214 protein-coding genes, 2 tRNA genes, 1 other RNA gene, 1 pseudogene and 1 riboswitch (1 of these 219 cut by a window edge) are annotated in these 226321 nt (G+C 69.7%); of the genes and pseudogenes, 138 read left to right on the top strand and 80 right to left on the bottom strand.

All coding sequences use genetic code 11. The features are described 5' to 3' along the window. The coding region (locus AB4078_RS03435; protein WP_441975968.1) for an HNH endonuclease signature motif containing protein at window positions 1–829 on the top strand (829 nt) is incomplete at its 5' end. A 117-nt stretch (window positions 830–946) separates the two neighbouring features. Here the strand turns inward: AB4078_RS03435 and AB4078_RS03440 are convergent. Next, window positions 947–1339 carry a VOC family protein gene (locus tag AB4078_RS03440; RefSeq protein WP_441975969.1) on the bottom strand — a complete coding sequence of 131 codons (393 nt, stop codon included), beginning with the start codon at window positions 1337–1339 and terminating at the stop codon, window positions 947–949. 157 nt (window positions 1340–1496) lie between these two features. Here AB4078_RS03440 and lysA point away from each other — a divergent pair, with 157 nt between their 5' ends. The 5 genes from lysA (at window position 1497) to prfA (ending at window position 8535) form a co-directional block, all read left to right on the top strand. Continuing rightward, complete coding sequence (gene lysA / locus AB4078_RS03445; RefSeq protein ID WP_441975970.1) at window positions 1497–2972, top strand: diaminopimelate decarboxylase; 1476 nt, start codon at window positions 1497–1499, stop codon at window positions 2970–2972. Beyond that, on the top strand, window positions 2969–4288 hold the full coding sequence (locus AB4078_RS03450) for a homoserine dehydrogenase (protein ID WP_441975971.1): 1320 nt from the start codon (window positions 2969–2971) through the stop codon (window positions 4286–4288). Before lysA ends, AB4078_RS03450 begins: the two co-directional genes overlap by 4 nt. A 23-nt stretch (window positions 4289–4311) precedes the next feature. Next, entirely contained in the window at window positions 4312–5247 is a 936-nt protein-coding gene (gene thrB / locus AB4078_RS03455; RefSeq protein WP_441976148.1) for a homoserine kinase, read from the top strand. Window positions 5248–5444: 197 nt separating this feature from the next. Beyond that, window positions 5445–7409 (top strand): transcription termination factor Rho, encoded by a 1965-nt coding sequence (gene rho, locus AB4078_RS03460; RefSeq protein WP_441975972.1) that lies wholly within the window; start codon window positions 5445–5447, stop codon window positions 7407–7409. A gap of 46 nt (window positions 7410–7455) precedes the next feature. Further along, complete coding sequence (gene prfA, locus AB4078_RS03465) at window positions 7456–8535, top strand: peptide chain release factor 1 (RefSeq protein WP_441975973.1); 1080 nt, start codon at window positions 7456–7458, stop codon at window positions 8533–8535. A 27-nt stretch (window positions 8536–8562) separates the two neighbouring features. On the opposite strand, the gene AB4078_RS03470 is transcribed toward prfA, so the two are convergent. Beyond that, on the bottom strand, window positions 8563–9627 hold the full coding sequence (locus AB4078_RS03470) for a DNA polymerase IV (RefSeq protein ID WP_441975974.1): 1065 nt from the start codon (window positions 9625–9627) through the stop codon (window positions 8563–8565). 58 nt (window positions 9628–9685) lie between these two features. Here AB4078_RS03470 and AB4078_RS03475 point away from each other — a divergent pair, with 58 nt between their 5' ends. Continuing rightward, window positions 9686–10108, top strand: coding sequence for a hypothetical protein (locus tag AB4078_RS03475; RefSeq protein WP_441975975.1), 423 nt, complete (start codon window positions 9686–9688; stop codon window positions 10106–10108). Between the two features lie 24 nt (window positions 10109–10132). Here AB4078_RS03475 and epsC read toward each other — a convergent pair whose 3' ends face one another. Together epsC and cysK are read right to left on the bottom strand one after the other, a co-directional pair. Next, window positions 10133–10717 (bottom strand): serine O-acetyltransferase EpsC, encoded by a 585-nt coding sequence (gene epsC / locus AB4078_RS03480; RefSeq protein WP_440732212.1) that lies wholly within the window; start codon window positions 10715–10717, stop codon window positions 10133–10135. Next, the gene (cysK, locus tag AB4078_RS03485) at window positions 10717–11655 is read right to left on the bottom strand and encodes a cysteine synthase A (protein WP_440732211.1); all 939 of its coding nucleotides are present in this window, start codon (window positions 11653–11655) and stop codon (window positions 10717–10719) included. Before cysK ends, epsC begins: the two co-directional genes overlap by 1 nt. Window positions 11656–11793: 138 nt before the next feature. On the opposite strand from cysK, the gene prmC reads away from it, so the two are divergent. The 17 genes from prmC (at window position 11794) to AB4078_RS03570 (ending at window position 28756) form a co-directional block, all read left to right on the top strand. Then, a complete protein-coding gene (gene prmC, locus AB4078_RS03490) occupies window positions 11794–12651 on the top strand; it encodes a peptide chain release factor N(5)-glutamine methyltransferase (protein ID WP_441975976.1) in 858 nt (285 codons plus the stop codon). A 76-nt stretch (window positions 12652–12727) separates the two neighbouring features. Continuing rightward, on the top strand, window positions 12728–13402 hold the full coding sequence (locus AB4078_RS03495; protein ID WP_441975977.1) for an L-threonylcarbamoyladenylate synthase: 675 nt from the start codon (window positions 12728–12730) through the stop codon (window positions 13400–13402). A gap of 24 nt (window positions 13403–13426) precedes the next feature. Further along, the gene (locus AB4078_RS03500; RefSeq protein ID WP_441975978.1) at window positions 13427–14572 is read left to right on the top strand and encodes an MraY family glycosyltransferase; all 1146 of its coding nucleotides are present in this window, start codon (window positions 13427–13429) and stop codon (window positions 14570–14572) included. Beyond that, window positions 14569–15120 (top strand): hypothetical protein, encoded by a 552-nt coding sequence (locus AB4078_RS03505; protein ID WP_440732207.1) that lies wholly within the window; start codon window positions 14569–14571, stop codon window positions 15118–15120. The genes AB4078_RS03500 and AB4078_RS03505 overlap by 4 nt, the downstream gene beginning before the upstream one ends. 121 nt (window positions 15121–15241) lie before the next feature. Next, window positions 15242–16027 carry a F0F1 ATP synthase subunit A gene (gene atpB / locus AB4078_RS03510; RefSeq protein ID WP_440732206.1) on the top strand — a complete coding sequence of 262 codons (786 nt, stop codon included), beginning with the start codon at window positions 15242–15244 and terminating at the stop codon, window positions 16025–16027. 49 nt (window positions 16028–16076) lie between these two features. Beyond that, window positions 16077–16313, top strand: coding sequence for a F0F1 ATP synthase subunit C (gene atpE / locus AB4078_RS03515; RefSeq protein WP_292716640.1), 237 nt, complete (start codon window positions 16077–16079; stop codon window positions 16311–16313). Window positions 16314–16341: 28 nt separating this feature from the next. Further along, window positions 16342–16893, top strand: coding sequence for a F0F1 ATP synthase subunit B (locus AB4078_RS03520; RefSeq protein ID WP_441975979.1), 552 nt, complete (start codon window positions 16342–16344; stop codon window positions 16891–16893). Next, window positions 16893–17681, top strand: coding sequence for a F0F1 ATP synthase subunit delta (locus AB4078_RS03525; protein WP_441975980.1), 789 nt, complete (start codon window positions 16893–16895; stop codon window positions 17679–17681). Before AB4078_RS03520 ends, AB4078_RS03525 begins: the two co-directional genes overlap by 1 nt. A gap of 49 nt (window positions 17682–17730) precedes the next feature. Next, window positions 17731–19371, top strand: coding sequence for a F0F1 ATP synthase subunit alpha (gene atpA, locus AB4078_RS03530; protein WP_441975981.1), 1641 nt, complete (start codon window positions 17731–17733; stop codon window positions 19369–19371). 18 nt (window positions 19372–19389) lie between these two features. Further along, window positions 19390–20289 (top strand): F0F1 ATP synthase subunit gamma, encoded by a 900-nt coding sequence (locus AB4078_RS03535; RefSeq protein WP_440732202.1) that lies wholly within the window; start codon window positions 19390–19392, stop codon window positions 20287–20289. Window positions 20290–20313: 24 nt separating this feature from the next. Further along, window positions 20314–21750, top strand: a complete 1437-nt coding sequence (gene atpD, locus AB4078_RS03540; RefSeq protein ID WP_292716625.1) for a F0F1 ATP synthase subunit beta — start codon at window positions 20314–20316, stop codon at window positions 21748–21750. A 2-nt stretch (window positions 21751–21752) separates the two neighbouring features. Further along, complete coding sequence (locus AB4078_RS03545; protein WP_440732200.1) at window positions 21753–22028, top strand: F0F1 ATP synthase subunit epsilon; 276 nt, start codon at window positions 21753–21755, stop codon at window positions 22026–22028. A 78-nt stretch (window positions 22029–22106) separates the two neighbouring features. Then, entirely contained in the window at window positions 22107–22871 is a 765-nt protein-coding gene (locus tag AB4078_RS03550) for a YaaA family protein (protein ID WP_441975982.1), read from the top strand. Between the two features lie 114 nt (window positions 22872–22985). Then, on the top strand, window positions 22986–23771 hold the full coding sequence (locus AB4078_RS03555) for a large exoprotein (RefSeq protein ID WP_441975983.1): 786 nt from the start codon (window positions 22986–22988) through the stop codon (window positions 23769–23771). 117 nt (window positions 23772–23888) lie between these two features. Then, window positions 23889–24860 carry an aldo/keto reductase gene (locus AB4078_RS03560; RefSeq protein WP_441975984.1) on the top strand — a complete coding sequence of 324 codons (972 nt, stop codon included), beginning with the start codon at window positions 23889–23891 and terminating at the stop codon, window positions 24858–24860. A gap of 83 nt (window positions 24861–24943) precedes the next feature. Then, the gene (locus AB4078_RS03565) at window positions 24944–25756 is read left to right on the top strand and encodes a PP2C family protein-serine/threonine phosphatase (protein ID WP_441975985.1); all 813 of its coding nucleotides are present in this window, start codon (window positions 24944–24946) and stop codon (window positions 25754–25756) included. A gap of 57 nt (window positions 25757–25813) precedes the next feature. Next, window positions 25814–28756, top strand: coding sequence for an FtsK/SpoIIIE domain-containing protein (locus tag AB4078_RS03570; RefSeq protein WP_441975986.1), 2943 nt, complete (start codon window positions 25814–25816; stop codon window positions 28754–28756). Here AB4078_RS03570 and ald read toward each other — a convergent pair. After that, window positions 28728–29843, bottom strand: coding sequence for an alanine dehydrogenase (gene ald, locus AB4078_RS03575; RefSeq protein ID WP_441975987.1), 1116 nt, complete (start codon window positions 29841–29843; stop codon window positions 28728–28730). The genes AB4078_RS03570 and ald overlap by 29 nt on opposite strands. A 66-nt stretch (window positions 29844–29909) precedes the next feature. After that, a complete protein-coding gene (locus AB4078_RS03580; RefSeq protein ID WP_441975988.1) occupies window positions 29910–30905 on the bottom strand; it encodes an asparaginase in 996 nt (331 codons plus the stop codon). Window positions 30906–30986: 81 nt separating this feature from the next. Here AB4078_RS03580 and AB4078_RS03585 point away from each other — a divergent pair, with 81 nt between their 5' ends. Next, complete coding sequence (locus AB4078_RS03585) at window positions 30987–31493, top strand: OsmC family protein (RefSeq protein WP_441975989.1); 507 nt, start codon at window positions 30987–30989, stop codon at window positions 31491–31493. A 9-nt stretch (window positions 31494–31502) separates the two neighbouring features. Here AB4078_RS03585 and AB4078_RS03590 read toward each other — a convergent pair whose 3' ends face one another. Continuing rightward, on the bottom strand, window positions 31503–32192 hold the full coding sequence (locus AB4078_RS03590; protein WP_440732444.1) for a lysophospholipid acyltransferase family protein: 690 nt from the start codon (window positions 32190–32192) through the stop codon (window positions 31503–31505). Between the two features lie 257 nt (window positions 32193–32449). Here AB4078_RS03590 and AB4078_RS03595 point away from each other — a divergent pair, with 257 nt between their 5' ends. From AB4078_RS03595 to AB4078_RS03605, 3 genes are all read left to right on the top strand, one after another. Continuing rightward, window positions 32450–33418, top strand: a complete 969-nt coding sequence (locus tag AB4078_RS03595; RefSeq protein ID WP_441975990.1) for an FKBP-type peptidyl-prolyl cis-trans isomerase — start codon at window positions 32450–32452, stop codon at window positions 33416–33418. Window positions 33419–33503: 85 nt separating this feature from the next. Next, window positions 33504–34589, top strand: a complete 1086-nt coding sequence (dxr, locus tag AB4078_RS03600) for a 1-deoxy-D-xylulose-5-phosphate reductoisomerase (RefSeq protein ID WP_441975991.1) — start codon at window positions 33504–33506, stop codon at window positions 34587–34589. A gap of 80 nt (window positions 34590–34669) precedes the next feature. Next, on the top strand, window positions 34670–36001 hold the full coding sequence (locus AB4078_RS03605) for a M50 family metallopeptidase (RefSeq protein ID WP_441975992.1): 1332 nt from the start codon (window positions 34670–34672) through the stop codon (window positions 35999–36001). Between the two features lie 109 nt (window positions 36002–36110). On the opposite strand, the gene AB4078_RS03610 is transcribed toward AB4078_RS03605, so the two are convergent. Further along, on the bottom strand, window positions 36111–38015 hold the full coding sequence (locus AB4078_RS03610) for an anthranilate synthase family protein (protein ID WP_441975993.1): 1905 nt from the start codon (window positions 38013–38015) through the stop codon (window positions 36111–36113). Window positions 38016–38251: 236 nt separating this feature from the next. Between AB4078_RS03610 and ispG the strand changes: the two genes are divergently transcribed. Both ispG and AB4078_RS03620 read left to right on the top strand, forming a co-directional pair. Next, window positions 38252–39403 (top strand): flavodoxin-dependent (E)-4-hydroxy-3-methylbut-2-enyl-diphosphate synthase, encoded by a 1152-nt coding sequence (gene ispG / locus AB4078_RS03615; protein WP_441975994.1) that lies wholly within the window; start codon window positions 38252–38254, stop codon window positions 39401–39403. Continuing rightward, a complete protein-coding gene (locus AB4078_RS03620) occupies window positions 39400–40266 on the top strand; it encodes a hypothetical protein (RefSeq protein ID WP_441975995.1) in 867 nt (288 codons plus the stop codon). The genes ispG and AB4078_RS03620 overlap by 4 nt, the downstream gene beginning before the upstream one ends. Here AB4078_RS03620 and AB4078_RS03625 read toward each other — a convergent pair. Then, a complete protein-coding gene (locus AB4078_RS03625; protein ID WP_441975996.1) occupies window positions 40263–41615 on the bottom strand; it encodes an erythromycin esterase family protein in 1353 nt (450 codons plus the stop codon). The two genes, AB4078_RS03620 and AB4078_RS03625, sit on opposite strands and share 4 nt — an antisense overlap. Next, window positions 41602–43020, bottom strand: a complete 1419-nt coding sequence (locus AB4078_RS03630; protein ID WP_441975997.1) for an RNB domain-containing ribonuclease — start codon at window positions 43018–43020, stop codon at window positions 41602–41604. The genes AB4078_RS03625 and AB4078_RS03630 overlap by 14 nt, the downstream gene beginning before the upstream one ends. 52 nt (window positions 43021–43072) lie before the next feature. Here AB4078_RS03630 and AB4078_RS03635 point away from each other — a divergent pair, with 52 nt between their 5' ends. The 5 genes from AB4078_RS03635 (at window position 43073) to AB4078_RS03655 (ending at window position 47972) form a co-directional block, all read left to right on the top strand. Next, entirely contained in the window at window positions 43073–43846 is a 774-nt protein-coding gene (locus AB4078_RS03635; RefSeq protein WP_441975998.1) for an isocitrate lyase/PEP mutase family protein, read from the top strand. 91 nt (window positions 43847–43937) lie between these two features. Beyond that, window positions 43938–45695: a proline--tRNA ligase gene (locus AB4078_RS03640; RefSeq protein WP_440732181.1), complete on the top strand. Its 1758-nt coding sequence runs from the start codon at window positions 43938–43940 to the stop codon at window positions 45693–45695. A gap of 130 nt (window positions 45696–45825) precedes the next feature. Next, window positions 45826–46422, top strand: a complete 597-nt coding sequence (locus AB4078_RS03645) for a pyridoxamine 5'-phosphate oxidase family protein (protein WP_441975999.1) — start codon at window positions 45826–45828, stop codon at window positions 46420–46422. Beyond that, entirely contained in the window at window positions 46419–46859 is a 441-nt protein-coding gene (locus tag AB4078_RS03650; protein WP_441976000.1) for a cupin domain-containing protein, read from the top strand. Before AB4078_RS03645 ends, AB4078_RS03650 begins: the two co-directional genes overlap by 4 nt. 72 nt (window positions 46860–46931) lie before the next feature. Beyond that, on the top strand, window positions 46932–47972 hold the full coding sequence (locus AB4078_RS03655) for a TIGR00730 family Rossman fold protein (protein ID WP_440732178.1): 1041 nt from the start codon (window positions 46932–46934) through the stop codon (window positions 47970–47972). A gap of 13 nt (window positions 47973–47985) precedes the next feature. On the opposite strand, the gene AB4078_RS03660 is transcribed toward AB4078_RS03655, so the two are convergent. Continuing rightward, entirely contained in the window at window positions 47986–49344 is a 1359-nt protein-coding gene (locus AB4078_RS03660) for a flavin monoamine oxidase family protein (RefSeq protein WP_441976001.1), read from the bottom strand. Window positions 49345–49487: 143 nt separating this feature from the next. On the opposite strand from AB4078_RS03660, the gene nusA reads away from it, so the two are divergent. The 5 genes from nusA to AB4078_RS03685 all read left to right on the top strand — a co-directional run bounded on the left by nusA (window position 49488) and on the right by AB4078_RS03685 (window position 56591). Continuing rightward, a complete protein-coding gene (nusA, locus tag AB4078_RS03665; protein WP_440732176.1) occupies window positions 49488–50477 on the top strand; it encodes a transcription termination factor NusA in 990 nt (329 codons plus the stop codon). Between the two features lie 35 nt (window positions 50478–50512). Continuing rightward, entirely contained in the window at window positions 50513–50803 is a 291-nt protein-coding gene (locus AB4078_RS03670; protein ID WP_441976002.1) for a YlxR family protein, read from the top strand. Window positions 50804–50862: 59 nt separating this feature from the next. Then, the gene (infB, locus tag AB4078_RS03675; RefSeq protein WP_441976003.1) at window positions 50863–53634 is read left to right on the top strand and encodes a translation initiation factor IF-2; all 2772 of its coding nucleotides are present in this window, start codon (window positions 50863–50865) and stop codon (window positions 53632–53634) included. A gap of 142 nt (window positions 53635–53776) precedes the next feature. Continuing rightward, window positions 53777–54208: a 30S ribosome-binding factor RbfA gene (rbfA, locus tag AB4078_RS03680; protein ID WP_441976004.1), complete on the top strand. Its 432-nt coding sequence runs from the start codon at window positions 53777–53779 to the stop codon at window positions 54206–54208. Between the two features lie 331 nt (window positions 54209–54539). Further along, window positions 54540–56591, top strand: a complete 2052-nt coding sequence (locus AB4078_RS03685; protein WP_441976005.1) for a LuxR C-terminal-related transcriptional regulator — start codon at window positions 54540–54542, stop codon at window positions 56589–56591. 32 nt (window positions 56592–56623) lie between these two features. Here AB4078_RS03685 and AB4078_RS03690 read toward each other — a convergent pair whose 3' ends face one another. Next, window positions 56624–57520, bottom strand: coding sequence for an A/G-specific adenine glycosylase (locus tag AB4078_RS03690; protein WP_441976006.1), 897 nt, complete (start codon window positions 57518–57520; stop codon window positions 56624–56626). A gap of 89 nt (window positions 57521–57609) precedes the next feature. Here AB4078_RS03690 and truB point away from each other — a divergent pair, with 89 nt between their 5' ends. The 6 genes from truB (at window position 57610) to AB4078_RS03720 (ending at window position 64025) form a co-directional block, all read left to right on the top strand. After that, window positions 57610–58506 carry a tRNA pseudouridine(55) synthase TruB gene (truB, locus tag AB4078_RS03695; protein ID WP_441976007.1) on the top strand — a complete coding sequence of 299 codons (897 nt, stop codon included), beginning with the start codon at window positions 57610–57612 and terminating at the stop codon, window positions 58504–58506. Next, window positions 58503–58874, top strand: coding sequence for a hypothetical protein (locus AB4078_RS03700; RefSeq protein WP_441976008.1), 372 nt, complete (start codon window positions 58503–58505; stop codon window positions 58872–58874). Before truB ends, AB4078_RS03700 begins: the two co-directional genes overlap by 4 nt. Before the next feature lie 139 nt (window positions 58875–59013). Then, window positions 59014–59445: a hypothetical protein gene (locus AB4078_RS03705; RefSeq protein WP_441976149.1), complete on the top strand. Its 432-nt coding sequence runs from the start codon at window positions 59014–59016 to the stop codon at window positions 59443–59445. Further along, complete coding sequence (locus AB4078_RS03710; RefSeq protein WP_441976009.1) at window positions 59442–60419, top strand: bifunctional riboflavin kinase/FAD synthetase; 978 nt, start codon at window positions 59442–59444, stop codon at window positions 60417–60419. Before AB4078_RS03705 ends, AB4078_RS03710 begins: the two co-directional genes overlap by 4 nt. Before the next feature lie 215 nt (window positions 60420–60634). Beyond that, entirely contained in the window at window positions 60635–62779 is a 2145-nt protein-coding gene (locus AB4078_RS03715) for a DEAD/DEAH box helicase (RefSeq protein WP_441976010.1), read from the top strand. Window positions 62780–62996: 217 nt separating this feature from the next. Next, window positions 62997–64025: a 6-phosphofructokinase gene (locus tag AB4078_RS03720; protein WP_440732166.1), complete on the top strand. Its 1029-nt coding sequence runs from the start codon at window positions 62997–62999 to the stop codon at window positions 64023–64025. A 214-nt stretch (window positions 64026–64239) separates the two neighbouring features. On the opposite strand, the gene AB4078_RS03725 is transcribed toward AB4078_RS03720, so the two are convergent. Further along, window positions 64240–65076, bottom strand: a complete 837-nt coding sequence (locus AB4078_RS03725) for a DUF559 domain-containing protein (protein WP_441976011.1) — start codon at window positions 65074–65076, stop codon at window positions 64240–64242. A gap of 228 nt (window positions 65077–65304) precedes the next feature. Next, entirely contained in the window at window positions 65305–67437 is a 2133-nt protein-coding gene (locus AB4078_RS03730; protein ID WP_441976012.1) for a S9 family peptidase, read from the bottom strand. A gap of 167 nt (window positions 67438–67604) precedes the next feature. Here AB4078_RS03730 and AB4078_RS03735 point away from each other — a divergent pair, with 167 nt between their 5' ends. From AB4078_RS03735 to AB4078_RS03750, 4 genes are all read left to right on the top strand, one after another. Next, complete coding sequence (locus AB4078_RS03735) at window positions 67605–68843, top strand: anion permease (RefSeq protein ID WP_440732163.1); 1239 nt, start codon at window positions 67605–67607, stop codon at window positions 68841–68843. Beyond that, window positions 68840–69172: a peptidase gene (locus tag AB4078_RS03740; protein ID WP_441976013.1), complete on the top strand. Its 333-nt coding sequence runs from the start codon at window positions 68840–68842 to the stop codon at window positions 69170–69172. The genes AB4078_RS03735 and AB4078_RS03740 overlap by 4 nt, the downstream gene beginning before the upstream one ends. A gap of 67 nt (window positions 69173–69239) precedes the next feature. After that, window positions 69240–70142 carry a metallophosphoesterase gene (locus tag AB4078_RS03745; RefSeq protein ID WP_441976014.1) on the top strand — a complete coding sequence of 301 codons (903 nt, stop codon included), beginning with the start codon at window positions 69240–69242 and terminating at the stop codon, window positions 70140–70142. Window positions 70143–70206: 64 nt separating this feature from the next. Then, the gene (locus tag AB4078_RS03750) at window positions 70207–71667 is read left to right on the top strand and encodes an aspartate ammonia-lyase (RefSeq protein ID WP_441976015.1); all 1461 of its coding nucleotides are present in this window, start codon (window positions 70207–70209) and stop codon (window positions 71665–71667) included. 90 nt (window positions 71668–71757) lie between these two features. On the opposite strand, the gene AB4078_RS03755 is transcribed toward AB4078_RS03750, so the two are convergent. After that, entirely contained in the window at window positions 71758–72627 is an 870-nt protein-coding gene (locus AB4078_RS03755) for a fumarylacetoacetate hydrolase family protein (protein WP_441976016.1), read from the bottom strand. 59 nt (window positions 72628–72686) lie between these two features. Here AB4078_RS03755 and AB4078_RS03760 point away from each other — a divergent pair, with 59 nt between their 5' ends. The 3 genes from AB4078_RS03760 to AB4078_RS03770 all read left to right on the top strand — a co-directional run bounded on the left by AB4078_RS03760 (window position 72687) and on the right by AB4078_RS03770 (window position 75396). After that, window positions 72687–74117 carry a PrsW family glutamic-type intramembrane protease gene (locus AB4078_RS03760; protein ID WP_441976017.1) on the top strand — a complete coding sequence of 477 codons (1431 nt, stop codon included), beginning with the start codon at window positions 72687–72689 and terminating at the stop codon, window positions 74115–74117. Between the two features lie 200 nt (window positions 74118–74317). Then, the gene (locus AB4078_RS03765) at window positions 74318–74686 is read left to right on the top strand and encodes an FKBP-type peptidyl-prolyl cis-trans isomerase (RefSeq protein WP_378805776.1); all 369 of its coding nucleotides are present in this window, start codon (window positions 74318–74320) and stop codon (window positions 74684–74686) included. Between the two features lie 161 nt (window positions 74687–74847). After that, window positions 74848–75396: a YceI family protein gene (locus AB4078_RS03770; RefSeq protein ID WP_440732157.1), complete on the top strand. Its 549-nt coding sequence runs from the start codon at window positions 74848–74850 to the stop codon at window positions 75394–75396. A gap of 78 nt (window positions 75397–75474) precedes the next feature. Here the strand turns inward: AB4078_RS03770 and AB4078_RS03775 are convergent, their stop codons facing one another. Together AB4078_RS03775 and AB4078_RS03780 are read right to left on the bottom strand one after the other, a co-directional pair. After that, window positions 75475–76368: a DNA-3-methyladenine glycosylase family protein gene (locus tag AB4078_RS03775; RefSeq protein WP_441976018.1), complete on the bottom strand. Its 894-nt coding sequence runs from the start codon at window positions 76366–76368 to the stop codon at window positions 75475–75477. Between the two features lie 62 nt (window positions 76369–76430). After that, window positions 76431–77300 carry a sigma-70 family RNA polymerase sigma factor gene (locus AB4078_RS03780; protein WP_441976019.1) on the bottom strand — a complete coding sequence of 290 codons (870 nt, stop codon included), beginning with the start codon at window positions 77298–77300 and terminating at the stop codon, window positions 76431–76433. Window positions 77301–77385: 85 nt separating this feature from the next. Here AB4078_RS03780 and AB4078_RS03785 point away from each other — a divergent pair, with 85 nt between their 5' ends. Continuing rightward, window positions 77386–77880: a carboxymuconolactone decarboxylase family protein gene (locus tag AB4078_RS03785; protein ID WP_440732154.1), complete on the top strand. Its 495-nt coding sequence runs from the start codon at window positions 77386–77388 to the stop codon at window positions 77878–77880. 37 nt (window positions 77881–77917) lie between these two features. Here the strand turns inward: AB4078_RS03785 and AB4078_RS03790 are convergent, their stop codons facing one another. Beyond that, window positions 77918–79204 carry an MFS transporter gene (locus tag AB4078_RS03790; protein ID WP_440732153.1) on the bottom strand — a complete coding sequence of 429 codons (1287 nt, stop codon included), beginning with the start codon at window positions 79202–79204 and terminating at the stop codon, window positions 77918–77920. Between the two features lie 162 nt (window positions 79205–79366). On the opposite strand from AB4078_RS03790, the gene rpsO reads away from it, so the two are divergent. Then, window positions 79367–79636, top strand: coding sequence for a 30S ribosomal protein S15 (gene rpsO, locus AB4078_RS03795; RefSeq protein WP_018187174.1), 270 nt, complete (start codon window positions 79367–79369; stop codon window positions 79634–79636). A gap of 139 nt (window positions 79637–79775) precedes the next feature. Here rpsO and AB4078_RS03800 read toward each other — a convergent pair whose 3' ends face one another. The 7 genes from AB4078_RS03800 to AB4078_RS03830 all read right to left on the bottom strand — a co-directional run bounded on the left by AB4078_RS03800 (window position 79776) and on the right by AB4078_RS03830 (window position 88121). Further along, entirely contained in the window at window positions 79776–81032 is a 1257-nt protein-coding gene (locus AB4078_RS03800; RefSeq protein ID WP_441976020.1) for an MFS transporter, read from the bottom strand. Next, window positions 81016–82227, bottom strand: coding sequence for an amidohydrolase family protein (locus tag AB4078_RS03805; RefSeq protein WP_441976021.1), 1212 nt, complete (start codon window positions 82225–82227; stop codon window positions 81016–81018). Before AB4078_RS03805 ends, AB4078_RS03800 begins: the two co-directional genes overlap by 17 nt. Then, on the bottom strand, window positions 82214–83239 hold the full coding sequence (locus tag AB4078_RS03810; protein WP_440732148.1) for an ABC transporter ATP-binding protein: 1026 nt from the start codon (window positions 83237–83239) through the stop codon (window positions 82214–82216). The genes AB4078_RS03805 and AB4078_RS03810 overlap by 14 nt, the downstream gene beginning before the upstream one ends. Beyond that, window positions 83236–84252: an ABC transporter ATP-binding protein gene (locus AB4078_RS03815; RefSeq protein WP_440732147.1), complete on the bottom strand. Its 1017-nt coding sequence runs from the start codon at window positions 84250–84252 to the stop codon at window positions 83236–83238. Before AB4078_RS03815 ends, AB4078_RS03810 begins: the two co-directional genes overlap by 4 nt. Continuing rightward, window positions 84252–85253 (bottom strand): ABC transporter permease, encoded by a 1002-nt coding sequence (locus AB4078_RS03820; protein WP_441976022.1) that lies wholly within the window; start codon window positions 85251–85253, stop codon window positions 84252–84254. The genes AB4078_RS03815 and AB4078_RS03820 overlap by 1 nt, the downstream gene beginning before the upstream one ends. Window positions 85254–85315: 62 nt before the next feature. Next, on the bottom strand, window positions 85316–87040 hold the full coding sequence (locus AB4078_RS03825) for an ABC transporter substrate-binding protein (RefSeq protein WP_441976023.1): 1725 nt from the start codon (window positions 87038–87040) through the stop codon (window positions 85316–85318). Window positions 87041–87113: 73 nt separating this feature from the next. Continuing rightward, window positions 87114–88121 (bottom strand): ABC transporter permease, encoded by a 1008-nt coding sequence (locus tag AB4078_RS03830; RefSeq protein WP_440732144.1) that lies wholly within the window; start codon window positions 88119–88121, stop codon window positions 87114–87116. Between the two features lie 172 nt (window positions 88122–88293). On the opposite strand from AB4078_RS03830, the gene AB4078_RS03835 reads away from it, so the two are divergent. After that, window positions 88294–89781 carry a chlorohydrolase family protein gene (locus tag AB4078_RS03835; RefSeq protein WP_441976024.1) on the top strand — a complete coding sequence of 496 codons (1488 nt, stop codon included), beginning with the start codon at window positions 88294–88296 and terminating at the stop codon, window positions 89779–89781. Then, window positions 89765–90430 (top strand): GntR family transcriptional regulator, encoded by a 666-nt coding sequence (locus tag AB4078_RS03840; RefSeq protein WP_441976025.1) that lies wholly within the window; start codon window positions 89765–89767, stop codon window positions 90428–90430. Before AB4078_RS03835 ends, AB4078_RS03840 begins: the two co-directional genes overlap by 17 nt. A 55-nt stretch (window positions 90431–90485) precedes the next feature. On the opposite strand, the gene AB4078_RS03845 is transcribed toward AB4078_RS03840, so the two are convergent. Beyond that, window positions 90486–91490, bottom strand: a complete 1005-nt coding sequence (locus AB4078_RS03845) for an isopenicillin N synthase family dioxygenase (RefSeq protein WP_441976026.1) — start codon at window positions 91488–91490, stop codon at window positions 90486–90488. Window positions 91491–91653: 163 nt separating this feature from the next. Here AB4078_RS03845 and efeU point away from each other — a divergent pair, with 163 nt between their 5' ends. From efeU to AB4078_RS03875, 6 genes are all read left to right on the top strand, one after another. Beyond that, window positions 91654–92646, top strand: a complete 993-nt coding sequence (gene efeU, locus AB4078_RS03850; protein WP_441976027.1) for an iron uptake transporter permease EfeU — start codon at window positions 91654–91656, stop codon at window positions 92644–92646. Further along, window positions 92643–93875, top strand: coding sequence for an iron uptake system protein EfeO (gene efeO, locus AB4078_RS03855; protein WP_441976028.1), 1233 nt, complete (start codon window positions 92643–92645; stop codon window positions 93873–93875). The genes efeU and efeO overlap by 4 nt, the downstream gene beginning before the upstream one ends. Window position 93876: 1 nt before the next feature. Next, a complete protein-coding gene (efeB, locus tag AB4078_RS03860) occupies window positions 93877–95190 on the top strand; it encodes an iron uptake transporter deferrochelatase/peroxidase subunit (protein WP_441976029.1) in 1314 nt (437 codons plus the stop codon). A 184-nt stretch (window positions 95191–95374) separates the two neighbouring features. Then, on the top strand, window positions 95375–96589 hold the full coding sequence (locus AB4078_RS03865; protein ID WP_441976150.1) for an LLM class flavin-dependent oxidoreductase: 1215 nt from the start codon (window positions 95375–95377) through the stop codon (window positions 96587–96589). A gap of 1 nt (window position 96590) precedes the next feature. Then, a complete protein-coding gene (locus AB4078_RS03870) occupies window positions 96591–97235 on the top strand; it encodes an FMN reductase (RefSeq protein ID WP_441976030.1) in 645 nt (214 codons plus the stop codon). Window positions 97236–97300: 65 nt separating this feature from the next. Next, window positions 97301–98653 (top strand): FAD-binding oxidoreductase, encoded by a 1353-nt coding sequence (locus tag AB4078_RS03875; protein ID WP_441976031.1) that lies wholly within the window; start codon window positions 97301–97303, stop codon window positions 98651–98653. Window positions 98654–98770: 117 nt separating this feature from the next. Here AB4078_RS03875 and AB4078_RS03880 read toward each other — a convergent pair. From AB4078_RS03880 to AB4078_RS03890, 3 genes and pseudogenes are all read right to left on the bottom strand, one after another. Continuing rightward, a pseudogene (locus tag AB4078_RS03880) lies at window positions 98771–99211 on the bottom strand (6,7-dimethyl-8-ribityllumazine synthase); the annotation flags it as partial. Window positions 99212–99218: 7 nt separating this feature from the next. Then, window positions 99219–99363, bottom strand: a riboswitch (FMN riboswitch). A 119-nt stretch (window positions 99364–99482) separates the two neighbouring features. Continuing rightward, a complete protein-coding gene (locus tag AB4078_RS03885; RefSeq protein WP_440732135.1) occupies window positions 99483–100175 on the bottom strand; it encodes a response regulator in 693 nt (230 codons plus the stop codon). Further along, window positions 100172–101467: a sensor histidine kinase gene (locus AB4078_RS03890; protein ID WP_441976032.1), complete on the bottom strand. Its 1296-nt coding sequence runs from the start codon at window positions 101465–101467 to the stop codon at window positions 100172–100174. The genes AB4078_RS03885 and AB4078_RS03890 overlap by 4 nt, the downstream gene beginning before the upstream one ends. Window positions 101468–101647: 180 nt before the next feature. On the opposite strand from AB4078_RS03890, the gene AB4078_RS03895 reads away from it, so the two are divergent. Together AB4078_RS03895 and AB4078_RS03900 are read left to right on the top strand one after the other, a co-directional pair. Continuing rightward, window positions 101648–103096: a cation:dicarboxylate symporter family transporter gene (locus AB4078_RS03895; RefSeq protein ID WP_440732133.1), complete on the top strand. Its 1449-nt coding sequence runs from the start codon at window positions 101648–101650 to the stop codon at window positions 103094–103096. A gap of 110 nt (window positions 103097–103206) precedes the next feature. Then, window positions 103207–103692, top strand: a complete 486-nt coding sequence (locus AB4078_RS03900) for an SRPBCC family protein (RefSeq protein ID WP_441976033.1) — start codon at window positions 103207–103209, stop codon at window positions 103690–103692. Between the two features lie 10 nt (window positions 103693–103702). On the opposite strand, the gene AB4078_RS03905 is transcribed toward AB4078_RS03900, so the two are convergent. Beyond that, the gene (locus tag AB4078_RS03905) at window positions 103703–104896 is read right to left on the bottom strand and encodes a hypothetical protein (RefSeq protein WP_441976034.1); all 1194 of its coding nucleotides are present in this window, start codon (window positions 104894–104896) and stop codon (window positions 103703–103705) included. Window positions 104897–105006: 110 nt separating this feature from the next. Then, a complete protein-coding gene (locus AB4078_RS03910) occupies window positions 105007–105177 on the bottom strand; it encodes a DUF5302 domain-containing protein (RefSeq protein ID WP_440732130.1) in 171 nt (56 codons plus the stop codon). A gap of 185 nt (window positions 105178–105362) precedes the next feature. Here AB4078_RS03910 and AB4078_RS03915 point away from each other — a divergent pair, with 185 nt between their 5' ends. From AB4078_RS03915 to AB4078_RS03930, 4 genes are all read left to right on the top strand, one after another. Continuing rightward, entirely contained in the window at window positions 105363–107288 is a 1926-nt protein-coding gene (locus AB4078_RS03915; protein ID WP_441976035.1) for a GDSL-type esterase/lipase family protein, read from the top strand. Between the two features lie 116 nt (window positions 107289–107404). After that, a complete protein-coding gene (locus AB4078_RS03920; protein WP_441976036.1) occupies window positions 107405–109681 on the top strand; it encodes a polyribonucleotide nucleotidyltransferase in 2277 nt (758 codons plus the stop codon). A 200-nt stretch (window positions 109682–109881) separates the two neighbouring features. Next, a complete protein-coding gene (locus AB4078_RS03925; RefSeq protein WP_441976037.1) occupies window positions 109882–110934 on the top strand; it encodes an aldo/keto reductase in 1053 nt (350 codons plus the stop codon). Between the two features lie 84 nt (window positions 110935–111018). Further along, on the top strand, window positions 111019–111621 hold the full coding sequence (locus AB4078_RS03930) for a histidine phosphatase family protein (protein ID WP_440732126.1): 603 nt from the start codon (window positions 111019–111021) through the stop codon (window positions 111619–111621). Window positions 111622–111676: 55 nt separating this feature from the next. Here AB4078_RS03930 and AB4078_RS03935 read toward each other — a convergent pair whose 3' ends face one another. Together AB4078_RS03935 and AB4078_RS03940 are read right to left on the bottom strand one after the other, a co-directional pair. Continuing rightward, window positions 111677–112111, bottom strand: a complete 435-nt coding sequence (locus tag AB4078_RS03935; RefSeq protein ID WP_440732125.1) for a pyrimidine dimer DNA glycosylase/endonuclease V — start codon at window positions 112109–112111, stop codon at window positions 111677–111679. Continuing rightward, complete coding sequence (locus AB4078_RS03940) at window positions 112108–112584, bottom strand: GNAT family N-acetyltransferase (RefSeq protein WP_441976038.1); 477 nt, start codon at window positions 112582–112584, stop codon at window positions 112108–112110. The genes AB4078_RS03935 and AB4078_RS03940 overlap by 4 nt, the downstream gene beginning before the upstream one ends. A 156-nt stretch (window positions 112585–112740) precedes the next feature. On the opposite strand from AB4078_RS03940, the gene dapB reads away from it, so the two are divergent. Next, window positions 112741–113487: a 4-hydroxy-tetrahydrodipicolinate reductase gene (dapB, locus tag AB4078_RS03945; protein ID WP_441976039.1), complete on the top strand. Its 747-nt coding sequence runs from the start codon at window positions 112741–112743 to the stop codon at window positions 113485–113487. After that, window positions 113484–116636: an ATP-binding protein gene (locus AB4078_RS03950; protein WP_441976040.1), complete on the top strand. Its 3153-nt coding sequence runs from the start codon at window positions 113484–113486 to the stop codon at window positions 116634–116636. The genes dapB and AB4078_RS03950 overlap by 4 nt, the downstream gene beginning before the upstream one ends. Window positions 116637–116690: 54 nt before the next feature. On the opposite strand, the gene AB4078_RS03955 is transcribed toward AB4078_RS03950, so the two are convergent. Together AB4078_RS03955 and AB4078_RS03960 are read right to left on the bottom strand one after the other, a co-directional pair. Beyond that, a complete protein-coding gene (locus tag AB4078_RS03955) occupies window positions 116691–117521 on the bottom strand; it encodes an ABC transporter permease (RefSeq protein ID WP_441976041.1) in 831 nt (276 codons plus the stop codon). Further along, complete coding sequence (locus AB4078_RS03960) at window positions 117518–118522, bottom strand: ATP-binding cassette domain-containing protein (protein ID WP_441976042.1); 1005 nt, start codon at window positions 118520–118522, stop codon at window positions 117518–117520. The genes AB4078_RS03955 and AB4078_RS03960 overlap by 4 nt, the downstream gene beginning before the upstream one ends. A 156-nt stretch (window positions 118523–118678) precedes the next feature. On the opposite strand from AB4078_RS03960, the gene AB4078_RS03965 reads away from it, so the two are divergent. Next, entirely contained in the window at window positions 118679–119113 is a 435-nt protein-coding gene (locus AB4078_RS03965) for a hypothetical protein (protein ID WP_440732119.1), read from the top strand. 77 nt (window positions 119114–119190) lie between these two features. Here AB4078_RS03965 and AB4078_RS03970 read toward each other — a convergent pair whose 3' ends face one another. The 3 genes from AB4078_RS03970 to AB4078_RS03980 all read right to left on the bottom strand — a co-directional run bounded on the left by AB4078_RS03970 (window position 119191) and on the right by AB4078_RS03980 (window position 120669). Beyond that, window positions 119191–119616, bottom strand: a complete 426-nt coding sequence (locus AB4078_RS03970; protein WP_440732118.1) for an OsmC family peroxiredoxin — start codon at window positions 119614–119616, stop codon at window positions 119191–119193. Between the two features lie 67 nt (window positions 119617–119683). Continuing rightward, on the bottom strand, window positions 119684–120235 hold the full coding sequence (locus tag AB4078_RS03975; protein ID WP_441976043.1) for a DUF4395 domain-containing protein: 552 nt from the start codon (window positions 120233–120235) through the stop codon (window positions 119684–119686). After that, complete coding sequence (locus AB4078_RS03980) at window positions 120232–120669, bottom strand: TlpA family protein disulfide reductase (protein ID WP_441976044.1); 438 nt, start codon at window positions 120667–120669, stop codon at window positions 120232–120234. The genes AB4078_RS03975 and AB4078_RS03980 overlap by 4 nt, the downstream gene beginning before the upstream one ends. 120 nt (window positions 120670–120789) lie before the next feature. Here AB4078_RS03980 and AB4078_RS03985 point away from each other — a divergent pair, with 120 nt between their 5' ends. From AB4078_RS03985 to AB4078_RS03995, 3 genes are read left to right on the top strand one after another with little or no spacing between them, the layout of a single operon-like run. Next, window positions 120790–121599, top strand: coding sequence for a thymidylate synthase (locus tag AB4078_RS03985; RefSeq protein WP_440732115.1), 810 nt, complete (start codon window positions 120790–120792; stop codon window positions 121597–121599). After that, window positions 121596–122072, top strand: a complete 477-nt coding sequence (locus AB4078_RS03990) for a dihydrofolate reductase (RefSeq protein ID WP_441976045.1) — start codon at window positions 121596–121598, stop codon at window positions 122070–122072. The genes AB4078_RS03985 and AB4078_RS03990 overlap by 4 nt, the downstream gene beginning before the upstream one ends. 32 nt (window positions 122073–122104) lie before the next feature. Further along, the gene (locus AB4078_RS03995) at window positions 122105–122866 is read left to right on the top strand and encodes an SDR family NAD(P)-dependent oxidoreductase (protein WP_441976046.1); all 762 of its coding nucleotides are present in this window, start codon (window positions 122105–122107) and stop codon (window positions 122864–122866) included. A 12-nt stretch (window positions 122867–122878) separates the two neighbouring features. Here the strand turns inward: AB4078_RS03995 and AB4078_RS04000 are convergent, their stop codons facing one another. After that, the gene (locus AB4078_RS04000; protein WP_441976047.1) at window positions 122879–123418 is read right to left on the bottom strand and encodes an NUDIX domain-containing protein; all 540 of its coding nucleotides are present in this window, start codon (window positions 123416–123418) and stop codon (window positions 122879–122881) included. A gap of 39 nt (window positions 123419–123457) precedes the next feature. On the opposite strand from AB4078_RS04000, the gene AB4078_RS04005 reads away from it, so the two are divergent. The 13 genes from AB4078_RS04005 (at window position 123458) to AB4078_RS04065 (ending at window position 136663) form a co-directional block, all read left to right on the top strand. Further along, the gene (locus AB4078_RS04005; protein WP_440732111.1) at window positions 123458–123880 is read left to right on the top strand and encodes an EF-Tu/IF-2/RF-3 family GTPase; all 423 of its coding nucleotides are present in this window, start codon (window positions 123458–123460) and stop codon (window positions 123878–123880) included. A 28-nt stretch (window positions 123881–123908) separates the two neighbouring features. Next, complete coding sequence (gene dapA, locus AB4078_RS04010; protein WP_440732110.1) at window positions 123909–124886, top strand: 4-hydroxy-tetrahydrodipicolinate synthase; 978 nt, start codon at window positions 123909–123911, stop codon at window positions 124884–124886. 129 nt (window positions 124887–125015) lie between these two features. Beyond that, entirely contained in the window at window positions 125016–126692 is a 1677-nt protein-coding gene (locus tag AB4078_RS04015; protein WP_441976048.1) for a ribonuclease J, read from the top strand. A gap of 93 nt (window positions 126693–126785) precedes the next feature. After that, window positions 126786–129587, top strand: a complete 2802-nt coding sequence (locus AB4078_RS04020) for a DNA translocase FtsK (RefSeq protein WP_441976049.1) — start codon at window positions 126786–126788, stop codon at window positions 129585–129587. Then, on the top strand, window positions 129587–130174 hold the full coding sequence (gene pgsA, locus AB4078_RS04025; protein WP_441976050.1) for a CDP-diacylglycerol--glycerol-3-phosphate 3-phosphatidyltransferase: 588 nt from the start codon (window positions 129587–129589) through the stop codon (window positions 130172–130174). The genes AB4078_RS04020 and pgsA overlap by 1 nt, the downstream gene beginning before the upstream one ends. Next, complete coding sequence (locus AB4078_RS04030; RefSeq protein WP_441976051.1) at window positions 130174–130713, top strand: CinA family protein; 540 nt, start codon at window positions 130174–130176, stop codon at window positions 130711–130713. Before pgsA ends, AB4078_RS04030 begins: the two co-directional genes overlap by 1 nt. A 141-nt stretch (window positions 130714–130854) precedes the next feature. Then, on the top strand, window positions 130855–131163 hold the full coding sequence (locus tag AB4078_RS04035; protein ID WP_233309681.1) for a helix-turn-helix domain-containing protein: 309 nt from the start codon (window positions 130855–130857) through the stop codon (window positions 131161–131163). 4 nt (window positions 131164–131167) lie between these two features. Further along, the gene (locus AB4078_RS04040) at window positions 131168–131392 is read left to right on the top strand and encodes a DUF3046 domain-containing protein (protein WP_441976052.1); all 225 of its coding nucleotides are present in this window, start codon (window positions 131168–131170) and stop codon (window positions 131390–131392) included. A 272-nt stretch (window positions 131393–131664) separates the two neighbouring features. Then, window positions 131665–132717, top strand: coding sequence for a recombinase RecA (recA, locus tag AB4078_RS04045; protein WP_440732104.1), 1053 nt, complete (start codon window positions 131665–131667; stop codon window positions 132715–132717). Between the two features lie 28 nt (window positions 132718–132745). Further along, window positions 132746–133576, top strand: a complete 831-nt coding sequence (locus AB4078_RS04050; RefSeq protein ID WP_441976053.1) for a regulatory protein RecX — start codon at window positions 132746–132748, stop codon at window positions 133574–133576. Window positions 133577–133674: 98 nt separating this feature from the next. Then, window positions 133675–135228 carry a tRNA (N6-isopentenyl adenosine(37)-C2)-methylthiotransferase MiaB gene (gene miaB, locus AB4078_RS04055; protein WP_441976054.1) on the top strand — a complete coding sequence of 518 codons (1554 nt, stop codon included), beginning with the start codon at window positions 133675–133677 and terminating at the stop codon, window positions 135226–135228. After that, window positions 135225–136199 carry a tRNA (adenosine(37)-N6)-dimethylallyltransferase MiaA gene (gene miaA / locus AB4078_RS04060; protein ID WP_441976055.1) on the top strand — a complete coding sequence of 325 codons (975 nt, stop codon included), beginning with the start codon at window positions 135225–135227 and terminating at the stop codon, window positions 136197–136199. Before miaB ends, miaA begins: the two co-directional genes overlap by 4 nt. Continuing rightward, window positions 136196–136663 carry a GNAT family acetyltransferase gene (locus AB4078_RS04065; protein ID WP_441976056.1) on the top strand — a complete coding sequence of 156 codons (468 nt, stop codon included), beginning with the start codon at window positions 136196–136198 and terminating at the stop codon, window positions 136661–136663. Before miaA ends, AB4078_RS04065 begins: the two co-directional genes overlap by 4 nt. Before the next feature lie 32 nt (window positions 136664–136695). Here AB4078_RS04065 and AB4078_RS04070 read toward each other — a convergent pair whose 3' ends face one another. Together AB4078_RS04070 and AB4078_RS04075 are read right to left on the bottom strand one after the other, a co-directional pair. After that, window positions 136696–139263: an ATP-binding protein gene (locus AB4078_RS04070; protein ID WP_441976057.1), complete on the bottom strand. Its 2568-nt coding sequence runs from the start codon at window positions 139261–139263 to the stop codon at window positions 136696–136698. A 16-nt stretch (window positions 139264–139279) separates the two neighbouring features. Then, a complete protein-coding gene (locus AB4078_RS04075) occupies window positions 139280–139531 on the bottom strand; it encodes a DUF4242 domain-containing protein (protein WP_440732097.1) in 252 nt (83 codons plus the stop codon). Window positions 139532–139700: 169 nt separating this feature from the next. Here AB4078_RS04075 and AB4078_RS04080 point away from each other — a divergent pair, with 169 nt between their 5' ends. After that, window positions 139701–140072, top strand: coding sequence for a helix-turn-helix domain-containing protein (locus AB4078_RS04080; protein ID WP_441976058.1), 372 nt, complete (start codon window positions 139701–139703; stop codon window positions 140070–140072). Here the strand turns inward: AB4078_RS04080 and AB4078_RS04085 are convergent. Together AB4078_RS04085 and AB4078_RS04090 are read right to left on the bottom strand one after the other, a co-directional pair. Continuing rightward, complete coding sequence (locus tag AB4078_RS04085) at window positions 140054–140692, bottom strand: ClpP family protease (RefSeq protein ID WP_440732095.1); 639 nt, start codon at window positions 140690–140692, stop codon at window positions 140054–140056. The two genes, AB4078_RS04080 and AB4078_RS04085, sit on opposite strands and share 19 nt — an antisense overlap. Before the next feature lies 1 nt (window position 140693). After that, a complete protein-coding gene (locus tag AB4078_RS04090; RefSeq protein ID WP_440732094.1) occupies window positions 140694–141314 on the bottom strand; it encodes a ClpP family protease in 621 nt (206 codons plus the stop codon). Window positions 141315–141479: 165 nt separating this feature from the next. Between AB4078_RS04090 and dapF the strand changes: the two genes are divergently transcribed. Beyond that, on the top strand, window positions 141480–142352 hold the full coding sequence (gene dapF / locus AB4078_RS04095; RefSeq protein WP_441976059.1) for a diaminopimelate epimerase: 873 nt from the start codon (window positions 141480–141482) through the stop codon (window positions 142350–142352). 106 nt (window positions 142353–142458) lie between these two features. On the opposite strand, the gene AB4078_RS04100 is transcribed toward dapF, so the two are convergent. After that, entirely contained in the window at window positions 142459–143100 is a 642-nt protein-coding gene (locus AB4078_RS04100; protein WP_441976060.1) for a class I SAM-dependent methyltransferase, read from the bottom strand. Window positions 143101–143174: 74 nt separating this feature from the next. On the opposite strand from AB4078_RS04100, the gene hflX reads away from it, so the two are divergent. Next, window positions 143175–144680 (top strand): GTPase HflX, encoded by a 1506-nt coding sequence (hflX, locus tag AB4078_RS04105; protein WP_441976061.1) that lies wholly within the window; start codon window positions 143175–143177, stop codon window positions 144678–144680. Between the two features lie 95 nt (window positions 144681–144775). Next, window positions 144776–146722 (top strand): MSCRAMM family protein, encoded by a 1947-nt coding sequence (locus tag AB4078_RS04110; RefSeq protein ID WP_441976062.1) that lies wholly within the window; start codon window positions 144776–144778, stop codon window positions 146720–146722. A gap of 36 nt (window positions 146723–146758) precedes the next feature. Here AB4078_RS04110 and AB4078_RS04115 read toward each other — a convergent pair whose 3' ends face one another. Then, window positions 146759–147415, bottom strand: coding sequence for an SIMPL domain-containing protein (locus AB4078_RS04115; protein WP_441976063.1), 657 nt, complete (start codon window positions 147413–147415; stop codon window positions 146759–146761). Between the two features lie 182 nt (window positions 147416–147597). Between AB4078_RS04115 and AB4078_RS04120 the strand changes: the two genes are divergently transcribed. Continuing rightward, window positions 147598–147936 carry a hypothetical protein gene (locus AB4078_RS04120; RefSeq protein WP_441976064.1) on the top strand — a complete coding sequence of 113 codons (339 nt, stop codon included), beginning with the start codon at window positions 147598–147600 and terminating at the stop codon, window positions 147934–147936. Window positions 147937–148118: 182 nt separating this feature from the next. After that, window positions 148119–148488, top strand: a transfer-messenger RNA (tmRNA) gene (gene ssrA, locus AB4078_RS04125). A 96-nt stretch (window positions 148489–148584) separates the two neighbouring features. Here the strand turns inward: ssrA and AB4078_RS04130 are convergent. Genes AB4078_RS04130 through AB4078_RS04145 form a run of 4 tightly spaced genes read right to left on the bottom strand, consistent with a single transcriptional unit; the run spans window position 148585 to window position 153822 of the window. Beyond that, window positions 148585–149124 carry a HutD/Ves family protein gene (locus AB4078_RS04130; RefSeq protein WP_441976065.1) on the bottom strand — a complete coding sequence of 180 codons (540 nt, stop codon included), beginning with the start codon at window positions 149122–149124 and terminating at the stop codon, window positions 148585–148587. A gap of 42 nt (window positions 149125–149166) precedes the next feature. Then, window positions 149167–152352: a tetratricopeptide repeat protein gene (locus AB4078_RS04135; protein ID WP_441976066.1), complete on the bottom strand. Its 3186-nt coding sequence runs from the start codon at window positions 152350–152352 to the stop codon at window positions 149167–149169. A gap of 46 nt (window positions 152353–152398) precedes the next feature. After that, window positions 152399–152977, bottom strand: coding sequence for a hypothetical protein (locus AB4078_RS04140; protein ID WP_441976067.1), 579 nt, complete (start codon window positions 152975–152977; stop codon window positions 152399–152401). Continuing rightward, window positions 152977–153822, bottom strand: a complete 846-nt coding sequence (locus AB4078_RS04145; RefSeq protein ID WP_441976068.1) for an inositol monophosphatase family protein — start codon at window positions 153820–153822, stop codon at window positions 152977–152979. Before AB4078_RS04145 ends, AB4078_RS04140 begins: the two co-directional genes overlap by 1 nt. 164 nt (window positions 153823–153986) lie before the next feature. On the opposite strand from AB4078_RS04145, the gene AB4078_RS04150 reads away from it, so the two are divergent. Next, window positions 153987–154059, top strand: a tRNA-Lys gene (locus AB4078_RS04150). Window positions 154060–154173: 114 nt separating this feature from the next. Here the strand turns inward: AB4078_RS04150 and AB4078_RS04155 are convergent. From AB4078_RS04155 to AB4078_RS04180, 6 genes are all read right to left on the bottom strand, one after another. After that, window positions 154174–154506 (bottom strand): DUF7882 family protein, encoded by a 333-nt coding sequence (locus AB4078_RS04155; protein WP_441976069.1) that lies wholly within the window; start codon window positions 154504–154506, stop codon window positions 154174–154176. Window positions 154507–154685: 179 nt separating this feature from the next. Beyond that, a complete protein-coding gene (locus AB4078_RS04160; protein ID WP_441976070.1) occupies window positions 154686–155540 on the bottom strand; it encodes a transposase in 855 nt (284 codons plus the stop codon). 15 nt (window positions 155541–155555) lie between these two features. Then, a complete protein-coding gene (locus AB4078_RS04165) occupies window positions 155556–155831 on the bottom strand; it encodes a hypothetical protein (RefSeq protein WP_440732081.1) in 276 nt (91 codons plus the stop codon). A gap of 100 nt (window positions 155832–155931) precedes the next feature. Continuing rightward, on the bottom strand, window positions 155932–157161 hold the full coding sequence (locus AB4078_RS04170; RefSeq protein WP_440732080.1) for an MFS transporter: 1230 nt from the start codon (window positions 157159–157161) through the stop codon (window positions 155932–155934). After that, entirely contained in the window at window positions 157158–157589 is a 432-nt protein-coding gene (locus AB4078_RS04175; RefSeq protein ID WP_440732079.1) for a MarR family winged helix-turn-helix transcriptional regulator, read from the bottom strand. The genes AB4078_RS04170 and AB4078_RS04175 overlap by 4 nt, the downstream gene beginning before the upstream one ends. Before the next feature lie 156 nt (window positions 157590–157745). After that, a complete protein-coding gene (locus tag AB4078_RS04180; protein WP_441976071.1) occupies window positions 157746–158543 on the bottom strand; it encodes an IclR family transcriptional regulator in 798 nt (265 codons plus the stop codon). Window positions 158544–158648: 105 nt separating this feature from the next. Here AB4078_RS04180 and AB4078_RS04185 point away from each other — a divergent pair, with 105 nt between their 5' ends. From AB4078_RS04185 to AB4078_RS04200, 4 genes are read left to right on the top strand one after another with little or no spacing between them, the layout of a single operon-like run. Continuing rightward, window positions 158649–159440 (top strand): CoA transferase subunit A, encoded by a 792-nt coding sequence (locus AB4078_RS04185; protein WP_441976072.1) that lies wholly within the window; start codon window positions 158649–158651, stop codon window positions 159438–159440. A 1-nt stretch (window position 159441) separates the two neighbouring features. Beyond that, on the top strand, window positions 159442–160086 hold the full coding sequence (locus AB4078_RS04190) for a 3-oxoacid CoA-transferase subunit B (RefSeq protein ID WP_441976073.1): 645 nt from the start codon (window positions 159442–159444) through the stop codon (window positions 160084–160086). 2 nt (window positions 160087–160088) lie between these two features. Next, complete coding sequence (locus AB4078_RS04195) at window positions 160089–161273, top strand: acetyl-CoA C-acetyltransferase (RefSeq protein ID WP_441976151.1); 1185 nt, start codon at window positions 160089–160091, stop codon at window positions 161271–161273. A gap of 56 nt (window positions 161274–161329) precedes the next feature. Then, window positions 161330–161776, top strand: a complete 447-nt coding sequence (locus AB4078_RS04200; RefSeq protein ID WP_440732075.1) for an N-acetyltransferase family protein — start codon at window positions 161330–161332, stop codon at window positions 161774–161776. Between the two features lie 39 nt (window positions 161777–161815). Here AB4078_RS04200 and AB4078_RS04205 read toward each other — a convergent pair whose 3' ends face one another. Beyond that, window positions 161816–162100, bottom strand: coding sequence for a hypothetical protein (locus AB4078_RS04205; protein ID WP_440732074.1), 285 nt, complete (start codon window positions 162098–162100; stop codon window positions 161816–161818). A gap of 201 nt (window positions 162101–162301) precedes the next feature. Between AB4078_RS04205 and AB4078_RS04210 the strand changes: the two genes are divergently transcribed. From AB4078_RS04210 to ilvC, 6 genes are all read left to right on the top strand, one after another. Further along, window positions 162302–163546 (top strand): MFS transporter, encoded by a 1245-nt coding sequence (locus AB4078_RS04210; RefSeq protein WP_441976074.1) that lies wholly within the window; start codon window positions 162302–162304, stop codon window positions 163544–163546. 74 nt (window positions 163547–163620) lie between these two features. Beyond that, the gene (locus AB4078_RS04215) at window positions 163621–165039 is read left to right on the top strand and encodes an alpha,alpha-trehalose-phosphate synthase (UDP-forming) (RefSeq protein ID WP_441976075.1); all 1419 of its coding nucleotides are present in this window, start codon (window positions 163621–163623) and stop codon (window positions 165037–165039) included. Then, window positions 165036–165824, top strand: coding sequence for a trehalose-phosphatase (gene otsB / locus AB4078_RS04220; RefSeq protein ID WP_441976076.1), 789 nt, complete (start codon window positions 165036–165038; stop codon window positions 165822–165824). Before AB4078_RS04215 ends, otsB begins: the two co-directional genes overlap by 4 nt. Window positions 165825–166249: 425 nt before the next feature. Beyond that, window positions 166250–168052: an acetolactate synthase large subunit gene (locus tag AB4078_RS04225; RefSeq protein ID WP_441976077.1), complete on the top strand. Its 1803-nt coding sequence runs from the start codon at window positions 166250–166252 to the stop codon at window positions 168050–168052. 2 nt (window positions 168053–168054) lie between these two features. Then, window positions 168055–168564, top strand: coding sequence for an acetolactate synthase small subunit (gene ilvN / locus AB4078_RS04230; RefSeq protein ID WP_440732069.1), 510 nt, complete (start codon window positions 168055–168057; stop codon window positions 168562–168564). A 90-nt stretch (window positions 168565–168654) separates the two neighbouring features. Beyond that, the gene (ilvC, locus tag AB4078_RS04235) at window positions 168655–169683 is read left to right on the top strand and encodes a ketol-acid reductoisomerase (protein WP_440732068.1); all 1029 of its coding nucleotides are present in this window, start codon (window positions 168655–168657) and stop codon (window positions 169681–169683) included. Window positions 169684–169756: 73 nt separating this feature from the next. On the opposite strand, the gene AB4078_RS04240 is transcribed toward ilvC, so the two are convergent. The 4 genes from AB4078_RS04240 to AB4078_RS04255 all read right to left on the bottom strand — a co-directional run bounded on the left by AB4078_RS04240 (window position 169757) and on the right by AB4078_RS04255 (window position 174590). Next, window positions 169757–170881 (bottom strand): ABC transporter ATP-binding protein, encoded by a 1125-nt coding sequence (locus AB4078_RS04240; RefSeq protein WP_441976078.1) that lies wholly within the window; start codon window positions 170879–170881, stop codon window positions 169757–169759. Then, window positions 170878–172410: an ABC transporter permease gene (locus tag AB4078_RS04245; protein ID WP_441976079.1), complete on the bottom strand. Its 1533-nt coding sequence runs from the start codon at window positions 172408–172410 to the stop codon at window positions 170878–170880. The genes AB4078_RS04240 and AB4078_RS04245 overlap by 4 nt, the downstream gene beginning before the upstream one ends. A 114-nt stretch (window positions 172411–172524) precedes the next feature. Continuing rightward, window positions 172525–173577 carry an iron ABC transporter substrate-binding protein gene (locus AB4078_RS04250; RefSeq protein ID WP_441976080.1) on the bottom strand — a complete coding sequence of 351 codons (1053 nt, stop codon included), beginning with the start codon at window positions 173575–173577 and terminating at the stop codon, window positions 172525–172527. A gap of 143 nt (window positions 173578–173720) precedes the next feature. Then, window positions 173721–174590, bottom strand: coding sequence for an amidohydrolase family protein (locus tag AB4078_RS04255; RefSeq protein ID WP_441976081.1), 870 nt, complete (start codon window positions 174588–174590; stop codon window positions 173721–173723). A 76-nt stretch (window positions 174591–174666) separates the two neighbouring features. Here AB4078_RS04255 and AB4078_RS04260 point away from each other — a divergent pair, with 76 nt between their 5' ends. Further along, complete coding sequence (locus tag AB4078_RS04260) at window positions 174667–175353, top strand: FadR/GntR family transcriptional regulator (protein ID WP_441976082.1); 687 nt, start codon at window positions 174667–174669, stop codon at window positions 175351–175353. Between the two features lie 23 nt (window positions 175354–175376). Here the strand turns inward: AB4078_RS04260 and AB4078_RS04265 are convergent, their stop codons facing one another. Then, complete coding sequence (locus AB4078_RS04265) at window positions 175377–176129, bottom strand: SDR family NAD(P)-dependent oxidoreductase (protein WP_440732062.1); 753 nt, start codon at window positions 176127–176129, stop codon at window positions 175377–175379. Further along, the gene (locus AB4078_RS04270; RefSeq protein ID WP_441976083.1) at window positions 176126–176986 is read right to left on the bottom strand and encodes a fumarylacetoacetate hydrolase family protein; all 861 of its coding nucleotides are present in this window, start codon (window positions 176984–176986) and stop codon (window positions 176126–176128) included. The genes AB4078_RS04265 and AB4078_RS04270 overlap by 4 nt, the downstream gene beginning before the upstream one ends. Window positions 176987–177155: 169 nt before the next feature. Here AB4078_RS04270 and AB4078_RS04275 point away from each other — a divergent pair, with 169 nt between their 5' ends. The 3 genes from AB4078_RS04275 to AB4078_RS04285 are packed head-to-tail and all read left to right on the top strand — an operon-like array spanning window position 177156 to window position 181196. Further along, window positions 177156–179435, top strand: coding sequence for an aldo/keto reductase (locus AB4078_RS04275; RefSeq protein ID WP_441976084.1), 2280 nt, complete (start codon window positions 177156–177158; stop codon window positions 179433–179435). A 38-nt stretch (window positions 179436–179473) separates the two neighbouring features. Further along, entirely contained in the window at window positions 179474–179893 is a 420-nt protein-coding gene (locus tag AB4078_RS04280; RefSeq protein ID WP_441976085.1) for an RbsD/FucU family protein, read from the top strand. A gap of 34 nt (window positions 179894–179927) precedes the next feature. Beyond that, window positions 179928–181196 carry an alpha-L-fucosidase gene (locus AB4078_RS04285; RefSeq protein WP_441976086.1) on the top strand — a complete coding sequence of 423 codons (1269 nt, stop codon included), beginning with the start codon at window positions 179928–179930 and terminating at the stop codon, window positions 181194–181196. A gap of 18 nt (window positions 181197–181214) precedes the next feature. Here the strand turns inward: AB4078_RS04285 and AB4078_RS04290 are convergent, their stop codons facing one another. Continuing rightward, entirely contained in the window at window positions 181215–182378 is a 1164-nt protein-coding gene (locus AB4078_RS04290) for an ROK family protein (protein ID WP_441976087.1), read from the bottom strand. A 211-nt stretch (window positions 182379–182589) separates the two neighbouring features. Here AB4078_RS04290 and AB4078_RS04295 point away from each other — a divergent pair, with 211 nt between their 5' ends. From AB4078_RS04295 to AB4078_RS04325, 7 genes are all read left to right on the top strand, one after another. Beyond that, a complete protein-coding gene (locus AB4078_RS04295) occupies window positions 182590–183849 on the top strand; it encodes an ABC transporter substrate-binding protein (RefSeq protein ID WP_440732055.1) in 1260 nt (419 codons plus the stop codon). Between the two features lie 64 nt (window positions 183850–183913). Next, the gene (locus AB4078_RS04300) at window positions 183914–184858 is read left to right on the top strand and encodes a carbohydrate ABC transporter permease (protein ID WP_440732054.1); all 945 of its coding nucleotides are present in this window, start codon (window positions 183914–183916) and stop codon (window positions 184856–184858) included. After that, window positions 184848–185774: a carbohydrate ABC transporter permease gene (locus AB4078_RS04305; RefSeq protein ID WP_441976088.1), complete on the top strand. Its 927-nt coding sequence runs from the start codon at window positions 184848–184850 to the stop codon at window positions 185772–185774. The genes AB4078_RS04300 and AB4078_RS04305 overlap by 11 nt, the downstream gene beginning before the upstream one ends. Then, window positions 185771–186745 carry an ROK family protein gene (locus AB4078_RS04310; RefSeq protein WP_441976089.1) on the top strand — a complete coding sequence of 325 codons (975 nt, stop codon included), beginning with the start codon at window positions 185771–185773 and terminating at the stop codon, window positions 186743–186745. Before AB4078_RS04305 ends, AB4078_RS04310 begins: the two co-directional genes overlap by 4 nt. Before the next feature lie 84 nt (window positions 186746–186829). Further along, entirely contained in the window at window positions 186830–188380 is a 1551-nt protein-coding gene (locus AB4078_RS04315) for a M81 family metallopeptidase (RefSeq protein ID WP_441976152.1), read from the top strand. Continuing rightward, window positions 188377–189726, top strand: coding sequence for an alpha-L-fucosidase (locus AB4078_RS04320; RefSeq protein WP_441976090.1), 1350 nt, complete (start codon window positions 188377–188379; stop codon window positions 189724–189726). Before AB4078_RS04315 ends, AB4078_RS04320 begins: the two co-directional genes overlap by 4 nt. After that, window positions 189723–190454, top strand: coding sequence for a copper homeostasis protein CutC (locus AB4078_RS04325; protein WP_441976091.1), 732 nt, complete (start codon window positions 189723–189725; stop codon window positions 190452–190454). The genes AB4078_RS04320 and AB4078_RS04325 overlap by 4 nt, the downstream gene beginning before the upstream one ends. A 116-nt stretch (window positions 190455–190570) precedes the next feature. Here the strand turns inward: AB4078_RS04325 and AB4078_RS04330 are convergent, their stop codons facing one another. Continuing rightward, window positions 190571–191569: a hypothetical protein gene (locus tag AB4078_RS04330; RefSeq protein ID WP_441976092.1), complete on the bottom strand. Its 999-nt coding sequence runs from the start codon at window positions 191567–191569 to the stop codon at window positions 190571–190573. 89 nt (window positions 191570–191658) lie between these two features. Here AB4078_RS04330 and AB4078_RS04335 point away from each other — a divergent pair, with 89 nt between their 5' ends. The 3 genes from AB4078_RS04335 to serA all read left to right on the top strand — a co-directional run bounded on the left by AB4078_RS04335 (window position 191659) and on the right by serA (window position 194282). Beyond that, window positions 191659–192189 (top strand): hypothetical protein, encoded by a 531-nt coding sequence (locus tag AB4078_RS04335; protein ID WP_441976093.1) that lies wholly within the window; start codon window positions 191659–191661, stop codon window positions 192187–192189. Continuing rightward, window positions 192186–192524: a hypothetical protein gene (locus tag AB4078_RS04340; protein WP_440732047.1), complete on the top strand. Its 339-nt coding sequence runs from the start codon at window positions 192186–192188 to the stop codon at window positions 192522–192524. Before AB4078_RS04335 ends, AB4078_RS04340 begins: the two co-directional genes overlap by 4 nt. A gap of 126 nt (window positions 192525–192650) precedes the next feature. Next, the gene (gene serA / locus AB4078_RS04345) at window positions 192651–194282 is read left to right on the top strand and encodes a phosphoglycerate dehydrogenase (RefSeq protein WP_441976094.1); all 1632 of its coding nucleotides are present in this window, start codon (window positions 192651–192653) and stop codon (window positions 194280–194282) included. A 65-nt stretch (window positions 194283–194347) separates the two neighbouring features. Here serA and AB4078_RS04350 read toward each other — a convergent pair whose 3' ends face one another. Beyond that, window positions 194348–194893 (bottom strand): TetR/AcrR family transcriptional regulator, encoded by a 546-nt coding sequence (locus AB4078_RS04350; RefSeq protein ID WP_441976095.1) that lies wholly within the window; start codon window positions 194891–194893, stop codon window positions 194348–194350. Between the two features lie 67 nt (window positions 194894–194960). Between AB4078_RS04350 and AB4078_RS04355 the strand changes: the two genes are divergently transcribed. The 10 genes from AB4078_RS04355 to AB4078_RS04400 all read left to right on the top strand — a co-directional run bounded on the left by AB4078_RS04355 (window position 194961) and on the right by AB4078_RS04400 (window position 204477). Then, window positions 194961–196499 carry an MFS transporter gene (locus AB4078_RS04355; protein WP_441976096.1) on the top strand — a complete coding sequence of 513 codons (1539 nt, stop codon included), beginning with the start codon at window positions 194961–194963 and terminating at the stop codon, window positions 196497–196499. 131 nt (window positions 196500–196630) lie between these two features. Continuing rightward, window positions 196631–197692: a 3-isopropylmalate dehydrogenase gene (locus AB4078_RS04360; RefSeq protein WP_440732043.1), complete on the top strand. Its 1062-nt coding sequence runs from the start codon at window positions 196631–196633 to the stop codon at window positions 197690–197692. A gap of 50 nt (window positions 197693–197742) precedes the next feature. Next, complete coding sequence (locus AB4078_RS04365; RefSeq protein ID WP_441976097.1) at window positions 197743–198855, top strand: branched-chain amino acid aminotransferase; 1113 nt, start codon at window positions 197743–197745, stop codon at window positions 198853–198855. A gap of 77 nt (window positions 198856–198932) precedes the next feature. Continuing rightward, window positions 198933–199991: a phosphogluconate dehydrogenase (NAD(+)-dependent, decarboxylating) gene (gnd, locus tag AB4078_RS04370; RefSeq protein WP_441976098.1), complete on the top strand. Its 1059-nt coding sequence runs from the start codon at window positions 198933–198935 to the stop codon at window positions 199989–199991. Between the two features lie 25 nt (window positions 199992–200016). Beyond that, a complete protein-coding gene (locus AB4078_RS04375) occupies window positions 200017–200796 on the top strand; it encodes a fumarylacetoacetate hydrolase family protein (RefSeq protein WP_441976099.1) in 780 nt (259 codons plus the stop codon). Continuing rightward, on the top strand, window positions 200793–202061 hold the full coding sequence (locus tag AB4078_RS04380) for an MFS transporter (RefSeq protein ID WP_441976100.1): 1269 nt from the start codon (window positions 200793–200795) through the stop codon (window positions 202059–202061). Before AB4078_RS04375 ends, AB4078_RS04380 begins: the two co-directional genes overlap by 4 nt. Further along, entirely contained in the window at window positions 202058–202240 is a 183-nt protein-coding gene (locus AB4078_RS04385; protein WP_441976101.1) for a hypothetical protein, read from the top strand. Before AB4078_RS04380 ends, AB4078_RS04385 begins: the two co-directional genes overlap by 4 nt. Before the next feature lie 106 nt (window positions 202241–202346). Next, window positions 202347–202769 (top strand): hypothetical protein, encoded by a 423-nt coding sequence (locus AB4078_RS04390; protein WP_441976102.1) that lies wholly within the window; start codon window positions 202347–202349, stop codon window positions 202767–202769. 12 nt (window positions 202770–202781) lie between these two features. Beyond that, the gene (gltX, locus tag AB4078_RS04395; protein ID WP_441976103.1) at window positions 202782–204287 is read left to right on the top strand and encodes a glutamate--tRNA ligase; all 1506 of its coding nucleotides are present in this window, start codon (window positions 202782–202784) and stop codon (window positions 204285–204287) included. 115 nt (window positions 204288–204402) lie between these two features. Beyond that, window positions 204403–204477 (top strand) — tRNA-Gln (locus AB4078_RS04400). 251 nt (window positions 204478–204728) lie between these two features. On the opposite strand, the gene AB4078_RS04405 is transcribed toward AB4078_RS04400, so the two are convergent. The 4 genes from AB4078_RS04405 to AB4078_RS04420 form a co-directional block, all read right to left on the bottom strand. Continuing rightward, window positions 204729–205166 carry a GNAT family N-acetyltransferase gene (locus tag AB4078_RS04405; RefSeq protein WP_441976104.1) on the bottom strand — a complete coding sequence of 146 codons (438 nt, stop codon included), beginning with the start codon at window positions 205164–205166 and terminating at the stop codon, window positions 204729–204731. An 807-nt stretch (window positions 205167–205973) separates the two neighbouring features. Further along, complete coding sequence (locus AB4078_RS04410; RefSeq protein WP_441976105.1) at window positions 205974–206165, bottom strand: hypothetical protein; 192 nt, start codon at window positions 206163–206165, stop codon at window positions 205974–205976. A gap of 5 nt (window positions 206166–206170) precedes the next feature. Then, window positions 206171–206665, bottom strand: coding sequence for a hypothetical protein (locus AB4078_RS04415; RefSeq protein ID WP_441976106.1), 495 nt, complete (start codon window positions 206663–206665; stop codon window positions 206171–206173). Between the two features lie 51 nt (window positions 206666–206716). Then, window positions 206717–207253, bottom strand: coding sequence for a hypothetical protein (locus AB4078_RS04420; RefSeq protein ID WP_441976107.1), 537 nt, complete (start codon window positions 207251–207253; stop codon window positions 206717–206719). A 112-nt stretch (window positions 207254–207365) separates the two neighbouring features. Here AB4078_RS04420 and AB4078_RS04425 point away from each other — a divergent pair, with 112 nt between their 5' ends. After that, window positions 207366–208253: an HIRAN domain-containing protein gene (locus AB4078_RS04425; protein WP_441976108.1), complete on the top strand. Its 888-nt coding sequence runs from the start codon at window positions 207366–207368 to the stop codon at window positions 208251–208253. 173 nt (window positions 208254–208426) lie between these two features. Here AB4078_RS04425 and AB4078_RS04430 read toward each other — a convergent pair whose 3' ends face one another. From AB4078_RS04430 to AB4078_RS04455, 6 genes are all read right to left on the bottom strand, one after another. Then, window positions 208427–209062, bottom strand: a complete 636-nt coding sequence (locus tag AB4078_RS04430; RefSeq protein ID WP_441976109.1) for a hypothetical protein — start codon at window positions 209060–209062, stop codon at window positions 208427–208429. Then, window positions 209052–209207 carry a hypothetical protein gene (locus AB4078_RS04435; RefSeq protein WP_441976110.1) on the bottom strand — a complete coding sequence of 52 codons (156 nt, stop codon included), beginning with the start codon at window positions 209205–209207 and terminating at the stop codon, window positions 209052–209054. Before AB4078_RS04435 ends, AB4078_RS04430 begins: the two co-directional genes overlap by 11 nt. 73 nt (window positions 209208–209280) lie before the next feature. Continuing rightward, window positions 209281–210297: an ImmA/IrrE family metallo-endopeptidase gene (locus tag AB4078_RS04440; protein WP_441976111.1), complete on the bottom strand. Its 1017-nt coding sequence runs from the start codon at window positions 210295–210297 to the stop codon at window positions 209281–209283. Then, window positions 210294–210962 carry a hypothetical protein gene (locus AB4078_RS04445; RefSeq protein WP_441976112.1) on the bottom strand — a complete coding sequence of 223 codons (669 nt, stop codon included), beginning with the start codon at window positions 210960–210962 and terminating at the stop codon, window positions 210294–210296. Before AB4078_RS04445 ends, AB4078_RS04440 begins: the two co-directional genes overlap by 4 nt. Window positions 210963–210966: 4 nt before the next feature. After that, window positions 210967–211500, bottom strand: coding sequence for a sigma-70 family RNA polymerase sigma factor (locus tag AB4078_RS04450; RefSeq protein ID WP_441976113.1), 534 nt, complete (start codon window positions 211498–211500; stop codon window positions 210967–210969). A gap of 450 nt (window positions 211501–211950) precedes the next feature. Further along, window positions 211951–212169, bottom strand: a complete 219-nt coding sequence (locus tag AB4078_RS04455) for a hypothetical protein (protein WP_441976114.1) — start codon at window positions 212167–212169, stop codon at window positions 211951–211953. Between the two features lie 431 nt (window positions 212170–212600). Between AB4078_RS04455 and AB4078_RS04460 the strand changes: the two genes are divergently transcribed. From AB4078_RS04460 to AB4078_RS04470, 3 genes are all read left to right on the top strand, one after another. Then, window positions 212601–213329 carry a hypothetical protein gene (locus tag AB4078_RS04460; protein WP_441976115.1) on the top strand — a complete coding sequence of 243 codons (729 nt, stop codon included), beginning with the start codon at window positions 212601–212603 and terminating at the stop codon, window positions 213327–213329. Between the two features lie 24 nt (window positions 213330–213353). After that, a complete protein-coding gene (locus tag AB4078_RS04465) occupies window positions 213354–213983 on the top strand; it encodes a DUF2510 domain-containing protein (protein ID WP_441976116.1) in 630 nt (209 codons plus the stop codon). 566 nt (window positions 213984–214549) lie between these two features. Then, window positions 214550–215164, top strand: a complete 615-nt coding sequence (locus AB4078_RS04470; RefSeq protein WP_441976117.1) for a TetR family transcriptional regulator — start codon at window positions 214550–214552, stop codon at window positions 215162–215164. A gap of 23 nt (window positions 215165–215187) precedes the next feature. On the opposite strand, the gene AB4078_RS04475 is transcribed toward AB4078_RS04470, so the two are convergent. From AB4078_RS04475 to AB4078_RS04485, 3 genes are all read right to left on the bottom strand, one after another. After that, window positions 215188–216288 carry a hypothetical protein gene (locus AB4078_RS04475; protein ID WP_441976118.1) on the bottom strand — a complete coding sequence of 367 codons (1101 nt, stop codon included), beginning with the start codon at window positions 216286–216288 and terminating at the stop codon, window positions 215188–215190. 46 nt (window positions 216289–216334) lie between these two features. Then, on the bottom strand, window positions 216335–219151 hold the full coding sequence (locus AB4078_RS04480) for a hypothetical protein (protein ID WP_441976119.1): 2817 nt from the start codon (window positions 219149–219151) through the stop codon (window positions 216335–216337). Window positions 219152–219269: 118 nt separating this feature from the next. Then, the gene (locus tag AB4078_RS04485) at window positions 219270–219647 is read right to left on the bottom strand and encodes an MmcQ/YjbR family DNA-binding protein (RefSeq protein WP_441976120.1); all 378 of its coding nucleotides are present in this window, start codon (window positions 219645–219647) and stop codon (window positions 219270–219272) included. 160 nt (window positions 219648–219807) lie between these two features. On the opposite strand from AB4078_RS04485, the gene AB4078_RS04490 reads away from it, so the two are divergent. From AB4078_RS04490 to AB4078_RS04500, 3 genes are all read left to right on the top strand, one after another. Further along, window positions 219808–220239: an SRPBCC domain-containing protein gene (locus AB4078_RS04490; RefSeq protein ID WP_441976121.1), complete on the top strand. Its 432-nt coding sequence runs from the start codon at window positions 219808–219810 to the stop codon at window positions 220237–220239. A gap of 142 nt (window positions 220240–220381) precedes the next feature. Beyond that, window positions 220382–222097, top strand: coding sequence for an amino acid permease (locus AB4078_RS04495; RefSeq protein ID WP_440732006.1), 1716 nt, complete (start codon window positions 220382–220384; stop codon window positions 222095–222097). 1 nt (window position 222098) lies between these two features. Continuing rightward, the gene (locus tag AB4078_RS04500; RefSeq protein WP_441976122.1) at window positions 222099–222926 is read left to right on the top strand and encodes a transporter substrate-binding domain-containing protein; all 828 of its coding nucleotides are present in this window, start codon (window positions 222099–222101) and stop codon (window positions 222924–222926) included. Window positions 222927–222949: 23 nt separating this feature from the next. Here the strand turns inward: AB4078_RS04500 and AB4078_RS04505 are convergent, their stop codons facing one another. Continuing rightward, complete coding sequence (locus tag AB4078_RS04505; protein ID WP_441976123.1) at window positions 222950–224836, bottom strand: bifunctional metallophosphatase/5'-nucleotidase; 1887 nt, start codon at window positions 224834–224836, stop codon at window positions 222950–222952. A 244-nt stretch (window positions 224837–225080) separates the two neighbouring features. Here AB4078_RS04505 and AB4078_RS04510 point away from each other — a divergent pair, with 244 nt between their 5' ends. Both AB4078_RS04510 and AB4078_RS04515 read left to right on the top strand, forming a co-directional pair. Beyond that, window positions 225081–225491, top strand: coding sequence for a DUF4383 domain-containing protein (locus AB4078_RS04510; protein WP_440732003.1), 411 nt, complete (start codon window positions 225081–225083; stop codon window positions 225489–225491). A 7-nt stretch (window positions 225492–225498) separates the two neighbouring features. Next, window positions 225499–226029: a hypothetical protein gene (locus AB4078_RS04515; protein WP_441976124.1), complete on the top strand. Its 531-nt coding sequence runs from the start codon at window positions 225499–225501 to the stop codon at window positions 226027–226029. 70 nt (window positions 226030–226099) lie between these two features. Here AB4078_RS04515 and AB4078_RS04520 read toward each other — a convergent pair whose 3' ends face one another. Beyond that, window positions 226100–226321, bottom strand: the end of a protein-coding gene (locus tag AB4078_RS04520; protein WP_441976125.1) for a peptidoglycan DD-metalloendopeptidase family protein. 828 nt of this gene lie beyond the right edge of the window; only the last 222 of its 1050 coding nucleotides appear in the window; its start codon lies beyond the right edge, outside the window; its stop codon occupies window positions 226100–226102.

Below are 226321 nucleotides of genomic sequence, written 5' to 3' on the forward strand. Positions count from 1 at the left end.
CGGGCAGAAGATGCTCGGACTGATCCATGCGGCCGCCGTGATCGATGGGATCTACGACCGGCTCACCCAGCAGGCCCGGATGGTGCAGGTCGCGAACACGGCAGCCGTGAAAGACGCCACTGCGGGACGGACACCGGATCCGGACGCTCTGGGCGATTCGGACGATGACCGCAGCATCGACCAGCTCCGCGCCGACCTCTGCGCCGACACCCTCCTCACCGGCGCCCCGTCAGGGCGCGACACGACCGCGGGCCTGCTCGCCGCGATCCAGGCGCGAGTGGAAGTCACAGTCCCCGTGTTCACCGCGATGGCCGCCGACACCGCGGTCCCAGGTCTCGGCTCCACGTTCGGGATCCGCACCGAGCAACCCGCCGAACTCGCCGGCGGACAACCCATCGACACCCACACCGCCCGCATCCTCGCCGGTGGAGCCATCGCCTGGGAACGCGTACTCACCCACCCCATCACCGGGGCGATCCTCGCCGTCGACCACTACCGGCCCAACACCGACCTGCGCCGACTCCTGCACGCCCGCGACTCCCGCTGCCGATTCCCCACCTGCGGACTCCCACCCGCCGCCCAAGACCTCGACCACACCATCGACGCCGCCTACGGCGGCGCCACAGAGGAAGGCAACCTCGGCGGGCTCTGCCGACGCCACCACGTCCTCAAACACCAGACCACGTGGGCCGTGAAACAGAAGGGCGCGGGCGTCCTCGAATGGACCAGCCCCACCGGCTCGACCTACATCGACAAACCACCCGCCCCCGTCACCTTCACCACCGACGAACCGGACCCGCCACCCGTCGATAAAGCCGCGCCATTCTGACCCGCCTCCGGAACGCGAGAGCCCGGGATTCCGACGCCGCCCCGAGCCGTTCCGACCCATCGCGATCGCTTTGCGGCGACGTCAGGAAAGTCAGGAAAGAGGGCTTCCGATGCGCTCTCAGACCTCCGTCGCGACGACCTCGGCCTTGAACCCCTCGCTGTTCTCAAGCCAACCCGCATAGTGGCCGGGGCCTCCTGCATGCGGGTACCTGTCGTCGTACAGAGCGCTCCAGCCGTGCGAAGCGGCGGCCGCCATCAGCGCGTCGACGTCGCTCCGCGTTCCGCCGTGGAACGCCAGATGGTTCAATCCGGCCAGCCTGCGGTCGTGGCCGGGGCCGTGCAGCGCCGGAGCCGAGCAGATCGTGAGGTAGGCGTCGCCGTTCCGCCACGAGCGGCCCTCTGCCCAGACATCCGCCGGCTCGAACCCGACCTGTCCGAGCAGCCAACCCCATTCGACGGCGGACTGCGCCACGTCGGCGACCCAGAGTTCGACGTGATGGAATCCGCGCATCCGCTCATCCAACCAGACTCGCCACCGTGCCGCGCGGCCCCGTCCCGGGACGTCACACCCGTCGGGGCGGACGGATGCGGTGCCTTAGAATTCTCAGAACTCGGCACGCTCTGGGCCGGGCTCGAACACCCGAGACACACACGACGATTGGTGCCCTGTGCTTCCCGCATCGCCCGACGCGCTCGCCCCGGACTGGCTGAAGGAACCGGCCGATCCGAACGATCTCGCCCCGGGGGTGTGGCCGGCTTCCGCACGGCGCGACGCCGACGGACAGCTGGAACTCGGTGGCGTCGGCGTCGCCGAGCTGCGTGCCCGTTTCGGCACCCCGCTCTACGTGCTGGACGAGGCGGAGGTACGCGCCCACGCAGCCAGGATCAAGGCGGCCTTCGACGTTGCCGCGGCCGCTCACGACACCAAGGCGCGCGTCTACTACGCCGGGAAGGCGTTCCTCAGCACGGAAGTGGCTCGCTGGGTCACGCAGGAGGGCCTGCGCGTCGACGTCTGCAGCCGTGGTGAACTCGAGATCGCACTGGCCGCCGGCATCAAGCCGTCGCGGATCGGCTTCCACGGCAACAACAAGACCGTCGCCGAACTGGAGCGCGCCGTCGAGGTCGGGGTGGGCACGATCATCGTCGACTCCGCCATCGAGATCGAGCGCCTCGGCGCGATCGCCGAGCGCCGCAGCGCCGAGCGCAACGGCACGGGGTCCGACGGATACGTCCAGCGTGTGCTGCTCCGAGTGAACAGCGGCGTGCATGCGGAGACCCATGACTTCCTCGCCACCGCCCACGAGGACCAGAAGTTCGGCACTCCGCTGGAGGCCGCGCCCGCCCTCGTCGAGCGGATCCGCGAGATCCCCAGCTTGAAGCTGCGCGGTCTGCACTGCCACATCGGATCCCAGATCTTCGGTTCCGCCGGCTTCGCCGAGTCCGCGTCGCGCGTCGTCGAGCTGCACGCCGAGCTACGTGAGGGCGAGGAACTGCCCTTGCTCAACCTCGGCGGCGGTTTCGGCATCGCCTACACCGCGGCCGACGATCCGACGCCGATCGAGGAGCTCGCCACCGCCATCGTGGAGGCGGTCGCGCGTGAGTGCGAGGTGCGCGGGATTCCGCTCCCGACCCTCGCGTTCGAGCCGGGGCGCGCCGTCGTCGGCCAGGCCGGTGTGACCCTCTACGAAGTCGGCACCACCAAGGAGGTCTCACTCGGCGACCGAGGTGAGCGCCTCTACGTGAGCGTGGACGGCGGCATGAGCGACAACGCCCGCCCTGCCCTGTACGGATCCGAGTACTCGGCGCGCATCGCCTCACGCGAGGGCACCGGCGCACCGGTGCTCGCCCGGGTCGTGGGCTCGCACTGCGAATCGGGGGACATCGTCGTCGATCACGAGTACCTCCCCTCCGACGTCACCCCGGGCGACCTGCTCGCGGTGCCGGCGACCGGCGCGTACTGTCACGCGCTGTCCAGCAACTACAACCACACCGCGCGTCCCGCGGTCGTCGCCGTGCGCGACGGTCACGCGCGGGTGATCGTCCGGGGGGAGACCCTCGACGACCTCCTCTCCCGGGATGCGGGCATCGCCGCTCCGCGGACGAAGGAGCGCACCGGTGCCCGCACCGGAGAAGGAGAAGCATGACGGAACTCGACGGCACCCGCCGCACCCTGCGCGTCGCCCTGCTCGGGGCTGGATCCGTGGGGTCGCAGGTCGCGCGCCTGCTCCTCGAGCATCAGGGCGACCTGGCCGAGCGCAGCGGCGCCCGGCTGGAACTCGCAGGGATCCTCGTCCGGGACGTCGATGCGCCTCGCGACGCGGAACTGCCGCGTGAACTGCTCACGACCGATGCCGAGGTGCTGATCCAGAGTGCGGATATCGTGATCGAGCTCATGGGCGGCATCGAGCCGGCGCGCGGCTATGTGCTCCAGGCGCTGCGCAGCGGCGCCGATGTCGTCACCGGTAACAAGGCCCTGCTGGCCACTCACGGGGCCGAGATCTTCGAGGCCGCGGATCAGGTCGGTGCATCGGTGTCGTACGAGGCGGCGGTCGCCGCGGCGATCCCGATCATCCGCCCCCTGCGTGACTCGCTCGCCGGCGACCGGATCAAGCGGATCTTCGGAATCGTCAACGGCAGCACGAACTACATCCTCGACTCCATGGACCGCCAGGGCCTGAGCGCCCAGGAGGCGCAGCAGATCGCCACCGACCTCGGGTACCTCGAGGCCGACCCCACGCTCGATCTCGAGGGCTACGACGCGGCCCAGAAGGCCGCGATCCTGGCCAGCCTCGCGTTCCACACGCAGGTCTCGATCGATGACGTGCACCGCCAGGGCATCGAGTCCGTCACCGCCGACATGATCGCCGACGCCCGCCGAGCGGGCTACGTGATCAAGCTGCTGGCCGTATGCGAGCGTCTGTCCGAGGACGGCGGCGACGCCGTCTCGGTGCGCGTGTACCCGGCGCTGATCGACCGGGAGCACCCCATGGCGAGCGTGCACGGCGGCAACAACGCCGTCTTCGTGGAGGCTGAGGCCGCCGGTCCGCTCATGTTCTACGGTGCCGGCGCGGGCGGCGTGCAGACCGCGTCGGCCGTGCTCGGCGATGTCGTCTCGGCCGCACGCCGGCACATCGCCGGCGGTGTGGGCGTGGGGGAGTCGGCTCGGCAGAGCCTGCCGATCGCGCCGTTCGGACACATCACCACGCGCTATCAGATCACGATCGAGGTCGCCGACGTCACCGGCGTGCTCGCCACCGTCGCCGGGATCCTCAGCGACCACGGCGTCTCCATCGCCACCGCGCTGCAGACGATCGAGCGAGGCGAGCAGCGCAGCACCGCCCGCCTCGTGATCGGCACCCACCGCGCCACCGAGCAGGCTCTCAGCGACACCGTCGCCCGCCTCGCCGACAGCGACGCCGTCACCCGCGTGGTGTCGGTGCTGCGGGTCGAGGGGGAGTGACGGTGAACGCTGCGACCGGCCCGATGCCCGGGCGCACCGTCGAGGTGCGCGTCCCCGCCACGAGTGCCAACCTCGGCCCCGGGTTCGACACCCTCGGTCTCGCGCTGAGCATGTACGACGAACTCGAGGTCACGGCACTCGAGCCGGGACGGATCGACGTCGAGGTCTCCGGATCCGGCGCCGACGAGATCGCCCGCGACGCCTCCAACCTCGTCATCCGCTCGATCGCGCACGTCTTCGCCGATGTGGGCGTCCCGATGCCGGGGATCCATCTCGTGGCAAACAACGGTGTGCCGCACGGGCGCGGGCTCGGCTCGTCCGGCGCCGCGGTCGCGGCCGGAGTGCTGGCCGCGAAGGGATTGCTGGAAGGGATCGTCGACCTCGACGACGATGCGCTGTTGCGTCTTGCGACGGAGCTCGAAGGGCACCCCGACAATGTGGCTCCTGCCCTGTTCGGCGGTCTGACCATCGCCTGGACGGCTGCGCGCGGCCCGCAGCACAAGAAGCTGCTCGTGCACCGCGGCGTCTCGCCGCTGGTGCTGGTGCCCGGCTACACGATGTCGACCAAGGCGGCGCGCAGTCTGCAGCCGGAGCAGGTGCCGAGCGAGGATGCGGTGTTCAACGTCTCCCGCTCCGCGCTGCTCATCGCAGCGCTCACGCAGAGCCCCGATGTGCTGCTGGACGCCACCGACGACCGCCTGCACCAGGACTACCGCGCGCCCGCGATGCCCGAGACGAACCGACTCGTACGCGCCCTGCGCGCCGAGGGTTTCGCGGCGGTCGTCTCCGGCGCCGGCCCCAGCGTGCTCGTGCTGTGCGACGGACCGGGCAGCCGCCTCGAAGCCGTGCGAATCGCCGAGGCTGCCACGGACACTCCGTGGATCCCGCAGATGGTCGCCGTCGATGTGCGGGGTGGTACAGTGAGGGAACGAGCGGAGGGTTCTTCGTCACAATCGTGATCCCGACCCGCGACGCACTTACCGCGTCAGCCGCACAGCACCCGAAACCGCACCACGAGCCGGTCACCGAGCTCTCTGCGAGCGTGTTCTCCGGGTGGCATGCAGGGGACAGCCTGTTCTCGGCATGATCGTGCGGTCGCGCCCCGGCATCTGCCGTGTGCGCATCGAATTTCCCACGACTTACAAGAGGAGTACTCGTGGAGACTATCTCCGAGACCCAGATCGAGACCTCGGCTCCGGCTGAGCACGCGCCCGCCGAGGACGCACCCAAGGCCCCGCGCAAGCGCGCTCCGCGCCGCGCGACCACGGCCACCGCTGCCGCGAAGGCCGCGGAGGCTGCGGAGTCCGCGCCCGCAGGCGGGGAGGCATCGCCCGCCGCCGAGACACCGGCCGAGGACGCTCCGAAGGCCAAGGCCCCGCGCCGCAGCCGTGCGAAGAAGACCGAGGAGGCTCCCGCCGAGACGGCCGCCGCCGACGCTGCCCCTGCCGCCGACGCTGGCCCTGCTGCCGACGCCGCCCTCGCGGCCGACGCGTCGGCCGAAGAGGCCCCGAAGGCGCGGGCCCCGCGCCGCAGCCGTGCGAAGAAGACCGACGACGCCCCGGCGGAGTCCGGCGAGGCGGCGCCGGCTGAGGCCGCAGCCGAGCCGGTCACGAAGGAGGCGCCCGCGGACGCGGCGCCTGCCGACGCGCAGCCTGCCGACAATTCCGCCGACGGCGGCGAGGAGACGAGCGGCCGCAGCCGCAGCCGGTCCCGCTCGCGCAGCCGCAACCGCAACGGAGGCCAGGACGGCCAGAGCAACGGTGGCCAGAACAACAACGGCCAGAGCAACAACAACGGCCAGAACAACAACCAGGGCGGCCGTGGCGGCGCTCAGGACATCGACGAGGACGGCGGCACTGGCCGCGGCCGCCAGCGCAACAAGCGCCGGGGCGGTCAGAACCAGAACGTCGACGAGTTCGAGACCGAGATCGGCGAGGACGACGTCCTCATCCCGATCGCGGGCATCCTCGACGTGCTCGACAACTACGCCTTCGTGCGCACCACCGGCTACCTCTCCGGCCCCAGCGACGTGTACGTCTCGCTCGGCCAGGTGAAGAAGTACAACCTGCGCAAGGGCGACGCCGTCGTCGGTGCGATCAAGCAGCCCCGCGAGGGCGAGCAGCAGGGCCGCCAGAAGTACAACGCGCTGGTGAAGGTCGACTCGGTCAACGGCCTGAGCACGGAGGACGCCGCGAACCGCGTCGAGTTCTCCGCCCTCACCCCGCTCTACCCGCAGGAGCGCCTGCGCCTGGAGACGGCGCCGGAGAAGCTCACGCAGCGCATCATCGATCTCGTCGCCCCGATCGGCAAGGGCCAGCGCGGCCTCATCGTCGCGCCCCCGAAGGCCGGCAAGACGATCGTGCTGCAGCAGATCGCCAACGCGATCGCGCAGAACAACCCCGAGGTGCACCTCATGGTCGTGCTCGTCGACGAGCGCCCCGAAGAGGTCACCGACATGCAGCGCACGGTGAAGGGCGAGGTCATCGCCTCGACCTTCGACCGTCCGGCAGAGGATCACACCACCGTCGCCGAGCTCGCGATCGAGCGTGCCAAGCGCCTGGTGGAGCTGGGGCGCGACGTCGTCGTGCTGCTCGACTCGATCACCCGCCTCGGCCGCGCGTACAACATCGCCGCTCCGGCCTCCGGCCGCGTGCTCACCGGCGGCGTGGACGCATCGGCGCTCTACCCGCCGAAGCGCTTCTTCGGCGCCGCGCGCAACATCGAGAACGGCGGATCCCTCACGATCCTCGCGACCGCACTGGTGGAGACCGGATCCAAGATGGACGAGGTCATCTTCGAGGAGTTCAAGGGCACCGGCAACAGCGAGCTGCGCCTGAGCCGCGCGCTGGCCGACAAGCGGATCTTCCCGGCCGTGGACGTCAACGCGTCCTCGACCCGCCGCGAGGAGATGCTGCTGAGCCCCGACGAGGTCAAGATCACCTGGAAGCTGCGTCGTGCCCTCGCCGGGCTCGACCCGCAGCAGGCGCTCGAGGTCGTCCTCGGCAAGCTCAAGGAGACCGACTCGAACGTCGAGTTCCTGCTGCAGATGCAGAACGCGCAGCTGGGGAAGCCCTCCGCGGGCACCGGCCACAGCCACGCGTCCGAGAACAGCATCCGCTGATCCGCGCAGCCTGAACGCTGCCTCATCCGGGAGGGATCCGGTCGTCATGTTCGAGCAGGTCGAGTCGCTGCGCGACGAGCACCGCAGGGTGGAGAGAGAGCTCTCGGACCCTGAGGTGCACGCCGACGCGGCGCGGGCGAAGCGGGTCAACCGCCGCTACGCCGAGCTCAGCCGCATCGTGAAGGCGCATGACGACTGGATCGCCGCCGGCGAGGATCTCGAGACCGCGCGCGAGTTCGCCCGCGAGGACGAGTCGATCGCGGCGGAGATCCCCGGCATGGAGGAGGGGCTGCAGGCCGCCCAGGAGAAGCTCCGGCGCCTGCTGATCCCTCGGGATCCGGATGACGCCCGTGACGTGATCATGGAGATCAAGGCGGGGGAGGGCGGAGCCGAATCCGCCCTCTTCGCCGCCGACCTGCTGCGCATGTACGTGCAGTACGCGGCGTCCAAGGGCTGGAAGACCGAGCTGCTCGATCGCACCGAATCGGATCTCGGCGGTTACAAGGACGTGCAGGTCGCGATCAAGGGATCCTCCACGGACCCCTCCCAGGGCGTCTGGGCCCACCTCAAGTACGAGGGCGGCGTGCACCGGGTGCAGCGCGTACCGGCGACCGAGTCACAGGGCCGGATCCACACGTCCACCACCGGGGTGCTGGTGTTCCCCGAGGTGGATGAGCCCGACGAGATCGCGATCAACCAGAACGACCTCAAGATCGACGTGTTCCGTTCCTCAGGGCCTGGCGGCCAGTCCGTGAACACGACGGACTCCGCGGTGCGCATCACGCACGTGCCGAGCGGGATCGTCGTGTCCATGCAGAATGAGAAGTCGCAGCTGCAGAACCGTGAGGCGGCCATGCGGGTGCTGCGCGCCCGTCTGCTGGCCAAGCAGCAGGAGGAGCTCGACGCCGCGGCCTCCGATGCGCGTCGCTCGCAGATCCGCGGCATGGACCGCTCCGAGCGGATCCGCACCTACAACTTCCCCGAGAACCGGATCGCGGATCACCGCACCGGGTTCAAGGCCTACAACCTCGATGCCGTGATGGACGGGGCGCTCGAGCCGCTCATCGAGTCCGCGATCCACGCGGACGAGGAGGCCAGGCTCGCCGCCCTCGGCACCGAGGACTGACCGCCCGACACCCCGGAGAGCGTTCCGTCACCACGCTCCGCGCGTGGGTGCGCGTCCTTCGCGCGCGTCGTCCGGTAGCGCCATTTCGGCACGCATCCCCAGCAGCCGCACCGGCCGGTCGGGGTCTATCCGGGCGATGAGCTCCCGTGCCTTCGCGATGACGAGATCGCGGTCGACGGTCTCCGGGATCCGCTTGGTGAACGTCTTCGTCGTGAACGGGGCGTAGCGCACCTTCAGCCCGAGGCCGATGACGGGCCGTCCGTCCTCGGCGACGTCGTCCAGAACCTGTTCGAGCAGCGTCAGTGCGGCCTGCTCGATCTCCGCGCGGTCGGCGAGATCGGTCTGGTAGGTCGTCTCACGGCTGTGCCCGCGCGCGACCCAGGGTGTGTCGTCGACGACGGCGGATCCGCCGCCCTGTCCGAGTTCGCGGTACCAGAGCCCCATCCGCGGGCCGAACTCGGCGACGAGCCCGTCCTCCGGCGCGGTCGAGAGTTCGGCGACCGTGCGGATCCCGAGGGCCACGAGGCGCTTCGACACCTTCGGGCCGACGCCCCAGAGCTCGATCACGGGGCGTTCGCCCATCACGTCGTCCCAGTTCTCGGCCGTGAGGCGGAACACGCCCCGGGGCTTGCCGAACCCGGTCGCGATCTTCGCCCGTACGAGCGTGTCCCCGATGCCCACGCTGCAGTGCAGTCCGGTGCGCTCCAGGACGGCATGCTGCAGGCGCCGTGCGTACGCCTCAGGATCGTCCGTGTCGACGCCGACGAACGCCTCGTCCCAGCCCAGCACCTGCACCACGGCGCCCGGCTGGGCCCGCACCGCCGCCATCACTTCGGCGGAGGCGGCCAGATACGCGGGCGCGTCCACCGGCAGGATCACCGCATCCGGAGCCTTGCGAGCCGCGATCCGCAGCGGCATCCCCGAGCCCACGCCGAACGCGCGCGCCTCGTAGGACGCCGTCGACACCACCGCGCGCTCGGTCGGATCGCCGCGACCGCCCACAATGAGCGCAAGCCCGGCCAGCTCGGGACGGCGCAGCACCTCGACGGCCGCGATGAACTGGTCGAGGTCCACATGGAGCACCCAGCGCATGCCCCGACAGTACGCGTCGCGAGCCGGGCGCGCACCCGTGCCCCGCTATGCTCCGGCCATGAGCCTCTTCCTCACGCGCACCCTGATCTTCGTGGCATCCTCCGCGATCGGCCTCATCGTGGCCGATCTGCTGCTGACGGGTTTCACCATCGAGTGGAGCAAGTGGTGGGGCTTCGTGCTGTGCGTGCTCATCTTCACGGTGCTGCAGAGCCTGCTCGCGCCCTGGATCACGTCCATGGCCAACCGCTACGCGCCGGCGCTGCTGGGCGGGATCGGCATCATCTCCACCTTCGTGGCGCTGCTCATCGTCGTGCTGCTGCCCATCGGCGGCCTGCGGATCACCGATGCGCTCGGCTGGGGGCTCGGACCGGTCGTGGTCTGGATCATCACGGCGGTTTGCACCGTCGTCCTGCCGCTGCTGCTGATCAAGCGGGAGGTGCGCGAAGCGGCGGCGCTCAAGGCCGCGGCCAAGAAGCGCTGACGAGGAGGCCCCGCGGGGGCGAGGTCAGATCGAGTAGTCGGGCACCGACAGGATCCTCGCCGTGTTCTCTCCCTCGACACGAGGTCTGGCCCTGGCGGGAACCCCGGTGAGCACGGAGTCGGCGGGCGCGTCCTTCGTGACGACGGCGTTGGCGCCGATGGCGGAGCGCGCACCGATGACGACGGGGCCGAGGATCTTCGCTCCTGCGCCGACCACGACGCCGTCCTGGAGCGTGGGGTGGCGCTTGCCCGCGTCGCGGGTGCGGCCGCCGAGGGTGACCCCGTGGTAGAGCATCACATCGTCGCCGACCTCGGCGGTCTCACCGATCACGACGCCCATGCCGTGGTCGATGAAGAAGCGACGGCCGATCGTGGCGCCGGGGTGGATCTCGACGCCGGTCAGCCAGCGGGCGACCTGCGAGCCCATCCGTGCCGGGAAGCGCAGCCCGCGCGTCCACAGCGCATGGTTCACGCGATGCGCCCAGATGGCGTGCAGACCCGGGTAGAGCAGGGCGATCTCGATCCCGCCACGTGCGGCGGGGTCACGGAGCCGGGCGGATGCGATGTCTTCGCGCATCCGCCCGGCCCACGACATGCCAGAGTGCGGCATCAGTCCTCGCGCAGGTCCTCGAACAGGGCGGTGGACAGGTAGCGCTCGCCGGTGTCCGGCGCGATCACGACGATGGTCTTGCCCGTGTTCTCGGGGCGTGCGGCGACCTTCAGCGCCTGTGCGACGGCGGCGCCGGCGGAGATGCCGACCAGCAGCCCCTCCTTCGCCGCCAGGTCCCGGGCGGTGCTGAGGGATTCCTCGAAGCCGGCGGTGATGATCTCATCGATGACGTCGCGGTCCAGGATCGCGGGGACGAAGTTCGGGCCGATGCCCTGGATCTTCGCCGGGCCGGGGTGCCCCTCGCTGAGCAGGGGGGAGTCGGTCGGCTCGACGGCGATGACCTTCACCTCGGGGTTGGCCGCCTTGAGGGCCTGACCGGTGCCGGTGATGGTGCCACCGGTGCCGATGCCCGCGACGAAGAAGTCGACGTCGCCGTCGGTGTCGCGCAGGATCTCCTGCGCCGTGGTCTCGCGGTGGATCTGCGGGTTCGCGGCGTTCTCGAACTGTCGGGCCCAGACGGCCCCCGGGGTCTCCGCGATGATCTCCTGCAGCTTCTCGATCGCGCCCTTCATGCCCAGGGTCGGGTCGGTCAGCACGAGCTCTGCGCCGAACGCCTTCAGCAGCACGCGGCGCTCCTTCGACATGGAGGAGGGCATCGTCAGGATCACGCGGTAGCCACGCGCGGCGCCCACCATGGCCAGGGCGATGCCGGTGTTGCCGCTCGTCGCCTCGACGATCGTGCCACCGGGCTTCAGCTCGCCGGAGGCCTCCGCGGCGTCGACGATCGCGATGCCGATGCGGTCCTTGACGCTCGAGGCCGGGTTGAACGACTCGAGCTTGACCAGCACCGTGGCGCCGAGGCCCTCGGTCACGTGGTTCAGCTTGACGAGCGGGGTGTTGCCGAACGTGCTGGTGATGTCGGAGTGGATGCCTGCCATGAGGGACCTTTCGATGGACGCACTTCTTCGGGGTTGCCACGATCCCATCCCGCTTCCGACGGGGACACGATCGAGCACAGCCTAGGACGATGGCGTGTGGGCCCGGTGAATGTGACGCCCGCATTACGCTGGACGTCTATGTCCGTGCCCCTTGCCGATGCCCTCCGCCGCGCCGCCACGACCCTCGGCGACGGCGGCGTCCCGGATCCCGTCGTCGACGCCGAGCTCCTGGCCGGGCACGTCCTCGGGCTCGGTCGCGGCGCCGTCCAGGCGGCGATGATCCGCGGAGACGTGCTGACCGATGCGGACGAGGCTGCCCTGGACGCGCTCGTCGCACGCCGTGCCGCGCGGGAGCCGCTTCAGCATCTCACCGGCATGGCGCCGTTCCGCCACCTCGAGCTGGCGGTGGGGCCCGGTGTGTTCGTGCCGCGCCCGGAGACCGAGATCGTCGCGCAGTTCGCGATCGACGCGCTGCTCGCGACCGCCTCGCCGGTTCCTGTCGGCGTGGATCTGTGCACCGGATCCGGAGCCATCGCCCTCGCTCTCGCGACGGAGGTGCCGCACGCACAGGTGCATGCCGTCGAGCTCTCGCCCGAGGCGCACGCCTGGGCGCTGCGGAACACGGCGGGGCAGGAGAACCTCTCCCTGGTGCTCGGTGACCTCCGCTCGGAGCTGGGGGAGTTGGACGGCACGGTCGACGTGGTCATCTCCAATCCTCCGTATGTGCCGGACGATGCCGTCCCGCGCGATCCGGAGGTGCGCCTTCACGACCCTGCGCTCGCGCTGTACGGCGGCCCCGACGGACTCGACGTGGTGCGCGCGATCAGCCGCCGCGCCTGGGCGCTGCTGCATCCCGGCGGGACGCTCGTGCTCGAGCACGCGGAGGTGCAGGGCGACGCGATCCGTGAGCTCCTCGCTGCGGACGGCTGGCGCGCGACGGCGACGCACCGCGACCTGACCCAGCGCGACCGCGCGACGACGGCGATCCGCCCGTAGCCGGATCCGCCGGCTTGGGGAGATCCGCACCCCCGCTCAGGGCGCACGGCGCCGCGCCCCGTAGACTGGGCCGGTCATGTCCTCAGTCTTCGATAGCCGCGACGCGGATCAGATCCTCACCGGTATGCGCCAGGCCCGTCTTGCCATCGGCCGCGGCGAGCTGGTCGTGCTGCCCACCGATACCGTCTACGGCGTGGGCGCCGATGCCTTCAGCCCCGCCGCCGTGCAGCGCCTGCTCGACGCGAAGGGGCGAGGGCGCCAGCAGCCACCGCCCGTCCTCGTCGGCAGCACTGCCACTCTCGCCGCCCTCGTGGAGACCGTGCCGGAGCCGGTGCAGCGTCTGGTCGACGAGTTCTGGCCCGGCGGGCTCACGATCGTGCTGCCCGCGCAGCAGTCTCTGGTCTGGGATCTGGGCGAGACCCACGGCACGGTCGCCGTGCGGATGCCCGACCACCGGGTCGCGCTCGCCCTGCTCGAGGAGACCGGCCCGCTCGCCGTCTCCAGCGCGAACCTGACCGGGGAGCCGGCCGCCGTCGAGGTCGATCAGGCCAAGGACATGCTCGGCGACAGCATCGAGGTCTACCTCGACGCAGGTCCCGCGACCCGTGGCGTCGCCTCCACGATCGTCGACGCCACGTCGCTCGTGCGCCCGGGGGGCGAGGACCCGAAGGTGCGCGTGCTCCGCGAGGGTGCGGTCTCCCGCGACGAGCTCGCCCGCGTGCTCGGGGACCTGCTCGACGAGCAGCCCTGATCCCGGCCGGAGGAGAGCGACCCCGTGAAGCAGTACCTGTTCACCGTGATCCTCACGGCAGCCGTGACCCTGGCCTGCTCGTGGGCGGTGTGGCAGCTCAGTCTGCGCTTCAAGTTGTACCCGGGCATCCGTGAGCGCGATGTGCACACGACGCCGACGCCGCGGCTCGGGGGAGTGGCGATGCTGCTCGGCATCCTGGCGGCGTTCACCGCGAGCGCGGCCAGTCCGTTCTTCCACATCATCTGGGCGCAGCCGCAGACGATGTGGTCGGTGGTCGGCGCGGTCTTGCTCATCGCGATCGTCGGCGTCATCGATGATCTGTGGGATCTGGACTGGATGATCAAGCTGGGAGCGCAGTTCCTGGCCGCGGGGCTGGTGACGATCGTCGGCGGGCTGCAGATCGCCTCGCTCCCGCTCGCCGAGCCCGTGATCGGATCCAACTGGCTGAGCATCGTGATCACGATGTTCGCGATCGTCATCGTCATGAACGCGGTGAACTTCATCGACGGGCTCGACGGCCTGGTCGCCGGCGTCTGCCTCATCGCCAACGGCGTCTTCTTCGCCTACTCCTACATCATCGCCCGCGACATCGGCCAGTCCAGCTACTTCAGCCTCGCCCCGTTCATCGCGGCCGTGCTGATCGGCGCATGCATCGGATTCCTGCCGATGAACTGGAGCCCCGCGAAGCTGTTCATGGGCGACTCCGGCGCCCTCGTGATCGGCCTGCTCATGGCGACCAGCGCCGTCGCCATCACCGGGCAGCTGAATCCCGCTGTGCTCACCAACGCGCAGATCGGGCGCTCCCAGCTGCTCGGCGCGTTCATCCCGATCCTGCTGCCGGTCGTCGTGGTGCTGCTGCCGCTGCTCGATTTCGGACTGGCCGTGCTGCGACGCATGGGCGCGGGCAAGTCGCCGTTCTCGCCCGATCGTAAGCACCTGCACCACCGCATGCTCGACCTCGGCCACCGCGGCCGCGATGCCGTGCTCATCTTCTACGCGTGGACGGCCATCATCTCGATCGCCGTGCTGCTGATGTACATCGGCTCGCGCGAGGGCTGGTACGGCGAATACGCCGCCGGCATCATCTTCGGCGTCGTCGGGGCCGCGGCCTGCCTCGTCGTCACCCTCATCCCGTCGCGTCCGCGCGCATCCCAGAAGGAATCGAAATGAGCTCCGCGAGCGACCGCCCCTCCGCCGGCCAGAGCCCCGTCACCAGCACCCCGGTCCTGCGCACGGCGCTGATCGCCTCCGGCATCGCCGCCGTCGTACTCGCGATCGTGGCCGGGATCATCGGGGGAGTGCTCAAGGGCGCCCCGGGCGTGTGGAGCGGCCTGATCGGCGCCCTCATCGCGGTGCTCTTCGGGGCGATCACAGCCGGCAGCATCCTCATCGCCAACCGCTGGTTCGGGCAGGAGCTGTACGTGCAGCTGTTCTTCGCGATCGTGATGGGCGGCTGGTTCCTCAAGCTGGGGCTGTTCTTCGTGCTCATCCTCGTTCTGCGCGGGCAGCCCTGGCTGGAGCCGCTCGTCTTCTTCTGGGCGCTGCTGGCAGGCGTGCTGGTCTCGCTCGCGATCGACGCGGTGGTGTTCCTGAAGATGCGGCTGCCCGTCGTCAGCGACGCATCCCTGCCGACCGTCGCCCCCGAAGACGTCGCTCCGGGCGCGGGAACCGGCTCACAGCAGGCTCCGGACGCGGATTCAGGCAACTCACTGGTCTGATAGGCTGGAACCCGAGCCCGCTCGTCACGCGAGCGTTGCGCTGTGAAGCATATCGACCGACGCCCCGGTAGCCCCCGGTGCCCCGACGCTGGAGCCCGCGCTGTTTAATCTTGCTGCGACCATGATCCCTCGACTGGCCGACAACGGCGGGTTCCACGGACCGTCCATCGACGACTTCTTCCCCGCGCCGTTGTTCTACATCGCCGGCATCGGCGTGACACGCATCAACCTGGTGCAGGCGTTCTCGGTGCTCGTTCTGGTGCTCTTCCTCGTGCTCGGCACCCGACGCATGAAGATCGTCCCCGGGCGGTTCCAGAGCGTCGTGGAGATGGGCCTGGACTTCGTCCGCGGCGGCATCGCGCACGACCTGCTCGGACGCAAGGACGGCGACCGCTTCCTGCCGCTTCTGACGACGATCTTCTTCATGACGCTGTTCTTCAACCTGACGGGCATCATCCCGTTCCTGAACATCGCCGGATCCAGCGTCGCGGCCGTTCCGCTCATGCTGGCGGTCATCAGCTACGTGACCTTCATCTACGCGGGTCTCAAGAAGAGCCCGAAGAACTTCGTGAAGAACGCGCTGTTCCCCTCGGGCGTGCCATGGCCGGTCTACTTCATCGTGACGCCGATCGAGATCATCTCGACCTTCGTGATCCGCCCGGTCACCCTCATGCTGCGACTGCTGATGAACATGGTTGTCGGGCACATGCTGCTCGTGCTGTGCTTCTCGGCCACCTGGTTCTTCTTCTTCACGGCGGGTGGCGGCTGGGCCGTCCTCGGCATCCCGACCCTCGCCTTCGGAGGCGCCTTCACGGCCCTCGAGATCCTGGTCGCTGTCCTCCAGGCCTACGTCTTCACCGTCCTCACCGCGGTCTACATCCAGCTCGCGGTCGCAGAAGAGCACTGACAACCCCTGCGGGCGGCGAACCTGCCGCCCACAACGAAAGGAAAAATCCGTGGACGCTACTACGGTTCTCGCAGCAGTCAACGGCAACCTCGCGGCAATCGGCTACGGCCTCGCCGCCATCGGCCCGGCCATCGGCGTGGGCATCGTCGTCGGCAAGACGATCGAGGGTGTCGCCCGCCAGCCCGAGCTGGCCGGTCGCCTGCAGGTCCTGATGTGGATCGGCATCGCCTTCACCGAGGCGCTCGCATTCATCGGCATCGCCGTCGGCTTCATCCCCTTCCCGTAACCCGCACTCGAATCCCGAAGGAGACAGGATGCTGAACGCTCTTGTCACGCACCTCGCGGCCGAGGGTGAGACGAAGAACCCGATTCTTCCCGAGACCTACGATCTCGTCTGGTCGGGTCTGTTCTTCCTGATCATCTTGTTCGTGGTGTGGAAGGTCGCTCTTCCCCGGTTCACGAAGATGCTCGACGAGCGCTCCGCGGCCATCGAGGGCAACATCGCCAAGGCCGATGAGGCGCAGAAGCAGGCCGAGGCCGCGCTGGAGGAGTACACCCGCCAGCTCGCCGAGGCCCGCACCGAGGCCGGCGCGATCCGCGAGACCGCCCGTGAGGACGGCAAGAAGATCGTCGCCGAGGCCAAGGAGACCGCTGCCGCAGAGGCCGCTCGCACGACCGCAGCCGCACACGCGCAGATCGAGGCCGAGCGCCAGACGGCGTTCGTCTCGCTGCGCAACGAGGTCGGCGGCCTCGCCCTCGACCTCGCCGGTGGCGTGGTCGGCGAGACCCTCTCCGACGACGCACGCGCGACGGCCGTCGTGGACCGCTTCCTGGCGGACCTCGAGGCCTCCGAGGCGGCGAAGTAATGGGCAGCGCGACCGCTCAGGCCCTTGAGGCGTCGAGCAGCGCTCTGACCGCCGCGCAGGGCATCACCCTCGACGTCGCCGGAGACCTGTTCTCCGCTACGCGCCTGATCGGTGAGTCCTCCGCGCTGAGCGGCGCGCTCGCCGATCCGTCTGCTCCGGTCGAGGCCCGCGCGGCACTCGTGTCGCGCGTCTTCGCCGGCGCGTCGGCGCCTGCGCAGCAGGTGCTGACCGTCGCGGTCTCGCAGCGCTGGTCCTCCGCCGCCGACCTGGTCGACGGTGTGGAGGAGCTGGCCGTGCGCGCTGCGGCGATCGCCGCGCCCGACGCCGACATCGAGGGCGAGCTGTTCTCGGTGTCGCGCCTGGTGGCCGGCAACGCCGATCTCGAACTCGCCCTGGGCAGCCGCCTGGGCGGCGGTGAGGGCAAGGCCGCGCTCGTGCAGAAGCTGGTCGGTGCGAGCCTGCACCCGGCCACGTCGCTGACCCTCACCTCGCTGGTGCGCCAGCAGCGTGGGCGCCGCGTGCGCCGGCTGCTGAGCAGGGCGATGCGCATCGTGTCCACGCAGCGCGACCGGATCGTCGCGACGGTGCACACCGCCGCTCCGCTGAGCGCGCCGCAGCGCGACCGTCTCCGCGCGGTTCTGGCCGGGCGCTACGGCCGCCAGATCGCGCTGAACGAGGTGCTCGACTCCTCCGTCGTCGGAGGCCTGCGCGTGCAGGTCGCGGACGATGTCATCGACGGCAGCATCTCCGCCCGCCTCGCCGATCTCCGGCACAAGCTCGCGGGCTGAAACACGACTTCGCGCGGGAAGCCGCGCACCCATACACAAAGGGAAGACAATGGCAGAACTTTCGATCAGCCCCGACGTCATCCGTGACGCGCTGAAGGACTTCGTCGCCGCGTACGAGCCCACGGGCGGCGTGGCGACCGAGGTCGGCACCGTCATCGACGCAGCGGATGGCATCGCGCACGTCGAGGGCCTGCCCGGCGTCATGGCGAACGAGCTCGTGACCTTCGCCGACGGCACCAAGGGACTCGCACTGAACCTGGATGAGCACGAGATCGGTGTCGTCGTCCTCGGCGAGTTCTCCGGTGTCGAGGCCGGCCAGGAGGTCACCCGCACCGGTGAGGTGCTCTCCGTCCCGGTCGGCGACGGCTACCTCGGCCGGGTGGTCGACCCGCTCGGCAACCCGATCGACGGCCTCGGTGAGATCGCGACGGAGGGCGTCCGTGCTCTCGAGCTGCAGGCGCCTGGCGTCATGCAGCGCAAGAGCGTGCACGAGCCGATGCAGACCGGCATCAAGGCCATCGACGCGATGATCCCGGTTGGCCGCGGCCAGCGCCAGCTCATCATCGGCGACCGCCAGACCGGCAAGACCGCGATCGCGATCGACACGATCATCAACCAGAAGGCCAACTGGGACTCCGGCGACGTCAACAAGCAGGTCCGCTGCATCTACGTCGCGATCGGCCAGAAGGGCTCGACCATCGCCTCCGTCAAGGGCGCGCTGGAAGAGGCCGGCGCCCTGGAGTACACGACCATCGTCGCCGCCCCGGCGTCCGACCCGGCCGGCTTCAAGTACCTCGCCCCCTACACCGGATCGGCCATCGGCCAGCACTGGATGTACGGCGGCAAGCACGTCCTGATCATCTTCGACGACCTGTCGAAGCAGGCCGAGGCCTACCGCGCCGTGTCGCTGCTGCTGCGCCGTCCGCCGGGCCGCGAGGCCTACCCGGGTGACGTCTTCTACCTGCACTCCCGTCTGCTGGAGCGCTGCGCGAAGCTGTCCGACGAACTCGGCGCCGGTTCGATGACGGGCCTGCCCATCATCGAGACCAAGGCGAACGACGTCTCGGCGTACATCCCGACCAACGTGATCTCGATCACCGACGGCCAGATCTTCCTGCAGTCCGACCTGTTCAACGCCAACCAGCGTCCGGCTGTCGACGTGGGCATCTCGGTGTCCCGCGTCGGTGGTGACGCCCAGGTCAAGTCGATCAAGAAGGTCTCCGGCACGCTGAAGCTCGAGCTGGCGCAGTACCGCTCGCTCGAGGCCTTCGCGATGTTCGCGTCCGACCTCGACCAGGCTTCCCGCCGTCAGCTGGCTCGCGGCGCGCGCCTCACCGAGCTGCTCAAGCAGCCGCAGTACTCGCCGTACCCCGTCGAGGAGCAGGTCGTCTCGATCTGGGCCGGTACCAAGGGCAAGCTCGACTCGATCGAGGTCGAGGACGTGCTGCGCTTCGAGCGCGAGCTGCTGGATCACCTGCGTCGCAACACCACCGTGCTCGACACCCTCCGTGAGACCAACGTCCTCGACGACGACACGGCCGCAGAGCTGGAGAAGGCCACCGACGCCTTCCTCCTCGAGTTCCAGGGCGGCAAGGGCCACGGCATCGGCGCTCCCGGACACGAGGAGCACAGCGCCGCGGACGTCGACGACGTGAACCAGGAGAAGATCGTCAAGGGCCGCCGCGCGTAATCGCGGGGATTCTCAGCTATGGGCGCACAACTCCGGGTCTACAAGCAGAAGATCTCTTCTGCTCAGACGACCAAGAAGATCACGAAGGCGATGGAACTCATCGCGGCTTCGCGCATCCAGAAGGCGATGGCGCGTGTCAACGCGTCCTCGCCCTTCGCGCGGGCCGTGACGAGGGCCGTGTCCGCCGTCGCGACGCATTCCAACGTCGACCACCCGCTCACCCGTGAGCCCGAGACGATCCGCCGCTCCGCGGTCGTGATCTTCTCGAGCGATCGGGGTCTGGCCGGCGCGTTCAACTCGCAGATCCTGCGCGAGGCCATGGAGCTCGCCGAGCTCCTGCGCTCGGAGGGTCGCGAGCCGGTGTTCTACCTGGTCGGTCGCAAGGCCGTCGGGTACTTCCAGTTCCGGCGCCTCGAGGCCGCCGCGGAGTGGACGGGTGACACCGACACGCCGTCCTTCCACACGGCAGAGGCCATCGCTGCCTCGCTGCTGGAGGCTTTCGAGCGCGGTGGCCAGCAGGGCGGCGTGGACGAGATCCACCTCGTGTACAACCGCTTCGTCAGCATGATGACCCAGTCGCCCGAGACGGTGCGCCTGCTTCCGCTGGAGATCGCGGAGGCCGACGCGGCCGACACCTCGAGTGCCGTGTACCCGTTGTACGAGTTCGAGCCGGATGCGGCGACGGTGCTCGACGCGATCCTGCCGGTGTACATCCAGAGCCGGGTCTTCAACGCCCTCCTGCAGTCGTCCGCCGCCAAGCAGGCTGCGACGCAGAAGGCGATGAAGTCGGCCAGCGACAACGCCGACAAGCTCATCACCGACTACACCCGCCTGCGCAACAACGCGCGTCAGGCGGAGATCACGCAGCAGATCGCCGAGATCGTCGGCGGCGCCGACGCATTGTCGTCGAGCAAGTAAGACCCCTCAGGAGAGAGACGAATTATGACTGCCACCGCTACGACGGTCGTCGGCCGCGTTGCTCGCGTCACCGGCCCGGTCGTCGACATCGAGTTCCCGCACGACTCGATCCCCGACATCTACAACGCGCTGAAGACGACGATCACCATCGGCGAGGAGTCGACGGAGATCACCCTCGAGGTCGCCCAGCACCTCGGCGATGACCTCGTCCGCGCCATCTCGCTCAAGCCCACCGACGGCATGGTCCGCGGCCAGGAGGTGCGCGACACCGGCGAGGCCATCTCGGTGCCCGTCGGCGACGTCACCAAGGGCAAGGTCTTCAACGTGATCGGCGAGGTCCTGAACGCCGAGCCCGGCGAGCAGATCGAGATCACCGAGCGCTGGCCGATCCACCGCAAGGCCCCGAACTTCGACCAGCTCGAGTCGAAGACCACGATGTTCGAGACCGGCATCAAGTCGATCGACCTGCTCACCCCGTACGTGCAGGGTGGAAAGATCGGCCTGTTCGGCGGTGCGGGCGTCGGCAAGACGGTCCTCATCCAGGAGATGATCCAGCGCGTCGCGCAGGACCACGGTGGTGTGTCGGTGTTCGCCGGTGTCGGCGAGCGCACCCGTGAGGGCAACGACCTCATCGCCGAGATGGAGGAGGCGGGCGTCTTCGACAAGACCGCCCTCGTCTTCGGTCAGATGGACGAGCCGCCGGGGACGCGCCTGCGCGTCGCCCTGTCGGCGCTGACCATGGCGGAGTACTTCCGTGATGTGCAGAAGCAGGACGTGCTGCTCTTCATCGACAACATCTTCCGCTTCACGCAGGCCGGATCCGAGGTCTCCACGCTGCTCGGCCGCATGCCGTCCGCGGTGGGCTACCAGCCGAACCTCGCCGACGAGATGGGCGTGCTCCAGGAGCGCATCACCTCGACGCGCGGCCACTCGATCACCTCGCTGCAGGCGATCTACGTGCCGGCCGATGACTACACCGACCCGGCTCCCGCTACGACGTTCGCGCACCTCGACGCGACCACCGAGCTCTCGCGTGAGATCGCCTCGAAGGGTCTGTACCCGGCGATCGACCCGCTGACGTCGACCTCGCGGATCATGGACCCCCGCTACCTGGGCGAGGACCACTACCGCGTGGCCACCACGGTCAAGCAGATCCTGCAGAAGAACAAGGAGCTGCAGGAGATCATCGCGATCCTCGGTGTCGACGAGCTCTCCGAAGAGGACAAGATCGTCGTGGCGCGCGCCCGTCGCATCCAGCAGTTCCTGTCCCAGAACACCTACATGGCGAAGAAGTTCACCGGTGTCGAGGGCTCCACGGTTCCGCTCAAGGACACGATCGAGTCGTTCGACGCGATCTGCCGCGGTGACTTCGACCACGTCGCGGAGCAGGCCTTCTTCAACGTCGGTGGCATCTCGGACGTCGAGGAGAACTGGGCTCGCATCCAGAAGGAGAACGCCTGATCATGGCGCCCGGTGCTGCATCACTGCACGTCAGCCTCGTCTCCGCCGACGCGGAGGTCTGGACCGGTGAGGCCAGCCTCGTGGTCGCGAAGACCGTCGAGGGCGAGCTGGGCTTCATGGCCGGGCACGAGCCCGTGCTGGCCATCCTCGCCGAAGGTCAGGTGCGCATCACGCAGCTGGACGGCACCAAAGTGCTCGCCAGCGCTCGGGACGGCTTCGTCTCGATGGAGGGCAACGCCCTGACGATCGTCGCGGGCAACGCGGCGCTCGTCGCCTGATCCACAGCATCCTGCACGTCCGCCCCGGTTCCCCGCCTCTTGCGGGAACCGGGGCGGACGTCTGTCCGGGGGAGTGACATGAAGATCCTGCTGCCGCCGTCGGAGACCAAGCGCCCGGGCGGGACGCCGGGGGCGCCCGAGCCTTCGGCATGGGCGTTGCCGGGGCTGCTGCCGCAGCGCAGACAAGTGATCGACGCGCTCATGGCGCTGGCCGTCGACGCGGAGGCGACTCGCCGGGTGCTCAAGCTCAGCGACAAGCAACTCGCCGAGGCTCTGCACGACAACGCCCGGCTGCGGACCGCCGAGGTCATGCCCGCCGTGGACCGCTATACGGGGGTGCTCTATGACGCCCTCGACGCCGCGACGCTCGACGGCTACGCGCGGCGCTGGCTGGGGGCTCACGTGCTCGTGCACAGCGCGCCCTTCGGTCCTGTCGGTGCGCTTGACGCGATCCCGTCGTATCGGCTCGGCGCCGGGGCATCGGTGCCGGCACTGCCGCCGCTTAGGCGACTGTGGGCGGACGCCGTGTCGGCCGAGCTCACAGCCGCGGCGCCGTCCTTCGTGCTGGACCTGCGCTCCGAGGCGTACGTGGATCTGGGACCCGTTCCCGAAGGGCTGCCGTCGGCGTATGTGCGTGTGGTGACCGAGCAGGGTAAGGCGCTGAACCACTTCAACAAGCACGCCAAGGGCGACTTCGTGCGACGCCTGGCGCAGGAGCGTCCGAAGATCGCATCGCGCCGTACCCTCCTGAACTGGGCGGAGCGTTCGGGCGTGCCGCTGAGGGAGACGAGTGAGCACGGCGTCCTCGAGCTGGTGACGGATCAGCCGACGACCCGCAAATAGTTCGTGAGTGCGACGCCAGGACGCGGTAGGGTGTTTCGCGTCGAGGCACCCAGCTGATTCTCAGCTGAGGCTGCTCGATGCGAATGCATCATGAACCGATTCCCGGAGGGAAACATGGACTCTTACGGAGACAGCGGCGCTTACGCGGCTGTGTACCTGATCGCCGCGTTGACGTGGTTTATCTTCGCCATCGTCTTCTACGTACTCGGCTCGCTCTTCCTGATGAAGATCTTCGACAAGGCAGGCGTTCAGGGCAAGTGGCGCGCCTGGGTTCCGGTCTACTCCTCGATGGTGTTCCTGAAGCTGGGTGACCTCAGCCCCTGGCTGGTCCTCTACGCGTTCGGCGGAGCGATCGTGCTGGGCTGGATCCCCGTCATCGGGCAGATCATCGGCCTCGCCGCCTTTGCGCTGACATGCCTCGCAGCCTGGCGCGTCGGTCTGAAGCTGCAGAAGGGCGCGGGCTGGGTGGTGCTCTACGTCTTCCTCAGCCTGATCTGGCTCGGCATCAACGCCTTCGACAAGTCGCGCTGGAACCCGAACATCGCGCCCGCATCCTGGGCCGGGAACGGCTTCTTCGGCGACCGCACGGTGTGGCAGGGCATCCCGGTGCAGCCTTCCGCGGCTCCTGCCGCAGGGTACGGCGCGCCGCAGGGCTACCAGGCGCCGGCTGCCCAGGGCTACGCCCCGCCGCAGCAGCCCGGCTACGGCCAGCCCGCCGCGCCCCAGGCTCCGCAGCAGGGCTTCCAGCCGCCGGCGCCCCAGGCCGCGCCTCCGACGTTCCAGCCGCCGGCTGCTCCGCCGGCTTCCGCCCCGGACGTCCCGGCTACCCCGCCGGCCCCGCCCGCGCCTCCGGCTCCGCCGGCAGCCGCTCCGGAGAACGGCGAGCAGCCCCCGGCGTGACGCTCCGATAGTGCCCCGGTCCTCGGGCCGCGGACGACGTGGGAAGCCTCGGTCTTTCGACCGGGGCTTCCCGCATGCCCGCCGACCGCATCCCGGGTCGGCCTGTAGTTTGGAGGCATGAGCACTGAACGTCGTGTCGGATCGTCCGGGCTCCTGGTCTCCGCGGTGGGACTCGGATGCAACAACTTCGGACGGGCGGGCACGGCGACCGAGACGCTGCAGGGCACCATCCAGGTGCTGGATGCGGCGATCGACCACGGCGTCACGTTCCTCGACACCGCGGACATGTACGGCAAGGATCCGGGCCTCAGCGAGAGTCTGATGGGCCAGGCGCTCGACGGCCGCCGTGATCGCGTGGTGCTCGCCACCAAGTTCGGCTACGCGTCCGCCGACATGGGTTACGACTTCCCCGCGGGTCTCGGATCCCGCCGTTACGTGCGCAAGGCCGTCGAGGAGTCGCTGCGTCGTCTGCGCACCGACTGGATCGACCTGTACCAGTTGCACTGGCCGGATCCGCTCACCCCGATCGATGAGACGCTGGACGCCCTGGACGAACTCGTCCGCGAAGGAAAGATCCGCTACTTCGGCCACTCCAACTTCAGCGGCTGGCAGATCGCCGAGGCGGAGCTGAGCGCGACGAGGAGCGCGCGCTTCATCTCCTCGCAGAACCAGTACTCGCTGCTGTCCCGGGCGGCCGAGCGGGAGGTGCTGCCAGCGGTCAACAGGTTCGGCCTCGGCTTCTTCCCGTTCTTCCCGCTGCACAACGGCCTGCTCACGGGCAAGTTCACCCGCGACGGCGGACCCTCCCAGAGCCGGATCATGCGCACCAGGGCCCATCTCTGGGAGAATGCGCCCTGGGACGCGCTGGACGCCTATCGCGCGTTCTGCGACGAGCGTGGCATCACCATGCTCGAGGCGACGTTCGGCTGGTTGCTGGCGCAACCCGGCGTGGCCTCCGTGATCGCCGGCGCGACCTCCGCCGAGCAGATCGAGGCGAACGCGCGCGCGGGCGCGGCGTGGAGCCCGACCTCGGAGGACGTCGCCGCGATCGACGCCCTGTTTCCGCTCCCGGCGGATCCGGCCGTCTGAGCCGTGTGTCGAGGCCAGGGATCCATTACGATGTGTGAGATTTCAGCGGTCGTTCTGATCGCACGAGGATGCGGAGGACCGCGATGAGCCAGGTTTCGCACGAGCGCGAGGTCGCGCTGGCGTCCGGCGACACGGTCGTCCTGACGTGGGCCGGCGCGACGGACACCGGCCGTCGCCGGGAGAACAACCAGGACTCCCTCCTCGCCGAGTTCCCGTTGTTCGTGGTGGCGGACGGCATGGGCGGCCACGCGGGCGGTGAGATCGCGAGTCAGCGCACCATCGCGCGCCTCGAGGAGGCGGTCGCCACGGGCGAGATCACGACGGAGACGATCGAGACCGCCCTGGTCAGCGCCGTGCAGGACATCACCGCGCACCCGGACACCACGGATGAGGGCACGGGGACGACGCTGACCGGCGTCTTCTTCACCCTCGTCGGCGACGACGCGCGCTGGGTCTCGCTGAACATCGGCGATTCCCGGGTATATCTGCTGCGCGACGGAGTCCTCAGCCAGGTCACGACGGACCACTCCGTCGTCCAGGAGCTGATCACGGCCGGGCGGCTCAGCCCTGAGGAGGCGGAGGGGCATCCGTACAGCAACGTGATCACCCGCGCGGTCGGAGTCAGCGAGGCGCTGCCGCCCGACTACCGCGAGTTCAGCGTGCAGGACGGCGATCGGTTCGTGATCTGCTCGGACGGGCTCACCAAGGAGCTCACTGACTACGGGATCCAGCACTTCCTCGGACTCAATCCGACAGCGGGCGCCGCGGTCGACGCGATGCTCGCCGCTGCGCTGGAGAACGGCGGGCGGGACAACGTGACCGTCATCGTGGTGGACGTGCACCGCACGTCGGCCGACGAGGGATCCTCCTCCACAGCGCCGATCGCCGTCGAGTAGTGCACCGGTTGCGCTGAGCGCGCCCCGCGCCGGGGCGGTTCACGGTGAGATGGCGGAATGGATCCCGCCGAGACGATCGTCCTCCCCGCTGTCGCCGCCGCCCCGCAGCGCGACTCTCTCCCACTGCTCGCCGCGGCAGTGCCCGTGGTCTCGGGGATCGTGCTCTTCGCCGTCACCGGCTCACCGCTGTCCCTGTGCTTCGCGGCCCTCGGGCCGGTCATGATCCTCGGCTCCTTCCTGGACAGCGTGCGCCAGCGTCGCCGCGCCGCACGTGTCGCACGGGCCGAGGAGACGCAGGCCTGGTCGCGAGTCGAACAGATCGTGAGCGACCGGGAGTCGGAGGAGAGAGCCCGCCGGTTGCGGGCCGTCCCCGATATCGCCGCCTGCCTCGTGGACCCGCCGACGCGTCCGATCGCTCTCGCGGACACGGTCGAGATCGCAGCCGGCCGCGGAGACGGGCCTTCGCCGCTGCGGTTCAGCGGCACCGGGGGACGAGCCGAAGCGTTCCGCGTCCAGCACAGCGCCGTGACGGGGGTGCCGGTCCTGGTGCGCCTGTCCGATGGCGTGTGCGTGCGAGGGCCCGCGCCGATCGCCGCTGCCGTGGCCAGGGCGATGGTGCTGCAGCTGTGTCTTCGGCACGCGAACGGCGCTGTCCGTCTCGAGGGAGACGCCGTGGCCGCGCTCGGGCTGGACGGTCTGCCCCAGGCCCGCCTTGCCCGGCAAGACGCCGGTGTCGTGCATCTCGGGGTGCAGCGGAGCGCGCCGTCCGGCCCCAGGCTCTGTCTGCTCCAGCCGGGAACGCCACCGCCGGTGGGCTACCACGCCGTGCTCGACGTCACGGAGCCCGCATCGGCCCGCCTGCGCACCCCGCAGGGGACGCAGGACTGTACGGCGGAGGGGATCTCCCGCGAGCAGGCGGAGGCGATCGTGCAGGTTCTGATCCGGGAGCAGGACGATGAGGCGGCGATTCCCGCGGCGGTGGCGCTGCAGGAGGTGCTGCCGCCTCTGCCGGGCCAGTGGGACACGGGGATCGTCGGGCCGGAGTCTGTGGCGTGCGAGGGCCTGCGGGCGGCGATCGGGCGGGATGCGGAAGGGGCGGTGGTGCCGGACCTCGTCGCGGACGGGCCGCACGCGCTCGTGACCGGTGTCACCGGCGCGGGCAAGAGCGAGCTCCTGGTGAGCTGGGTCGCCGCGCTGGCCGCCACGCACTCGGCAGAGCAGGTGAGCTTCGTGCTCGCCGACTTCAAGGGCGGCACGGCCTTCGAGCCGCTGCGCGCCCTGCCGCACGTCGCGGCCGTCATCACGGACCTCGACGCCGATGGTGCGGAGCGCGGGGTGCGGAGCCTCCGTGCCGAGCTGCGGCGCAGAGAGGGCGTCCTCGCCGAGACGGGCGCCCGCAGCGTCGCGGAGACCGGGGGAGTGCTGGGCCGCTTGGTGATCGTCGTCGACGAGTTCGCGGCGCTGCTGCAGGAGCATCCCGATCTGGCGGCGGTGTTCACCGACATCGCCGCCCGCGGTCGCGCCCTCGGCATGCACCTCATCCTGGGCACCCAGCGGGCCACCGGGGTCATCCGCGACGCGCTGGCCGCGAACTGCCCTCTGCGGATCGCCCTGCGCGTCACGGATCCCGCCGACAGCAGGATCATGATCGGCAGCGACGCGGCAGCGGCTCTGCCCGGAGACCTCGCAGGACGTGGTCTCGCCTACGTCCGCCGCCCTCAGGACGCGGCGCCCGCCGTGTTCCGCGTCGCGCGGACCAGCGCCGATGAGCTCGCCACGATCGCGGCCCACTGGCGCGGTGTCCCGCGGGCGCGGAGCCCGTGGCAGGCGGCACTGCCCGCGCAACTGCAGCGGGCCGATCTCCCCGCCGCTGCGCCCGGGGAGATCACGCTCGGCCTCGCGGACGAACCGGAGCAGCAGCGGCAGACGGTGCGCACGCTGCGCATCGGCGAGGACCGCGGCCTCGTGGTGTTCGGGGGCCCGGGGGCCGGCAAGAGCAGCGTGCTGAGGGCCGCGGTGGCGCAGGTGCCGGGAGGCGTGCTGCTGAGGCCGGATCCCGAGCAGGCGTGGTCTCTGATCGACGAGATCGCGGACGGCGGCCGCCCGGTGCCGCCGCTGCTGGCCGTCGACGATGTCGATCGGCACCTCGCCGCGTTCCCGCTCGAGTACGCTTCCGCGTGGGTGGAGCGGCTGCAGCGTGTCGTCCGCCTCGCCGCCGAGCACGGAGGGACCGTGCTGCTCAGCGCGTCACGATGCAGCGGGCAGATCTCCGCGGTTGCGGATCTGCTGCCGGAGCGCGCCCTGCTGCGCACCGTGAGCCGCACGGAGCACCTCACCGCCGGCGGTGAGCCCGGCACCTTTGACCCCGACCGGCCCCCGGGCCGGGCGCGGCTGGGCGGCGCCGAGGTGCAGTTCGTGCTGCCGGAGGCCGAGGCCGAGGCGGGAGCACCGGGCTCCTCGCCCCTGGAGCGGACGGCGGCGCACCCGGAGACGCCGCAGTGGGAGCCGCGGGCGATGCTCGTCGGCGTGGTGAGCACGGCACCGGCGCGGACGGCGGAGAGGCTCGGCGGGCGCTTCGGCCGCGCCGCGGTGCAAGTGCTCGTGGACGGCGCGCCCGTGATCCTTCCGGATGGAGCAGGGCGGTTCGATGAGTCCGCCGCACCGGCACGGATCCGCGCGGACGATGCGATCGCTCGTTCGGCGGAACGCGCGGCCTCCGCAGAGCGGGAGGCCGCGGGCCTCATCGTGCTGGTCGGCGACGGGGAGGCATGGCAACGGCAATACGCGCTGTGGCAGCGGATCGTCCGCGGTGGCGAGGTCGTCGTGCTCGCCGAGGCAACCAGGGAACTGCGCATGCTCACCGGCGTGCGCGAGCTGCCGCCGTACGCCGTGCCGCACGCGGGGCGGGCATGGACCATCGATCGGGACGGGCGTCCGTCCCGGGTGATCCTTCCCACCCCGCGGGGCGATGTCAGCCCAGCAGCTCGTCCAGCGGCGTGAGGGGCAGATCGTGCGCGGTCGCGACGCCGGCGTTGGCGATCTTCCCGCCGGTCACGTTGAGACCGCCGGCGAGAGCGGCATCGGCACGCAGCGCCGCCTGCCAGCCGCGGCCCGCGATCTGCCGCACATAGGGCAGCGTCGCGTTCGTCAGGGCCGAGGTCGAGGTGTTCGGCACCGCGCCCGGCATGTTCGCCACGCAGTAGAACACGGTGTCGTGCACGCGGAACGTGGGGTCGTCGTGCGTGGTCGGGTGGGTGTCCTCGAAGCAGCCGCCCTGGTCCACCGCGATGTCCACGAGCACGCTGCCGGGGCGCATCTCGGCGACCATGTCGTTCGTGACGAGCTTCGGTGCCTTTGCCCCGGGGATCAGCACCGATCCGATGACGAGGTCCGAGTTCACGACGGCGCGGCGCAGATCCAGCGGGTTCGACGCCGCGGTCTTCACCCGGCCGCCGAAGAAGTCGTCCAGATAGCGCAGCCGCGCGATGTTCGTGTCGAAGATCGTCACGTCCGCGCCCATGCCTGCGGCGATCACGGCCGCGTTCGCGCCGGCGACGCCGCCGCCGATCACCGTCACGGTGGCGGGGCGGGTTCCGGGAACGCCTGACATCAGCAGACCGAGGCCGCCGTTCGAGCGCATCAGCGTGTTCGCGCCGACCAGCGGGGCGAGACGACCCGCGACTTCGCTCATCGGCGCGAGCAGCGGCAGTGCACCCGAGGCCAGCTGCACCGTCTCGTAGGCGATCGCCGTCATGCCCGATTCTGCGAGCTTGTCGGTGAGCGGGCGATCGGCGGCGAGGTGCAGATACGTGAACAGGACCAGGTCGCTGCGGAAGCGGTGGTACTCGCTGGCGATCGGCTCCTTCACCTTCAGCACCAGCTCGGCGCGGGCCCACACCTCGTCGGCGTCATCGAGCAGCGTCGCTCCCGCCTCCAGATAGTCGGCATCCGACATCGAGGATCCGGCACCGGCGCCGGACTGCACGACGACCTCATGACCGGCCTGCACGAGGTCGTGCACGCCAGCGGGCGTGAGGGCGACGCGGAATTCGTTGTTCTTCACCTCGCTGGGGACAGAGATCCTCATCGTGGCTCCTCTCCTTTTCCCTGATGGGCTTTCCCGCCCGCGGGTTCTGGCCCTTTCTGGGGGCGTTCAGATTCCGGCGCCGGGGCGGATGGCCCCCACGCCGCTGCCGCCTCCGAGGACGGCAAGTGGAAGGGCCGAGGCAAGGCTGTCCACCTGCGCGTCGGTCAGCGCGCCCGCGCGGGCGAGCAGGGTGGCGGCCACGATCGTGGCCGCACGGCCGGATCCGTCCAGCATCTTCAGGGCGACGGTGGCGCCGTTCGGGGCGACCATCACCATCACGCCCTCCGCGCCGTGCTTGGCGAACACGCCCAGCTTCTCGATCGCGATGGTGTCGGGGCGTCCAGGGCCCTCGATCGTCCATGGGTTCTGCCGCACCGTGCGCACCAGGGCGCCGGCGACCCGGTGCAGCGCGAACGGCGACCGCTCCGAGGCGCTGCCGATGCGATGCACGGCTCGCGCGAGCCCGGTGAGGGTGATGGCGTGCACCGGGGCGCCGCAGCCGTCGATCGCCGTGGCGGCGACGCGCTCGCCGCTGAGCCGCTCGACGACGTCTTTGATGTGCACCTGCAGCGGGTGGTCCACGTCGAGGTACCCGGCGGTGGGCCAGCCGTTCGCGACACAGGCGCGCAGCATGGTCGCGTGCTTGCCGGAACAGTTCATCCGGATGCGCGCCTTGCCGGCGTGATCGCGCACGAGCTCGTCCCTCGTCGCCGAGTCGCCGGGCCAATCCGCGGGGCAGCCGAGGTCGTCCTCGGTGAGCCCGCCCGCCGTGAGGATCTCGCGCACCACGGCCACGTGCCGGTCGGTGCCGATGTGGCTCGCCGTGGCGAGGCCGAGCTGCTCGTCCTCCAGCGGAGCGCCGGCGGTGAGACAGCCGATCGCCTGCAACGGCTTCAGGCTGGAGCGGGGCAGCACCAGCGCGTCGGCGTTGCCGTGGCGGGCGAGGACCTCGCCTTCCGGGGAGAGCACGACCGCCGCTCCGATGTGGCGGGATTCGATGAATCCGTTCCGTTCGACGACGGCGAGTTCCACGGCATCCTGGACGGTCAGAGTCTGCACCACGAGAGCCAGCCTAGTGGGCGCGGACCCCGCCGACAGGCGTGATACGAACCGGCGCCGACAGGATCCTGGCACCATGGATGCATGAGCCTCGGCACGCACCGCTACGCCCTCACGACGACCTGGACCGGCAATCGAGGGACGGGCACATCGGGCTATCGCGACTACGACCGCGCCAGCACGCTGAGCGTCGCGGGCAAGCCCGACGTGCTGGCCTCGTCGGACAAGCCGTTCCGAGGGGATCCCACCCGCTGGAACCCGGAGGATCTGCTGCTCGCGGCGCTCAGCGAATGCCACCTGCTGAGCTATCTGCACGCCTGTGTGACGGCAGACGTCGTGGTCGTCGACTACCGTGACGAGGCCACCGGCACGATGCAGGAGGACGGGCGCGGCGGCGGGGCGTTCACCGAGGTGACACTGCACCCCGTGGTCACGATCGCCGAGGAGTCCATGCGCGAAGCCGCAGAGTCCGCGCATGCGCAGGCCAACGCGTGGTGCTTCATCGCGAACTCGGTGTCGTTCCCGGTGCATCACGAGGCCACGATCCTGGTCGCGGACGCGTCGACAGCCCCGTCCGTCGATCCGGCGTGACCCGCCCGGTCAGCGCCGCTCGTGGGGCAGCGCCTGCTTGATCTTCTCGATCGCGCCCTGCGCCGGCACCTCGTTGTAGACGCCGGCGAGCTCCTGCTCGCTGAGCGCGTGGATCGCGGCCATGATCTCGTCGGTCGCGCCGCGGCGGGCACGGCCTGAGTTCGCCGCGCCGTGGTGCGAGAGATCCAGTGGTTCGCCGAAGCGGATCGTGACCTTGGAGCCGATCTTGGGCATGCTCGCCCCGACCGGCATGGCCTTGTCGGTGCCGATCACTCCGACGGGCACCACTCTTGCCCCCGTCTGCAGCGCGAGGAAGGCGACGCCCGTGCGTCCCTTGTACAGGCGCCCGTCGGTCGAACGCGTGCCTTCCGGGTACAGCGCGACGGCGAGCCCCGCGTCCAGCAGCTTGCGCTGTTCGTCCAGGGCGTCCAGCGCGGCCTGGCCCGCGCCGCGGCGCACCGGGATGGCACCGACCGCGCGCATGAAGTTCGCCACGAAGCGACCCTTCAGACTCGTGCCCTCGAAGTAGCTCGACTTCGCCAGAAAGTGCACGCGCCGGGGAGCTGCGACCGGGATCGCGATCGAGTCGATGAAGGAGAGGTGGTTCGACGCGATGATGATCGGGCCGTCTTTCGGCACATTCGCTCGCCCCTCGATGCGAGGGCGGTAGATGAGCCGGGTGAGCGGGATGAGGATCATCCGGCCGAGCAGATAGGTGGCACCGGCGCGATGCACCTCGTCTTCGAGATGCTCCTGCTCTGCGACGGCCTCGTCGCGGTCCGCAGACGCTGCGGGTTCGTGTTGCGGGGTCACCAGACAAGGCTAGATCAGGATCCATTCCGCGATCGGAATGGGCGCGCGAGGCGGACCGGGAGCGGATTCACACCACCTCCCAGCGGCGGCAAAGCCCGATAGGGCAGGATGGGCGGGTTCGTCTCTACGTCTCGAGGTCTTCCGTGCGCATCCGCCTTGCCGCTGCTCTGTCCGCCGTCGCAGCGACGGCTCTCCTGCTGTCCGGCTGTGCCGGCGCCGCGAACCCCTCGGCCTCGCCGTCTCCGTCGGCGTCGTCGTCGTGCCTGCTCGACGCGAAGCCGGGCAAGGCCTCCGACGCCGTCAAGGTCGAGGGCGAGGGAAAGGATCTGAAGGTCACGGTGCCCTCCGGCACCGACGTCGACGCGGCCACCGCCGTCGAGCGCACGGTGGTGAAGAAGGGCGACGGGAAGAACGTGGTCGCCGGGGATCTGGTCTCCGTGCAGTACCGCATCGTGAACGCCACGGACGGCACCGTCCTCGACTCCAGCGCCCGCGGGGTGGACGACCAGCTGCCCGTGCTGCTCGACCCGAACCAGCAGTCGCTGTTCGTCGCCGCGCTCGAATGCAAGCCGCTCGGCTCGGCGGTCGTGGTGGCAGTCCCGGGCAAGATGTTCGGTGAGGGCGGCAAGCCCGTCGTCGTCTACGCGCAGTCCACGAAGGCCCTCCCGACCGTTGCGAAGGGCAAGGAAGTCGCTCCGGTCGAGGGCATGCCGACCGTCAAGCTCGACAAGGACGGCGCTCCCGAGATCACCATCCCGAAGGCCGAGCCGCCCGCGGCGACCACCATCGCGAACCTCAAGCAGGGCGATGGCCCGACGGTGCAGAGCGGCGACTACGTGATCGTGCAGTACCGCGGCGTGACCTGGGCGGATGGCAAGGAGTTCGACTCCAGCTGGAAGCGGAAGGCTCCGGCGCAGTTCCAGACCACGGGCGTGGTGACCGGCTTCAAGAAGGCGCTCGAAGGCCAGAAGGTCGGCTCGCAGGTGCTGGTCGTCATCCCGCCGGCCGAAGGGTATGGCGACAAGGCCAGCGGCTCGATCCCCGCGAACTCGACGCTGGTGTTCGTGATCGACATCCTCGGCACGGTCCCCACGGCGGCCCCCGCGCAGTGACCCGCCGCTGATCGAACGAGGGCCCGCGAGCATCGCCGATGCACGGGCCCTCATCCGTCGGCGGAGCACGGCCTAGGCTGAGGCCATGCGTCGCGTCCTCATCCTCGGCTCCACCGGCTCCATCGGCACTCAGGCCCTCGACGTCATCAAGGCGAATCCGGATCGGTTCGAGCTGGTCGGCCTCGCCGCGGGCACGCAGGCCGACCTGCTGCAGCAGCAGGCCGAGGAGTTCGGCGTGGACGACACGGCACTCGGCGCCGCCGAGGCGGAGCAGCTGGTCCGCGATGTCGAGGCCGATGTCGTGCTCAACGCGATCACCGGATCCATCGGCCTCGGCTCGACGCTCGCGGCCCTCAAGGCCGGCCGCACGCTGGCTCTGGCGAACAAGGAGTCGCTCATCGTCGGCGGCGCCCTCGTCACCGCGCTCGCGCAGCCGGGTCAGATCGTGCCCGTCGACTCCGAGCACTCCGCCATCGCGCAGGCGCTGCGCTCAGGCACCAAGCAGGAGGTGCGCCGCCTCGTCGTCACGGCCTCCGGCGGTCCCTTCCGTGGCCGGACCCGCGAGCAGATGGCCGCGGTCACACCGGTCGAGGCGCTGGCGCACCCGACCTGGGACATGGGACGCATGGTCACGACCAACTCGGCGACGCTCGTGAACAAGGGGCTCGAGGTCATCGAGGCGCATCTGCTCTTCGACGTGGACTACGAGCGGATCGAGGTGGTGGTGCACCCGCAGTCGATCGTGCACTCGATGGTGGAGTTCGTGGACGGATCCACGATCGCCCAGGCCTCTCCGCCCGACATGCGCCTGCCGATCTCGCTGGGGCTCGACTGGCCGAACCGCGTGGGCGGTGCGGGGCGGCCGATCGATTGGACGAAGGCGGCGAGCTGGACGTTCGAGCCGCTCGACAACGCGGCCTTCCCATCCGTGGTCCTGGCTAAGCAGGTCGGACGAGCGGGGCGCACCTACCCCGCCGTGTACAACGCCGCGAACGAGCAGGCCGTGAACGCCTTCCACGAGGGGCGGCTGGGCTTCCTCGCCATCGTCGACACCATCGAGCGGGTGGTCGACGCGCATGATCCGCCGGACGAGCTCACCGTCGAGAGCCTCGCGGCCGCGGAGCAGTGGGCGAGGGCGACGGCCGACCGGATGATCGCCGCTCAGGCGTGAGCTTTCGGATCCCGCGGATCCTGGCGACTGCACAGCCTCGGCACGGGCGTTTCCTAGCCCGGCACCGGTAGCGTGGCGGGGTGGAGATCCTGCTGTACGTCGCTGGCCTGCTGTTCGTGCTGGTCGGACTCGGGGTGTCGATCGCCCTGCACGAGCTGGGGCACCTCGTGCCCGCCAAGCTGTTCGGCGTGCACGTCGGCCAGTACATGATCGGCTTCGGTCCCCGGCTGTTCTCGAAGAAGATCGGCGAGACCGAGTACGGCGTCAAGGCGCTGCCGATCGGCGGCTTCATCTCGATGTCGGGCATGTACCCGCCCTCGCCCGGCGACGAGGGCGACGAGGGCGGGCGGAGCCGGTCGCGCGGCGCCTTCCGCACCCTCATCCAGGACGCCAGGGCCGCCAACGACGAGACCATCGACCCCGAGCGCGCGAGCCGCGTCTTCTACCTGCTCCCGGTCTGGAAGCGCGTCATCGTCATGTTCGGCGGACCGTTCATGAACCTCGTGCTGGCGGTCGTGATCTTCACCGTGCTGCTGAGCGGGATCGGTCTTCAGCAGGGTACGACCACCATCGCCTCGGTCTCGGAATGCGTGCTGCCGGCCGGATCCACGCAGACCTCGTGCTCCGCCTCGGATCCGGTGGCCCCTGCGGCGCAGGCCGGGGTCAAGCCGGGGGACAGGATCGTCTCGGTCGACGGGAAGGACGTCCGCACGTTCGCCGAGGCCAGCGCGATCATCCAGGCATCACCCGGAAAGGCAATCCCGCTCGTCGTCGAGCGCGCCGGATCACGGCTCACTCTGCAGCTGACCCCGGTCGCCGCGCAGCGCCAGGAGGCGGACGCCAACGGGCGCGCCGTCGTCGACGACAAGGGCAACGCCGTCATGCACACGGTCGGCTATGCCGGAGTCGGCGCCCAGCTCGCCTACGTGCAGCAGCCGCTGTCCGCGGGCTTCGAGCAGGCGATGGCGAACACCGGATCCGTCGTGCAGCTCATCGGCAACCTGCCGGTGCGGCTGTGGGATGTGGGCGTCTCCCTGGTCACCGGCACGCCGCGCGATCCGAACGGTCCGCTCAGCGTGATCGGGGTCGGCCGCATCGCCGGCGAGGTGGCGGCAGCGGATGCGCCGCTTCTGAACCGGTTCGCCGTGCTGCTGAGCCTCATGGGGTCGCTGAACATCGCGCTGTTCGTGTTCAATCTCATCCCGCTGCTGCCCCTGGACGGCGGGCACATCGTGGTCGCGCTGTGGGACGGGCTGAAGCGAGCGTGGGCGAAGCTCTTCCAGCGTCCGAAGCCCAAGCCCGTGGACGCCACGCGGCTCGTGCCGCTCACGATCGTCGTGGCGGCGCTGCTGGTCGGCATGGGCGGCCTGCTGCTCGTGGCCGACCTGTTCCACCCGATCACGATCGGCTGAATCACCGGTCGTTGAGCGAGCGGAGCGAGACGAAACGCGGTGCCCGGCGGAAACAGCGTTTCGTCTCGCTGTTCCTTCGTCGCTGCTCGCTCAACGACCCCGGAGGAGCTCAGGCCCCGTCGAGCGCGTGCCCGATCAGGCGCTGGAGGGTCGTCATCCCGTCGCGGGACAGGATCGATTCCAGGTGGCCCTGCACCGACGCGAACGCCGGGCCGCGCAGCGCGTAGACGTCGCCGGAGATCGGATCCGCGGATACCTCGGCGACACCGGCGTCGGTCGTGCCCGGCGCGACGCGCGCCGTGAAGGTGTTGTAGAAGCCGATCGATGCGTCTTCGCCGAACACCGGCACCGACTTCTGCAGGCCCTGGTGCGGGCTGGCGAGCGGGGCGAGGTCGAGCCCGAGGGAATCCGCGAGGATCTGATGGCTGAGGCACACGGCGAGCAGCGGGCGCCCGCTCTCGCGGCGGCGCGCCACGAGAGCACGCATCCGGGCGATGCGGGGCGACGTCCTGTCCCGGGGGTCGCCCGGACCAGGCCCGGCGACGAGCAGATCCGCGGCGTCGATGTCGGCGTCATCGGCCTCGGCCCACGGCTGGATCCGCACATCGAGTCCGAGATGGCGCAGCTGGTGCGCGAGCATGGTGGTGAACCGGTCCTCGGCGTCGACGACGATCGCCGTGCGCCCGGCGAACGGCGCCGTGGCGGCCGCCGTGGGCGCGGCGTCCTGCGGGTTGATCCAGAACTCGGCGAGGCGGCCGTTGCGGGAGGCGAGCAGCGCCTGGATCGCCGGATCCTCGGCGGGCGTCGGACCGGATCCGGGTGCGTCGGCGTCCTCACGGGCCTCAGCGGCGGTGTCGCGCGCCACGGCGCCGATCGCGCCGAGCACGCCCGCGGCCTTGCCGTGCGTCTCGCCGACCTCGCCGGCCGGATCCGAGTGCCGCACGAGGGTGGCGCCGACCGGGACGCTGACCACGCCGTCCTTCAGGTACACGGTGCGGATGAGGATCGGCGCGTCCAGGTCGTGGCCGCCGGCGTCGTTCGGCGTGAAGAGCGCCGCCACGCCGGAGTAGTAGCCGCGGGGCTTGCGCTCGTGCCGGCGGATCACCGTGCACGCGTTCTGCATCGGGGATCCGGTCACGGTCGGCGCGAACATCGTCTCGCGCAGGATGTCGCGCGGATCCAGCCGGCTGCTGCCGCGCAGCATGTACTCGGTGTGCGTGAGCCGCGACATCTGCTTGAGGTGCGGGCCCGTGATCCGCCCGCCGTCGGAGCAGACCGCGCTCATCATCTTGAGCTCCTCGTCGACCACCATGAACAGTTCCTCGGTCTCCTTCGCGGAGGTGAGGAACTCGCCCAGCGTCGCCGTGGTCGAGCCGCCGGCGGGATGGCGGAACGTGCCCGAGATCGGGTTCATCGTCACGACCCCGCCCTGAGCCACGACGTGCGCTTCGGGGCTGGCACCGACGGCGATGACGCCCGGGGTGACGACGGCGAAGGTCCAGTACGCGCCGCGCTCGTGTTCGAGCAGGGCCCGGAACCAGGTGAGCGCCGCCGTCCGCTCCGCCTGGGGCGACGCGGTGTCGATCGTCGCGGTGTAGTCGCGCCGGATCACGAAGTTCGCGCCCTCGCCCCGGCCGATCTCATCGGCGATCACGCGCTCGACGATCGTCGCGTACTCCTCGTCGCTGAGGTCGAATCCGCCGTCTCGCAGCGGGATCGGATCGGCAGGCAGCGCGGCGCGCACCTCGTCCGCGGGCAGGTGGAGGTGCTCGTCCACGAGCAGGCAGCGCAACGGCGCCCCGTCGTCCTGCGCCTCGAAGCCCCGTTCCCGGACCTGGCGATAGGGGACGAGTGAGAACACCTCCCGGCGTTCGTCACCGGAGCCGAGGGGGATGTCGGCGAGGTTCGTCACATCGACGATCTCGCCGGTGAGCAGCTCGACGCTGTCCGAGCCCTCGCGGGCGAGCAGGACGAACGACGAGTCGAGAGCGTGGATCCGGTCGGCGGTGGTCATGAAGGTGCTCCTGAAAGAGGGATCCGACGCGGCAGAAACGACAAGACCGCCCCGGAAGGCGGTCTGGATCGTGGGTCGCGAACTCTCCGCCTAAGAGGCGGGCCACCAAGAGCGGTTCGCGGACATGCGCCGAAACTACCACACCGGTGCAGCGGGGCAGCACGCCATGACGTTCGCGGCGCGCGCTCAGCTCGCGCGCGGATCCCGTCCAGCCGCGCACGGGTAACCTGGGAGACGTGCCAGCCGTGAACCTGGGGATGCCCAAGATCCCCGACGTCCTCGCCCCGCGACGCAAGAGCCGCCAGATCAAGGTGGGCAAGGTGCTCGTCGGTGGCGGTGCTCCTGTCAGCGTGCAGTCGATGACGACCACCAAGACCACCGATATCAACGGGACGCTGCAGCAGATCGCCGAGCTCACGGCCTCCGGCTGCGAGATCGTGCGCGTCGCCGTGCCGTCGCAGGACGACGCGGATGTGCTGCACATCATCGCGAAGAAGAGCCAGATCCCGGTCATCGCCGACATCCACTTCCAGCCGAAGTACGTGTTCCAGGCGATCGACGCCGGCTGCGCGGCCGTGCGTGTCAACCCGGGCAACATCCGCAAGTTCGACGATCAGGTCGGCGCCATCGCCGCAGCGGCGAAGGCCGCGGGCGTGTCGCTGCGCATCGGCGTGAACGCCGGCTCTCTCGACCCGCGCCTGCTCGAGAAGTACGGCAAGGCCACCCCGGAGGCGCTCGCCGAGAGCGCGCGCTGGGAGGCGTCGCTGTTCGAGGAGCACGACTTCCACGACTTCAAGATCTCCGTCAAGCACAACGACCCGGTCGTGATGGTGAAGGCCTACCGCCTTCTCGCCGCGATGGGCGACTGGCCGCTGCACCTCGGCGTTACCGAGGCGGGCCCCGCGTTCCAGGGCACCATCAAGTCGGCGACCGCGTTCGGGATCCTGCTCGGCGAGGGCATCGGCGACACGATCCGCGTGTCGCTGTCGGCGCCCCCCGCCGAAGAGGTCAAGGTCGGGCACCAGATCCTGCAGTCCCTGAACCTGCGCGAGCGCAAGCTCGAGATCGTGTCCTGCCCGTCCTGCGGGCGCGCCCAGGTCGACGTCTACACGCTCGCCGAGAACGTGACCGAGGGTCTCAAGGACATGACCGTGCCGCTGCGCGTGGCCGTCATGGGCTGCGTCGTGAACGGCCCGGGCGAGGCCCGCGAGGCCGACCTCGGCGTCGCCTCCGGCAACGGCAAGGGACAGATCTTCGTCAAGGGCGAGGTCATCAAGACCGTGCCCGAGGAGGACATCGTGGCCACGCTCATCGAGGAGGCGAACCGCATCGCCGACGAGATGGGCCCGGGCGCGCCGCTCGGCACCGCGCAGGTCGTCACGTCGTGACCAGCGCCACGATCGTCACCTTCCCTTCGGGGTCCCTCGTCGAGTCCGCGCGTGTCGTGGGTGTGCATCCGGCGGGCGACGGCGCCGTCGTCGTCCTGGACCGCACCCCGTTCCACCCGGTCGACCACACCTGGCCGGACCAGCCGGGGGACCGGGGTTCGCTACGCGTGGACGACGTCGAGGTCGCGGTGACCGAGGCGGTCATGGCGGCGGTGAGCGACGAGGGCGAGGTCGCGGTCGGAGCGGACATCCCGGTCAAGCGCGGCGCGGAGGGCTGGACCTGGCTCGTCGGGCACCGCATCGAGGCGGTTCCGTCGGCGCTCGCCGCCGGGGCTGCGGCCGAGGCCACCGTCGATGCGGCGTACCGCGCGGGGCTGAGCCGCGGGCACACCGCCTGTCACCTCGCTTCGCTGGCCCTGGACCTCGCGGTCGCCGACCTGTGGCGCAAGGACGCCGGATCCGACGCGCTGGGGAACCCCGACTTCGAGGGGCGCGCGAATCAGACCAGTTTCATCCATGAGGACGGCGCGGTCGATGAGTACCGCCTCGGCAAGAGTCTGCGCAAGGCCGGCTTCGACACCGAGGGCTTCGCGGCCTCGCTGGGGGAGCGCGAGGAGCGCATCAACGCGCAGCTCGCCGCGTGGGTCGCGTCCGGGGCACCGAGCCGGGTCGAGGTCGAGGGCGAGACCATCGTCGATCGCCGCCGCTGGGTGTGCGAGCTGCCCGAGGGCACCGCGTCGATCCTGTGCGGAGGCACGCATGCCTCGTCCCTCGCGGAGTTCGTGTCGATCACGGTGACGCTGGATCTTTCCGATCCGCAGCTGCTGGTGATGACGACGTCGGTGGTCCCCGTACAGGCCTAGCGCCGCTCCAATCCCCGATCGTCGATCCAGGTCTGCCACGGCGACACCGTCCGGACGAATGCCACGGCATCGAACGCGTCCCGCGCGTGACCGGGTTGGATCACGTCGCCGTTGTGCCAGCCTGTGGTCGCGTCAACGGCGGCGGCCGCATCCGGAGGGAGCGTGCGCAGGTCCACCACGGCGTCACCGATGCCCGAGCGTGCCAGCACCGCGTCCAGGCTGGACTCCTCGAGTGGTGCGAGCGGGGCGATGAACGGACGGGAGTGTCCGGGCGGATCCGCGGGGTCCGGCCGGTGCAGCCATTGCTCGCCGCCGCCGAACGCGGTGCCGATCACCACGAGGTCGTCGCCGAGCCGATCGGCGAGATGCCCGCCCATGGTCGTCATCTCCTCCGGTACGAACGGGGGAGTGGAGAACGGGGTGCGCTGCACGTGCCCGTTGGCCGCGGCGACGAGGATGCGGGGCTTGCGCTGCAGGATCCACTCGACGGTGTCGGCCATCCATTCGTCACGGATGTTCGCGGCAGGCCAGGTCCGGGTGGGGCCGGCGGTCATCGCCTGCAGGAATGCGTCGGCTGCGCGGGCGGCCTCCGCCGCACGGATCGCGAAGTCTACGCGCGCCTCGGCGTCCGCGCCGCCGCCGAGCACGGCGATCTCCTCGCGTCGGCGGGCGCGGATCCGTGCGGCGAGGTCGGCGATGCCGACCGTGATCGCGGCGCGATCCGGGTCGGGCAATGTCAGATACGCTTGGATCGACGGCGCCGCCTGTGCCAGGCCGGCGCGGTCGTCGGGAAGATACGCGAACCGGGGCAGCACTGTGGCGCGCACGTGTTCGGCGTAGTGCGGATCCGCTTCGTCGAGCACCTCGAGCGCGGCCACGATGCCCGGCAGTGCGCTCGCCGAGGAGTCGGGCAAATCCATCCCGTACCACCGCGGAGCCGATCGTCCGGTCGCGGTGCGCTCGCGCATCCAGGTGAGCTGATCGAGCATCTCCTGGCACGCGCCGAACCGGTACGAGACCCCGTCGCGCAGGGCGTTGCGCAGGCCGTCACTGCCGGTGCGGATCCATCCGTCGACGTGCCGACCTTCAGGCAGGCCGCTCTCCGCTACCAGCGCCGTGAACCCGGCGCGGCGATGGAGGAATCGGAACACGCGATGGCGCAGTGCGAAGAACTCGTGCACGCGGTGCATCGACTCGCCGATCGCGACGACACGGGCATCGCCCACGATGTCCAGAAGCGGCTCGAGGTCCGCGTCGTCCTCCTCGTCGGGGTTGAGCGTGCGCAGACGATGCGCGTGGGTGCGCAGCCACGCCGAGAGCGCCTCCGCAGAGTCGTCAGACGACGGCAAAGGAGACCTGCCCCTTCGCGACGTCGACCGAGTCCAGCCTCACCCGGATCGTCGCCCCTGCCACTGCCGAATCCGGCAGCCCCAGCGATGCGGTCACGGGCGGATCCGTGATCTGCACCGTTCCACGCGTACCGCCCCGGCGGATCACGACCGCATCGAAGGTCTCGCCGACGCGCGGTGCCAGCAGAGCCGCCTCCACGAGGTCGAGCGTGCGCGAGTTCAGCGTCGACGAGCGCTGAGCGGACGCGCGCATGAGATCCGGAACCTGCGCCAGGCTCTCGCGCACCCATGCCGGGATCTCCGCGCCGCGGCTCACGGCCAGCGAGATCGTGAGCGACCAGCGGTCGACGAGGCGCCGCAACGGAGCGGTGGCATGGGCGTACGGCGCGGCGATCGCCGCCTGCGTCGTCTCCGCCGGCACCTCGCCGTCGAACGCGACGTACCCCGCACCGCGGAACAGGGCCGACGCCGCCTCCAGGATCGGCAGGGTGCGCGGGTTGTCCTTGCCGAGCCCTCGCAGGTAGTCGCCGTACCGTCCGCCGGTCCACGGCACGCCGAGCGCCTCGGTCTGCCGCCGGAACGTCTCGAACGCGGCGTCGTCGGGCTGAGGCATGGTGCGCAGGATCCCCACTTTGGCCTGCAGCATCAGCTGCGCCGCCGCCATGCCCGTCATGAGCGACAGCTGCGCATTCCAGTCCTCGATCGGCAATGGCGAGCGACGCTCGATCGCGTACGAGCCGTCGTCGCGGCGCACCACTTCTTCGTCGGGCAGATTCAGGCTCGCGCCGCCGCGCTGCGCCTCCTGGTCCAGGCGCAGCCGGCCGACCTCGGGCAGGAGCGCGGCCGGTGTGTCCCGTCCGGCGTCGAGGTCGGCCTGGGTCGTGACGTAGTCCAGCTTCGCGCGGGACCGGATCAGCGCCCGCTCGAGACGGGTATCGGTGACGGATCCGGCAGCGTCGAGTGCGAAGGTCCAGACCAGAGCCGGACGGTCCTGATCCGGCAGCAGCGAGGCGTGGTTCTCGCTGAGCACCGGCGGATGCAGCGGGATCGTGCCATCCGCGGCATACAGCGTCTCGCCGCGGGCGCGAGCCGCCTCGTCGAGCGCGCCACCCGGTGTCACGAACGACGGGACGTCCGCGATCGCGTACCGCACGGTGTAGCCGGATCCGCTCCGCTCGATCTGGAAGGCCTGGTCGAGATCCATGGATCCGGCCGGGTCCAGCGTCGCGAACGCGATGTCGCGCAGGTCCAGGTCCGGCGTCGGAGCCGTGGCGGACGCCGCCTCGGCGAGCGCCTCGGGCGAGAACTCGGTGGGCGCGTCGATCTCGGTGCGCAGGGCCGCGAGCGCGGTGGCGAGCTCTGACTGCGCGGCGGACGGGGCGACGTGCGATCGGCGCTGAGGCATGGGTTCAGCCTAAGCCGGGCCCCCTATCGAGGGCGGGCATTAGCGTGGTGTCATGACCAGCACCGCCGACAAGGCCCGCACCCTCGCCGCGCTCTACGCGGCCCCCGAGATCCTCCGCGTCGTCAACGTGTGGGACGTCGTCTCCGCAAAGGCGATCGCCGCCCTTCCGGAGACCACGGCCATCGCCACGGCCGGCCATTCGATCGCCTCGTCCTTCGGCTACGCCGACGGCGCGATCCCGCGCGAGCTCATGCTCGACATGGTCGGGCGCATCGCCGCCGCCGTGGAGCTGCCCGTGACCGCTGATCTCGACGACGGCTACGACGACGCGGGGGAGACGGTTCGTCTCGCGATCGGCGCGGGCGTGGTCGGCGCCAACGTCGAGGACCGGCTGCGCCCCCTCGCCGAGGCGGCGGCGAATGTCGAGGCGATGATCCGCGCAGGTTCGGCCGAGGGCGTCCCGTTCGTGCTGAACGCGCGCACCGACGCCTTCGTCCGTGGTGGCGGACGCCCGGTCTCCGAGTCGCTCGCCGACGCGATCGAGCGCGGCCGCGCCTACCTGGACGCCGGAGCCACCTGCGTGTTCGTGCCGGGCATCCTCGACGCCGACACCACCCGCGCCCTCGTCGACGGGATCGGGCACGGCAAGGTCAGCGTGATCGGTCTGCCCGGCGCGCTCACCTCGACCGAGTACGAGGCGCTCGGCGCCGCCCGGATCTCCTTCGGTCCGCTGCCGCAGCGGGTCGCCCTTACCGCGCTGCAGGACAACGCCGCCGAGATCTACGCCGGGGGCATCATCCCGGCGAGCATCCGCGCGCTGAACTGACGAGCGTCGGCCCCTGAGCCGATCCGTCCGACCGATCGCCCCGCCTGCGCACCCGCACAGGCGGGGCGATCGCCGTCACTAGACTTGTGCCGTGGTGACTCGTCTCTCGAACTTCTTCCTCCGTACGCTCCGCGAAGACCCGGCCGGCGCCGAGGTTGCGAGCCACAAGCTGTTGATCCGCGCCGGATACATCCGACCGCAGGCTGCCGGCATCTTCGCCTGGCTCCCACTGGGTCTGCGTGTCAAGGCGCGGATCGAGAAGGTCGTCCGTGAGGAGATGGCTGCCGCGGGCGCTCAGGAGGTGCATTTCCCCGCCCTCATGCCGCGCGAGGCATACGAAGCGACAGGGCGCTGGGAGGAATACGGCGACCTGCTCTTCCGCCTGAACGATCGCAAGGGCGGCGACTACCTCCTCGCGCCCACACACGAAGAGGCGTTCACTCTGCTCGTGAAGGACCTGTACTCCTCGTACAAGGACCTGCCGCTGACGATCTACCAGATCCAGGACAAGTACCGGGACGAGGCCCGGCCCCGGGCCGGGCTCCTGCGCGGTCGTGAGTTCACGATGAAGGACGCGTACTCCTTCGACGCCAGTGACGCCGGCCTCGACGCCAGCTATCAGGCACAGCGTGACGCCTACGAGCGGATCTTCCAGCGCCTCGGGCTGGAATACGTCATCGTGCAGGCCGATGCCGGGGCGATGGGCGGCTCCCGCAGCGAGGAGTTCCTGCACCCGACCCCCGTCGGCGAGGACACCTTCGTGCGTTCCGGTGGCGGCTACGCGGCCAACGTCGAGGCGTACACGACGGCCGTCCCCGACGCGGTCCCGTTCGACGCCGACGGCGCTCCCGTGATCTTCGACTCGCCGAACACGCCCACGATCGAGACGCTCGTGGCGCACGCGAATGCGAACCTCGAGGGGGAGTTCACCGCGGCCGACACGCTCAAGAACGTCGTGCTCGCGCTCACTCACCTCGACGGCACCCGCGAACTGGTCGTCGTCGGGATCCCGGGCGACCGCGAGGTCGATGAGAAACGCGCCGAGGTCGCCTTCGCTCCCGCCGAAGTCGAAGCCGCGACGGCGGACGACTTCGAGAACAACCCGCTGCTCGTCAAGGGCTACATCGGCCCGTGGTCGCCCACGGGGGCGATCCTCGGCGAGGAGTCCGCGACCGGGATTCGCTACCTCCTCGATCCCCGCATCGTCGAGGGCACGAGCTGGATCACCGGCGCCAACATCGACCAGAAGCACGCGCACTCCGTGATCGCCGGCCGTGACTTCGCCGCAGACGGTGTCGTGGAGATCGCGAACGTGCGCGAGGGCGACCCCGCGCCCGACGGATCCGGCCCGGTGCATCTCGCGCGCGGCATGGAGATCGGCCACGTCTTCCAACTCGGCCGCAAGTACGCCGAGGCGCTCGGGCTGAAGGTGCTCGACGAGAACGGCAAGCTGGTGACCGTCACGATGGGCTCCTACGGCATCGGCGTGACCCGGATCCTCGCGATCATCGCCGAGCTCAACAACGACGAGAAGGGACTGATCTGGCCCGCCGCGGTCGCGCCGTTCGATGTGCACGTGGTGGCGGCCGGTCGCGATCAGCTCGCCTTCGATGTCGCGGCTGACGTGTCCGCGCAGCTCGAGGCAGCCGGGCTCGACGTGCTGTACGACGACCGCCCCAAGGTCTCGCCCGGTGTGAAGTTCGGCGACGCCGAGCTGGTCGGCGTGCCGCGTGTGCTCGTCGTCGGCCGCGGTGCCGCCGACGGCCAGGTCGAGCTGTGGGACCGCCGCACCGGCGAACGCGACACCGTCTCTATCGAGAAGGCAGTGCAGTCGCTCACTGCGCGCTGAGCGACGACACCTTGCGAAGCCCCGCGCATCCGACGAGGATGCGCGGGGCTTCGTCGTGAGATCCGTGCGGGGCAGCCCGGTTCGCGGCGCGCTGGGTCGGCCGCCGGCGCGCGTCCTGCAGGATGGAGACATGGAGACCACGCCTGCCGCCTGGCTGCGAGCACGCCCCGCGCTCACCGGATCCGCACCGGCGCTGCACCCCGGATCGGTGCCGAACGATCCGCTCGCCCTCTTTCTGAACTGGATCACCACCGCGGCCGAGGCGGGAGTCGCCGAACCGCATGCGGCGACCCTGGCGACGGTCGATGCCGATGGCGTTCCGGACGCGCGCACGCTCATCCTCAAGGATGTCGATGAGCGCGGCTGGGCGTTCGCCGGACCGCGCTCATCCGCCAAGGGGCAGCAGCTCGCGGCGAACCCCGCGGCCGCCCTGAACTTCTGGTGGCAGCCGGTGCTGCGCGCCGTGAGGGTGCGCGGCCCTGTGCGCGAAGCCGCGTCCGACGAGAGCGCGGCCGACCTCGCGGCGCGATCGGCCGCGGCGCGGGCCGGTGTGGCCGAGGGGGACTGGGTGCTCTGGCGGATCGTGCCGAGCCGGATCGAGTTCTGGCAGGGCTCGACCGATCGTCGGCATACCCGCATCGTGTACACGCGCGACGGTTCAGGATGGCTCCGGACACGGCGTGATGGTGAGGAAGCGCGCGAGAGCGCAGAGGAGGAGAGTGCATGAGCGACTACGAGGTGATGAGCATCGGCAGCCCGGACGAATGGCGGGACTTCCACGGCGGGTTCGACGAGTCTCGCTCCCGCGACGGACGACGCGTCGTCGATCATGAGCTGACCATGCAGTACATCGGCATGACCGCCAACGCCCTGATTCCCGGCGAGGAGGCGGGCTACTGGCACACCCACTCCCGGATCGAGGAGCTCTACGTCTTCCTCGCCGGGCACGGTCAGATGGGTGTCGGCGACGATGTCGTGGAAGTCGGGCCCGGCACGGTCGTGCGTGTCGGCCAGGGCGTGCCGCGCACCTGGCGCGCGCGACCGGACAGCACCGGCGAACTGCGCTGGCTATGCATCCGCGCCGGTGGCGAGGCGCTGCCGCACTTCCCCGACGACAGCGCGCGGCTGCCGGAGCGGCCGATGCCCTGGACTGCGCTGGGCTGAGAGAGCCCACGGGGCGACGACCGCTCCGCGCGGCGGCACCCGCCCTTCATCGCGGCGTGACACGCTGGAGGCATGACCGACGAGATCCTGCCTCCGACCCTCCGGGCCGAGATCAACACGGTGCTCGACGGCGCCGGAGTGCGCGCCGACCGGCGTCTCATCCTGCGTATGCTGCAGACCGCAGTGCTGCTCGGCGAGGACGGCGCGGACCGTCTCGACCTGAAGATCGCCTCCGCCGCGCTCAGCGAGATGCGTGATGCGTTCCGGCTGTTCGCGCCGTTCCACGGGGTTCCGAAGGTAACGGTTTTCGGATCCGCCCGCACCGCCCAGGACGACCCGCTGTACCGGCAGGCGCGCGACGTGGCGGCCGCGCTCGCCGCGGAGGGCTGGATGGTGGTCACGGGCGCGGGCCCGGGGATCATGCAGGCCGCTGCTGAGGGCGCGGGCCCCGAGCGCTCTCTCGGGGTGTCCATCCGACTCCCGTTCGAGGAGAAGGCGAACACGATCGTCGGCGAGCAGGAGCACGTCGTGGCGATGAAGTACTTCTTCACGCGCAAGCTCATGCTGATGAAGGAGTCCCGCGGCTTCATCTGCCTCCCCGGCGGCTTCGGCACCCTGGACGAGATGTTCGAGCTGCTCACCCTGCAGCAGACCGGCAAGGCCGAACCCATGCCGATCGTGCTGCTGGACGAGCCCGGCGGGACGTTCTGGCGCGGCCTGGAGCGCTTCGTGCAGGAGGACCTCGCACCGACCGGGGTGATCTCTCCCGGCGACTTCGACCGCGTCCAGATCACGGACTCGGTGTCGGAGGCGACGGCCGTCATCACCGGGTTCTGGCGCAACTACGACTCGCTGCGGTGGGTGGGCGATCTGCTGGTGCTGCGGCTGCGCGCCGCTGCGACCTCCGACGAGATCGCCCAGCTGAACGAGCAGTTCGGATCCCTGCTCTCATCCGGCCGCATCGAAGCATCCGGCCCGCACCCGGCCGAACTGGCCGACAAGGACCGGGTCGAGCTGCCGCGGCTGTCGATGCACCTGGATCAGCGCGCGGTCGGCGGCCTGTTCCGCATCATCGGTGCGATCAACCGATTCGGATCCGCGCCGCGCCGTTGACCCGGCCCGCGACTCAGGCTTCGGAGCGCAGGATCCCCGCGGCGAAGGCGTCGAGATCGACGGCGTGGCCGAGGACGCGCTCTGCGGCGCGCACCCCCGAGGCATAGGCGCCGCCGACCGTCGCCGGCTCTGCGCCCCAGGTGGCCTCTCCGGCGAAGTGCAGCATCCCGTCGACCGGGCCTGCGAGGGCGTCGTGGTCCTCGTGCGAGGATCCGTTCGCGAGGTGCGAGTAGGAGCCCTGCGAGAACGGATCCTGTCCCCAGCGCGTGATCCAGCGCGCGACCGGCGTGGGGATGTCCTCGCCGTAGAGCCGGCGCAGCGCCGCCATGGCATCGGCGGAGATCACGTCGTCGGTCAGCGTCTGCACACGCTTCCCGAACGGCCCGGCGGCGAAGGTCAGCAGCGTGGGCCGGCCGCTGATCGCGGACACGTCGTACCAGGAGTGCCAGTGCTCGCCGGGCTCGCCGAGAGCGCGGATCGCGTACACCTCCTCCTCCCAGAAGCGCTCGGGGAACTGCAGGAAGATCTTGTTGAACACGCCCATCCCGAGCCGCGCGATCGGATCCGCGATCTCTGCCGGCAGCGCGGGCTCGAACGCGATCGCGCCGGCCTTCAGCACGCCGAGGGGCACGGTGACGACCGCCCGTGCGGCCGTGAAGACGCCGCGATCGGTCTCGACCCGCACTCCCTCCGTGCTGCGCACGATGCGCCGCACCACGTGCTCGAGCCGGACATCGAGCCCGGCAGCGATGCGGGCGGGCAACTCGTCATAACCGCGCGGGAAGACGACCTCGTCGCCGTCGATCGCGTCCTCGTCGAGCCCGTGCGCGTCGAGGTCGCCGATCCAGGCGCCGCACTGCTCCTCGACGCGGTGCCGGAAGAACTCGCGGATCTCGTCGACGCGCTCCGGATCCATCGCATCCCGGTGCCGCTCCAGGGCGTCCAAGGCGCGCTCCGTCACCTCGAGGTAGGTGTCGCCGGGGGAGGACCGGGAGATCTCCTGCTCCACCGCGAGGTCGGCCGCGGCGACGTCGGTGACCCACTGCGCACTCTCTGCGGCGGACAGGCGCCGCGCCTCGCCGTCGAAGTCGGCGATGGGGCGGCCGCCGGCCTGGAAGCTGCCCACGGTGAACTCGATGGTCGGCACGTTCAGGGCCCGCACGAGCTCCCACAGCGGGGAATCCTCGATGCCATGGATCCAGGACGCGCCGAGATCCACGGAGAAGCCCGCGCCGCGGTCCGTGTGCATGCGCCCGCCGACCCGGTCCCGCGCCTCCAGCACGGCCACGCGCTGACCGGCCGCGGTGAGAAGCCGCGCTGCGGTCGTACCGGACATGCCGGCGCCGATCACGATCGTGTCGAACTCGGGCACGCGTTCTCCTCGGGGGTCTTCGTCGGGAGGATCTCGGACCCGGAGGCCACCAGCCTTCGCCGAGACGGGTCTCGCCAGGGTATCGTTGTACGGATGTCGTGCGTGCGGGTGCGCGCCGACGAGAGCTGAACAGGGAGGCCGTCATGGATATCGATCTCGGGTTGCTGCGCACGATCGAGCGGGAGAAGGAGATCCCCTTCGACGAGCTGATCGCGATCATCGAACAGGCCGTCCTGACCGCCTACGCCAAGCATGACTCTGCGGAGGGCGTGCTGACCGAAGGCGCCCGCGTCGAGCTCGACCGCAAGACCGGCCACGTCGCCGTGCTGATCCCCGTGCGCGATGAGGAGGGTGCGGTCATCGGCGAGGAGGACTCCACTCCCGATGACTTCGGCCGCATCGCCGCCTTCGCCGCGAAGCAGGTCATCGGCCAGCGCCTGCGCGACATCGCCGACGACGCCGTTCTCGGCGAGTTCCGCGGCAAGGAGGGCGACATCGTCGCCGGTGTCATCCAGCAGGGCCCGAACCCGCGCATGATCCACGTCGACCTCGGATCCGTCGAGGCGATCCTCCCGCCCGAGGAGCAGGTCCCGGGTGAGGAGTACACGCACGGAACCCGTATCCGGGTCTACGTGACGTCGGTCGCCAAGGGGATGAAGGGTCCCGCGATCACCGTGTCCCGCACGCACCCGGGTCTCGTGCGCAAGCTCTTCGCACTCGAAGTGCCGGAGATCGCCGCGGGCCTCGTCGAGATCGTCGCGCTGGCCCGTGAGGCCGGGCACCGCAGCAAGATCGCGGTGAAGGCGAACGACCCCGCCATCAACGCCAAGGGCGCGTGCATCGGCGAGATGGGCCGCCGTGTCCGCGCGGTCACCGAGGAGCTCGCGGGGGAGAAGATCGACATCGTCGACTATCACCAGGATCTCGCGACGTTCGTCGCGCATGCGCTGTCGCCCGCCAAGGTCACCAGCGCGTTCGTGCTCGACGCCGGCACGAAGGCCGTGCGGGCCCTGGTGCCCGACTACCAGCTGTCGCTCGCGATCGGCAAGGAGGGGCAGAACGCCCGCCTCGCCGCGAAGCTCACCGGCGCCAAGATCGACATCCAGCCGGACTCGATCCTCGACGGGGCCTGAGCGGCCGCGTTCGCCTGCCGCGCCCGAGGTGTAAGATGGATCATGTACGAACGTGTGTCGGTTGCCGCGCTCGTGCATCTCGCACCGCCCTGCTCAGGGTGGCAATCCGGAATGGTGAGCTCGTCTTCGACGAGCAGGCCGTGCTGCCGGGGCGGGGTGCGTGGGTGCATCCGACTCCGGAGTGCGTGGACACCGCCCTGCGGCGACGCGCCTTCGCCCGTGCACTCCGTGTGTCCACTGCGATGGAATTCCCGGAAGCAGAGAACATGCAGACCCTCGAGAAACGGCTGAACGGCTATGGAAACAAAGTGAACGGCTCGAAATGAGACCCGTCCGCGACTAGTGGTCTGCCCTGCCAGGGCGGACCGACCCTGACAGGAGAATTGTGGCTGGTAAACCACGCGTGCACGAGATCGCCGCCGAACTCGGCGTCGACAGCAAGTTTGCACTCGCGAAGCTCAAGGAGCTCGGCGAGTTCGTGAAGTCCCCCTCATCCACGATCGAGCCCCCGGTCGCGCGCAAGCTGCGTGCTGCCATCGAGGCCGACAAGCCGGCCGGCGCCGCTTCCGCGACCGCCCCGGCCGCCAAGCCTGCTGCGGCCACCCCCGCAGCAGCGTCTTCCGGCGCGCCCAAGCCCGGCCCGAAGGCGCCGACTCCCGGCCCGAAGCCGGGACCGGCCAAGCCCGCAGAGCCGACCCCGGCACCGGCGGCCGAGGCTCCCGCGGCTCCGGCTGCGCCCTCTCCGGCCCAGACCGCTGCGGAGAAGACGTCTGCGGACAAGCCCGGCGGATCCGGCGCTCCGCGCCCCGGCGCACCTCGCCCCGGCAACAACCCGTTCGCCTCGCAGCAGGGTATGGGCTCGCGTCCCGCGGGTCCGCGTCCGGGTAACAACCCGTTCGCCTCCGCGCAGGGCATGGGCCAGCGTCCGACGCCGGGCAACATCCCGCGTCCGCAGGCTCCGCGCCCCGGCTCGCCGCGCGTCGGCGGACCCCGTCCCGGCCCCGGCGGCCGTGCCGGTGGTCCCGGTCGTCCCGGCGGTGCCGGTCGTCCCGGCGCTCCGTTCCAGCAGCGCACCGGCGGCCCCGGCCGTCCCGGTGGTGCCGGTGCCGGTGGGTTCCAGCGCCCTGGTGGCGCTCCTGGTGCCCCGGCCGGCGGTTTCGCCGGTCGTCCCGGCGGTGGTGGCGGCCGCGGCCGCGGCCCCGGCGGCGGTACGGCCGGCGCGTTCGGCAAGGGCGGCGGCAAGAGCAAGCAGCGCAAGTCGCGGCGGGCGAAGCGGCAGGAATTCGAGATGCGGTCGGCGCCGGTCGTCGGCGGCGTCAACGTCTCGAAGGGCAACGGCGAGATCATCCGTCTGCGTCGCGGTGCTTCGATCGCCGACTTCGCGGACAAGCTCGAGGCATTGCGCGGCTACACCGTGCAGCCCGGCACGCTCGTGACGATCCTGTTCAACCTCGGCGAGATGGCCACGGCCACCGAGTCGCTGGACGAGGCGACGTTCGAGGTGCTCGGCGCCGAGCTCGGTTACACGATTCAGATGGTCTCGCCCGAGGACGAGGACAAGGAGCTCCTCGAGGGCTTCGGTCTCGACCTCGAGGCCGAGCTGGAGGCGGAGAGCGAGGAGGACCTCGAGATCCGTCCCCCGGTGGTCACCGTCATGGGTCACGTCGATCACGGTAAGACCCGACTGCTCGACGCGATCCGGCAGACCAACGTCATCGAGGGCGAGGCCGGTGGCATCACCCAGCACATCGGTGCCTACCAGGTGTGGACCGAGCACGAGGGCATCGAGCGCGCGATCACCTTCATCGACACTCCGGGTCACGAGGCGTTCACCGCCATGCGTGCCCGTGGTGCGCAGGTGACCGACATCGCGATCCTCGTGGTCGCGGCCGACGACGGCATCATGCCGCAGACGGTGGAGGCGCTCAACCACGCCCAGGCGGCCGGGGTGCCGATCGTGGTCGCGGTCAACAAGGTCGACAAGCCCGAGGCCAACCCGGCCAAGGTCCGTCAGCAGCTCACCGAGTACGGCCTGGTCGCAGAGGAGTACGGCGGCGACGTCATCTTCGTTGACGTCTCCGCACGTGCCAACACCGGAATCCAGGAGCTCCTGGACGCCGTTCTGCTCACCGCGGACGCCGGTCTGGACCTCACCGCGAATCCGAACAAGGCCGCGCGAGGCATCGCCATCGAGGCGAAGCTCGACAAGGGCCGCGGTTCGGTCGCCACGGTGCTGATCCAGTCCGGAACCCTCCGGATCGGTGACGCGATCGTCGCGGGCACCGCATACGGACGCGTCCGCGCCATGATCGACGAGAACGGTGACGCGGTCGAGGCCGCAGCTCCCTCCCGCCCGGTCCAGGTGCAGGGTCTGAACTCGGTCCCGCGTGCCGGTGACGTCTTCATCGTGACCGACGAGGACCGCATGGCCCGTCAGATCGCTGAGAAGCGTGAAGCCGTCGAGCGCAACGCGCAGCTGGCGAAGGCCCGCAAGCGCATCTCGCTCGAGGACTTCACCCGTGCTCTCGAAGAGGGCAAGGTCGAGACGCTCAACCTCATCATCAAGGGCGACGTGTCCGGTGCCGTCGAGGCTCTGGAGGAGTCGCTGCTCAAGATCGAGGTCGACGACTCGGTGCAGCTGCGCATCATCCACCGCGGTGTCGGCGCGGTCACCGAGTCGGACGTGAACCTGGCGACGATCGACAACGCGATCATCGTGGGCTTCAACGTCCGCCCTGACCCGAAGGCCCGTGAGGCGGCGTCCCGCGAGGGCGTCGACGTGCGGTTCTACTCGGTCATCTACAACGCGATCGACGAGATCGAGAACTCCCTCAAGGGCATGCTCAAGCCGGAGTTCGAAGAGGTCCAGTCGGGTGTCGCCGAGATCCGCGAGGTGTTCCGCTCCTCGAAGTTCGGCAACATCGCCGGTGTCATCGTGCGGTCGGGAACGATCACGCGCAACGCCAAGGCGCGCGTCATCCGCGACGGCATCGTCCTCGCCGATGGCCTGGCCATCGAGTCGCTGCGCCGCTTCAAGGACGACGTCACCGAGGTCCGCACGGACTTCGAGGCGGGTATCGGCCTGGGCAAGTACAACGACATCCAGGTCGGCGACGAGATCGAGACGACCGAGATGGTGGAGAAGCCGCGCGGCTAAGCACGTGGTTGCGCAGGATGGCATCCTGTGCCGACCTTACGGGGCCCCGGTCCGCTTCGCGGACGCCCCGACGGTCGTCACAGGGTGCCTTCCTGCTCCGCGCTTGCGTTCCACGCGGGCGAAAGAGTGAGAGGGTAAGGACATGGCCGGAGAACGACAGGCACGACTCGCGGATCGGATCCGCGTCATCCTCGCTGAGCGGCTGGAGAAGGGGCTGCGGGATCCGCGCCTCGGCTTCGTGACGATCACCGACGTGCGCGTCACCGGTGATCTGCAGCACGCGTCCGCGTTCTACACCGTGCTCGGCACGGAGGAGGAGCGCGTGGCCTCGGGTGCGGCGCTCACGTCAGCGACCGGGCTCCTGCGCAAGGAGGTCGGACGTCAGCTCGGCATCCGGCTCGTGCCCACGCTCGAGTTCATCCCCGACGCGCTGCCCGAGAACGCCGACCACATCAGTGATCTGCTCCGGCAGGCGCGCGAACGTGATGAGCAGGTCGCCGGCATCGCCGCGTCCGCCGCGTTCGCGGGCGAGGAAGATCCGTATGTGAAGCCCCGCGAGGGCGACGAGAACTGATCGATTCAGGGCGGTGCCATGGCACCGTGACATCGCTGCGAGAGGCCCCGGGACACTGTGTCCCAGGGCCTCTCGTCGTTGCTTGCGCGCATGTCTCCTGCGTTGGGCGATTATTCCACCGGGTCTAAGAAGTTGGGATCCGCGCTCGTCTCTTGTTAGCATCCAACCCACGTGCGCGAAGTGGCGCACGATGGTGGCGGGGGGCTGCGCAGCGATGAACGGCGCGACGACAAGCAGGACCGAAGAGCGGGCGAGGATCCGGGCGCCCGGTGCGCCGTCGGAGGATAAGTCCGACCGTCTGGCCTGCGGTACCCACGATGTCGCGCCGCACGTGCGCTCCGCGATCGATCGCATCTGCGGTGGTGACGCCGTCGCGGCCGCTGAGATGCTGGCCGCGCTGGATCCTGAACATCGCCGGGGATGGCGGGTGCTGCCCGACGCCCTTCCGGCAGCCCCCGCGCTGGAGGCGCATGCTCAGCGCGTGCTGCCGCGCGACGCGGATCGGGAGCGCGCATTCGCGCTCGCGCTGTGCGGCTCAGGATCGGTGCAGGCGCTGGGCGCGATCGTGGGGTGTGATCCGGACGGCGTTGCTCGGTCGCAGCTCGTCGGTCTCGCCGAGCTGCGCGGCGGGAGGTTCCATTTTGCCGATCCGACACTGCGTGCGCATCTGCTGGCGGCGGCGACATCGCAGGATCGGTTGCGTGCACACCAACGGCTGGCCGTGGTGCTCGCCGAGGCAGGGGATGAGCACGCGGCGTTGTGGCACCGCGCCCGTGGCGCCGTGGCGGCCGATCCCGGCCTGGTCGAACCGCTCATCGAGCTGGCGTACGCGGCGCTGCGCGAAGGAGCTGCCGAGCGTGCCTGGTCCTGCGCGGCAGAGGCCGTGGAGCATGCCGGACCGGGATCGTCCGCGCACGCGAGCGCGTTGCTGTGCAGCGGACGTGCGGCGCTGGCCGGAGGCTGGGTAGCGGACGCCGTGGAACGCATCGAGCAGGCGCTGCGCATCGATGGCGGACATCGCGGTGAGGCGACGGCGGCCTTCGTGCTCGCGCACACGCTGCGACAGGGCGCGGTGCCGGCGCCCGATCTGCTGGTCCCGCCTGATGCGTCCGGCCCGGGATACCGGCTCGCCGCGGTGCTGGGCGCGTCCCTCGGCGCTGAGCGCGGTGACCGCGAACGCAGCACAGCGTGGCTCGCCATCGCAGCACGACTCGGTGAGGACACGGAGGTGCGGGCGACGTTGCTGGCCTGGTGCGATGCGCTGGCGGGCCACGCGGATGCGGGGGCGATCGACGACGGCGATGCCGTCCAGCGCGTGGCGCACGCACTGTGCGCCGGCCTCGACGGCGACCCGGATGCCGGGGTGCGCGCACTGGCCGAGCCTGTCGCGATCCGCGGCGACGCTCGCGTGATCGGTCTGCAGGAGCATGGTCCGCTGCTGCGCGCCCGCCGTGCCGTCGCCGAAGTGCTGCTGCACGTCTGGGCGGGACGCATCGGCACCGCCCATGAGCTTCTCGCCGCGTCCGCGGCGGAGCTCCCCGTGGCGCTGCCGTTCGCCGGTCTCGCCGTGGCGTTGTCCCGGCGACTGGATCTCGCCGTGGACGGCCGCATCGGAGCGTTGTCCCGGGAGCTCGCTGCATCCGTTCCGTGGCCGCAGGAGCCCGATGGGTTCGTGGACCGCGCCATCGACGCCTATCTGCAGGGACGCAGCGATGAGGCCGCCGTGCACATGGGCCTGTGGACGGACCGCGGCAGACCCTCCGAGCCCCTCGGTCTGCCCGGGTTGGACGAGATCGGTCCGCTGGGTGCGGCGACGGCGCCGGAGCCTCCCGAGGCGACGGCGGCACGGACCTTGCGCGAGCGCGTCAGAGCCGCGCGCGAGTCATCCTGGCGTACCGACCTCGATGCGGTGGCCGAGGAGAGCCGGGGGATCCGTTCGCCTTTCGAGCGGGCAAGGGTCGAGGCGCTGCTGGGCTCCACATGCGCGGCACGGGGCGACCGCGGCCGAGGCGTGCGGCACCTGCGCGCCGCGCGGAGCCTGTTCGAGGAGTCCGGGGCGCGGGCATGGCGCGGCATGGTCGATCGACGACTGCGGATGATGGCCGAGCGTCGGCTGCGCGCGGCGGAAGCCGCCGGAGAGACGGGCGCCGTGCCGTCATCGCTGGAGGTCTGCCGCGCGGCCTGGGAGCCGGTCCTCACCGCCCGTGAGCTCGAGGTCGCTCTGCTCATGGCCGAGGGGCGCGCGAATCGCGAGATCGCGCTCGCGCTGCACGTCTCGGTGCGGACCGTCGAGGTGCACGGCGGCCGGATCTTCGCGAAGCTCGACGTGCGCACCCGTCACGAGCTGACGGTGCTCGCACACCGCACCGACCAGCACCTCTGAGGGGCGCGCGGACAGCGGCGGTCCGTGGCCGGTCAGCGCGGCAGCATCAGCTCGCCATCGGTGGCCTCGAGCAGCCCGTCCGCGACGAGCGAGTCGATCGCACGGTCGCGCTGCACCGGATCCGGCCAGTCGGCGAGGACGGCATCGGCGGGCAGACGGTGGCCCTCGGCGTGCCGCAACGCGCGGAGCACGCCGCCGCGCGCCTGCCGGTCCGAACCCTCGTACTTCGCCTGCCGTCGCCGCCGGTCCTCGCCGTCGGGGAAGCCCGCGGCGCGCCAGACGCAGAGCTCGGCGAGCGGGCACCGTGCGCAGTCCGCGCTGCGGGCGGTGCAGACGGTCGCACCGAGCTCCATGATCGCGGCGTTCATGACGGCGGCGTCCCCCGCCTCGTCGGGCAGCAGCGCGAGCATGTCGTCCAGATCGCGGCGTGAAGGAGGATCCGGCTGGGCCCGCCCGTGCACGGCGCGGGCGATGACCCGTCGCGTGTTGGTGTCCACGACGGGATGGCGGTCGCCGAACGCGAACACCGACACGGCGCGAGCCGTGTAGTCGCCGATGCCGGGGAGCGCCAGCAGTGCGGGGACGTCGCGCGGCGTCACCCCGCCATGCTCATCGCGGACGGCGATCGCGGCCCGGTGCAGCCACAGCGCGCGTCGGGGATATCCGAGGTTCGCCCACTGCTGCAGCACCTCGGCCGGAGTCGCCGCGGCGAGCGAGATCGGATCGGGCCAGCGTGCCAGCCACGCCTCCAGATGCGGGATCACGCGGTTGACCGGCGTCTGCTGCAGCATGAACTCGCTCACCAGCACGCCCCACGCTCCGTACGCGGCGAGGTACTCCGCCCGTCTCCAGGGCAGGTCCCGCGCGTGCTCGCGGTACCAGGCGATCAGCGCGGACGCGATCGGCGCGGAGGCGGGGGAGTCGGCCACGGGAGTCCACGCTACCGCTCCCGCGGAACCGCGTCGCATCGCCGGCGGACCGGTCGGATCCGAACTGTCGCGGCCTCTAGGCTGGGGGCATGGCAACCAGCGGCATCCTGCTCGTCGACAAGCCGGGCGGGATGACGAGTCACGACGTCGTCGCCCGCACCCGCCGGGTGTTCGGCACCCGCAAGGTCGGGCACGCCGGTACGCTCGATCCGATGGCCACCGGGCTTCTCGTCATCGGCGTCGAAGCGGCCACGCGTCTGCTCACCTTCGTGGTGGGTGCCGACAAGACCTACCACGCCACCATCCGCCTCGGTCAGAGCACGAGCACGGACGACGCGGACGGCGAGATCACCGCCTCGGCCGACCCCGAGCGTGTTTCCGCGATCGCTGCGGATGAGATCGCCGCCGGCATCGCCGCGCTCACCGGCGCCATCTCGCAGGTGCCGAGCGCCGTCTCCGCGATCAAGGTCGACGGACGCAGGGCGTACGATCGCGTGCGCGCGGGGGAGGACGTCGTCCTCGCTGCCCGCGATGTGGTGGTGTCGCGCTTCGACGTGCTCGGTGACAGCCCCGCCGACGACGGCATGCGCGACCTCGACGTCGTCGTGGACTGCTCGTCCGGAACCTACATTCGCGCCCTCGCTCGCGATCTCGGGGCGGCCCTGGGCGTCGGCGCCCACCTCACGGCGCTGCGCCGCACGCGTGTCGGGCCGTTCGACGTGGCCGATGCCTCGATGCTGGAAACTCTCGCAGAGGCGCGGCCGCTCACCGCTGCCGCTGCGGCGGCCCGGATCCTTCCCGTCCTCGCGGTCAGCGCGCAGGAAGCGGCCGATCTGCGTCACGGCAAGCGCCTGGTCGCCCAGCGTGCCAGGCTCGAGGGTCCGCGCGCCGCGGCGATCGATCCCGACGGTGTGCTGATCGGGATCGTGGAGCGTCGCGGTGATGACCTGAAGAGCGCCATGAACATGCCGGAGGGGGCGTCATGATCCTGTGGTTCACCGTCATCCAGATCGCGGTCGCGGTCGCGGCGGGCCTGTTCTGCCTGATCATGGGCTTCGCAGGCAAGCGTCCGAGTGACTGGACCGTGGGATCGCTGGCCCTGATCGAGCTGCTGCTGATCGTGCAGGTCGTCCTGGCCATCGTGCTGCCGTTCACGGGGAATCCCGCTCTCGGCGACCCGCTGGAGTACGGCGTGTATCTGGTCTCCGCCGTGCTGCTGCCGATCGGCGGAGCGGTCTGGGCGCTGCTCGAGCGCTCCCGTTGGAGCACGGTGATCATGGGCGTGGTCGCACTGTCGATCGCGGTCATGATCTGGCGGATGCAGGTGATCTGGACGACGCCGATCGGCGGCTGAGCAGCACCGGCTGTGCGGACCCGGTGTCATCGGGTTCCGTAGAATGGACCCTGCCATGAGCACCGCGCGATCCTCGACCCCGTCCGATTCCCCTGCGTCCCCATCGGGGACCTCCTCGGTCGTGCCGTCTCGCCCTCGGATGCGCGGCGTGGGCCGCGTGCTCGTGATCGTGTACGCCGTGATGGCGCTGGGAGCCACCGGCCGATCCTTCGTGCAGATCGTGCGCGCGTTCGACCAGGCTCCGCTGGCGTACTCGCTGTCGGCGGTCGCCGCGGTCGTCTACATCGTCGCGACGCTCGCTCTGATCGGATCCGGCCGCCCGGGCTGGTACCGCGTCGCCTGGGTCGCGATCGTGTTCGAGCTCGTCGGCGTGCTGGTCGTGGGCACGCTGAGTCTCACCCACCCCGCGCTCTTCCAGCACCAGACCGTGTGGTCGCAGTTCGGCCTCGGCTACGTGCTGATCCCGCTGTTCCTGCCGATGGTCGGGCTGTGGTGGCTCATCACGCATCGTCCGTCCCGCACCGTTGCCACCGTCTCCGGCGTCGGCTCGTCGGAGGGATCCGCCGCATGATCGTCTTCCGCGATCCGTCCGAGGTCCCCGCGGACTTCGGACGCACCGTCGCCGCGATCGGCAAGTTCGACGGCGTGCACGCCGGCCACCGCGCGGTGTTCCGCCGCGCGCAGCAGGACGCGGCGCGCATCGGGGCGAAGACGGTGGCCGTGACCTTCGACCGCAACCCGCTGAGCGTGCTGCGTCCGGATCGGTGCCCGGACGATCTGGTGTCCGTCGAGCGCAAGATCGAGCTGCTCTCGGCGTGCGGTCTGGATGCGGTTCTCGTGCTCACCTTCGACGAGCAGCTGGCCTCGCGCACGGCGGAGGACTTCGCCCAGGCGATCCTCGTCGACGCGCTGCATGTCGCCACCGTCCTCGTCGGCCGCGACTTCCGCTTCGGAAGCGGCGGCAGGGGAACCCCGGCGCTGCTGGCCGAGCTGGGCGCGCGGAGCGACTTCACGGTCGACGTGATCGAGGACGTCTTCCTCGAGGGCACCGACCGACGGGTCTCCTCGTCGTGGGTGCGCGAGCTGCTCTCCGCGGGTGACGTCGCGCTCGCGGGCGCCGTACTGGGACGCCCGGTGTCGGTGCGCGGGGAGGTCGTGCACGGTCTGAAGCGCGGCCGCGAACTCGGATTCCCGACCGCGAACCTTCCTGCGCTCCTCGACGAGATGGTGCCCGCCGACGGCGTCTACGCGGGCAGGCTGGTGGACCACACGACCGGCGTCGTGCACCCCGCGGCGATCTCCGTCGGAACCAACCCCACGTTCGACGACGTGCTGCAGCGCCAGGTCGAGGCGCATGCGATCGACAGTCCCGGGCTGGACCTCTACGGCCATGACGTGACCGTGGAGTTCACCCATCGGCTGCGGGGGATGACGGCCTTCGACAGCATGGAGGCGCTCGTCGCCGGCATCGCCTCCGACGTCGCGCAGGCGCGGCTCCTGCTGGGCGTGAGCGAACCGGATCGCGCGAACTCGCCCGCTGAGTGACCGGACGGGGGCTCGCGTGGCGTAAACTGACCGCGAACCCGTTGTGATCGACGTGCGCGATGCACGCCTGCGGGGTTCTCGTCCGCTCGGTCTGCGATGCCTCTCGGCAGCCGCCCGTCCGCGGATACGCATCGTCGGGACGCAGCATCATCCCGACGGTCATTGTTCGGATCAGTCGCCGTCCTCTGGAGACGGCATCCAGGCTCAGGAGGAGCATGCCGACCACGGCGACCGCCACTCGGCGGAAGAAGACGTCGCGTCGAGACGAAGACGCGCCGCTGATCCCGATTCTCGCGCGCAAGGTGCGCGAGATCGAGGCCAAGGCCCAGCACGGGAAGCTCGGCCCCACCAACCGCGTCAAGTTCCAGGTGATCGCGTTCCTGGTGCGCGAGGAGCGTGCCAGGGCCAAGGGCGACGCGGCGCTCGGCGACGCCGCCCGCGCGGAGCAGCTCAAGCGTCTGGACGGTGTGGCCACCATCCTCGCGAAGACCGCCGCGCGTGACACGTCGCTGATCCAACTGCTCGAGGCGGATCAGGCCACGAGCCCCGTAGCGAAGCGCATGCGCCGCGACTGGCTGCTGGAGTCCGGCGCCGAGCTCGCGCCGGAGGAGCTCGTCATCGCCGACGTCATCCGGGTGCAGCAGGCGCCGGTGGTGCCGGCAGCGCTCGCCGAACGCCAGGTGACCCCGCCGTCCGTGGAGTCGCGGATGCTGGCGAACCCGTTCCTGGCGCCGGATCTCACCCCGCGGCCCGCGTCCACCCCGCGACGCCGCCTGGACGGCTGGGACCTCATGGGGCCGCTGTACAAGGCGTTCGAGTCAGGGGCGGGCGGGGGGATGGCCTCGATGGAGCTGCCGCCGCTGCCCGAGTACGACCACCTCTCGCCGAAGGGCCTTGAGGTGATGGTGCATCAGTCGCGCTTCCTCGAGTCGGTGCGGGCCGGGCATCGTTCTTTCCTGCTCGCCGACGAGCCGGGTCTCGGCAAGACCGCGCAGTCGGTGCTCGCCGCTTCCATCGCCGACGCATATCCGCTTCTGGTCGTCGTCCCGAACGTGGTGAAGATGAACTGGGCGCGCGAAGTCGAGCGGTGGACCCCGCAGCGCCGCGCCGCCGTGATCCAGGGCGATGGCCAGGACGTGGACGCGTTCGCCGACATCTTCATCGTCAACTACGAGATCCTCGATCGGCATCTGTCCTGGCTGGGCGAGATCGGCCTGCGCGGCATGGTCGTCGACGAGGCGCACTTCATCAAGAACCTGTCCTCGCAGCGCTCGCAGAACGTGCTGGCGCTGGCCTCCCGCATTCGGGAGCAGGCCGCCGGTGCGCATCCCCTGTTCATGGCCCTCACGGGAACCCCGCTGATCAACGACGTCGAGGACTTCGACGCGATCTGGCGCTTCCTCGGCTGGACGAACGGCGAGCGTCCCTCCGCGGAGCTCGCGGACAAGCTCGACGCCACGGGGCTGACACCCGCGGACAAGTCGTTCTACGGCGAGGCCAGGGACGCGGTCATCTCGATGGGCATCGTGCGCCGCAAGAAGAAGGACGTGGCGGCCGACCTGCCCGACAAGCTCATCGCGGATCTGCCGGTGCAGCTGGACGACGAGTTCGGGCGCGGGATCCGGCAGGCCGAGGCCGAACTCGGCGCGCGGATGGCGGCGAAGTACCGCCGGATCATCGAGGCGCGCGGAGACCGGGGCCTCGCCCACGGCGAGATCGACGAGGACATCGTCCGGCTCGTCGCGCACGGCGAGCTGGAGGAGTCGAAGGCCGCCGGCACCGGCGGGGACAACGTCTTCACCATGGTGCGCAAGATCGGCCAGGCCAAGGCGCTGCTGGCTGCGGACTATGCCGCGCAGCTGCAGCGCTCCGTCGGCAAGGTGGTGTTCTTCGCCAAGCACGTCGACGTGATGGATCAGGCGGAGGCGCATTTCGCGGCTGCGGGGATCCGTTCGGTGTCGCTGCGGGGCGACCAGACTGCGATCGCGCGGCAGCAGGCGGTCGACGCGTTCAACAGCGACCCCGACGTCGGGATCGCGGTGTGCTCGCTCACTGCGGCCGGCGTCGGCGTGAACCTGCAGACCGCGTCGAACGTCGTGCTCGCCGAGCTCAGCTGGACCGCGGCGGAGCAGACCCAGGCGATCGACCGCGTGCACCGCATCGGCCAGGACGAGCCGGTCACTGCATGGCGCATCATCGCGGCGCACACCCTCGACACGAAGATCGCCGAGCTCATCGACCAGAAGCAGGGCCTCGCGGCTCGGGCGCTCGACGGCGAGGCCGTGGAGGAGGGTGCGAGCGAGCCTGTGCAGCTGGCGGCGCTCATGCACCTGCTTCGTCAGGCGCTCGGCGGCGACTGACCGCATCCCGACGGCGAACGTCAAGAACGGCGCTTCTTCTCCCGGTTTCTGGAGGCGGAGCGCCGTTCTTCTTCAAGAAGACGAGAAGTCCGTGATGGGGTGCGTAAGAACGCCGCTTTTCGGTGCTGTCGAATGGCGCCGGAGAGCCGATCGGCACTAGGGTCGAACGAGGCAACGGCGCCGCGCTTCCATCCCCTTCCCCTCCCGAGGACGACCCATGAAGATCGGCATCCTGACCAGCGGCGGCGACTGCCCCGGCCTGAACGCGGTCATCCGCGGCGTCGTGCTCAAGGGCACCGAGGCGTACGGCCTCGAATTCGTCGGCATCCGCGACGGCTGGCGCGGCGTCGTCGACGGCGACTTCTTCCCCCTGACGCGGCACGAGGTCAAGGGACTCTCGAAGGTCGGCGGCACCATTCTCGGCACCAGCCGCACCAACCCGTACGAGGGCCCGCGCGGCGGCGCGGAGAACATCGCCAAGACGCTGTACGGGCACAAGATCGACGGCATCATCGCGATCGGCGGCGAGGGCACGCTGGCGGCCGCGGATCGTCTGTTCAAGGAGGGGATCAACGTCCTCGGGGTGCCGAAGACCATCGACAACGATCTGCGCGCCACCGACTACTCGTTCGGCTTCGACACGGCCGTCAACATCGCCACCGAGGCGATGGATCGTCTTCGCACCACGGGTGACTCCCACCGGCGCTGCATGGTGGCCGAGGTCATGGGCCGTCACGTGGGCTGGATCGCCCTGCACGCGGGAATGGCAGCCGGAGCGCACGTGATCTGCATCCCGGAGGTGCCGATGTCGCTCGAGGAGATCGCCGCCCTCGTGTCCAGCGCGAACGATCGCGGGCGAGCACCGCTCGTCGTGGTCTCCGAGGGCTTCAAGCTCAAGGACATGGACGAGGCGTACAGCGACAAGGGCCTGGATGCGTTCAACCGCCCGCGGCTCGGCGGCATCGGCGATCTGCTCGCCCCGGAGATCGAACGGCTCACGGGCATCGAGACCCGTGCGACGATCCTCGGTCACATCCAGCGCGGAGGCGCCCCGTCCGCCTTCGACCGCGTCCTCGCGACGCGCCTCGGCATGCACGCCGCGGACGCGGTCGTCGATGGGGCATGGGGGCAGATGGTGGCCCTGCATGGCACCGAGATCGTCCGCGTGCCGTTCGAGGACGCCCTCGGCGAGCTCAACACGGTGCCGCGCAACCGCTACGACGCAGCGGCGACCCTGTTCGGCTGAGTGCCGCGAGGCGTTCCGCGCCGTGTCGCCGGCGGGATCCGGTCCACGTCCTGAGATCAGGAACATTCACCCAGATCAGGACGATTTGCCTCGGATCCGCCTGATCTCGGTCATTCGTCCTGATCTCGGGATGGGGCTCCGGGGACGTGGGTCCGGATACACATCAGGGACGTCGATCCAGGTCACGGTCCGGAGCCCGGGCGCCGGTGCCGGATCAGCGTGCACCGAGGTGGCGTGCCTGTGCCATCGCCGCGCGGACCATGTCCTGGACATAGCACGGCTCGAACATGAGCTGGGCGTAGTCGAAGCGCAGCACCACGAAGCCCCGTAGCGCCAGCCGGGCATCTGCCCGCAGATCGCGGCGGCGATCCTTGGCCGTGCTGTGGAACTGGAAGCCGTCGAGCTGCACGATCAGGCGGTCGCCGATAAGCGCATCGACGGGGTGCCCGTCGATGATGATCTGCTGTCGCACGACGACCCCGATCTCGCGCATGAGTGCGACGAAGTGCGTCTCGAGCCCGGAGTCGGACAGGATGTCGGCCGCTTTCATGAGCCGCCGCGCACTCTCGGAGCGCCACCGCACGCTGCGCAGCACATCGACGCTGACCTTCTTCTTCCGGATCGCGGATTCCCACACGGCCAGCGCGTCGGCTGCACTCAAACAGTGCGCGACATGGAAGAGCACGTTGATGAGCGGATCCACGACCTCGTGAGCGGACGCGGGCGCCGGGCCGGATCCCCAATGCAAACGGACCCCGTCGCTGTCGTGCCGGGAGGCGTTGGCGGCCACGGCGATGTGCGCGGCCGGATCCTGCGGCGCCCAGAGGCCCTGCGCCGCGGCCTGTGTCACGCACGTCACGCGTCCGCCCAGCTGCGCCGCGCGAACGCGCTCGGGCGAGGCGTCGGGCAGCACGATCCAGGACCTGCGCACCCGGCTGACCGCGCCGACCGAGGCTGCCGCGGCGAGCGAATGCTTGCTGAATCCCGCCTGGTACAGCGCGGAGGTGTGCGAGACGCCACCGTGTGCGGCGAGCCAGGGAAGCAGGTCCATCCATCCAGACTGGACGCAAGGGGGGCCGGATGACGGGTTGTCCACAAGGGAACCGAGGATTGCCGGTTGTGGAGGACGACCGCCTCGCGCCGCGATCAGGACGAACGACCGAGATCAGGACGATATCGCCCGGATCCTCCTGATTGGGGTCATTCGTCCTGATCTCGGGACGCGGATCCAGCGGAACGGATGCCGGCCGGCCGGCCGCTCCCTGGACCCTCGTCGGGCTCAGGCGGCGGCCGCTCCCAGGCGGTCCAGAATCCAGGCCAGTTCGAAGGCCCGCTCGCGCCAGGAGTTGTACCGGCCGCTGACGCCGCCGTGGCCGGCCACCATCTCGCACTTGAGCAGGACGTCCTCCGCCCCGGCGTCGCGCAGGCGGGACACCCACTTGGCGGGCTCCACGTACAGCACGCGCGTGTCGTTGAGCGAGGTGACAGCGAGGATCGACGGGTAAGCGACGCCGTCGCGCACGTTCTCGTACGGCGAGTACGACTTCATGTACGCGTACACCTCGGCGTCATGCAGCGGGTCGCCCCACTCGTCCCACTCGATCACGGTCAGGGGGAGGGACGGATCCAGGATCGTCGTCAGGGCGTCCACGAAGGGCACCGAGGCGAGGATCCCGTGGAACAGCTCCGGGGCGAGGTTCGCGACCGCGCCCATGAGCAGTCCGCCGGCGCTCCCGCCCTCGGCGACCATCCGGTCCGGGACGGTGATGCCGGCGTCGATGAGATGGCGCGCGCACGCGACGAAGTCGGTGAACGAGTTCGCCTTCTGGCCGAGCTTGCCGTCCTCGTACCACTGCCGGCCCATCTCGCCACCGCCGCGGACGTGCGCCACCGCGAAGACCACGCCGCGATCCAGCTCCGACAGGCGCATGACCGAGAAACCAGGGTCGATGGAGTGCTCGTAGGAGCCGTAGCCGTACAGGTGCACGGCGCGGGGCTCCGCTCCGGGCTCGCCGAACGAGCGCTTCCACACCAGTGAGACGGGAATGCGGGCGCCGTCCGCAGCGACCGCCCAATCGCGGCGCTGACCGTAGTCCGCCGGGTCGTAGCCGCCCAGCACCGGCTGGCGCTTGCGCAGGTGCAGCGTGCGGGTCGCCAGTTCCAGGTCATAGACGGTCGAGGGCGTGACGAACGAACCGTAGCCGAGGCGCAGGAACGGCGCGGCCCACTCGGGGTTGCCGCCGAAGCCCGCCGAGAACAGCGGCTCTTCGAACCCGAGCTCGTCCAGCGCCCCCGTCGCCGGATCCATCAGCGCGATGCGCTCGAGGCCCTCGAACCGGTAGGCGACGACGGTGACGTCGCGGAATGCGTCCACATCCAGCAACCGGCGGCCCGGGGTGTGCGGCAGAATCGCGCGGCGCTCACCCTGCGGGTCCGACGCGGAGACCGCGACCAGCTCGAAGTCCAGCGCGCCGTCGTTGTGCAGGATGAGCAGCTCATCGCGGCCGTCGACCACGGCGTGCTCGACCGAGTACTCCACGCCCTCGCGCCGCGGCCACACCACGCGCGGCGGAGCGGTGAGATCGTCGAGGTCGACGAGGTGCTCCTCGCTCGTGATGCTGGAGCCGACGCCGATCACGAGGTACTTCCGGCTGCGGGTGATCCCCGCGCCGAGCCAGAACCGCTCGTCCGGCTCGTGGAACAGCTGCACGTCGTCGGCCACGGGGGTGCCGATGCGGTGCAGCCACAGGGTGTCCGGACGCCAGGAGTCGTCGACGGTGGTGTAGACGACGGCGGTGCCGTCGGGCGTGAAGAACGCGCCGGACGTACCGGGGATCTCATCGGGCAGCGTCTCGCCCGAGAGCAGGTCGCGGACATGCACCGTGTAGCGTTCGTCGCCCTCGAAATCCGTCGACCACAGCAGGCGAGTGGCGTCGTCGGAGACATCGAACGCGCCCATCGCGAAGAACTCGTGGCCCTCCGCCTCGGCGTTGCCGTCGAGCAGGATCTGCTCGCCCGGTACGGGCACCGCGGCGTCCAGGACCGGCGGGGTCCAGTCGTCGGGGGAGGAGACCGCGGCGCGGCACTGCAGGCCGTACTGCTGCCCCTCGACCGTGCGGCCGTAGTACCACCAGTCGCCGCGACGGGTGGGCACGGACAGATCCGACTCCTGCACGCGCGCCTTGATCTCCTGGAACAGCGTCTCGCGGAGCGGCTCGAGATGTCCGAGGCGTGCATCGGTGTATGCGTTCTCGGCCTCGAGGTGCGCGATCACCTCGGGATCGTCCTTCGCGCGCAGCCAGTCGTAAGGGTCGTCGAACACGTCGCCGTGGTGGGTGCGGATCAGCGAACGGCGGGCCGCGCGCGGCGGAACGGGGGAAGGAGCAGGAGCGGTCTCGGAGACGGAGGTCACGCATCAACGCTAGCCGAGGCCGCCAGGGCGCGGGCGGAGCCTGCAGCGGGGTCGTCGAGTTGACCGGCTTGGGCCGGGGTGGGAGGATGCAACCGGCCCGTTAACGGATGCTGAACCCCCGGTGAACTCTTCGTTCGTCACGTCCCTCCACTTCACGAAAGCGAACGGTGGAAACCGCAGCCCTCATCGTCGTGCTGGTGATCCTGCTGGCACTCTTCTTCGACTTCACCAACGGGTTCCATGACACGGCGAACGCCATGGCCACCCCCATCGCGACCGGCGCGCTCAAACCGCGGACCGCGGTCATGCTCGCCGCCGGACTGAACCTCGTCGGAGCGTTCCTGTCCACCGAGGTCGCCGCGACGGTGTCCGGCGGCATCATCCAGGAGGATTCGAGCACCGCGCACCTCATGCCGTCGCTCATCTTCGCGGGCCTCATCGGCGCGATCACCTGGAACATGCTGACCTGGCTGCTCGGACTGCCGTCCAGCTCGTCGCATGCGCTCTTCGGCGGGCTCATCGGGGCCACGCTGGTCGGCGTCGGGCTCAGTGGCATCAACTTCGGCGTCGTGCTGTCCAAGGTCGTCCTCCCGGCGCTCATCGCACCTCTCACCGCCGGGCTGATCGCCTACCTCGCCACCAAGCTCGCGTATCTGATCACGCGCCGCTACGACGGCAAACCCGACGGCCGCAGCGGCTTCCGCTGGGGACAGATCTTCACGTCGTCGCTCGTCGCGCTCGCGCACGGCACGAACGACGCGCAGAAGACCATGGGCGTGATCACGCTGGCGCTGATCTCGGTCGGCTGGCAGGCGCAGGGCGACCACCAGCCGCACATCTATGTGATCGTCGCGTGTGCGTTCACGATCGCGCTGGGCACGTATCTGGGCGGCTGGCGCATCATCCGCACGCTCGGCAAGGGCCTCACCGACGTCAAGCCCGCGCAGGGCTTCGCGGCCGAGACATCCACCGCGGCGACCATCCTCGCCTCCAGCGCGCTCGGCTTCGCGCTGTCCACCACGCAGGTCGCCTCGGGATCCGTGATCGGATCCGGCCTCGGCCGGCGCGGATCGGCCGTGCGCTGGCGCACCGTCGGCCGTATCGCGGTCGGGTGGGTGCTCACGCTTCCCGCGGCCGGGCTGGTCGGGGCCCTCGCGGCGTTCATCGTGGTCGTCGGCGGCGGCTGGGGCGTTCTGATCGATGCGGTCCTCGCGCTCGCCGTGATCGTCGCCCTGTTCCTGCGTTCGCGTCGCAACGCCGTCACGGCGAACAACGCGTTCAGCGAAGTCGCCGACTCCGGACGCGCCATCGAGGTGCCGGAGGAGCCGCCGCTCACCCCGCGGCAGGCCAGGGCGCAGCGCGCCCGTGAACGTGCGAAGGCCAAGGAGAAGGGGACGGGACGATGACCGTGGTCATCCACTGGGAGGCGTTCTTCCAGGTGCTCGGCGCCGCACTCGTCGGCACTCTCGTCGTCGTGGGCTTCTACGCGCTCGGCCTGCGGATGCTCGTGCGGGCAGGCAGGGTTCCGGTGGTCACTCCCGCCGAGTTCACCGACGCGATCACCGTGATCAGCGAGAAGGAGGCCAAGCGCGCGGCGAAGGCCGCCGCGAAGGCCGCCCGCAAGAGCCCGCTCAGCGACGGGCAGAAGACGCTCGCCCAGATCGCGGCCTACGCGTGCTTCGCCGTCTGCGCAGCGGCGGTGCTCGGTGGCATCCTGCTCATCGTCGTGAAATAGGGGAAGGCCGGACCGGCGGCCCTGCGCCGCAGGGGAGAAGGCACTCGACGCCGCTAGCCTGGGAGCCATGACTGTGCAGTTCGGCCGTTACGCCCCGCCCACGCACACCCTGGTGCACGTGAGCGACCCGCACCTCTTGGCCGGAGGGGCGGCGCTGGGCGGACGCTTCGACGTGGACACCATGCTGGCGCGCACGCTCGCGGCGATCGAGAGCGCGACGGACGCGCCCGACGCGATCGTCGTGACCGGCGACTTGGCCGACCTCGGCGAACCCGACGCCTACCGTCGGCTGCGCGCCGTCGTCGAGCCCGTGTCCGAGCGCCTCGGCGCCCCCGTGATCTGGGTGGCCGGCAACCACGACGAGCGCCCCGCGATGCGAGAGCATCTGCTCGACGTCGCGCCCAGCGAGGATGCGGTCACGGGCGTGTGGGATCTGAACGGTCTGCGCGTGATCGCGCTGGACTCCACCATCCCCGGTTGGCACCATGGAGACATCGACGCGGAGCAGCGCGACTGGCTGGCCGATCAGCTGCGCACGCCCGCACCGCACGGCACTCTGCTCGCGATGCATCATCCGCCGGTGCCGAGCCACATCCCGTTCTTCGACATCCTCGAGCTGCGCCATCAGGACGAGCTCGCCGAGGTGCTGCGCGGATCCGATGTTCGCGGAATTCTCGCGGGGCACCTGCACTATTCGCTGCATGCGACGTTCGCGGGCATCCCCGTGAGCGTGGCATCCGCCACCTGCTACACCATGGACGTCGCCATCCCGGGGGACCGGGTCAACGGCATGGACGCCGCGCAGTCCTTCCAGCTCGTGCACGTGCGCCCGGAGACCATCACGCACACCGTGGTCCCGGTTGTCGAGGCGACGCCGGTCGACACGTTCAGCCCCGCGTGGGTCGAGCGGATGGCGCAGCTGGAGCCCGAGCAGAGGCTCGAGGCGTTCTCGCGCAAGCCGGGGCGGTGATCGGCGACGGGTAGGATGGATACATCCCCCTTCCCTGTTCGCCATCACTCACGAGGATGTGTCCATGGCCGCCGTTGCGCCTGCCACCCGTACCGAAACCGACTCCCTGGGAAGCAAGGAGATCCCTGCCGACGCGTATTGGGGGATCCATACGCTCCGCGCCGCCGAGAACTTCCCGATCACGAAGCGCCCCATCTCCGTCTACCCGGAGCTGATCGAAGCGCTCGCGATGGTCAAGCAGGCCAGCGCCCGCGCCAACAAGGAGATCGGCACGCTCGACGCGGAGAAGGCGGACCTCATCGACGCCGCCGCGCAGAAGGTGATCAACGGCGAGTTCCACGATCAGTTCATCGTCGGCGTCATCCAGGGCGGGGCCGGCACCTCGACGAACATGAACGCGAACGAGGTCATCACCAACATCGCGCTCGAGCTGGCCGGACGCGAGAAGGGCGACTACGCCTTCCTCTCGCCGATCGATCACACCAACCGCAGCCAGTCGACGAACGACGTCTACCCGACGGCGGTCAAGATCGGGCTGTCGCTGAACCTGCGCTCGCTGCTCGACGAGCTCGACCTGCTGCGCGTGTCGTTCCTGAACAAGGCGCGCGAGTTCCACGACGTGCTCAAGGTCGGTCGCACCCAGCTGCAGGATGCCGTCCCGATGACCCTCGGCCAGGAGTTCCACGGCTTCGCGTCGACGCTCGGCTACGACCACACGCGCCTCACCGAGAACGCCTGGCTCATGTACGAGATCAACATGGGCGCCACCGCGATCGGCACGGGAATCACCACGCACCCCGCCTACGCGGCCTCCGTGCTGAAGCACCTGCGTGAGATCTCGGGTCTGGATCTGGCCACCGCGAGCGACCTCGTCGAGGCGACCAGTGACACCGGATCCTTCATGTCCTTCTCCTCGTCGCTCAAGCGCAACGCGATGAAGCTCTCCAAGATCTGCAACGACCTGCGTCTGCTCTCCTCGGGTCCGCAGGCCGGTCTCGGCGAGATCAACCTGCCCGCGATGCAGGCCGGCTCCAGCATCATGCCGGGCAAGGTCAACCCGGTCATCCCGGAGGTCGTGAACCAGGTGGCGTTCGCCGTCGCCGGATCCGACGTCACGGTGACCATGGCGTCCGAGGCCGGTCAGCTGCAGCTGAACGCGTTCGAGCCCGTCATCGCGCACTCGATCTTCCAGTCCATCACCTGGATGCGTCAGGCGATGTGGACCCTGCGCGTGAACTGCGTCGACGGCATCACCGCGAACCGCGACCGTCTGGGCGCCATGGTCGGTTCCTCGGTCGGCGTGATCACGGCGCTCACCCCGTTCATCGGCTACGCCGCCTCGGCAGCGCTCGCCAAGACCGCCCTGCTGACCAACCGCAACGTCGCCGACCTCGTGGTCGAGGCCGGTCTGATGTCGCGTGAGGACGTTACCAAGCAGCTGTCGCCGGCCCGCCTGTCGGGTCTCGAGACCATCACCGCGGCGATCCCCGTCATCCCGTCGAAGGACGTCAACGCCGGAGTCTGAACTCCGCCGCACGTGGAAACGGCCCGCCACTCCTCGGAGTGGCGGGCCGTTCGTCGTCGTGCGTTCTTTGCCGACGACGACAGAGACGGATCAGTCCAGGATCCGGCAATGCGTCGTGAGCTCGCCGATCCCGTCGATGCCGACAGTCACGGTCGAACGGTCGCGGAGGAAGATCTGTGGGTCGCGCGAGTAGCCGGCGCCGCCAGGGCTGCCGGTCGAGATCAGGGTTCCGGGACGCAGCGTGAGCGAGCGGGAGAGGTGCGCGATGAGCGCCGAGACCGGGCGCACCATCTGTCCGGTCGACGCGTCCTGCACCCGGTGGCCGTCGACGACGGTCCAGATGTGCAGATCCTGAGGATCCGGGATCTCATCGGCCGTGACGACGACCGGCCCGGTGGGGGAGAAGCCGTCGAAGGACTTGCAGCGCGACCACTGCGCCTCGGCGAACTGGATGTCGCGCGCAGTGATGTCGTTGACCACCGTGTAGCCCCAGACGTGGTCGAGGGCATCCTCGGCGGACACGTCCTTCGCGGCGGCGCCGATCACCACGCCGAGTTCGGCCTCGTAGTCCACCGACTCCGACAGGGCGCGCGGCCACGACGTGGTCTGCTCGTGGCCGGTCAGGGAGTTCGGCCACAGCGTGAACACGGTCGGCGCCGTATCGGTCTTCAGCCCGAGCTCACTCGAGTGCGCGGCGTAGTTCAGCCCCACGGCCAGCACGACCGGCGGAGCGAGTACCGCGGCGCTGTATGCGAAGCCGTCGAGTGCGTGCACGGGAGCCTCGCCGCGCGCGTGCGCGTCGCGGACGGCGTTGAGGAGGACGTCGCCGCCTTCGATGAGCTGCTGGAGGGTGGCAGGGGCCGGATCCACGAGATCGGAGACGAGCGTCGCCCCGGCGCCGTCGATGACGGCGAGGGCGGGAAGGTCGGATTCGGGACGGCGCAGATGAGCGAACCGCATGCCTCCACGCTACCGGGCGTATCCGCTGCTCCGTGGCGGTGAGCCTCTAGGCTTTGGGCATGAGCTTTGGAGGACACGGCGATCCCGCCGCGCAGCGCCCTGCCCCGCGCCCGTCGCCCGCCGCGTCGTCGCCGTACCAGCCGCCTGCGGCCGCGCAGCCCTCGCCGCTGACGGGCCAGTCGCCGCAGTCGTATGCGACGCAGCTCGCTCAGCCCTCGCCAGCCCAGCCCTCACTCGCCCAGCCCCAGTACGCCCAGCAGCCGCAGTACGTGCAGCCGCAGAACTACCCGCAGACGGCATCGACGCCGATCTCGCCGGTGTACGGCTCGGTGCTCGCTCAGCGCCCGGAGCACCACGGCGCCGTCGCCTATGACGCGTACACACCGCCCGCTCCCGTCCAGGCGGTGCCGGCGCTGCCGGTGCCGTCCGCGAAAGGCCGGCACGCCTCGGTCTGGGCGTTCGGCGCGCTCGGATTCGTGCTCCTGGGCCTCATCGCCTACTTCGTGTGGGCGCTCGGCCCTGCCGCGTCGATGATCGGCATGGTGCTCGCGCTCGTGCCCCTGACGATCGTGTTCTTCGGTGTGTTCTTCATCGACCGGTGGGAGCCGGAGCCGAAGTCGCTGGTCGCGTTCGCGATCGCGTGGGGTGCGATCGCATCGGTGGGCCTCGCGCTCGTGGTCGATCTCCTGCTGACGCTGCTGCTCGGCCAGCGCAGCGACGACCTGACCGCGGTGCTCCAGGCACCGATGGTTGAGGAGACGGCGAAGGGCCTCGGCGTCTTCCTGATCTTCGTGATGGCTCGTCGCAGTTTCGATGGCCCGATCGATGGCATCGTGTACGGCGCGCTGGTCGGCGCGGGTTTCGCCTTCACCGAGAACATCCAGTACTTCGCGATCAGTCTCATCGAGGGCGGGGCGCCGGATCTGACCGTCACCTTCGTGCTGCGCGGACTCATGTCGCCTTTCGCTCACGCGATGTTCACCTCGGTGACCGGGTTCGCGATCGGGCTTGCCGCGCGTCGCGGCGCCTCCGCAGCGCGCGCGCTCGGCTTCGGCGCGGTAGGCGTGCTGGGGGCGATGGCGCTGCACGCGCTCTGGAACGGCTCCTCGATGATCGGCAACTTCTTCGTGCTGTACCTCGTGCTGCAGGTTCCGCTGTTCGTCGGCTTCATCGTCGTGATCATCCTGCTGCGCAAGGAGGAGGCGCGCCTCACCTACGCCCGGCTCAGCGACTATGCGACTGCAGGCTGGTTCACGCCGCAGGAGGTGTCGATGCTCGCGACGCCTGCGGGCCGGCGCGTCGGTCTGCGGTGGGCGTCGGGACTACGCGGCGACCGTCGCCCGATCATGCGCGGGTTCATAAAGGATGCGACCACGCTCGCCTCGGTGCGGCAGCGCATCATCACGGGGAGGGATCCGCTGGCGACCCAGGATGAGCAGGTTCTGCTGCAGCGCACCCACGCGGCACGGGAGGCCCTGCTCGCGGTCTGAGACAGACTCAGCGCCCGGTGCTGCGGCGATGCCTGCAAGTCCTCCGGGCGCTGAGTTGATCTGAAGACAGGTTGCACCCGTGGGGCGGGGATGTCAAGGATCGGGCGCCGCGACTCTCCGCGACACGTGCCGAGCGCTGTTCGCCGTCGGCGCAGTGCCTCGCGTTGACCTCGCTGTGCGCGCTCGGGTTGGATGGAAGCATGACTGAGCGCACCAAGCCCGAGTTCGACGCCCCCACCGGACCCGCTCCCACGGAGCTCGTGATCCGCGACATCATCGAGGGAACCGGCGACGAGGCGAAGCCCGGCGACACCGTGACCGTGCACTATGCGGGTGTCGAGCACGACACCGGCGAGGAGTTCGACTCCTCCTGGGGCCGTGGCGAGACCATCCAGTTCCCGCTCCGCGGCCTGATCCAGGGCTGGCAGGAAGGCATTCCCGGCATGAAGGTCGGTGGACGCCGCGAGTTGATCATCCCCCCGCAGCTTGCCTACGGACCTGCCGGATCCGGTCACTTCCTCGGCGGCAAGACCCTCATTTTCATCATCGATCTCATCGCCGTCGGCTGACGAGCACGATCGCGAAGGCCCCGTCTTGAACGGGGCCTTCGTCATGTCGGAGGTGATCTCGGAAAAAGTTCGGCGAATCGGGAATGCATTCAGTTGAATGTAAGTTGTACGGTGATGTCGCCGCAGGAGCGGTGGCCCAGAACTTCGCACGAGGAGCAGCAATGAGCATCGACATCCCCGGTTACCGCAGCGGCACCTGGACCCTGGACCCCGCCCACAGCGAGGTGACCTTCAGTGTCCGCCACATGATGATCTCGAAGGTGCGCGGCACGTTCGGCGTCAAGAGCGCCACGCTCGTCGCCCCGGAGAACCCGCTCGAGGCCCGCGTCGAGGCGAGCGTCGACGTCACCTCGCTGAGCACCGGTGACGCCGGCCGCGACGGTCACCTGATGTCGGGCGACTTCTTCGACGCGGAGAAGTACCCCACGATGGACTTCGTCTCCACCGGCGCGCGTGCCGAGGGCGGCGACCTGTTCGTCGACGGTGACCTGACCATCCACGGCGTGACCAAGCCGGTCACCTTCGAGCTCGACTTCGGTGGCTTCGGCTCCGACCCGTACGGCAACTACAAGGCCGGCGCGTCTGCCAAGGCCGTCATCAACCGCGAGGACTTTGGCCTCACCTGGAACGCGGCGCTGGAGACCGGCGGCGTGCTCGTCGGCAAGGACGTCACGATCACGCTCGACCTGCAGGGCGCCCTCGAGGCGTAATCCGGGTTCATCCCTTGGGCGGGTGCCGCATCGCGCGGCCCCGCCCTTTCGCGTCTCGAGAGGCTCTCCCGGTGCTGGTCAGGCCGCGGGCTGATCGATGAGCCGGGTCCCGACCGCTCGCAGCGACACGGCCGCCCAGGTGCGGAACGGACGCCAGGCCTCGGCGATCCGCTCCAGCTCGGCATCGCCCGGCCTGTGATGGAGGCCGTATAGCGCCTGGACCGCGGCTCGGGTGTGATCCTCCTGGGTGGACAGCACGTCGGCGAGTCCGCACGCGCGGATCACGATGAGCGCAGCGTAGAACGGGCCGATGCCGGGCAGGCGCTGCACGTCGAGCATCGCCTCGGCGGGCGTCATGCGAGCCAGCCGCTGCACGTCGAGCTGCCCGTCCAGTGCGGCGCGCGCGATGGCGTGCAGTCGGGGCATCCGGTCCGCGGGCAGCCCGGGAATCGCGTCGAGGCCGAGAAGCTGCCCAGGTAGCGGCAGCGCCGCCTCGGGGCGTCCGGCGAGCGCGAACACGGCGCCGTGCTGCTCGGACAGGCGTCGGCGCAGCGCGATGCCCTGCCGGCGTGCGCGGCGGGCCGAGAGGACCGCCCAGACCGCGGCTTCGTACGGGCTGTAGAAGTTCGAAGGACGGAACCCCGGCGCTTCGGCGTGCACGCGCGCGAGCACGGGATCCGCAGCGCACACCGCCGCCCACGCCAAACCGTCGTGATCGGCGGAGACGACACGGGCGACCTGCGCGGTGATCGCGGTCAGGTCGCCCTCCCCGTGCACGGTCAGGGCGAGCTCGCCGTCGTGCTGTCGCACCTCGACCCCGACCTGGGCGTCGAGCGCGTCGGTGCAGAAGGCCAGGCGCATGACTCCGTCGAAGGCCGCCTCGTCGCGGTGGCCGAATCCCATGAGTGCGACCTCGCGGAGGTCGTACGGCCCGGTTAGGGGCAGCGTGGTCGTGCGGCTCGTGGTGCTCATGCCGTCAGTGTGCACCCGGGCGGGGACATCGCCCGTCGTAGGGCCTGAGGATCCCGCTGGTGTCAACGCGGCAGCGACAGCTCGGCCACGCGCGCCGGACCCGCGAACGCATCGATCGCCGCGATCCGGTCTCCATCGACGTCGAACGCCATCATCGACACCGCCTGTCCGCGGACGGTGACCACGACGCCGGGGAGACCGTCCACGAGCACGGGACGGAGCACGGCGTCCGGAATCGCGAACATGAGCGCCCGGCCCGCGACGGCCGCGCCGCCGCGCACGAGCGCCGTGACGGAGAGGCCCTGCTCGATCCGCAGCTCGACATCGGGGGCGAGCAACGACACCAGGCGGTCGAAGTCGCCCGCGCGCGCGGCCGCGAAGAACGCATCGACCACGGGACGTCGCTCCCTGGCAGGGCGGATGCCAGCGACGTCGGCCGAGCGCACTCGGCGGCGCGCGCGGCTGGCCAGCTGTCGTACCGCGTCGGGGGAGCGTTCGAGCAGGTCGGCGATCTGCTCGAAGGGCACATCGAAGGAGTCGTGCAGGACGAAGGCGACACGCTCGGCGGGGGAGAGGCGTTCGTGCACGACCGTGAGTGCGGCGCCGACGGCCTCCGCCTGCTGCGCCTCCTGCATGGGATCCGGTGCCCGCTCTTCCATCTCGATGACCGGGCCCGTCCTTTCGTCGTCGAGCGGGATCTCGCCCCGCGAGGCGCGAGAACGCAGCACGTTCAGGCAGGCGCGGGAAGCGATCGTGGTCAACCAGCCGCCGAAGTTCTTCACGTCGTCCGCGCCGGCCGCGGAAGCCCGCAGCCACACTTCCTGCACGATGTCGTCGGCCTCCGCGGTGGATCCGAGCATGCGCTGCGCGAGCCGGCGCAGCCGGGGACGATGCTCCTCGAAGCGCTCCACAAGAGAATTCTCGTCCGTCATGTCACATCTCCTCCGGCCCGCGTGTCATCAGAGTGACCGTCCGAATCGGGACGGCGTCTCATGAGAAGAACGGGAAGAGTCTGACATGACCATCGACCAGACCATCGACACCACCACCGCCGTCGCCATCAAGGCGCGGATGCCGCACCCTGCATTCCTGCTCGAGGGCGGCTTCGACGCGCTCACCGGGCTCAGCAAGGTGGCGGGCTCGACCGATCTGCCGGAGGAGCTGCTGCATCTCGTGCATCTGCGGGCCAGCCAGATCAACGGATGCAGCTGGTGCACGATCGAGCACGCCAAGGAGATGCGCGCCGACGGCGCTGGCGAAGAGCGCGTATTCGGCGTCGCGGCGTGGCGCGAGGCTCCGCTGTTCACGGCAGGGGAGCGGGCGGCGCTCGCGCTCACCGAAGCTCTCACCAGGATCGCGGACAAGGCGGATCCGGTGCCCGACGAACTGTGGGCCGAGGTGTCGGCGCAGTTCGACAAGCGGCAGCTGTCCGCGCTGATCCTGGCGATCAGCGCGATCAACGTCTGGAACCGCATCAACGTCGCGATCCGCCAGCCCGCCGGACAGCACTGACGCGCATCAGGATCCGCAGTCTCCGCCCACGGGGCGTTCAGGGCTGCGGATCCTCGGCGTCGTAGGCGCGGAAGCGCGGACTCAGCCGCACGAACAGCGCCACGAGCCCGATCACGAGCATCCCGCCCAGGAGCGGCGGGAACCACAGCGCGGTGAGCGAGGCCAGCACTCCCGCATACAGGGCACCGAGACGCGGCCCGCCCGCGACGACGATGATGAACACGCCCTGCAGGCGGCCGCGCATCGCGTCGGGCACGGCGGCCTGCATCATCGTGTTGCGGTAGATCGAGCTGACGTTGTCTGCTGCGCCCGAGAACGCCAGAGCGACGCACCCGAGCGCGATCAGCAGAACGTTCGGCGAGCTCGCGGTCGCCGGTGCGCCCGGAAGCAGGGCACCCACGAGCAGGACCACACCGAACAGCGCGATCATCGCGCCGTACGCCTGCACCGCCCTGGCGATGCCGCGGCCGTGCCAGCGGTAGTGCACGATGCGCCCCGAGAACAGACTCGACAGGAAGGTGCCCACGGCGACCGCCGCGGTGAGCAGGCCGGTGGTGACCGCGCCGCCGCCCAGGATCACCGTGCCGAGCGCCGGGAACAGGGCCAGGGGCTGGCCGAACGTCATCGCGCACACGTCGAGGACGTACTGCATCCGGATGTTTCCCGCGCGGCGCAGGAAGCGCCAGCCGTCGACGAGCGAGGCGAGTCCTGGGCGCACGATCTCGCCCTCGGGCTTGAGGGCGGGCAGCGTCCACAGGCCGAGGAACATCGACAGCATGAGGATCACGTCGATCGTGTAGGTCCAGCCATAGCCGGTGAGTGCGACGAGGAGACCGGCCAGGGCGGGGCCTGCCATGACGGTCATGCCGAAGGCCACGCCGTTCAGTGCCGAGGCGGGCGCCAGCATGTCCCGGGAGAGCAGGCGCGGGATGATCGCGGTGCGCGTGGCCATGCCGACCGAGTTCGACGCGGCGATGATCATGCTCAGGGCGTAGAGCCACCAGATCGTCTCCGCGTGCGTCCAGGTGAGCGTCGCGAGCAGTGCGGTCGCGACGAAGGTGATGACAGCCGCGATGAGCGCGACGCGCCGCCGGTCGAACGCGTCGGCGAGCATGCCGCCGTAGAGGCCGGCGAGGATCATCGGCACCAGCCCGGCGACCGCGATCATGGACACGGCGAAGGTGCTGTGCGTGAGCGCGAACACGTGCAGCATGACCGTGACGACCGTGAGCTGACCGCCGATGCCGCTGAGAGTGGATCCGATCCACATCCGGGCGAAGGCCGGGCTCTGCCGGAAGGGGCTCAGGTCGATCAGGTGACTCACTCATCGAGCGTATCGGCGTGACGAGCGGCCGGGATCCGGCTCGGCGCACGGAGCCGCCCCGTGCTGATAGACTTGTGCGGTTGCCGTTCGATCGGCCGCGGATAAAGAGAGCCCACGCATCAGGCGTCGGGCACCGCGCAGCAAAGAGGAAGGGGATCACCTATGGCACTGGAAGCAGACGTCAAGAAGGCGATCATCGAAGAGTACGCGACGCACCCCGGTGACACCGGATCCCCCGAGGTGCAGGTTGCCATGCTGACGCAGCGCATCAAGGACCTCACCGAGCACCTCAAGGAGCACAAGCACGACCACCACTCGCGTCGTGGCCTGTTCCTGCTCGTCGGTCAGCGCCGTCGTCTGCTCGGCTACCTCCAGGACGTCGACATCAACCGTTACCGGTCGTTGATCGAGCGTCTCGGACTCCGCCGCTAAGCAGCAGCGCAGCCAGCGTACAATCGCGCTAAACATTCTTGCGAGGCCCGTCCCACGGTGTGGGGCGGGCCTCGACCTTTCGGTTCGCGTGTCCTGCGCGTCTGCAAGCGCTGCGTCTTGACGGCGCCGGGCCGTTCGCTCAGCGCCGGATCAGTGAAACCGGGCGACGACGGATGACGAGCACCACCGAGATGGCGAGCAGAAGCGCGCAGAGCGCCATGATCAGCAGGCTGGCAGTCCAGGTGCCGCTCGCGTCGTGCACGATGCCGAGCAGCAGGCTTCCCGCGCCGGCGAGCGCGTAGCCGACTCCCTGCGCGATCGCGGAGAGTATGCCGGCGGAGGCCTCGTCCGCGGACAGGCTCACGAGCAGTCCCATCGCCAGACCGAAGCCGGCGTTCTGAGCGATACCGAGCACGGTGACGACCACGGCGTCGTGGCCGCCATCGAAGGCGAACCAGGTGAACCCCGCGGCCATCACGATCCCCAGCCCGGGGCCGAACCAGGTCAGGATCCGCCGACGGCGTGCCATCACCGGTGCGACCAGTGTCGGAATCAAGCCGATCAGGCTGAACCAGCCCAGCAGACCGCCCGCTGAGGCGCGGGACTCGCCATGCGAAGCCAGGATCAGCGGAAGCCACGTGGTCACGGCGAAGTAGAGCAGCGCCTGCAGCGAGAACACGGTCGTCATGAGCGCCACCGTGGCGCGTGCGCCGACGGGAATCGCGATCGGCGCCCCCATCGGCGCAGCGGTCGCCGAGCCGCGGCCCACGGCGAGCATGGCCAGCGCAGCGATCACCGCGAGCGCAGCCCAGGCGGCGAGGGCGGGTGCGAGGCCGAATGTCTCGTCCAGCGGCACGGCGAGAGAGGCCCCCAGGGCGGCGCCGATGCCGAACGACATGCTGCTGAGGCCCACCCAGAGTCCGCTGGCGCCGAGCGCCTTCAGGTAGGGCGGCAGCAGGGTGGCCGCCACCATGATGGCGGCACCGGCGAGGAACGTGCCGGGCAGCAGCATCCAGCCGCTCAGTACTCGCAGCACGAGTCCCGCCGCCAGCACGGCCATCGCCACGAGGATCGCGCGGGTCGTGCCCAGGCGCCGCGCCAGCAGAGGGCCGAGAGGTGCGGTCAGGCCGAAGGCGATCACGGGCAGCGTCGCGAGGAGGCTGCGCTCCACGCCGCCGAGACCGAACTCGCTCGTCGCCTGGTCCAGCAGCGCCGAGACCGACGTGATCGCCGGACGCAGGTTCATGCCGACCAGGAGCGCGGCCCCGAGCGCAAGGGCTCGGGCGGCGCTCCCGGCCGGCACCGGCCGGGAGCGGTCCGGCGCGGGCCGGGCGTGCTCCGCCGCAGGTCCAGCCGGGAGAGCGTCGCCCTCCGCCCGATCAGCTCGCGAGGACACGGAGCCCATCGGCGACGACGCGCCCGTCATGGAGGACGGTGCGATCGGTGCCGCGGTCCATCACGGCGCTGGTCGGCGTCTGACCGTCGACGAGCACCAGGTCGGCGCGATCGCCGACGGCCGTGCCAGGGCGGTCCTGCACGCCGTTCAGGCGGGGCACATCGTGCGACATGATGCTGGCGCCACCCATGGTCGCGATCGCCAGGCACATCTCGATGTGCTCGTCGCGGCGGAAGTTGTTCGTGAACGCCAGCTGCCAGGTGCGATCGAGCAGGTCGCAGTTGCCGTACGGGCTCCAGTAGTCGCGCTGGCCGTCCTCGCCGAGCCCGAATCGCACGCCCGAGGAGACCAGGTCGACGAGCGACAGCTGGTTGCGGGCCGCGGGTGCGACACTCGCCATGGCGATGTCGAGTGCGGCGAACTCGTCGATCAGCCGGCGGCTGGTGGCCTCGTCCACTCCGCCCAGCTCGTAGGCGTGGGACATCGTGACCTTGCCCTGCATGCCGAGCGCGCGCACTCGCTCCAGCACGAGCTCAGCGCTGAACACGCCGAGGTGACCCGGTTCGTGCAGATGGATATCGATCTCGACCTGGTACTTCTCGGCCAGACCGAACACGATGTCCAGGTGCTTCACCGGATCGCGGTCGAGCTGCGAAGGGTCGATGCCGCCCATGACGTCGGCGCCCTGCTTGAGCGACTCCTCGAGGTAGTCGACCGTGCCCTCTTCCAGGAGGATCCCGGCCTGCGGGAAGGTCATCACCTGCACGTCGGCCTGATCGGCGAACTTCTCCTTCGCCGCCATCACCGAGTCGAACTTCTCCAGCTTGCAGTCCACGTCGACCTGCGCGTAGGTGCGCACCCGCGTGGTGCCGCGGGCGATCATGCGCTCCAGCGTGCCGGCGACGATCTCGGCGTGCGGCACGTCGGTGTTGCGCCAGTTGCGGCGGTCGTTCATCATCATGGCCCACACGCCGGGTGCACCGGTGTGCTCGCGGAACGGCAGGCCGATGCGGGAGGAGTCCAGATGCACGTGCACGTCGCTGAACGAAGGCAGCAGCAGACGTCCGCGGCCGTCCACATCCCCAGCCCCGAGCGGGGCCGTCTCGTCGTGCGGGCGCACGGCCGCGATGCGACCGTCCTCGATGACGACGTCGGATGCGGAACCGCCCCAGGGGCGGACGTCACGAATCAGCAAGGATCTTCCTCTCTTCAGGGGTGCTCGCCGCGAACGCGGCGGCCTCGGCCAGGTGGTGGCAGGCGACCGCACCGGACGGCACCTGCTCGACGCACATCTTCTTCTTCTCCTCGTCCAGCAGCGCGAAGACCGGACAGCGCGTGCGGAACACGCAGCCGCTGGGCGGGTTCGACGGATGCGGCAGATCGCCGGTGAGACGGATCCGCCCGCTGCGATCCGCGTGCGGATCGGGGGAGGGGACCGAAGACAGCAGCGACTGCGTGTAGGGATGCCGCGGGGCGTCGAAGACCTCGTCCCTAGTGCCGAGCTCCATGACCTTGCCCAGGTACATCACGGCCACGTCGTGGGCGAAGTGCTTGACGACCGAGAGGTCGTGCGCGATGAAGACGTAGGAGATGCCGGTGTCGGCCTGGATGTCCTGCAGCAGGTTGATCACCTGCGCCTGCACCGACACGTCGAGCGCGGACACGGGCTCGTCGCAGATCACCACGTCGGGTTCCAGTGCCAGCGCCCGGGCGATCCCGACGCGCTGCTTCTGGCCGCCGGAGAACTCGTGCGGGAAGCGGTTGTAGTGCTCCGGCCGCAGTCCCACCCGGTCCATGAGCGACTGCACGCGGGTCTTCATCCCCTCCTTGGGGCTGATGTGCTGGGCGCGCAGCGGTGCGGCGATCGCGGCCCCCACGGTCTGGCGCGGGTTCAGCGAGGACGCGGGGTTCTGGAACACCATCTGCACGCGGCGGCGGAAGTCCTGAAGCTCGGAGCCTTTCAGGCCCGCGACGTCGGCGCCGTCCAGGCGGATGCTCCCGGCGGTCGGCGTCAGCAGGCGCATGAGCAGCCGGCCGGTCGTCGACTTGCCGCAGCCGGACTCACCCACCAGGCCCAGGGTCTTGCCGCGCTCGAGCGTGAAGGACACGCCGTCGACGGCCTTGACGATGCTCCTCGGCTTGAACATGCCCTGCGAGACGGGGAAGTGCTTGGCGAGGCCCTCGACCTGCAGCAGCGGGGCGGTCATCGTGCGGCCTCCATCGTGATCGGCTGGGACGTGCCGAGCCCCTCGGACAGGTGGCAGCGCGATCGGTGCGATCCCGCGCCGTGCAGCGCAGGTCGCTCGGTGCGGCAGCGGTTGCCCGGCACCAGGTGCGCCACCGGGCAGCGGTCGGCGAACAGGCAGCCCTGCGGCAGGTCGAGCAGAGACGGAGGGAAGCCGGGAATGGGCGTGAGGCGTCCGGCCTCATCCGCCATCGACGGCATCGAGGCGAGCAGGCCCTTCGTGTACGGGTGCGCGGTGCGCAGGAAGGCGTCCTCCATGTCGGCCTGCTCGACGCACTGCCCGCCGTACATGACGATCACGCGCTGACAGACCTCGGCGACGACGCCGAGGTCGTGTGTCACGTAGACGACGGCGGATCCGGTCTCCTGCTGCAGCGATGAGATCAGGTCGAGGATCTGCGCCTGCACCGTGACGTCGAGCGCGGTGGTCGGCTCGTCGGCGATGAGCAGCTCCGGCTCGCAGATGAGGGCCATCGCGATCATCGCGCGCTGGCGCATGCCGCCGGAGAACTCATGCGGGTAGGAGTCGTAGCGGGACACCGGATCCGGGATGCCGACGCGCGCCAGCATGTCGATGGCCTGCGCCTTGGCGGCTTTCGCGCTCACCCTGTTGTGCACCCGGTACGCTTCGGCGATCTGCGTGCCGACCGTGTAGAACGGATGCATCGCGGAGAGCGGGTCCTGGAAGATCATCCCGATCTTGCGACCGCGGAACGGACGCATCTCGTTCTCGCTGAGCGGCACGAGATCGGTGCCCTCGAACAGGATCTGCCCGGTGACACGGGCGCTCGTCTCCTTGAGCAGCCCCATCAGCGTCTGGCTGGTGACGGTCTTGCCGGATCCGGACTCGCCGACGATGCCGATCGTGTCGCCGCGCTCGAGGGTGAGGTCCATGCCGTTGACCGCGTGCACGACGCCGTCGTCGGTGGGGAAGTCGACCCGCAGATCGCGGATGTCGAGGAACGGGGTGGCCATCAGCTGACCCTCACTCTCGGGTCGATGCCGGCGTAGGCGAGGTCGACGACGACGTTGGCGGTGATGATGAAGAACGCGGCCAGCATGGTGATGGCCATGGTGACGGGAAGGTCTCCGGCGACCGCCGCGTGCACGGCCGTGAAGCCGAGGCCCGGGACCGAGAAGATCTGCTCGGTGAGCACGGCGCCGCCGAGCAGGGCGCCGATGTCGAGGCCCAGCATGGTCACGATCGGTGTGATACCGGCGCGCACGCCGTGCCGGAAGACGATCTCGCGGCGACCCAGGCCCTTGGCCCGGGCGGTGCGCATGAAGTCCTCGCCGAATGTCTCGATCATGTTGTTGCGTGTGATGCGGATGTACTGCGCGCTGAACAGCACCGCGATGGCGACCCAGGGCAGCAGATAGTTGAGGAACCAGCCGGCGGGGCCGGCCGGTCCGAACGGGCTGCTGATCTGATTGCTCGTGAACGGCAGCCAGTGCAGGGTGCTCACGAAGACCAGCAGCAGCAGCAGGCCGGTCACCGGGATCGGCAGCGAGACGCCGACCGAGGCGGCGCCGACGATGAGCTTGTCGGTCGCCCTGCCCTTGCGGATCGCGGCGAGCAGGCCGAGGCCGACGCCGACGATCGTCCACAGCACGACCGCGCCGACGGCGATCGACAGCGTGTACGGGAGGGCGCGGGCGAGAACGTCGGTGACGCTCTCGTTGGTCTGGAAGGACTTGCCCAGGCACGGCCATGCGCAGAGCTGCTCCGCGCCCGGTGCGCCGATCATGCGCGGCCCGAAGAAGCCGGAGAGGTACGCGAAATACTGCACGAAGAAGGGCTTGTCCATGCCCAGCGCGACGCGCGCCTGCTCGATGCGCTCCGGCGTGCACTCCTGGCCGCACGCCGCGGCGGCGGGATCGGACGGGCCGATCTGGAAGAGCGCGAACGTGACGAAGCTCACGACGAGGAGGAGGAGGACGAGGCCCGCCACCCGGCGGACGAGGAATCCGATCATTGCTGTCCCGTGCGGGGCCGGCCGCGAAGGGCCGGCCCCGTCCTTTCAGGAGTGCGGAGGCGTCAGTTCTTGACGCCGACGGTGGACAGGTCGATGCTTCCGAAGAAGTAGCCGACCTGGGCGTTCTGGATCTTGGATCCGACGACGCTCGAGGTGTACGTGCGGAACAGCGGCACGATCGGGTACGTCTCCATGGCCTTGTTGTAGAGCTCGGTCCACTGGGTGTTGAGCTCCTCGGACGAGCCGTTGGTGTCGCGCAGCTTGTACATCTCGCCGGAGACCGTGGGGTCGAAGTAGCGCGAGATGTTGCTGAACCCGTACGTCGTGCCGTCGAGGCTCGGACCGAGGTTCGGATCCACCGTCGTGCGGGTCGAGCCGGAGGCGGCGCCGCCGCACCAGCCGGCGCGGGCGATGTCGGGCATCTGGTCGCCGGCGAGCGTGGTGTAGTAGTTCGGCGCGGGGATCGCGACCATCTGCAGGTCGATGCCGAGCTCCTTGAAGTTCTGCTGCAACACCGTGCCGAGGTTCTTGAACCGCTCGGTGGCGTTCGAGTAGCCGTAGGTGAGCGTCGTGGGAACGGTCTTGCCCTGCAGCAGCTTCTTGGCCTCGTCCAGCTTCGGCTTGCCGGCCGGGTCGAGGTCGATCGTCGGCTTGATCCAGCCCACCTGGGCGTCGTTCAGGTAGGAGTTGGTGAGCTTGCCGAAGCGCGGCCCGCCGTACTGCACCTGGATCGACGCGCGGTCGATCGCGAGCGCCAGGGCGTGGCGCACGTCGGGGTCCGTGATCGTGGTGGTGTTGAAGTTCAGCACGTCGGTGCAGCCGAGCAGGCCCCCCGCGGTGCGCGGCTTGATCGTCTGGTCGCTGAGGCGCGCGGCATCGGAGGCCTGCAGGGCGCCATTCGAGTCGAGCGTGATCGCGGTCGGGTCGGAGTCGCTCAGCAGCTGCTGGCTGATCGTCGCCTGGGCGGTCGACAGCGAGAAGGAGAACGAGTCGGGCAGCGCGGTGCGGTTCTCATCCGTCTTCGCGTCCCAGTTCGGGTTGCGCACGAGCTTGAGCTCGCGACCGCGGTCGTAGCTCGAGATCATGTACGGCCCCGAGGAGATCGGGTGGTTGGTGTAGTCGAGCTTGGTGTCCTTCGCCTGCGGCACCGGAGCGCTGTTGGAGCGCGAGGCGAGGGCAGGGAAGTCGGGGTACGGCTGCTTCAGGTGGAAGATGATCGTCTTCGCGTCCGGAGTCTCGATCGCGGCGAGGTCGCCACCGGAGTACGGGCCCTTGTAGGTGTCGGCGTCGAGCACGGCGTTGAGCTCCTGCGGAGCCTGCGTGTAGACGTCGCGGGCGAAGGTGCGCTCGATGCCGTACTTGATGTCGGCGGACGTGATCGGGGATCCGTCCTCGTACTTGACGCCGTCCTTGAGTGTGTAGGTCCACGTGAGGCCGTCGGAGGAGGCCTTGCCGAGGTCGGTGGCGAGGTCGGGCACGACCTTCGGCGGCTGGCCGGCGGTCTCCTTCGCCATGGTCAGGGTGCGGTAGTAGAGCTGACCGACGTTGGCGGTCTGCACGTAGTTGCTGTTGCCAGGGTCGAGGGTCTGGAAATCGCTGGACATCAGCACGTTGACGTTGCCGCCCTTGGTGCTGAAGCCCTCGTTCACGACATGCGGGGCGTAGGGGTTGTTCGCGGTCGCGCCGCCGGTGGCGGTGCCGCCGGAGGCGGATCCGGCCGAACAGCCCGTCACGGCGAGCGCGACGGCCACGACGGAGGCGGCGAACAGGGGACGGCTGTGTCTCATGGTTCTTCTCTTCTTGGGTGGATGGACAGGGAAGTGCGTGGGGTGCGGGCGATCCCGGCAGACACGGTCGCGCTCAGCTGCGCGATGCCTTGGGATCGAGGGCGTCGCGGACCGCGTCGCCGAGCAGGTTGAAGGCGAGGACGGTGATCACGAGCGCGGTGCCGGGAACGATCAGGAACCAGGGGTCGACGAGGTACCAGTTACCCGACTGGGCTGCGTTGAGCATCTGGCCCCAGGACGGTGTCGGATCCTTGACGCCGACGCCGAGGAAGGAGAGCGCGGCCTCGGCCGAGATGTTGGTCGGGATCATCATCGTCGCGTACACGAGCACGACGCCGGACACGTTCGGGATCACCTGTGTGAACAGGATGGTGCGCTTGGAGGCGCCGTAGGATCGCGCGGCCTCGATGTACTCCTGCTCGCGGATGCTGAGCACCTGTCCGCGCACGACGCGAGCGAGATACGCCCAGCCGAAGAAGCCGAGGATGATCACCAGCGAGGCGATCGGCACGAAGCTGCCCTGGCCGAGGGCGGTGCCGCGCAGCCGGGACTGCAGGATCGGGGTGAGCGAGAGCACCAGAAGCAGGTGCGGGAACGCGAGGAAGAGGTCGATCAGGCGGCTGATGACCATGTCCACCTTGCCGCCGAAGAAGCCGGCGGCGGCACCCATGATGGTGCCCAGGACGACGGAGACCAGCGTGGCCAGCAGCGCGATGGTGAGGGAGACCTGCGCGCCATACGCGAGGCGGGCGAAGAGGTCGCGGCCGAGACCCGGCTCCACGCCGAGCCAGTGCTCAGCCGAGGGGTACATGAACTGCGGCAGCGGCAGACCCGGGGTGTTGAAGTTGTCCAGCGTCTCCGGGCCGGTGTGCGTCGTGAACGGACTCTGTCCTTCGATCGCCGTGAGCAGCGGGGCCAGGAGCGCGAACAGCACGATCGCGATGACCACGCCGAATGACGCCAGCGCGATCCGGCTGCGGCGGATCCGCAACCAGGCGGTGCCCAGCAGGGAGCGGCCGGTCGCGATCTTCGGGGTGGTGAGGGCCTCGGTGGTCGGGACCGTCGTCAGCGTTTCCGTCACGATCTTCCTTGATGGTCGGGAAAGGGGGTCTTCGGAATTGTATACCAAGATGGACGAATTTGTATACCAACGATCGCGAGTGCTCCGCCAACGGGCGACATGAGTTGTCTCCAGGAGAGCGAGTCGATAGGTTTTGGATACCAATTGCCCCGTTTCGAGGAAAGCAGAACTCGTGCGCACCCTGATCACCGCCGATCATGTCCTGGCCTTCGACGGCACCTCGCACACGGCGCTCCGCGACGGCGCCGTGCTGGTGGACGACGACCGCATCGCCTTCGTGGGGTCGCGGGACGAGGCGCCGCGGGATGCCGAACGCACGCTGGAGCTCGGTGAGAGCCTGCTGATGCCGGGGCTGATCGACCTGGACGCGCTCACCGACATCGATCACCTCATCCTCGACTCCTGGTCGACGCCCGAGCACGCCCGTCGCCTGCAGTGGTCCGACGACTGGTTCGCACGTCGACAGCACGTGTTCAGCACCGCCCAGCGCCGGCGCATCAGGCAGATCGCGCTCGTGCAGCTCGCCCTGCACGGCATCACGAGCTACATGCCGATCGCCTCCGAGGTGCACTCCGCATGGGCGGAGAACGCAGATGACTTCCTGGCCATGGCGGATTTCTCTCGCACGCTCGGTTTGCGGGGCTTCCTCGGCCCCTCCTACCGCTCCGGGGTCAACGTGGTGCAGGACGGGCGGCGCGCGATCCTCTTCGACGAGACAGAGGGCGCGGCGGGGCTCGCCGACGCGATCCGATTCCATGACACGGTGCGATCCTGGGCGGATCCTCTTCTCACGCCGGTCTTCCTGCCCTGCCGCATCGAGACGCTGACGCCCGAGCTGCTGTCGGCGACCGCGGATGCGGCCAGGGAGCGCGGCGCCCTGGTGCGCCTGCATGCCCTCCAGGGCGATTTCGAGCGCGACTGGATCCTCGAGCAGCACGGATGCACGCCGCTCGAGCTGATCCGCCGCCAGGGACTGCTCGACGACCGCCTGATCATCCCGCACGGCGTCTTCCTCGACGTCAACCCCCGGGTGTGGGGCGAGGACCGCGGAGATCTCGCGACCCTCGTCGAGGCGGGGGTCTCGATCGTGCACTGCCCGCTCACCAATGCGCGCTATGGATCCGAGCTGGAGACGTTCGGCCGCTACAAGGAGGCCGGACTGAACATCTCGCTCGGCACGGACTCGTTCCCGCCCGATCTGATCCGCGGCATCGACACCGGCGTCTCCGTCGCGAAGGTGCAGAACCGCTCGCTTGCTGCCGGCGACCTGGCCGGTTATGTGGAGGCGGCGACGCTCGGCGGCGCGCGCGCGCTGCACCGGCCCGATCTCGGCCGCATCGCCGAAGGCGCCGCCGCCGACCTCACCGCGTTCCGGCTCGCCGACGTGCGCTTCGGTCCGATCGAGGACCCGCTGCGCAACCTCGTGCTGGCCGGGAGCGCTCGAGACGCGTGCCTTACGATGGTCGCGGGCAAGGTCGTGATGCGCGACGGCGCGATCGACGGGATCGATCTGGAAGCCGTCCGCGAGGACTCTCAGGTCCTGTTCGACATCATGCGCGCCGGCTACGACGAGCGCGACCACCTGGGTGGCGGCGGGCTGTTCCCGCCGGTGTTCCCGCTTGCGGGAGAGAAGAGGGCGGCTGATGGAGACCGGTCCTGAGTCGGAGGGCACCGCCCTCGCGCTCGCCGACCGCGTCTACCGCGATCTGCTCCGCGCGATCATCGACGGCGGGGTCGCGCCCGGTGCCTGGCTGAAGGAGCGCGAGCTCTCCGAGCGTTTCCAGGTGTCCCGTATCCCGGTGCGCCAGGCGCTGCAGCGGTTGGAAGCCGAGGGGTTCGTGATGACCTCGAGGCACCGCGGAGCCAACGTGACGCCGCTCACCCGCGCCGACATCCATGACCTGTTCGACACACGGCTCTGCTTCGAGCCGTTCGCCGCGCAGCGCGCCGCGGAGCGTGCGCACGCCGGGGTCGAGAGCATCGACCGGCTCCGAGCGCTGCACGAGGAGGCAACGGTCGGCGACGCGGCGGCGGCTCGCGCGGCGAGCCTCGAGTTCCATTCCGAGATCGTCCGGCTCAGCGGCAGTCGGCTGCTGCTGCGCAGCCTGGGTCCGCTCGTCGGCAGGATGGAGTGGGTGTTCCGGCTCACCCGCGAGGCGAGGGACAGCGAGCAGACGGACGAGCACGTCGAGCTCGTCGATTCGATCGCACACGGTCGCGGGCCCCTCGCGGCGGCGCAGATGTACGCGCACATCGAGATGAGCCGCGAGCCCGTCCTCGCGCAGCTGGACGGCGTGCTGGAGAACTGAGCGAGCGGCGTCGGGCCTGTGCGGTGCCGGCGCACCGCTGGGTCGTCGGCTGCGCTCAGGCGGGCGCTCCCACCAGATCCGCGTGGTGGATCGCCGCCACGTCCGGATGTGCACGCAGGCGCGACTTCAACGCGTTCTCGCCGTAGAGGGCGTGGATCGGGTTGGACGGATCCTTGGTGACGCCTCGCGCCTGCGTGGCCAGCTCCGCCGGCAGATCGATCAGCGGCAGGCGCGCATCGAGTGCCGGGTTGAAGAAGAACGGGATCGAGATCCGCTCGTCCGGAGCCTGCGGCGACACCACCCGATGGTTGGTCGCCTTGAGGTAGCCGTCGGTCGCGTACTCGAGCAGCTCGCCGATGTTGACCACGAACGCTCCGTCGACCGGGGGAGCGTCGACCCAGGAGCCGTCGCGCTCGACCTGCAGACCTCCCTTGCCCGGCTCGACCCAGAGCAGCGTCAGCACACCCGAGTCCTTGTGGGCGCCGACACCCTGCTGGGGCTCGGGCTCGTGGGTGCCCGGGTAGCGGACGATCTTGATCAGCGTCGACGGATCCCCGAAGTTCTGCTCGAAGTACGTCTCCTCCGCGCCGAGCGCGAGCGCCCACGCCCGCAGCAGCTTGCGGGCCACGCCGGAGAGATGCTCATGCCATTCCGCGACGACCTCGCGCAGCTCGGGCTGGGCCTCAGGCCACAGGTTCGGCCCGATCAGGCGGTTGTAGCCGGGGCCGCCGTCGACGGCCTCGCGCTCCGGCCCGATGTCGATCTGCTCGCGCCAGTCCACGGCGCCCTGCGTGCGCTCGCCGCCGATCCTCGTGTACCCGCGGAAGTGCGGGCTCTTCACGTTCTCGATCGCGAGTTTTTCATCCTCCGGCAACGCGAAGAAGTCCTTCGCGGCCTGGTGCAGGCGACGTTCGAGCTCGGGGGTGACGCCCGTACCGGTCAGGTAGAAGAAGCCCACGTCGTGGGTCGCCGCGCGCAGGTCGTCACGGAATGCTGCGGCGGCCTCGGGACCCGCGTCGAGTCGGGACAGGTCAAGGATCGGGAGGTTCAGATCGGCCATGAGGCGAGGCTAGGACGGGCGCGGCGGGCGCTGGGCGATTGTTGCCGAGGATTACCGGGACGGATTTGTCACGGTTCTCGTGTCTGGAGACCGGAGAAGCGGATGCTAGAGTTTTTGAGGTAAGGCATCCCTTACTTCATGACTCTCCAGGAAACCGCCCCTCGTGCTCGCCACCTTCCTCATCGGCCTTCGTGAAGGCCTTGAAGCCGCGCTCGTCGTCGGCATCCTCGTCGCCTATCTGAAGCGCCTCGATCGCAAGGACGTGCTGCCGAGGATGTGGGCCGGTGTCGGGGCCGCGATCCTGCTCGCCCTCGTCATCGGCGCCGTGCTGACCTTCGGCGCCTACGCGCTGACGTTCCAGGGCCAGGAGATCATCGGCGGCACGCTGTCGCTGGTCACGGTCGGAATGGTCACGTGGATGATCTTCTGGATGCGCAAGGCGGGTCGCACCATGAAGGCCACGCTGCAGGGCGGCGTGGACCGCGCGCTCGAGGCGGGCACCGTGTGGGCGCTGGTGCTGGTCGGCTTCGTCTCCGTGGCTCGCGAGGGCGTGGAGACCACGTTGCTGCTGTGGTCCATGGTGCAGTCCTTCGGCGACGCCCCGTCGGCGATCCTCGGCGCAGTTCTCGGGCTCGTGGTCGCGATGCTCGCCGGCTGGCTGCTCGCCCGCGGCGCCGTGCGGCTCGACCTCGCTCGCTTCTTCACCTGGACCGGCGGCCTCCTGGTCATCATCGCGGCCGGCGTGCTCGCCTACGCGCTCAGCGACCTGCAGGAGGCCGGCATCGTGCCCGGCCCGTTCACCGCGGCCGCGCCGCTCGACGCGGCCGGCGCGGTGCTCGTCGGCTGGGCGGGTGTGCCGTTCGGCTGGGCGTTCGACGTCACCGCCGCGATCCGCCCCGACAGCGCCCTCGCCGTGCTGCTGCAGGCCACGGTCGGCTTCATGCCGCGGATGAGCTGGCTCCAGGTCATCGCCTGGGTGCTGTACATCGCGATCGTCGGCACGCTGTTCGTGCGCGGGCTGCGCCGCACGGCGCCGGGCACGACCCGCTCCTCCTCCACGCCTGCCGTCGTCTCCGCCACGCCCGTCAAGACCGAGTCGGCGGCCACCCGTGCCGCAGCCACGACCGTCTCGCCCACTCCTGAAGGAGCCTCATGACCATCGCCCGCCGACCGATCGCCGTCCTCGGCGCCGTCGCCGCCCTCGGCCTCGCCCTCACCGGGTGCGTCGCCAAGTCCGACGTCGCCGCGAGCGGACGCCTGACCGTCGCGTCCACGGCGGACGCGTGCAGCGTCTCGGCCGGCACTGCGACCAGCGGAACGCTCGCCTTCGACGTGAGCAACAAGGGCGATGAGGTGACCGAGTTCTATCTGCTGGCCCATGACGGCGTGCGGATCGTCGGCGAGGTCGAGAACGTGGCGCCGGGCGCCTCGCGCACTCTCACCGTCGTCGCTCAGCCGGGCGAGTACTTCACGGTGTGTAAGCCGGGGATGATCGGTGCCGGTGTCGGCAAGACCGCGTTCTCCGTCAGCGGCGAGAAGGTCGCGGAGACCGGCGGCGACGCCGCGCAGAAGCAGAAGGCGCTCACGCAGTACGCCTCGTACGTGAAGGATCAGGTCGACCAGTTCCTGCCAGCAGCGAAGACCTTCGCCGACGCGTACCGCGGCGGTGACGACGCGGCAGCGAAGGCCCAGTTCTCGACCGTGCGCGCCTACTACGAGCGCATCGAGCCCATCGCGGAGCAGCTGGGCACGCTCGACCCGCGCCTGGACTTCCGCGAGCTCGACGCCAAGGCCGAGGGCATCGACTGGACCGGCTTCCACCGCATCGAGAAGGACCTGTGGGCTCCGGCCGCGGGCGCGATGAACTCTGACGGCACCACCCCGGCGAACCTTGACTGGGCGCCCTCGACGCCTGCCGAGCGCGCGACCTTCGCCGACAAGCTCCTCGCCGACCTGCAGGAGCTCTACGACCACGTCCACTCCGACGCCTTCGTGAAGGACCTCGAGTCCAAGGGCATCGCCGGCATCTCCAACGGCGCGATCTCGCTCCTTGACGAGGTCGCCAACGGCAAGATCACGGGCGAGGAGGACTGGTGGTCCGGCACGGACCTCTCCGACTTCGCCGCGAACGTCGAGGGATCCAAGATGGCCTTCTCCGTCGTGCGCGAGTTCGCCGAGAGCAAGGGCTCCGAGGGCAAGAAGCTCGTGGAGCAGATCGATCGCGGATTCTCCGCGCTGGAGGCCGAACTCGCGGTGCACGGCTCGCTGAAGGACGGCTTCGCGGCGTACTCGACGGTCACCGAGACCCAGAAGCGCGACCTCACCGACCTGCTGAACGCGCTCGCCGAGCCGCTCTCCAAGCTCACCAGCACGATCCTCGGCTGACATGACGGTCCCTGAGTCCTCGGAAGGATCCGCTCGCCCCGCCGACGCGGTGCCGGAAGGGTCGTCGACCACCGACGCGCGCACCGGCATCAGCCGCCGCGGGCTGATCGGCTGGGCGCTCGGCAGCGGCGTCGCCGGCATCGCCGTCGGTGCCGGCGGTGCGGCGGCTGTCGCCGCGACTGGGGTGCTCGGCGGATCCGCTCCCGTCGACGAGTACGCGTTCGAGGGGGCTCACCAGGCCGGGATCACCACGCGCGTGCAGGAGCATCTGCACTTCGCGAGCTTCGACATGATGCCGCGGGCGAGCCGCGACGATCTCATCTCACTGCTGCAGGACTGGAGCTACGCCGCGTCCCGGCTGGCGAAGGGCCTCGATGTCAGCGCCTCGGGTGCCGTCGGGGGTTCCCGGGAGGCGCCGCCGGACGACACCGGCGAGGCGCAGGGGCTCACGGCGGCGGGCCTCACGATCACCTTCGGACTCGGGCCGTCCCTCTTCCTCGCAGAGGGGGACAGGTTCGGCATCGCCGATCGGCGTCCGTCCGTGCTCGCCGATCTGCCGGCGTTCGTCGGCGACGCCCTCGACGCGGGCTACACAGGTGGCGATCTCTGCATCCAGGCGTGTGCCGACGATCCTCAGGTCGCGGTGCACGCCGTGCGCAACCTCAGCCGGATCGCGTTCGGCCGCGCCAGGCTGCGCTGGTCGCAGCTCGGGTTCGGGCGCACCTCGCGCACCGCAGCAGACCAGCAGACCCCGCGCAACCTCTTCGGGTACAAGGACGGCACCGCGAACATCCTCGCCGACGACGCCGAGGCGCTCGCCGAGCACGTCTGGGTGGGCGAGAAGGACGAGCCGGCCTGGATGGCCGGAGGCTCGTATCTCGTGGCGCGCAAGATCGCGATGCTCATCGAGACCTGGGACCGTCTGCGCTTGGCCGAGCAGGACCGCACCATCGGCCGGGCGAAGGGCAGCGGAGCGCCGCTGTCGGGTGGAGGCGAGTTCGCCGAGCCGTCGTTCCATGGCGGCCGCATCGACGAGCATTCCCATGTGCGACTCGCGCACCCCACGGTCAACGACGGCATCCGCATCCTGCGCCGCGGCTACAACTACGTCGACGGGAACAACGAGCTGGGCCGTCTCGATGCAGGCTTGTTCTTCCTCTCGTATCAGCGCTCGCCGGAGCAGTTCGTCACCCTCCAGAAGAGGCTGTCGACCGACCTCATGAGCGAGTACATCAAGCACATCGGATCCGGCATCTGGGCGATCCCGGCCGGGGCGCGCAAGGGCTCCTACGTCGGAGCCGAGTTGTTCGCCTGACCAGCGCGCCTCGATACAGAGCGCTCGTCCTGCACCGGGCGGGCGCTCCTGCGTTTCACGGCTGCCCTGGCCGATCTCGTGGATCCCAGGAATACTTCTCGCAGGCGGGTGTTTCACCAGATATATTCAAGTGAATAGAAATCTGAAGGAGAACGCAGTGAGCGAGTCGAGCACCTGGTCGGGCATGCAGTTCGGCCTCATGTCGGTCAGCGACATCACCCGGAACCCGGTGACGGGGGAGACGCCGAGCGAGCGTGAGCGGATCCAGAACACGCTCACGATTGCCAAGCACGCGGAAGAGGTCGGCCTCGACGTCTTCGCGATCGGCGAGCACCACAACCCGCCGTTCTGGTCGTCGAGCCCGACGACCTTCCTCGCGGCGCTCGCCGCGCAGACCGAGCGCCTCATCGTCTCGACCTCCACGACGCTCATCACGACGAACGACCCGCTGAAGATCGCCGAGGACTACGCGATGCTGCAGCACGTCTCCGGCGGTCGTATGGACCTCATGATGGGCCGCGGCAACACCGGCCCGGTCTACCCCTGGTTCGGCAAGGACATCCGCCAGGGTCTGCCGCTCGCGATCGAGAACTACGCCCTGCTGCACGAGCTGTGGACCAAGGACGTCGTGGACTGGGAGGGCAAGTTCCGCACTTCGCTGCAGGGCTTCACCTCCACCCCGCGCCCGCTCGACGGCGTCGCGCCGTTCGTCTGGCACGGCTCCATCCGCACGCCGGAGATCGCCGAGCAGGCCGCCTACTACGGCGACGGGTTCTTCGCGAACAACATCTTCTGGCCCAAGGAGCACTACCAGCGCCTCATCGAGCTGTACCGCCAGCGCTACGCGCACTACGGTCACGGCACGCCGGAGCAAGCGATCGTCGGCCTCGGCGGACAGGTGTTCATGCGGGCGAACTCGCAGGACGCGGTGGACGAGTTCCGTCCTTACTTCGACAACGCGCCGGTGTACGGCCACGGCCCGTCGATGGAGGACTTCACCGAGATGACGCCGCTCACGGTCGGCTCTCCGCAGCAGGTCATCGACCGCTATGCCGCGATGCGCGAGCACTACGGCGACTACCAGCGCCAGCTCTTCCTCATGGACCACGCGGGGCTCCCGCTCAAGGTCGTGCTCGAGCAGCTCGACATCCTGGGCGGCGAGGTCGTGCCGGTGCTCCGCAAGGAGCTCGCGCAGAACCGCCCCGCCACCGTGCCGGACGCTCCGACGCACGCCGCGCGCGTCAAGGCGGTGTACGGCGACGGGCCGTCGCGCGAGGCGCGCCCCGGCGCGAACCGCGGTGACAACCTGACCGCCGGCTCGCCCTACCAGGACGGCGGCGCGGTTCCGGCCGCCGCCGGCTCCTCCTTCGGCGCAGCGGCCACGAAGGGGGCGAACTGAGATGGGCGCGCGTCGCATCGCGGTGATCTCCGCGGGGCTCAGCAACCCGTCCTCCACGCGGATGCTCGCCGACCGCCTCGCGGCGGAGACCGCGCACCGGCTCACCGAGCTCGGCTCCGAGGTCAGCGTCGACGTGATCGAGCTGCGCGATCTCGCGCACGATATCACGAACAATCTGCTCACGGGGTTCGCGCCGCCGGCGCTGGACTCGGCGATCAACACGGTGATCTCGGCCGACGGCATCATCGCCGTGACGCCGATCTTCTCGACGAGTTACTCCGGTCTGTTCAAGTCGTTCATCGACGTGCTGGATCCGGATGCGCTCACCGGCAAGCCCGTCCTGATCGGCGCGAACGCGGGCACCGCACGGCACTCGCTCGCGATCGACTACGCGATCCGTCCGCTGTTCACCTACCTGCACGCCGAGCCGGTGCCCACCGGGGTGTTCGCGGCCTCGAGCGACTGGGGAGCGAAGGCCGACGAGGTCGCACCGCTCAGCACCCGTATCGAGCGCGGAGCACGGGAACTCGCCGAAGCGATGGCCCGCCGCGAGCCGGCGGCCGATAAGGATCCCTTCGACCCGGGCAACTACCTCGGCGAGGGCCGCTCGTTCGGTCATCTGCTCGGAGGTCTCGCGGGGGAGTAGCCGCTCCAGCGCATCGGGGCATGACGCCGCCGACGAATGTCCGTGGGACATCCTACGGTGGCGTCATGCCCCTTCTCACTGCGTTCGACGCCCTTCTCAGCGAGCTCGACGGCTCCCTCCTGCGCGCCGGAGACGATGGATTCGATGCGGCTCGTCGCCCATGGAACCTCGCGATCGACCAGCTTCCGGCCGCGGTGGCGACGCCTGCGGGTCTCGACGATCTGCGCAGGATCCTCGCCGCCGCGCGCGAGGCCGGAACGCCGATCGCCGTGCAACCCAGCGGACATGGCGCCTCCGGCGACCTTGCCGGCGCGGTGATCGTGCGGACGGCGGCGTTCGATCGGCTCGACATCGACCTCGCGGCCGGCGTCGTGGTGGTCGGCAGCGGCGTGCGCTGGGGTGCGGTGGTGGACGCCCTGGAAGGCAGCGGCTGGGCGGCCCCCGCGGGCACGAGTCCCGTCGTCTCGGTCGCCGGGTACACGCTCGGCGGCGGACACTCCTGGTTCAGCCGCACCGCCGGACTCGGCTCCGACAACCTGCGCGCGGCGTGGGTGCTGCGACCCGACGGTACGCACGAGCGCATCGACGACGACAGCGACCGCGAGGCCATGTGGGCGCTCCGCGGCGCCGGCGGCGTGGTCGGCATCGTGACCGCGCTCGAGATCGACCTCGTTCGTGCTCCGGAGCAGTGGGGCGCCTCTCTGACGTTCGATGCGGCGGACTCCGCTGCCGTGATCCGCGCCGTGCGGGACCTCGCCGCGTCCGCGCCGGCGACGCTCAACGTGTTCACGAACTCGATGCGGATGCCGGATGCGCCGATGCTGCCCGAGGAGATCCGCGGAAAGAGCTTCGTGACGGTGCAGGCCCGGTCCTCCCATGGTGCGGCAGACGCGTTCCTGGAGGGCGTGCGCCGGGCCGGCGCCGTCCAGCGCGAGACCTCAGGCCCCACCTCGCCCGCCGGGCTCGCGGCGGCATCGGGTGAGCCGACGGATCCGACCGCGGGCCGGGGCGCCTCCCTCGCCCTCGACCGGCTCGACGATGCCACGATCGACGCGCTGGTGCAGTTCCGCCAGGCGCCCGAGCAGTCGCCGATCGTCGGGATCGATCTGCGCATGCTGGGGGGCGCCCTCGACGCACCACGGCGGTCCGGCTTCGCCTCCCTGGCCTCGGCGTCATGGCTTCTGCATGCGCTCGTGCCGAACTTCCCGGGCGCGCCGGCCGAGCCCGGCGACGCGAGCATCGCGGGCCTCCTCGAACTGCTCGCCCCGGTCGCGGCCGACCGGACGGTGCCGACCTTCCTCACGCCCGGTCAGACGCTCGAGCGGTGCGCCACGGCGGCCGACCTCGATCGGCTCCGGGCGATCCGAGCGAGCGCGGATCCTGACGGCGTGCTGCACGAGGGACGCCTGCCGCGCTGAGGCCCACTGTGCAGCGCAGAGATCAGCTGTGCCGCGCCCCGGCGGCGTCGGCCACGGCCGGGGCCTCGGCGCGCACGCCGACCCGCGTAGGGCCCCGGTGCGGGCGTCGAGCGGTCGTCAGTCGATCGCGGCGAGGCTCTGCACCGTGGCCGAGACGGCCTCGGCGAGCTCACGACCCTTCACGGAGAAGTGGCGACGGAAGTAGTCCTGGTGCTCGTCGTGCTCGTGGAAATGGTGCGGCGTGAGCACAGCGGAGAACACCGGGACGTCCGTTTCCAGTTGCACGCGCATGAGGGCGTCGACGACGGATCCGGCCACGAAATCGTGCCGGTAGATCCCGCCGTCCACGACGAGAGCGCTCGCGGCGATGCCCTGGTAGCGCCCTGTGCGTGCGAGACGCTTCGCGTGCAGGGGGATCTCGAACGCGCCGGGGACACGGAACACGTCGACCTCATCGAAGCCCAGCTCCGCGAGACGTTCGACGAATGCGGAGACCGTCTGCTCGACGATCTCGGCGTGCCACTGCGCGGCGACGATGGCGATTCTGGGCATGGTGGACTGCTCCTTCTGTCCTCTCTCATCCGGACTGTGACCGTCGGCTCCGGAATCGCACCGGATCGGCGGTCCCCGCCATGGGGACCGTTCGCGGGCTCGCGCGGACATGCCGCGACACCGCCGGTGGGGACTTGCACCCCGCCCTGAGGACACGACGACGCTATCACCGCGGGACGCGCCACCAGGACACCCGCATCTCCGCGGCAGGACCTGGCGGCCGGGACCTGGCCGGCCGCGGTCGCGGCTCGAATGCCGAGCGGCGATCCACCGGGCCTCAGCGCGGCGCGGTGGCGTCCCCGGCCAGGCGGTACGCCGTCTCGGGCCGGCCCGGCGTGCCGTAGCGCGGGGCGCGGATCGCGACCTGCTGCGCGACGAGGTGCTCCAGGTATCGGCGCGCAGTGACCCTGGAGACGCCGACGAGAGGCGCGGCCTCGCCGGCCGAGAGGTCGCCGTGCGCGCGCAGCACTGCGGTGACGGCGTGCAGCGTCTCGGCGGCGAGCCCCTTCGGCAGGGCGATCGTGCCGGTCGCTGGACCTCCGATGAGGGCGTCGATCTCCTCCTGGCTGGCGGCACCGGCGAGACCGGCCGCGCGTTCGTGACGATCGCGGAACTGCTGCAGACGCTCGCGGAAGACCGCGAACGGGAAGGGCTTGAGCAGGTACTGCGCCACACCGAGCGCCGACATCCGCCGCACAGCCTCGACATCACGCACGCTGGTCACGGCGATCACCTCGATCGCACTGCCGGCACCGCGGATGCGGCGCAGCACGTCGATGCCTGATCCGTCCGGCATCGTGAGATCCAGCAGGACCAGGTCGATCCGCCCCGCGTCCGCGGAGAGGGCGTTGAGCGCCGCCCGCACGCCGGTGCACTCTCCGACGACCTCGAACCCATCGAGCCGGGCGATGTAGGCCGCGTGGAGCTCGAGTGTGAGCGGGTCGTCGTCGACGAGCAGCACTCCGATCATGCGGTTCTCCCTTCACGTCCGATGCCGGGCAGCGTCACACGGAATGCCGTGGGCTCGGTGGAGAGCTCGACGCTTCCGCCCGCGGCCGTCACGATGTCCCGGACGAGAGCGAGCCCCACTCCGCGCCCCGAGCGCTCGCTGGGCTTGGTGGAGAAGCCGTGCTCGAAGATCCGCTCCCGGAGCTCGACCGGGATGCCGGGACCTCCGTCCGAGACGGTGATCGCGACGGCTCCGCCGTCGGCGGCGGCCACGTCGACACGCACCCAGCGGTCGGCGCCGGACTCCGCCTGAGACGCGGCGTCGAGGGCGTTGTCGATGAGATTGCCGACGAGGGCGACCGCGTCGACGGGGGTCAGATCCGCGCGCGGCGCCGCCGGATCCACGTGCACGTGCCAGCGCACGCCGCGCTCCTTCGCCTGCGAGGCCTTGCCCAGCAGGAGTGCGCCGAGCGTCGGATCCCCATCCCGCAGCGTCATCTGATCGATCACGGACTGGCTCTGCGCGGAGGTTTCCGACAGCAGGGCGATCGCCTCCTCGCGTCGGTCGAGTTCCAGGAGCGACAACGCCGTGTGCAGGCGGTTGCCGTGCTCGTGCGTCTGTGCGCGCAGCGCCTCGCCGAGTGTGCGCACCGACTCGTAGCCGGCCACCGCCTCCCGCACGTCGCGGGCGTCGAGATCGCCGGTGATGCGCCGTGTCGCGAGCCGCGCGAACACGGCGCCCAGCGCGCCGAGCGCGACGACGGCCAGGGTGAGGAGCAGGATCACCGGCAGGCGTCGCAGCAGGGCGCCGCCCAGCGACTCCACGGTCACCCCTGCCGACACCCAGCCGACGACCGTCCCTGCGGCGTCGCGGACGGGAGCGATGGTGCGCACGGACGGGCCGAGGGTTCCCGTGTACTGCTCGGTGAGGGCGCGGTCGTCGCGGGGGATCGTGCCGAGGTAGTGCCCGCCGACCTGCGCCGGATCCGGGTGCGTGAGCCGCACGCCGTGTCCGTCCATGACGGTGATGAAGTCCAGCCCCGCGCCCGTGCGCACGGACTCGACGTAGCTGCGCAGGTCCGCCTCCGCGGCGGAACGGTCCGTCGCGGTCACGGCCGTTTCGATCTCCGGGGCGACGGAGAGCGCCCGCGCGATCGCGGCCGTGACGTGCTCGGCCTCCTGCCGTGCCGAGGTCTGCGCCTCCCAGGTGAGGAACGCGCCGATCGCCACGCCGATCAGCAGCACGGATCCGATCAGCAGCGCGAACACGCGCGAAGCCGCACTGCGCACGCCGCCGCGTCTTGTCGTCGCCATCGCCGATCCGGACCTCCTCAGACAGTATGCGCGAGTCGCGGCGCGCAGTGCGGCCTGCTCAGATTTCGCCCCGGTTTCAATACGAACAGAACTCGCCGCCGGGCGTCGTCGCTGCGCACCATGGTCGACACGGCCCGCCCGACGTGGTGCGGGCGTCCTGTTCACTCAGCGGAGGCTATGATGGCTCTCACCGAAGGTTTCAGACTCCCGCGGCACGACTGGCGCCGCGGCAAGAACTCCTGGGACAAGCACACCTGGCTCTACTTGTCCGTACTCGTGGCGGTCGGCCTCGGAATAGCGGTGGGACTCCTGTTCCCGCAGTTCGCACAGGGCCTCGAGCCCATCGGCAAGGGGTTCGTGAGCCTCATCAAGATGATGATCGCGCCGATCATCTTCTGCACGATCGTGATCGGCGTCGGATCGATCGCCAAGGCGGCGACGGTCGGCAAGATCGGCGGACTCGCGCTGATCTACTTCATGGTCATGTCGACCTTCGCCCTCGCGATCGGCCTGATCGTCGGCAACATCATCCACCCGGGTGAGGGTCTGCACATGGCCGGCGCGACCTACGAGGCGGCCACGACCGAGGCCAAGACGACGCAGGACTTCATCCTCGGCATCATCCCCGCCACGTTCTTCGGCGCCTTCACCGGCGAGAGCGTGCTGCAGGTGCTCTTCATCGCGCTCCTCGTCGGTTTCGCGCTGCAGGGGCTCGGGGATCGAGGCGCGCCCATCATGGGAGCGATCAAGCACCTGCAGACGCTCGTGTTCCGCGTGCTCGGAATGATCCTGTGGCTCGCCCCCCTCGGTGCGTTCGGCGCGATCGCGGCAGTGGTCGGCAAGACCGGCGTCGCGGCGATCTGGAGCCTCGGGATCCTCCTCGGCGCGTTCTACCTGACCTGCATCGTGTTCATCGTCGTGGTGCTCGGCGGGATCCTGAAGCTCGTCGCCGGGGTGAACATCTTCCAGCTGATGAAGTACCTCGGGCGTGAGTACCTGCTGATCGTCGGGACGTCCTCGTCGGAATCGGCACTGCCTCGGCTGATCGCGAAGATGGAGCATCTGGGTGTGGCCAAGCCCGTGGTGGGCATCACCGTGCCGACCGGCTACTCCTTCAACCTCGACGGCACCGCGATCTACCTGACCATGGCGTCACTGTTCATCGCGACCGGTCTGGGGCAGCCGATGTCCATCCCGGAGCAGATCGGCCTGCTCGTGTTCATGATCATCGCGAGCAAGGGCGCGGCCGGCGTCACCGGCGCCGGACTCGCGACCCTCGCCGGTGGCCTGCAGGCCTACCGTCCCGATCTCGTGAACGGGGTCGGAGTGATCGTGGGGATCGACCGTTTCATGTCTGAAGGGCGCGCGCTGACCAACTTCACGGGGAACGCCGTCGCCACGATCCTCATCGGCACCTGGACGAAGCAGATCGATGCGGAGCAGGTGCGTCAGGTGCTCTCCGGCGCACGGCCGTTCGACGAGTCGCTGCTGGACGGCGTGGGGCACGACGGGCAGCCGGCCGTGCAGGACGGAGCCGAGCCTGTCAGCACCGAGACGCTCGGGCACGCGGCGGTCGAGGAGATGGCCGCGAAGCAGCAGCGGGCGCGGGCCCGCGCCGAGCGCGGCTGACCCGAATCGCCGGGATCGAGCCGGGGCAGGGAGCGCAGAAGACGGCTCCCCGCCTCGGCTCGTCGGCTGTCGCAGCCTCTCGCCGCGACCAGGGGCGATAGCGTCGGAGCATGCCCGTCGTTCAGGCCGCCGTCGTCGTCCCCATCCCGCCCGTGCTCGCGTACGCGGTTTCGCAGACCACAGGAGAGGTGCGGCGCCGCTGGGATGGCTTCATCCGGGCGCAGCACTTTCTTGATGGCGCGACGACGCCGGCCAAGGGCGTGCGCACGTTCACCCGGCAGCGATTCGGGCTGTCGATGATCACCCACTACGTCTCGTACGCGCCGCCGACGAACGTCGGGATGGTGATGGAGAAGGGCCCGTGGTTCTTCCGCACGCTCGGTGCGGGGTGGCGCTTCGAACCCGTAGACGGAGGCACGCGCGCGGTCTGGAAATACAACTTCACCTGCCGCCCGACCTGGCTCGCACCGGTCGCGGAGCGGATCGGGACCGTCGTTCTCGGGTATGAGGTCCGCCGCAGGATCGCCGGCTTCGCGCGCGGCTGTGCGGATCCGGTCGTGCTCGAAGCCGCGGGTGCAACGCTCGCCGAGACCTGAACCAGGCCGGTCAGTACCAGTTGTTCGACACCTCGTGCGCCCAGGCTCCGCAGGGGGATCCGTAGCGGTCCTGGATGTAGCTGAGGCCCCAGTCGATCTGGGTGTTCCCGTTGGTGCGCCAGTCCGCCCCCGCCGCCGCGAGCTTGTCAGCCGGGAGAGCCTGCGGGATCCCGTAGGCCCCGCTGTCCGGGTTCAGGGCATCCGCCCGCCAGCTCGACTCCTGCATCCACAGCCGGTACAGGCACGGGAACTGATCCTGGCCCCAGCCGTAGTTGCCGAGCTGCCCGGCGGCATACGCCTGGGCTCCGGCCGGATCGACGTTCACGCCGTCACCGCCGAGCCCGTCCCAGCCTCCGCCGCTTCCGCCCCCGGACCCCGCGGCAGCGGCCGCTTCGGCGGCTGCGGCCTGCTCCCGTTCCTGCTCGGCGACCTGCTGGCCGATCCGATAGCGTCGCTCCACGTCGGCCGTGGTGTTCTTCAGGGCGGCCAGCTGCGAGTACAACGTGGTGACGTGGCCCTGCAGATCGGCGACGGCGGCGGCTTCCGCGTCGGCGGCGGCTTTCGCCTTCTGCGCCGCGTCCTCGGCAGAGGTCGCGAGGGCGTCCCTGGCAGCGCGGGCGACCTGCGCCTGATCCTGCAGCGACGTGGCGACGCCCTGCACGGCGATCGCGCGTTCGCCGAGCTTCGCCCAGGTCGCGTCGAGCTGCTGCAGTGCGCCGAGGCGCGTGAGCAGCTCGTCCGGATCCGCCGAGGTGAAGAGCCGCACGGTGAGGGGCGACGCGGTCTCGGCACGCGCGCGGGCGGCGATCAGCGAACCGACTTGCTCGTGCGTCTGCTGCACGGTCTGCTCGGCTGCCGCGGCCTGCACGCCCAGCTCGTCCGCCCGGTGCGCGGCAGCGTCCGCGTCGGCATGAGCCGCGTCCGCCGCCTGGGCCGCCTTCATCGCCGCCGTCGAGGCGTCGGCGGCCCTCTGCTGAGCGGTCGCGAGGGCGTCGTTGATGCGGGTGATCTGATCTTGCGTGGCCTGTTCGTTTCCCTGGGCGTTCTGCACGTCCTGCCACGAGGGGTAGTCGTCGGCATATGCCGGTGCGGCCACCGCGAGCGGCACCGTCAGCAGCACGCCGGTCACGAGCGCCAGGAGCGGGCGCGAGGCGCGTGCTCTGCGCCCGGGCGCAAGTGCGGCGGAGCCGGAGGGAAGGATCACCCTTCGACGCTAACCCCGCTCGCTGTGGATTCCCACCCCTGCCGGTGGATGCGCGGACGACGAAGGGCGCCGAYGATCCCTCGTCGGCGCCCTTCGCGGTGGATACAGGATCAGCCGCTCTTGCGGCGGAACTCGCGCCTGGTCTGCGCCCCGTGCGCGGCGTGCACGGCGGAGTCGCCGTTCAGGTGCGCCTCGCCCTGATGCTGCTGGGCGTTCTTCTTTTCGAGCGCCTCCTTGAATTTGCGCTTCATGTCCGCGGCGGCGGTGTCGTCGGTACTCATGGCGCCAGCCTAGCGCCGGGGGCATCCCGTAGTCCTGGAAGAACGAAGCGGGACGGGCAGGGGGCGCCCCGGCAGACACGCGGTGACCGATCGCGGTGCATCCGGTGAACACTCCGTGATCGCACCGGTTTCCGGCGCTGCGGGGCGGAAACGGGCGGGATCCTGATCGCGTGAGAGCAGCGATCGTGACCGAGTCCTTCCTCCCGCACATGAACGGCGTGACCGGATCCGTTCTGCAGATCCTCCGCCACCTCGAGCGCCACGGGCACGAGGCCCGGGTGTACGCCCCCGCTGCGGAGGGCATGCCGCGCATGATCGGGCACGCCAGGGTCGAGCCCATCCCGTCCGTGGCGCTGCCGGGTTACCGCACCGTGCGCGTCGGCACCTCCAGCGCGCATCGGCTGTCCGTGTCGCTGGCCCGCTTCGCGCCCGACGTGGTGCACCTCGCCTCGCCGTTCGCCCTCGGCTGGCGCGGGGCGCTCGCCGCGGAGCGGATCGGGGTGCCCGCGGTCGCGGCGTACCAGACCGATGTCGCCGCGTACGCCGCGCGTTACGGGGTCTCGCTCACGACGGCGCTCGCCGAGGCCCACATCGCGAGGTTGCACCGGCGCGCCACCCTCACCCTCGCCCCGTCGTCCGAATCGGAGGATCAGCTCGCCCGGCTCGGAGTCGATCGGGTGCGTCGCTGGGGCCGCGGTGTGGATGCGGAGTGCTTCCGCCCGGAGCGGCGAGACGGGGCATGGGAGCACCGTGCCGGCGTTGAGGCCGTGGTCGGCTACGTGGGCAGGCTGGCGCCGGAGAAACAGGTCGAGGACCTGCGGGTCCTCGCGGATCTGCCGGGAATCCGGCTCGTGATCGTCGGAGACGGACCCTCCCGAGCGCGGCTCGAGACGCTGCTCCCGCACGCGGTGTTCCTCGGCCACCTCAGCGGCCCGGAGCTCGCTCAGGCGATGGCGTCGTTCGACGTCTTCGTGCACCCGGGCGAGAGCGAGACGTTCGGGCAGACCCTTCAGGAGGCGCACGCGAGCGGGATCCCCGTGGTCGCGACCGGTCGGGGCGGCCCGCTGGACCTGGTGCGCCAGGGCATCGACGGCTGGCTGTACCGCCCGGGCGACCTGCAGGATCTGCGCGATCGGGTGCGGGATCTCGCCGGCGACGCGCGCAAGCGGCAGGCGTTCGGCCGGGCCGGCCGAGATGCGGTGGAGGGCCGCAGCTGGAGCGCGGTGTGCGATCAGCTCCTCGGCCACTTCGTCGAGGCGCAGGAGCTGCACCGTGCGGACGCGGGCCTGCGGGCGCCCCGGGCTGTGCGGCCGGAGCCCACGCCAGCGGGGGAGCGCAAGCACTGGCGCCGCTATGTCGCGCTCGGCGACTCGCTCACCGAGGGGCTGTGCGACCCCGGCCCCGACGGCGCGCTGCGCGGGTGGGCGGACCGCCTCGCCCTGCTGCTGGCCGCCCGTGAGCCGTTGGACTACGCGAACCTCGCCATCCGCTCCAAGCGGGTCGAGGACGTATGCGGAACCCAGCTGCATCGTGCCCTGCAGCTGCGCCCCGACCTCGTGTCGATCCTGGTGGGGGCGAACGACCTCGTGAAGCAGCGGGTCGCGATACCGCTCCTCGCCGCACGCCTCGAGGACACGGTGCGACAGCTGCGCGAGACCGGCGCCGATGTGCTCCTGGTCACGGCGTTCCTGCCCGGAAACCCGGCGGCACGCATCTATGCCCGCCGGTTCTCCGCCTGGGCCACGGCACTGGCCGGCATCGCCCGCCGTCAGGGCGCGATCCTGCTCGACACGGATCTGCACCCGCAGCTCGCCGAGCGGCCGAACTGGGGGGAGGACCTCGTGCACCTCTCCAGTCGCGGGCACCGTTTCCTCGCGTATCGCGCGGGCGTCGCGCTCGGCGTGGCGCTGGCCGACGAGCTCGGCGCGCTCGATGAGGCGCTGCACGCGACCGAGCGCACCGGTGCCGGAGTGTGGTGGCGCCGGCACGCGCTGCCGTGGGTCTGGCGCCGGCTGCACGGGCGCGCCGCGGGTGACGGACGCAGCGCCAAGCACCACGACTACGTCCGCCTCGGTCGGGAGCGCGGGGTGCGCGAGCCCAGCGAGGTCTGACGGCGCAGTCTCAGGCGCGCCGCGCTGATAGGATCGAACAGGATGCCTCTGTGCGCATCCGTCCATGCTCGCGCTCCACACGGGAGAGCGAGCCTAAACAAAGAAGGAGAGACCTCTTGGAAGGTCCTGAAATCACCGCTACTGAGGCCGTTCTCGACAACGGCCGCTTCGGCACCCGCACCGTCCGCTTCGAGACGGGCCGTCTCGCGCAGCAGGCGCAGGGCGCGGTCGCCGCTTACCTGGACGAGGAGACGATGCTCCTCTCCGCCACGAGCGCGGGCAAGTCGCCGCGTGAGGGCTTCGACTTCTTCCCGCTGACCGTCGACGTGGAGGAGCGCTCGTACGCTGCCGGCAAGATCCCGGGCTCGTTCTTCCGCCGCGAGGGCCGTCCCTCCACCGAGGCGATCCTCGTGTGCCGTCTGATCGACCGTCCGCTGCGTCCGTCGTTCGTCGACGGCCTGCGCAACGAGGTTCAGATCGTCATCACGGTGCTCTCGATCGCGCCCGGCGAATACTACGACGCGCTCGCGATCAACGCCGCGTCCGCGTCGACCCAGATCTCGGGTCTGCCGTTCTCCGGCCCGGTCGCCGGTGTGCGCCTCGCGTTCATCCCCGGCCACGGTGAGCACGCCGACCAGTGGGTCGCGTTCCCGAACGCCGAGCAGGTCGAGCAGGCCGTCTTCGATCTCGTCGTCGCCGGCCGCGTCGTCACCAAGGGTGACGGCACCGAAGACGTCGCGATCATGATGGTCGAGGCCGAGGCCACCGAGGGCAGCTGGAACCTGATCAAGGCCGGCGCCACCAAGCCCAGCGAGGACATCGTCGCGCAGGGCCTCGAAGCTGCCAAGCCGTTCCTGAAGCAGCTCGTCGAGGCGCAGGCCCAGCTTGCCGCCACGGCGTCGAAGGAGCCGGGTGTGTACCCGGTCTTCCTGCCGTACAGCGAGGGCACGTACGACTTCGTGGCCGAGCGCGCCTACGCCGAGCTCGTCGACGTCTACCAGATCGCCGACAAGCAGGAGCGCCAGAACGCCGACGACGCGATCAAGGACCGTGTCAAGGGCGAGCTCGTCGTCGCCGTCGAGGCGGGCGAGCAGCCCGAGGTCGCGCTCAGCGAGTTCTCCGCCGCCTACAAGTCGGTCACGAAGAAGATCGTGCGCGGCCGCATCCTCACCGAGGGCGTGCGCATCGACGGTCGCGGTCTGGCGGACATCCGTCCGCTCGACGCCGAGGTGCAGGTCATCCCGCGCGTGCACGGCTCCGCGATCTTCCAGCGCGGCGAGACCCAGATCCTGGGCGTCACCACGCTGAACATGCTCAAGATGGAGCAGCAGATCGACTCGCTGTCCCCGACGACGAGCAAGCGCTACATGCACCACTACAACTTCCCGCCCTACTCGACTGGTGAGACCGGCCGCGTGGGTTCGCCGAAGCGTCGCGAGATCGGGCATGGCTTCCTCGCCGAGCGCGCGCTCGTGCCGGTGCTGCCGACCCGCGAGGAGTTCCCGTACGCGATCCGTCAGGTGTCCGAGGCGCTCAGCTCCAACGGATCCACCTCGATGGGCTCCGTCTGCGCCTCCACCCTGTCGCTGCTGAACGCGGGTGTGCCGCTGCGCGCACCGGTCGCCGGCATCGCGATGGGCCTCGTGTCCGACCAGGTCGACGGTGAGACCCGCTACGCGGCGCTCACCGACATCCTCGGCGCCGAGGACGCGCTGGGCGACATGGACTTCAAGGTCGCCGGAACGAGCGAGTTCGTCACGGCGATCCAGCTGGACACGAAGCTCGACGGCATCCCCTCCGAGGTGCTCGCCGGCGCGCTGACCCAGGCCAAGGAGGCGCGCCTCACGATCCTCAACGTGCTGAACGCCGCGATCGACAGCCCCGACGAGATGGCGCCGACCGCGCCGCGCGTAATCAGCGTGCAGATCCCGGTCGACAAGATCGGCGAGCTGATCGGCCCGAAGGGCAAGACGATCAACGCGATCCAGGACGAGACCGGCGCGCAGATCTCCATCGAGGAGGACGGCACCGTCTACATCGGCGCGACCGACGGCCCCTCGGCCGAGGCGGCCCGCGCGCAGGTCAACGCGATCGCCAACCCCACCAACCCTGAGGTCGGAGAGCAGTTCCTGGGCACGGTCGTGAAGATCGCGACCTTCGGCGCGTTCGTCTCCCTGCTCCCGGGCAAGGACGGCCTGCTGCACGTCACCGAGGTGCGCAAGCTCGCCGGTGGCAAGCGCGTGGAGAACGTCGACGACGTGCTCTCCGTCGGCCAGAAAATCCTCGTGAAGATCACGAAGATCGACGACCGCGGCAAGCTCTCGCTCGAGCCCGTGATCGACGAGGCTCCGGCAGAGGCGGCCGAGCCCGCCGCTGAGGTCGCCGAGGTCTGATCCTCCGCCGGAAGGCCCGTCGTGTCCGCCGAAAGGAGGACACGACGGGCCTTCCGTGGTTTTCGTGACCGAACCGTTACGCATTGTTCTCCTCCTGGCCGTCTCAATGAACGGAAGCGTCCGAGGCCTCCCTTACTCTCTAAGGGACGCACCGGGGGGTGCGTCTCAGAAATCAACGCAGCAGACACGGGGGTGATCGCATGCGTCTCTTCAGCGTCGGATCCGGAAACGGGTCCGCACTCGGCGGCGCCGTACCTGCGGTCACCAGCGCGCCCGCGGTCGTCACGCCGCACCCGTCCGCGCCGATCCCGGTGGTCGGACCCGGCATCGGAACCTCCCTGCGCGTTCCCCTCGCGGAGACCGGCATCCGTTCCTTCCCGCTCATCCTCGGCGGCGCCGAGTTCGGCTGGAACACCGATGCCGACACCGCGCTGCACATCCTCGATCGCTACGCCGAGTTCGGCGGCAACGCCGTGCACACGGCCGACAGCTTCGCCGCAGGACGCAGCGAGCACATCATCGGCCGGTGGCTCGCCACGCGGGGAAACCGCGACGACATCGTCCTGAGCGTGCGCGTCGGCGGTCACCCCGACAACCCGGGCATCGGACCGGTGAACCTGGTGCGCGCTGTGGAAGCGTCGCTGAGCCGCCTCGGAGTCGAACGCATCGATGTGCTCTACCTCGACGGCACGATCGACGACGGCAGCGCCCTCGAAGACACGCTGGCCACGGCCGAATGGCTCGTCGAGGCCGGCAAGGTGCGGGCGCTCGGCGCCTTCGGCTTCACCGCAGAGCGTCTCGTCGAAGCACGGATCCTGTCCTCCGCGGGCTATCCGCGCATCGAAGTGCTGGACGTGCCGTACAACCTGATGCGCCGGGCCGGGTTCGAAGGCGATCTCCGCCTCGTCGCCGCGGCGCAAGGGCTGGCCGTCACACCGTCGCACGCCCTCGAGCACGGGTTCCTCTCCGGTCGGCACCGCACCAAGCAGTCGCTGCAGGGGGTGCGCGGCATGCAGCTGCGCGGCAACATCAACCGTCGCGGCATCAAGGTGCTGCGGGCGCTCGACATCGCCGCCTCGGAGCTGCAGGTTCCGGTCGCCGCCGTCGCGATCGCCTGGCTGCTCGCCCAGCGCACGATCACGGCGCCCATCGTGAATGCCTTCGCCACCGAGCAGGTCGACGAGCTGATGCAGGGCGCGGGCGTGGCCCTCGGCCGTGCGCAGCTGGCCGAGCTCACCCGCGCGGCGAGCTGACCCGGCCTGGTGGGTGGCCGTGTCCGATCTGTGACATAGGCTGGAAGCACCCCGGCCACGGAGCCGGCGACGAGGCGAGCGGTTGTGACGCATTACATCTATCTGGTCCGGCACGGCGAGCATCAGGACGCCGAGCACGGTCTGGCCGACGGACCCCTCTCACCGCGCGGACGTCGTCAGGCCGAGCACATCGCCGACCGCCTGTCCGGCCTCCCGCTGGACGCGATCTGGCATTCTCCGCTGCTGCGCGCCGCCGAGACGGCCCGTGCGATCTCGGAGCGGATCCCCTCGGTCGAAGCGGAGCCGTCGGCGCTGCTGTTCGACTGCGTGCCCACCGGCATGACGGAGGAGACTCCGGCCGTCTTCGAGCCTTTCTTCGGATCCATCACCGACGCGGAGATCGAAGCCGGTCGGGCGCAGATGGGCGACGCCGTGAACGAGTTCCTGGTGCGCAAGCCCGGAGACGTGCATGAGGTCCTCATCACGCACAACTTCGTCATCAGCTGGTTCGTGCGCGAAGTGCTGGAAGCCCCGGAGTGGCGCTGGATGACGCTGAACCAGGCCAACTGCGGCCTCACCGTCATCTCGCAGAAGCAGGGCCGCCCGTGGAGCCTGGTCGCGCACAACGACCTGAGCCACCTCCCGATGGAGCTGCGCACCGGTCTGCCGGATCCGCTCCTGGTCTGAAGGCTGCTCGGATCCGCCGTGCAGCGCCGGGACCGTGGTCGGAGCCGAAGGGCGTTCAGCCGACGCGCTCCCAGTCCGCGATCGGGCCCTCGACGACCGCGAACAGCGGATGCGGGTCCGGCAGCGAGGTCGTGCGCCACCGCTCCCAGAGCTCTGGGGTGCGCCCCTCGAGCTTGCGGAGCAGATGCCCCCATTCGTACTCGAGCTGACCACGGGCGACCGGGATGCGCTCGACCGGACCGGTCTTGAGGATCTTCTCGCGCGCGAACCGATATCCGCGGGCGTCGGCTTCGTCGACGATCGCCGCGAGGTAGTCGCCGATCGCGGCGAGGGAATCCCTCGTCTCCCGGAAACGCTGGAGCTGCGGGTGGTGCGCATAGCCGCGGCGGGTCGGATCCGCGATGACCGCCTGGGCGAGCAGGCCTTCGCGCCAGCACGCCGTCAGCGCCTGCCGATCGTAGTGGCGCGGGTGCACCGACCACAGCCTCATGCCTGCTCCAGATCCTTGCGGTACCACCGGGTCGCGTTCGGATTGTCGTTGTAGCGCGGGATCTCGGCGAAGCCGCTGTTGCGGTACAGGTGCCCCGCCGCCTCGAGCGTGTGGTGCGTGTCGAGCACGAGCGCGCGGGCGCCGAATCCGCGGGCGCGGTGCTCCAACTCGTCCAGCAGCAGCCGGCCCCAGCCGCGGCCCCGGGTCTCCGGGCGCAGGAACACGTGCTTGATCTCGAACACGTCGGTCTCGCCCTCGGGCATCGAGACGCGGCGGATTCCGCCGCAGCCGACGATCGCGTCTTCGTCTTCGAGCAGGAGGAAGACGCCGTCCGGGGCCTGGAACGCCGCCGCCGTCGGAAATGCGGGGGAGTAGGTGCCGCCGGGGAACTCCGCCGCGCGCAGGGTGAAGTAGTCGACGAGCACGGCGTGGGCGTCGTCGTCCTCGGGGGAGGCGATGCGGAACGTGGGCATGATCCGACGGTAATCGATGCCGCAGGTCGGGCGCCCCGGACGCGTCGAGGGGCTCGGAGACCTGCCGCCTCCGAAACCATGACGACCCCGAGGATCCGCGTCGGATGCGTGACGACCGGCGGGATCCGCGTCGGAAGCGCTGAATAGACTGTGGACATGACGACGCGCGTGGCCCTGGTGGGCGCCTCCGGCAAGCTCGGCACCATCATCGGCGATGTGATCTCGCACCTCGACGGGTTCGAACTCGGCGCGGTGCTCGGGTCGAACAGCGCCATGGACGAGCTCGACGGCGCGGACCTCGTGGTCGACGCGACCACCCCGGCCTCCAGCGTCGAGATCGTGCGCGCCGCGACGGATCGGGGCATCAACCTCCTCGTCGCGACGTCCGGATGGTCCGCAGATCGCATCGCCCAGTTCCGTCCGGCCATCGATGACGCCGGCACCGGGGCGCTGTTCGTGCCCAACTTCTCGATGGGATCCGTGCTCGGCACGGCCCTGGCCGCTCTTGCCGCGCCGTTCTTCGGATCCGTGGAGATCATCGAAGCGCACCAGCACACCAAGATCGACTCGCCCAGCGGCACGGCCGTGCGCACCGCCGAGCTCATCGCGGCCGCACGGGCCGAGCAGGGCCCTGTGGACGCGCCGCACGTCGACCAGCGCGCCCGCGGGCAGCAGGTGGCGAGCGTGCCCGTGCACTCGCTGCGACGCCCGGGTGTGATCGCGAAGCAGGAGGTCATCCTCTCCGGCCCCGGCGAGTCGCTGTCGATCGTGCACGACACCGTGCAGTCCGCCGCGGCGTACGCGCCGGGGATCCGCCTCGCCCTGCCCTATGCGCGCGACCTGCGCGGTGTGGTCGTCGGCCTGGAGAACGTGATCGATCTGGGGATCCGGCCGCGGGCATGACCGCGCGCATCGGCGTGCTCGGCCCGGTGCGGATCGCGGATCGCGACGCCGGCGGAACGCCCATGCGCGCGCTGCTGGCGGCGCTCGTGCTCGCCGGCACCACCCGCTCCGTGCCTGCGCTGGCGGCCGAGGTCTGGGGCGACGACCAGCCGCAGAATCCGAAGGCGGCGCTGCAGACCCTCGTCTCACGGGCCAGGGCGCTGGCCGGCTCCGACGCCATCGCGAGTGCGCCGGGAGGCTATGCGCTCGGCACCGACGACACCGACCTGCACACCGCACGCCGGTTGCGTGCCGAGGCGGAGACGCTCGGCGACGGCGATCCCGACCGCATCCGGCTGCTGGGAGAGGCGATCGGACTGTGGCGCGGCGACCTGGGCGACGCGCCGATCGCGGAAGATCTCGCGGCCGAGTCCGCCGAGCTGCGCGATGCGCTGCAGCGCGACCTGGCGGCGTCCCTCGTGAGCGCGGGGCGCTCCCATGAGGCGGTTGCGATCCTGTCGGAGCTCGCGGCCGCACGTCCGTTCGACGAGACGGCTCAGGCGGAGCTGATGTCGGCGCTCGCGGCCGACGATCGTGCGGCGGAGGCCCTTGCGGTGTTCGCCCGGCTGCGCGCCGCACTGGCCGAGCACCTGGGTGCATCGCCGGGACCCGCCGTCACCGAGCTCAACGCGCAGCTGCTGCGTGACCAGGACAGTGGGCCACGCGTGCGTATCGGCGTACAGGCCGCGCCCAACGAGCTCATCGGCCGCGAGGACGCGATGCGCCAGGCGGGCGCGCTGCTCGCCATCGCCCGCGCCGTGACGATCGTCGGCCCTGGCGGGCTCGGCAAGACGCGGCTCGCGCACGCACTCGCCGCCGGATCGCGCGTCGACGTGGTCGCTGTGGTCCCGCTCGCCGGCGTCCGCGACGACGCCGGCGTTCCGATCGCGATCGCCGCGGCCCTCGGCATCAGCGAGGCGGCGCCGGGTGCTCGACTGTCCGAGACCCACGTGCGTCCCGACCTGCGGGCCAGGATCGTGGCCGTCCTGAACGAGCGGCCCGCCCTTCTCGTGCTGGACAACTGCGAGCAGGTCATCGACGGCGTCGCGGCATGGACGGCGGACCTGCTGCAGGCGGTGCCTGCGCTGCGAGTGCTGACCACGAGCCGCACGCCGCTGGCGATCGGTGCGGAGCGGATCCTCGTCCTGGATCCGCTCGGGATCGCGGCGGATCCGGACGCTCCGGCGGTGCGGCTGTTCGCGGAACGGGCCGAGGCGGTCCGACCGGGCGTCATGCTCGATGCCGACGCCGTGGCGCGGCTGTGCGCGCATCTGGACGGATTGCCGCTCGCGATCGAGCTCGCAGCCGCACGAGTGCGCACCATGTCGCTCGCCGAGATCGAGGACCGCCTGGCGGACCGGTTCGCCCTGCTGACTTCGGGAGACCGCGCTGCTCCGGAGCGGCATCGCACCCTCGAGGCCGTGATCGGCTGGAGTTGGGATCTGCTCGATGCCGAGGCGCAGCGGGCGCTCGCGACGCTGTCGTTCCTGCCCGGCGGCTTCTCGGCGCACACCGCGACCGCGATCCTCGGCGCGCCTGCCGACGACGTGCTGGACCGCCTCGCCGCGCAGTCGCTGCTGGTCGTGACCGAGAGCGGTGCGCGGGTGCGCTTCCGGATGCTGGAGACCGTGCGCGAGTTCGGGCTCGCCAGGCTCGCCGATGCCGGCGAGGAGGACGCAGCGTGGACCGCGGTGACACGGTGGGCGGCGGCGTTCGTGGGTGAACGGCTCACCTCCGGTGCGATCTTCCCCAGCGGCGTCACGGCCGAGGCGCACGGCGACATCGGTCAGGAGCATGACAATCTCGTGTTCGTGCTGCACCGGCTGTTCGGCGAGGATCGGGAACAGGAGGCGCTGCGACTGTTCGCCCTCATCGGACCCAGCTGGTTCATGCGTGGGGCGTTCAGCGAGGTCTTCGCGTTCCGGGTCGTGGTGATCGAGGCCGCGCAACGGCTGTGGAGCGCAGGACGGAACGACGAGGAGCTCGATTGCGACATCGTCGTGATCGCACTCGTCATGGCCACGCTCGGCAGCCTGGCGATGGATGACCGGCGGGCCCTGCGCGCGCTCGCGCTGCTGCGCCTCTGGGAGCGCAGAGCGGGTGGTGCGATCAGCGCGGCGTGGCGAGCGCTCGTCGTCGTGATGACCGCGTCGCGGGATCAGCAGCACGTCGAGGAGCAGCTGAAGGCGATGCGGTCATCCGATGATCGCCGCTCCCGGCTGATGGCCGAGATGCTGTTGGCGCACTTCTCGGAGAACCAGGGCGATCCCGACGAGGCGCTGATCGCGGCGCAGGCGGCGTGGAGTCTCGCGAACGACAGCGGTGAGCGCTGGGCGGCGGCCACCGCCGCGGATGCAGCCGCGCAACTGGCGAGTCAGTCCGCACGCCCGGCGGAGGCGCTGATGTGGCTCGACCGCGCGGCGGCGATCTTCGCGGAGTTCGACGCGGTCGACGCGCTGCGGCAGCAGAAGTGGGTGCGCGGCGCGGCGTTGCTGGCACTCGGCCGGATCGAGGAGTCGGATGCGCTGTTCCGCAGTCTCGTGGCCAGCCGCGAGCTCAGCCAGGACGGGCTCGAGCTGGCGTCCATCGGCTGGTACGGGCTCGGTGCGGTCCACCTGCAGGCGGGCGAGCAGACCGAGGCCTTCGACGCCTTCGCACGGGGGCTCGCGCACTTCTCCTCGCCCTCGCAGCGGCGCTCGCCGTGGTTTCTCATGGCGATCGCGGGCTACGTCAGCGCGCGTTCCCGGGTGCCGGGCGCCGACCCCGCCGACCTCGCGCGATGGGTCCGCCGGATGCGCGGCCGGATGATCGCCGGCTGGCGGATGCGTCCGGAGCTCACCGACAGCCCCGTGCTCGGCACCGTGCTGGTCGGATGGGCGGCGTGGGCGCTGCAGGATCCGGCGTTGCGCGATCGCGCGGTCGAGGCCTTGGGCGTCGCCGAGGCGCTCGGCGCGCGGCAGGATCTGCCGACCCTGCGCCTGGACGGGCATTTCGCCGAGGCGACGCGAATCTGCGGGCGGGCCGCCGTTGAGGCCGCGCGCCATGCGGCGAGGGAGCTGTCGCTCTCCGGCCGCGTCGATCGGGCGTTCGCCCTGCTGCGCGGGCGCTGAGCACGACGACGGGGCGTCCTCTTCGGAGGACGCCCCGTCGTGCCGGATCCGGGATCAGGCCTTGCGCATATACGCCTTGACGGTGAGCGGGGCGAACACGGCCACGATCACGGCGGCGCCGAGCAGCGACATCCACAGATCGACGCCCACCGTGCCGCTGTCGGCGAGGTTGCGCACCGCGGTGACCAGGTGGGAGACCGGGTTGATGTTCACGAACCACTGCAGCCAGCCCGGCATGGTGTCCACCGGCACGAACGCGTTGGAGAGGAACGTGAGCGGGAACAGGATGATCATCGAGATCCCCTGGACGCTCGACGCGGTGCGGGCGATGACGCCGGCGAAGGCGAAGATCCAACTGATCGCCCAGGCGCACACGATCACGAGCACGGCCGCCGCGATCACGGCGCCGACCCCGCCGGCAGGACGGTAGCCCATCAGGAAGCCCATCACGAACGTCAGGACCGTGGCGATGCCGTAGCGGACCGTGTCCGCCAGCAGCGCTCCGGAGAGGGGCGCGATGCGCGCGATGGGCAGGGAGCGGAACCGGTCGAACACGCCCTTGTCCATGTCCTCGCGCAATTGGACTCCCGTCACGACCGACGTGGTGATCACGGTCTGCACGAGGATCCCGGGGATGATCACCGGGAGGTAGTTCGAGACGTTGCCGGAGATCGCGCCGCCGAAGATGTACGTGAACATCAGGGTGAACAGGATCGGCTGCACGGTCACGTCGAACAGCTGCTCCGGCGTCCGCCGGATCTTGATCAGACCGCGGGCGGCCATGGTGAGGGTGTTGCGCAGGGTCAGGGACAGGCTCGCGCGCGGGCTCAGCCGGCGCTCGGCCGCGGGGACGATACGGCCGGCGGTGGGGGCGAGGGCGGTCATGCGCGGACCTCCTGGAACGGTGCGGAGACGGGATCGGCGGCAGGCGCCTCGTCGGCCGTGTGGCCGGTGATCGTGAGGAACACCTCGTCGAGCGTGGGCTTCTGGACGCTCATCTCGGTGAGGCCGATGCCGGCCTCGCGGAACGTGATGAGCAGATCGGCGATGCGGTCGGGATCCGCCATCGGGGCGGTGATCCGGGACGCTTCAGGGGAGAGGACGCCGCGGACGCCGAGGGTCTGCTCGATCGCGCGCAGGGCGTCGTCGGTGTCGGCAGCATCCCGGACGCGCAGCTGCAGCGACGAGGTGCCGACCGAGGCCTTGAGATCGTCGGGGGTGCCCTCGGCGACGACCTTCCCGCGGTCGATCACGGCGATCCGGTCGGCGAGCTGATCGGCCTCGTCGAGGTACTGGGTGGTGAGCAGCACCGTGGATCCGGTGCTGACGAGCTCGCGGATCGTGTCCCACATCTGTCCGCGCGTGCGGGGATCGAGACCGGTGGTGGGCTCATCGAGGAAGATCAGCGGCGGCTGCGCGAGGAGGGATGCGGCGAGGTCGAGTCGGCGTCGCATGCCGCCCGAGAAGTTCTTCAGCGGTCGCTTCGCCGCCTCGGTCAGACCGAAGCGCTCGAGCAGATCGGCGGACTTGGCCCTCGCGGCGGTGCGGCTCAGCCCGAGCAGCCGGGCGAAGATCATGAGATTCTCGGTGGCGGACAGCGTCTCGTCGACCGAGGCGAACTGCCCGGTCACACCGATGAGCTGTCGCACGATGTGCGGCTCGCGTACGACGTCGTGCCCGAACACGCGGCCGGTGCCGCCGTCCGGACGCAGCAGCGTCGCGAGCATGTTGATGGTGGTCGTCTTGCCGGCGCCGTTGGGGCCGAGGACACCGTAGACGGCGCCGGTGCGCACCTGCAGGTCGACGCCGTCGACCGCGCGGTTCGCTCCGAACACCTTCACGAGTCCGTCGGCCTCGAGGGCCCAGTCGGTGGTGGGATTCGTCATGCTCCGAGCATCGGCGGCAGCGCTTTCGGAGCGCTGTCGCGGCGCTGTCGTCGGCTTTCCGGCACGGTCCTGCGGCGCGCGCCGATGCGGACCGCGCGCGGGAGGGCGAGGGCCGCAGCCGTCGGCCGGGACGGCCCGTCGACTTAGGATGGAGGGATGGGATCCCGGATCGGCGTCGTGGTCATGGCCGCGCTTCTCGTGCTGTACATCGCGCTCGTCGGCTGGCGTGCGGTGGTGCTGCTGGGGTCCGGCCAGGCTCTCGGAATCACCATGGGCGTCGCTCTGCTCGTCATGCCGTTGATCGGGGCCTGGGCCCTGGTGCGCGAGCTGCAGTTCGGCCTTGCCGCCGATCGGCTCGGCCGCACGCTGGACGGCGAGGGCGGGATGCCCGAGGCGCCGGAGCACCTGCGCTCGAACGGACGACTCCTTCCCGACGACGCCGACCGCCTGCTCGCAGAGTACGGCTCGGCGGCTGCCGAGGAGCCGGGGGACTGGCGCGCACAGTACCGGCTCGGCGTGGTGCACGATGCGGCGGGGCACCGCAAGGATGCCCGCGCCGCGATCCGCGCGGCGATCCGCCTGGCCAAGTAGCTCCGGCACGCCCGGGGCCCGATATGCGAACGGCCGCATCCCCCGGGGGACGCGGCCGCTCGGCGGGACGGCGAGCCTCAGGCCAGGGTCGCCTCGAGGGTGATCTCGATGCCGGAAAGCGCCGCGGAGACGGGGCAGCCGACCTTGGCCTCCTGCGCGAGGCGCTGGAAGGTCTCCGCGTCGAGGCCGGGCACCGAGGCGTTCACGTTGAGGTGGCTGCCGGTGATGCCGACGCCGGGCTTGAAGGTCACCGACGCGGTGGTGTTTACGCGCTCGGCGGGGGTGCCGTTGCCTGCCAGGGCGTGGGAGAGCGCCATGCTGAAGCAGGACGAGTGCGCGGCGGCGATGAGCTCCTCGGGAGTGGTCGTCGTGTCGGAGCCCTCCGAGCGCGCCTTCCAGTTGATGGGGAACGTGCCCAGGTGCGAGGAGGAGAAGGAGACGGATCCCTCACCCTCGATGAGACTTCCGGTCCACGTGGCTGCGGCTTCGCTGGTGACGGACATGGGGATCCTCCGATCGGGGTGGGTGAGGTGCCAGCCTATCGATCGGCCCGCAGCGGAACCTCGCTTTTCAGGGAAGTCTCGGCGTGCGGCCCAGGATCCCGGCGCGCTGCAGCAGCAGATAGAGCTGGCAGCCGAGGCACAGTCCGAACGCGGCGTTCAGGAAGGCGGCGACGAACGCCATCGCGGTGGCGATCGGCAGCGCCCACGGCACGCCGAGCAGGTGCAGGATCAGGCCGACCGTGACCACGAACAGGCCCACGCCCTGGGCGAATCGAGGCGGACGCGGATCCTCCAGCTCCGCCGGCGGTGCCAGACGGGGACGCACCACGCTGCGGAAGAGCGCGCTCCACGGCTGCGTGCGCGGTGAGAGCACACCCCAGAGGAACAAGGCGGCGATCACCAGGGTGAGCAGGAACGCGGGCTGGGTCGCGCGGTAGGCGAGCACGGATCCTGGCGTGAAGGTATTCGCGAGCGGCTGATAGGCGAACCAGCCGAACTGAGCGGTCGTCGGCTGTGAAGCCTCGACCAGCCCCAGCACGGTCGCGATGAGCAGCAGGGCGGACGTGATCCACGCGGCGAAGCGCGGACCGCGCGGGTCGATACCGGCGGGAGCGGTCATGCGGAGGCCTCCTGGAGGTCGTCGGCGCCGTCGAGCGCCGAGAGCACGGCGGCCCGAGTGGGCACGCCGGTGAAGCGGGATCGGATCCGGCCCTCCGGATCGACGATGAAGGTCGTCGGGGTGGACAGCACCTTGTAGCGCGTGGCGAGGTCGGAGCGGGAGGTGAGGTCCACCTCGGCGTGCACGACACCCTCGCGTTCGGCGGCGACGGATCCGAGCATGCGCCGCACCTGCGGGCAGCGCGCGCAGAACTCGGTGCTGAACTGCACCAGTGTCGCGTGCGCGCCCAGGGGGCGCATGAGATCGGCGGGATCCACGTGCCGGTCGCCGCGCACGGTCACCGCGCGGCCGTCCCGCCCGCGCAGCAGAACGCCGGCGAGCACGGTCGCCGCGAGCAGAGCGGCGACCACGACGAGCGCGATTGGCAGGGACATGGTCCGAGGCTACGTCCGGGAAAGGCGCTGGGGTCGGATATGACGGTTCAAGTCAGCGCCCCGGCTCCCGGAGCCCGTCGGACGGCCCGGCTGTCCGCCGCCGCCGGTACGCTGAAAACCATGAGCGCCGCGATCCCCACGCCGTACGAAGACCTGCTCCGCGACGTGCTGGCCAGCGGCACGCACAAAGACGATCGCACCGGCACGGGCACGACGAGCGTGTTCGGCCGGCAGATCCGCTTCGACCTGTCGCAGGGCTTCCCGCTCATCACCACCAAGCGCGTGCACTTCAAGTCGATCGCGTACGAGCTGCTGTGGTTCCTCCGCGGCGACTCGAACGTGCGCTGGCTGCAGGAGAACGGCGTCACCATCTGGGACGAGTGGGCCGACGCCGACGGCGATCTCGGTCCGGTCTACGGCGTGCAGTGGCGCTCCTGGCCGACGCCGGACGGCGGGCACATCGACCAGCTGCAGCAGGTGATCGACCAGATCCGGAACTCCCCGGACTCCCGCCGCATCATCGTGTCGGCGTGGAACCCGGCCGACATCCCCGACATGGCGCTCGCGCCCTGCCATGCGCTGTTCCAGTTCTACGTGGCGGACGGGAAACTGTCCTGCCAGCTCTACCAGCGCAGCGCCGACCTGTTCCTCGGGGTGCCCTTCAACATCGCCTCGTACGCGCTGCTCACGCTCATGGTCGCGCAGCAGACCGGCCTCGAGCCGGGCGACTTCGTGTGGACCGGTGGAGACTGCCACATCTACGACAACCACGTCGCGCAGGTGCAGGAGCAGCTCACCCGCGAGCCGTATCCGTACCCGACCCTGCGGATCACGCGGAAGCCGGAGTCGATCTTCGACTACGCATACGAGGACTTCGTGGTCGAGGACTATCAGCACCACCCCGCTATCCGCGCGGCGGTCGCGGTATGACTCGAATCGGACTGATCTGGGCCGAGGCGCATGGCGGAGTGATCGGGGCCGGCGGCGCGATGCCGTGGCACGTTCCTGAGGACCTCGCGCACTTCAAGGAGGTCACCCTGGGTGCGCCTGTCGTCATGGGGCGCCGCACCTGGGAGTCGTTGCCGGAGCGGTTCCGCCCGTTGCCCGGCCGCGAGAACATCGTGATCACCCGGCAGGCCGACTGGGCCGCCGACGGCGCCCGCCGCGCGGCGTCGATCGCCGACGCGCTCGCCGGACTCGAGGAGACCTGGGTGATCGGCGGTGGCGAGATCTTCCGCGAGGTGGTCGGCGAGGCCGATCGTCTGGAGGTGACCGAGCTCGATCTGGACGTGCCCGGAGACGCTTTCGCCCCTTCGCGCAAGGGCTTCCGCCTGGTCTCCGAGGGGGAGTGGCAGACCAGCAGGACCGGGATCCGCTTCCGCTTCCTCGGCTACCAGCGCTGACCGCATCGCCCGCTCCCGACAGGAGGATCCGCATGCCCACCGCCCTCATCACCGGCGCCAGCGCCGGAATCGGCGCGGAGTTCGCCCGCCAGCTCGCGGACCGCGGTGCGGACCTGGTGCTGGTCGCCCGTTCGGAGGACGCGCTGCAGGCGCTCGCCGCGGAGCTGGGTGCACGGCACGGCGTCACGGTCGAGGTGCTCGTCGCCGACCTTGCGGTGGAGCAGGACGTCGACCGCGTCGCGCGACGGATCGCGGATACCGGACGCCCCATCGACGTGCTCGTGAACAACGCCGGGTTCGGGCTGCCGCTGCACTTCGCCGACAACGACGTCGCCGACGAGGTGCGCCATCTCCGGGTGCTGGTCGAGGCTCCGATGCGGCTCATGCATGCCGCGCTCGGGGTGATGCGCGGTCGCGGTGGGCGGATCATCAACGTCGCCTCGTCCGCGGGCTTCATCTCGCGGTCGACCTACTCCGCGTGCAAGGCGTGGATCATCGGGTTCAGCCGCTGGGCGAACGACGAATACGCCAGCGACGGCGTCACCGTGACCGCGCTCTGCCCCGGATTCGTGCACACCACTTTCCATGCCCGGATGGGCCTCGCCGCCGGCGAGGAGGGCGTGCCGTCATTCATGTGGCTGGACGCGCCTTATGTCGCGCGCCAGGGCCTTCGTGCCGCGGCCCGTGGCAGGTCGGTGGTGATCCCTTCGTTGCGTTACAAGGCGATGATCGCGGGCTCGAGGCTGGTCCCGCGCTCGCTCACCACGCGCATCGCCCGTCGCGGCCGGATGTGAGCTGGGCCAGGTTCAGGCGAACCGACCCAGCCGGATGCCGGCATAGGCGAGCGCGGCGACGGTCTCGCCGTCGGTGATCCGCCCGTCGGTGATCATCGCCAGCGCCTCGGCGAACGGCACCCACGCGACGTCGTCGATGCCTTCCTCTGCCTGCGTGTGCGCACTGTCGACGGCCTGGCGCAGGTCCCGGGCGAGGAACACATGCTCGGGCGCCACGGTCACGCCGTTGAGTGCGTTCATCGTGCCGATCGGCGTCCACTCCTGCGCCTCGAGCCCGGTCTCCTCGCGCAGCTCGCGTCGTGCGGCGACGAGCGGATCCTCCCCGTCCGTGCCTCCCGCCGGCACCTCGACCGAACGCCCTGTCGTGTACCGGTCGATCGTGACCAGGCACACCCGCTCCTCCTCGTCGAGAGCCACGACGAACACCGCCGGGTTCTTCAGGGCCACCACGCCGTAGATCCCGTCACCGGCGGGGCCGGAGACCTGATCCTCGCGCACCGAGATCCAGCGGTTGTCGTAGACGATGCGCGATTCCCGCGTGTGCCAGGCCATGAGCGCGAGCCTAACGGCCGTCCCCGTAGGCTCGAAGTCATGGGCTGGTTCGGGAAGAAGAAGGATCCGCTGGACGCGAACGACATGCTCCGGCAGTACAACGCTCAGGAGGCGGAGCGTCTGGCCGCCGCCGGGATCGCGCCGGGCACGGGCATCGCCTCGGCCGCGCAACGCTCCACGAGCGGCGTGGGCGCCGCGGAGTTCGTCGTCGAGGACGTCTTCACGATCACCGGACGCGGCCAGGTCGCCACGGGCAAGACCACGACGGGCACGATGCGCGTCGGCGACCGGGTGGCGGTGCGCCGGGGCGCGGCCGAGGTCGGCGTCAGTACGATCACGGGCATCGAGATGTTCCGCAAGAAGGCGACCGAGGCGCCGGAGGGGACCATGGCCGGCCTGCTGCTCAAGCCCGGCGTCGATCTGGCCAGGGGCGACGTCATCCGCGTCTCCGCGACAGCGTGAGCCTCGCCCGAACCATTACGCTGGACGCATGACGCATACGGGCAATCCCTTCGGACAGGTGCTCGTCGCCCTCATCACCCCGATGACGGCCGACGGCGAGGTCGATTGGGCCTCGACCGAGAAGCACATCGACCGCGTCATCAGCGACGGTGCCGACGGCATCGTCGTCACCGGCACGACCGGAGAGACCTCGACGCTCACCGACGCCGAGAAGCTGCGTCTCGTCGAGGTCGGCAAGGACGTATCCGGAGGCCGGGCCAAGATCATCACGGGTGGCGGATCCAACGAGACCGCGCACGCGATCGAGCTGTACAAGGCCAGCGAGAAGCTCGGCGCCGACGGCATCATGATCGTCACGCCGTACTACAACAAGCCCACGCAGGCGGGTATCCTCACGCATTTCCGCCTGGTCGCCGACGCCACCGACCTCCCGGTGATCCTCTACGACATCCCCGGCCGCACCGGCGTGCCGATCAAGTACGAGACGATCCTGCGCCTCGCCAAGCACCCCAACATCCTCGCCGTGAAGGACGCCAAGGGCGACTTCTCCGAGGTCAGCCGCGTGCTCAACCAGACCGACCTCATGTACTTCTCCGGCGACGACTCGAACGTGCTCCCGCACCTCTCGATCGGTGCCACCGGCCTCATCGGCGTCACGGCGAACATCACCTCGGCGCCGTATCGGGCGATCGTCGACGCGGTGAACCGGGGCGACCTCGCCGCGGCTACTGCCGAGCACAAGCGCCTGGAGCCGCTCGTCCGGGCCGCCATGACGCACGTGCCCGGCACCGTGTCGGCGAAGTACATCCTGCACGGCCTCGGCCGCATCACGAGCCCCCGCGTCCGCCTGCCCCTGGTGGGGCCGGAGGAGTGGGAGGCCGCCCTCATCGAGGACGAGCTCGCTCTCGTCAAGGACATCCCGGGTGCGGACTTCTCCGACTTCCGCCCCGACCGCAATGCCGCCGCCGGCGGCGCCCTCCCCAAGGTGCACGGCACGACCCGATGAGGTCATGACCGATGGGCATCGGACCGGAGCGGGACGGATCCGCGCGAAAGGCGCGGGAGGATCCGCTCCGACCCGGCAGGGGAATCACGAACATCGGGCGCGCAGCGCGCCCCGCCTAGGAGGCATCACATGACCATTCCCCTCGCCGAGCCCGAAGCTCTCGCCCCCGGCACCCTCCGCGTCACGCCCCTGGGCGGGCTGGGGGAGATCGGCCGCAACATGACCGTCTTCGAGTACGACGGCAAGCTCCTCGTCGTCGACTGCGGCGTGCTGTTTCCCGAAGAGCACCAGCCCGGCGTCGACCTGATCCTGCCCGACTTCGAGCCCATCAAGGACCGCCTCGACGACATCGTCGGTGTGGTGCTCACGCACGGGCATGAGGACCACATCGGCGCCGTGCCGTATCTGCTGCGGCTCAAGGGCGACATCCCGCTGATCGGCTCCGGACTCACCCTGGCGCTCGTTGAGGCAAAGCTCAAGGAGCACCGGATCCGGCCCTTCACCCTCACGGTGAAGGAGGGCCAGCACGAGAAGGTCGGCCCGTTCGACCTCGAGTTCGTCGCGGTCAACCACTCCATCCCCGACGCCCTGGCGGTGGCGATCCGCACGCCCGCAGGCATGGTGCTCGCCACCGGCGACTTCAAGATGGACCAGTTGCCTCTGGACGGGCGCATCACCGACCTGCGTGCGTTCTCGCGCCTGGGCGAGGAGGGTGTGGACCTGTTCCTCGTCGACTCGACCAACGCCGACGTGCCCGGGTTCACGCCGACCGAGCGCTCCATCGGGCCGGTGCTCGACCAGGTGATCGGCAAGGCGCCGCGCCGCGTCATCGTCGCGAGCTTCTCCAGCCACGTGCACCGCGTGCAGCAGGTCATCGACGCCGCGCACGCGAACGGCCGCCGGGTCGCGTTCCTCGGGCGCTCGATGGTCCGCAACATGACCATCGCGGAGCAGTTGGGCTACCTCAAGGTGCCGGACGGCGTGCTCATCGACTACAAGAAGGCGCGCGACCTTCCCGACGATCAGATCGTCTACATGTCGACCGGATCCCAGGGCGAGCCGATGGCCGTGCTCAGCCGCATGGCGAACCTCGACCACGCGATCGAGCCGGGCCCCGGCGACACGGTGATCCTCGCCTCGAGCCTCATCCCCGGCAACGAGAACGCCGTCTATCGCGTGATCGACGGGCTGACCAAGCTCGGCGCGAACGTCGTGCACAAGGCCAATGCCCGCGTGCACGTCTCGGGCCACGCGGCGGCGGGCGAGCTGATCTACTGCTACAACATCCTCAAGCCGAAGAACGTGCTGCCCGTGCACGGCGAGTACCGGCACCTGATCGCGAACGCGAAGCTCGCGCAGGACACCGGCATCGACGCGGAGCGCACGATCGTCGGCTCCAACGGCACCGTGATCGACCTGAAGGACGGCGTCGCGCGCGTCGCGGGGCAGCTCGACATCGGTTTCGTGTACGTCGACGGCTCCACGGTGGGCGAGATCACCGACGCGGATCTGAAGGACCGGCGCATCCTCGGCGAGGAGGGCTTCGTGTCCGTCATCGTCGTGGTCGACTCCACCACCGGGCGCATCATCTCGGGGCCGGAGATCCACGCGCGCGGCGTGGCGGAGGACGACTCGGTGTTCGAGGATGTCGCGCCGAAGATCGTCGCCGCGCTCAAGGAGGCGGCCGGCAACGGCGTGCGCGACAGCCACGCGCTCTCGCAGATCGTGCGCCGCACGATCGGCCGCTGGGTCAACCAGAAGCTGCGTCGTCGCCCGATGATCGTGCCGCTCGTCATCGAGGCGTGACCGACCCGCATCCTGCGCCTGAATGAGGCCGCAATCCCGCGGAAAGCCGCGTCATTGCGGGCCGATGTCGGTCTGCGGCCGTAGCGTGGACGCATGCCCAGGAGTTCGAATGCGACCAAGAGCGCGGCGGAGAAGCCCTCGCCGCGCAGTCGCTCCACGTCCGGGGCGAAGCCGCGCAGTCAGCCCAAGGCCGCGCCCGCCCCGAGGAAGTATGTCGACGAGCCCGACAAGCCGCCCGTGATGGTGCGCGCCTGGACGGGCCTCGCGCACGGCGTCGGCGGGCTCTTCCGCGCCTTCGGCCTGGAGACGCTGGAGAAGGACCAGCGCCGCGACGGCTTCCCGTTCCTGCTCGTGCTGCTCGCGGTCGCGGGCGCCGTGAACGAGTGGTTCTTCATCGGCAACACGGTCGCGACCAATATCAGCGCCTACTCCGTGGGCGCCCTGATCGGCCGCGCCGCGTTCATCATGCCGGTGCTGCTGCTCCTCCTGGCCGGCTGGCTGTTCCGCCATCCCTCCTCCGTGCACGACAACGGACGGATCGGGATCGGCTTCGGGCTGTTCGTGATCACCCTGGCGGGGTTCTGCCATGTCGCCGGCGGCATGCCGCAGCCGCGACAAGGCATGGTCGCGCTCAGCGCCGCCGGAGGTCTGTTCGGCTGGCTGCTGGGCCAGCCGCTCAGCTACCTGACCTCGATCCCGGCATACATCGTGCTGTCGCTGCTGGCGGCGCTCAGCGTGCTGATCCTCACGAAGACGCCGCCGAACCGCATCGGGCAGCGCCTGGGCGACCTGTACGCGTGGATGTTCGACGCCGAGCGCCCCTCGAAGAACGCCCCCGCCGATGACGCTGCGGCGGTCGACGAGGCGGACAAGGTCGACGACCCGGACGTGCTGCCCTGGTGGCGGCGGAACAAGACGGGCCGCGAAGAGGACCCCGATGGCGGGCTCGGCTCGCAGGATCTCACCGAGCTGCTCACCGCGCAGGACGACACCCCCACCGTCGTGGCGACGCCTGCCTACGATCAGGCTGTCATCAAGGACGACGATCCCTACGACGCGGCCACCGAGGTGCTGACCGACGTGCGCGCCGTCGCGGACTCCCTGGCGGAGCAGCAGAGCACCGCATTGCTCGACGACGGCGACACCGGCGAGCTGGAACTGGCCGGATTCGATGGCTTCGGCACCGATGGTCCCGGCAAGGACGGCCCGCAGGCTCCGGTGGCCCCGTACATCCTGCCCTCGCCCGGCGCGCTCAAGGCGGGCCCGCCGCCGGTGCTGCGCTCCGAGGCCACGGATCGCGTCATCGAGCAGCTCACCAACGTGCTCAGCCAGTTCAACGTGGACGCGAAGGTCACCGGCTTCTCGCGCGGTCCGACAGTGACCCAGTACGAGATCGAGGTAGGACACGGCGTCAAGGTCGAGAAGATCCTGCAGCTGAGCAACAACTTCGCCTACGCGGTCGCGTCGAATGACGTGCGGATCCTCTCGCCCATCCCCGGCAAGAGTGCGATCGGCATCGAGATCCCGAACGCCGACAAGGAGATGGTGGCGCTCGGAGACGTGCTGCGGTCGCCGGCCGCGCAGAAGAGCACGCATCCGATGACGATCGGCGTCGGCAAGGACGTGGGCGGCAGCATCGTCGTCGCGAACCTCGCCAAGATGCCGCATCTGCTCGTGGCCGGATCCACCGGATCCGGAAAGTCGAGCTTCATCAACTCGATGATCACGAGCCTGCTCATGCGCGCCCGCCCGGCCGACGTGCGCATGGTCCTGATCGATCCGAAGCGCGTGGAGCTCACCAGTTACGCCGGCGTTCCGCACCTCATCACGCCCATCATCACGAACCCCAAGAAGGCCGCAGAGGCGCTGCAGTGGGTCGTGAAGGAGATGGACATGCGGTACGACGACCTCGCGTCGTTCGGCTTCCGCCACATCGATGACTTCAACCGTGCCGTGCGCGCGGGCGAGGTCGTGGTGCCCCCGGGCAGCGAGCGCGTGCTCAAGCCTTACCCGTACCTGCTGGTCGTGGTCGACGAGCTCGCGGATCTGATGATGGTCGCACCGCGTGATGTGGAGGACTCGATCGTCCGCATCACCCAGCTCGCCCGCGCGAGCGGCATCCACTTGGTGCTCGCGACCCAGCGTCCGAGCGTCGACGTCGTCACCGGCCTCATCAAGGCCAACGTGCCGTCGCGCCTCGCGTTCGCCGTGACCAGCGTCACCGACAGCCGCGTGATCCTGGACAGCCCCGGTGCCGACAAGCTGATCGGTCAGGGCGACGCGCTGTTCTCGCCGATGGGCTCCTCCAAGCCCTTCCGTCTGCAGGGCGCCTGGGTCGACGAGAGCGAGATCGACGCGGTCGTCAAGCACGTCACAAGCCAGGCCCGTCCGGAGTACCGGCCCGACGTGGCCGAGGCCGTCGAGGGCAAGAAGAAGGAGGTCGATGAGGACATCGGCGACGACCTCGAACTTCTCCTCGCCGCGGCCGAGCTCATCGTCTCCTCGCAGTTCGGCTCGACGTCGATGCTGCAGCGCAAGCTGCGCGTCGGCTTCGCCAAGGCGGGGCGGCTCATGGACCTGCTCGAATCCCGTGAGATCGTCGGCCCTTCCGAGGGGTCCAAAGCCCGTGACGTCCTGGTCACCACCGAGCAGCTGCCCGGGGTGCTGGCCAAGCTGCGCGGCGAGGATCCGCCCTCCGCGCACGCGGCTCCGACCGCCGCCGCGCCCATGCCTGCGGCTGGGGTGCCGCCGCGTCCCGCCGCTCCGGCGCCCGCGGTGTCCTACGGCTCCGATGACCGCTACGGCGAGGATCCGCTCGAGGCGCAGTACCGCGGGCTTCCTGAGGTCGAGGCGGAGACCGATGAGGACGCCTGGGGTCTGACGGGGCGCGACTGATGGCGATCCCGCGGCAGCTGCCGAACGCGATCACCGTCGCGCGCATCCCTCTCGCCGTCGTCTTCTTCGTGCTCCTGCTGCTCGGCGGGACGAATGGAATCACGCAGCCCGTGCTGCGGTGGGTCGCGGCGGGGCTGTTCATCCTGGCGATCTCGACCGACTGGGTGGACGGCTACCTCGCCCGCAGATACGACCTGGTCAGCGATTTCGGCAAGCTCTGGGATCCGATCGCCGACAAGCTGCTCACCGGAGCGGGCTTCATCGGTCTCGCGATCCTCGGCGAGGTGTGGTGGTGGCTGGTGCTCGTCATCCTGGTGCGGGAGTGGGGCATCACCGTGCACCGCTTCATGATCGTCAAGGAGCACGTCGTCGCCGCCGCATGGATGGGCAAGATCAAGACGACGGTGCAGGCCGTCGCGCTGTCCTGGGCGCTGCTGCCGCTGCATGTCTGGATCGGACTGCCGGCGTGGTCGATCACGACCACCGTGCTGATGGTGATCGCGCTCATCCTGACGATCCTGAGCGGCATCGACTACGTCGTGGCGCAGGTGCGCGGATCGCGCACGGACCGGGGCTCGGTGTCCTGATGTCCGATGCGACGGGTCGCGCCGCGGCCGCCGTGCTCGATGCGCTGCGTGAGCGCGGGATGACGCTGGCCGTCGCCGAGTCGCTCACCGGCGGGGCTCTGTCCGCGGCGCTCGTGGCGACCCCGGGAGCATCGGACGCGCTCAACGGCGCGGTCGTCGCCTACGCCACGCCGATCAAGTCCTCCGTGCTGGGAGTGGATCCGGTCCTGCTCGCCGCACACGGTCCCGTGGATCCGGAGGTGGCTCAGCAGATGGCGGCAGGCGTCCGCACCGCATTGGCCGTGGATGGGCGCGCAGCGGACGTGGGCGTCTCGACGACCGGTGTCGCCGGGCCCACGCCGCAGGGCGGCAAGCCGGTCGGTACGGTGCACGTCGGAGTGAGTGTCGGGGAGCGTGCGACCAGCCGGGCGTTCCGTTTCGGGGGAGATCGATCCGCGATCCGCGCGGCCGCGGTGCAGGCGGCTCTGGAACTGCTCCTCGACGTGGTGACCGGGACGGGAATCGATGCCGCCGCGCCCGGTCGGGATGACCGGGAATAGAGTGCTTCTCGACGAAGTTGAGTCGAGTGTGCTCACATTCAACGCACAGAACGAAACAGTAGTGTCGAACCTGACAGGTCGGGTTAGACTGACCATCCGGTCCGGCGCTTGGGGCCGGGCGATGGGGGAGAGGAGGTCCCGATGATTCTCGTACGACAGGAGATCGGTGACGTGCTGCGGGACTTCCGTCTGCAGAAGGGGCGCACGCTCCGCCAGGTCGCGGGCAAGGCGTCCGTCGCGCTCGGATACCTCAGCGAGGTCGAGCGCGGACAGAAGGAGGCCTCCAGCGAGATCCTCGCCTCGGTGGCCGAAGCGCTCGACGTGCCCATCTCCACCATCATGCGCGAGGTCGGCGACAGGATCGCCGAGCTCGAGGGCCTGCAGGTCATCCCCGACGTCGTCCCCGACGAACTGGTGGCCTCGGTCGAGTCCGAGCTGTCGCTGCGCTGACGGGATGCGACGCAGCGAGTTCCTCCGGGCGGTCGATGCCGAGTTCGGATCCCGTGGCGGCGCCCTCGTCGAGGACCTCGTGCTGAGGGCCGTCGGCGGTCGTACCGCCGCTCAGGCTCTGGAAGCCGGCGCCCCCCCGCGGGATGTGTGGCTGGCGCTGTGCGCGGAGATGGACGTGCCTGAATCGCGCCGATACGGCGCGGGTCGGCTCGAGCCCCGGCGGCGCTGACTCCGGTCGGATCCGGCCGCGTGGTGTTCGATCCATTCCTCGTTCTCCTCGGCGTGTCGTCGAAGACATGTTCGAGATGCGCGTATCGTCCTGCACAGATGATCTCGTGAGCAGGTTCTGCACGGTTCCCGCGGACTCCGACTGAATGTCGGTGGCTCCTCCTAGCGTGTTGGACATGACCACGAGGTCATACGCCTTGTCGGAGAGCTCGCCCCACCCGGGGCGGCCGCGACAGCCTACAGGCGGCAGTTCACGACACGAAGGAGCACCCCATGCCCTCTCCCGCAGACCGCGAGAAGTCCCTCGAGACCGCCCTCGCCCAGATCGACAAGCAGTTCGGAAAGGGCTCGGTCATGCGGCTGGGCAGCGATGAGCGCGCTCCCGTGGCGGTCATCCCCACCGGATCCATCGCGCTCGACGTCGCGCTCGGCGTCGGCGGACTGCCGAGGGGGCGCATCGTCGAGATCTACGGCCCGGAGTCCTCGGGTAAGACCACGCTGACCCTGCACGCGATCGCCAACGCCCAGCGTGCCGGCGGCATCGCCGCTTTCGTGGACGCGGAGCACGCCCTCGACCCCGAGTACGCCAAGAAGCTCGGCGTCGACATCGACGCGCTGCTCGTCTCCCAGCCCGACACCGGTGAGCAGGCGCTCGAGATCGCGGACATGCTGGTGCGCTCGGGGGCCATCGATCTCATCGTCATCGACTCCGTGGCCGCTCTCGTGCCGCGTGCGGAGATCGAGGGCGAGATGGGCGACTCGCACGTCGGCCTGCAGGCGCGACTGATGTCCCAGGCGCTGCGCAAGCTCACGGGTGGCCTGAACCAGACCAACACCACGATGATCTTCATCAACCAGCTGCGCGAGAAGATCGGCGTGTTCTTCGGCTCGCCGGAGACCACCGCGGGCGGCAAGGCGCTGAAGTTCTACGCATCGGTCCGTCTCGACATCCGCCGCATCGAGACGCTGAAGGACGGCACCGAGGCGGTCGGAAACCGCACCAGGGTCAAGGTCGTGAAGAACAAGATGGCCCCGCCGTTCAAGCAGGCCGAGTTCGACATCCTCTACGGCGTCGGCATCTCCCGCGAGGGCAGCCTGATCGACTTCGGCGTGGACCACGGCATCGTGAAGAAGTCCGGCGCCTGGTACACCTACGACGGCGACCAGCTCGGCCAGGGCAAGGAGAACGCTCGCAACTTCCTGCTCAAGAACCCCGACATCGCCGAGACGATCGAGACGCAGATCAAGCAGAAGCTGGGCATCGGTGGTGCAGCGGCCGCTGCTCCGACGGCGTCCGACGAGCTGGCGCAGCGGCGTCCGGCCTGACCGCGAAGCTCGGCGACCGGGGTGATCCGTGAGCGATGAGAGGGGCGGGGCATCGTCCGAGGACGAGCGCCTCGCCCCCGTGATCCCGTTGTTCGGTGGGCGCGGTGCGGGGGCCGACGGAGCACGCCCGCGCCCGGCGAGCTCGACACCCGCCACTCCGCCCACGGCGGCGGAGTGGCGGTCGACCTGGGCGGAGGAATCCGCGGCGGAGCGTCGGGGGCCGAGCTCCCGGCATCCGGCCGCCGCGGCTCTGGCTCCAGGAGAGGCGAGGGCGTCCGAGCGCGCGGCGTTCTCGCCCGACCGACGAGGATTGCGTGCCGTCGGTCGGCACAGCACGGGGGACGCTTCGACCCCGAACGATCCGATCCCCGACGCGAGTGAGCTGCTGGTGCGCAAGCTCCGCTCCAAGCAGCTCTCCAGCAGGGAAGCGCGAGACGTGCTACGAGAGAACGGCGTCCCGGCCGACGAGCGCGAGTTCCTGGTCGAGCAGTTCGAGCAGCGCGGGTATCTCGATGACGCGTCCCTGGCCGAGCTCCTCGTGACCTCGGGGTCTGAGCGCAAGGGACAGGGACGCGTGGCGATCGCCCGCACGCTCAGTCAGCGCGGCATTCCGAGGGAGATCGCCGACGAGGCGCTGTCCGTCCTGGACGACGATGACGCCGAGCGGGCGCTCGACTACGCGCGGTCAAAGGTGGCGGGGCTGCGTCGCTACGACGAGGAGACCGCCGTCCGCCGGCTCGTCGGGCAGCTGTCCCGTCGCGGGTACGGCGGGAGCGTGGCATTGACGGCGGCGCGCACGGCCTGGCGTGAGACGCAGCGCGGTTCGGGCGTCGGGCGGGTGCGGTTCGAAGAGAGCTGAGCCCGGCGGCCGAGCCCCGGGTACGGTGTCGACGCGGGAATCTCCGCGCCGAACGGCGGGGCTCGTTCCCGCCAGGCGAAAGTAGAATGGCAGGCACTATGACCATTCCCCTCTCAGAGCCCACGCTCATCGCGCCCTCCGCCGCGGCGCTCGATGAGGCCGGGCAGCGGCGCACCTATGAGGTGCGCACCTTCGGATGCCAGATGAACGTGCACGACTCCGAGCGTCTGTCGGGCTCGCTGGAGAGTGCCGGCTACGTCCGCGCCGCCGTCGACGACGAGGCGGACATCGTCATCATCAACACCTGCGCGGTGCGCGACAACGCCGCGGGCAAGCTCTATGGCACGCTGGGGCATCTGAAGAGCCGCAAGGACAAGCACGCCGGCATGCAGATCGCCGTCGGCGGCTGCCTGGCGCAGATGGACAAGCAGGCCGTGCTCGACAAGGCGCCCTGGGTCGACGTGGTCTTCGGCACCCACAACATGGGGTCCCTTCCGGGGCTGCTGGAGCGCGCTCGCCACAACGGCGAGGCCGAGCTCGAGATCCTCGAGGCGCTCGAGGTCTTCCCGTCCACGCTGCCGACCCGCCGTGATTCGGCACACAGCGGCTGGGTGTCGATCTCGGTGGGGTGCAACAACACCTGCACCTTCTGCATCGTGCCCAGTCTGCGTGGCAAGGAGAAGGACCGCCGCCCCGGCGACATCCTCAACGAGATCCGCCTGCTCGTCGAGGACGGCGCGATCGAGATCACCCTACTCGGGCAGAACGTGAACTCCTACGGCGTCGAGTTCGGCGACCGCGAGGCGTTCGGCAAACTGCTGCGCGCCGCCGGCGAGATCGAGGGCCTGGAGCGGATCCGCTTCACCAGTCCGCACCCGGCCGCCTTCACCGACGACGTGATCGACGCGATGGCGGAGACGCCGAGCGTCATGCCGCAGCTGCACATGCCGCTGCAGTCCGGCAGCGACCGCATTCTGCGCGCGATGCGCCGTTCCTACCGCAGCGAGAAGTTCCTCGGCATCCTCGACCGCGTCCGCGCCAAGATCCCGAACGCCGCGATCACGACCGACATCATCGTCGGCTTCCCCGGCGAGACCGAGGAGGACTTCGAGGACACGATGCGCGTGGTGGAGCAGGCCCGCTTCGCGAGCGCCTTCACCTTCCAGTACTCGATCCGCGAGGGCACGCCTGCCGCCACCATGGCGGATCAGATCCCCAAGGAGGTCGTGCAGGCGCGATACGACCGCCTCATCGCGCTGCAGGAGCGCATCTCGCTGGAGGAGAACCAGAAGCAGCTCGGCCGCGAGGTCGAGGTCGTGGTCTCCGTGGGCGAGGGCAAGAAGGATGCAGAGACGCACCGGCTCACCGGCCGTGCGCAGGACAACCGCCTGGTGCACTTCGAACTGCCGGAGGGCTCGGAGCGCCCGCGTCCGGGCGACGTCGTGACCGTGACGATCACGCACGCGGCACCCTTTCATCTGCTCGCGGATGCGGTCGACGGCGCGCCGTTGCGGATCCGCCGCACGCGCGGCGGCGATGCCTGGGACCGCACGCAGTCGGAGTCGTGCGCGGTGCCGGCCGCGCCCGCAGCCGCCGGCGGGGCGCCGCGTGCGGTATCGCTGGGGCTGCCGACGCTCCGCGCCGGAGTGTGAACGCACCGGGCGGAGTGTCGGTCCCTGAGCCGGGCGAAGAGTCCGCCGACAGCGCTCCACGTCTGTGGGCGATCGTGGGTGCGACCGGCACGGGTAAGAGCGACCTGTCGCTGGACCTCGCACACGCGCTGGCGGCGTGCGGACGGCGCGCGGAGATCGTCAACGCCGACGCGATGCAGCTCTACCGCGGTATGGACATCGGCACCGCAAAGCTCCCGGTCAGCGAGCGGCGGGGGATCCCGCATCACCTCTTCGACGTGCTCGAGGTCACCGAGGACGCGGCGGTGGCCTGGTATCAACCGCATGCGCGCAGCGCGATCGAACAGATCCATTCCGGCGGCGCGGATGCGATCCTCGTCGGCGGATCGGGTCTCTACGTCTCCAGCGTGCTGTACGACTTCCGCTTCCCGCCGCGGGATGACGCGCTGCGTGCGCGCCTCGAGGCGGAACTGGACCAGGACGGTCCTGGCCCGCTGCTCGCGCGGCTGCAGCAGCAGGATCCGGCGACCGCCGCACGGATCGATCCGAAGAACGGCCGCCGCATCGTGCGGGCGCTCGAGGTGCTCGCACAGGGCGAGCGCACCCACGGCGCCGCGCTGCCCGAGCAGCCGCTGCTGTGGCGTCCGCGCACGCGCGTGCTGGCGCTGGGCGTCGAGCGGGTATCGCTGGTCGAGCGCCTGGACCGCCGTGTGGAGCGGATGTGGGAGCAGGGCATGCTGGCCGAGGTGGAGCGCCTGCGAGGCGACGGGCTCGAGCAGGGCACGACGGCACGGCGTGCGATCGGCTACGCGCAGGCGCTGGCCCAGCTGGCCGGCGTGCTCACGCAGGACGAGGCGATCGCCGAGACCCAGGCGCTGACCCGTCGGTACGCGCGGCGCCAGGTGTCCTGGTTCCGGCGATACGCCGAGGCGGAGTGGGTCGACGCGCTCGCGCCGATCGACGTGCAGGCCATCGTGGAGGAACGAGCATGACCATCGGGTTCACGATCAGGACCTTCGACCGGCGCGACACCGATGCTGTCGTCGCCCTCTGGGAGGACGCGGGGCTGACCCGCCCGTGGAACGACCCCCGCGCCGACATCGAGCGCAAGCTCGCAGTGCAGCCCGAACTCTTCCTCGTCGCCGAGGAACCAGTCGCGGACGGTGCTGGAACGGGCCCGGATGACACCAGACGGATCGTCGGATCCGTGATGGCGGGCTACGACGGGCACCGCGGCTGGCTGTACTACCTCGCCAGCGTCTCGGACCGGCGCGGTGCCGGCATCGGGCGCGCGCTCGTCGCCGAGGCCGAGCGGCTCCTGCTCGCCATGGGGTGCCCCAAGGTGCAGCTGATGGTGCGGGCCGGCAACGAGCAGGTGCTCGGCTTCTACGACGCGCTCGGCTATGAGCGCTTCGAGGTCGGCAACACGGGTAAGCGCCTCATCCACGACATCTGATCGGGCCGCGGACCGAATCCGGCTCGCGGCCGTCACACCGGCAGCAGCCCTCGCCGGGACGCCGCGGCGACCGCGCGCCCACGGGTGGGCTCGCCGAGTTTGCGGAGCACCGCGGCGACGTGGTGCTCCACGGTGCGCCGGGACAGGATCAGGCGCTCGGCGATCTCCGGGGTCGACAGGCCCTCACCGAGAAGACCGAGCACTTCGAGTTCGCGCGCCGTCAGCTGGGCGGGGTTGCCGCGAGCCTGCGCGCGGGGACGGCGCGGGAGCGCGAGCCCGTGTGCATGCCGGGTGCGCAGGATCGCCTCGATCGCTGCAACGGCGCCGAGCTGATCGAGTGCGCGCACAGCGTGGTCGACGACGGCGACGTCCGGATCGAGCATCGCCGCGTACGCGGCCCAGATGGGGCAGCCCCGGTCCGTCCAGGCCTGCACCGCCCGCGGATCGCCGGTCAGCATGAGCGCGAACGGCTCCGCCACGCGACCGGCGGCGGCGAAGGGCGCCCCACCGAGCAGGCGCCACCACCCGAGCTCGCCCGTGGCCCATTCCTCGTCGTGGGCGAGAGCGAGCTCCCACGTCGATGCCGTCAGCGCGCCGATGGCCCCTGCGTCGCTCGTGAGCCAGGCGTGCTCGGCGGCGGCGCACACCGCGGGTGCGAGGCGCTGCAGCTCGCCCGCCTCCGCCGCCAGACGCTGGGCGAGCGCCAGCCTCGGCGTCGCGTCGGATCCGCGTCGAGCAAGGACCCGGGCGGCCGCTCCGGCTGCGGGCATGAGGGAGACCGGCGCCGTTCCGGCGTGGTCCAGCAGCGGATCGGCGGAGGCCAGCGCTTCGTCGAAGCGGCCTTCGTCGGCGAGCGCGAGGCTGAGGCATGCCGTCATGTATCCGGCCCACGAGTCGAGGTCACGGTCCTCGCAGAACGCGATCCCGGCACTCAGGAACACATGCGCATCGGCGAGGCGCTTCTGCAGCACCGCTGAGGAGCCGAGATTGGTGTACGCCCTCGCCACATGCTCGGGAAGGTCGGCGGCTCGGGCGATGTCGAGACTGCGGGTCAGATCCCGCTGACCCTGCTCCACCCGGCCGGACTGGAGTTCGGCGGTGCCGAGGTTGTTGAGCGCGTGACTCTCGATGTCAGGACTGCCCAGAGCGCGAGCGAGTTCGAGCGCCTTGCGCCCCCAGTGCTCGACCTCCTCGGGTTCCTCGGCGAGCATGCGCAGCTGGGCGTAGTTGCTGTACGCCCAGGCCAGCTCCACACCCGGTGCCAGTTGCTCCAGGGTGGTGACGGCTCGCAGGCCGTAGCGTTGCGCATCGTTCCCGTGCCCGGAGAACCAGGAGAGGCGTGAGAGCCACCGCTCGTCGTCGCCGAGCCGCAGGGCGTCGCCGATGACCTCGTGCAGTTCGAGCGCCTGCTGTCGTGCGGTGAGCGCCTCCGGCAGCTGGTCGGTCAGATAGCACTCGTAGGAAAGCGCGACGAACAGTTCCGCCCGTTCGGTGGCGCTGATGCAGTGCCGCACGGCGAGGCGGTAATGCTCCGCCGCCTCCCGGTGCGCGCTGCCGCGTGCAGCCTTCTCCGCGGCGGCGACGGCATGCGCCATCGCGGCGGCCTCGTCGCCGCAGCCCGCCGCGTGGTGTGCGAGGGTGCGGTGGTCCTCGGGGGTCCGTTCGGCCAGGGCACGCAGCGCTCGTCCGTGCAGCTGCCGACGGCGCACGGCCGACAGACTCTGCTCGACCGCCTCGCGTGCGAGTTCGTGACGGAACCCCAGGGATCCGCCGACCTCGATGAGTACGCCCGCATCCGTGCACTCGTCGACGGCGTCCAGCGCTTGCCCGCTGATGCGCGCGAGCAGCTCGGCATCGGCGCCCGCCCCCAGGATCGCCGCGGCCGCTGCCACGTCCTGGGCGGCAGGAGTCAGCCGGGAGACGCGGGCGAGGATCGCGTCGCTGACCGTGGCGGGAAGCGCAACGCCTCCGATCGCCAGGCTCTCGGTCACGAAGAACGCGTTCCCTCCGGTGCGCAGGTGGAGGGCGGTCGGATCCACCGCGTCGCCGGACTCCGAGATGAGTCGTGCCACGCCGTCGACGGTCAGCGGCGGTACGAGCAGCCGGCGCACCTCGGCGGTTGTGGCGAGATCGCCGAGCAGCGCGGTGAGCGGGTGACGGGCGGTGATCTCGTCGTGCCGATAGGTCGCCACCACGAGGACGGGAGACGTCTCGATGCGGCGAGCGAGATACCGGACCGCGTCCAAGGTCGCCTCATCCGCCCAATGCAGATCCTCGAGCACGAGCAGGGCGGGGGCCGCCGCGATCAGATCCCTGAGTTCGCGGAACAGTCGGATCCGGTCCCCGCCGGCGGTGACGGATGCGGCGATCTCCGGTATCGCGTCCTGGAAGGCACCGAGCGCGCCCGGTGTCGTGACGTTGTCCGCACCGCCGATCCGCACACGGCAGCGCGGGCGCGCCAACCGGGCGAGCGACCGCACCAATGCGGTCTTGCCGACTCCGGCCTCGCCGCCCAGGAAGATGACACGGCCGGTTCCCGCGAGCGCGTCGTCGAGATCGGTGACGAGCTCGGCCAGGAGGGCATCCCGTTCGACGAGCACGTCTCCATTCAACCGCTCAGACACCCTCGTTGACGAGATGGATCTCGTCGGCGACGAGACCGTGCGCCTCGCGGTGCACCGTGTTCGCGGCCTCCGCATCGGGGGCGTCGACGAGGCAGAAGATCTTGCCCGCGGACTCATCGACCCAGTACCGCAGGTAGTGCACGCCATGCTGATCCTGCGTGGCCAGATCCGCGGCATGCGCTGCGGCGACGTCGGCCATCGCCACCGGGCCGTCGAGCGTGTGAACATCCATGAAGAGCGCCATGAGCGTTTCCTTCCTTGAGGGCGCGGAGCTGTTCCGCTCTTCGATTCCATCGCTCGACGGCGCATCCGGAATCGGGGAACTCACCCATCTTCCGGCGGGCGATCGAGCGGGATTCTGCTCAGAGCGGATCCGGTCGCGTCCGCGCAGGAGCCGTGCCTAGCATGGCGCCATGACCGCGACCACTGACCCCTTCCGCACTGCTCGCACCACCGCGCACGGGCCGCGCACCAGCCCGGGCGGCGAACCCGAGCGGCTCTGGCGGAGCGTTGTGGGGGAGCTGCTGCGCGACGCCCGCACGGATCGCGGCGAGACGCTCGCCGAGACGGCGCAGCGTGCGGGCGTCTCGCCGCAGTACCTGTCGGAGATGGAGCGCGGACGCAAGGAGGCATCCAGCGAGATGCTCGCCGCGGTGTCCGGTGCTCTCGATCTCACCCTCCTCGATCTCACCCTCGGCGTCGCCGAGCGGATCACGATCGGCTCGGCGGCGCCGATCCGGCAGCCCGCTCAGCCCGCGCGCGCCGCCTACGCGCTGGCCGCCTGAGCGTCTCCCGCTCCGGCGGGGAGCGCGCTCGGGGGAGCCTGCGTCACGACCTGATCCACGAGTCCGTACTCCCGAGCGGCCTCCGCGGTGAGCACGAGGTCCCGATCCGTGTCGGTGCGCAGTCGCTCGGCGCTCTGCCCCGAGTGCGCGACGAGGATCTGCTCCAGGCTGTCGCGCACGCGCACGACCTCGTCGGCCTGCAGGATGAGGTCGGGGATCGTGCCGCGGCCCTGCGCGGCGGGCTGATGCAGGATCACCCTGGCGTGCGGGAGCGCGGCGCGCTTGCCCGCGGCACCGGCCGCCAGCAGGACCGCACCGACCGAGACGGCCTGCCCGATGCAGAACGTCGCCACATCTGAGCGGATGAAGCGCATGGTGTCGTAGACGGCGAGCATGGCGCTGGGATCGCCGCCCTCGCAGTTGATGTAGAGCTGGATGTCCCTGTCGCTGCCGGTGGCGTCGAGATGCAGCAGCTGTGCCACGAGAACGTTGGCGACGTCGGCATCCAGCGGCGTCCCGAGATAGATCACCCGCTCGGCGAGCAGATGCGAGTAGACGTCCAGGACGCGATCGCCGCGGGACGAGGTCGCGATGACGTTGGGGACGAGGAACGAGGCCATGTCAGGCTCCTTCTGCGGTCAGGCCGATGCTCCGGCGAGTGGGACGAGGAAGTACTGCGGCAAAGTCCGTGGTGATCTCGTCGATGAATCCGTAGGCGAGCGCCTCCTCGGCGCTGTACCAGCGGTCGTGCAGCGAGTCCTCGAAGACGCGCTCGATGCTCTGCCCGGTGTCGTCGGCGACGAGACCGAGCACGGTGTCGCGCGTGTGCCGCAGATCCGCCGCCTGCAGCGCGACATCGACGGCGGTTCCGCCGATGCCCGCAGATCCCTGATGCAGCAGGATCCGGCTGTGCGGCAGCGCACGGCGCTTGCCCTTCGTCCCGGCCGAGAGCAGGAACTGACCGGCGCTGCAGGCGAGCCCGAAGGCGATCGTGGCGACGTCGCACGGCACGGTGCGCATGAGGTCGCGGATCGCGAGCATCGCGGGCACGGAGCCGCCGGGGGAGTGGATCCAGAGCGTGATGTCGGCGTCCGGATCCTCGGCGGCCAGGGCGAGCAATTGGGTCATCAGCAGCACGCCGTTGTCGTCGTCGAGCGCGCCGTCGAGTACGAGCACCCGGCGCGCGAACAGCATCCGCCGCGTGTCGGCGTCGAAGAGGTTGCGGGGCATGTCATCGGTCATGACCTCAGCGTGCGGCGACGTGCGAGGGCGGCGCCAGCAGATCTGCCGGGAGCGGATCTGCTCCCGGCAGAGCGGGCGGAACCGCGCCTCCGAGCGGGCGGAACCGCCGCGGGGAGGGTGCCGTCCGCGCAGTGGCCGCAGAAGCGCCGCCCCTAGAATCGAGGCATGGTCGCATTCACCAAGGGGCATGGCACGGGCAACGATTTCGTCATCATCGCCGACCCCGACGGTGCGCTGGAGTTCGGGGCCGACCAGGTCGCCGCCCTGTGCGACCGCCACTTCGGCATCGGCGCGGACGGCCTGCTGCGCGTGGTGCGCTCCGCCGCGCTCCCCGAGGGGACCGCCGCGCTCGCAGAGGACCCGGCCGCGCAGTGGTTCATGGACTACCGCAACGCCGATGGGTCCATCGCCGAGATGTGCGGCAACGGAGTCAGGGTGTTCGCGCACTACCTTCTCCGCACCGGCCTCGCGGAGCTCGCCGAGGGCGAAGCGCTTTCCATCGGCACGCGCGCCGGTGTACGCGAGGTCACGCGCAGCGCGGAGGGCTACCGGGTCGACATCGGCGGGTGGCGGCTCTCCGGCCATGATCCGCTGGCGCGTGCGACGGGCTTGAGCGTTCCGCGTCCGGGCCTCGGCATCGACGTCGGCAACCCGCACGTGGTCGTGGCGATCGCCTCCGACGCGGAGCTGGACGGCCTCGAGCTCACGAACGGCCCGGAGCTCGCTCCGATGCCCGAGCACGGCGCGAACGTCGAATTCGTCGTGCCGGCGGAACCGCTGGTGCAGGACGGCATCGGCCGGGTGCGCATGCGCGTGTTCGAACGCGGCGTGGGGGAGACCCTCAGTTGCGGAACCGGCGTGGTGGCGACCGCTCTCGCGGTGCGGCACTGGGCCGGCGCGGGCGCTCCCGACGAGTGGCTCGTGGAAGCTCCGGGCGGAACGCTCCGGGTGACGATGGCACCGGGAGCGGGGGGCGAGCACGCGTTCCTGTCCGGACCCGCCCAGCTCGCCTTCTCCGGCGAGATCGAACTCGTCTGATCGAGCTAGTTCGCCGTCAGGGACCGCGTATCCGGTCCCTGAGCCCGTCGAAGGGCCCGGATCCATGGGTCGGACGCTTCGACAGGCGCAGCGGCCGGTGCCTGGGCTAGGGCAGCTCGATGGCTTCGGTGCGCGGCGTGCCGTGCCGGCGCACCTTCAGCACGCGGAAGCCGCGGCCGGTCGTCGCGCGGTAGACGCTGTATCCGTCGGCGAACGTGGTCGCCAGCCAGCGCTGCAGCGAATCCGCTCCGAGGTTGCGGCTCACCACGAACCAACCGTCGGCGCGCTCGTCCAGACGCGGAACCCACCGCTCCAGCAGATCGTGCAACTCGCTCTTGCCGACCCGGATGGGCGGGTTGGAGCGGATGGTGCGGAAGCTCACGTCGGCGGGAACATCGTCGGGTGTGACGGCGTTGACATTGTCGAGGCCGAGTTCCGCCGCGTTGCGACGGACCAGGTCGAGCGCCCGCTCGTTCACGTCCACGGCCCACACGGTCGCGTGCGGCGCGGCGAGAGCGAGCGACAACGAGATCGGACCCCAGCCGCACCCGAGATCGAGCAGATGCCCGCCGGGAGGCGGAGGCGGAGTGTTCGCGAGGAGCACGGAGGTGCCGACGTCCACGTGATCGGGGCTGAAGACTCCGGCCGCGGTGGTGAGTTCGATCTCCTTGCCCGCGAGGGTCACCCTGATCCTGCGGAGGTTCTCGGGGCTGGCGGGGGCCGCAGTGAAGTAGTGGTCCGAGCCCATGGAGCGAGCGTAGCGGACACTCACAGCTAAAGTTAAGGCGCCCGTCTGAATCGGCGGGCACGAGAAAGGTGCGGATGACGCAGTCCACGACACAAGACGAGCACGGCGACGCGGTCGAGCGCGTCCTGGCATCAGCGGAGCGACGGGCGGAATCGCACGTCTTCGGATCCGCACAGGCGCTGCAGGACACGGCCACCGCCGGCTACACCTCCGCCGACGGCGAGCAGTGGGAGGTGGAGGACCGGCACGCGCTGCGGCGCGTGGCAGGCCTGAGCACCGAACTCGAGGACGTCACCGAGGTCGAGTACCGCCAGCTCCGACTGGAGAACGTGGTGCTGGTCGGCGTGTATCCGCAGGGCGCGCAGGAGGACGCCGAGAACTCTCTGCGCGAGCTCGCCGCGCTCGCCGAGACTGCCGGTGCCGTCGTGCTGGACGGCCTGCTGCAGCGTCGGCCGCACCCGGATCCCGCCACCTACCTGGGTCGTGGCAAGGCCCAGGAGCTCAAGGACATCGTGGCCGCGGTCGGCGCCGACACGGTGATCGCCGACACGGAGCTCGCGTCCTCCCAGCGGCGTGCCCTCGAGGACGTCGTCAAGGTGAAGGTCATCGACCGCACCACGGTGATCCTCGATATCTTCAGCCAGCACGCCAAGAGCCGCGAAGGGCGCGCGCAGGTCGAACTCGCGCAGCTCGAGTACCTCCTGCCGCGGCTGCGCGGTTGGGGCGAGTCGATGAGCCGTCAGGCCGGTGGCCAGGTCGGCGCCGGCGGCGCGGGCATGGGCTCGCGCGGGCCTGGTGAGACGAAGATCGAACTCGACCGCCGCCGCATCCGCACCCGCATGGCGATGCTGCGCAAGCAGATCCGCGATTTCAAGCCTGCCCGCGAGGCCAAGCGCGCCGAGCGCAAGCGCCACACGATCCCCTCTGTGGCGATCGCGGGGTACACGAACGCCGGCAAGTCCAGCCTGCTCAACGCGCTCACCAGTGCGGGCGTGCTCGTCGAGAACGCCCTGTTCGCGACGCTGGACGCCACCGTGCGCCGCTCGGAGACGACGGACGGCCGCGTCTACACGCTCACCGACACCGTCGGCTTCGTGCGCAACCTGCCGCACCAGCTCGTGGAGGCGTTCCGCTCGACCCTCGAAGAGGTCGCCGACGCGGACGTCATCGTTCACGTCGTCGATGGATCCCACCCGGATCCGGCCGGGCAGATCAAGACGGTGCGCGACGTGATGGGCGACGTGGGAGCGCGCAGCATCCCCGAGATCATCGTGTTCAACAAGGCCGATCTGCTGAGCGACGATGAGCGGATGGTGCTGCGCGGGCTCGTTCCCGGGGCCCATTTCGTGTCATCGCGCAGCGGTGAGGGCATCCCCGAGCTGCGTGCCGCGATCGACGAAGTGCTGCCGAAGCCGGCCGTGGAGGTCCACGCCGTCGTACCGTACGACCGTGGCGATCTTGTCGCGGCCGTGCATGAGAGCGGACTGCTGATCGACGTCGCGCACGAGGAGGCGGGGACCCGCATCCATGCGCACGTCAACGAGAGGCTCGCGGCGGAACTCGCGCCGTTCGCGGTCTGAGGGCGGCGGCCGCGAGCGCTTCCGGGCGATCGAGGTCTTCTCGTCGGAGGGCGCCTTGGGCGGCGGCGGGCGCGGATCTCTGCCAACATATCGGTATGAGACGTACCGTCGCGTTCGCCGCCGCCGCTCTGACAGCGCTCACCGCCCTCGCCTTCGGCGTGCCCGCCTCCGCCGCGACCGGCACGCCCTGGGCCGACTGGGGTGATATGCAGGGGTCCAGCGGCGCGTACTCGGGGCACGTGCAGATCGCCTCGCCGCAGCTGCAGGCCGACTACACCAGCGATTCGCGCGGCGGATCCGTCGGTGTGATCTCCGGTGCCAGCGTCTGGCTGGCCGCATCGACCGACGTCGGGGCGAAGTACGGCAGCAGCCGCGACCAGCAGTATCTGAACCTGCGCCCGCGCGCCGACAACGCCACGTCTCCCTCCGAGACCACCTACACCTTCACTCGACCGACGCCGACCGTCAACTGGACGTTCGTGCTGGGCGACATCGACGCCGACAAGGTGCGGATCACGGCTCTCGGTCCTGACGGGCAGACGCTCACCGCCGCACAGCTCGGTTTCCGCGGCGGGTTCAACTACTGCGCCCCCGGCCTCGCCGGCAAGCCGTCCTGCACGGGCGATGCCGCGGACGTGCCGAGCTGGGACCCCGCCACGACGACGCTCACCGGCAACCCGACCGCCACGGACACGAGCGGGGCGTCCGCCTGGTTCGAACCGAACGCGCCGATCGCCTCCCTGACGTTCGCGTTCACCCGCCGCGCCGGGTTCCCGGTCTACCAGACGTGGTTCGCGGCCATCACGCGCACGATCTCGGGCACCGTGACAGACACGAGCGCCGGTGGGCCCTCGGACGGCACCGTCGTGCGTCTGATCGGATCCGACGGGTCCGTCCTGGGTGAGGCCACGACCTCGACCGATGGCACCTATTCGTTCCCCGATGTGCTGGCCACCGACGGCTATCGCGTGCAGATCGCGCCGCCGACGGGCAAGATCTCCGACGACCCCTCCCGTACGGTCGACGTCTCGAACGCTGACGGGACGGCCGACTTCTCGGTGCGTGACATCGTTCCGGTTCCGGTGTCGGGAACCGCGCGCGACCAGCACGGCAATCCGGTCGCCGGTGCGACAGTGACGCTCGACGGCGGACGCACGGTCGTCACAGCCGCCGACGGCACCTATCTGCTCGACGACGTCCCCGTGGGGATCCACGCGGTCACCATCACCGCACCCGACGGCTATTCGGTGATCTCCTCGCCGAGCCCGTTCACCGTGCCGGGCAACGACGAGACGCCGATCACCGGGAAGGACTTCGTCCTGCAGGAGCTGCCGACGCTGTCGGGCACCGTGACCGCGGCAGGTCACGGAGTCGGCGGAGTGGTCGTCACGGCGGACGGTCCGGGCGGCACGGCGCAGACCCTGACCGCCGCCGACGGCACCTACTCCTTCCCACGGCTTCCCTCCGGCGACTACACGGTCGCCGTTCAGGCGCCCCAGGGCTATGCCGTCTCCGGCGCCGCGTCCCGCGCAGAGGCGGTCGGGGCGCTGGACGTCACCGACGTCGACTTCGCACTCGCCCGTCTCGGATCCGTCGCGGGTGCGGTCACCGCGCAGGACGGCGGTGCGATCGCGAACGCCACCGTCACGGTGACCGGGCCCGACGGTGCCGTCACGGTCACGACGGACGGCGACGGCGGTTACGCCCTCGGTGACCTTCCGCCGGGGGAATACACGATCGCAGTCACCGTGCCCGACGGATACACCGGCGCCACGCCGGTCAGCCGCTCCGTCACGCTCACGGATGCCGGGGAGCTCATCGAGGGCCAGGACTTCGTCCTGACGCCGGTGGCGGTCACACCGACCCCCACGCCGTCCCCGAGCATCACGCCGACGCCCGCGCCGACGACGGTCCCGGGCGGCACAGGGGCGGGGGCGCTGCCGGCGACTGGAGCGGATCCGTTCCCCGCGCTCGGCGCGGCGCTCGTGCTGCTGCTGGCCGGGGCGATCACCGTGATCGTCGCACGTCGCAGGCGGGCCTGAGTCCGAGACCGCCCGCGAGGCGCGGTCCGTCGCCGCTCAGGCCGCGACGAACCGCGCCTCGACGGTCGCGGAGACGGTGAGGTCATCGCCCTGCAGCTCGAGCCCGGCGCCCGACGGGGGAGCGGCGAATGCGCGCATCGCCTTCGGGGCCATGTCCGCGGCGGTGTGGTCGGTGATCAGGCCGGCATCCGCGATCTCGATCGGCTCGACCCTCGTCAGGCCCAGCGCGGTCGCATAGGCGCCGGCCCGCGTGACCGCCGTTCGCACGGCCTCGGCGGCGACCTCCTGCTCGACGCGTGCTCGCGTCTCAGGAGTGAGGATCCAGGAGGTTCCGGACACGGAGACGCCGTCCCAGGCGGACACCTCGGCCACCCACGTGGAGAGCTCGGCGAAGTCGGTGAAGGTGGCCGCGAAGTCGACCGAGGCGTGGTGCACGAGCGCGAGCCGCGTGCCGTCATTGCTCCAGGGGCGCTCCGAGCGCACGGCGAGCCGGCGGCTCGACCACGACTCGACGGCGCCGGATCCCTCGCGCGCGACGATGCTCGCACGGACCGGGTCGGCCAGTGCCAGAGTCCGGGAGACGACCGCCTCGCGGTCGGGCCCGTCCAGTGCGACGGACAGGGTGACGATGGCGCGCTCGGGCGCGATCCGCACCTCATGCTCGCCGCGGACGGTGATGACGACCTCGCTCATGCCGCGACTCTACGGCACGGCCCCATCTCGCCGTCTTGGAGAGACCAACACGACGCCGCCCCCCCGTGGCGGGTGTGATGCCCGCCTGCCCTTCACGCCACCTCGGTGCGCGCGTAGACTTCGGCCACCGCGGCGCAGTTCCGCGCCACGGCAAAGAGAACTGCGTGAAGGAGGAAGACCAGATGAAACGACTGGCGATCGCCTGTGCGATCGCGCTGGGGCTCGTTGCAGCGGGATCCAGCGCGGCATATGCAGGCGAGACCAACGGGAACGGAGACCCGACATCCGGACCGTCCCACGCCGCGTCCGAATGCGCCTACTCAGGGCTCGACAGGATGGACTCGGTGGAGAACAACCCTCCGGGCTTCGACGACGACGCCATCGCGGTGCGGGGCAATCAGAGCCCTGGCGGCGTCGACAGGTATCACGGCGTGCAGTCCTACGGGTCGTTCGTGAAAGCCGGCCTGAAGGAGTTCGTGCCGTCACCGGGGGTGGCGTGCAACGGCAGCGGCGGGCACTGATCGCGCGACGCTGTCGTCGCTGATCAGTGGCGGTACCCCGGGAAGGGGCTCGGGGTGCCGCCTTGCGCGACGCTCGGAATGGCGCGAGCGTCTCAATCGTTGTAGCCTGTGATGCTCGGGTGCTTCACGTGCCCGATGGTAATTCCACAGAGTGACAGCGGCTCCTTCGCAAGAAGGACCACGGGGCTGATCGGTTTCGACAGCGCCTGTGAATCCACGAGAAGCGGGCCGAGGATGCAGGGTTATCTCGTCAACGCTCCCTGCAAAACAATAAGTGCCAACGCAAAGCGCACTGACTTCGCCCTCGCTGCGTAAGCGAGCCCGATAGTCCGTCAGGCCGTATGTGATTCCGATACGGATCCTGGCGTCATCTAGGAATCTTGCTGCGTGACGGCGTCTGGACGTCACGTGGGACTCTTCCCAGGCTGGGCTTGTCGACTTAGGTGTCTGTGACAAAGGTCGGAGCCGAGCAGAACGTCTGCACAGACTGCGCCCGGAGAAGGCGTGGAGACTCAGCGTTGGACGGGGGTTCGATTCCCCCCAGCTCCACCACGAGCTCCGCTCGTCAGAACCAAGCCGCTGTCACTGCGAGAAGCCCCTGGGACCCGTGTCTTCGCCACGGACCGCAGGGGCTTCTTCGCGCGCGCCTCAGTTCCGGCGCAGTCGCGCCGCCACGAAACGGCCGCGCAGCGCGCAGGTCGTGCCTGGCCCGAGCAGGGCGGCGTCGAGGCGCGCGAGCGGTCGGTCATCGAGCGTGCTGCTGTCGTCGAGGGCGATCAGCGCCGTCGGACCTCCGGGCCCGGCACTCAACGTCGGAGCGCCGGTGACCTGCACTGTCGAATCCCAGTTGTCCCGGAGCGTCATGACGTTCAGGTCGAGGAATCCGGCCTCGCGCGGTGTCGCGGTGACCTCGTCCTCGCCGTCGAACTCGATGACCTCATCGACCGCCAGCACCGTGTTCCGGCCGTTGATCACCAGGTCGACGGCACCGGGACCGAGTGCGACCTGCCCTCGGTGCACTCCGGGGTAGGCGCTGTACGGCTGCGTGCCGGTGATCTCGGCGATGCTGATCCGCCAGGTCCATGCGTCCGTGGCGTCGGCGTCGTCGAACAGGATCCGGGTGACACCGCGGCCGTTCTTCCACGGGCGCGGAGGGAGGGCGGCGTACTCGACGATCACAACGGTCATGCAGCCGATCGTAGAGGGCGCCGGCGCTCAGTAGCCTGTCACTCAGGTCATCCGCGACACGATGACGTAGACGAGGATCGCGGCCACGATCACGCCACCGACGATCGCCGAGCGGGTCTTCGAGGTCTGCTGGGCGGACGCCTTCTGCTTGCCGCGAGCGCGTCGCACAGCCGCGGAGTCGGCGCCGAGCACGCGCTCCATGGCGGGGATGTTGGTGCGGTAGATCCGCAGCGCCTCGCGGTGCCGTCCGAGCGAGATCAGCGTCTCGGCACGATCGTCGGTGGCGTCGAGCGTGATCGCGTGCTCCGCGCCGACCGTTCGGGCGCCGGTCTCGGCGGCATCGTCGTACGCCGCGAGCGCTTCCGGGAAGCGCTGGGCCTCGGCCAGGCGCCGGCCGAGCCAGATGCGCAGCTGCACGGCCCGCCCGGGGTCGGAGCCGGCGCCGTCGGCGACCTGGATCGCCCGCCGCTGCACGTCGGCCATCTCGTCGACACGTCCCAGATGCGACAGAGCGAGGCTGCGGTCGTTCAGTGCGTCTGCCAGGGCCCACCGGTCGCCGGGCAGCAGCCGCTCGAGCTGCGGCACGATGCGCGCGTAGGCGTCGGCGGCCTCACGGTACGCGCCGAGCCGCTTCGAGCACTCGGCGGCGCCGCGTTCGGCCCGCAGCCAGTCGATTCCGGCGTTCGCGCTCAGCGCGTCGCGGGCGCGGCTGTATTCGACGAGGGCATCGCCGTAGCGACTCTGCCGGGCGAGGTGGTCGGCAAAGCGCAGCGCCGCGAGCCCGGGCGAGGAGGAGGATCCGTCGTCGGACGCGCCCTCTCCCGATGCGAACCCGGCCCTGACCTGGTCGGCCAGCATGTCGCGATCCTGCTGGGCGTCGCCGAGACGGGCGAGGATCCCGTCCAGATCGCGGATGCGGTGCAGCGTCTGCGGATCCGTCTCGCCGAGGACCTCTCGCGTCTCTGCGACGACGCGCTCGGTCAGCTCCCTGGCGCGGGGCAGGTCACCGGCATCGGCGACCGTGCCGGCGAGGGCGGAGAGCGTGCTGAGAGTGTGCGGATCGCGGGCGCCGAGAGCGGCCGTGCGCCGTGCGAGGACCGATTCGAAGCGACGGACCGCCTCGCCGAAGCGGCCGAGGTGCCGTTCCTCCTGCGCACGGTTGTGCAGAGTGATGAGAGTGTCGCGGTGCTCCGTGCCGAGGATGCGCGACTGCAGCCCGTACAGCCGGTCGTAGGTCGCCGCGGCTTCGGCATCGCGGCCGAGCTGGCACGCGGCGAGGGCGAGATTGCCGATGACGCGGGAGGCCTGGGCGGTCTCGGCGGATCCCTCCGCCTCCAACTCGGCCAGGACGGGCCGAAGCAGCGCCTCCGCCTCGGCGGCGCGGTCGCTGCGCAGATACACCGCGGCGAGGTCGATCGCGTGGCCGACATCCCCCGAGGCCTCGTAGAGCGCACGCATCTCGGCGGCGGCCTCGTCGCTGCGTCCCAGATCCTGCAGGGCGAGCGCTCGGGTGTCCCGGAGCTCGGAGATGATCCGCGGGGCCGCGCCATCGTGCTGCGCGATCTCGATGGCGTCGGCGAGCAGCGCCTCGCCCTCCGCGTTGCGTCCGATACCGCGCAGCGTGGCGCCGAGCGCGTACCGGGACTGCGCGAGCCTGGTCGCGGCGGTCTGCCGGTCCTCGGCGGTCGACGCCTCCGCGGCGAGACTCAGCTCCAGTTCCAGCGACCGCTCGAACTCGGCGAGAGCGTCGGATCCACGGCCGGCATCGCGGAGGGCCGAGCCGAAGTCGTCCCGCACGTCGATCTCGCTCCGGCGCCCGGCAGCGCCGAACCCGCGGAGTCGGTCGGCGCCTGCCCGAAGCGCGTCCAGGGCTTCGGGGGAGTGCGGTTCGTGCCATCGGGACAGATCGGTCCATGCGTGTGCGATGTCATTCGCGAGCTGCTGCGGCGCGGCGAGGGACGGATCCGGATCCGCGTCGGCCGTCCGATCCGTGTCTGACCCCGGATCGGCTTCCGCCGCGACGCCGGCGCGCGGCAGCCCCTCGACAGCACGGTCGAGATGCACGCATCGGGCGACGGCTGTGGCGAGCGCGGTCTCGATGAGCGCAGGCGACGGCTCCTGCTCGCGGGCGTCGCGCAGCACGCGGGCGAGGAGGTCGCGCGAGCGCAGCGCGAGCGAGGAGCCCGGCGGGCGATCCGCCGTGTCGTCGACGATCTCACGGGCCTCCGCGATCAGCCCGGGCCACCCTCCTGGGCTGTCCGCGCGATCGAGTTGCACCTCGACCGCCATCATCCGGGAGGTGAGCACCTGGTCGGCGCCCGGGCCGAAGCGCGCGGTCTCCAGCACGGCGATCCGGCGCACCAGTGGCAGCGGATCCTCGGCGATCGCTCCGTCGTGGGCGAGCACTCGCAGTGTGGTGGTGCGGAACTTCATCGCGTCCAGGGTGAGCGCGTCGTCCTCACCGCGTTGCCGCTGCAGCGCCGGGATCAGCAGCGAGAGGTCGGCATCGGCTCCGGACGCGTCGCCCGACCAGTAGCGGGTCCTCGCGCGCCACCACCAGGCGTCGAGCGTGGCAGGCGCGTCCATTCCCAGCAACGCACGGCGCCCGTCCAGCACCTGTCCCCAGAGCAGGGCGGACTGCTCGTCCTCGTCCAGCCGGGAGAGCTCCGTGGCCTTCGCTGCGAGCGCCGTCAAGTGGTTCTCGCTCTGCTCGTCCGCGGCCGCGGCGCGGGCGATGAGCAGGTCGTAGGCATGCAGACCCTCCGCCGGGTTCATCCGGGTGAGCAGCTGGGCGCGCCGGTCCAGCAGCCACAGCACGCGGCCGTGCGCGCCGCCGAGCTCATGCTCGCCCTCGGCGATGAGGGCGTCCAGCGCCGCCACGACGGCGGCGGAGGCCGACGTCTGCCCGACCATCTGCTCGGCGGCGCGGGCGTAGAGGCGGTCGTCGAAGAGCTGCTGGCGGTGCTCCTTCAGAATCGCCTGATCCGCGAGAGCGGTCTCGCAGACCTCTGCGAGCGTGCGGTACAGCTCTCGGGCGTCGTCCTCGCGGCCGAGTTCGTCCAGGCCGTAGGCCAGTCCGCGCAGCGCGCTGCGGTGCGCATCGCCGCCTTCGCCTTCGGTCATCAGCGCTTGGGGGAGCAGTCCGCGGAAGGCGTCGAGGGCCTGGGCGATGCGCACCGGATCCTGGCTCGCGACGTCGGACCACGCGGACTGGAGCGCATCTGCCATCACGCTCTCGACAGTAGAAGGCCGCGGGGTGGCGGGCAACTCGCGATCATCCCCGGGGTTCGATCAGGACCAGGCCCTGCTTCGTATCGGAGACGGTCACCCAGCCCGGGCCGAAGAGATAGGTCATGCCGTAACCGTCTTCGTCCTTGCTGAGCGAGGCGCGCGGATCGGCCGTGATGTACACACCCCGGTCGCTGTCCTCACGGGTCCAGCCCGATGCGATGAGCTGCTCCTGGCGGGCTTTCGCCTCGGCGGAGGAGATCGGCGCCCACCCGTACAGCAGACCGCGGTCGGAGGCGGTGGCCGGATCCGACCACAGGCACTCGATGCCGCCGGGCAGCGCATCCGGCCCGAAGGCGAAGTCGCGCTTCATCGCGGCCCACTCCTGCTTGTGCAGGGCGGCGACGGTGTCCGACGGGATCAGGGTCTCGCAGCTCAGCGCGGCGGGAGGGGTCGCCGGCGCATCCGTCGACGGCTGCGCCGCCGGTTCGGGGACGGTGCTGGTCGCGTCCGGCGTGGGCTTGGCCGTGACGCCGGGGGAGGCGCCGCCGCCGCACGCGGTGGCTGCCGTGAGCACGCCGACAGCGAGCCCCAGCGGCAGCACCACGCGTGCGAGGAGGCGCATCAGGGAGCGGCCGGGCTCTGCAGTCCCGCCGGGTCGGGCTGCGCCACCGACGTGCACAACTGCTCCAGGAACGCCGGGTGCAAGACGCCGTTCGTGGCGAGCGCCGAGCGCCCGGAGAGCGTGGGCGCGCCGTCGAACGCCGTGGCCGTGCCGCCCGCCTCGGCGACGATCGCGAAAGCCGCCGCGATGTCGTACTCCTTGACGCCGAACTCCGCGACCATGTCGATGCGGCCCTCGGCGAGCATCATGTACGAGAACACGTCGCCGTAGGCGCGGTCGCGCCACACGCGCCGGCTCAGGGCGATGAGCGTGTCGAGATGCCCGGCCTCGTCCCACTGGGAGATGCTCTGGAAGCTCACACTCGCGTCATCCAGGTCCGCGACCTCCGACACCCGGATCCGGCGCGGCTCTACGTCGGTCGACGCCCAGGCGCCGAGCCCGGGGGCCGCCCACCAGCGCCGGCCGAGCGCCGGCATGCTGACCACGCCGACCCGGGCCACACCGTCGACGGCGAGGCTGATCATCGTTCCCCACAGGGGCACGCCGCGAAGGAAGTTCGCGGTGCCGTCGATCGGGTCGACGATCCACTGCCGGTGCGTGTCGCCCGAGGTGCCGTACTCCTCACCGAGGATCCCGTCCTCCGGGCGCTCGGCCTGCAGGATCTCCCGGATCGCGCGCTCCGTCGCCAGATCCGCATCCGTGACGTGGGAGCGATCGGCCTTGAGCGACACGTTCAGATCTGCGGCGTCGAAGCGCGGCAGCGACTGCGCGTCGGCGGCATCGGCAAGGCGGAGAGCGAGGTCGAGGTCGCTCTGGAAATCGGCTTCGGCGCGGGTCTCAGACACGTCTTCAGGATACCGGCGGCGAGCGGAGGAACCCTGGGCGAACGCGGCCCAGAGCGCACTCCGGGCGGACGACACGCCAGGGATGCACGCGGACCCGGCCCCGATTTCGCTTCCGTCGGATCCGCTGGTAATGTGATTCCTCGGCCGGGGAACCGGCCAGATACGCACCTCTAGCTCAATCGGCAGAGCAACTGACTCTTAATCAGTGGGTTCTCGGTTCAAGTCCGAGGGGGTGCACGGATAAGCCCCGATTAGATCTCGCCATCTACCGGGGCTTTTCTGCGCTCCAGGGAGCTCGGGGCCCGCACCGAGACGGAGCGGGCTGATCACTCCTGCGGGTTGCCGGCGAGCTCAGGCCGTGAGTACGACACCGCGGCTCGATCCGAGAATGTGTTCTTCCGGGACGAGGATGCCGCCGGACGTGTTCGCGGAGTTCGCGTATGCCTGGATCTTCGCCGGATCGAGCGGCGGGGGAGTCGGTTCTTCGAACGCGAACCGCAGCTCGATGGACGGATGCAGCCAGATCGTGGACCGGCCGAGGGGCTGGCCGCTGTCGTGCATCCACGACAGCGTGAAGCTCTCGTTCCGTCGGAGCTTGGTCGCGATCACGACCTTGAGGTGTGCGAGAGCGACGTCGTCGATCTCGATCGCGTGCTCGGCACTGCCGTAGAAAAGTACGCCCATGAGGGGTCACCCGTTTCGCCTGTTCGTCGCCACGGAAACCCGTGCCAAGAGGCGCGATCCGAGTGATCGCATGTGGGGAACTCCTCTAGAGTCCCACAGATCCGGCGGTGAAGGGGTGGGGTTGACGAGTCGCCCCTTGGGCCGCTAAGCGTCGGTGAGGCGCCTCAGGCCGGGCCGGCTCAGGCTTCGGCGTTCAGCGCATCGACGGCGCGCTGTGCGGCCTCGACAGCCTTCTCGGTCGCCGTCGCACGGTCGGCGGCCTGCGTCCGGCGGTCTGCAGCAGCGGTGGCCTCGGTGCGCGCGGCTACCGCGGCGGCGTGCGCGCGGACCAGGTCGGCCTCGAGGTCGGCGATCCGCGTGTCCAGCTGCGCCGCACGCCCCGAGGCGTCCCGCACATCGCGGTCGGCCGCGCCGAGCTCCCGCGTGGCGCGCACATGAGCCTGCTCGGCATCGTGCAATGCGGCCTGGGCCTTCCGCAGCTCCCGCCGGGCTTTGACCTCGTCCACGGGCTCGGGCGGGGTGGGGCGGCCGGACGGTGCGCCGCCGCGCAGGATCGTGTCGAAGTCGAGGGGGAACTCGGCCGAGGGCTCGAGCTCGTGCACGAGCCGGCCGGATGCGACGGCCGCGGCGGCGGCGGGATCGAAGAATGCGGCCGTGATCGTCTGGCGGACGGCGTCGCGGGTTGCCGTGGTGATGCGTTCGCCGCGCGCTGTCGCCAGGGCGTCGGCTTCGGCGGCGAGCTGTTCGGTCAGCGCACGGCGTTGGCGGGTGAGCTCGGCGAGCGTCACCGCGTCGATGTCAGCCTGCGCCTCCCGCAGCTCGTCGGCCAGCCGGAGGGCCTGGTCGAGCTGCTGCGCTCGTTCGCGGGCGAAGACGTTCACGACCCACGCGGCGACGCTCGGCTTCCGCAGGGCCCGGATCCGATCGGCGACGGCTGCGTCCTCCGCCTCCTTCGCACGGGCGTTCCGCGCGGACACGAAGTCGCCGGGCGGACCCGCGTACAGGTCGGCCGCGATCGCCTCGAGGTCGGTCACGATCGGCTCCGGCGCTCAGACGACCCGCACCGAGAGCAGTTGATAGCCGCTCGGCACCTTCGCCTCGAGCGCCGGCATGTCGTCTGCCTCGATCTCCTGCACGCCGTCACGGCGCACGATGGTCCCCTCCGCGGTCAGCACGGTGTCCTTCTTGGCCATCGCGACGGGGGCCGAGGCGAGCTGCCATCCCTTCGGGGTCTCGGCGGCGAGCAGATCCTGGATCTCGTCCAGCTCCTCGGCCTGCACGGTGTGGGTCTTGGATTCGACAGGGCGGATGACACCGATCAGCATGGTTCCAGCGTAGAGCCCGGCACCGACGACGAAGCCCGTCCCGCGCAGCGTTGTGCGGGACAGGCCGTTCGCGGCACCCGTTCGGGTCGGGTGCGGATCCTCAGGCGGCGTCGCCGATGAGGATCGCCTCCGCATCCTCTGCGGCATCGTGCGAGCCACGGTCGATGTGCGCGAGCGCACGGCGCCCGAAGAGCACCACCAGTGCGGCGATGAGCACGGAGACCCCCGCGAACAGGTAGGGCACGGTGTCACCCCAGAGGTGGGACAGGAGCGCGGCGAGGGGAGGAGCGACCGCGCCGCCGATGAATCGCACCGCGGAGTAGGCCGATGATGCGACCGAGCGCGGCAGATCCGTCGCCTCCATGACGGCCTCGGTGAGCACGGTGTTCATGATGCCGAGCAGCAGACCGCCGACGATGATGCAGATCACCAGCGCGATCGGGGTCGCCACCAGGACTCCGGCGACGATCAGGTCGATCGCCAACAGCGGCAGCACGAACAGGATGATCCGGGTGATCGGCATCCGGCGCAGCAGGATCGGCGCCACCCAGACGCTCGTGACCGCCAGTGCGATGCCCCAGCCGAAGAAGGTCAGGCCGATGCCGATAGCGCTGAACCCGAGGGGGAACGGCGAGAACGCCAGCAGCACGAAGAAGCCGATGTTGTAGAACAGGGCGGCGACGGCCAGCACGCTCAGGGCCGGACGGCCGAGAGCCTTGAACGGCGCGGAGAACGGCACCGGCTCGCGCTTCTCGAACGGTCCGCGCAGCAGTGTGAGCACCGCGATGAAGCCGATGGCCATGAGTGCCACGACGCCGAAGAACGGTCCCTGCCAGGCGACCTCGCCGAGGAGCCCGCCGAGCAGCGGTCCGATCGCGATGCCGAGACCGAGGGCGGCCTCATAGAGGATGATCGCGGCGCTGGATCCGCCGCTGGCGGCGCCGACGATCGTCGCGAGCGCCGTGGAGATGAACAGCGCGTTGCCGAGGCCCCAGCCGGCGCGGAAGCCGATGATCGCATCGACGCTGCCGCTCAGCGCGCAGAACAGCGCGAAGGCCACGATGAGCGCGAGGCCGATCAGCAGGGTGGCCTTGGCCCCGATGCGGCTGGAGATCCAGCTCGTGAACAGCATCGCCACACCGGTGACGAGCAGGTAGCTGGTGAACAGCAGCTCGGTCTGAACGGGCGTCGCCTCGAGGGACTTGGCGATGGCGGGGAGGATCGGGTCGACCAATCCGATGCCCATGAACGCCACGACGCAGGCGAAGGCGACCGCCCACACCTGTGCGGGCTGTCTCCAGATCGATACCGAGGAACCGGTGGTACTCAACGTGCTGTCCTTTCCAGAAGCGAATGCGTGCGCAGGATCTCCGCGGCGCGGGCCAGGTGCTGCCAGTCCGTGTCGTCGAGGTCGCTGAATCGCGGCGCGAGGATCTGCTGCAACTCTTCGCGCCATGCCTGAAGGGCGCGACGCCCGTCGGCCGTGATCGTCACGACCGTCGCCCGGGAGTCCTCGGGGTCGGGGGAGCGCAGTACAAGCCCCTCCTGCTCCAACTGGCCGAGCATCCGGGTCATCCCGGGCTGCGTGGTGCGGCTCGCCTTCGCGAGCTCTCCGACGCGTTGCCCGTCCTGCCCGTCGAGCAGGCTCAGTGCCCGCCACTGCGCGGCGGGAGCGTCGTTTCCGGCCTCCTGGGCGGCGATGCGGGTGAGCGTGTGCGTCGAGAACACGATCGACTGCAGGATCTCGCCGTGATTCATACCTGAAGTATATATCCAATGGTATGCATCTGGCAAGGGTCCGCACGCTCACTGGTCGCAGATTGCGGTTCTGGCGCAATCAGAACCGCATTACGCGACCAGTGAGCGGAGTAAATCGGCCGCGGCGCGGACCCGCCGCGGCCGATGGTCCCGGCGTCAGCGCGCGGCGCGGCCGGCGATCCGGGCGGAGAGTTGATGCGCGTGCGCGAGCAGCGTCCGTCCGAGCGCGGGCAGGCGATCGGGGCCGAAGCGGAACTCGACTCCGGTGAGACTCAGGGCCCACTCCGGACGACCGTCGCGGTCGAACACCGCGGCCCCCATGCCCCAGCTGCCCTCGACGATGAGCCCGGGGTTCACCGCGTACCCGCGCGCCTTGGTCTCGGCCAGGCGACGGCGCAGCGGTGTCTCGGTGTGCGTGCGTCCCCACAGCTCGCCGAGCTCGGGGTGCCGCCCGAGATAGGCATCCACATCGTGGTCCGGCAGGAAGGACAGGATCGCGAGCCCGGCGCTGGCGACGCCGAGCGGGAAGCGCACCCCCTCGCTGAGCACGAAGGAGCGGATGGGGAATGCGCCCTCCTCGCGCAGAAGGCACACGGTCTCATCCGCTCTCCGTACCGAGAGGAACGCGCTCTCCTCGGTCTTCACCGCCAGGGAGCGCACGATGTCGCGGGCGAGCTCGGTGATGTCGTAGCGCGCCGCGGCCACTGTTCCCATGAGATAGAGCTCCGGTCCGGGCATCCAGAGAGCGGTCTGCGGATCCTGGTCCACGAGGCCCTCCGCGCGCAGTGCCGACAGCAGCCGATGCACGGTCGAGCGGCTGAGTCCCGAGGTCGCGGCGAGCCGCTGCAGCGCGGCGCCATCGGGTGCGGCCGTGACGAGGCGGAGCAGCTCCGCGGCGCGCGCGATCGCCTGGGCGCCGGGGACGGAGCGCTTCGCGGCAGACGCTTGTTCCATGATGTGGACGCTACTGACGTGGGTGACCACATCGCAAGCGCGGGCTTGAACGCCCCGGCGCACCGGCGCAGAGTGGAAGTCGTATCCCACACGAAGGAGTGGCGAGTGATCGACAAGCAATGGGCCTCCGCGGCGGACGCGGTGGCCGACATCCCGGACGGGGCCTCGCTCGCCGTCGGCGGGTTCGGGCTCTCGGGCAACCCGAGCGCGCTCATCCAGGCTCTGCTGGTGCAGGGCACTTCGGGGCTCAGCGTGGTGAGCAACAACTGCGGCGTCGACGACTGGGGGCTGGGTCTGCTGCTCGGCGCGCAGCGGATCCGCAAGATGACCTCGTCATACGTGGGGGAGAACAAGGAGTTCGAGCGCCAGTTCCTGTCCGGCGAGCTGGAGCTCGAGCTGACGCCGCAGGGAACTCTGGCGGAGAAGCTCCGCGCCGGGGGCTCCGGCATCGCGGCGTTCTACACGCAGACAGGCGTCGGCACCCAGGTCGCGGAGGGCGGTCTGCCGCGCCGCTACGCCGCCGACGGGTCGATCGCGATCGCGTCGCCCGCCAAGGACGTGCGCACCTTCGAGATGCACGGGCAGCCGCGCGAGTTCGTGCTCGAAGAGGCGATCACCACCGACTTCGCGCTCGTGCACGCGGCGCTCGGAGATCGGCACGGCAACCTGATCTTCAACAAGGCGGCGCGCAACTTCAACCCGCTCGCCGCGATGGCGGGCCGCATCTGCATCGCGCAGGTCGAGAGGCTCGTCGAGCCGGGGGAGCTGGACCCCGATCGCGTCCACCTGCCCGGCGTGTTCGTGCACCGCGTCGTCGAGGTCGGATCCGACATCGAGAAGCGGATCGAGCGGCGCACCGTGCAGCCCTCGGCGTCCGCCGGAACAAGGGAGGCCTGACATGGCTCTGACCCGCGACGAGATGGCGGCGCGCGCCGCCCGCGAGCTGTCCGACGGCTCCTACGTGAACCTCGGCATCGGGCTGCCCACGCTCGTGCCCAACTACGTTCCCGAGGGCGTGACCCTCGTGCTGCAGTCCGAGAACGGCATCCTCGGCGTCGGCCCGTATCCCGCGGAGGACGCGGTCGACCCCGACCTCATCAACGCCGGCAAGGAGACCGTCACCACGCTGCCCGGAGCCGCGTTCTTCGACTCGGGGCTCAGCTTCGGGATGATCCGCGGCGGCAAGATCGACGCCGCGATCCTCGGCGCGATGCAGGTGAGCGCGACGGGGGATCTGGCGAACTGGATGATCCCCGGGAAGATGGTCAAGGGTCCCGGCGGCGCGATGGACCTGGTGCATGGCGCAGGGCGCGTGATCGTGCTGATGGAGCACGTCGCCCGCGACGGCTCCGCGAAGATCGTCGACGAATGCTCGCTGCCGCTCACCGGCCGCGCGGTGGTGCATCGGATCATCACGGATCTGGCCGTGATCGACGTCACGCCCGAGGGACTGCGGCTCGTCGAGCTCGCGCCCGGCGTGAGCGTGCAGGATGTGAAGGATGCGACCCAGCCGACGCTGCTGGTCGCGGAAGGACTGGAGTGACCATGAGTGCAGACGACATCGTCATCGTCGCGGCGGCGCGCACGCCGCAGGGGCGTCTGAAGGGTCAGCTGGCCCCGTTCACGGCGCCGCAGCTGGGGTCGTTCGCGATCCGCGGCGCGCTCGAGCAGGGCGGCGTGGATCCGGCCGAGATCGACGCAGTCATCGTCGGGCAGGTGCTCGCCGCCGGATCGGGGCAGAACGCCGCGCGGCAGGCCGCGATCGGGGCGGGCATCGGATGGGACGTGCCTGCGCACTCCGTGAACAAGGTATGCCTGTCGGGGCTCACGGCGATCATCGACGCGGCGCGGATGATCCGCACCGGTGACGCGCTCACGGTGGTCGCCGCCGGCATGGAGTCGATGACGCGGGCGCCCCACCTGCTGATGGGCTCCCGCGACGGCTGGACCTACGGATCCGTCGAGGTGCTCGACCACATGGCGTACGACGGCCTCACCGACGCCTACGACAAGGAGAGCATGGGGGCGTCGACCGAGCGGCACAACCCGCGCTTCGGGCTCACCCGCGAGGCGCAGGACGAGGTCGCGGCCCGGTCGCACCAGCGCGCTGCCGCCGCCAGGGACGGCGGCGTGTTCGAGGGCGAGATCGTGTCGGTCAGCGTGCCCCAGCGGCGCGGTGAGCCGGTGGTGCTGACGGCGGACGAGGGCATCCGGCCCGAGACGACCGTGGAGACGCTCGCGGGGCTGCGGCCGGCGTTCGCCGAGGGCGGGTCCATCACGGCGGGCAACTCCTCGCAGATCTCCGACGGTGCCTCCGCGGTCGTCGTCACCACGCGCGCCAACGCCGAGGCCCAGGGATGGCCTGTGCTCGTCACAGTCGGTGCCAGCGGACAGACCGCGGGTCCCGACAACTCCCTCCAGGAGCAGCCGGCGAACGCCATCCAGAAGGCGCTGCAGAAGCAGGGCATCACCGCCGCAGACCTGGATCTGGTCGAGATCAACGAGGCGTTCGGGGCCGTGGTCGCCCGCTCCGAGGCTGTGCTCGGCCTGGATCCGGCGATCGTCAACGTGCACGGCGGCGGCATCGCGATCGGACACCCGATCGGAGCGAGCGGCAACCGGCTGGCCGTGCACATGGCGCACGAGCTCGTGCGCCGCGGCTCCGGCACCGCGGTGGTGGCGCTGTGCGGCGGCGGCGGTCAGGGCGAGGCGCTCATCCTCACGCGCTGAGACGACGCGGCGGCGCCCGGTCCTGCGGCCGGAGCGCCGCCCCGTAGGACCGGCGCATGACCACGATCCAGGCTCTGACGGCGGCGGACCGCGACGACTGGCTGCCGCTCTGGCAGGCGTATCTGACGTTCTACGAGTCCGCGCTCGCCGATGACGTCACCGCATCGACCTTCGCCCGGATCACGGATCCGTCCGGCGAGATCCACGGGGCGATCGCGCGCGACGACGACGGCCGCGCGGTCGGGATCGTGCACTGGTTCGCGCACCCGGCCACCTGGTCGAAGACCGGCTACACGTACCTCGAGGACCTCTTCGTGGATCCCTCCGTCCGTGGCGGAGGAGTCGGCCGCGCCCTGATCGCTCACGTGACCGAGGCGGCGCGGGCCGCCGGAAGCGACAAGCTCTACTGGCTCACCGCGGAGAGCAACACCACGGCACGGCGCCTCTACGACCGCGTCGCCGAGCGCAGCGGCTTCATCCACTACCAGATCGATCTGGTCTGACGCAGCGGCTCGTCCGAGCCGGCGCGAGTATGCGCCGGGTCAGGCCTTGTCGGCCTTGCGCTGCGCCTTGAGCTCGGCCTTCAGCTCCTTCTTCGCGCGCTTGTACTGCACCGGCGCAACGGGGGAGTCGTAGGACACGGACTCACCGCGCTCGTCGCGGCGGAAGTCCACGATGGCTCCGACCGCGAGGGCGATCGTGATGCCCCAGCTCAGCCACGCCAGGACGGCGCGCCAGGTGATCGGCGCGTCCCGGGTGCCGCGCAGCAGCGCGATCCCGCCGGTGATCGCGCTGAACAGGCCGCTCGCGAAGAGGTAGTTGCGCATGCGACCGAGTCTAACCAGCGCATCCGCGGCGGGAGGAGAAGCGGCGCGCTCCGTGGAGATGCGCCCTGCCCCGAACGATGGCGCTCCCGATACACTGGATCGATCACCGTTGTGCATTACCGGCCGCCGGCCCTTCCGGCGGAAAGCGGCGGCACCTGACTGCGTCCCCCTCGTGCGGCGACGCCAGAGACCTGTTCCGCAATGACCCCTTCGCACACCTCGCCCGTCCGCGCTGTTCCCAGCCTGTTCCGCAGGGTCGGGCTGTCCTACTTCGTCATCGCCTTCATCGCCCGCCTGCCGTTCGCGATGATGGTCGTCGGCGTGCTGACCGTCGTGGTCGCAGCCCGCGGCTCGGTGGCTCTCGGCGGACTCACCTCGGCTGCGGTCGGCATCGGCAGCGCGTGCTTCGGTCCGCTGCTGGGCGCCGCCGCCGATCGCCGTGGTCAGCGGATCGTGCTCGCGGTCGTCGCTGTCGCCAACGCCGCGGCCCTCGTGGTGTTCACGCTGGTCGTCTACTCGTCCGCCGCCGAGCCGTTGGTGCTGCTCAGTGCGTTCGCGATCGGCGCCACCGCTCCGCAGGTCTCTCCGATGTCGCGGTCGCGGCTGGTCACGATCATCGCCGAGCGCGTCCCGGCCGAGCGGAGAGCGCGTACGACATCGTCGACGATGTCGTACGAGTCCGCGGCCGACGAGACGGTGTTCGTGTTCGGGCCGTTCCTGGTCGGTGTGCTGGCCACCGCGATCGCTCCGTGGATGCCGCTCGTGCTCGCCGCCGCACTCATCCTCGTGTTCGTGGGAGCGTTCGCCCTGCACCCCACCGCCGCTCATGTGTCGACGCAGCGCGGCGCCGACGGCCGCGCCACGTCGCGGGTGTCGGAGCTGTTCCGGCCCCGGCTGCTCATCGTCGTGGCCGGCATGCTCGGCGTCGGCGTGTTCTTCGGGGCGATGCTCACCTCGCTCACGGCGTTCATGACCGAGCACGGGCGCCCGGAGGAGGCGGGGCTGCTCTACGGAGCGCTCGGGGTGGGATCCGCGATCCTGGCGCTCAGCGTGGCATTGCTGCCCGCCCGGTTCTCCCTGTCTGCTCGCTGGCTGCTGTTCGCGGGCATCTTGTTCGGGGGGAGCCTGATGCTGCTCTGGGTGCGGGACCCTCTGACCATGCTCGTCGCGCTGGCCGTGATGGGCTGCGGGATCGGTCCCACTCTGGTGACCCAGTTCAGCCTGGGCGCCGCATTCGGACCCGTCGATCGGTCGGCCACCGTCATGACGATGCTCGGATCCGCGATGATCGTCGGGCAGGCCGCCGGCGCCGTGGTCACGGGCCAGGTCGCCGACGCCTCGGGGGCGCAGGCGTCCCTGCTGCTGCCGGTGATCGCGGCGGGCCTGGTGCTGCTCACGGGCCTCGTGAACGCGGTGCTGGCGCGGGGCGGACGCAGCGCTTCCTGACGCGGGACGACGTCGGGGCGCATCGGGTGACTAGCCTGGAGGAGGCATCCGCCGCTGCCGTGAGGAGCGTTCCCATGACTTCGTCCACACCCACCGCCTCGTTCGTGATCGTCGCGAACCGACTGCCGGTCGACCGTGTTCCGGGCCCCGACGGCGAGGTGATCTGGCGCCGCTCGCCGGGCGGTCTCGTCGCCGCACTCGAGCCCGTCATGCAGTCCGTCGACGGCGCCTGGGTGGGCTGGGCCGGACAGCCGGACCTCGACCTCAAGCCGTTCACCGAGGGCGGCATCCGGCTGCTGCCTGTGGCGCTCTCGACGCAGGACGTCGAGGAGTACTACGAGGGGTTCTCGAACGACACGATCTGGCCGCTCTACCACGATGTGATCTCCTCGCCGCAGTACCACCGCGAGTGGTGGGACGCGTACGTGCGGGTGAACCGGCGGTTCGCGGAGCGGGCCGCGAGCGCGGTCGCCGAGGGCGGCACGGTGTGGGTGCACGACTACCAGCTGCAGCTCGTTCCCGCGATGCTGCGCGAGCGCCGTCCCGACGTCACGATCGGCTACTTCCACCACATCCCGTTCCCCGCGCACGGGCTCTACGCTCAGCTGCCCTGGCGGGACCAGGTGCTGCAGGGTCTGCTGGGCGCCGACGTCGTCGGCTTCCAGCGCGCGCAGGACGCGACGAACTTCCTGGCCGCGGTGCGCCGCCGGCTGCGGCTGGACGTCAAGGGCTCCACGGTGTCCGTGCCCTACGGCGGCCCCCGCACCACCGTCGCCCGTGCCTTCCCGATCTCGATCGACACCACGCCCTACACCGAGCTCGCCGCGAGGCCCGATGTGCGCGCCCGTGCCGCGGAGATCCGCGAGGGCCTCGGCAGCCCGAAGAAGATCCTGCTCGGGGTCGATCGGCTCGACTACACCAAGGGGATCCGGCACCGGATCAAGGCGTTCGGGGAGCTGATGGACGCCGGGCGGATCTCCGTCGAGGACGTCACCCTCGTGCAGGTTGCCAGCCCCAGCCGCGAGCGGGTGGACGCGTACGTGCAGCTGCGCGACGAGATCGAGTTGGCCGTGGCGCGCATCAACGGCGACCACGACACCATGGACCACACGGCGATCCGCTACCTGCACCAGGGGTTCCCGCGGGAGGAGATGGTAGCGCTCTACCTCGCCGCGGACGCGATGCTCGTGACGGCGCTCCGAGACGGCATGAACCTCGTGGCGAAGGAGTACGTCGCCACCCGCGGGGATCACCGCGGCGTGCTGGTGCTCAGCGAGTTCACCGGTGCCGCCGATGAGCTGCGCCAGGCCGTGCTCGTGAACCCGCACGACATCGAGGGGCTCAAGGACGCGATCATGCAGGCGGTGGAGATGCCGCCGCGGGAGCAGTCCCGGCGCATGCGGGCCCTGCGCAAGCGGGTGCTCGAGAACGATGTGAACGCCTGGTCGCGGGAGTTCCTCGCGGCCCTCGAGAACGTACGGAGGGCACGATGACCCGCGACTGGACCGCTGCCGAGACCGATCCCGCGCTCGCCGCGATCGCCTGCACCCCGCGACTGCTGGTGGCGCTCGATTTCGACGGCACCGTCTCGCCGCATGTGGTCGATCCGATGGCGGCGAGAGCGTTGCCGGCGGCCGTGGCCGCGGTGAACCGGCTCGCCGCCCTTCCGGAGACATTCGTCGCGTACGCGTCGGGCCGCAGCCTGCACGATCTGCGGGAGATCACCGAGCACGAGGACGGATCCCGGATCCTGCTCGCCGCATCTCACGGTGCGCAGTTCTGGTTCCCCGACACAGGGGAGGAGACCGACCTCTCCACCGAACCGGGGGACCGGGACGAGGTGATCGCCGAACTGCGCGAACTGATCGGAGACCTCGACGGCGTCGTCTACGAGCCGAAGACGTTCGGGTTCGGCGTGCACACGCGTTCGGCCGCGCCCGGGCAGGAGGAGCTGGCCTTCGTGCGCGTCGAGAAATGGGCGCCCGAGCGGATCCCCTCCTGGCGGCGGCGCACCGGGCACCACCTGCGCGAATACTCCTGGCGCGACGAGGGCAAGGACGCTGCGCTCTCGCGGCTGCGCGAGCACGTCGGCGCCACCGCCGTGCTGTTCGCCGGTGACGACGTCACGGACGAGGACGGCATGCGCACGCTCGGCGGCGCGGACCTCGGCGTGCGGATCGGCGCCGGCGAGACGGCGGCGACGCTGCGGGTCGCGGATCCGGCGGCGTTCGCCGTGCTGCTCGACGCCCTGGCGGACGCCAGAGCGGCCACGCAATAGACTGCTCCCATGCGCGCGCAGCACGGATCCGATCGTCCGTCCGTTGCGCGCCGCGCCGGCAGGAGCACGGCCGATCATGCGTTAGGCTTGATGCACGTTCGAGACGTGATCGGCACAACCGGATCCCGGGTCGGACGCAGAGCTCCGGCGGTCTTGCTGGCCGTCGGGCGCGATGGTGATCTGATTCGGGTCGATATCGCGGCTCGCGCTCTCGGCTCACGCGCCGGGACGCCTGAGCCGGGCTCATACCGCGACGGTGTTCGTCGTGACGAAGAGCCGACTTCTCCGCGCTGCACCCGAGGCGTTCCAGCCCAGCATTCCCGACCCCTGTGGTCCGCCTCGAGCGGACCGGGTCGGAGAGTTCTCCGTGGCGGGGGTTCTGTCCCGCCGCTTCCGCCGATCGTTCACCATCGCAAGGAACCTTCATGACCGCTGACACCGCTCCAGCCGTCCCGCGTCCGCCCGCCCGTCCGGCGGCGGCGCCCGTCCTCACCGGCGCGCAAGCCGTCGTCCGCTCCCTCGAACTCCTCGGGGTCACCGACGTGTTCGGCATCCCCGGCGGTGCGATCATGGAGGTGTACGACCCGCTGATGAGCTCGACCGAGCTCCGGCACATCCTGGTCCGGCACGAGCAGGGCGGCGGGCATGCCGCGGAGGGCTACGCGACCGCGTCCGGCAAGGTCGGCGTCACGATCGCGACCTCCGGCCCCGGTGCCACCAACCTCGTGACGGCGATCGCCGACGCCTACATGGACTCGATCCCGATCGTCGCGATCACCGGTCAGGTGTTCTCGAACCTGATGGGCACGGACGCGTTCCAGGAGGCCGACATCGTCGGCATCACCATGCCGATCACGAAGCACTCGATCCTCGTCAAACGCCCGGAGGACATCCCCGGTGCGATCGCGGCAGCGTTCGAGATTGCCTCGACCGGTCGTCCGGGTCCCGTGCTCGTGGACATCACCAAGGACGCGCAGAAGGCGACGGCGCCGTTCGTCTGGCCGCCGAAGTACGACCTGCCCGGGTACCGCCCGGTGACGAAGGCGCACGGCAAGCAGATCCAGGCCGCGGCCACGCTGCTGGCCGAGGCCAAGAAGCCCGTGCTGTACGTCGGCGGCGGCATCATCCGCGGCCGCGCCTCGGAGGAGCTGCTCGCGCTCGCCGAGCTCACCGGCGCCCCCGTCGTCACCACGCTGATGGCGCGCGGCGCGTTCCCCGACTCGCACCCGCAGCACGTCGGCATGCCCGGCATGCACGGCACGGTGCCCGCGGTGCTGGCGCTGCAGGAGGCCGACCTGCTGGTCGCGCTCGGCACGCGATTCGATGACCGCGTGACCGGCAAGGCCGAGCTGTTCGCCCCGAACGCGAAGGTCGTGCACGTCGACATCGACCCCGCCGAGATCTCCAAGATCCGCACGGCCGACGTGCCGATCGTGGGCGGCGTGCGCGAGGTCATCACCGACCTGGAGGTGGCGTTCCGCAGCATCACCGGCGGCGCCAAGGGCGACATCGAGGAGTGGTGGGCGTACCTCGACGGTCTGCGCGCCGAGTTCCCGCTCGGCTTCACGCCGCCCGAGGACGGCCTGATGTCGCCGCAGCACGTGATCCAGCGGATCGGCGAGCTGACCGGCCCTGAGGCGGTCTACGCCGCGGGCGTGGGGCAGCACCAGATGTGGGCGGCGCAGTTCATCAAGTACGAGCGCCCCAACTCCTGGCTGAACTCCGGCGGCGCCGGCACCATGGGCTACGCCGTGCCGGCCGCCATGGGCGCCAAGGTCGCCCAGCCCGAGCGCGTGGTCTGGGCGATCGACGGCGACGGCTGCTTCCAGATGACCAACCAGGAGCTCGCGACCTGCGTCATCAACGACATCCCGATCAAGGTCGCGATCATCAACAACTCCTCCCTCGGCATGGTCCGCCAGTGGCAGACGCTGTTCTACGAGGGCCGGCATTCGAACACCGACCTGAACACCGGGCACGGGACGATCCGGATCCCCGACTTCGTCAAGCTCGCGGAGGCCTACGGCTGCCTCGCGATCCGCGTGGAGAAGGAGGAGGAGATCGACGCCGCCATCAAGCTCGCGCTCGAGACGAACGATCGCCCCGTCGTGATCGACTTCGTCGTCAGCGCGGATGCGATGGTGTGGCCGATGGTGCCGCAGGGCGTCAGCAACAGCTACATCCAGTACGCGCGCGACCACGCGCCCGCCTTCGACGAGGAGGACTGATCATGTCCACGCATGTGCTGAGCCTCCTGGTGGAGGACACCCCTGGTCTGCTGACCCGTGTCGCCGGCCTGTTCGCGCGCCGCGGCTTCAACATCGAGTCTCTCGCCGTGGGCGTGACCGAGGTTCCCGGGGTCTCCCGGATCACGGTCGTCGTCGACGTCGAGGACTTCCCGCTCGAGCAGGTGACCAAGCAGCTGAACAAGCTGATCAACGTCATCAAGATCGTCGAGCTGGAGCAGAACGCGTCCGTGCAGCGCGAGCACATGCTCGTCAAGGTGCGCACCGACAACAACACCCGCTCGAACGTGCTGGAGGTCGTGAACCTCTTCCGCGCGTCCGTCGTGGACTACGCCCCCGAAGCGCTGGTGGTCGAGGTCACCGGCGACAAGGGCAAGGTCGACGCACTGCTGCGGGCGCTCGAGCCGTTCGGCATCAAGGAGCTCGCCCAGTCGGGCCTGCTCGCGATCGGCCGCGGCGGCAAGAGCATCACCGAGCGCGTGCTGCGCGGCTGACACAGAACCACGGCCGATCCCTCGACTGCTGAGCGTGTCGAAGCAGGCGGGCGGCCCGGCATCCAGAACCCCAACAAGGAGAAAACAACAGTGAGCACCGAGATCTTCTACGACGCAGACGCGGACCTGTCGATCATCCAGAACAAGAAGGTCGCGATCGTCGGCTACGGCTCGCAGGGCCACGCGCACGCGATGAACCTGCGCGACAGCGGCGTCGAGGTCGCGATCGCCCTCAAGGAGGGCTCGAACTCGATCGCCAAGGCGACCGAGGCCGGCTTCCCGGTCAAGACCGTCGCCGAGGCGACGCAGTGGGCCGACCTCATCATGATCCTCGCGCCGGACCAGCACCAGCGCGGCATCTACAGCGAGTCGATCGCGCCGAACCTGACCGCGGGCAAGACCCTCGCCTTCGCGCACGGCTTCAACATCCGCTTCGGCTACATCGACGCGCCCGAGGGCGTCGATGTGATCCTGATCGCTCCGAAGGCCCCCGGCCACACCGTGCGCCGCGAGTTCGTGGCCGGCCGCGGCATCCCGGACATCATCGCCGTCGAGCGCGATGCGTCCGGCACCGCCTGGGCGACTGCGCTGTCCTACGCGAAGGCGATCGGCGGCACCCGCGCCGGCGTCATCAAGACGACCTTCACCGAGGAGACCGAGACCGACCTGTTCGGCGAGCAGGCCGTGCTCTGCGGTGGCATGAGCCACCTCGTGCAGGCCGGCTTCGAGGTGCTCACCGAGGCGGGCTACCAGCCGCAGATCGCCTACTTCGAGGTGCTGCACGAGCTCAAGCTGATCGTCGACCTGATGTGGGAGGGCGGCATCGCCAAGCAGCGCTGGTCGATCTCCGACACCGCCGAGTTCGGTGACTACGTCTCCGGCCCCCGTGTCATCGACGCCGGCGTCAAGCAGCGCATGCAGGAGGTCCTCGCGGACATCCAGTCCGGCGCCTTCGCGACCCGCTTCATCGAGGACCAGGACAACGGCGCCGTCGAGTTCCTCGCCCTCCGCGAGAAGGAGCAGGGTCACCCGATCGAGGCTACGGGCAAGGAGCTGCGCGCTCTGTTCGCCTGGAAGTCGCAGGACGAGGACTACGTCGAGGGCAGCGCCGCGCGCTGACCTCGCCAGCCATACGGAGCGGGCGTCCCTTTCGGGGGGCGCCCGCTCTTCGTCCATGAGCGACGGCGCGGCGCTACACCGGGAAGGCCACGCCCTCGCCGACCACACGCAGGGCGACGCGCTGGCCGGGCCGGGTCAGAGCAGCGTTCCAGTGCCGGATCGTGATCGTGGGCGGTTCCGCGGACAACCGAGGATCGGTGTCGGTGCGCGGCTCCAGGTGGATCCGCACCGACGATTCCGCGCCGAAGTACACGCCCTTCTCCACGGTCGCGCGGATGGGCGAGTCGGCGACGAGCTGCACCTGCTCCGGCCGGAGCATCAGCTGCACGTGGCCTCGCGCCGGCGGGTTGCGCACCGGCACATAGCCGAGCGCGCAGGAGGCGAGGGACCCGTCCAGCCACGCATCCAGCACGATCGCATCGCCGAGGAACTCCGCCACGCCGCGGTCCACGGGGCGCGTGTACACCACGAACGGATGCCCGGTCTGCACCAGACGGCCGTCGCGCATGACGGCGACCTGGTCGGCGAAGCTCAGCGCCTCGGACTGGTCGTGCGTGACGAGGATGGTCGTCGTCCCGGCATCCGTCAGTATTCGCGCCACCGCCTCGCGCGTCGCGGCGCGCAGGCCGGTGTCGAGCGCGGAGAACGGCTCGTCCAACAGCATCAGCTCGGGCTCGCGCGCAAGCGCCCGGGCGATCGCGACGCGCTGCTGCTGTCCTCCGGAGAGCTGATCAGGGCGCCGGTCCGTGACGTCGCTCGGGAGCGAGACGAGGTCCAGCAGCTCGGCCACCCGGCGGTTCCGTTCGGCTCGGCTGAGATCGTCCAGCCCGAAGGAGATGTTGCGCGCGACCGTCAGGTGCGGGAAGAGCCCGCCGTCCTGCGTGACGTAGCCGATGTCGCGGCGGTGCACGGGCACCCAGGTTCCGGGCCCGACGACCGTGGCGGAGCCGAGCACGACCTCGCCCTCGTCGGGGCGCTCGAAGCCGGCGATGATCCGCAGCAGGGTGGTCTTGCCCGAGCCCGAAGCGCCGACGATGGCCGTGATGCCGCCGGTCTGCACGGCGAGATCGACGCCGTGCAGCACGCGATGGCCTCCGTAGGAGGCGGTGACGCCGGCGACCTGCAGGTGCGCGGTCGGCAGTGGGCCCGTGCCGGGGGAGGGCACGGCGCCGACGGATCCGAGATTGTGTGCGGTCATGCGGTCTCCGCGGTCGTGGGGGCGGATGTCGTGGAGCGGCCGGCCGACGCGTCCGCGGTGGAGAGCACCGTGGACTGGCGGAACAGCAGGTAGGTCATGGGGGCGGAGAGCACGATCAGCAGCGTCGCATAGGGCGCCGCGCCGGCGAAGTCGATCTCGCTCGACAGGCTCCAGAACCGCGTGGCCAGCGTCTGCACCCCGATCGGGGAGAGCAGCAGCGTGGCGGTGAGCTCCCCGGCCACGGCGAGGAACACCATCGCCAGGGCAGCGGCCGTGGCGGGGGCCACCAGGCGCAGGGTGACTCCGATGAACGCGCGCAGCGGGCGGCGCCCGAGAGCCTGCGCGGCCTCCTCCAGACTCTGCGGCGCCTGTGCGATGCCCGCCTGCAGCGGCACCAGTGCGCGGGGCAGGAACAGCAGCGCGTACGCGAGGAGCAGCAGCGCGGTGGTCTGGTACAGCGCCGGCACGAAGAAGAGCGAGACGGTGACGAGCGCGAGCGCGAGCACGATGCCCGGCATCGAGCTCGTGACGTAGTTCGTGCGCTCCAGCAGCCGGCTGAACGCGCCGGGTCGGCGCACCGCGAGCCAGGACAGGGGGAACGCGGCGAGGACCGTGACCACGCCGCCGCCGAGAGCGAGACCGAGGGTCTGCAGCAGCGTCGGCACGAGATCGGGCGCCGTCCAGACCGCCGCACCGCCGTAGGCCAGCCATCCGCCGATCACGACGGCGGGCACTCCGAGGGCGGCGATCCCGAGTGCGAGCAGGGCGACCTGCGCCGGGAGCTGCCATCCGCGCAGCCGGATCCGGCGGGGCGGTGCCGCGGAGCCGGATCCGATCCGTGCATAGCGGGCGCGTCCTCGGGCCCGGCTCTCCAGCAGGAGCAGGGCGAAGCACAGCAGCATCAGCACGCCGGAGAGCATGCTGCCTGCGGAGCCGTTGAACGTGGACCGGTACTGATCCATGATCGCGGTCGTGAAGGTGTCGAACCGGATCAGCGCGAACGCGCCGTACTCGCTCAGCAGATGGAGCCCGACGAGCAGCGCACCACCGAGCAGCGCCAGCCGCAGCTGTGGCAGCACGGTGCCGAAGAACACGCGCACCGGTCCGCGGCCGAGGCTCGCGGCGGCCTGCTCGAGAGCGGGATCGAGTCGGGCCAGCGCCGCGCGCACCGGCAGATACACGAGGGGGAAGTACGACAGGGTCGCCAGCAGCACACCGGATCCGAGTCCGGCGAGCGAGGGGATCGCGGAGACCCAGGCATAGGAGTTGACGAACGCGGGGATCGCCAGCGGCATCGCGAGCATCGCGCCCCACGCGCCGGCGCCCGCGAGCGATGTGCGCTCCACGAGCCAGGCGCCGCCGACCCCGATCACGGCGCACAGCGGCACGGTGATCGCGACGAGGAGCACGGTGTTCGTGAGCAGCTCGCCGACGTGGGGTCGGAAGATGAGCGCGGCCGATTCGGCCCAGCCGATCTGCGCCGCGGTCGCCACCACGAACAACAGCGGCAGAAGCGAGAGCGCCGCCACGACGACGCCCGCCGCGATGACGACCCAGGCCCCCCGGGAGACGCCGCGGGGCGGCCGGAGCTGTCGCGCTCCGGCCGCCCGTCGGGAGGTGGTCGTCGTGGTGATGTCTGCGCCTTAGAGCAGGCCCGCCTGGGTCATCAGATCGGTGACCTGCTTGGAGTTCAGCGTAGCCGGGTCGATGGTCGGCGCCTGCAGGTCCTTGAGGGGGACGAGCTTCGGGTTGGCGGCCACCCCGGATCCGACCGGGTACTCGAACGAGGTGCCGGTCTGCAGGATCTTCTGACCCTCCGAACCGGTGACGAACGCGAGGAACTTCTGCGCGGCGGCCTGGTGCTTGCTCGACTTCAGCACGCCACCGCCGGACACGGAGACGAACGCGCCCGGATCCTGGTTCTTGAAGTAGTGCAGCTGCACGTTCTTGGAGTTCTCACCGGTCTCGGCCCGGTCGCCGAACCAGTAGTAGTGGTAGATGACGGCGCCGTCGATCTCGCCGGCGTTCACGGCCTTCATCGCGGTGGAGTTGCCCTTGTAGGCGACGGAGTTCGTCTTCATGGCCTTCAGCCACTCCTCGGCGGCGTCGGCGCCCTTGAGCTGCACGAGCGCCGAGACGATGGCCTGGAAGTCGGCGCCGGACGGGGACGCGGCCCAGCGGCCCTTCCACGACGGGTCGGCGAGATCCATGAGCGACTTCGGGAGCTGAGCCTCGGTGAGCTTCGACGTGTTGTACGCGAACACGGTCGAGCGGGCGGCGATGCCCACCCACTTGCCGGAGGACGGGCGGTACTCGGTCGGGACGTTCTTGAGCGCCTCATCGCCCGGCGAGGTGAACAGGCCGGCCTTCTCGACGGCCGACATCGACGGCGAGTTCTCGGTGAGGAACACGTCGGCGGGGGAGCGATCGCCCTCCTGGATGAGCTGCTGCGACATCTCGGTGTCGTCGCCGTTGCGCACCTGGACCTTGATGCCGGTCGCCTTCGTGAACGCGTCGGTCCACGACTTCGTGAGCTCCTCGTGCTGCGCGTTGTAGATCGTGATGGTCTGACCGGCGAGGTCGTCGCCGCCACCCGTGCTGGAGGTCGGCGCCGGGGAGCCGCTGCAGGCGGTGAGCGCGAGGGCGACGGCGGAGGCCGCCGCGGCGGCGGAGAGCAGTCGGAGGGAACGGTTCACGGAGTGTCCTTCGTGGAGGGAGAAGTGCGGGAGTCGCGAATCACATAATAGGTAAGGCAAGCCTCACCCAACAACCTGATGACCTTCCTGTGAACGGCACGGAATCGGCGCGGAACCCCCGGCGGGCAACCGCGAGGAGCGGGTCAGGCCACGCCGTAGAACCGCGCAGCGTTGTCCCAGAAGATCGCGTCGACGTCGAGGCCGCGCTCGACGGCCCAGTCCGCCACCGTTCGCGCCCAGAGGTCGCGGCTCTCGGGTCGGTACTCGTGCGCCGTGCCGGTGACGGCGGAGACCGGCCAGTCGCTGCCCCAGAGCAGCCGGTCCGATCCGAACGCCTCGGCGGCCGCGTCGAGGAAGGGGATCACCTGCGCCGGGCTCCAGGAGCCGCCGGCCTCGGCAGGTAGGCCTGACAGCTTGACGGACACCTGCGGATGCACCGCCAGGTCTGTCATGTCGCTGAGCCAGACGCCGGAAGGGCGGAGCGGATCCGAGGCGGTGCCGATCGCGGGCTTGCCGAGATGGTCGAGCACGATCGGCAGCGCGGGCACCGCCGCCGCGAGGTCGGAGACGTCGGGCAGCTGATGGGCGCGCACGCACGCGTCGAATCGGAGCCCGTGCGCGGCGAGGGCGGCCGCACCGTCGCGGAAGGCGTCGCTGCGCGCGGTGCCATCGGGCTCGTCCTGCAGGTTGTGCCGCACTCCGACCACCCCGTCGAGTGCGGTCAGGGCCGAGAGATGCACAGCCGTCTGCTCGCCGCGGTCGAGCCGGGCACCTGCCACGATGCCGACGACGCCGGTGGCCGCGGCAGTCTCCGCTACCCAGCGCACCTCATCGAGGAACTGCCTCTCGACGCACTCCGCCTGCACGAAGATCGCCGCGGCGCGTTCGACGCCGTCGACGGCTGCCTGCGCAAGCTCTTCGGTCGCGTAGCGACGGGCCAGCGGCCCGGCGAGCCACTCGTAGTCGAGGCGGGACGGATCCCACAGATGCAGATGGGAGTCGAGTACGCGCATGGGCACATCCTTCCGCAGATCGACGCCGTTGTGGCGCAGACATCCGATGTTCGTGAAAAGCCCCTAGGATGACGCCATGGCAGTCACCGACGAGGCGATCGAGAAGATCAAGGCGATGATCGTGTCGGGCGAACTCGGCCCGGGCGACCGGCTGCCCCCGGAGAAGGAGCTTGCCGAGCGGCTCGGTCTGAGCCGTAACTCGATGCGGGAGGCCGTCAAGGCGCTCGAGGTGATCCGCGTCCTCGATGTGCGTCGCGGCGACGGCACATACGTGACGAGTCTCGAACCGCATCTGCTGCTCGAGGCGATCAGCTTCGTCATCGACATGCACGACGACGACTCCCTGCTCGAGCTGTTCGCCGTGCGCCGCATGCTCGAATCCCAGGCGACGGGCCTTGCCGCGACGCACGGCGACGACGAGGCGATCGCCGCCCTGCAGGCCGAGATCGCTGGCGTCGATGCGGGCGTCTCGATCGACGACCTCGTCGCGCACGACGTCCGCTTCCACCAGGACATCGTGCGGATGACCGGCAACGGATATCTCGCGAGCCTCATCGACAGCCTGTCGAGTCAGACCATCCGGGCCAGGGTGTGGCGCGGTCTCACCGAGCAGGGTGCCGTCGAGCGCACGCTCTCCGAGCACCGTGCCATCGCCGACGCGATCGCGCAGCACGACCCGTCTCTCGCGACCTCTCTCGCCACCGCGCACATCGCGGGTGTGGAGCGCTGGCTGCGCCAGGCCACCCAGGCCACCCAGGCCTGAGCCCGGGCGGCCGAGCGTGGGGCCTATTCCGCCCGCAGGCGCAGCTGGGCCATCCCGCCGTCCACCTCGATGAAGGTGCCGGTGGTGGATCCGGAAGCGGGGCTGACGAGGTAGACCACGGCACCGGCGACCTCGTCCGGCGACACCAGCCGGCCGTGCGGCTGGCGGGCGCTGAGCGCGGCGCGCTCTGCAGCGGGGTCGGCGGCGGAGTCGAGCAGGCGCCCGACCCACGGGGTGTCCGCGGTGCCGGGGTTGACCGCGTTCACCCGGATGCCCTCGCGGAGGTGGTCCGCGGCCATGGCCCTGGTGAGGGCCGACACCGCGCCCTTCGATGCGGAGTAGAGCGCACGCTGGGGCAGGCCGGTGGTCGAGGCGATCGACGCGGTGTTGCAGATCGCCGCGGCGGGGGAGCGTCGCAGCCAGGGCAGCGCCGCGGCGGACACCCGGGCGATGCCGGTCACGTTGATCGAGAGCACGCGCGCCCATTCGTCGTCATCGTTCGCCGCGACGTCGCCCTGGGCGCCGATCCCGGCGTTGTTCACGACGATGTCGATGCGACCGAAACGCTCGCCGATCGCGGTGATCGCGGCGTCGACGCTCGCACGGTCCGACACATCCGCGGTGAACGCGGCGAATCGCGCATCGGCACCGGTCACGTCCCGGTCGAGCACGGCGACCTGCGCGCCCTGATCGTGCAGCTGCGCGGCGATCGCCGCACCGATCCCTGACGCGCCGCCCGTGACGATCGCGACGAGTCCCTCGACCTGACCGGTCATGCCTGTGCCTCCCATGCCGTGAATTCCTGACGCTGGCCGCCCAGCCCCTCGATGTCGATCTCCACGACGTCCCCGGCGCGCAGGTACGGGAACTTCCCGCCGAACGCGACGCCCTGCGGCGTGCCCGTGAGGATCAGGTCCCCGGGTTCGAGCGTCATGTACTGCGAGATGTGGTGCACGATCTCGGCGACCGAGAAGATCATGTCGTTCGTGTTCGAGTCCTGCCGCGGTTCGCCGTTCACGAAGCTGCGCAGCCGCAGGTTCTGCACGTCGACCTCGTCGGGCGTGACCAGCCACGGGCCGGTCGGATTGAACCCGAAAGCCGCCTTGCCCTTCGACCACTGCCCGCCGGAGACCTCCATCTGGAACGCCCGCTCGGAGACGTCGTTGCAGACGACGAACCCGGCGATGTGCGCGGCGGAATCCGCGGGGGAGTCGAGGTACGCGGTGCGGGATCCGATCACGATGCCGAGCTCGACCTCCCAGTCCGTCTTCTCGCTGCCGCGTGGGATGGTCACCGCATCGTCGGGGCCGACCACGGTGTTCGGGGTCTTCAGGAACAGGATCGGAACCGTGGGCGGCTCCGCCCCCGACTCGCGGGCGTGCGCGGCGTAGTTCTGCCCCACGCAGATCACCGCGCTCGGGCGTGCGATCGGCGAACCGATGCGAAGCGCGTCCGCCTCGGCGAGCTCCGGCAGGGTGCCGGCATCGAGGGCGGCACGTGTGCGCCCGACCGGATCGGTGGCGAGGAAGTCGCCGTCCACATCGGAGGTCACGGACCGCAGATCGTGCGTACGGTCCTCGGCGATGACGACGGGGATCTCGGATCCGGAGTCGCCCAGACGCGCGAACTTCATGATTCTCCTGCCTTGTCTCGGGGATGGATGGATCCTCCGCCAGAACGGCGAGGGCGAACGCATCCCGCGTTGACAGTATAGACATCCGATGTTTACACTCCAACTGTCGAGAAGCGATCCGGTCGTCCGCGCCCCCGGTTCTCGACATCAGGCCCAGAACAGGAGAACCGTGAGCCGCATCGTCGCGCTGGAGACCAGCGACATCCGATTCCCCACCTCGCTCAGCCTCGACGGCTCCGACGCGATGAACCCCGACCCCGACTACTCCGCGGCATACGTCATCGTGCGCACCGACGCGGCGGACGGCATCGACGGGCACGCCTTCGTCTTCACGATCGGCCGTGGCAACGATGTGCAGGTCGCGGGGATCGACGCGCTCGCCGGGCACCTGGTCGGCCGTGAGCTGGAGCCGCTGCTCGACGACATGGGCGGGACGTTCCGAGAGCTCATCGGCGACTCGCAGCTGCGCTGGCTCGGGCCGGAGAAGGGCGTCATGCACATGGCCATCGGCGCCGTGATCAACGCCCTGTGGGACATCAAGGCCAAGCGCGCCGGGCTCCCGCTCTGGCAGCTGCTCGCCCGGATGACCCCGGAGGAGCTCGTCGAGCTCGTCGACTTCCGCTACCTCACCAACGCCCTCACCCGTGAGGACGCGCTGGCGATCCTCCGTGACGCCGAGTCCGGCCGTGCCGAGCGCGAGCAGCAGCTGCTCGCCACCGGCTACCCGGGCTACACCACGAGCCCCGGCTGGCTGGGCTACTCGGACGAGAAGCTCGAGCGCCTCGCCCGGGAGGCGATGGCCGACGGGTTCACACAGATCAAGCTCAAGGTCGGCGCCGACCTCGACGACGACATCCGCCGGTTCCGCAAGGCCCGCGAGGTGTGCGGCCCCGACTTCCCCATCGCGATCGACGCGAACCAGCGCTGGGAGGTGTCCGAGGCCATCGTCTGGGTGAACGCTCTCGCCGAGTTCCACCCCGCCTGGATCGAGGAGCCGACCAGCCCCGACGACGTGCTCGGCCACGCCGAGATCGCGCGAGGCGTCGCGCCGATCCGCGTCGCCACGGGCGAGCACGCGCAGAACCGAATGATCTTCAAGCAGCTGCTGCAGGCGGAGGCGATCCAGGTCATGCAGATCGACGCGGTGCGCGTCGCGGGCGTGAACGAGAACATCGCGAACCTGCTGCTCGCCGCGAAGTTCGGCGTCCCGGTGTGCCCGCATGCCGGTGGCGTCGGCCTGTGCGAGGCCGTGCAGCACTTGTCCATGTTCGACTTCGTCGCCGTCTCCGCCAGCCGCGAGGGGCGCATGATCGAGTATGTGGATCACCTGCACGAGCACTTCGTGGTGCCGACCGACATCCGTGGTGGCTCGTACACCGCGCCCACCGAACCCGGCAACGGCATGGAGATGAAGGCGGCAAGCCGCGCCGAGTTCACCTGGACCGGCGAGCACCGTGAGGCGGCGCGCATGTCTGAGCCCGTCGACACCGCCGCCCGGCCCGCGATCCCGGCTCTCGGGTACGGCGCCGCGAACGTGGGCAACCTGTTCCGCGCGCTGACCGACGACGAGGCCTGGGCGGTGCTGGATGCCGCGTGGGAGAGCGGGATCCGGCTCTACGACACGGCGCCGCACTACGGGCTCGGCCTCTCCGAGCGTCGGCTCGGCGCGTTCCTGAGGACGAAGCCGCGCGACGAGTACGTGCTCTCCACCAAGGCGGGCCGGCTGCTGCGTCCTAATCCCGAGCACGCCGCGGGCGGACTCGACACCGCCAACGACTTCTTCGTCCCGGACGACCTGCAGCGGGTGTGGGACTTCTCGGAGACGGGGATCCGCGCCAGCCTCGACGAGTCTCGCGAGCGCCTCGGCATCGAACGCATCGACATCCTCTACCTGCACGACCCCGAACGGCACGACCTGGATCTCGCGCTCGCCGAGGCGTTCCCCGCGCTCGAGTCGCTCCGTGCGGAAGGGCAGGTCGGGCGGATCGGCATCGGATCCATGACCGCCGACGCGCTCACCGCTGCGGTGCGCTCCGCCGACCTCGACACGATCATGGTGGCCGGGCGATACACGCTGCTCGAGCAGCCGGCGGCGGTCGACGTGCTTCCGGCCTGCGCCGAGCACGGCACGGACATCGTCGCCGCCTCGGTGTTCAACTCCGGGCTGCTCGCGCAGAGCGAGCCGCGCCGTGACGGACGCTACGAGTACGGGGCGCTGCCGGAGGAGCTCTGGCAGCGGCTCGCCCGGATCGCCGAGATCTGCCGCGCGCACGACGTGCCGATGCCGGCTGCCGCGATACAGTACCCGCTGCAGTCCCCGGTCGTGACCTCGGTCGTGGTCGGCGGAAGCCGTCCGGAGCAGCTCCGCCAGAACGCGCAGCTCGCCGCGATCGACATCCCCGCGGAGCTCTGGGGAGAGCTCGCGGCCGAGGCGCTCATCCCGGCTTGAGCGGCGACCGGCGCAACGGCCACGACGAAGGGAACGACATGCTCGAAGGAATCGACCCGCTGCTCACCGGTGAGCTGCTGCTGCACCTCGATCGGATGGGCCACTCGGACGCGGTCGTCATCGCCGACGCGCATTTCCCGGCGTGGGCGCTCGGCGCGCGCGTCATCGATCTGCCTGGCACGACGACGCCCGCTGTGGTCGCGGCGATCCGCTCGGTGCTGCCGCTCGACGATGCCCCCGGCATGGACCTCATGGAGTCCGCCGACGGGTCCGTGCTCGACGTGCAGCGCGAGCTCATGACCGCGGCCGGCACCGAGGAGCGGACCACGCGCTTCGTGGAGCGCTTCGCGTACTACGACCTCGCGAAGGGTGCGTACCTCATGGTGCGCACGGGGGAGACCCGCAAATACGGCAACGCGCTGCTGCGCAAGGGCGTCGTCGGGCACCTTTCCGCCTGAGCCGCACCACCCCAGGAACGAGAAAGAGGCAGGTATGCGACAGCAGTGGTTCGACGAGGCCCGGTTCGGGATGTTCGTGCACTTCGGCCTGTACAGCGGCGCCGCGCGGCACGAGTGGGTGCAGAACTACGAGCGCCTGACCACCGAGGAGTACCGGGTCTACTTCGACCATTTCGACCCCGATCTCTTCGACGCCGCCGCGCTCGCCCGCCGCGCGAAGGCGACGGGGATGGGATACGTGGTGCTCACCACGAAGCACCACGACGGCTTCTGCCTGTGGGATTCGGCGCTCACCGACTACACCTCGGTCACCGCGTGCGGGCGGGATCTCGTCCGCGAGTACGTCGACGCGCTGCGGGCCGAGGACCTGCGTGTGGGCCTGTACCACTCCCTGATCGACTGGCACCACCCCGACTTCACCGTCGACGCCAACCACCCGCGCCGCGACGACGCGATCGAGCACGATCGCAACCGCGAGCGCGACATGGACCGCTACCGGGCGTATCTGCACGGACAGGTGCGCGAGCTGCTCACGCAGTACGGCGACATCGACTACCTGTTCTTCGACTTCACCTACCCCGAGGCGAAGGACGGCTGGGAAGGCAAGGGGCCGCGCGACTGGGACGCGGAGCCGCTCCTCGCTCTCTGCCGCGAACTGCAGCCGCAGATGCTCGTGAACGACCGCCTCGGGATCCCCGGCGACTTCGTGACCCCGGAGCAGTATCAGCCGACCGCGCCGATCGTGGTCGACGGCCAGCCGCAGGTCTGGGAGGCGTGCCAGACGATCAACGGCTCCTGGGGCTACCACCGCGACAACCACGACCAGAAGTCGGCTGTGCTGCTCGCGCAGATGCTCGCCGACTCCGTGTCGATGGACGGCAACATGCTGCTCAACGTCGGGCCGGACGGCCGGGGGAGCATCGCCCCCCGCGATGAGCGGGTGCTCGCCGAGCTCGGCGAGTGGATGCGGCTGCACCGCCACGCGATCGTCGGTGCCGGGCACGCTGCCTTCGCCGCTCCCCGCGAGGGCGTCTACACCCGGCGCGGCGACCGCCTCTACCTGCACCTGTTCTCGTGGCCGCTCGGATACGTGCACCTCGAGGGCCTCGCCGACCGGGTGACCTACGCGCGGCTGCTGAACGATGGATCCTGGCTGAAGACGTCGGTCACCGATCCTGACCAGGAGGCGACTCTCATGACGCTGGCGGGGGAGGCTGAGGGCACTCTGACGGTACATCTGCCCGTGCAGCGCCCCGACGTGCTGATCCCCGTCATCGAGCTGACGCTCGCACCGGGCGCCTGACCGGCGCGGCCTCGAGGCTCACGCCACGGGGTCGACGAGCTCCATCGCCAGCCGGGCCGCGCCGTACAGCGCCGCATCCGGCCCCGTCTGGGCGGACTCGATCCGCAGGGTCTGGGTGGCGAGGGGATGGCAGGCCTCGTACACGCGGCTGCGCACGGCGGCGAGGAAGGGCTCGCTTGCGCTCATGCTGCCGGTGAGGAACACGGCGTGCGGGTTGAAGAAGTTCACGACTCCGGACAGCACCTGACCGAGGTGCGTGCCGGCCGTGCGCACGAGTGTGGTCGCGATCGGGTCGCCGTTGCGTGCGAGTTCCAGCACCTCCGCGGCGCCGGAGACGGCAACGCCGCGCTCGCGCATCTGGCGGACGAGACCTGCACCGCTCGCGATGGTCTCGAGGCAGCCGTGGTTGCCGCAGGAGCACGGGATGTCCGCGGCCTCGGCGACGCGGGTGTGCGTGATGTCGCCGGCCGCCGCGGTGGCGCCACGGTGCACGGAACCGGCGACGATGATGCCGGATCCGATCGCCGTACCGGCTTTGACCGTGATGCTGTGCTGATCCCGGTGGAGACTGCGATGGTGCTCGCCCAGCGCCATGAGATTCGCGTCGTTGTCGACGGCGGCGGGGACGCCGAAGCGTTCGGTCAGAGCCTCGCCGACGCGGAACCCGGGCCACCCGGGCATCCGTGAGGGCTGGTCCACGCTGCCGGTCTCGAAGTTGACGGGCCCGGGGAGCGCGATGCCCACAGCTCGGATGTCTGTCCCCTCGGCGAGGTCGCGCAGACCGGCCTCGACGAGGGCGAGCGTCGCCTCAGGCCCGTCTGCGATCGTGATCGGGATCGTGGCCGTCCGGTGCAGATGACCGCCGAGGTCGAGGACGCCCAATCGGGCGTGCTCGCCCCCGAGTTCCGCGGCGAGCACGCGGTGCGGCGTGCCGCCCAGGGAGAGGCGGCGGGCGCGCCGCCCGCCGGAGGACTGCGCCTGACCGTTCTCTCGCAGGATTCCAGCGTCGACGAGCTCCTGCACGCGCAGGGAGGCGGTCGACGGTGCGATGCCGAGCAGGCGCGCGAGATCCGAGCGGGACGATGCCTCCCCGCGCGTCACCAGCTCGACGATCTGTCGTGCGTGGTCACCCGACGTGGGTGTCTCACGACGGTCAGGGGACCGGTCAGCCGAACGTGCCATGACACTTCCTTCGAGATCGAATGAAGATCACTCTAATGCGGAAGTCGCCGGACGTCGGGATTCATCACGGAATTCTCACGATCCGACGCAGACATCCGATGTTCGGCTGGAGTTTCCCGGGCGCCTCTGACAAGATGAGGGCATAACCCCGAACTACTTCGTTCGACATCGAATGAAGCAAGGATCTGTTCGTGCCTGAGGAGGCATTTCAATGAAGAAGACTCACCTCGTCCCCGTGGCGGCGTTCACGGTGGGCGCCGCGCTCGCGCTGACCGGCTGCGGCAGCTCGAGCAGCAGCGCCGGCGCCGACGACAAGACCGTCGTGGTGGACATGTGGGCGGGATCCGCCGACGACACCAAGGCGCTCCAGGCGCAGATCGACGTCGCCAAGAAGCAGAACCCCGACCTGAAGATCGAGCTGCGCACCGCGCCGTGGAACGACTTCTTCACGAAGCTGACCACGAACATGGCCTCCGGCAACATGGCGTGCGTCACCGGCATGAACAGCGGCATGCTGTCCGGCTACACCTCGGGCTTCCAGAAGCTCACCGCGGACGACCTGAAGACCGCGGGCCTCAAGGAGGACGATTTCGCCTCGGGCACGACCGAGATCCTGAAGAACAAGGGCGACCTGTACGGCCTCCCCTTCGACACCGCCACGATGCTCGTCTACTACAACGCCGATCAGCTCAAGGCCGCCGGCGCCGCAGACCCGAAGCCGGGCTGGACCTTCGATGATTTCGAGAAGACCGCCAAGGCCGCCACCCGCGACGGCAAGCAGGGCTTCGCCGTCGGCATGGGCGATTTCCAGTGGCAGGCGCTGCCGATCGCGAAGGCGGGCGTGCAGCCGGCGTCGCAGGACGGCAAGCTGCAGCTCACCGACAAGAAGTTCTCCGACGCCGCGACCTGGTACGCGGGGCTCGTCACGGACCAGAAGGTCGCTCTGCCGGTCGCCAGCGCCTCGGACGGCGGCTGGGGCGAGGACCAGTACTCCAACGGCAACGCCGCGATGGCGGTCGACGGCACCTGGAACGCCGTCAGCTACCTGAAGAACGAGGCGGGCTTCACCGCAGGCATGGCGCCGCTGCCGGGTGAGGGCAAGGACTCGCTGAGCCTCATCCTCGGCTCCGGCTACGGCATCTCCAAGACCTGCAAGAACAAGGACGCCGCGCTCAAGGTGCTCGGCTCGCTGCTCAGCAAGGACTCGCAGGACTACATCGCTTCCTCGGGCCGCAGCTACCCGGCGCGTGCGGAGAGCCAGCCGCTGTACTTCCAGTCCATCGATGAGAAGTTCCGTCCGCAGGTCGAAGAGGTCTTCAAGGCCGCCTTCGCGAACGTGCAGGGTCAGTACGTCACCGACAACTGGTCGAAGGTCGGCAGCTATATCCAGCCGCAGCTGGTGAGCGTCTACAACGGCCAGACCCCCATGGCCGAGGTGCTCAAGAGCGCTCAGCAGCAGTTCGGCAAGTGATCGACTCCCGGTCCGGCGGATCCGTCCGCCGGACCGGGACACCAATCTGGAAGAAGGAGGAACGGTGACCATCGCTGCATCCCGCCGCCGCGCGTCGCAGAGCCGACGCGGTGCTCCGCCCCGTCGCGGATCCCTTACGCGCGCGGAGGGCCGTCAGGCGCTCGGCTTCGCGAGTCCCGCCCTGATCGGCCTGGCCGTGTTCACCGTCGTGCCGGTCGTGCTCTCCATCGTGATGAGCTTCTACAACTGGCCCACGTTCGGCGACAAGACGTTCAACGGCGTCGGGAACTACATCAAGCTCTTCACGTCGAGCCCGGACTTCTGGCCGGCGATGCGCAACACCGCGGTCTTCACGATCGTCTACGTGCCTCTCAGCATCGTCTGCTCGCTGATCCTCGCCATGGCGCTCGGCCCGCGGATCCGCGGGCGTGGCGCGCTGCGCGTGCTGTTCTTCATCCCGGTCGTCACGCCGATGGTGGCGAGCGTCCTGGTCTGGAAGATGATGCTGCAGCCCCAGGGCCTGTTCAACGGGATCGCGCAGGGCTGGTTCGGCATGAAGCTGCCGAACTTCCTCGCCGACCCGTTCTGGGCCATGGCGATGGTCATCATCATGAGCGTGTGGCAGGGGCTCGGTTACAACATGCTGATCTTCTCCGCCGCGCTCGAGCAGCTGCCGGAGTCGGTCATCGAGGCGGCGCGCATCGACGGGGCCTCCGGCTTCCGGATGCAGTGGAGCGTCGTCGTCCCGATGATCTCGCCGTCGATCTTCTTCGCGACGATCATGACCATGATCACGTCGTTGCAGGTGTTCGCGCAGCCGCAGCTGCTCACCGGAGGCGGCCCGGGCAACGCGACGCAGCCTCTGGTCCAGTTCATCTACAACCAGGGCTTCAAGTTCCAGGATCTCGGCATCGCCGCCGCCGGCGCGTGGATCCTGTTCGCGCTCATCATCATCATCACCGCGCTGCAGTTCGGGGCGCAGAAGAAGTGGGTGCACTATGAGCACTGATCTGCAGCAGGCGGCCATCCGGGAGTCCTCCGAGTCGGTGGAGGTCGCGGTCGAGGACCGCGGAAAGCGCTCGAAGGCGCCGCTGTCCGGCGGCGAGCGGACGCGACTCATCATCGCGCACGTCTTCGTCTACCTCGCGGCGCTCATCTTCGTCTCTCCGCTGATCTATTCGTTCTTCTCGGCGCTGAAGCCCAACAACGAGATGTTCTCGATGCCGCCGAAGCTCGTCGGATCCGAGGTGCGCTGGTCGAACTTCGCCGACGTGTTCGCGTACGGTCCGTTCCTCACCTATATCGGAAACTCGTTCTTCGTGGCCATCGCGGGAACCCTCGTCGTCCTCATCGTCTCGACGACCGCGGGGTACGCCTTCGGCCGACTGCGCTGGCGTGGACGCGACGCGGTGTTCGTGCTGTTCCTTGCGACCCTCATGGTCCCGGCTGAGGTGCTGGTCATCCCGATGTTCCAGGTGATGCAGTGGCTGAACTGGGTCGACACCTACCAGGCACTGATCTTCCCGTTCGCGTTCACCGCTTTCGGCACGTTCCTCATGCGGCAGTTCTTCCGCGGCATCCCCTACGAGCTCGAAGAGGCGGCCCGTGTCGACGGCGCGGGACCCCTGCGCTCCTTCCTCCAGATCATCCTGCCGCTGGCGAAGTCCGCGGTCGCGGTGCTCTCCGTCTTCACCTTCCTCTCGTTCTGGAACAGCTACCTGTGGCCGCTGATCGTGACGGTCGACTACAACGCGCATGGCACGCTCCCGGTGGGCCTGGCAACCTTCTCCGGCCTGACCGGCACGCGCTGGGATCTGCAGATGGCGGCGGCGATCATCTCGATGGTGCCGACGACGGTCCTCGTGATCGTGCTGCAGAAGCACCTGGTCAAGGGCATCGCGATGGCGGGGCTCGGCGGACGATGACTCACGATGCAGGATCCGGTGCCGCGCAGCACCGGGAGACGAGTGCGCCCGTGATCTCGGGCGTCGACATCGGCGGGACGAAGATCTCCGCCGTGCTGACCGACGAGACCGGCGCGGTCCTGGCGAAGGGCGTCGTGCCGGCGCCCGCCGCGGAGGGAGGCGCCGCGATGGCGGACGCCGCCGCCGGTCTCGTCCTCCGGCTGTGCGACGCGCTCGGCGCTTCCCTGGCCGGGGCGGGCGTCGGTGCGGCAGGCGTGATCGACCAGGAGCGCGGCGTCGTCGTCGCCGCCTCCGCCACGTTCACCGACTGGAGCGGCTTCCCGCTCGCCGACGAGCTCGCGCTGCGCCTCGGCGTGCCCGTGTGGGTCGAGAACGACGTGAACGCCTTCCTGCTCGGCGAACTGCGCTGGGGCGCGGCCCGCGGGGAGAGCGACGTGCTCGGCATCATGCTCGGCACGGGGGTCGGCGGCGCGATCGCCCTCGATGGCGCGGTGCACCACGGCGTGCACGGCGCGGCGGGGGAGATCGGGCACACGCCCGGCTTCAGCGACCTGGTGTGCACCTGCGGGCAGACCGGACACCTGGAGACGCTCGCCTCCGGCACCTCGATCGCCCGCCGCTACCGCGCGGCGACCGGATCCGATGCCACCGCCCCGGAGATCGCGGATCGGGCGAGGGCCGGGGAGACCGCGGCGCTCGACGTCTTCACGGAGGCGGCCCGTGCGACGGCTCTCGCCGCCTCCGTCGCGTCCTCCCTGCTCGATCTCGGCATGGTCGTGATCGGCGGAGGGGTGCGCGAGGCCTGGGATCTGCTCGAGCCCGGCATCCTCGATGCGCTGCGCACCGACGCCCCGGTCTCCGGGTTCCCGCTGCGCATCGTGCCCGCTGAGATCTCCGCCGACGCCGTCGCGCGAGGAGCCGCGGCGCTCGCCTCCGCGCGACTCGCCGATTCCGTCCCCGCCCCCGTCTGAACCACCCGCATCGCCTGAGAAGGAACGAACGTCGTCATGACAGCGCCCACCCCGCACATCCGCCCCGAGGCCGACACGGTCTGGATGGGGCCGCTCCCGGTCGCCCAGGACGGAGGGCTCGATCGCCCCCGGATCGGCATCGCCGGGATCTCGATCGAGTCCAGCACGTTCTCGCCGCACATCTCCGGCGACGAGGCGTTCACGATCCGCCAGGGCGTCGACCTCCTGCGGTACTACCCGTTCCTCGACGAGGGCCGTGAACTGCGCGAGGCGGCCGAGTGGGTCCCGATCCACCACGGGCGCTCGCTGCCGGGCGGAGCCGTGGCGCCGGCCACCTACCAGCGGATGAAGGAGGCGATCGTGCGCGGCATCCGCGCCGAGATCGCCGCGGGCGGTCCGTTCGACGGATTCTTCTTCGACATCCACGGCGCCATGAGCGTCGTCGGCATGCAGGACGCGGAGGGCGACCTGGCGGCGGCCGTGCGCGCCGCGCTCGGCGACGACGCGCTCGTGTCGACCTCGATGGACCTGCATGGCAACGTGTCGGAGGTGCTGCGCGACGCGCTGGATCTGCTCACCAGCTACCGGATGGCGCCGCACGAGGACTGGATGAACACCAAGGAGCGCGCGGTGTGGAACCTGCTCGCGCGCCTGCGCGGTCCGTACGGATCCGACCCGATGCAGCGCCGTCCCTACAAGGCATGGGTGCCGGTGCCCGTGCTGCTGCCGGGGGAGAAGACGAGCACACGGCTGGAGCCGGCGCGCGGCATCTACGCGCAGGTGCCTGCGGTGGAGGAGCTCGACGGCGTCGTGGACGCGGCGATCTGGGTCGGCTACGCCTGGGCTGATGAGCCGCGCAACATGGCGATCGTGATGGTGACCGGTGACGACCGCGCCGTCATCGCGCGGGAGGCCGAGCGCCTTGCCCGGCAGTACTGGGACGCGCGCGCCGACTTCGTCTTCGTGGGGCCGACCGCCGGCCTCGAGGAGGCGCTCGACCGGGCCCTCGCCCCGGGAGCCGCGCGCCCGTATGTGATCTCCGATTCGGGCGACAATCCCACCGCGGGCGGGGCGGGCGACGTCTCCTGGACTCTCGGCGAGCTGCTCGCGCGCCCCGAGCTCGCGGAGCAGGGACGGGTGGTCGTGCACGCCTCTGTGTTCGACCCCGCGGCGGTGGCGCAGGCCGTGACCGCCGGCGTCGGTGCGACCGTGACCCTCCAGGTCGGCGGGCGAGTGGACCCCGGGCCCCGCGGTCCCGTGCCGATCACGGGCGAGGTGTTCTCGATCACCGAAGGCGACCCCGAGGCGGGCACGCAGGTCGTGCTCCGCGCCGGCAGCGTGCACGCGATCGTGACCGAGCGGCGCAAGCCCTTCCACCACCTCGACGATTTCCGGATGCTGGGGCTGGATCCCGAGAGCGCCGACATCGTGATCGTCAAGATCGGGTACCTCGAGCCCGAGCTGTACGACCTCGCCGCCGATTGGACCCTCGCCCTCACACCCGGAGGAGTGGACCAGGATCTGCTCCGCCTGGGGCACCACCGGCTCGCGCCGGGCGTCTTCCCGTTCGACGCCGACGGCACGCCGGCCCTGACCGCGCACGTGAGCCGTCGCGGAGAGGAGCTGTCCGCATGATGAACTTCGAGACGCGCACCGGACCCGACTTCGGATCCGAAGCTCCGGCGTATCCCGCCACCCGGGTGCCGGACTGGTACCGCGACGCCAAGCTCGGCTTCTTCGTGCACTGGGGGCTGTACTCGGTGCCGGCCTGGGCCGTGCAGCACGGCGAGGGCGTGAACATCCCGACCGAGGACGCGTACGCCTGGCATCAGTACGCGGAGTGGTACGGCAACACCGTACGGATCGCCGGGAGCCCGACCTGGCAGCGGCACCAGGAGCTCCACGGACCCGGCACGTCGTACGAGGACCTCGCAGACCTCTGGGACACGTCGTCCTTCGACGCCGACGCCTTCATCGGCGAGCTCGTGGACGCAGGTGCCCGCTACGTCATCCCGACGACCAAGCACCACGAGGGCTTCTGCCTCTGGGACACCGGCACGACCGGCTTCAACGCGGTGGCCCGCGGGCCCCGGCGCGACCTCATCGCGGAGCTCCACGACGCCACGCGACGTGCCGGCGCACGCTTCGGGGTGTACTTCTCCGGCGCGCTGGACTGGCACGCGAGCGACTTCCCGGCGATCGAGTCGGACACCGACCTGTTCCGCTACCGCCGCAACGACGAGCATTTCTCGCGCTACGCGGCCGCGCAGCTCGACGAGCTCGTCGAGCGGTTCTCGCCGGACGTGCTGTGGAACGACATCGAATGGCCCGACGGCGGCAAGGGCCACGACGACTTCGCGGTCGCCGCGCTGCTGCGCCGCTACTTCGAGCGAGTGCCGGACGGCGTCGTGAACGACCGCTGGGGCGTGCCGTACCACGGCTTCCTCACGCGCGAGTACACGCACATCCCCGGCATCCTCGAGGCGCCGTGGGAGTCGACGCGCGGCCTCGGCTACTCGTTCGGATACAACCAGGCCGAGGACGAGCGGCAGACGCTGTCCGGGCCGGACCTGATCCGGATGCTCGTCGACGTGGTCTCCAAGAACGGGAACCTGCTCATCAACGTCGGTCCAGACGCGGCCGGGCGGATCCCGGAGCTGCAGCGCCGCACGATGCAGGATCTCGGCGCATGGATGCGTGTGAACGGCGATGCGATCCACGGGACGCGTCCCTGGGTGCGCTTCGGCGAGGAGATCGGCGAGCCGCGCCGCTACACGCGGTCCGCGGAGGGGGTGCACGTGCACGCCCTCGACCCGAGCACGGGGGAGGTCCGCCTTCCCGCCGAACTGGCCGACGGTGCGGCGCGCTGGGCGGACGGTTCCGCCGCGGAATCGGAGGCATCCGGCGACGGCACGCGGATCGTGCGCATCCCCGCGGGGCTGCGGGCCGAGCCCGTCGCCACCCTCACGGTCGCGCCGTGACGCGCATCGCGCTCGAGATCGCCGTCGATGGGCCGACCGGAGCGCGGACGGCGTTCGCGGGCGGTGCGGATCGCGTCGAGCTCTGCCAGGCGCTCGCCGCGACCGGCGGCCTGACGCCTTCGGGGGCGACGGTCGACGCGGTCCTCGCCGTGGCCGGCGCTCCGGAGCGCATCGCCGTGCTCGTCCGGCCGCGCGTCGGCGGATTCGTCTACAGCGCCGAGGAGGTCGACCTCGTGGCCGCCGACATCGCCGATCTCGTCCGTCGCGGCGCGGGAGCGGTCGTGGTCGGCGCGCTGACCGCCGACGGCGCCGTGGACCGCGGCGCTCTCGAGCGCTGGAGGAGCGCCGCGGGTGCCGCGGATCTCGTCTTCCACCGGGCGATCGACACGGTGCCGGAGCCCGCGGCCCTCGTCGACGATCTCGTGTCGAGCGGGGTACGGCGCGTCCTGACGAGCGGAGGGGCCGCCCGCAGCATCGACGGTCGCGACACCCTGCGCGCCCTCGTCGCGGAGGCGGACGGCAGGCTCGAGATCATGGCCGGGGGAGGCGTGCGCGTCGAGGACATCCCCCGGCTCGTCGCCTGCGGCGTCGACGCGATCCACCTCTCCGCACGCCGGCCCTCCGGGGACACCGCGCCGAGCGGTCCCGGCGGCGGGGATCCCGGCTTCGATGTGACCGACGGCGGCATCGTGCGCCACGCCGCTGCCGCATTGCGCGTGCGACTCTGACCCGCCGCCTCTGACCGTGGCCGCCTCCGAGCCGTCGGTCCCCTGACGAGGAAGAGCGCGGCGCCCTCTCGGGAGCGTCGCGCTCTTCGCAGCGGTCGCGGCGGGGCCCGCTCGGTTCAGGGCGTGCTGGTCGGCGAGGGCTCGGAGCCGCTCGACGCCGCGTCCGGCACCGTCAGGGGAGCCTGGACTCCTGCGCCCCATACCGGAGCGGGAAGGGTGACGGTCTGCCCGCCCTGGATCTGACGCAGTGCGTCAGCGATCGCCGTGGCGTTCTCCGGCACCGGCAGGCCGCACTTCTCCAGCTCCGAGGCGAACTTCAGCGTGAGGCGCTCCTTGCCCGCCGCGACGGCATCGGCGGTGGTCCCGGTCTGGATCGCGCTGCCGGTCTGGATGTCCGAAACCTTGTCGCACACGTGGTAGACGGCGCCGCCGGAGACCCAGGTCACCTGATCCTTGCCGAGCAGCTGGATGACCGTGGACTGGTCCGCCGTGTACTGCTCGACGGACGCAGGCTTGAAGTCGATGCCGAGCACCACGGCGAGCGCGGCGAGCGCGATGCCGACGATGCCCGCGATCGTCTTCTGCCCCTTGTCCATGTCCTTGTTCAGGAACACCATGATGATGAGCGGCACGAACGCGATGATCGCGATGATCGCGCCGAGCTGGTTCTGCACGAAGAAGCGGACGGTGTCGGAGCGGCGGGCCGGATCCAGATGATTCGCCTTCTTCCACAGGAAGGATCCGGTGATCGAGAGCGCGGCGATCACCACGAACAGCACGATGAGCGTGATGAACGCCCACTGCGGGAAGGTGACGGTCGCGCCCTGCTGCTCGAGCAGGCCTGTGTCGGGGTTGCGGACGAGCTTGCCGTCCTCGCCGACCACCTGGCGCTGACGCAGCAGCCAGAAGATGCCGACGGCCTCGGCGGCGATGGCGACGGCCCAGAGCACGGCCGCGATCCAGCGGAACCGGGTCGCGGTCGCCTTTGCCTCCGGGGTGGGCACCCAGCCGGCGGGCGGATCCGCGGGGCCGTTGGCGGCCGCGGCGTTCCCTGCGGCGGAAGTGCTCTTGCTCGCTGCGGTGCGGGCGGGTCTCTTGCTGCTGTTCTCGGGCACGGTGGTCCTTTCCCTTCCCCCTGATGCTGGACCTGAGCCTAGCGGCGGCGAAGCCGCACGCGTGGGATATCGGTCGCTACGCTGGACACATGACAACCGACCCGGACGACGCGCTGCGCTGGGAGGGCGACGAGCCCGATGCGCCGGACGCTGCCGCGAAGAATGCGCCCCCTGCAGTGCCGCGGGCACAGACCTCCGCGGGCGACGCTCAGAAGGCGGAGCGGGTCGGAGAGAGCGCAGCCGGTACTCCGGTGGCGCGCGCCGCGACGGGCGGGGCGACGTCGGCTGCAGAGGTCGAGACCGACGCCGACGACGAACCGGCGGGGATCGGCAACGCAGCCCTGGTCTTCTACGGGATCATCGGCGGCGTGTACCTGCTCTTCGCGGTCGGCTGGATCGTGGGCGGTTTCCGGCTGCGTCCGCGCGCGTCCCTGCTGCTCGTGGACTGGATGTACTTCCCCTGGATGTGGCTCGCAGCGCTCGCCCCGGTGCTCTGGTTCGCCACGGCCTGGGTGCTCACCCGCGGCAGGGCGACCTGGATCCGGATCGTGGCGCTGATCGCCGGCGCCGCGCTGCTGGTGCCGTGGCCCTTCGTGATGTTCGGGACGGTGGGAGCATGAGCGCCGAGTCTATGTCGACCGCACCGCAGACCGATCCGCGGCGTCCGCGCTGGATCTTCTACACACTGCTGGGCGTGTTCGGCCTGCTGTACGCCTACGCGATCTGGAACGCGATCGCGTACATGATCCCGCTCGTGGGCCTCGCCGTCGGAGCGACGACCTGGGTGGCACTGATCCTGGCGATCATCCTGCCGGCCGTCATCTACGTCGTCGCGATCGCGCTGACCCGGCGGCGCCGGCTCGGCACGGTGGCGCTCGTGCTGCTCGCGGGCCTGGGCCTGGTCGCCGTGTTCTGGCTCGACGTGGTCGGTTACACGCTCTCCGGCACGCACTGACCGCCCCGGTCTCTCGCCGTCACACGGTCGGGGCGGCTCTGGCGCCTCGGGTAGAGTGTGGGCACTATCGCGCCCCGACGGTGCGGCGCGTCCGGATCCCCCTTCCCAGCCCCGAAGGATCTCTCTGTGCCCGAGAATGCCGTGAACACGTCTGCCCGCAAACCCATCGTCCTGCTCGCGGAGACGCTGTCTCCCGCCACGGTGGACGCGCTCGGTCCCGACTTCGACATCCGCTCGGTGGACGGCACCGACCGTGAGGCGCTGTTCGCCGCCCTCGCCGACGCCGATGCCGTGCTGATCCGCTCGGCCACGAAGATCGACGCGGAGGCGCTCTCGCACGCCCCGGTGCTGAAGGTCGTCGCCCGGGCGGGCGTCGGCCTCGACAACGTCGACATCAAGGCGGCGACGGCCGCCGGCGTCATGGTCGTGAACGCGCCCACATCGAACATCGTCTCCGCCGCCGAGCTCACCGTCGGCCACATCCTCAGCCTCGCCCGCCGGATCCCGGCGGCACACGCCTCGCTGTCGGCGGGGGAGTGGAAGCGCAGCTCCTACACCGGCGCCGAGCTCTTCGAGAAGACGGTCGGCATCGTCGGCCTCGGCCGGATCGGCGCGCTCGTCGCGGCGCGCCTGGCGGCGTTCGACATGCGCGTCGTCGCCTACGACCCCTACATCACGAGCGCCCGCGCCCAGCAGCTCGGCGTGCAGCTGCTCAGCCTCGAGGACCTCGTCGCCGAGAGCGACTTCCTCACGATCCACATGCCGAAGACGCCGGAGACCACCGGCATGATCGGCGCCGAGCAGTTCCGTGCCATGAAGAAGACCGCGTACGTCGTCAACGTCGCGCGCGGCGGACTCATCGACGAGGAGGCGCTGCTGGTCGCCCTGCAGAACGGCGAGATCGCCGGTGCCGGCCTGGACGTCTTCACGTCCGAGCCGCCCGTCGAGGGCAGCGCGGCCCGCGCGCTCACCGCGCAGCCGAACGTCGTGGTCACCCCGCACCTCGGTGCGTCGACCGACGAGGCTCAGGAGAAGGCCGGCGTCTCCGTCGCGCGCTCGGTGCGCCTCGCCCTCGGCGGGGACCTCGTTCCGGACGCCGTCAACGTGGCCGGCGGCGTCATCGACCCGTACGTGCGCCCTGGCATCCCGCTCACCGAGAAGCTCGGCCAGATCCTTTCCGGTCTCGCCCAGTCCCCGCTCACGAGCCTCGACGTCGAGGTGCACGGCGAGCTCAACGGCTACGAGGTCAGCGTGCTGCGCCTGGCCGCGCTCAAGGGCGTTTTCACCCCGATCGTGAGCGAGACGGTGTCGTACGTGAACGCGCCGCTGCTCGCCGAGCAGCGCGGCGTCGCTGTGCGCCTCGTTCAGGATGACGTCAGCGAGGAGTACCGCAACGTCATCACGCTGCGCGGCGCGCTCGCCGACGGCAGCCAGGTCTCGGTGTCCGGCACCCTGACCGGCCCGAAGCAGATCGAGAAGCTCGTCGCGATCAACGGCCACGCGGTCGAGCTGCCGATCGAGAAGCACCATGTCGTCATGCTCTACACCGACCGCCCCGGCATCGTCGCGGTCTACGGGCAGCGCTTCGGCGACGCGGGCATCAACATCGCCGGCATGCAGATCGCGCGCGAGACGGCCGGCGGCCAGGCGCTGTCCGTGCTCACGCTCGACTCGCCGATCCCGGAGACCCTCCTCGATGAGGTGCGCGAGGCGATCGACGCCGACCTGTTCCGTCAGATCGAGCTCGTCGAGGCCTGACCCGGCTCACGAAGAACCGCCGCCCCCGAACGATAGGGGCGGCGGTTCTTCGCGTCGGGACGGCGTCAGTTCTCGACGGACCGCCGCACCAGGGTGACGAGCGCGTCGAGACCGGCCCCGGCGGGCACGACTCCGTCGGATCCGGCCGCGTCCAGCGCATTGTTGAAGAACAGGCCGTCGCTGAGCAGCAGCACGAGATCGAGCGCCGCCTGATCGCGGACGTGCGGGCTGATCCCCTCCGCGAAGCGATCGCGCATCCGGTGCAGAGCCTCCGCCGCGGACGAGCTGCCGCCCTGCGCCAGCCGGGATGCGGCGATGATCGCGCGGTCGAGCGAGTCGTCCATCATCACCGACGTGCGCAGGTAGTACTCGACGGGGCCTTCCGGCGCCTCGACCATCGTCGCGACGTCCTCCTCGACGAGACGGTCCAGGCGCCCGATCATCGCACTCGCGAGTTCGTCCTTCGACGCGAAGTGATAGAGCAGACCGCCTTTGGAGACGTCGGCGGCCCGTGCCACGGCGTCGAGGGTCGCGGTGCGCTCTCCCGCGGAGATGAGCAGGGCCTCGTAGGCGTCGAGAACGCGCTCACGGGCATGCGGAGGTCTGGCCATGTCTGTTACTATACCAGCTGGACGGTTAAGTAACTCGTCCTTCCGCGATGAAACCGAGAGGTGCACCATGTCCGCAACAGCGTCGATCTCCCTGCCGGGGACCGAGGACGGCCCCCGCGTCGGTGCACGCGGCTGGGCGGCGCTGGTCGTGCTCATGCTGCCGGTGCTGCTGGTCTCGGTCGACAACACCGTGCTGTCCTTCGCTCTGCCGGAGATCTCGACGGCGCTGAGCCCCAATGGCGTCGAGCAGCTCTGGATCATCGATGTCTACCCGCTCGTGCTCGCCGGGCTCCTGGTGACGATGGGCACGCTCGGTGACCGTTTCGGGCGGCGGAAGATGCTGCTCATCGGCGCCACCGGGTTCGCGCTCGTCTCCGCGCTCGCCGCATTCGCGCCCACGGCGGCGCTGCTGATCGCCGCCCGCGCTCTGCTCGGGTTCTTCGGCGCGATGCTCATGCCGTCGACGCTCTCGCTGCTGCGCTCGGTGTTCCAGAACCGCGAGCAGCGACGGCTCGCGATCGCCGTGTGGGCGGCCGCGTTCTCCGCCGGCTCCGCACTCGGGCCGATCGTCGGGGGAGTGCTGCTCGAGCACTTCGCGTGGGGATCCGTGTTCCTCGTCGCCGTGCCCGTGCTCATCCCGCTGCTGATCCTCGCACCGATCCTGGTGCCGGAGAGCCGGGATCCGAATCCGGGACGGATCGACCTGCTCAGCATCCTGATGTCGATGGCCACCATGGTGCCCGTGGTCTATGCGATCAAGGAGTTCGCCGTCGATGGCATCACCCCGCTCGTCGTGATCCTGATCATCGTCGGTGTCGGCATGGGCGTGCTGTTCGTGCGCCGGCAGCTGCGCGCGGAGGTCCCGATGCTCGACATGGCGCTCTTCCGCCGCGGCATGTTCAGCGGTGCGATCCTGGTGAACCTGCTCAGCGTCGTCGCCCTCGTGGGCTTCCTCTACTACGTGTCGCAGCATCTGCAGCTCGTGCTCGGGTTGAAGCCCGTCGAGGCAGGCCTCGCGCTCATCCCGGGTATGGGCATGATGATCGTCTCCGGCCTCGTCGTCGTGCCGATCGCGCGCCGCGTGCGCCCCGAGATCCTCGTCCCGGCCGCCCTGGTGTTCTCGCTCGCGGGCTATCTCGTGGTGGCCTTCACCACGCATGCGCACGGCGTGGCGCCGCTGATCGTCGCGTTCGTGCTGCTCGGCATCGGCATCGGCGCGGCGGAGACCGTCTCCAACGAGCTCATCCTCGCCGCGGCCCCGCCGGAGAAGGCTGGCGCGGCCAGTGCCGTGTCCGAGACGGCGTACGAGCTGGGCGCCGTGCTCGGCACCACGATCCTCGGCGGAATCATCACCGCGTTCTACCGCACCTCGCTGGTCGTGCCGGCGGGCGTGCCGGAGGCGCTGGCCGATCGCGCGAAGGAGACTCTCGCCGGAGCGTTCTCCGTGGCGGAGCAGCTGCCGGGGGCGCTCGGACAGGCGCTGCAGCAGGCCGCATCCGAGGCGTTCGGCACCGGCGTCATGGTGACCTCGCTCATCGGAGGCTTCCTGGTGGTCTGCGCCGCGACGATCGCCGCGCTCACCCTCGGGCGCCGGCTCGGCAACTGACCGCCATTCTCGAGTCGTCCCCCTCAGCACGGTCCATAGGTCGTTCTGAGGGGGACGACTCTTTGTCGGGAGGGTCTCCGGCTCCCGATAGCCTGGGATCCTCCACCCGTAACGAATCGCAAGGAGCGCCCGTGTCGGAATCGTCGTCCCGTGTCGTGAAGCTGGCTGTCATCCCCGGTGACGGCATCGGTCCCGAGGTCGTCACCGAGGCGGAGAAGGTGCTCGACGCCGTCACCGCCTCGAGCCCCGTGACGTTCGAGAAGACCCGGTTCTCGCTCGGCGCCGCGCGCTTCCTGGAGACGGGCGAGACGCTGACCGATGAGGATCTGGATGCGATCCGCGCGCACGACGCGATCCTGCTCGGCGCCGTCGGCGGGCAGCCGGGGGATCCGCGCCTGAAGGACGCGAACATCGAGCGCGGGCTGTTGCTGAAGCTCCGTTTCGAGCTCGACCACTACGTGAACCTGCGTCCGTCCAAGCTGTACCCGGGGGCACCGGGTCCGCTGGCGGATCCGGGCGAGATCGACTTCGTCGTCGTGCGCGAGGGCACCGAGGGACCCTACGTCGGCAACGGCGGCGCGATCCGCAAGGGCACCCCGCACGAGGTCGCGAACGAGACCAGCGTGAACACCGCGTTCGGTGTGGAGCGGGTGGTGCGCTACGCCTTCGCGCTCGCGGAGAAGCGCCGAAAGAAGCTCACACTCGTGCACAAGACCAACGTGCTGGTGCACGCCGGCGCGATCTGGAAGCGCATCGTCGACGAGGTGGCGCAGGAGCACCCCGACGTGGCCGTAGACTACCTGCACGTCGATGCGGCCACGATCTTCCTGGTCACCCACCCTTCGCGCTTCGACGTGATCGTCACCGACAACCTCTTCGGGGACATCCTCACGGATCTGGCCGGCGCCGTCACCGGTGGCATCGGCCTCGCCGCCTCGGGCAACATCAACCCCGACGGCGCGTTCCCGTCGATGTTCGAGCCCGTGCACGGCTCGGCACCCGACATCGCGGGCCAGCAGAAGGCCGACCCCACCGCAGCGATCCTCTCGGTCGCCCTGCTCCTGGACCACCTGGGGCTGAGCGACGAAGCCGCACGCGTACAGCGTGCCGTCGAAGAGGACATCGCCGCGCGGGACGGCGCCCGCACCACCGAACAGACCGGCGCGGCGATCATCGCCCGACTCCAGGCGTAACCTGAAGTCAGCGCACGACGCCGCACCCTTCGACCTGTCAGGACGCATTCATGACCATCGAACTCCCTCTTCAGGCTCCGTCACCCGCCGGACTCATCTGGCGCGTCACCCGTAACGAGGACGCGCGCTCCGACGCCGACCGCGAGGAGATCCTCGCCGCGCCCGGCTTCGGACAGCACTTCACCGACCACATGGTCGATCTGTGCTGGTCGGACAAGGGCGGCTGGCACCGTCCTCGAGTCTCGCCGTACGGCCCCATCGAGCTCGACCCGGCCGCCGCCGTGCTGCATTACTCGCAGGAGATCTTCGAGGGCCTCAAGGCCTACCGGCACGCGGACGGATCCGTGTGGACCTTCCGCCCCGACCGCAACGCCGCCCGCCTGCAGCGTTCTGCGCGGCGCCTGGCTCTTCCCGAGCTGCCGACCGAGTTGTTCATCGAGTCGCTCAAGCAGCTCGTCGCCGTCGACTCCTCCTGGGTGCCCAGCAACCCCGAGGAGAGCCTCTACTTCCGCCCGTTCATGTTCGCCAAGGAGGCCTTCCTCGGTGTGCGCGCCGCGAAGAAGGTGGCCTACTACCTCATCGCGAGCCCGGCCGGTGCGTACTTCCCTGGCGGCGTGCAGCCGGTGAACATCTGGCTGTCCCGTGACTACGCCCGCGCCGGTCACGGCGGAACGGGCGCGGCCAAGACCGGCGGCAACTATGCCTCGAGCCTGCTCCCGCAGGAGGAGGCGTACAAGAAGGGCTGCCAGCAGGTCCTGTTCCTCGACGGCGAGTACATCGAGGAGCTCGGCGGCATGAACCTCGTGCTCGTCACCCGCGACAACAAGCTGATCACCCCGGCCAGCGACTCCATCCTCGAGGGCATCACGCTCGCGTCGATCCTGCAGCTCGCGAAGGACCGCGGGCTGGAGGTCGAGCAGCGCAAGGTCTCCATCCAGGAGTGGCGCGACGGTGCCGCGTCCGGCGAGATCGTCGGCGCATTCGCCTGCGGCACCGCCGCGGTCGTGGTGCCGATCGGCACGCTCATGGCGGACGACTTCGAGATCGTGCACGCGGGCCCCGCGTCGACCGAGCTCGCGATGTCGCTGCGCGAGGAGCTCACCGACATCCAATACGGCCGTCGTGAGGACACCCACGGCTGGCTCGTCCGGCTGGACGCCTGACCCGCCGCACGATCCACGCCGTCTCCGACACGGAGGCGGCGCATGAACTGCGATCCCTGACAGGAGAGGACCCCGCTATGAAGCTGGCCATGGTCGGACTCGGACGGATGGGGGCGAACATCGTGCGCCGCCTCATGCGCGGAGGGCACGAGTGCGTCGTCTACGACGTCAACCCGGATGCTGTCGCCGCACTCGTGGCGGAGGGGGCGATCGGCGCGACCGATTACGCCGACCTGGCGGCAAAGCTCGACGGGCCGCGCGTCGTCTGGCTGATGATCCCGGCCGGGCTCACCGGGCGCGTCGTCGACGAGCTCAGCGAGGTGCTGCAGCCCGGCGACATCCTCATCGACGGCGGCAACTCGAACTACCGCGACGACGTGCGCCGCGCCAAGGCGCTGCGGGAGAAGGGCCTGAATTACGTCGACGTCGGCACCAGCGGCGGGGTCTTCGGCCTGGAGCGCGGCTACTGCCTCATGGTCGGCGGGCCCGACGAGGCATTCGCGACGATCACCCCGATCCTGAAGACCATCGCCCCGGGCGTGGGCGAGATCGAGCGCACCCCGGGCCGTACCGGTGAGCTCGGCGACGAGGAGCTCGGATTCCTGCACTGCGGGCCGTCCGGTGCCGGTCACTTCGTGAAGATGGTGCACAACGGCATCGAGTACGGCGTGATGGCGGCGCTGGCCGAGGGGCTGAACCTGCTCGAGAACGCCGACGCGGGGATCCGCGAGGCCGAGCACTCCGCCGAGGTGGCACCTCTCGAGGAGCCCGAGTACTACCAGTTCGACATCGACACCCCGAAGGTCGCGGAACTGTGGCGGCGCGGATCCGTCATCTCGTCGTGGCTACTCGACCTCACCGCCGCGGCTCTGCAGGGCAACCCCACGCTCGACGGCCTCGCCGGCCGGGTGTCCGACTCGGGCGAGGGCCGCTGGACGGTCAAGGCCGCCGTCGACGTGGGCGTGCCGGTGCCGGTGCTCGCCGCCTCGCTGTTCGAGCGCTTCGCGTCGCGGGACGAGGACCTGTACGCGAACAAGGTGCTCTCCGCGATGCGCCTGCAGTTCGGCGGGCACAAGGAGCTGCCCGCGGGCGACGTGCTCGAGGCCGGCGGCAACAAGGCCGAGACGACGGGCTGATCGCGCGTCTGGATAGGCTGAGCGTGTGAAGATCGCTCGGTTCAGCCACAACGACGGCATCAAGTACGGGATCCTCGACGAGGGCGAGCTGGTCGTGCTGGCCGGCGACCCGATGTTCGCGGGCTACGAGACGACGGGGGAGCGGGTGCCGCTGGCCGATGTGGCGCTGCTCGCCCCGGTGATCCCGCGGTCGAAGGTGGTCTGCGTCGGCAAGAACTACCACGACCATGCCGCCGAGATGGGCGGCGAGGCGCCGGCGGAGCCGCTGCTGTTCCTCAAGCCGAACACCGCGGTGATCGGCCCCGGTGACACCATCGTGCGTCCGAATGCGCTCTCGGAGCGCACCGAGCACGAGGGCGAGCTCGTGGTCGTGATCGGGCGCATCGCCAAGAACGTCGCCGCGGAGAACGCGCAGCAGTACGTGTTCGGCTACACGGTCGGCAACGACGTCACGGCTCGCGACCTGCAACGCAAGGACGGCCAGTGGTCGCGCGCGAAGGGCTTCGACACGTTCTGCCCGCTGGGACCGTGGATCGAGACCGATGTCGACCTGGACGTCGCGGAGCTCACCACCCGGGTGAACGGCGAGGTGCGCCAGCACGCCCCTCTCACCGACATGATCCACTCCGTCGCCGACATCATCGCGTATGCCTCGGCCGTCTTCACGCTGCTGCCGGGCGATGTGATCATGACCGGCACTCCGGCCGGCGTGGGCGCCTTCGAGGCCGGTGACACGGTCGAGGTCGAGATCTCCGGAATCGGGACGCTGCGCAACGCTGTGCGCGACGCCGTGCCCGCGTCGTGACCGCAGCGATCCTGACCGAACAGGAGCGCACCAGGATCCAGCGTCGCACCGTCGGAATCCTCTCGCTCGGTCAGGTCCTCGGCGGAATCGCCTTCGGCGCGACGGTCTCGCTGGGCGCGCTGCTCGCGGCGGACATCTCCGGCAGCGACGCGCTCTCCGGCCTCGCCACGGCCTCGGTGACGCTCGGTGCGGCCGTCGCCGCGATCCCGCTGGCGCGCCTTGCCGGGTTGCGCGGCCGCCGCCTCGCGCTGACGGCGGGCAACCTGCTCGCCCTGGTCGGCATCGTGGTGGTGATCGGCGCGGCGGCGATCCGCGTGTTCCCGCTGCTGCTGGTCGGGATCATCATGATCGGCATGGGCAACGCCGGGAACCTGCAGTCCCGGTTCGCCGCGACCGATCTCGCCCAGCCGCAGCATCGCGGTCGGGATCTGTCGGTCGTCGTGTGGGCGACCACGATCGGAGGGGTCGCCGGGCCCCTGCTGCTCGGACCGGGCGAGCAACTCGGGCGGGTGATCGGCATGCCGGAGCACACCGGCTCCTACCTGTTCTCGCTGGTGGCGCAGGTCGCGGCGTTCGCCCTGTACCTGATCGCCCTCCGGCCGGATCCGCTGCTCACCTCGCGCATGCTGCCCGAGACCGGATCCGTCGCGGCCGGCATCGAGCGCGTCGACCGCCCGGTCGCCGCCCGCTACGCGATCTTCGCGATCGCCGGCTCGCACGTCACGATGGCCTCGGTCATGGCGATGACCCCGGTGCATCTGTCGCACATGGCCATGGCCGGCGGGGTGATGGGCGGCATGCACGACGGGATGTCGATGGAACTCGACGTCACGGTGCTCGTCGGCGTGACCATCGCCATGCACGTGGCCGGGATGTACGGACTGTCGCCGGTGTTCGGCATCCTCTCCGACCGCTGGGGCCGGCTGCGCACCGTGCTGCTCGGGCAGGCGCTGCTCGTCGTATCGCTGTGCTTCGCGATGTTCGCGGGGGAGACGCCGTGGGGCGTCATGGTCGCGCTCATCCTGCTGGGCCTGGGCTGGAGCGCCGCGACCGTCGCCGGTGCGGCTCTGCTCACCGAGGCGTCGGCGCCCGCGCTGCGCACGCGCCGCCAGGGGCGCAGCGACTCGATCATGAGCCTGAGCGCGGCCGGCGGTGCGGTGCTGGCGGGCGTCATCCTGCAGTCGTTCTCCTACGCGGGCCTCGCGATCGCCGCCCTCGTGGTCGTCGTCTCTATCGTCGCGCTGTCGCCCTTCGGGAAGCGATGAGGGGGCGCCCCAGCAGCTGGAGCGAGGTCGGCGAGGCGTACGCAGCCTCGTACGCCGCGCTCTGTGCCGGGACCGGTGTCGTGCTGCGGGAGCTGCTCAAATCCGGGGCGGGGCGCACTCTGGTCGATGTCGGCGCGGGAACCGGCGAGCTCGCCTCGTCCTTCGCCGAGGACGGGTGATCGTCGATGCGCGGGAGCCGGAGCCGAGCATGTGGGAAGTCTCGACGCGTCGCCATCCGGGACTGCGGATCAGCGAAGGCGCGCCGCAGCCGCCGAGCTGCGGCGCGTGCCGCGCGGCACGATGGTGGCGACGATCTGGACCGAGTCGCCGTCGTGGCGGTGGGCTGAGGTGTGCGAACGCGCGGGACTGGAGGCTGCCTCGGGCGGGCGGCTTCGCGCCGACCAGGACTTGGAGCGGAACGTCGACGGCTTCGCGCGGATGCTTGCGAAGAGCGGATGGGTCGATCCGGACGTCCGCGAGCGGCCTTGGATGTGGGAGGCCCCGACGACGGCGCTGTGGCGGTCGGTCGAGGGCGGGGTGGCGGGCGCCGGCTCGTACTACCTCGGCCTCGACCGGCACGACCGCCGTCGGTTCCGGAACGGCTTCGACGCGCTGAGCGCCGAGCGCGCGGTGCAAGGGATCCTGTCGCTGGAGCACGCGGCGGCCATCGCCGTGGCCCGTCGCGGCTCAGGACCCGCCCGCAACTAGAATCGAAGGGCTATGGCTACTCCCGATCCCCGCACCACGACCGCGTCCGGTGCTGACGTCCGCGTCCGCTTCTGCCCCTCGCCGACGGGTCTGCCGCACGTCGGCATGGTCCGCACGGCGCTCTACAACTGGGCCTACGCCCGGCACACCGGCGGCAAGATGGTGTTCCGCATCGAGGACACCGACGCCGCGCGCGACAGCGAGGAGAGCTTCCGCCAACTCGTCGACGCGCTGACCTGGCTGAAGATCGACTGGGACGAGGGCGTCGAGGTCGGCGGCCCGCACGGGCCGTACCGCCAGTCGCAGCGCGGTGACATCTACCAGGGCGTGATCGAGAAGCTCAAGGCCGCCGGATCCGTGTACGAGAGCTACTCGACGGCGGAGGAGATCGACGCCCGCAACGAGGCGAACGGCCGCGCGAAGCAGCTCGGCTACGACAACTTCGACCGCGACCTCACCGAGGAGCAGCGGGCCGCGTTCCGCGCCGAGGGTCGCCAGCCGGCGCTGCGCCTGCGGGTTCCCGACGAGGACCTGACCTACGTCGACCTCATCCGCGGCGAGGTGACCTTCCCCGCGGGATCCTTCCCCGACTTCGTGGTCGTGCGTCCGAACGGCGCTCCGCTGTACACGCTCGTGAACCCGGTCGACGACGCGCTCATGGGCATCACGCACGTGCTGCGCGGCGAGGATCTGATGCCGTCGACAGCGCGTCAGCTCGCGCTCTACGGTGCGCTCATCGACGCCGGCGTGACGACCTTCGTGCCGCGCTTCGCGCACATGCCGCTCGTGCTGGGGGAGACCGGCAACAAGAAGCTCAGCAAGCGCGACCCGCAGGCCGACCTGTTCCTGCACCGCGAGCGCGGCTTCATCCACGAGGGCCTGCTGAACTACCTCGCGCTGCTCGGCTGGTCGATCGGCCCCGACCGCGACGTGTTCTCGCTCGAGGAGTTCACGGCCGCGTTCGACATCGTCAACGTGAACCCGAACCCGGCCCGCTTCGACCAGAAGAAGGCCGAGTCGATCAACGGCGACCACATCCGCAAGCTCGAGGCGAAGGACTTCGCCGAGCGGATCCTGCCGTACCTCGCCGCCGCCGACGTGTTCGACGGGGAGCCGACGCACGAGCAGCTCGTGCTGGCCTTCCGCGCCGCCCCGCTCGTGCAGGAGCGCGTGCAGCTGCTCGGCGAAGTGCCCGGCCTGCTGGGCTTCCTGTTCTCCGACCAGGTCTCATACGACGAGGACGCGCTCAAGGGGCTGCCCGCGAACGCCGCCGAGGTGCTCACGGCATCCGTCGTGGCGCTCGAGCCGCTCGATACGTTCACGCCGGAGGCGATCCAGGATGCCCTGGCGGCCGCGCTGATCGACGGTCTCGGTCTCAAGCCCCGCGTCGCCTACGGCCCGCCGCGCGTCGCCCTGAGCGGACGCCGGGTGTCGCCGCCGCTCTTCGAGTCGATGGAGCTGCTCGGCAAGGACGAGACGCTCCGCCGCCTCCGCGCGCTGGCCGAGTTCCTGGGCTGACCCGATCGCGGGCCGGGGCGGGGGAGCGCGACGCGCGCGGGATCTCGCCCCGGTTTGGATCCCGGGATCAGCTCGGGTAAGCTTGACTCTCGGTGCGAGGCTCCGGTTTCGCCCTTGGGGTATGGTGTAATTGGCAACACGGCTGATTCTGGTTCAGTTGTTCTTGGTTCGAGTCCAGGTACCCCAGCCAACAGAGAAGGCCCGGAAACCCTGAGGAAAGTCAGTGATCCGGGCCTCTGTCGTTTCCTGATGGGGGAGAGCGGATCCGGGTTATAGGCCAGATTGGCCCATAACCCCAGGGTGGTCTAGATCCCGGGCAGCACGGATCTCTCGAACATTGCGGTTGCGCCCAACGCATCAACTTCAACCGGACCAGGAAACTGACGAGCCGCGCATTATTGGTTCATCTCGTGCCCGCTGGTTGCGCGCCCGTGCCTACCATCAGGGGCCAACGAACAGCTCCGCCTGGCTGAGTGAACGACCGCTCTCATGGAGATATTCTGACCAGCCGATGGAGCGGTAGAAACCAACTGCATCCGGCGAAGACAGAGCGTGCAACCGGCCGTGGGCGGCTGTCAGAGCTTGCGTTACGCGTCCGCCAACGCCACGGCCTCGGTGGCTCTTGTGTACCTCGAAATAGTCAAGTTCAGTCGTCAATAGCTCTGGTGGCGCTGTGTATCCGACCAGAAGCAGGGGCTTGGTATTGACGAGCGCACGAGCCACAGGGACGCCGTCCTCGGCAACTGAGTAGATCGCATAGTCTCGTTCATCAGGCCCCGGCGTTGCATCCCAGGAATAGTCGTACCCGGAGTCGTAGTCGAACCGGTTAACTCGGGACATCACGAGAGGCATCCCACAATCATCCCGGTTCTCCGACATCACACAGTGCAGCAGCCCTTGTGCGTGTTCGTCGCGACAAAGTTGATGAGCGACATCTCGCTGGACGTGGACTGGTGCTGCTGGGAACTCGACGTCAACAGGGCCTGCGTGCTAACGGGATCTCAGGCCTCGGCGCCGTATGGACTCCATCTGCCGAGGAACGGCTTCAGCTGCTCAAGTGTCGGCTCTGACACCTCAGGGAGTATCAATAGCAAAGACACCCACGTTGATCGGGTACTGGCCTACCTCGATGCAACCGCGCTGCCCCCCGCACCAGGAGGAGTCACCCCGACCGTCCGGAGGTGATGCCTTGTTCAAGGATCTGATGCGCGACGTCTGGAGATAGCCGATGGCAGCACCCGAAGATTGGATCGTATCCACTGGCGTCAGGCCTGTGTACGACAACCTCGCAGACCTCGTCGTGCCCGATCAGGTGTTGAGCGACCCGAGCCGCTCCCTGATCGCCAAGGGACTGTTCACGCTGTTGCTCACTGAGCAGGGGGCCAACCCGTCAATCACTACGACGAGGCCTACGAGGACCCGGATGATATCGCTGCGGCGATCGACGAGCTTGTGAGGGCAGGACTCGCCGTCCGCGTCGAGCGATAGGCGCTGGGCAATGGCTCGCCTCGCCGGGTGTGTCCGCGCACCGCCGAGGTGATTCTGCGATACGCGGACACCCGCGCCTACCGGATCTGCAGCTCTCCAGGTGGCTGGGTGTTCTGCGACCAGCCGATATTGCCCCCTCCGCCCGGAGACGACGGCGCCTCGTTGCTGTTGCCTCCGCCGCTGGTTGACTCCTCGTAGTCAGGCCGGCTCATTGTCGCTCTCCATTCGTGTAGCCATTTCTTCTCTGAGGTTGCTGCCTCGGGCGGCCTCGGTTACGCGCCCGATCGACGAGCCCTGGCCGAAATAGGCGTATCCAACGCTTGTCTCACCACCGGAATCGGCATCGCCGCTACTCCAAGCGATGCTGTCTTCGTAATCCGGTCTTCCCATGCGAGTCATCCTCCAAGAACTTCGATGCTGAACACGATTGAAAGTGAAATCGCGGCAACCGCAAGCGCTGCGAATCCCACCCAGACCCACTGGGCGCGCGCGGCCAGATCATCTTCGCGCGCGGCGAGCACGGTTGCCTTGTCTTCGACGAGCTCGGCCTCGACCTGCGCGGCGGTATGCCCGCAATCAAGGTGTCGATCGACCAGACGTCGTGCTTGAACCGCGATGCGCTTCGCTGGTCGGAGCGCAACTGCCGCGCACGCTAGCGCGACACACGCCAGTGCGAGCGAGACCACGCCGAAGAGCGGCACAACCTTCCAAAGCTGTGCGGTCGCGGCTGCGACCAGCACGCCTGCAGAAACGGCGAGGAAGGAAGCCTTGTTTGTCACGCTCGTCGTGCGTTCGGCGGCGTCGACGCCCAGGCGATCGAGCTCCTCGTTGAGCAGGCGGACTCGTGCCCAGCGCTTGCGGTTCTCCGCGTCGGGGTCTGGCTTCTTCACATTTCAAGGCTAGCCGTGGCCGCGGACACTAATTTCGGGCCGCGAAGTTGGTTAGTCTTTCCGATTCGCGAACGGACGTCGACCGTGCTCGGGCCGTGCAACGAAATCTGCGATGAGGTGATGTTCCAGGGCAGCGACAAACGCATCGGATTCGTCTTCGGCCGCGCGCCAGCAGACGACTAAATCGGCTGCATCTTCCAGTTGGAAGATCCACACACCGCCGCCGTGAGTGTCGGCCGTGCCAGCGCCGGTCCGTCGATATTGCTTGAGTCGTCGGTGAACACCATCCCGCCGTGAGCCGTGAGTCGCGAGCCCGATATAGATCACCTCGGCGCCATCGATCCACTCCGCTTGTAGCCGCTCAACTGGCGCCGTGAAGTCCCTGCTTCGTCCAGCTGCGCTTCGGGCAAGGAACACCGGAGGCGTCGCGGGGGAGCGGAGGACCACATAGATGCCAGGACTCTTCGTTGCGCCGTGCTGCCGAAGTTCCTCGAACGTGACGAAGCCTTCGTACCCGGCTGCCGCGAGCGCCGTACGCGTCCAGGCGGTTGGAACGTGGGCGTCGAACGTCGCCGTCGGGGTGGTCACGGGGAAAGACTAGCGACGGCGAACGACATAGCTTTTGTGCTCGCGAAATGGACGGCTGCGCCTGCGTGGCGGGGCCTTCTCGTTGTGATGGTAACTCTGGGAGTATCGGGGGATGGGATTTTTCAAGCGGCTCTTCGGTAGGGATGCCGAGGCGCAGGCCAATTCAAGTACCGTCTTGGTTTCGGCACCAGAGCCGCCGCGGGCATCACAGGGGCCGCGTATCGAGATCAGCTACTCCTTCGGTGGTGAGGAGGATCTCGTCAAGCTGACGGGGACGACCACGTTCGCGAGAGAGGCCATGACGCGTCTCGCCGAGAGACATGGGATCGACGTCGGCGGATACCTCGAGACGGCGGGAACGCTGCAGCGAGAGCCGGACAATCCAGCGGACCCCATGGCCGTCGCGGTTCACGTCGAAGGGGAGAAGATCGGCTACCTCCCCGGGTATCTCGCCCGGTGCGTTGATCTCTCGGCGGACGGCGCTCGCACCGCTCAAGTACAAATCTTCACGGAGATGCTGCCGAAGGGTCTGCGGGCTGAGGCGTGGGCATGGCTGGCTGAGGGCGAGCCAGAGTGGCAGTGGACGGAGTTCAATCGTCCGGCGCTGTCGCCGGGTGCGAAGGTTGCAGAGCACCAGGCTGGTATCGACAAGATGGTGGCTGATGCGCTGGCAGGAGGCGGCTCGCGGGCGCAGTCCTTCGCAGGAGGCATGGTCAATGGCGTGCACTACTTACAGTTGGTCGAGCCCATCAAGCAACTCAAGCGCGAGGGCCGGCTCGAGCACGCGCTGGTGCTGTGCACCGCGGCGATCCAGGGGGCTGAGGCCGCGCGTGAAGGCCGGGAACCCGCGCCGTGGTACACCGAGCAGGCTGCGATCATCTACCGCAAGCTTGGTCGGCGTGACGACGAAGTCGCGGTGCTACGTCGGTGGCTGACTGTCTGCCCGCCGGAACGTCGGGAAGGAAGTCGCATCAAGGAGCGCTTCGAGAAGCTGACCTAGTCCCTCCGTGCGCGGCGTGCAGGTTAGGCGCGGAGCGGACCGTCGAACTCGGTGCCTGAGGCGAGCCGCTCCCGGGTCTGGTTTTCGCCCTCCGAGCCTGACTCGTCACATGCGATAGTTCTAACTTCGGCACCCATCTTGTACATCTCCCGCTCGCGACTACCGCTCAGCTGTTACGCGGCCGTCTCCCACAGCGTCAAGTAAGCATCGAGATACGCCGTGATTGCCGCCTCACTTGCCCGCACCCCTCGGGACTGCGGCAGCATCACCGCGCCTCGGCGTGCATCGATCACGGCGACCCGCTCGCCAGGGTAGGCGCCACTGAGAAGTTCCAGGACGACTGCCGCCGCACCCGGCGTGAGGGGTTCCTTCGCCGTGTGCACGTGCACGAACATGTCGGAGTGGTCCTGCAGAGTGAGAACGAACTGCGGATACACCGACACCAGGTGCTCGCCGTCATGGTCGTCGTAGTAACGGCGGTTGCGGGCGGTGCGGCCGTCGACCGCTCCGAGGCTGCGCAGTGCGGGCACCAGTCCTTCGGCCACTTCCTCGAACGATGGGCGCTGCTGAGGGGTCGCCGCGGTGAGAGCCCGGCTGAGGTCGTCGCTGGTGAACCCGGACCGCACATGTCGGCGGATGGCTGCGAAGAGCCGCCCGTAGAAGTAGGCGAACTGCCGCTGGTCGCTCGCAGCAACGACTTGGCGGTAGTGCTTGCGCACGCATGCCGGACGTCGCGCGGACTTCAACGCGACGAACTCGGCGAGGTGGGTAGCGGAGGGGATGTGACGCTCTTGGCGCTCACCGCTCATTGCGAACCCCCTTGTGTTCCTTAGGGGATCCGTTCATGATCCGCCCCGTGGTGGTGTCGCGCTTGAACCACATGTCGTTGTGCTTGAACTCAGTGCGGGAGCGAACGGCGCCCTTGCGGTACCCGTTCCCAGTGTTCTTGGCCATCTTGTTGCCTCTCGATCAGTGCGGGTCATCTGATCCCGCACTCAGTAGTCGGATGAGAGGCGAAAAGAGTTAGTTAGGCTCGGCAGTCGCTGCAGACTCCATCAACGATGCGGCTCCGCGGCGTCAGGCAAAAGCAGGCGGTGCAAACAACGTCGAGCGAGTCACTGCGTTCATGAGGGCACTTTCCGCACCGCGGACAATACGGCTTCTTGCACGCAGGACAGGGATATCCGCGGCGCTGGAACGACTCACCACAACACGTCCCGGACAGGAGGGGTCGGCTATCCCACTCGCGATCGACGAGCCGGGGGAGCTCCGGCACACCCCACAGATCTTCGCCGGAAAACACCGCGACGATGCCGTTCGGCGCCCCCACAGCGTTGAGGTAAAACTCTTCCGCGCTGCCGAACCGTCCGGGCCAGCTGGCCCGGCGGACAACGTCGACGCCGTCTCCGACATTACGAAGCTGGTGACCGGCCGGGACCTGCTGTCCCGGCCACGGGTAGATGAACGGCCAGCCGTGCTCAGGATCGGCATGGATGCTGGCACTCGTGACAGTCATCGTCTGCCGTTCAATCAGCACAACAGCCCCGAAATGAGGAAGGTGCTGAGCGATCGCAATCGCGCACACAGGCCGGCTCGCCGATGAGCCCTCGTACAGATCGAGAACGTCGCGTGCGCGCGGCACTCGCCCGTCAAGGAACTGCTTCACGCTCGCAGGAGGTAACAGAAGGCTCTGGGCAACCCGATCGCAGACCGTCTCAAGGATCGCCTCGTGATCGTCCTGGTCGTAGATCCAGTTTGCGACATCGTCGTCGCTGTTCACGAGGTGGTGGCCGACCTCATGGGCGATCGTGAAATTGTGGCGGTTGCTGTGCGGGGTCGGCGCGTAGAAGAGCACACCGTCCTCGAGGAAAGAGACACCATCGCAGGCGCCACCAGCGCCACGCGTCTCGGCAAGGCCTGCGGAAGCAACCGCGCGAACACCGAACACAGGCTCCACAGCACCGCCCGGGTCCGCCGCGAACCGCAACACATCGGCCTCGGGAAGGCGCTGGATGAGACGAGCGACGGCGCGGTCGATGTTCATTGACGTGAACTTCCGGACTCGCCGCTTGACGCAACGAGGTGTTCGAGGAGCTCGCGAATCTGTTCCACGTCCGGCTCTTCCCCGCGATGAACCGTCGCTGTCGCACGAGTCAGCAACTGCGCTTCAGCCACCGACCGCGCGACATGTCGCAGCGTCTGCCACTGCTCGACGAGCGCGACAAACCACTCACTCCTGCGGAGAATAGTGTGGATGGTTGGTGCATCGCTCACCCGCGTCACGGTGAAAGCGTCCGCGGAAACTCTCAGGGCATCCCCGATATCTTGCAGCAACGCGGGGAGCAGTTCGATGCCTTCGCGGCTCTGCCAACTGGCGATCTCCGCGTTCGAGAATTGCCACCCTCGCTGGGCGAGCCGATCCCGAAGCTGCGAGACATTCAAGCCCGACTTCACACGCGCCTGCTTAAAGGCAGCAGGATCGATCGCAAGGCCCGGCGTGGGTGCGACGCCCAACATCGCTGCAATGGGGTCCTCCTCAACCGGCGGTGCACCACGAGTACTCACCCATGCGGCGTCCGCGATATCGGCGAGCTCCAACAATTCGCTGCGCTCTCCTGCAGTCGCGCCCGCGTCGTCAAGGAGCTGCGTCCGCAGAACTGGCATAGCGATAAGCCTGTCCAGAAGCTCTGCCTTCTGTTCCTCGTTCACGGTGTCACTCCTTCCCCAAATAGGTTCTCAACTTCTTCAAACCGGACGTCCTCAACTGGCTGATGCGCGGCGGCGACACCCCTAGCTCTTTTGCCAACTGGTCACGGCCAGCGTCATCGAATACCTGCCGAGTAATCACGAACCTCTCGTTCTCCGAAAGTAACTGCATGCCATCAAGCAGCTCGGGAATCCGAGCGGCGAGATCGACAGCGGCCTCCACCTCCGCGAACGCATCCTCACTTGCGTCATCGACAGGCTCGACGTCGAACTCGTCATCGTCGAACGACCGCCCCTGCTTCTTGACATGTTGCTTGCGCCCCCAGTCGTACGCCCTCCGCTGAGTGACTCGAATCAGGAACGCCTCCCAGTTCTTGATCTCCTCTGCGGGCGGCTTCTCTTGTAGTTCGCGGAACACTTCCTGCACCACATCGAGATCGCCGTCGGTCAGGCCAAACTTGCGCAGAAGCACAGCGGCCGCGGTACGAATCATCTTCTGACCGTGCTCCATGTAAAGCACACCGAGATTAGGCATCGTCATGACACAGTCACCCCAACTCGTCGCCGGCGTTCGTGTGGCTGCATGGTGGCTCCCTCATGGAGAAGTCGTGCAAGCGGTAAGAACAGTTAGCTCGATTCGTACCCTATCGACACGGATCGCCGAGGACACGCGGAGCTCGGACATGCCGTGACACTCGCCGACCATCGGTCGACTCGGTTGTGGGGTGACCGAGGCTGGCAGGGGAGGGTGCTTGTCTGTGGGGTGTTCGGTTCAATTACCTCCGTGGAGCCAGGAAAGCCCAACCGAGGTAGTAACCGCGCTGCAAGGAGCCCGCAACTCTCGATTCTGCATGGTCAGGTACTGGGTATGAGCCGGCCGGGCCACAGCCGCTCCGTGCACGGTGCCGTCTGCATTCCCGTCCCGCAACGCTCACGCTCAAGCACCGCAAGGCGTCGCACGATGGGGCCAGCCGCGATCAGCGTCGGCGCATCAGTTCAACGGTTCCGCGCGGAACCGAGGCACATCGTCGGCGTCATCTTCGTCGGGCCCGGAAATGACCAGCATGGCAACGCTGGTTGGAACCAAGGTCTCGATTTGCCAGTTCTGGTTCCAGCGAACAGCGATCGTGACATCGACGAAGTCGGTCGAGAAGTCAACCACCTCGCGTGTTGCGCCCCTTTCGCCAGGCGCGAGATCGCGGTAGGTCAAGACCTCTCCGAGAATCGTCCCGAACAGACCAACTCCGCGAGCGCGACACGCGGCCAAGGACGGGGGACGTTGCACGGCTTGCTCACCCGCCAGACGTATGTGATCTTCTGACGAGCGCTGGGGTACTGTTCGGGGTAGATTTCGACTGGCGGGGCACGCATGAAGGCGTATCAACCCGTGGCAGCAAGTACCATGAGAGCAAGCAATCGACTGATCTACTAGGGAATACGGTTCCCGCGCGGACCTGAACGTAGTGCCAAGTTCAATCAGTTGTTCTTGGTTCGAGTCCAGGTACCCCAGCAAGACGAAAACCCCCGGTAAATCGGGGGTTTTGTCGTTTGCGTGAGCGCGCCGCGCGGAGGCGATCCCCGTCTGATCCCCCGGGTGCGTCGCGCCCGCTCGCGCCGCGTCTCCTCTGCCACGATCTGGCCATGGGGAAACAATTTGATGACGACCTGTCCGTGCTACAGGGCTTGCAGTTCATTCAGGAGTCCGATTCAGCGAAGCATCTGCTGGCGTATGGCATCCGAGCGCTGAGGACGGCGGCGTTCATTGAGACGACGCGGGACCCGATCATGACGATGCTCTCGATCGGCGTTGAGAAGATGCTGAAGCTCGGCCTGGGATTGAACCATCTGGCGGCTACTCGCGGATGGCTCCCGCTGGCGGTTCTCAGGAACGATTACCGACACAACCTCATCAAGATGGAAGGACTCTTGCGCGAAGCAACCCACCTGAACGTCGGTCGAGCGATGCATCCGCACTACGTGAACGAAGCGCTTTCTGCTGTAGACAACGATCCTGTCTGGCTCTCACTTGTCGCCGCGCTCAACCGATATGGGCAGGAAGGGCGCTTCTACTTCCTGGACGCACTCGCGGACAATCCGCAACGTGAGGAAAGTCCTCAGGTGTTCTGGGATGCTGCTGAGCGCGTTGCACTTGAGAATGAGCCCGAACTGAACGACCTCTTCCAACGCATGATCAGTGACTACTCGCTCTCCGATGAGTTCTACCGCAAGCTCAACGAGCGCATGGCCGATAGCTTGCAGCGGTATTGGGATCTCGTTGCGATTGCAGGTGTTCAGGGCGTGCTCGGGGACCGCGGCAAGGGGTGGGGGCACGACTTTAAATTGATCGGGCGTCAGATCGCGGGTGGCTGAGCGGGCGTCTGCCAAGATGTGGCCGTGGGGAAGAACGATTTGAACAAGCGCATCCTGGACATTGCCGCAATCACAGAGAAGGAAGCTCAGCGCGCGGCAGACGCGGGCGACTTGGCCGAAGCTAAGCGCGTCATCTCCAACGGCATACGTGATCTGCGCGACTACAAGCGGGAGCTCACCGAAGCAGAGCGGTCAATCCGTGAGCAGTTCCAGGATGCCAAGTTGAAGAACCGTGCGTCGGGGCAGACCGTGGGCATGTTCGTCGGCAGCAAGACGCGCGCTGCGATGGCGCGAGGTCGCGCGGCTGAGGGGCGTCGGCTTTCGTCCAATCAGGCTGCTGTGTTGCAGCCGTACGCGCGGGCGAAAGCGAACGTCGACCGAGCGATTGCGGCGATGGACCGTGCCAAGGCGGACGTCACGAACGAGGCAGCACGGATGCGCGAGGGGAAATCCTCATCAGCCACCAGCGCGACGAGCGCACAGGCGACCGTGACCCAAGCACGCGCTGCCCCCACCGCTCCACCCCCTCCACCGCCCGTGCCTGCTCAGTGGGCAACTGACCCACATGGGCGGCATCAGCACAGATGGTGGGATGGAACGCGCTGGACGGAGCACGTCTCGAACGACGGGGTTGTATCCTCCGATCCGGTCTAGCCGTTCATGCTGACGACCAGCGCGAGCGCGGGGTGGCTCGCCACGGCGGCGAGGCAGGCCATGTCGTCGGCGTGATCGTCGCCGAACAGGCGCAGGTAATGCTTGTACATGGTGCCAACGCGTGTTGCTGTCCCACTCTTCGGGGCTACCTCGAGCGGAGCTCGTCCGTGTCGTGGCGCCGAGTTCCCTTCCTGGTCTGAGACAGGCGCGCCGCAGAACCATCGCGTCGACATCCCCTGAGCAGACCTGTCCTCGTTAGTTGGACCGCTGACTTAGTATGGTTAGGATCTTCGTGAGTTCGCCCGCAAGCGACTCGGGATGATCGGAGTGGCGGTGAGCGCGGGAAGGTCGCCTGGGGCATGTGGCGGCCGTGCCGGCGCTGAGCGGCAGGGGGTGTTGCCGCGCCGCCCGGAGTTCCCGTACCGATCGGGCGGTACGGGAACTCCTCCGCACGTGAGTGTGCGGCACGGGTCGCGTCCTGCCGGTGATCACGGCATATCCGTGACAGGAACCTACGATGTACTGGGTTCGGCACACGGCCGACAACGGAGGGGCCGGGAGGCGCGATGGAGGCGAAGGCCGCGAAGCGGGCCAATGGTGTGGAGACGCAGCGAGCCCTGCTCGTGGCGGCCGGCACGGTGTTCTCTCGGATGGCGTACGCGGAGGCCCGACTGAAGGACATCGCTGAAGAAGCGGGCATCAGCCAGGGGTCTCTGTACTTCCACTTCGGGAACAAGGATGACGTGGCGCGCGCTGTTCTCACTGTTCAGCAGGAGCGCATGGCCCAGGTGCTCGCCGACGTGCAGGCCCGTCCGGGATCCGGTCTGGACAGCATCCTGGGGCTGTTCGAGGGCCTCGCCGAACTGATCGCGATGGATGAGCTCGTGCAGGCGGGGATCCGCCTCTCGATGCAGCCCGCGACGGGGTTGGAGGTCGACTCCAGCACGCCCTACACGGCATGGGTCGATATCGCGGCTGCCGTCGTGCGCGACGGGGTCGCGGACGGGTCGATGTCAGCCGATCTCGAGGTGCGTGCGACGGCCGAGCTGTTGAACGAGATCTTCGTCGGTGCGCAGGTCCTCTCCGGGCTCGAGGACAAATGGGCCTCCCTGCCGCGTCGTGTCGCCGCGGCGCAGGCGGGAATACGGATGCTGCTCACGTCACCGCATCGATCGGCGTGATCGTTCGCGATGGTTGAGTCGGGTCACGGCACGGTGGGAACCGTGCAGGTCAGCCCCGGTTGATACACGCCGTAGCCGCGGCCCTCAGGATCCATCGACATGCCCACGTAGTTCTTGTAGAACGCGACGTGCGCGGTGAAACCGGTGTGCACGTGCATCATGTCCGTCGGATCGTCGTACTCGGCGTAGGTGCCGAGCAGCGCCGCGCGGACGGGCTTGCCGGTCGCTGTCGCGAGCTGGGCGGCGAAGGCCGACGCGTTGGCCGCGCAGAACACGTACTTGAGGAACTTGAACTTCGTCGTGATCGTGGAGCGCGACGGGAACGGCGTCTTCAGGATCGGCAGCAGGAAACCCTCGATGTAGTCGACGTCCTCCTTCACGACCCGATCGAGCGTCAGTACGGTGTTGTCGCCGGTGCCGCTCGTCGCGTAGCCCTTGGCGCCCTCCATCGCCCACATCGCGTGGTGGATCACCCGCGGGAACGCACAGCCCCAGAGCCAGGAGAAGCCGTCCGTCGCGAACGCCGCTTGGAACAGCGTGAGCGCGGCGGCGTCCTGGGTCGGCGCGACGAAGTCGTACTCGCCCCGGGAGTCCTTGTCGTTCGGATCCCGCTGCGTCGGGCCGAGCGTGGCCGTGATCGTGGTCGGGGCGCCCCCCGTGGACGGCACGGGGATGATCGGGGCACGGTCGTTGAAGCTGTTGACGAGGATGAGGCCGCCCATCCAGCCATGACCGAAGAAGCTCACCTCCTGCAGCGTGCCGGGCGCGTTCTGGCCGATGTCGCGGATCGCGGCGTACAGATCGGTGATCGACATCACGCTGAACTGGCCCGGCTTGAACCCGGTGCGGCTCACCCCGGCGGAGTCGGTGAACGTGCCGATGCTGGAGCGGCCGACGGCCCCGAACGTCGCCACCACGCTCGAGGTCTCGGTCTTCGTGCCGCCCGGGTAGGTCACGTCGATGCGGGTGACCTGACCGGCGCGAACGTCCATCATGAGGAATCGGAGATCCGCCTTCGCGGTGTTCTGCCGTGTCAGATACTTGCGGCGGTTCGTGGCCAGCACCTGGAAGTCGACGCCCTGGAACTCCCAGTCCACGCCGGCCATGATGATGTGGTTGCGCATGTCTCGGCCTCCTGCCGGTCGTCGTCCGCCACGGGACGGACGAGGCTCAGTTGGACGGCTGCCAGTCCTCTCCGACCTTGGTCCAGGTCGGGAGCGCGTCGTCCGCGCGCAGCTTGGCGAGGGTCGTGGGGAGCCGCACGAGCCACGGGTCGCCGACCGGCACCTCGTCGCCGGGCGCTCCGGTGGCCTCCTGGATCTCCTTGACGATCGGCACGTACAGCGAGCTGGAGATGTCGGGCGCGGGTCCGCCGTTCCAGATCTCGCCGGTCTCCAGGTAGTGCACGACCGCGGCCTCGAAGCCGGGACGGACCGGGAAGACCACGCGACCAGCGCCCGCTCTGAGGAAGTCGGCGAACTCGGTGTCGACGTCGTCGAGCAGCATCCGGTGCGACCAGGCGGGCTTCCAGCCCCAGAAGTACGGGTAGAAGAAGTAGACGATGTGCTCCCACTCGAAGGCCTGCTCGAAGAAGCGCACGTACGGCATCTGCTGCTCGCTGCGCGGCAGATCCGGCTGCGGGTAGCCCTCGATGGAGGTCTGCAGCGCGCCGAACGCGTCGAACTGCTGCGCGGTCAGCAGGGTGAGGCACTGCTTACGCAGCTCCGTCGTCACGATCCTCGAGTTCCACATCGGGTTGCGGCCGGAGATGACCACGCCGGCGGCGGCCGCCGCCTCGTCGAGCTGCGACTGGTAGGCCTGCTGCTTCGCGAGGTATCCCTGGGTGAGCGCGGCGTGCGTCTTCAGCTGCCAGGCCGTCATCGCGCGGGCGGTGCGCTCGCAGAAGATCTCCACGGTCGCCGCGAAGTCGCGCAGCTTCCAGCCATAGGTGGCCACCGACACCGCGCCGACCTCGCCGGCCATGTCGACGTAGGTCGCGTCGGCGAACACATTGAGCGCGTTGTTCCCGATGAGCAGATACCAGGCCGCCCCCGAGTAGGTGTTCCATGCGGCCGTCCACAGGGCGTACTTGGCCTGATAGCCGTCGTCGATCGCGATGTCGGCCGACTTGCTGAACTCGTACGGATCCTGCGGAACCGTGCCGTCGAACGCCTTGCTGAACGTCTTCACCGGCGGGGGAGGAGCTTCGATTCCGGTGACGTCGTATTGATGCGCCCAGAACGCGTAATTGCCTTCCGTGACCTGGGTCGGGGTGAGCGTGAACGGCACCGGTGCGGTGAAGGTCTGTCCCTCGAGTTTGCCCTTGGTCTGCGCGACGATGAAGGCGGTGCCAGGCTCGGGCAGCGTGACGTCGAAGAGCATCCGCTTGCCGTAGTTGTAGACCTGAGCCTGCAGCACCTTGTCCACCCACTGGTACACGCCCGAGATGTTGCCGGCGCCCTTCGTGTTGTCGAAGCCGTGCGAATAGCGCTCCTCGAACTCGTTCAGCGTGGTGGTGGTGCGTCGCTCGAGCACGCGGTCGACGACCTTGCTGACGGAGCGAGCGACGACGTCCTTGCTGAACTCCGAGGCCTGCTTGGTCGACTCCTCCGACGAGTGGTTCGTGGCGAAGTCGGCGTTGGCCTTCACCTCCACGAACGGGCCGTACTTCGCGTCCACGGACAGGCCCGCCTTGAACTGGGTGTCGTCCTTGATCGTGGAACTGGTCTCACGGCTGAGCGAGAACCGATCGGTCGACTGCGTGTCGCGCTCCTCCTCCTTCGTCGTCTCCTGCTCGGTGAGGATCGTGGTCTCGGTGCGCTCGAGACGCCGTGTCTCGCGGTCGAGGTGCTCGGACTTCAGCACGTTCTCCACATGTGCGAGCTCGCCGCCCTCGTAGCGCAGGACATGCTCCTTGACGAGCAGCAGGTCGCCCACGCCGACGGGGCGGATGGATCCGTGCCCGGTGGGCATGCCTGTCGCGGGGTCGCCTACGAGATCGGATGCTCCCGGGGTCTGCACCAGGGCGCTGCCCACGAGCGAGACGGCGGAGACCGCGGAGATCGGCACGGTGAGCGACGTCAGCAGAGATCCTCGTGCCTCGTCCAGCGTCCGCAGCATGACGGGCAGCGGGGTGGCGGCGACGTCGAGCGTGAGCCCCCGCAGGGTGCTGCGCACCGCGGCGGGCAGCTTCTGGACGGTGGACGTGTCCAGGACCCAGGGGATCCCAGGGGTGACGGATCCGGAGTTCTCCGTCTCGGTGCGTGCAGCGCTCGTACGCGCTGCGCCGCCTGCGTCGCCCGCCGCCCGTGCGGTGCGGGTCCGCGGCTGCGGCGCCTCGGAGCGGGTCTGGGCGGCGAAGCCGGAGGCGGAGAGCCCGCCCAGCGCGGCGATCGCGCGGTCCAGACGGTCGATCTCGGCGCGGATCCTGCCCTCGTCCGGGCCGGTGGGCCTCGGCCCTGGGTCCGTCGACGGCGGCTCGGATGCTGGCCTGTCCGCCTTCGGCAGGCTCGCTGGCATGACGAGCGGGCGCACGGCGATCTCGGGGTCGCCGTCTGCCGTCCGGGCGATGACGTCGAGACCCTGCGCGACCGTCGCGAGACCGCGCGCATCGGTGCCCGAGGAGTCGGAGAGCGCCTTCGCGGCGATCAGCGTGTCCTCGACGCGCTGACGGTACGCGGCGAAGTCCCCTCCCGACACCACCGCCGTCGATGCGCGTCCGGTCGCCGCCAGGATCACCGCCTCCGCGTCGGCGTTCGACATACGCGATACCCCGAGTGCGGCCGCGACGGCGCGGGCCGCGATGCCCAGCGGGTCCTCGGTGACCGTACGCACCGCGACGTCGGACTGGAGGAACGCCTTCGCCGATCGTCGGAGGGCGGGCGCGCCGTCGCCGATGTCGATCGCTCGGGCGTCGAGCGTGTGCACATCGGTCGTGGCGGGCAGATCCGCCGGACGCATCACCATGAAGCGGAACAGCTCGTTCATCCTGATCACCCTGATTCTCGTCGTGCTGGGATCCAGCGATGACAAGGAGTACGCGGCGCCGCTCCTGATACAGGACTCGTCCTCCGCGCAGCGATCGAGGCTGCGGCCGGCCTCTGGCTCACACCCTCCCGAAGACGTCAGGATCCACTGGGCGCTGCGCCCGCGGGAGCTTCGCGACCACGAGACGGTAGGCCTCGGTGACGAGCTCCTCGACGAGGCCCCGCTCGAGGCTGCCGTCGGCGCGCAGCGTGATCCAGTGCCGCTTGTTCATGTGGTAGCCGGGGATGATCGCGGGATACGTGGCACGCAGGGCCTCGGCGTCCTCCGGCGCGGACTTGAGAGTCACGCCCGTGCGGGTGGACGGCGAGAGCGCCATGAACATCAGTCCTCGCACGCGGAAGACGTCGACCTCGGGCCCGAACGGCTGGTCCACGGTGACGCCGGGAAGCTCCTCGGCACGCGCCTGCACCCAGTCCTGCATGTCGTCGCCTGTCATGCGCTGAGCCCTCTCGTCCGCAGGATCCGAGCCCGGATCCTTGCACCCATCATGCCGCGTGCGGGAGACGCCGAGCCGGAGTCGGTTCGCGCTGCGCCCCTGTACGCGCCGCGGATTTCGGCGGATCATGGGGCGAGGGCCGAACGAACGGGAGTCGAGCATGTCCGAGGACCAGGTCGCCACGTCGAGCATCATGATCGATGCGTCCCCCGACCGCGTGTGGGAGGTGCTGACGGATCCGGACGCGGTCCGAGAGTTCATGTTCGGGACGACGGTCGTCACGGACTGGACGGTCGGGGCGCCGATCCGCTGGCAGGGGGAGTGGGAGGGGCGCGCCTATGAGGACAAGGGCGTGATCCTGGAGGCCGAGCCGGGGCGGCGTCTCGTCTGCACGCACTTCAGCCCTCTCACGGGGAAGCCCGACATCCCGGAGAACTACCACACGCTGACCTGGACGATCGCGGGGGACGGCCCGGTCGAGTTCACGCTGAGTCAGGACAACAACCCCGATGAGGCGGCCGCCCTGCACTCGAAGAGGATGTGGGACAGCCTCGTGCGTGCGATGAAGGACATCGCCGAGCGGCAGGGCTGAGCACCGGAACCGGAACGCGCCGGGGATCCGTTGCCCTCGGTCCAGAAAACGTGCCATCCTCGGTACCACGTCAGCACCGATGCTCCGAGCCGTCCTGCGACCCGCCCCACCGGTGACCACGGGTGAACGACAGGGGGATCGCATGTCGCAGACCGATGCCGGGAGTCTCACGCACGCCGAAGACCACGGCGCGGAGCACGATGCGGAGCAGGCCGGGTACAAGAAGAGCCTGAACCGCCGACAGGTGCAGATGATCGCGATCGGCGGTGCGATCGGCACGGGCCTGTTCCTGGGATCCGCTTCCCGGCTGCACAGCAACGGCCCCGCCCTCGTGCTCAGTTACGCGTTCGTGGGCGTGATCGCCTACTTCCTCATGCGCGCGCTCGGCGAGCTCGTGCTGTACCGCACCACCTCCGGCGCCTTCGTGTCGTGGATGCGCGAGTTCTTCGGCGAGAAGGCGGCGTACTACACGGGCTGGATGTACTGGACGAACTGGGCGCTCACCGGCATCGCCGAGCTCAGCGCCGTCGGCCTGTACATCCAGTACTGGTGGCCGCAGATGCCCACCTGGGCCACGGTGCTCATCGCGCTCGCCGTGGTGCTCGTGGTCAACCTGCTCTCCGCGAAGGCGTTCGGCGAGTTCGAGTTCTGGGCCTCCGTGCTCAAGGTCACCGCGATCATCGTCTTCCTCGTCGTCGGGATCGTCGTGGTGGCGTTCAGCTTCGACGTCGGAGGGCATCGCGCGGGGATCCAGAACCTCTGGTCCAACCCCGGCGGATTCTGGCCCTCGGGTGACGGCTTCGCCTGGTACGGACCGATCATCGTGATGTCGGGCGTCGTCTTCGCGTACGCCGCTATCGAGATGGTCGGCATCGCGGCGGGCGAGATGGAGGATCCGAAGCGCGAGGTGCCGAAGGCCGTGAACGCGGTCATCGTCCGTATCGGCGTCTTCTACTGCGGCGCGCTGCTGCTGCTGGTCTGCATCCTGCCGACGAGCGAGTTCACTCCGGGCATCAGCCCGTTCGTGACCGTGTTCGGGCGGATGGGCATCCCCTGGATGGCCAACGTGATCCAGGCGATCCTCATCGTCGCGGCGATGTCGTCGCTGAACTCGGGGCTGTACACGACCGGGCGGGTGCTGCGCAGCCTCGGCATGGCGAAGCAGGCTCCGGGCTTCACGCTGAAGATGAGCCAGTCCGGCGTCCCCTGGGCGGGGATCGTGATGACGGCCGTCGTCTACGTGTTCGGATCCATCCTGAACGCGGTGAGCCCCGATGCTTTCGAGATCGCGCTGGAGGCGGCCTCGATCGCGGTGGTGTTCACCTGGGGCACGATCTTCATCTGTCAGTTGCGTCTGCGAAGACTCAGCGACAGGGGAGTGCTGCCGGCGAGCACGTTCCGCGCACCGGGCACTCCGTGGACGAGTTACCTGGGCCTCGCGTTCCTCGTGTTCGTGATCGTCGGCATGGCGATCTCGGGGTGGCAGGCCTCCCCGTACTTCTGGCACAAGACCGGCTTCGTCGTGGTCGTCGTGGGGATCCCCGTGCTGCTCGTGATCTTCGAGCTCGGCTGGCTGATCGTAAAGGGGAAGGTCGCCGCGCACACCGACGGGCGGATGCTCAGCAAATGGACTGACAGCGGTCTGCGCTATCCGCCTCGGGAGCCCGGCCCGCGCACCGAGTCGATCGCGGCCCTCGGCACCGTGCAGTTCGACGTGCACGACCGGGATGAGGACCACGAGGACGAGGGCATCGATATCGGTCCCATCGAGATCGAGATGCACGAGTGGGACAACCTCGAGGAGCCGGACAAGAACCCGCATGATGGCGGCTCGGACAAGAGCGAAGGGGGACGGTGACATGCGCCGTCTCAGCCTCGTCGCGGCAGGCCTCGTCGCGGTGTCGGCGGTGCTCGTCGCCGGCTGTTCCTCCGCGACCCCGCAGAACACCGGGGACAACAGCGCGACCGGATCCGGCTCCCTCACGATCGGCATTGCGGACGACCTCCCCGGCGTGAGCCTGAAGACGGACTCCGGGTATGCGGGATTCGACGTCGACACCGCGAACTACGTCGCCGGCAAGCTCGGCGTACCGACGAAGAACATCACCTGGCAGCGCATCGATCAGGACGAGCGGGTGAGCGCACTGACCTCGGGCAAGGTCGATCTGGTGGTCTCGACGTTCTCGATCACCCCCGACCGGGAGAAGGAGATCGCGTTCGCGGGCCCGTACTTCGTGGCGCATCAGGATCTGCTCATCCGTCGCAATGACGACACCATCACCGGTCCGGAGACCCTCGACGGCAAGAAGGTCTGCGCGGCCGCGGGGACGACCTCGATCGACTACCTCACCGCGCATTACCGCGGGAAGATCACGGTGGTGAAGGTGCCGTCCTGGTCGGAGTGCGTGCGCGACCTCGCGGCGGGCACCGTCGATGCGGTGTCGACGGATGACCTCATCCTCGCCGGCTTCGCGACACTGCCCGAATACAAGGGCGTGCTGCGCGTGATCGGCAAGGGCTTCACGGATGAGAGCTACGGGGTCGGCCTGAAGCAGGGCGACGACCGGCTCGACACCGTGCGCACCGCGCTCAAGGACTACATCTCGTCCGGGGCATGGAAGAAGTCGCTCGACGCGAACATCGCCCCGTCCGGCTACGCGATCCCCGCGCCGCCCACTGTGAAGTAGAGGTGGCACGGCGTCGTGAGCGCTCAGAAGACCGGGGTCCCCGCGCGCGTGAGCTGCCAGTTCACGACGTGGAAGTCCTTCGGGTCGATCGTGCCGGCCGCCGAGGCGTACGCCACGATGGCCTCGCGGATCGCGACCTGCGCGTTGTAGACGACCGGGGCCGTCGCGATGTGCGGGAAGCCGCCGCCGCCCGACTGGCGGTAGTTGTTAACTGCGACCACGAACTTCTGCGCCGGATCGACGGGCGCGCCGTTCCAGGAGAGGTTCTGGATCCGGGATCCCTGTGGCTGCGCGATGTCGACGTCGTATGCCACGCCCGAGAACTGGTCGTAGTTGTAGTCGGGCGTGTTCAGCGCGTTGGTCCAGCTCGCCGGATCCACGGGGGCGCCGGGGGCCACCTGCTGGAAGTACTTCGCGGAGTACTCCAGGTAGTCCTTGATCTCCGCACCCGTGAGCACCGAGGCCATGAGCGTGTTGTCGTAGATGTACAGGCCAGCGACGTCGCGGATCGTGACCTCCCCGGCGGGGAATGTCGCCTGCCGGTTGAAGGGAGCGGCGATCGACACGACCGGCAGCGCGGCCTCGGGCGTGCCGGCGATCGCCTTCGTCACGGTGTCGACCTGCACCCTGTTGACGTAGTCGAGGATCGCGGTGTCCTTCCAGCAGGACTCCGCGGCGGAGAGCTCCTCGGTCGAGGTCGCGACCGGCTTGTTCACATAGGCGACCACGGCGTCGTGCTGCGCCTGGATGAGCGCGACGACGGCAGGATCGTCCTGAACCGTGTTCGTATTGACGTTCGTGGCCTTCTTCGAGACGACGGTCCACTGTCCCTTGACCTGCTGCAGCTCGATGTCGAAGACGCTCAGGCGCTGGCCCCAGCACATCGGCTCGCTGAGCACGACCTGCTGTCCCGTGGTCGCGTTGGTCACGAACCGCTGCGGGATGTCCTTGTGCGCGTGGCCGAACAGGATCGCGTCGACACCCGGCACCTGCTCAGCGATCAGTGCCGCGGCGTTCTCGTTGGGCAGCGCGTCGCCGTATGACGAGGTGCCGCTGTCGCCGGAGTGCACGCTCACGACGAGCACGTCGACGCCCTGGTCGCGGATCACGGGCACCCAGCGCTTCGCGGTCTCGACGATGTCCAGCACCTCGAGCTTGCCGCTCACGTTTGCCTTGTCCCAGATGACGATTCCCGGGTTGGTCAGACCGAGCACGCCGACCCGGATCGGCTTGGCGCCCTTCGGGTGCAACGTCTTGATCGTGTAGGGCGTGTACGCGGGCACGGTGGTTCCCGCGTGCACGGCGTTCGCGCCGAGCACGGGCGCATTCATCTGCGAGATCCACGTGTCGAGGAAGTCGAGGCCGTAGTTGAACTCGTGGTTGCCCAGGGCCACCGCGTCGTAGCCGATCGCGTTCATCTGCGCGGCCATGGGGTGGATCGCGCCGCTCGTGGTGATCGGGTCGATGGTCGCGTAGTAGAAGCCCAGCGGGGTGCCCTGGATGGTGTCGCCGGCGTCGAAGAGCAGCGTGCGGTCCCGCCCGCGATCGGCGCGGATCTGGTTGACGACGCTGGAGACGCGGGACAGGCCGACGACGTTGCCGGCCTTGTCGGTGTACGCCGCGTCCTTGTAGTAGTCCCAGTTGACCGCATGCGAGTGGATGTCGGAGGAGCCCATGATCGTGATGGTCACGGACTTGCCGACACCGCCTGCAGCCGCGGACGCCGAATCGGAGCTGGTGGCGACCCAGCCGGCCGCCGCGAGGGCGCTCGCCGCGGAGACGCCGGTCAGGAATCCGCGCCGGCTCAGCCCTGAGCGTCGCTCCTGCTCGATGTCATCGGGGACGGCGCAGGAGCACCACCGGGGCTGCGGGGCGTCGGCGTGGCGGTGGAGATGTGTTTCATCTGTCATGAGGACCGATGCAACCATGCCCGGGTGACGACGACAACAACGCGCGCGTTAACAATCTCCCATTGCGCGTACGAGCGGATCCGGTTTCGCGGCGTGCTCAAGCGAGCGGCGATCGGCGTGCGGACGCGGCTCCCGCGGTTTCCGCCCCGTCGTCGGTCCGCACGCTCCGAAGACGGTCCCATCCGATCCGCAGACGGCTCCGAACAGAGGGTGAGCGGCACCGTGCCGCACTCGAGGAGGAGCAATGCGTTCGTCACCGAACCGTCTGATCGCCGTCATCTTCGGCGCCGTCTACATCGTCGTCGGAGCACTCGGCTTCGCCGTGACCGGAGGAGTGTCCTTCCTGGCGACCCAGGGAGGAATGCTGCTCGGGATCTTCATGGTCAACCCGCTGCACAACGTCGCCCACCTGCTCATCGGCGCCGCACTGCTCGCTGCGGGCCTCGCGTCCACGCGTGCGGCGAAGGGCGTCAACACCGTCGTGGGGGCGGCATACCTGCTGCTCGGCATCGTCGGTTTCTTCCTCGTGGGGACCGCGGCGAACATCCTCGCGCTGAACACGTTCGATCACTTCCTGCACCTCGCGAGCGCGCTGCTGCTGCTCGCGGTCGGGCTGGGCGTCGAACGCGGCGCGTCCCGCGAGGCGATGGCCTGAGGTCGTCGTGCTGCGCAGCTGGCCCGCGCTCCTCGCCTGGGGCGCGGGTCTGATCCACCTGGCGATCGGGGCCGCGGTCGCCCGCGCATACGGCGATGGGAACGCCATCATGCTGCTGGCGCCGATGCTCGTGGTCGGAGCCGCGGAGATCGCCTGGGGTGTCGCCGTGCTCCGTGCCGGGCGGATCCGCGGGGGAAGAGCCGCAGCGGTCGGCGCGATCATCGCGGTGCTGATGGGGGCTGTCGCCCTCGTCGGAGGGGCACCGGTGATCGCGGTGGGGACCTCGTCTGCGCTGGCCATCGCTTCGGGAGCGATGGCGGCGCGGATGCGGGAAGCGGGGGTGGCCCGGACCGGCAAGGGGGAGGATCCGGTCCGGACATCCCGGTCGCGGGCGGCGGGGGTGGCTGTGGGGGCCCTCCTCGTCGCTGCGCTCGCGATGCCGGGCTTGGCGCAGACCGATGCCGCGACGAACGGGGATCCGCACGATCATGGGGTCGGTGCAGATCTGCCGCTCGTCGATCCGCACGCGCACCACTGAGCCACGGCCCGGGGTGCAGACGAGAAGAGGCCCCCGCCGGAGCGGGCGCCTCTTCGCGTGCGACGTCGGATCAGAAGACGTTGGACTGGAGCCACGCGAGCGGGTCGATGGCGCTGTCGTTGATGTGCACCTCGAAGTGCAGGCAGGATCCGACCGTCCAGCCGGTGTCGCCGACCCGGCCGATGAACTGACCCGCGGTGACGCACTCGCCGGCCTGGACCGCACGGCTGCCGTAGGTCATGTGCCCGTAGAGCGTGGAGACGGCGTTGCTGCCGCTCAGGGACGGGTGCGC

This window comes from Microbacterium sp. 2MCAF23 (genome assembly GCF_052115565.1).
GTDB lineage: Bacteria > Actinomycetota > Actinomycetes > Actinomycetales > Microbacteriaceae > Microbacterium.

Coding starts and splice junctions, on each gene's coding strand:
- AB4078_RS03440 (WP_441975969.1), bottom strand. CDS start 1,339: ATGCGCGGATTCCATCACGTCGAACTCTGGGTCGCCGACGTGGCGCAG.
- AB4078_RS03450 (WP_441975971.1), top strand. CDS start 2,969: ATGACGGAACTCGACGGCACCCGCCGCACCCTGCGCGTCGCCCTGCTC.
- thrB (WP_441976148.1), top strand. CDS start 4,312: ATGCCCGGGCGCACCGTCGAGGTGCGCGTCCCCGCCACGAGTGCCAAC.
- prfA (WP_441975973.1), top strand. CDS start 7,456: ATGTTCGAGCAGGTCGAGTCGCTGCGCGACGAGCACCGCAGGGTGGAG.
- AB4078_RS03470 (WP_441975974.1), bottom strand. CDS start 9,627: ATGCGCTGGGTGCTCCATGTGGACCTCGACCAGTTCATCGCGGCCGTC.
- AB4078_RS03475 (WP_441975975.1), top strand. CDS start 9,686: ATGAGCCTCTTCCTCACGCGCACCCTGATCTTCGTGGCATCCTCCGCG.
- epsC (WP_440732212.1), bottom strand. CDS start 10,717: ATGCCGCACTCTGGCATGTCGTGGGCCGGGCGGATGCGCGAAGACATC.
- cysK (WP_440732211.1), bottom strand. CDS start 11,655: ATGGCAGGCATCCACTCCGACATCACCAGCACGTTCGGCAACACCCCG.
- prmC (WP_441975976.1), top strand. CDS start 11,794: ATGTCCGTGCCCCTTGCCGATGCCCTCCGCCGCGCCGCCACGACCCTC.
- AB4078_RS03495 (WP_441975977.1), top strand. CDS start 12,728: ATGTCCTCAGTCTTCGATAGCCGCGACGCGGATCAGATCCTCACCGGT.
- AB4078_RS03505 (WP_440732207.1), top strand. CDS start 14,569: ATGAGCTCCGCGAGCGACCGCCCCTCCGCCGGCCAGAGCCCCGTCACC.
- atpB (WP_440732206.1), top strand. CDS start 15,242: ATGATCCCTCGACTGGCCGACAACGGCGGGTTCCACGGACCGTCCATC.
- AB4078_RS03520 (WP_441975979.1), top strand. CDS start 16,342: ATGCTGAACGCTCTTGTCACGCACCTCGCGGCCGAGGGTGAGACGAAG.
- AB4078_RS03525 (WP_441975980.1), top strand. CDS start 16,893: ATGGGCAGCGCGACCGCTCAGGCCCTTGAGGCGTCGAGCAGCGCTCTG.
- atpA (WP_441975981.1), top strand. CDS start 17,731: ATGGCAGAACTTTCGATCAGCCCCGACGTCATCCGTGACGCGCTGAAG.
- AB4078_RS03535 (WP_440732202.1), top strand. CDS start 19,390: ATGGGCGCACAACTCCGGGTCTACAAGCAGAAGATCTCTTCTGCTCAG.
- atpD (WP_292716625.1), top strand. CDS start 20,314: ATGACTGCCACCGCTACGACGGTCGTCGGCCGCGTTGCTCGCGTCACC.
- AB4078_RS03545 (WP_440732200.1), top strand. CDS start 21,753: ATGGCGCCCGGTGCTGCATCACTGCACGTCAGCCTCGTCTCCGCCGAC.
- AB4078_RS03550 (WP_441975982.1), top strand. CDS start 22,107: ATGAAGATCCTGCTGCCGCCGTCGGAGACCAAGCGCCCGGGCGGGACG.
- AB4078_RS03555 (WP_441975983.1), top strand. CDS start 22,986: ATGGACTCTTACGGAGACAGCGGCGCTTACGCGGCTGTGTACCTGATC.
- AB4078_RS03560 (WP_441975984.1), top strand. CDS start 23,889: ATGAGCACTGAACGTCGTGTCGGATCGTCCGGGCTCCTGGTCTCCGCG.
- AB4078_RS03565 (WP_441975985.1), top strand. CDS start 24,944: ATGAGCCAGGTTTCGCACGAGCGCGAGGTCGCGCTGGCGTCCGGCGAC.
- AB4078_RS03570 (WP_441975986.1), top strand. CDS start 25,814: ATGGATCCCGCCGAGACGATCGTCCTCCCCGCTGTCGCCGCCGCCCCG.
- ald (WP_441975987.1), bottom strand. CDS start 29,843: ATGAGGATCTCTGTCCCCAGCGAGGTGAAGAACAACGAATTCCGCGTC.
- AB4078_RS03585 (WP_441975989.1), top strand. CDS start 30,987: ATGAGCCTCGGCACGCACCGCTACGCCCTCACGACGACCTGGACCGGC.
- AB4078_RS03590 (WP_440732444.1), bottom strand. CDS start 32,192: ATGATCCTCATCCCGCTCACCCGGCTCATCTACCGCCCTCGCATCGAG.
- dxr (WP_441975991.1), top strand. CDS start 33,504: ATGCGTCGCGTCCTCATCCTCGGCTCCACCGGCTCCATCGGCACTCAG.
- AB4078_RS03610 (WP_441975993.1), bottom strand. CDS start 38,015: ATGACCACCGCCGACCGGATCCACGCTCTCGACTCGTCGTTCGTCCTG.
- AB4078_RS03630 (WP_441975997.1), bottom strand. CDS start 43,020: ATGCCTCAGCGCCGATCGCACGTCGCCCCGTCCGCCGCGCAGTCAGAG.
- AB4078_RS03635 (WP_441975998.1), top strand. CDS start 43,073: ATGACCAGCACCGCCGACAAGGCCCGCACCCTCGCCGCGCTCTACGCG.
- AB4078_RS03645 (WP_441975999.1), top strand. CDS start 45,826: ATGGAGACCACGCCTGCCGCCTGGCTGCGAGCACGCCCCGCGCTCACC.
- AB4078_RS03650 (WP_441976000.1), top strand. CDS start 46,419: ATGAGCGACTACGAGGTGATGAGCATCGGCAGCCCGGACGAATGGCGG.
- AB4078_RS03655 (WP_440732178.1), top strand. CDS start 46,932: ATGACCGACGAGATCCTGCCTCCGACCCTCCGGGCCGAGATCAACACG.
- nusA (WP_440732176.1), top strand. CDS start 49,488: ATGGATATCGATCTCGGGTTGCTGCGCACGATCGAGCGGGAGAAGGAG.
- AB4078_RS03670 (WP_441976002.1), top strand. CDS start 50,513: ATGGATCATGTACGAACGTGTGTCGGTTGCCGCGCTCGTGCATCTCGC.
- rbfA (WP_441976004.1), top strand. CDS start 53,777: ATGGCCGGAGAACGACAGGCACGACTCGCGGATCGGATCCGCGTCATC.
- truB (WP_441976007.1), top strand. CDS start 57,610: ATGGCAACCAGCGGCATCCTGCTCGTCGACAAGCCGGGCGGGATGACG.
- AB4078_RS03700 (WP_441976008.1), top strand. CDS start 58,503: ATGATCCTGTGGTTCACCGTCATCCAGATCGCGGTCGCGGTCGCGGCG.
- AB4078_RS03705 (WP_441976149.1), top strand. CDS start 59,014: ATGCGCGGCGTGGGCCGCGTGCTCGTGATCGTGTACGCCGTGATGGCG.
- AB4078_RS03710 (WP_441976009.1), top strand. CDS start 59,442: ATGATCGTCTTCCGCGATCCGTCCGAGGTCCCCGCGGACTTCGGACGC.
- AB4078_RS03715 (WP_441976010.1), top strand. CDS start 60,635: ATGCCGACCACGGCGACCGCCACTCGGCGGAAGAAGACGTCGCGTCGA.
- AB4078_RS03720 (WP_440732166.1), top strand. CDS start 62,997: ATGAAGATCGGCATCCTGACCAGCGGCGGCGACTGCCCCGGCCTGAAC.
- AB4078_RS03725 (WP_441976011.1), bottom strand. CDS start 65,076: ATGGACCTGCTTCCCTGGCTCGCCGCACACGGTGGCGTCTCGCACACC.
- AB4078_RS03740 (WP_441976013.1), top strand. CDS start 68,840: ATGACCGTGGTCATCCACTGGGAGGCGTTCTTCCAGGTGCTCGGCGCC.
- AB4078_RS03745 (WP_441976014.1), top strand. CDS start 69,240: ATGACTGTGCAGTTCGGCCGTTACGCCCCGCCCACGCACACCCTGGTG.
- AB4078_RS03750 (WP_441976015.1), top strand. CDS start 70,207: ATGGCCGCCGTTGCGCCTGCCACCCGTACCGAAACCGACTCCCTGGGA.
- AB4078_RS03755 (WP_441976016.1), bottom strand. CDS start 72,627: ATGCGGTTCGCTCATCTGCGCCGTCCCGAATCCGACCTTCCCGCCCTC.
- AB4078_RS03760 (WP_441976017.1), top strand. CDS start 72,687: ATGAGCTTTGGAGGACACGGCGATCCCGCCGCGCAGCGCCCTGCCCCG.
- AB4078_RS03765 (WP_378805776.1), top strand. CDS start 74,318: ATGACTGAGCGCACCAAGCCCGAGTTCGACGCCCCCACCGGACCCGCT.
- AB4078_RS03770 (WP_440732157.1), top strand. CDS start 74,848: ATGAGCATCGACATCCCCGGTTACCGCAGCGGCACCTGGACCCTGGAC.
- AB4078_RS03775 (WP_441976018.1), bottom strand. CDS start 76,368: ATGAGCACCACGAGCCGCACGACCACGCTGCCCCTAACCGGGCCGTAC.
- AB4078_RS03780 (WP_441976019.1), bottom strand. CDS start 77,300: ATGACGGACGAGAATTCTCTTGTGGAGCGCTTCGAGGAGCATCGTCCC.
- AB4078_RS03785 (WP_440732154.1), top strand. CDS start 77,386: ATGACCATCGACCAGACCATCGACACCACCACCGCCGTCGCCATCAAG.
- rpsO (WP_018187174.1), top strand. CDS start 79,367: ATGGCACTGGAAGCAGACGTCAAGAAGGCGATCATCGAAGAGTACGCG.
- AB4078_RS03810 (WP_440732148.1), bottom strand. CDS start 83,239: ATGACCGCCCCGCTGCTGCAGGTCGAGGGCCTCGCCAAGCACTTCCCC.
- AB4078_RS03815 (WP_440732147.1), bottom strand. CDS start 84,252: ATGGCCACCCCGTTCCTCGACATCCGCGATCTGCGGGTCGACTTCCCC.
- AB4078_RS03820 (WP_441976022.1), bottom strand. CDS start 85,253: ATGATCGGATTCCTCGTCCGCCGGGTGGCGGGCCTCGTCCTCCTCCTC.
- AB4078_RS03825 (WP_441976023.1), bottom strand. CDS start 87,040: ATGAGACACAGCCGTCCCCTGTTCGCCGCCTCCGTCGTGGCCGTCGCG.
- AB4078_RS03840 (WP_441976025.1), top strand. CDS start 89,765: ATGGAGACCGGTCCTGAGTCGGAGGGCACCGCCCTCGCGCTCGCCGAC.
- AB4078_RS03845 (WP_441976026.1), bottom strand. CDS start 91,490: ATGGCCGATCTGAACCTCCCGATCCTTGACCTGTCCCGACTCGACGCG.
- efeO (WP_441976028.1), top strand. CDS start 92,643: ATGACCATCGCCCGCCGACCGATCGCCGTCCTCGGCGCCGTCGCCGCC.
- efeB (WP_441976029.1), top strand. CDS start 93,877: ATGACGGTCCCTGAGTCCTCGGAAGGATCCGCTCGCCCCGCCGACGCG.
- AB4078_RS03865 (WP_441976150.1), top strand. CDS start 95,375: ATGCAGTTCGGCCTCATGTCGGTCAGCGACATCACCCGGAACCCGGTG.
- AB4078_RS03870 (WP_441976030.1), top strand. CDS start 96,591: ATGGGCGCGCGTCGCATCGCGGTGATCTCCGCGGGGCTCAGCAACCCG.
- AB4078_RS03875 (WP_441976031.1), top strand. CDS start 97,301: ATGCCCCTTCTCACTGCGTTCGACGCCCTTCTCAGCGAGCTCGACGGC.
- AB4078_RS03885 (WP_440732135.1), bottom strand. CDS start 100,175: ATGATCGGAGTGCTGCTCGTCGACGACGACCCGCTCACACTCGAGCTC.
- AB4078_RS03890 (WP_441976032.1), bottom strand. CDS start 101,467: ATGGCGACGACAAGACGCGGCGGCGTGCGCAGTGCGGCTTCGCGCGTG.
- AB4078_RS03895 (WP_440732133.1), top strand. CDS start 101,648: ATGGCTCTCACCGAAGGTTTCAGACTCCCGCGGCACGACTGGCGCCGC.
- AB4078_RS03900 (WP_441976033.1), top strand. CDS start 103,207: ATGCCCGTCGTTCAGGCCGCCGTCGTCGTCCCCATCCCGCCCGTGCTC.
- AB4078_RS03910 (WP_440732130.1), bottom strand. CDS start 105,177: ATGAGTACCGACGACACCGCCGCCGCGGACATGAAGCGCAAATTCAAG.
- AB4078_RS03925 (WP_441976037.1), top strand. CDS start 109,882: ATGCGTCTCTTCAGCGTCGGATCCGGAAACGGGTCCGCACTCGGCGGC.
- AB4078_RS03935 (WP_440732125.1), bottom strand. CDS start 112,111: ATGAGGCTGTGGTCGGTGCACCCGCGCCACTACGATCGGCAGGCGCTG.
- AB4078_RS03940 (WP_441976038.1), bottom strand. CDS start 112,584: ATGCCCACGTTCCGCATCGCCTCCCCCGAGGACGACGACGCCCACGCC.
- dapB (WP_441976039.1), top strand. CDS start 112,741: ATGACGACGCGCGTGGCCCTGGTGGGCGCCTCCGGCAAGCTCGGCACC.
- AB4078_RS03950 (WP_441976040.1), top strand. CDS start 113,484: ATGACCGCGCGCATCGGCGTGCTCGGCCCGGTGCGGATCGCGGATCGC.
- AB4078_RS03955 (WP_441976041.1), bottom strand. CDS start 117,521: ATGACCGCCCTCGCCCCCACCGCCGGCCGTATCGTCCCCGCGGCCGAG.
- AB4078_RS03960 (WP_441976042.1), bottom strand. CDS start 118,522: ATGACGAATCCCACCACCGACTGGGCCCTCGAGGCCGACGGACTCGTG.
- AB4078_RS03965 (WP_440732119.1), top strand. CDS start 118,679: ATGGGATCCCGGATCGGCGTCGTGGTCATGGCCGCGCTTCTCGTGCTG.
- AB4078_RS03970 (WP_440732118.1), bottom strand. CDS start 119,616: ATGTCCGTCACCAGCGAAGCCGCAGCCACGTGGACCGGAAGTCTCATC.
- AB4078_RS03975 (WP_441976043.1), bottom strand. CDS start 120,235: ATGACCGCTCCCGCCGGTATCGACCCGCGCGGTCCGCGCTTCGCCGCG.
- AB4078_RS03980 (WP_441976044.1), bottom strand. CDS start 120,669: ATGTCCCTGCCAATCGCGCTCGTCGTGGTCGCCGCTCTGCTCGCGGCG.
- AB4078_RS03985 (WP_440732115.1), top strand. CDS start 120,790: ATGAGCGCCGCGATCCCCACGCCGTACGAAGACCTGCTCCGCGACGTG.
- AB4078_RS03990 (WP_441976045.1), top strand. CDS start 121,596: ATGACTCGAATCGGACTGATCTGGGCCGAGGCGCATGGCGGAGTGATC.
- AB4078_RS03995 (WP_441976046.1), top strand. CDS start 122,105: ATGCCCACCGCCCTCATCACCGGCGCCAGCGCCGGAATCGGCGCGGAG.
- AB4078_RS04000 (WP_441976047.1), bottom strand. CDS start 123,418: ATGGCCTGGCACACGCGGGAATCGCGCATCGTCTACGACAACCGCTGG.
- AB4078_RS04005 (WP_440732111.1), top strand. CDS start 123,458: ATGGGCTGGTTCGGGAAGAAGAAGGATCCGCTGGACGCGAACGACATG.
- dapA (WP_440732110.1), top strand. CDS start 123,909: ATGACGCATACGGGCAATCCCTTCGGACAGGTGCTCGTCGCCCTCATC.
- AB4078_RS04015 (WP_441976048.1), top strand. CDS start 125,016: ATGACCATTCCCCTCGCCGAGCCCGAAGCTCTCGCCCCCGGCACCCTC.
- AB4078_RS04020 (WP_441976049.1), top strand. CDS start 126,786: ATGCCCAGGAGTTCGAATGCGACCAAGAGCGCGGCGGAGAAGCCCTCG.
- pgsA (WP_441976050.1), top strand. CDS start 129,587: ATGGCGATCCCGCGGCAGCTGCCGAACGCGATCACCGTCGCGCGCATC.
- AB4078_RS04030 (WP_441976051.1), top strand. CDS start 130,174: ATGTCCGATGCGACGGGTCGCGCCGCGGCCGCCGTGCTCGATGCGCTG.
- AB4078_RS04035 (WP_233309681.1), top strand. CDS start 130,855: ATGATTCTCGTACGACAGGAGATCGGTGACGTGCTGCGGGACTTCCGT.
- AB4078_RS04040 (WP_441976052.1), top strand. CDS start 131,168: ATGCGACGCAGCGAGTTCCTCCGGGCGGTCGATGCCGAGTTCGGATCC.
- recA (WP_440732104.1), top strand. CDS start 131,665: ATGCCCTCTCCCGCAGACCGCGAGAAGTCCCTCGAGACCGCCCTCGCC.
- miaB (WP_441976054.1), top strand. CDS start 133,675: ATGACCATTCCCCTCTCAGAGCCCACGCTCATCGCGCCCTCCGCCGCG.
- AB4078_RS04065 (WP_441976056.1), top strand. CDS start 136,196: ATGACCATCGGGTTCACGATCAGGACCTTCGACCGGCGCGACACCGAT.
- AB4078_RS04075 (WP_440732097.1), bottom strand. CDS start 139,531: ATGGCGCTCTTCATGGATGTTCACACGCTCGACGGCCCGGTGGCGATG.
- AB4078_RS04080 (WP_441976058.1), top strand. CDS start 139,701: ATGACCGCGACCACTGACCCCTTCCGCACTGCTCGCACCACCGCGCAC.
- AB4078_RS04085 (WP_440732095.1), bottom strand. CDS start 140,692: ATGGCCTCGTTCCTCGTCCCCAACGTCATCGCGACCTCGTCCCGCGGC.
- AB4078_RS04090 (WP_440732094.1), bottom strand. CDS start 141,314: ATGACCGATGACATGCCCCGCAACCTCTTCGACGCCGACACGCGGCGG.
- dapF (WP_441976059.1), top strand. CDS start 141,480: ATGGTCGCATTCACCAAGGGGCATGGCACGGGCAACGATTTCGTCATC.
- AB4078_RS04100 (WP_441976060.1), bottom strand. CDS start 143,100: ATGGGCTCGGACCACTACTTCACTGCGGCCCCCGCCAGCCCCGAGAAC.
- hflX (WP_441976061.1), top strand. CDS start 143,175: ATGACGCAGTCCACGACACAAGACGAGCACGGCGACGCGGTCGAGCGC.
- AB4078_RS04110 (WP_441976062.1), top strand. CDS start 144,776: ATGAGACGTACCGTCGCGTTCGCCGCCGCCGCTCTGACAGCGCTCACC.
- AB4078_RS04115 (WP_441976063.1), bottom strand. CDS start 147,415: ATGAGCGAGGTCGTCATCACCGTCCGCGGCGAGCATGAGGTGCGGATC.
- AB4078_RS04120 (WP_441976064.1), top strand. CDS start 147,598: ATGAAACGACTGGCGATCGCCTGTGCGATCGCGCTGGGGCTCGTTGCA.
- AB4078_RS04130 (WP_441976065.1), bottom strand. CDS start 149,124: ATGACCGTTGTGATCGTCGAGTACGCCGCCCTCCCTCCGCGCCCGTGG.
- AB4078_RS04135 (WP_441976066.1), bottom strand. CDS start 152,352: ATGGCAGATGCGCTCCAGTCCGCGTGGTCCGACGTCGCGAGCCAGGAT.
- AB4078_RS04140 (WP_441976067.1), bottom strand. CDS start 152,977: ATGCGCCTCCTCGCACGCGTGGTGCTGCCGCTGGGGCTCGCTGTCGGC.
- AB4078_RS04155 (WP_441976069.1), bottom strand. CDS start 154,506: ATGGGCGTACTTTTCTACGGCAGTGCCGAGCACGCGATCGAGATCGAC.
- AB4078_RS04165 (WP_440732081.1), bottom strand. CDS start 155,831: ATGCTGATCGGTGTCATCCGCCCTGTCGAATCCAAGACCCACACCGTG.
- AB4078_RS04175 (WP_440732079.1), bottom strand. CDS start 157,589: ATGAATCACGGCGAGATCCTGCAGTCGATCGTGTTCTCGACGCACACG.
- AB4078_RS04180 (WP_441976071.1), bottom strand. CDS start 158,543: ATGGAACAAGCGTCTGCCGCGAAGCGCTCCGTCCCCGGCGCCCAGGCG.
- AB4078_RS04190 (WP_441976073.1), top strand. CDS start 159,442: ATGGCTCTGACCCGCGACGAGATGGCGGCGCGCGCCGCCCGCGAGCTG.
- AB4078_RS04195 (WP_441976151.1), top strand. CDS start 160,089: ATGAGTGCAGACGACATCGTCATCGTCGCGGCGGCGCGCACGCCGCAG.
- AB4078_RS04200 (WP_440732075.1), top strand. CDS start 161,330: ATGACCACGATCCAGGCTCTGACGGCGGCGGACCGCGACGACTGGCTG.
- AB4078_RS04205 (WP_440732074.1), bottom strand. CDS start 162,100: ATGCGCAACTACCTCTTCGCGAGCGGCCTGTTCAGCGCGATCACCGGC.
- AB4078_RS04210 (WP_441976074.1), top strand. CDS start 162,302: ATGACCCCTTCGCACACCTCGCCCGTCCGCGCTGTTCCCAGCCTGTTC.
- AB4078_RS04215 (WP_441976075.1), top strand. CDS start 163,621: ATGACTTCGTCCACACCCACCGCCTCGTTCGTGATCGTCGCGAACCGA.
- otsB (WP_441976076.1), top strand. CDS start 165,036: ATGACCCGCGACTGGACCGCTGCCGAGACCGATCCCGCGCTCGCCGCG.
- AB4078_RS04225 (WP_441976077.1), top strand. CDS start 166,250: ATGACCGCTGACACCGCTCCAGCCGTCCCGCGTCCGCCCGCCCGTCCG.
- ilvN (WP_440732069.1), top strand. CDS start 168,055: ATGTCCACGCATGTGCTGAGCCTCCTGGTGGAGGACACCCCTGGTCTG.
- AB4078_RS04240 (WP_441976078.1), bottom strand. CDS start 170,881: ATGACCGCACACAATCTCGGATCCGTCGGCGCCGTGCCCTCCCCCGGC.
- AB4078_RS04255 (WP_441976081.1), bottom strand. CDS start 174,590: ATGCGCGTACTCGACTCCCATCTGCATCTGTGGGATCCGTCCCGCCTC.
- AB4078_RS04260 (WP_441976082.1), top strand. CDS start 174,667: ATGGCAGTCACCGACGAGGCGATCGAGAAGATCAAGGCGATGATCGTG.
- AB4078_RS04265 (WP_440732062.1), bottom strand. CDS start 176,129: ATGACCGGTCAGGTCGAGGGACTCGTCGCGATCGTCACGGGCGGCGCG.
- AB4078_RS04270 (WP_441976083.1), bottom strand. CDS start 176,986: ATGAAGTTCGCGCGTCTGGGCGACTCCGGATCCGAGATCCCCGTCGTC.
- AB4078_RS04280 (WP_441976085.1), top strand. CDS start 179,474: ATGCTCGAAGGAATCGACCCGCTGCTCACCGGTGAGCTGCTGCTGCAC.
- AB4078_RS04285 (WP_441976086.1), top strand. CDS start 179,928: ATGCGACAGCAGTGGTTCGACGAGGCCCGGTTCGGGATGTTCGTGCAC.
- AB4078_RS04290 (WP_441976087.1), bottom strand. CDS start 182,378: ATGGCACGTTCGGCTGACCGGTCCCCTGACCGTCGTGAGACACCCACG.
- AB4078_RS04295 (WP_440732055.1), top strand. CDS start 182,590: ATGAAGAAGACTCACCTCGTCCCCGTGGCGGCGTTCACGGTGGGCGCC.
- AB4078_RS04305 (WP_441976088.1), top strand. CDS start 184,848: ATGAGCACTGATCTGCAGCAGGCGGCCATCCGGGAGTCCTCCGAGTCG.
- AB4078_RS04310 (WP_441976089.1), top strand. CDS start 185,771: ATGACTCACGATGCAGGATCCGGTGCCGCGCAGCACCGGGAGACGAGT.
- AB4078_RS04315 (WP_441976152.1), top strand. CDS start 186,830: ATGGGGCCGCTCCCGGTCGCCCAGGACGGAGGGCTCGATCGCCCCCGG.
- AB4078_RS04320 (WP_441976090.1), top strand. CDS start 188,377: ATGATGAACTTCGAGACGCGCACCGGACCCGACTTCGGATCCGAAGCT.
- AB4078_RS04335 (WP_441976093.1), top strand. CDS start 191,659: ATGACAACCGACCCGGACGACGCGCTGCGCTGGGAGGGCGACGAGCCC.
- AB4078_RS04340 (WP_440732047.1), top strand. CDS start 192,186: ATGAGCGCCGAGTCTATGTCGACCGCACCGCAGACCGATCCGCGGCGT.
- AB4078_RS04350 (WP_441976095.1), bottom strand. CDS start 194,893: ATGGCCAGACCTCCGCATGCCCGTGAGCGCGTTCTCGACGCCTACGAG.
- AB4078_RS04355 (WP_441976096.1), top strand. CDS start 194,961: ATGTCCGCAACAGCGTCGATCTCCCTGCCGGGGACCGAGGACGGCCCC.
- AB4078_RS04365 (WP_441976097.1), top strand. CDS start 197,743: ATGACCATCGAACTCCCTCTTCAGGCTCCGTCACCCGCCGGACTCATC.
- gnd (WP_441976098.1), top strand. CDS start 198,933: ATGAAGCTGGCCATGGTCGGACTCGGACGGATGGGGGCGAACATCGTG.
- AB4078_RS04385 (WP_441976101.1), top strand. CDS start 202,058: ATGAGGGGGCGCCCCAGCAGCTGGAGCGAGGTCGGCGAGGCGTACGCA.
- gltX (WP_441976103.1), top strand. CDS start 202,782: ATGGCTACTCCCGATCCCCGCACCACGACCGCGTCCGGTGCTGACGTC.
- AB4078_RS04405 (WP_441976104.1), bottom strand. CDS start 205,166: ATGTCGGAGAACCGGGATGATTGTGGGATGCCTCTCGTGATGTCCCGA.
- AB4078_RS04410 (WP_441976105.1), bottom strand. CDS start 206,165: ATGGGAAGACCGGATTACGAAGACAGCATCGCTTGGAGTAGCGGCGAT.
- AB4078_RS04425 (WP_441976108.1), top strand. CDS start 207,366: ATGGGATTTTTCAAGCGGCTCTTCGGTAGGGATGCCGAGGCGCAGGCC.
- AB4078_RS04430 (WP_441976109.1), bottom strand. CDS start 209,062: ATGAGCGGTGAGCGCCAAGAGCGTCACATCCCCTCCGCTACCCACCTC.
- AB4078_RS04435 (WP_441976110.1), bottom strand. CDS start 209,207: ATGGCCAAGAACACTGGGAACGGGTACCGCAAGGGCGCCGTTCGCTCC.
- AB4078_RS04440 (WP_441976111.1), bottom strand. CDS start 210,297: ATGAACATCGACCGCGCCGTCGCTCGTCTCATCCAGCGCCTTCCCGAG.
- AB4078_RS04450 (WP_441976113.1), bottom strand. CDS start 211,500: ATGACGATGCCTAATCTCGGTGTGCTTTACATGGAGCACGGTCAGAAG.
- AB4078_RS04460 (WP_441976115.1), top strand. CDS start 212,601: ATGGGGAAACAATTTGATGACGACCTGTCCGTGCTACAGGGCTTGCAG.
- AB4078_RS04470 (WP_441976117.1), top strand. CDS start 214,550: ATGGAGGCGAAGGCCGCGAAGCGGGCCAATGGTGTGGAGACGCAGCGA.
- AB4078_RS04475 (WP_441976118.1), bottom strand. CDS start 216,288: ATGCGCAACCACATCATCATGGCCGGCGTGGACTGGGAGTTCCAGGGC.
- AB4078_RS04480 (WP_441976119.1), bottom strand. CDS start 219,151: ATGAACGAGCTGTTCCGCTTCATGGTGATGCGTCCGGCGGATCTGCCC.
- AB4078_RS04485 (WP_441976120.1), bottom strand. CDS start 219,647: ATGACAGGCGACGACATGCAGGACTGGGTGCAGGCGCGTGCCGAGGAG.
- AB4078_RS04490 (WP_441976121.1), top strand. CDS start 219,808: ATGTCCGAGGACCAGGTCGCCACGTCGAGCATCATGATCGATGCGTCC.
- AB4078_RS04495 (WP_440732006.1), top strand. CDS start 220,382: ATGTCGCAGACCGATGCCGGGAGTCTCACGCACGCCGAAGACCACGGC.
- AB4078_RS04500 (WP_441976122.1), top strand. CDS start 222,099: ATGCGCCGTCTCAGCCTCGTCGCGGCAGGCCTCGTCGCGGTGTCGGCG.
- AB4078_RS04505 (WP_441976123.1), bottom strand. CDS start 224,836: ATGACAGATGAAACACATCTCCACCGCCACGCCGACGCCCCGCAGCCC.
- AB4078_RS04510 (WP_440732003.1), top strand. CDS start 225,081: ATGCGTTCGTCACCGAACCGTCTGATCGCCGTCATCTTCGGCGCCGTC.